The organism is Pradoshia sp. Z5_111 (genome assembly GCF_058267535.1).
Window position 1 is genome coordinate 1 of record NZ_JBZCPQ010000006.1, and the last position, 230,686, is coordinate 230,686.

At 38.5% G+C, this 230,686-nt stretch carries 211 protein-coding genes, 22 tRNA genes, 1 rRNA gene, 2 riboswitches and 4 other annotated features (1 of these 240 cut by a window edge); of the genes, 182 read left to right on the forward strand and 52 right to left on the reverse strand.

Annotated elements, in window-relative coordinates; genetic code table 11:
* Nucleotides 1-205: 205 nt before the first annotated feature.
* The 27 genes from rrf to AC4D4A_RS13255 all read left to right on the forward strand — a co-directional run bounded on the left by rrf (nucleotide 206) and on the right by AC4D4A_RS13255 (nucleotide 11,419).
* A 5S ribosomal RNA gene (gene rrf / locus AC4D4A_RS13125) occupies nucleotides 206-322 on the forward strand.
* A gap of 10 nt (nucleotides 323-332) precedes the next feature.
* A tRNA-Val gene (locus AC4D4A_RS13130) sits at nucleotides 333-408 on the forward strand.
* 96 nt (nucleotides 409-504) lie between these two features.
* Nucleotides 505-580: transfer RNA gene (locus AC4D4A_RS13135), tRNA-Thr, on the forward strand.
* 7 nt (nucleotides 581-587) lie between these two features.
* A tRNA-Lys gene (locus tag AC4D4A_RS13140) sits at nucleotides 588-663 on the forward strand.
* A 10-nt stretch (nucleotides 664-673) separates the two neighbouring features.
* A tRNA-Leu gene (locus AC4D4A_RS13145) sits at nucleotides 674-755 on the forward strand.
* 7 nt (nucleotides 756-762) lie between these two features.
* Nucleotides 763-837 (forward strand) — tRNA-Gly (locus AC4D4A_RS13150).
* A 14-nt stretch (nucleotides 838-851) separates the two neighbouring features.
* Nucleotides 852-937: transfer RNA gene (locus AC4D4A_RS13155), tRNA-Leu, on the forward strand.
* An 18-nt stretch (nucleotides 938-955) separates the two neighbouring features.
* A tRNA-Arg gene (locus AC4D4A_RS13160) sits at nucleotides 956-1,032 on the forward strand.
* A gap of 6 nt (nucleotides 1,033-1,038) precedes the next feature.
* Nucleotides 1,039-1,115 (forward strand) — tRNA-Pro (locus tag AC4D4A_RS13165).
* 12 nt (nucleotides 1,116-1,127) lie between these two features.
* Nucleotides 1,128-1,203: transfer RNA gene (locus tag AC4D4A_RS13170), tRNA-Ala, on the forward strand.
* Nucleotides 1,204-1,231: 28 nt separating this feature from the next.
* A tRNA-Met gene (locus AC4D4A_RS13175) sits at nucleotides 1,232-1,308 on the forward strand.
* Nucleotides 1,309-1,312: 4 nt separating this feature from the next.
* Nucleotides 1,313-1,389: transfer RNA gene (locus AC4D4A_RS13180), tRNA-Ile, on the forward strand.
* Between the two features lie 8 nt (nucleotides 1,390-1,397).
* Nucleotides 1,398-1,490 (forward strand) — tRNA-Ser (locus AC4D4A_RS13185).
* A 47-nt stretch (nucleotides 1,491-1,537) separates the two neighbouring features.
* Nucleotides 1,538-1,611 (forward strand) — tRNA-Met (locus AC4D4A_RS13190).
* A gap of 5 nt (nucleotides 1,612-1,616) precedes the next feature.
* Nucleotides 1,617-1,693: transfer RNA gene (locus tag AC4D4A_RS13195), tRNA-Asp, on the forward strand.
* Between the two features lie 65 nt (nucleotides 1,694-1,758).
* Nucleotides 1,759-1,834, forward strand: a tRNA-Phe gene (locus AC4D4A_RS13200).
* A gap of 21 nt (nucleotides 1,835-1,855) precedes the next feature.
* Nucleotides 1,856-1,931, forward strand: a tRNA-His gene (locus AC4D4A_RS13205).
* A 6-nt stretch (nucleotides 1,932-1,937) separates the two neighbouring features.
* Nucleotides 1,938-2,011, forward strand: a tRNA-Gly gene (locus tag AC4D4A_RS13210).
* Nucleotides 2,012-2,022: 11 nt separating this feature from the next.
* A tRNA-Ile gene (locus AC4D4A_RS13215) sits at nucleotides 2,023-2,096 on the forward strand.
* An 11-nt stretch (nucleotides 2,097-2,107) separates the two neighbouring features.
* Nucleotides 2,108-2,182 (forward strand) — tRNA-Asn (locus AC4D4A_RS13220).
* Nucleotides 2,183-2,187: 5 nt separating this feature from the next.
* Nucleotides 2,188-2,278, forward strand: a tRNA-Ser gene (locus tag AC4D4A_RS13225).
* Between the two features lie 3 nt (nucleotides 2,279-2,281).
* Nucleotides 2,282-2,353, forward strand: a tRNA-Glu gene (locus AC4D4A_RS13230).
* A gap of 1,098 nt (nucleotides 2,354-3,451) precedes the next feature.
* Complete coding sequence (gene glgB / locus AC4D4A_RS13235) at nucleotides 3,452-5,431, forward strand: 1,4-alpha-glucan branching protein GlgB (RefSeq protein ID WP_490996334.1); 1,980 nt, start codon at nucleotides 3,452-3,454, stop codon at nucleotides 5,429-5,431.
* Nucleotides 5,373-6,527: a glucose-1-phosphate adenylyltransferase gene (locus AC4D4A_RS13240; RefSeq protein ID WP_490996335.1), complete on the forward strand. Its 1,155-nt coding sequence runs from the start codon at nucleotides 5,373-5,375 to the stop codon at nucleotides 6,525-6,527. The genes glgB and AC4D4A_RS13240 overlap by 59 nt, the downstream gene beginning before the upstream one ends.
* Nucleotides 6,528-6,549: 22 nt before the next feature.
* Entirely contained in the window at nucleotides 6,550-7,578 is a 1,029-nt protein-coding gene (locus AC4D4A_RS13245; protein ID WP_490996336.1) for a GlgC family sugar phosphate nucleotidyltransferase, read from the forward strand.
* Complete coding sequence (glgA, locus tag AC4D4A_RS13250; protein WP_490996337.1) at nucleotides 7,575-9,002, forward strand: glycogen synthase GlgA; 1,428 nt, start codon at nucleotides 7,575-7,577, stop codon at nucleotides 9,000-9,002. The genes AC4D4A_RS13245 and glgA overlap by 4 nt, the downstream gene beginning before the upstream one ends.
* A 5-nt stretch (nucleotides 9,003-9,007) precedes the next feature.
* Entirely contained in the window at nucleotides 9,008-11,419 is a 2,412-nt protein-coding gene (locus tag AC4D4A_RS13255; protein WP_490996338.1) for a glycogen/starch/alpha-glucan phosphorylase, read from the forward strand.
* A gap of 226 nt (nucleotides 11,420-11,645) precedes the next feature.
* On the opposite strand, the gene AC4D4A_RS13260 is transcribed toward AC4D4A_RS13255, so the two are convergent.
* A complete protein-coding gene (locus AC4D4A_RS13260; RefSeq protein ID WP_490996339.1) occupies nucleotides 11,646-12,395 on the reverse strand; it encodes a TraR/DksA C4-type zinc finger protein in 750 nt (249 codons plus the stop codon).
* Between the two features lie 136 nt (nucleotides 12,396-12,531).
* Entirely contained in the window at nucleotides 12,532-13,467 is a 936-nt protein-coding gene (locus AC4D4A_RS13265; protein WP_490996340.1) for a 1,4-dihydroxy-2-naphthoate polyprenyltransferase, read from the reverse strand.
* 473 nt (nucleotides 13,468-13,940) lie between these two features.
* Here AC4D4A_RS13265 and AC4D4A_RS13270 point away from each other — a divergent pair, with 473 nt between their 5' ends.
* The 6 genes from AC4D4A_RS13270 to AC4D4A_RS13295 all read left to right on the forward strand — a co-directional run bounded on the left by AC4D4A_RS13270 (nucleotide 13,941) and on the right by AC4D4A_RS13295 (nucleotide 20,558).
* Complete coding sequence (locus tag AC4D4A_RS13270) at nucleotides 13,941-15,350, forward strand: isochorismate synthase (RefSeq protein WP_490996341.1); 1,410 nt, start codon at nucleotides 13,941-13,943, stop codon at nucleotides 15,348-15,350.
* Nucleotides 15,347-17,104 (forward strand): 2-succinyl-5-enolpyruvyl-6-hydroxy-3-cyclohexene-1-carboxylic-acid synthase, encoded by a 1,758-nt coding sequence (menD, locus tag AC4D4A_RS13275; protein WP_490996342.1) that lies wholly within the window; start codon nucleotides 15,347-15,349, stop codon nucleotides 17,102-17,104. The genes AC4D4A_RS13270 and menD overlap by 4 nt, the downstream gene beginning before the upstream one ends.
* Complete coding sequence (menH, locus tag AC4D4A_RS13280) at nucleotides 17,094-17,918, forward strand: 2-succinyl-6-hydroxy-2,4-cyclohexadiene-1-carboxylate synthase (protein WP_490996343.1); 825 nt, start codon at nucleotides 17,094-17,096, stop codon at nucleotides 17,916-17,918. The genes menD and menH overlap by 11 nt, the downstream gene beginning before the upstream one ends.
* Nucleotides 17,919-17,920: 2 nt before the next feature.
* Complete coding sequence (gene menB / locus AC4D4A_RS13285; protein ID WP_490996344.1) at nucleotides 17,921-18,739, forward strand: 1,4-dihydroxy-2-naphthoyl-CoA synthase; 819 nt, start codon at nucleotides 17,921-17,923, stop codon at nucleotides 18,737-18,739.
* Between the two features lie 159 nt (nucleotides 18,740-18,898).
* Entirely contained in the window at nucleotides 18,899-20,341 is a 1,443-nt protein-coding gene (locus tag AC4D4A_RS13290; RefSeq protein WP_490996530.1) for an o-succinylbenzoate--CoA ligase, read from the forward strand.
* A gap of 85 nt (nucleotides 20,342-20,426) precedes the next feature.
* On the forward strand, nucleotides 20,427-20,558 hold the full coding sequence (locus AC4D4A_RS13295; RefSeq protein WP_257469186.1) for a hypothetical protein: 132 nt from the start codon (nucleotides 20,427-20,429) through the stop codon (nucleotides 20,556-20,558).
* 37 nt (nucleotides 20,559-20,595) lie between these two features.
* Here AC4D4A_RS13295 and AC4D4A_RS13300 read toward each other — a convergent pair whose 3' ends face one another.
* The 4 genes from AC4D4A_RS13300 to yidD all read right to left on the reverse strand — a co-directional run bounded on the left by AC4D4A_RS13300 (nucleotide 20,596) and on the right by yidD (nucleotide 22,374).
* Nucleotides 20,596-20,796 carry a hypothetical protein gene (locus tag AC4D4A_RS13300; protein WP_490996345.1) on the reverse strand — a complete coding sequence of 67 codons (201 nt, stop codon included), beginning with the start codon at nucleotides 20,794-20,796 and terminating at the stop codon, nucleotides 20,596-20,598.
* Nucleotides 20,797-20,813: 17 nt separating this feature from the next.
* On the reverse strand, nucleotides 20,814-20,975 hold the full coding sequence (locus AC4D4A_RS13305; protein WP_077248189.1) for a DUF1540 domain-containing protein: 162 nt from the start codon (nucleotides 20,973-20,975) through the stop codon (nucleotides 20,814-20,816).
* A 111-nt stretch (nucleotides 20,976-21,086) separates the two neighbouring features.
* Nucleotides 21,087-22,031 carry a metal ABC transporter solute-binding protein, Zn/Mn family gene (locus tag AC4D4A_RS13310; protein ID WP_490996346.1) on the reverse strand — a complete coding sequence of 315 codons (945 nt, stop codon included), beginning with the start codon at nucleotides 22,029-22,031 and terminating at the stop codon, nucleotides 21,087-21,089.
* Between the two features lie 109 nt (nucleotides 22,032-22,140).
* Complete coding sequence (gene yidD / locus AC4D4A_RS13315) at nucleotides 22,141-22,374, reverse strand: membrane protein insertion efficiency factor YidD (RefSeq protein WP_490996347.1); 234 nt, start codon at nucleotides 22,372-22,374, stop codon at nucleotides 22,141-22,143.
* A 136-nt stretch (nucleotides 22,375-22,510) separates the two neighbouring features.
* On the opposite strand from yidD, the gene AC4D4A_RS13320 reads away from it, so the two are divergent.
* On the forward strand, nucleotides 22,511-22,984 hold the full coding sequence (locus AC4D4A_RS13320; RefSeq protein WP_490996348.1) for an S-ribosylhomocysteine lyase: 474 nt from the start codon (nucleotides 22,511-22,513) through the stop codon (nucleotides 22,982-22,984).
* A gap of 43 nt (nucleotides 22,985-23,027) precedes the next feature.
* Here the strand turns inward: AC4D4A_RS13320 and ytzI are convergent, their stop codons facing one another.
* A complete protein-coding gene (ytzI, locus tag AC4D4A_RS13325; RefSeq protein WP_490996349.1) occupies nucleotides 23,028-23,201 on the reverse strand; it encodes a YtzI protein in 174 nt (57 codons plus the stop codon).
* Nucleotides 23,202-23,356: 155 nt separating this feature from the next.
* Entirely contained in the window at nucleotides 23,357-23,599 is a 243-nt protein-coding gene (locus tag AC4D4A_RS13330; protein ID WP_066109196.1) for a DUF6154 family protein, read from the reverse strand.
* Between the two features lie 245 nt (nucleotides 23,600-23,844).
* Between AC4D4A_RS13330 and ytkD the strand changes: the two genes are divergently transcribed.
* Nucleotides 23,845-24,321: an RNA deprotection pyrophosphohydrolase gene (gene ytkD, locus AC4D4A_RS13335; RefSeq protein WP_490996350.1), complete on the forward strand. Its 477-nt coding sequence runs from the start codon at nucleotides 23,845-23,847 to the stop codon at nucleotides 24,319-24,321.
* On the opposite strand, the gene AC4D4A_RS13340 is transcribed toward ytkD, so the two are convergent.
* Genes AC4D4A_RS13340 through AC4D4A_RS13350 form a run of 3 tightly spaced genes read right to left on the reverse strand, consistent with a single transcriptional unit; the run spans nucleotide 24,313 to nucleotide 26,880 of the window.
* Nucleotides 24,313-25,128 carry an ABC transporter permease gene (locus tag AC4D4A_RS13340; RefSeq protein ID WP_490996351.1) on the reverse strand — a complete coding sequence of 272 codons (816 nt, stop codon included), beginning with the start codon at nucleotides 25,126-25,128 and terminating at the stop codon, nucleotides 24,313-24,315. The two genes, ytkD and AC4D4A_RS13340, sit on opposite strands and share 9 nt — an antisense overlap.
* Nucleotides 25,118-25,885: an ABC transporter ATP-binding protein gene (locus AC4D4A_RS13345; protein WP_490996352.1), complete on the reverse strand. Its 768-nt coding sequence runs from the start codon at nucleotides 25,883-25,885 to the stop codon at nucleotides 25,118-25,120. Before AC4D4A_RS13345 ends, AC4D4A_RS13340 begins: the two co-directional genes overlap by 11 nt.
* 20 nt (nucleotides 25,886-25,905) lie before the next feature.
* A complete protein-coding gene (locus tag AC4D4A_RS13350) occupies nucleotides 25,906-26,880 on the reverse strand; it encodes an ABC transporter substrate-binding protein (protein WP_490996531.1) in 975 nt (324 codons plus the stop codon).
* 145 nt (nucleotides 26,881-27,025) lie between these two features.
* Here AC4D4A_RS13350 and AC4D4A_RS13355 point away from each other — a divergent pair, with 145 nt between their 5' ends.
* Together AC4D4A_RS13355 and AC4D4A_RS13360 are read left to right on the forward strand one after the other, a co-directional pair.
* Nucleotides 27,026-27,853, forward strand: coding sequence for an alpha/beta hydrolase family protein (locus tag AC4D4A_RS13355; protein ID WP_490996353.1), 828 nt, complete (start codon nucleotides 27,026-27,028; stop codon nucleotides 27,851-27,853).
* 18 nt (nucleotides 27,854-27,871) lie between these two features.
* Nucleotides 27,872-28,114, forward strand: a complete 243-nt coding sequence (locus AC4D4A_RS13360; protein WP_490996354.1) for a DUF2584 domain-containing protein — start codon at nucleotides 27,872-27,874, stop codon at nucleotides 28,112-28,114.
* A 138-nt stretch (nucleotides 28,115-28,252) separates the two neighbouring features.
* Here the strand turns inward: AC4D4A_RS13360 and pckA are convergent, their stop codons facing one another.
* Nucleotides 28,253-29,842 (reverse strand): phosphoenolpyruvate carboxykinase (ATP), encoded by a 1,590-nt coding sequence (pckA, locus tag AC4D4A_RS13365; protein ID WP_490996355.1) that lies wholly within the window; start codon nucleotides 29,840-29,842, stop codon nucleotides 28,253-28,255.
* A 378-nt stretch (nucleotides 29,843-30,220) separates the two neighbouring features.
* Nucleotides 30,221-30,348, forward strand: a riboswitch (SAM riboswitch).
* A 133-nt stretch (nucleotides 30,349-30,481) separates the two neighbouring features.
* On the opposite strand from pckA, the gene metK reads away from it, so the two are divergent.
* Both metK and asnB read left to right on the forward strand, forming a co-directional pair.
* Nucleotides 30,482-31,681 (forward strand): methionine adenosyltransferase, encoded by a 1,200-nt coding sequence (gene metK / locus AC4D4A_RS13370; RefSeq protein WP_490996356.1) that lies wholly within the window; start codon nucleotides 30,482-30,484, stop codon nucleotides 31,679-31,681.
* A 197-nt stretch (nucleotides 31,682-31,878) separates the two neighbouring features.
* A complete protein-coding gene (asnB, locus tag AC4D4A_RS13375; protein ID WP_490996357.1) occupies nucleotides 31,879-33,774 on the forward strand; it encodes an asparagine synthase (glutamine-hydrolyzing) in 1,896 nt (631 codons plus the stop codon).
* Here the strand turns inward: asnB and AC4D4A_RS13380 are convergent.
* A complete protein-coding gene (locus AC4D4A_RS13380) occupies nucleotides 33,771-34,622 on the reverse strand; it encodes a C39 family peptidase (RefSeq protein ID WP_490996358.1) in 852 nt (283 codons plus the stop codon). The genes asnB and AC4D4A_RS13380 overlap by 4 nt on opposite strands.
* Before the next feature lie 103 nt (nucleotides 34,623-34,725).
* The gene (locus AC4D4A_RS13385) at nucleotides 34,726-35,256 is read right to left on the reverse strand and encodes a gamma carbonic anhydrase (protein ID WP_066109168.1); all 531 of its coding nucleotides are present in this window, start codon (nucleotides 35,254-35,256) and stop codon (nucleotides 34,726-34,728) included.
* Nucleotides 35,257-35,366: 110 nt separating this feature from the next.
* Between AC4D4A_RS13385 and AC4D4A_RS13390 the strand changes: the two genes are divergently transcribed.
* The 5 genes from AC4D4A_RS13390 (at nucleotide 35,367) to AC4D4A_RS13410 (ending at nucleotide 40,513) form a co-directional block, all read left to right on the forward strand.
* Nucleotides 35,367-36,170 (forward strand): alpha/beta hydrolase, encoded by an 804-nt coding sequence (locus AC4D4A_RS13390; protein WP_066109165.1) that lies wholly within the window; start codon nucleotides 35,367-35,369, stop codon nucleotides 36,168-36,170.
* 22 nt (nucleotides 36,171-36,192) lie between these two features.
* Nucleotides 36,193-37,275 carry a tetraprenyl-beta-curcumene synthase family protein gene (locus AC4D4A_RS13395; RefSeq protein ID WP_490996359.1) on the forward strand — a complete coding sequence of 361 codons (1,083 nt, stop codon included), beginning with the start codon at nucleotides 36,193-36,195 and terminating at the stop codon, nucleotides 37,273-37,275.
* A 27-nt stretch (nucleotides 37,276-37,302) separates the two neighbouring features.
* Nucleotides 37,303-38,304, forward strand: a complete 1,002-nt coding sequence (locus AC4D4A_RS13400; RefSeq protein ID WP_490996360.1) for an LLM class flavin-dependent oxidoreductase — start codon at nucleotides 37,303-37,305, stop codon at nucleotides 38,302-38,304.
* A gap of 48 nt (nucleotides 38,305-38,352) precedes the next feature.
* A riboswitch (cobalamin riboswitch) is annotated at nucleotides 38,353-38,497 on the forward strand.
* Between the two features lie 178 nt (nucleotides 38,498-38,675).
* A complete protein-coding gene (locus tag AC4D4A_RS13405) occupies nucleotides 38,676-39,728 on the forward strand; it encodes a FecCD family ABC transporter permease (protein WP_490996361.1) in 1,053 nt (350 codons plus the stop codon).
* The gene (locus tag AC4D4A_RS13410) at nucleotides 39,722-40,513 is read left to right on the forward strand and encodes an ABC transporter ATP-binding protein (protein ID WP_490996362.1); all 792 of its coding nucleotides are present in this window, start codon (nucleotides 39,722-39,724) and stop codon (nucleotides 40,511-40,513) included. Before AC4D4A_RS13405 ends, AC4D4A_RS13410 begins: the two co-directional genes overlap by 7 nt.
* A gap of 41 nt (nucleotides 40,514-40,554) precedes the next feature.
* On the opposite strand, the gene mnmM is transcribed toward AC4D4A_RS13410, so the two are convergent.
* Nucleotides 40,555-41,121, reverse strand: coding sequence for a tRNA 5-(aminomethyl)-2-thiouridylate-methyltransferase MnmM (mnmM, locus tag AC4D4A_RS13415; RefSeq protein ID WP_490996363.1), 567 nt, complete (start codon nucleotides 41,119-41,121; stop codon nucleotides 40,555-40,557).
* Complete coding sequence (gene mnmL / locus AC4D4A_RS13420) at nucleotides 41,111-42,085, reverse strand: tRNA modification radical SAM protein MnmL/YtqA (protein ID WP_490996364.1); 975 nt, start codon at nucleotides 42,083-42,085, stop codon at nucleotides 41,111-41,113. Before mnmL ends, mnmM begins: the two co-directional genes overlap by 11 nt.
* A gap of 182 nt (nucleotides 42,086-42,267) precedes the next feature.
* On the opposite strand from mnmL, the gene AC4D4A_RS13425 reads away from it, so the two are divergent.
* The 6 genes from AC4D4A_RS13425 to AC4D4A_RS13450 all read left to right on the forward strand — a co-directional run bounded on the left by AC4D4A_RS13425 (nucleotide 42,268) and on the right by AC4D4A_RS13450 (nucleotide 46,534).
* On the forward strand, nucleotides 42,268-42,531 hold the full coding sequence (locus AC4D4A_RS13425; RefSeq protein WP_490996365.1) for a YtzC family protein: 264 nt from the start codon (nucleotides 42,268-42,270) through the stop codon (nucleotides 42,529-42,531).
* Nucleotides 42,532-42,544: 13 nt separating this feature from the next.
* Nucleotides 42,545-42,718 carry a glycogen biosynthesis protein GlgD gene (locus AC4D4A_RS13430; protein WP_490996366.1) on the forward strand — a complete coding sequence of 58 codons (174 nt, stop codon included), beginning with the start codon at nucleotides 42,545-42,547 and terminating at the stop codon, nucleotides 42,716-42,718.
* A 135-nt stretch (nucleotides 42,719-42,853) separates the two neighbouring features.
* Nucleotides 42,854-43,084 carry a hypothetical protein gene (locus AC4D4A_RS13435; protein ID WP_490996367.1) on the forward strand — a complete coding sequence of 77 codons (231 nt, stop codon included), beginning with the start codon at nucleotides 42,854-42,856 and terminating at the stop codon, nucleotides 43,082-43,084.
* A 120-nt stretch (nucleotides 43,085-43,204) separates the two neighbouring features.
* Nucleotides 43,205-43,428: a binding site (T-box leader), on the forward strand.
* A gap of 77 nt (nucleotides 43,429-43,505) precedes the next feature.
* Nucleotides 43,506-45,917, forward strand: a complete 2,412-nt coding sequence (leuS, locus tag AC4D4A_RS13440) for a leucine--tRNA ligase (RefSeq protein ID WP_490996368.1) — start codon at nucleotides 43,506-43,508, stop codon at nucleotides 45,915-45,917.
* 64 nt (nucleotides 45,918-45,981) lie between these two features.
* Nucleotides 45,982-46,290, forward strand: coding sequence for a rhodanese-like domain-containing protein (locus tag AC4D4A_RS13445; RefSeq protein ID WP_490996369.1), 309 nt, complete (start codon nucleotides 45,982-45,984; stop codon nucleotides 46,288-46,290).
* 58 nt (nucleotides 46,291-46,348) lie between these two features.
* On the forward strand, nucleotides 46,349-46,534 hold the full coding sequence (locus AC4D4A_RS13450) for a sporulation protein Cse60 (protein WP_490996370.1): 186 nt from the start codon (nucleotides 46,349-46,351) through the stop codon (nucleotides 46,532-46,534).
* A gap of 216 nt (nucleotides 46,535-46,750) precedes the next feature.
* Here the strand turns inward: AC4D4A_RS13450 and AC4D4A_RS13455 are convergent, their stop codons facing one another.
* Together AC4D4A_RS13455 and AC4D4A_RS13460 are read right to left on the reverse strand one after the other, a co-directional pair.
* Complete coding sequence (locus AC4D4A_RS13455) at nucleotides 46,751-47,218, reverse strand: VanZ family protein (protein ID WP_490996371.1); 468 nt, start codon at nucleotides 47,216-47,218, stop codon at nucleotides 46,751-46,753.
* 15 nt (nucleotides 47,219-47,233) lie between these two features.
* Nucleotides 47,234-48,505 carry a BaiN/RdsA family NAD(P)/FAD-dependent oxidoreductase gene (locus tag AC4D4A_RS13460; protein ID WP_490996372.1) on the reverse strand — a complete coding sequence of 424 codons (1,272 nt, stop codon included), beginning with the start codon at nucleotides 48,503-48,505 and terminating at the stop codon, nucleotides 47,234-47,236.
* 202 nt (nucleotides 48,506-48,707) lie between these two features.
* Between AC4D4A_RS13460 and AC4D4A_RS13465 the strand changes: the two genes are divergently transcribed.
* A complete protein-coding gene (locus tag AC4D4A_RS13465) occupies nucleotides 48,708-50,330 on the forward strand; it encodes a putative polysaccharide biosynthesis protein (RefSeq protein ID WP_490996373.1) in 1,623 nt (540 codons plus the stop codon).
* Between the two features lie 66 nt (nucleotides 50,331-50,396).
* Here the strand turns inward: AC4D4A_RS13465 and AC4D4A_RS13470 are convergent, their stop codons facing one another.
* Entirely contained in the window at nucleotides 50,397-50,612 is a 216-nt protein-coding gene (locus AC4D4A_RS13470) for a hypothetical protein (protein ID WP_490996374.1), read from the reverse strand.
* Between the two features lie 72 nt (nucleotides 50,613-50,684).
* On the opposite strand from AC4D4A_RS13470, the gene AC4D4A_RS13475 reads away from it, so the two are divergent.
* The gene (locus AC4D4A_RS13475) at nucleotides 50,685-51,416 is read left to right on the forward strand and encodes a pseudouridine synthase (RefSeq protein WP_490996375.1); all 732 of its coding nucleotides are present in this window, start codon (nucleotides 50,685-50,687) and stop codon (nucleotides 51,414-51,416) included.
* A 39-nt stretch (nucleotides 51,417-51,455) separates the two neighbouring features.
* Here the strand turns inward: AC4D4A_RS13475 and AC4D4A_RS13480 are convergent, their stop codons facing one another.
* Entirely contained in the window at nucleotides 51,456-51,677 is a 222-nt protein-coding gene (locus tag AC4D4A_RS13480; RefSeq protein ID WP_049669825.1) for a DeoR family transcriptional regulator, read from the reverse strand.
* A 375-nt stretch (nucleotides 51,678-52,052) separates the two neighbouring features.
* Here AC4D4A_RS13480 and pepV point away from each other — a divergent pair, with 375 nt between their 5' ends.
* The 7 genes from pepV (at nucleotide 52,053) to AC4D4A_RS13515 (ending at nucleotide 60,157) form a co-directional block, all read left to right on the forward strand.
* A complete protein-coding gene (gene pepV / locus AC4D4A_RS13485; protein WP_490996376.1) occupies nucleotides 52,053-53,462 on the forward strand; it encodes a dipeptidase PepV in 1,410 nt (469 codons plus the stop codon).
* Nucleotides 53,463-53,486: 24 nt separating this feature from the next.
* A complete protein-coding gene (gene dat, locus AC4D4A_RS13490; RefSeq protein ID WP_490996377.1) occupies nucleotides 53,487-54,341 on the forward strand; it encodes a D-amino-acid transaminase in 855 nt (284 codons plus the stop codon).
* Nucleotides 54,342-54,467: 126 nt separating this feature from the next.
* On the forward strand, nucleotides 54,468-55,028 hold the full coding sequence (gene thpR / locus AC4D4A_RS13495) for an RNA 2',3'-cyclic phosphodiesterase (protein ID WP_490996378.1): 561 nt from the start codon (nucleotides 54,468-54,470) through the stop codon (nucleotides 55,026-55,028).
* Between the two features lie 132 nt (nucleotides 55,029-55,160).
* Nucleotides 55,161-56,156: an NERD domain-containing protein gene (locus tag AC4D4A_RS13500; RefSeq protein WP_490996379.1), complete on the forward strand. Its 996-nt coding sequence runs from the start codon at nucleotides 55,161-55,163 to the stop codon at nucleotides 56,154-56,156.
* Nucleotides 56,134-57,096: a diacylglycerol/lipid kinase family protein gene (locus AC4D4A_RS13505; protein ID WP_490996380.1), complete on the forward strand. Its 963-nt coding sequence runs from the start codon at nucleotides 56,134-56,136 to the stop codon at nucleotides 57,094-57,096. Before AC4D4A_RS13500 ends, AC4D4A_RS13505 begins: the two co-directional genes overlap by 23 nt.
* A gap of 5 nt (nucleotides 57,097-57,101) precedes the next feature.
* A complete protein-coding gene (gene pulA, locus AC4D4A_RS13510) occupies nucleotides 57,102-59,237 on the forward strand; it encodes a type I pullulanase (RefSeq protein WP_490996381.1) in 2,136 nt (711 codons plus the stop codon).
* Nucleotides 59,238-59,380: 143 nt separating this feature from the next.
* Complete coding sequence (locus tag AC4D4A_RS13515; protein WP_490996382.1) at nucleotides 59,381-60,157, forward strand: phosphotransferase; 777 nt, start codon at nucleotides 59,381-59,383, stop codon at nucleotides 60,155-60,157.
* On the opposite strand, the gene AC4D4A_RS13520 is transcribed toward AC4D4A_RS13515, so the two are convergent.
* Complete coding sequence (locus AC4D4A_RS13520) at nucleotides 60,145-60,423, reverse strand: YtzH-like family protein (RefSeq protein WP_257469191.1); 279 nt, start codon at nucleotides 60,421-60,423, stop codon at nucleotides 60,145-60,147. The two genes, AC4D4A_RS13515 and AC4D4A_RS13520, sit on opposite strands and share 13 nt — an antisense overlap.
* A gap of 173 nt (nucleotides 60,424-60,596) precedes the next feature.
* Between AC4D4A_RS13520 and trmB the strand changes: the two genes are divergently transcribed.
* Together trmB and AC4D4A_RS13530 are read left to right on the forward strand one after the other, a co-directional pair.
* Nucleotides 60,597-61,232, forward strand: coding sequence for a tRNA (guanosine(46)-N7)-methyltransferase TrmB (gene trmB, locus AC4D4A_RS13525; RefSeq protein WP_490996383.1), 636 nt, complete (start codon nucleotides 60,597-60,599; stop codon nucleotides 61,230-61,232).
* Between the two features lie 53 nt (nucleotides 61,233-61,285).
* Nucleotides 61,286-62,137, forward strand: a complete 852-nt coding sequence (locus AC4D4A_RS13530) for a YtnP family quorum-quenching lactonase (RefSeq protein ID WP_490996384.1) — start codon at nucleotides 61,286-61,288, stop codon at nucleotides 62,135-62,137.
* A 345-nt stretch (nucleotides 62,138-62,482) separates the two neighbouring features.
* Here AC4D4A_RS13530 and AC4D4A_RS13535 read toward each other — a convergent pair whose 3' ends face one another.
* Nucleotides 62,483-62,803, reverse strand: a complete 321-nt coding sequence (locus tag AC4D4A_RS13535) for a hypothetical protein (protein WP_139892783.1) — start codon at nucleotides 62,801-62,803, stop codon at nucleotides 62,483-62,485.
* A gap of 197 nt (nucleotides 62,804-63,000) precedes the next feature.
* On the opposite strand from AC4D4A_RS13535, the gene AC4D4A_RS13540 reads away from it, so the two are divergent.
* The 3 genes from AC4D4A_RS13540 to AC4D4A_RS13550 all read left to right on the forward strand — a co-directional run bounded on the left by AC4D4A_RS13540 (nucleotide 63,001) and on the right by AC4D4A_RS13550 (nucleotide 65,448).
* Nucleotides 63,001-64,077 (forward strand): M42 family metallopeptidase, encoded by a 1,077-nt coding sequence (locus AC4D4A_RS13540; protein WP_490996385.1) that lies wholly within the window; start codon nucleotides 63,001-63,003, stop codon nucleotides 64,075-64,077.
* Nucleotides 64,078-64,140: 63 nt separating this feature from the next.
* Nucleotides 64,141-64,656 (forward strand): DUF84 family protein, encoded by a 516-nt coding sequence (locus AC4D4A_RS13545; RefSeq protein WP_490996386.1) that lies wholly within the window; start codon nucleotides 64,141-64,143, stop codon nucleotides 64,654-64,656.
* 345 nt (nucleotides 64,657-65,001) lie between these two features.
* Complete coding sequence (locus tag AC4D4A_RS13550) at nucleotides 65,002-65,448, forward strand: GNAT family N-acetyltransferase (RefSeq protein ID WP_490996387.1); 447 nt, start codon at nucleotides 65,002-65,004, stop codon at nucleotides 65,446-65,448.
* Nucleotides 65,449-65,693: 245 nt separating this feature from the next.
* Here the strand turns inward: AC4D4A_RS13550 and AC4D4A_RS13555 are convergent, their stop codons facing one another.
* Together AC4D4A_RS13555 and AC4D4A_RS13560 are read right to left on the reverse strand one after the other, a co-directional pair.
* Nucleotides 65,694-67,775, reverse strand: a complete 2,082-nt coding sequence (locus AC4D4A_RS13555; RefSeq protein WP_490996388.1) for a class I SAM-dependent methyltransferase — start codon at nucleotides 67,773-67,775, stop codon at nucleotides 65,694-65,696.
* A 363-nt stretch (nucleotides 67,776-68,138) separates the two neighbouring features.
* On the reverse strand, nucleotides 68,139-68,369 hold the full coding sequence (locus AC4D4A_RS13560; RefSeq protein WP_490996389.1) for a hypothetical protein: 231 nt from the start codon (nucleotides 68,367-68,369) through the stop codon (nucleotides 68,139-68,141).
* Nucleotides 68,370-68,655: 286 nt separating this feature from the next.
* Between AC4D4A_RS13560 and AC4D4A_RS13565 the strand changes: the two genes are divergently transcribed.
* The 5 genes from AC4D4A_RS13565 (at nucleotide 68,656) to murC (ending at nucleotide 76,067) form a co-directional block, all read left to right on the forward strand.
* Nucleotides 68,656-69,858: an MFS transporter gene (locus AC4D4A_RS13565; RefSeq protein WP_490996390.1), complete on the forward strand. Its 1,203-nt coding sequence runs from the start codon at nucleotides 68,656-68,658 to the stop codon at nucleotides 69,856-69,858.
* A 64-nt stretch (nucleotides 69,859-69,922) separates the two neighbouring features.
* Complete coding sequence (locus AC4D4A_RS13570; protein ID WP_066109075.1) at nucleotides 69,923-70,234, forward strand: thioredoxin family protein; 312 nt, start codon at nucleotides 69,923-69,925, stop codon at nucleotides 70,232-70,234.
* A gap of 218 nt (nucleotides 70,235-70,452) precedes the next feature.
* The gene (locus tag AC4D4A_RS13575; protein ID WP_490996391.1) at nucleotides 70,453-71,262 is read left to right on the forward strand and encodes a DUF1444 domain-containing protein; all 810 of its coding nucleotides are present in this window, start codon (nucleotides 70,453-70,455) and stop codon (nucleotides 71,260-71,262) included.
* A gap of 116 nt (nucleotides 71,263-71,378) precedes the next feature.
* On the forward strand, nucleotides 71,379-74,447 hold the full coding sequence (locus AC4D4A_RS13580; RefSeq protein WP_490996392.1) for a DNA translocase FtsK: 3,069 nt from the start codon (nucleotides 71,379-71,381) through the stop codon (nucleotides 74,445-74,447).
* Between the two features lie 318 nt (nucleotides 74,448-74,765).
* Nucleotides 74,766-76,067 carry a UDP-N-acetylmuramate--L-alanine ligase gene (murC, locus tag AC4D4A_RS13585; RefSeq protein ID WP_490996393.1) on the forward strand — a complete coding sequence of 434 codons (1,302 nt, stop codon included), beginning with the start codon at nucleotides 74,766-74,768 and terminating at the stop codon, nucleotides 76,065-76,067.
* Between the two features lie 56 nt (nucleotides 76,068-76,123).
* Here murC and AC4D4A_RS13590 read toward each other — a convergent pair whose 3' ends face one another.
* Nucleotides 76,124-77,239 (reverse strand): aminopeptidase, encoded by a 1,116-nt coding sequence (locus AC4D4A_RS13590; protein WP_490996394.1) that lies wholly within the window; start codon nucleotides 77,237-77,239, stop codon nucleotides 76,124-76,126.
* A gap of 165 nt (nucleotides 77,240-77,404) precedes the next feature.
* Here AC4D4A_RS13590 and AC4D4A_RS13595 point away from each other — a divergent pair, with 165 nt between their 5' ends.
* The 3 genes from AC4D4A_RS13595 to ytxJ are packed head-to-tail and all read left to right on the forward strand — an operon-like array spanning nucleotide 77,405 to nucleotide 79,038.
* Nucleotides 77,405-77,908, forward strand: a complete 504-nt coding sequence (locus AC4D4A_RS13595; RefSeq protein ID WP_490996395.1) for a DUF948 domain-containing protein — start codon at nucleotides 77,405-77,407, stop codon at nucleotides 77,906-77,908.
* Nucleotides 77,909-77,936: 28 nt separating this feature from the next.
* Nucleotides 77,937-78,674 carry a YtxH domain-containing protein gene (locus tag AC4D4A_RS13600; protein WP_490996396.1) on the forward strand — a complete coding sequence of 246 codons (738 nt, stop codon included), beginning with the start codon at nucleotides 77,937-77,939 and terminating at the stop codon, nucleotides 78,672-78,674.
* Nucleotides 78,675-78,711: 37 nt separating this feature from the next.
* The gene (gene ytxJ, locus AC4D4A_RS13605; protein ID WP_490996397.1) at nucleotides 78,712-79,038 is read left to right on the forward strand and encodes a bacillithiol system redox-active protein YtxJ; all 327 of its coding nucleotides are present in this window, start codon (nucleotides 78,712-78,714) and stop codon (nucleotides 79,036-79,038) included.
* 19 nt (nucleotides 79,039-79,057) lie between these two features.
* Here ytxJ and AC4D4A_RS13610 read toward each other — a convergent pair whose 3' ends face one another.
* On the reverse strand, nucleotides 79,058-81,238 hold the full coding sequence (locus tag AC4D4A_RS13610; RefSeq protein ID WP_490996398.1) for a cell division protein FtsA: 2,181 nt from the start codon (nucleotides 81,236-81,238) through the stop codon (nucleotides 79,058-79,060).
* A 203-nt stretch (nucleotides 81,239-81,441) separates the two neighbouring features.
* Here AC4D4A_RS13610 and AC4D4A_RS13615 point away from each other — a divergent pair, with 203 nt between their 5' ends.
* A complete protein-coding gene (locus AC4D4A_RS13615) occupies nucleotides 81,442-82,527 on the forward strand; it encodes a bifunctional 3-deoxy-7-phosphoheptulonate synthase/chorismate mutase (RefSeq protein WP_490996399.1) in 1,086 nt (361 codons plus the stop codon).
* Between the two features lie 289 nt (nucleotides 82,528-82,816).
* Nucleotides 82,817-83,815, forward strand: coding sequence for a catabolite control protein A (ccpA, locus tag AC4D4A_RS13620; protein ID WP_490996400.1), 999 nt, complete (start codon nucleotides 82,817-82,819; stop codon nucleotides 83,813-83,815).
* Between the two features lie 197 nt (nucleotides 83,816-84,012).
* Here ccpA and AC4D4A_RS13625 read toward each other — a convergent pair whose 3' ends face one another.
* The 3 genes from AC4D4A_RS13625 to AC4D4A_RS13635 are packed head-to-tail and all read right to left on the reverse strand — an operon-like array spanning nucleotide 84,013 to nucleotide 86,465.
* Nucleotides 84,013-85,161, reverse strand: a complete 1,149-nt coding sequence (locus AC4D4A_RS13625; protein WP_490996401.1) for an acetoin utilization protein AcuC — start codon at nucleotides 85,159-85,161, stop codon at nucleotides 84,013-84,015.
* Entirely contained in the window at nucleotides 85,158-85,805 is a 648-nt protein-coding gene (locus AC4D4A_RS13630) for an acetoin utilization AcuB family protein (RefSeq protein ID WP_490996402.1), read from the reverse strand. Before AC4D4A_RS13630 ends, AC4D4A_RS13625 begins: the two co-directional genes overlap by 4 nt.
* Nucleotides 85,806-85,832: 27 nt before the next feature.
* Complete coding sequence (locus AC4D4A_RS13635) at nucleotides 85,833-86,465, reverse strand: GNAT family N-acetyltransferase (protein WP_490996403.1); 633 nt, start codon at nucleotides 86,463-86,465, stop codon at nucleotides 85,833-85,835.
* 276 nt (nucleotides 86,466-86,741) lie between these two features.
* Here AC4D4A_RS13635 and acsA point away from each other — a divergent pair, with 276 nt between their 5' ends.
* The 4 genes from acsA (at nucleotide 86,742) to AC4D4A_RS13655 (ending at nucleotide 90,298) form a co-directional block, all read left to right on the forward strand.
* On the forward strand, nucleotides 86,742-88,460 hold the full coding sequence (acsA, locus tag AC4D4A_RS13640) for an acetate--CoA ligase (RefSeq protein ID WP_490996404.1): 1,719 nt from the start codon (nucleotides 86,742-86,744) through the stop codon (nucleotides 88,458-88,460).
* 115 nt (nucleotides 88,461-88,575) lie between these two features.
* Nucleotides 88,576-89,061, forward strand: coding sequence for a GNAT family N-acetyltransferase (locus AC4D4A_RS13645; RefSeq protein WP_490996405.1), 486 nt, complete (start codon nucleotides 88,576-88,578; stop codon nucleotides 89,059-89,061).
* A gap of 103 nt (nucleotides 89,062-89,164) precedes the next feature.
* Complete coding sequence (locus AC4D4A_RS13650; RefSeq protein WP_490996406.1) at nucleotides 89,165-89,773, forward strand: DUF3267 domain-containing protein; 609 nt, start codon at nucleotides 89,165-89,167, stop codon at nucleotides 89,771-89,773.
* A 99-nt stretch (nucleotides 89,774-89,872) separates the two neighbouring features.
* Nucleotides 89,873-90,298: an NUDIX hydrolase gene (locus AC4D4A_RS13655; RefSeq protein WP_490996407.1), complete on the forward strand. Its 426-nt coding sequence runs from the start codon at nucleotides 89,873-89,875 to the stop codon at nucleotides 90,296-90,298.
* 88 nt (nucleotides 90,299-90,386) lie between these two features.
* Here AC4D4A_RS13655 and AC4D4A_RS13660 read toward each other — a convergent pair whose 3' ends face one another.
* Nucleotides 90,387-93,263, reverse strand: a complete 2,877-nt coding sequence (locus tag AC4D4A_RS13660) for a transglycosylase domain-containing protein (RefSeq protein ID WP_490996408.1) — start codon at nucleotides 93,261-93,263, stop codon at nucleotides 90,387-90,389.
* A 150-nt stretch (nucleotides 93,264-93,413) separates the two neighbouring features.
* Nucleotides 93,414-93,644 (forward strand) — a binding site (T-box leader).
* A gap of 59 nt (nucleotides 93,645-93,703) precedes the next feature.
* Between AC4D4A_RS13660 and tyrS the strand changes: the two genes are divergently transcribed.
* Complete coding sequence (gene tyrS, locus AC4D4A_RS13665; protein ID WP_490996409.1) at nucleotides 93,704-94,966, forward strand: tyrosine--tRNA ligase; 1,263 nt, start codon at nucleotides 93,704-93,706, stop codon at nucleotides 94,964-94,966.
* Between the two features lie 127 nt (nucleotides 94,967-95,093).
* Here tyrS and AC4D4A_RS13670 read toward each other — a convergent pair whose 3' ends face one another.
* Together AC4D4A_RS13670 and rpsD are read right to left on the reverse strand one after the other, a co-directional pair.
* A complete protein-coding gene (locus tag AC4D4A_RS13670) occupies nucleotides 95,094-96,188 on the reverse strand; it encodes a CAP domain-containing protein (RefSeq protein ID WP_490996410.1) in 1,095 nt (364 codons plus the stop codon).
* Nucleotides 96,189-97,024: 836 nt separating this feature from the next.
* Nucleotides 97,025-97,627, reverse strand: a complete 603-nt coding sequence (rpsD, locus tag AC4D4A_RS13675) for a 30S ribosomal protein S4 (RefSeq protein ID WP_066109019.1) — start codon at nucleotides 97,625-97,627, stop codon at nucleotides 97,025-97,027.
* Nucleotides 97,628-98,045: 418 nt separating this feature from the next.
* On the opposite strand from rpsD, the gene AC4D4A_RS13680 reads away from it, so the two are divergent.
* Complete coding sequence (locus tag AC4D4A_RS13680) at nucleotides 98,046-99,917, forward strand: sensor domain-containing diguanylate cyclase (protein ID WP_490996532.1); 1,872 nt, start codon at nucleotides 98,046-98,048, stop codon at nucleotides 99,915-99,917.
* Nucleotides 99,918-99,959: 42 nt separating this feature from the next.
* Here AC4D4A_RS13680 and AC4D4A_RS13685 read toward each other — a convergent pair whose 3' ends face one another.
* The gene (locus tag AC4D4A_RS13685; protein ID WP_490996411.1) at nucleotides 99,960-100,439 is read right to left on the reverse strand and encodes a GAF domain-containing protein; all 480 of its coding nucleotides are present in this window, start codon (nucleotides 100,437-100,439) and stop codon (nucleotides 99,960-99,962) included.
* 357 nt (nucleotides 100,440-100,796) lie between these two features.
* Between AC4D4A_RS13685 and refZ the strand changes: the two genes are divergently transcribed.
* Nucleotides 100,797-101,429 (forward strand): forespore capture DNA-binding protein RefZ, encoded by a 633-nt coding sequence (gene refZ / locus AC4D4A_RS13690; protein WP_490996412.1) that lies wholly within the window; start codon nucleotides 100,797-100,799, stop codon nucleotides 101,427-101,429.
* Between the two features lie 15 nt (nucleotides 101,430-101,444).
* On the opposite strand, the gene hisJ is transcribed toward refZ, so the two are convergent.
* Nucleotides 101,445-102,251: a histidinol-phosphatase HisJ gene (gene hisJ, locus AC4D4A_RS13695; protein ID WP_490996533.1), complete on the reverse strand. Its 807-nt coding sequence runs from the start codon at nucleotides 102,249-102,251 to the stop codon at nucleotides 101,445-101,447.
* A 201-nt stretch (nucleotides 102,252-102,452) separates the two neighbouring features.
* Between hisJ and ezrA the strand changes: the two genes are divergently transcribed.
* From ezrA to mbcS, 5 genes are all read left to right on the forward strand, one after another.
* Entirely contained in the window at nucleotides 102,453-104,147 is a 1,695-nt protein-coding gene (gene ezrA, locus AC4D4A_RS13700) for a septation ring formation regulator EzrA (protein WP_490996413.1), read from the forward strand.
* A gap of 131 nt (nucleotides 104,148-104,278) precedes the next feature.
* Complete coding sequence (locus AC4D4A_RS13705; protein ID WP_490996414.1) at nucleotides 104,279-105,424, forward strand: cysteine desulfurase family protein; 1,146 nt, start codon at nucleotides 104,279-104,281, stop codon at nucleotides 105,422-105,424.
* Nucleotides 105,424-106,626, forward strand: coding sequence for a tRNA uracil 4-sulfurtransferase ThiI (thiI, locus tag AC4D4A_RS13710; protein ID WP_490996534.1), 1,203 nt, complete (start codon nucleotides 105,424-105,426; stop codon nucleotides 106,624-106,626). The genes AC4D4A_RS13705 and thiI overlap by 1 nt, the downstream gene beginning before the upstream one ends.
* An 87-nt stretch (nucleotides 106,627-106,713) precedes the next feature.
* Nucleotides 106,714-106,914, forward strand: a complete 201-nt coding sequence (locus AC4D4A_RS13715; protein ID WP_490996415.1) for an alpha/beta-type small acid-soluble spore protein — start codon at nucleotides 106,714-106,716, stop codon at nucleotides 106,912-106,914.
* Between the two features lie 169 nt (nucleotides 106,915-107,083).
* On the forward strand, nucleotides 107,084-108,667 hold the full coding sequence (gene mbcS, locus AC4D4A_RS13720; RefSeq protein WP_490996416.1) for an acyl-CoA synthetase MbcS: 1,584 nt from the start codon (nucleotides 107,084-107,086) through the stop codon (nucleotides 108,665-108,667).
* Between the two features lie 82 nt (nucleotides 108,668-108,749).
* On the opposite strand, the gene AC4D4A_RS13725 is transcribed toward mbcS, so the two are convergent.
* The gene (locus tag AC4D4A_RS13725) at nucleotides 108,750-109,550 is read right to left on the reverse strand and encodes an NAD kinase (protein WP_490996417.1); all 801 of its coding nucleotides are present in this window, start codon (nucleotides 109,548-109,550) and stop codon (nucleotides 108,750-108,752) included.
* A 131-nt stretch (nucleotides 109,551-109,681) separates the two neighbouring features.
* On the opposite strand from AC4D4A_RS13725, the gene sppA reads away from it, so the two are divergent.
* The 8 genes from sppA (at nucleotide 109,682) to AC4D4A_RS13765 (ending at nucleotide 116,709) form a co-directional block, all read left to right on the forward strand.
* Complete coding sequence (gene sppA, locus AC4D4A_RS13730; protein WP_490996418.1) at nucleotides 109,682-110,683, forward strand: signal peptide peptidase SppA; 1,002 nt, start codon at nucleotides 109,682-109,684, stop codon at nucleotides 110,681-110,683.
* 12 nt (nucleotides 110,684-110,695) lie between these two features.
* Nucleotides 110,696-111,181 carry an RDD family protein gene (locus AC4D4A_RS13735; protein WP_490996419.1) on the forward strand — a complete coding sequence of 162 codons (486 nt, stop codon included), beginning with the start codon at nucleotides 110,696-110,698 and terminating at the stop codon, nucleotides 111,179-111,181.
* 139 nt (nucleotides 111,182-111,320) lie between these two features.
* Nucleotides 111,321-111,959: a DUF2953 domain-containing protein gene (locus AC4D4A_RS13740; protein WP_490996420.1), complete on the forward strand. Its 639-nt coding sequence runs from the start codon at nucleotides 111,321-111,323 to the stop codon at nucleotides 111,957-111,959.
* Between the two features lie 39 nt (nucleotides 111,960-111,998).
* Nucleotides 111,999-112,472, forward strand: coding sequence for a GerW family sporulation protein (ytfJ, locus tag AC4D4A_RS13745; protein ID WP_490996421.1), 474 nt, complete (start codon nucleotides 111,999-112,001; stop codon nucleotides 112,470-112,472).
* A gap of 122 nt (nucleotides 112,473-112,594) precedes the next feature.
* On the forward strand, nucleotides 112,595-113,095 hold the full coding sequence (gene tpx / locus AC4D4A_RS13750) for a thiol peroxidase (protein WP_490996422.1): 501 nt from the start codon (nucleotides 112,595-112,597) through the stop codon (nucleotides 113,093-113,095).
* A 165-nt stretch (nucleotides 113,096-113,260) separates the two neighbouring features.
* On the forward strand, nucleotides 113,261-114,247 hold the full coding sequence (locus AC4D4A_RS13755) for a class I SAM-dependent methyltransferase (protein ID WP_490996423.1): 987 nt from the start codon (nucleotides 113,261-113,263) through the stop codon (nucleotides 114,245-114,247).
* A gap of 202 nt (nucleotides 114,248-114,449) precedes the next feature.
* Nucleotides 114,450-115,637 carry an acetate kinase gene (locus tag AC4D4A_RS13760; RefSeq protein WP_066108974.1) on the forward strand — a complete coding sequence of 396 codons (1,188 nt, stop codon included), beginning with the start codon at nucleotides 114,450-114,452 and terminating at the stop codon, nucleotides 115,635-115,637.
* Between the two features lie 238 nt (nucleotides 115,638-115,875).
* The gene (locus tag AC4D4A_RS13765; protein WP_490996424.1) at nucleotides 115,876-116,709 is read left to right on the forward strand and encodes an EcsC family protein; all 834 of its coding nucleotides are present in this window, start codon (nucleotides 115,876-115,878) and stop codon (nucleotides 116,707-116,709) included.
* Nucleotides 116,710-116,957: 248 nt separating this feature from the next.
* On the opposite strand, the gene AC4D4A_RS13770 is transcribed toward AC4D4A_RS13765, so the two are convergent.
* Nucleotides 116,958-117,272 (reverse strand): hypothetical protein, encoded by a 315-nt coding sequence (locus AC4D4A_RS13770; RefSeq protein ID WP_490996425.1) that lies wholly within the window; start codon nucleotides 117,270-117,272, stop codon nucleotides 116,958-116,960.
* A 227-nt stretch (nucleotides 117,273-117,499) separates the two neighbouring features.
* On the opposite strand from AC4D4A_RS13770, the gene AC4D4A_RS13775 reads away from it, so the two are divergent.
* Both AC4D4A_RS13775 and argH read left to right on the forward strand, forming a co-directional pair.
* Nucleotides 117,500-118,708, forward strand: coding sequence for an argininosuccinate synthase (locus AC4D4A_RS13775; RefSeq protein ID WP_490996426.1), 1,209 nt, complete (start codon nucleotides 117,500-117,502; stop codon nucleotides 118,706-118,708).
* A complete protein-coding gene (gene argH, locus AC4D4A_RS13780; protein WP_490996427.1) occupies nucleotides 118,705-120,078 on the forward strand; it encodes an argininosuccinate lyase in 1,374 nt (457 codons plus the stop codon). Before AC4D4A_RS13775 ends, argH begins: the two co-directional genes overlap by 4 nt.
* Before the next feature lie 70 nt (nucleotides 120,079-120,148).
* On the opposite strand, the gene AC4D4A_RS13785 is transcribed toward argH, so the two are convergent.
* Both AC4D4A_RS13785 and AC4D4A_RS13790 read right to left on the reverse strand, forming a co-directional pair.
* A complete protein-coding gene (locus tag AC4D4A_RS13785) occupies nucleotides 120,149-120,619 on the reverse strand; it encodes a universal stress protein (protein WP_490996428.1) in 471 nt (156 codons plus the stop codon).
* Nucleotides 120,620-120,881: 262 nt separating this feature from the next.
* Nucleotides 120,882-121,973, reverse strand: a complete 1,092-nt coding sequence (locus tag AC4D4A_RS13790) for a M24 family metallopeptidase (RefSeq protein WP_490996429.1) — start codon at nucleotides 121,971-121,973, stop codon at nucleotides 120,882-120,884.
* A 132-nt stretch (nucleotides 121,974-122,105) separates the two neighbouring features.
* On the opposite strand from AC4D4A_RS13790, the gene AC4D4A_RS13795 reads away from it, so the two are divergent.
* Nucleotides 122,106-122,783, forward strand: coding sequence for a metal-dependent hydrolase (locus AC4D4A_RS13795; protein ID WP_490996430.1), 678 nt, complete (start codon nucleotides 122,106-122,108; stop codon nucleotides 122,781-122,783).
* A gap of 425 nt (nucleotides 122,784-123,208) precedes the next feature.
* Here the strand turns inward: AC4D4A_RS13795 and AC4D4A_RS13800 are convergent, their stop codons facing one another.
* Complete coding sequence (locus AC4D4A_RS13800) at nucleotides 123,209-123,628, reverse strand: hypothetical protein (protein ID WP_490996431.1); 420 nt, start codon at nucleotides 123,626-123,628, stop codon at nucleotides 123,209-123,211.
* A gap of 222 nt (nucleotides 123,629-123,850) precedes the next feature.
* Between AC4D4A_RS13800 and AC4D4A_RS13805 the strand changes: the two genes are divergently transcribed.
* Nucleotides 123,851-124,099: a hypothetical protein gene (locus AC4D4A_RS13805; RefSeq protein WP_490996432.1), complete on the forward strand. Its 249-nt coding sequence runs from the start codon at nucleotides 123,851-123,853 to the stop codon at nucleotides 124,097-124,099.
* 59 nt (nucleotides 124,100-124,158) lie between these two features.
* The gene (locus AC4D4A_RS13810; protein WP_490996433.1) at nucleotides 124,159-125,466 is read left to right on the forward strand and encodes a DRTGG domain-containing protein; all 1,308 of its coding nucleotides are present in this window, start codon (nucleotides 124,159-124,161) and stop codon (nucleotides 125,464-125,466) included.
* 71 nt (nucleotides 125,467-125,537) lie between these two features.
* Here AC4D4A_RS13810 and AC4D4A_RS13815 read toward each other — a convergent pair whose 3' ends face one another.
* Nucleotides 125,538-125,840 (reverse strand): YtpI family protein, encoded by a 303-nt coding sequence (locus AC4D4A_RS13815; RefSeq protein ID WP_490996434.1) that lies wholly within the window; start codon nucleotides 125,838-125,840, stop codon nucleotides 125,538-125,540.
* 148 nt (nucleotides 125,841-125,988) lie between these two features.
* On the opposite strand from AC4D4A_RS13815, the gene AC4D4A_RS13820 reads away from it, so the two are divergent.
* The gene (locus tag AC4D4A_RS13820) at nucleotides 125,989-126,936 is read left to right on the forward strand and encodes a DHH family phosphoesterase (protein ID WP_490996435.1); all 948 of its coding nucleotides are present in this window, start codon (nucleotides 125,989-125,991) and stop codon (nucleotides 126,934-126,936) included.
* A gap of 43 nt (nucleotides 126,937-126,979) precedes the next feature.
* Here AC4D4A_RS13820 and ytrI read toward each other — a convergent pair whose 3' ends face one another.
* Nucleotides 126,980-127,507 (reverse strand): sporulation membrane protein YtrI, encoded by a 528-nt coding sequence (ytrI, locus tag AC4D4A_RS13825; protein WP_490996436.1) that lies wholly within the window; start codon nucleotides 127,505-127,507, stop codon nucleotides 126,980-126,982.
* Nucleotides 127,477-127,812, reverse strand: coding sequence for a sporulation membrane protein YtrH (ytrH, locus tag AC4D4A_RS13830; protein ID WP_066108934.1), 336 nt, complete (start codon nucleotides 127,810-127,812; stop codon nucleotides 127,477-127,479). Before ytrH ends, ytrI begins: the two co-directional genes overlap by 31 nt.
* Before the next feature lie 182 nt (nucleotides 127,813-127,994).
* On the opposite strand from ytrH, the gene dnaE reads away from it, so the two are divergent.
* The 8 genes from dnaE to AC4D4A_RS13870 all read left to right on the forward strand — a co-directional run bounded on the left by dnaE (nucleotide 127,995) and on the right by AC4D4A_RS13870 (nucleotide 139,134).
* Nucleotides 127,995-131,351: a DNA polymerase III subunit alpha gene (gene dnaE / locus AC4D4A_RS13835; protein ID WP_490996437.1), complete on the forward strand. Its 3,357-nt coding sequence runs from the start codon at nucleotides 127,995-127,997 to the stop codon at nucleotides 131,349-131,351.
* A gap of 102 nt (nucleotides 131,352-131,453) precedes the next feature.
* Nucleotides 131,454-132,692, forward strand: a complete 1,239-nt coding sequence (gene ystJ / locus AC4D4A_RS13840; protein ID WP_490996438.1) for an NADP-dependent malic enzyme — start codon at nucleotides 131,454-131,456, stop codon at nucleotides 132,690-132,692.
* 6 nt (nucleotides 132,693-132,698) lie between these two features.
* Nucleotides 132,699-133,337 carry a FadR/GntR family transcriptional regulator gene (locus tag AC4D4A_RS13845; protein ID WP_490996439.1) on the forward strand — a complete coding sequence of 213 codons (639 nt, stop codon included), beginning with the start codon at nucleotides 132,699-132,701 and terminating at the stop codon, nucleotides 133,335-133,337.
* A 390-nt stretch (nucleotides 133,338-133,727) separates the two neighbouring features.
* Nucleotides 133,728-134,591 carry an acetyl-CoA carboxylase, carboxyltransferase subunit beta gene (accD, locus tag AC4D4A_RS13850; RefSeq protein ID WP_490996440.1) on the forward strand — a complete coding sequence of 288 codons (864 nt, stop codon included), beginning with the start codon at nucleotides 133,728-133,730 and terminating at the stop codon, nucleotides 134,589-134,591.
* Nucleotides 134,591-135,568, forward strand: coding sequence for an acetyl-CoA carboxylase carboxyl transferase subunit alpha (accA, locus tag AC4D4A_RS13855; protein WP_490996441.1), 978 nt, complete (start codon nucleotides 134,591-134,593; stop codon nucleotides 135,566-135,568). The genes accD and accA overlap by 1 nt, the downstream gene beginning before the upstream one ends.
* A gap of 293 nt (nucleotides 135,569-135,861) precedes the next feature.
* Entirely contained in the window at nucleotides 135,862-136,821 is a 960-nt protein-coding gene (gene pfkA / locus AC4D4A_RS13860; RefSeq protein WP_490996442.1) for a 6-phosphofructokinase, read from the forward strand.
* Nucleotides 136,822-136,850: 29 nt separating this feature from the next.
* Nucleotides 136,851-138,611 (forward strand): pyruvate kinase, encoded by a 1,761-nt coding sequence (gene pyk / locus AC4D4A_RS13865; RefSeq protein ID WP_490996443.1) that lies wholly within the window; start codon nucleotides 136,851-136,853, stop codon nucleotides 138,609-138,611.
* Nucleotides 138,612-138,741: 130 nt separating this feature from the next.
* Nucleotides 138,742-139,134: an FxsA family protein gene (locus AC4D4A_RS13870; RefSeq protein WP_490996444.1), complete on the forward strand. Its 393-nt coding sequence runs from the start codon at nucleotides 138,742-138,744 to the stop codon at nucleotides 139,132-139,134.
* 51 nt (nucleotides 139,135-139,185) lie between these two features.
* Here AC4D4A_RS13870 and ytvI read toward each other — a convergent pair whose 3' ends face one another.
* On the reverse strand, nucleotides 139,186-140,313 hold the full coding sequence (ytvI, locus tag AC4D4A_RS13875) for a sporulation integral membrane protein YtvI (protein ID WP_490996445.1): 1,128 nt from the start codon (nucleotides 140,311-140,313) through the stop codon (nucleotides 139,186-139,188).
* Between the two features lie 149 nt (nucleotides 140,314-140,462).
* On the opposite strand from ytvI, the gene AC4D4A_RS13880 reads away from it, so the two are divergent.
* From AC4D4A_RS13880 to AC4D4A_RS13990, 23 genes are all read left to right on the forward strand, one after another.
* Nucleotides 140,463-140,921, forward strand: coding sequence for a DUF441 domain-containing protein (locus AC4D4A_RS13880; RefSeq protein ID WP_490996446.1), 459 nt, complete (start codon nucleotides 140,463-140,465; stop codon nucleotides 140,919-140,921).
* Nucleotides 140,922-141,245: 324 nt separating this feature from the next.
* Complete coding sequence (gene citZ, locus AC4D4A_RS13885; protein WP_490996447.1) at nucleotides 141,246-142,361, forward strand: citrate synthase; 1,116 nt, start codon at nucleotides 141,246-141,248, stop codon at nucleotides 142,359-142,361.
* Between the two features lie 149 nt (nucleotides 142,362-142,510).
* Nucleotides 142,511-143,782, forward strand: coding sequence for an NADP-dependent isocitrate dehydrogenase (gene icd / locus AC4D4A_RS13890; protein WP_490996448.1), 1,272 nt, complete (start codon nucleotides 142,511-142,513; stop codon nucleotides 143,780-143,782).
* A gap of 64 nt (nucleotides 143,783-143,846) precedes the next feature.
* The gene (gene mdh / locus AC4D4A_RS13895) at nucleotides 143,847-144,785 is read left to right on the forward strand and encodes a malate dehydrogenase (protein WP_490996449.1); all 939 of its coding nucleotides are present in this window, start codon (nucleotides 143,847-143,849) and stop codon (nucleotides 144,783-144,785) included.
* Between the two features lie 174 nt (nucleotides 144,786-144,959).
* Nucleotides 144,960-145,676 carry a response regulator transcription factor gene (locus AC4D4A_RS13900; protein WP_490996450.1) on the forward strand — a complete coding sequence of 239 codons (717 nt, stop codon included), beginning with the start codon at nucleotides 144,960-144,962 and terminating at the stop codon, nucleotides 145,674-145,676.
* A complete protein-coding gene (gene pnpS, locus AC4D4A_RS13905; protein WP_490996451.1) occupies nucleotides 145,676-147,445 on the forward strand; it encodes a two-component system histidine kinase PnpS in 1,770 nt (589 codons plus the stop codon). Before AC4D4A_RS13900 ends, pnpS begins: the two co-directional genes overlap by 1 nt.
* Before the next feature lie 301 nt (nucleotides 147,446-147,746).
* The gene (gene polA, locus AC4D4A_RS13910; protein ID WP_490996452.1) at nucleotides 147,747-150,374 is read left to right on the forward strand and encodes a DNA polymerase I; all 2,628 of its coding nucleotides are present in this window, start codon (nucleotides 147,747-147,749) and stop codon (nucleotides 150,372-150,374) included.
* Between the two features lie 21 nt (nucleotides 150,375-150,395).
* Nucleotides 150,396-151,226, forward strand: coding sequence for a DNA-formamidopyrimidine glycosylase (mutM, locus tag AC4D4A_RS13915; RefSeq protein WP_490996453.1), 831 nt, complete (start codon nucleotides 150,396-150,398; stop codon nucleotides 151,224-151,226).
* 70 nt (nucleotides 151,227-151,296) lie between these two features.
* A complete protein-coding gene (ytaF, locus tag AC4D4A_RS13920) occupies nucleotides 151,297-151,935 on the forward strand; it encodes a sporulation membrane protein YtaF (RefSeq protein ID WP_490996454.1) in 639 nt (212 codons plus the stop codon).
* A gap of 16 nt (nucleotides 151,936-151,951) precedes the next feature.
* Nucleotides 151,952-152,548: a dephospho-CoA kinase gene (coaE, locus tag AC4D4A_RS13925; RefSeq protein ID WP_490996455.1), complete on the forward strand. Its 597-nt coding sequence runs from the start codon at nucleotides 151,952-151,954 to the stop codon at nucleotides 152,546-152,548.
* Between the two features lie 171 nt (nucleotides 152,549-152,719).
* Complete coding sequence (locus tag AC4D4A_RS13930; protein WP_490996456.1) at nucleotides 152,720-153,748, forward strand: glyceraldehyde-3-phosphate dehydrogenase; 1,029 nt, start codon at nucleotides 152,720-152,722, stop codon at nucleotides 153,746-153,748.
* A gap of 314 nt (nucleotides 153,749-154,062) precedes the next feature.
* Nucleotides 154,063-154,443: an adenosylmethionine decarboxylase gene (gene speD / locus AC4D4A_RS13935; RefSeq protein WP_066108871.1), complete on the forward strand. Its 381-nt coding sequence runs from the start codon at nucleotides 154,063-154,065 to the stop codon at nucleotides 154,441-154,443.
* Nucleotides 154,444-154,692: 249 nt separating this feature from the next.
* The gene (gene nrdR / locus AC4D4A_RS13940; protein ID WP_490996457.1) at nucleotides 154,693-155,151 is read left to right on the forward strand and encodes a transcriptional regulator NrdR; all 459 of its coding nucleotides are present in this window, start codon (nucleotides 154,693-154,695) and stop codon (nucleotides 155,149-155,151) included.
* 72 nt (nucleotides 155,152-155,223) lie between these two features.
* Nucleotides 155,224-156,600 carry a replication initiation and membrane attachment family protein gene (locus AC4D4A_RS13945; protein ID WP_490996458.1) on the forward strand — a complete coding sequence of 459 codons (1,377 nt, stop codon included), beginning with the start codon at nucleotides 155,224-155,226 and terminating at the stop codon, nucleotides 156,598-156,600.
* 17 nt (nucleotides 156,601-156,617) lie between these two features.
* Nucleotides 156,618-157,559 (forward strand): primosomal protein DnaI, encoded by a 942-nt coding sequence (dnaI, locus tag AC4D4A_RS13950; RefSeq protein ID WP_490996459.1) that lies wholly within the window; start codon nucleotides 156,618-156,620, stop codon nucleotides 157,557-157,559.
* Between the two features lie 269 nt (nucleotides 157,560-157,828).
* Nucleotides 157,829-158,683 carry a putative sporulation protein YtxC gene (locus AC4D4A_RS13955; RefSeq protein WP_490996535.1) on the forward strand — a complete coding sequence of 285 codons (855 nt, stop codon included), beginning with the start codon at nucleotides 157,829-157,831 and terminating at the stop codon, nucleotides 158,681-158,683.
* A 369-nt stretch (nucleotides 158,684-159,052) separates the two neighbouring features.
* Nucleotides 159,053-160,981 (forward strand): threonine--tRNA ligase, encoded by a 1,929-nt coding sequence (gene thrS / locus AC4D4A_RS13960; protein ID WP_490996460.1) that lies wholly within the window; start codon nucleotides 159,053-159,055, stop codon nucleotides 160,979-160,981.
* A gap of 227 nt (nucleotides 160,982-161,208) precedes the next feature.
* Nucleotides 161,209-161,341, forward strand: a sequence feature (ribosomal protein L20 leader region).
* 66 nt (nucleotides 161,342-161,407) lie between these two features.
* The gene (gene infC, locus AC4D4A_RS13965; protein ID WP_490996461.1) at nucleotides 161,408-161,911 is read left to right on the forward strand and encodes a translation initiation factor IF-3; all 504 of its coding nucleotides are present in this window, start codon (nucleotides 161,408-161,410) and stop codon (nucleotides 161,909-161,911) included.
* A 22-nt stretch (nucleotides 161,912-161,933) separates the two neighbouring features.
* Nucleotides 161,934-162,134 carry a 50S ribosomal protein L35 gene (gene rpmI / locus AC4D4A_RS13970; protein ID WP_049669916.1) on the forward strand — a complete coding sequence of 67 codons (201 nt, stop codon included), beginning with the start codon at nucleotides 161,934-161,936 and terminating at the stop codon, nucleotides 162,132-162,134.
* A gap of 32 nt (nucleotides 162,135-162,166) precedes the next feature.
* Nucleotides 162,167-162,526 (forward strand): 50S ribosomal protein L20, encoded by a 360-nt coding sequence (gene rplT, locus AC4D4A_RS13975; protein WP_066108802.1) that lies wholly within the window; start codon nucleotides 162,167-162,169, stop codon nucleotides 162,524-162,526.
* A gap of 59 nt (nucleotides 162,527-162,585) precedes the next feature.
* Complete coding sequence (locus AC4D4A_RS13980; protein ID WP_490996462.1) at nucleotides 162,586-162,861, forward strand: DUF1294 domain-containing protein; 276 nt, start codon at nucleotides 162,586-162,588, stop codon at nucleotides 162,859-162,861.
* 72 nt (nucleotides 162,862-162,933) lie between these two features.
* Nucleotides 162,934-163,503: a VTT domain-containing protein gene (locus tag AC4D4A_RS13985; protein ID WP_066108799.1), complete on the forward strand. Its 570-nt coding sequence runs from the start codon at nucleotides 162,934-162,936 to the stop codon at nucleotides 163,501-163,503.
* 279 nt (nucleotides 163,504-163,782) lie between these two features.
* Nucleotides 163,783-164,871 carry a M42 family metallopeptidase gene (locus AC4D4A_RS13990; RefSeq protein ID WP_490996463.1) on the forward strand — a complete coding sequence of 363 codons (1,089 nt, stop codon included), beginning with the start codon at nucleotides 163,783-163,785 and terminating at the stop codon, nucleotides 164,869-164,871.
* Nucleotides 164,872-164,919: 48 nt separating this feature from the next.
* Here the strand turns inward: AC4D4A_RS13990 and sspI are convergent, their stop codons facing one another.
* Nucleotides 164,920-165,129, reverse strand: a complete 210-nt coding sequence (gene sspI / locus AC4D4A_RS13995; protein ID WP_066108794.1) for a small acid-soluble spore protein SspI — start codon at nucleotides 165,127-165,129, stop codon at nucleotides 164,920-164,922.
* A gap of 128 nt (nucleotides 165,130-165,257) precedes the next feature.
* Here sspI and AC4D4A_RS14000 point away from each other — a divergent pair, with 128 nt between their 5' ends.
* From AC4D4A_RS14000 to pheT, 3 genes are all read left to right on the forward strand, one after another.
* Complete coding sequence (locus tag AC4D4A_RS14000; protein ID WP_490996536.1) at nucleotides 165,258-165,989, forward strand: TrmH family RNA methyltransferase; 732 nt, start codon at nucleotides 165,258-165,260, stop codon at nucleotides 165,987-165,989.
* A 381-nt stretch (nucleotides 165,990-166,370) separates the two neighbouring features.
* On the forward strand, nucleotides 166,371-167,408 hold the full coding sequence (gene pheS / locus AC4D4A_RS14005) for a phenylalanine--tRNA ligase subunit alpha (protein ID WP_490996464.1): 1,038 nt from the start codon (nucleotides 166,371-166,373) through the stop codon (nucleotides 167,406-167,408).
* A 21-nt stretch (nucleotides 167,409-167,429) separates the two neighbouring features.
* Nucleotides 167,430-169,844: a phenylalanine--tRNA ligase subunit beta gene (gene pheT / locus AC4D4A_RS14010; protein ID WP_490996465.1), complete on the forward strand. Its 2,415-nt coding sequence runs from the start codon at nucleotides 167,430-167,432 to the stop codon at nucleotides 169,842-169,844.
* A 495-nt stretch (nucleotides 169,845-170,339) separates the two neighbouring features.
* Here pheT and AC4D4A_RS14015 read toward each other — a convergent pair whose 3' ends face one another.
* On the reverse strand, nucleotides 170,340-170,960 hold the full coding sequence (locus AC4D4A_RS14015) for a hypothetical protein (RefSeq protein ID WP_490996466.1): 621 nt from the start codon (nucleotides 170,958-170,960) through the stop codon (nucleotides 170,340-170,342).
* 349 nt (nucleotides 170,961-171,309) lie between these two features.
* Entirely contained in the window at nucleotides 171,310-172,269 is a 960-nt protein-coding gene (rnhC, locus tag AC4D4A_RS14020; protein ID WP_490996467.1) for a ribonuclease HIII, read from the reverse strand.
* Between the two features lie 155 nt (nucleotides 172,270-172,424).
* Between rnhC and zapA the strand changes: the two genes are divergently transcribed.
* The 13 genes from zapA to AC4D4A_RS14085 all read left to right on the forward strand — a co-directional run bounded on the left by zapA (nucleotide 172,425) and on the right by AC4D4A_RS14085 (nucleotide 186,490).
* Nucleotides 172,425-172,694, forward strand: coding sequence for a cell division protein ZapA (gene zapA / locus AC4D4A_RS14025; RefSeq protein ID WP_490996468.1), 270 nt, complete (start codon nucleotides 172,425-172,427; stop codon nucleotides 172,692-172,694).
* 7 nt (nucleotides 172,695-172,701) lie between these two features.
* Nucleotides 172,702-173,244, forward strand: a complete 543-nt coding sequence (locus AC4D4A_RS14030) for a CvpA family protein (protein WP_490996469.1) — start codon at nucleotides 172,702-172,704, stop codon at nucleotides 173,242-173,244.
* Between the two features lie 106 nt (nucleotides 173,245-173,350).
* Entirely contained in the window at nucleotides 173,351-175,066 is a 1,716-nt protein-coding gene (polX, locus tag AC4D4A_RS14035) for a DNA polymerase/3'-5' exonuclease PolX (protein WP_490996470.1), read from the forward strand.
* A gap of 27 nt (nucleotides 175,067-175,093) precedes the next feature.
* Nucleotides 175,094-177,451: an endonuclease MutS2 gene (locus AC4D4A_RS14040; protein ID WP_490996471.1), complete on the forward strand. Its 2,358-nt coding sequence runs from the start codon at nucleotides 175,094-175,096 to the stop codon at nucleotides 177,449-177,451.
* A gap of 352 nt (nucleotides 177,452-177,803) precedes the next feature.
* On the forward strand, nucleotides 177,804-179,507 hold the full coding sequence (locus tag AC4D4A_RS14045; protein WP_490996472.1) for a long-chain-fatty-acid--CoA ligase: 1,704 nt from the start codon (nucleotides 177,804-177,806) through the stop codon (nucleotides 179,505-179,507).
* Nucleotides 179,508-179,634: 127 nt separating this feature from the next.
* The gene (fadR, locus tag AC4D4A_RS14050; protein ID WP_490996473.1) at nucleotides 179,635-180,216 is read left to right on the forward strand and encodes a fatty acid metabolism transcriptional regulator FadR; all 582 of its coding nucleotides are present in this window, start codon (nucleotides 179,635-179,637) and stop codon (nucleotides 180,214-180,216) included.
* Nucleotides 180,217-180,252: 36 nt separating this feature from the next.
* Nucleotides 180,253-181,026, forward strand: a complete 774-nt coding sequence (locus tag AC4D4A_RS14055; RefSeq protein ID WP_490996474.1) for an enoyl-CoA hydratase — start codon at nucleotides 180,253-180,255, stop codon at nucleotides 181,024-181,026.
* 126 nt (nucleotides 181,027-181,152) lie between these two features.
* The gene (locus AC4D4A_RS14060; protein WP_490996475.1) at nucleotides 181,153-181,926 is read left to right on the forward strand and encodes an electron transfer flavoprotein subunit beta/FixA family protein; all 774 of its coding nucleotides are present in this window, start codon (nucleotides 181,153-181,155) and stop codon (nucleotides 181,924-181,926) included.
* 66 nt (nucleotides 181,927-181,992) lie between these two features.
* Nucleotides 181,993-182,970 carry an electron transfer flavoprotein subunit alpha/FixB family protein gene (locus AC4D4A_RS14065; protein ID WP_490996476.1) on the forward strand — a complete coding sequence of 326 codons (978 nt, stop codon included), beginning with the start codon at nucleotides 181,993-181,995 and terminating at the stop codon, nucleotides 182,968-182,970.
* 182 nt (nucleotides 182,971-183,152) lie between these two features.
* A complete protein-coding gene (gene trxA, locus AC4D4A_RS14070; RefSeq protein WP_490996477.1) occupies nucleotides 183,153-183,467 on the forward strand; it encodes a thioredoxin in 315 nt (104 codons plus the stop codon).
* A gap of 128 nt (nucleotides 183,468-183,595) precedes the next feature.
* Nucleotides 183,596-185,383: an excinuclease ABC subunit UvrC gene (uvrC, locus tag AC4D4A_RS14075; protein ID WP_490996478.1), complete on the forward strand. Its 1,788-nt coding sequence runs from the start codon at nucleotides 183,596-183,598 to the stop codon at nucleotides 185,381-185,383.
* Nucleotides 185,384-185,632: 249 nt separating this feature from the next.
* Entirely contained in the window at nucleotides 185,633-186,067 is a 435-nt protein-coding gene (locus tag AC4D4A_RS14080; RefSeq protein ID WP_490996479.1) for a hypothetical protein, read from the forward strand.
* A 186-nt stretch (nucleotides 186,068-186,253) separates the two neighbouring features.
* Nucleotides 186,254-186,490 (forward strand): hypothetical protein, encoded by a 237-nt coding sequence (locus AC4D4A_RS14085; protein ID WP_490996480.1) that lies wholly within the window; start codon nucleotides 186,254-186,256, stop codon nucleotides 186,488-186,490.
* A gap of 83 nt (nucleotides 186,491-186,573) precedes the next feature.
* Here the strand turns inward: AC4D4A_RS14085 and AC4D4A_RS14090 are convergent, their stop codons facing one another.
* Nucleotides 186,574-187,035 (reverse strand): YslB family protein, encoded by a 462-nt coding sequence (locus tag AC4D4A_RS14090; protein ID WP_490996481.1) that lies wholly within the window; start codon nucleotides 187,033-187,035, stop codon nucleotides 186,574-186,576.
* 406 nt (nucleotides 187,036-187,441) lie between these two features.
* Between AC4D4A_RS14090 and AC4D4A_RS14095 the strand changes: the two genes are divergently transcribed.
* Genes AC4D4A_RS14095 through sdhB form a run of 3 tightly spaced genes read left to right on the forward strand, consistent with a single transcriptional unit; the run spans nucleotide 187,442 to nucleotide 190,641 of the window.
* Nucleotides 187,442-188,059 carry a succinate dehydrogenase cytochrome b558 subunit gene (locus AC4D4A_RS14095; protein ID WP_490996482.1) on the forward strand — a complete coding sequence of 206 codons (618 nt, stop codon included), beginning with the start codon at nucleotides 187,442-187,444 and terminating at the stop codon, nucleotides 188,057-188,059.
* Between the two features lie 57 nt (nucleotides 188,060-188,116).
* Nucleotides 188,117-189,877 carry a succinate dehydrogenase flavoprotein subunit gene (gene sdhA, locus AC4D4A_RS14100; protein WP_490996483.1) on the forward strand — a complete coding sequence of 587 codons (1,761 nt, stop codon included), beginning with the start codon at nucleotides 188,117-188,119 and terminating at the stop codon, nucleotides 189,875-189,877.
* A gap of 2 nt (nucleotides 189,878-189,879) precedes the next feature.
* Entirely contained in the window at nucleotides 189,880-190,641 is a 762-nt protein-coding gene (gene sdhB, locus AC4D4A_RS14105) for a succinate dehydrogenase iron-sulfur subunit (RefSeq protein ID WP_066108725.1), read from the forward strand.
* A gap of 186 nt (nucleotides 190,642-190,827) precedes the next feature.
* On the opposite strand, the gene AC4D4A_RS14110 is transcribed toward sdhB, so the two are convergent.
* Nucleotides 190,828-191,547 carry an alpha/beta fold hydrolase gene (locus tag AC4D4A_RS14110; RefSeq protein ID WP_490996484.1) on the reverse strand — a complete coding sequence of 240 codons (720 nt, stop codon included), beginning with the start codon at nucleotides 191,545-191,547 and terminating at the stop codon, nucleotides 190,828-190,830.
* Between the two features lie 347 nt (nucleotides 191,548-191,894).
* Between AC4D4A_RS14110 and AC4D4A_RS14115 the strand changes: the two genes are divergently transcribed.
* From AC4D4A_RS14115 to AC4D4A_RS14150, 8 genes are all read left to right on the forward strand, one after another.
* Complete coding sequence (locus AC4D4A_RS14115; RefSeq protein WP_066108722.1) at nucleotides 191,895-192,365, forward strand: acyl-CoA thioesterase; 471 nt, start codon at nucleotides 191,895-191,897, stop codon at nucleotides 192,363-192,365.
* 119 nt (nucleotides 192,366-192,484) lie between these two features.
* Nucleotides 192,485-192,709, forward strand: a complete 225-nt coding sequence (locus AC4D4A_RS14120; protein ID WP_066108719.1) for a helix-turn-helix domain-containing protein — start codon at nucleotides 192,485-192,487, stop codon at nucleotides 192,707-192,709.
* A 281-nt stretch (nucleotides 192,710-192,990) separates the two neighbouring features.
* Entirely contained in the window at nucleotides 192,991-193,812 is an 822-nt protein-coding gene (racE, locus tag AC4D4A_RS14125; RefSeq protein WP_490996485.1) for a glutamate racemase, read from the forward strand.
* 162 nt (nucleotides 193,813-193,974) lie between these two features.
* Entirely contained in the window at nucleotides 193,975-195,066 is a 1,092-nt protein-coding gene (locus AC4D4A_RS14130) for a GerMN domain-containing protein (protein WP_490996486.1), read from the forward strand.
* Between the two features lie 143 nt (nucleotides 195,067-195,209).
* Nucleotides 195,210-195,947 carry a ribonuclease PH gene (gene rph / locus AC4D4A_RS14135; protein ID WP_490996487.1) on the forward strand — a complete coding sequence of 246 codons (738 nt, stop codon included), beginning with the start codon at nucleotides 195,210-195,212 and terminating at the stop codon, nucleotides 195,945-195,947.
* 46 nt (nucleotides 195,948-195,993) lie between these two features.
* Complete coding sequence (locus AC4D4A_RS14140) at nucleotides 195,994-196,599, forward strand: XTP/dITP diphosphatase (protein WP_490996488.1); 606 nt, start codon at nucleotides 195,994-195,996, stop codon at nucleotides 196,597-196,599.
* Complete coding sequence (locus AC4D4A_RS14145; RefSeq protein ID WP_490996489.1) at nucleotides 196,596-197,108, forward strand: metallophosphoesterase family protein; 513 nt, start codon at nucleotides 196,596-196,598, stop codon at nucleotides 197,106-197,108. Before AC4D4A_RS14140 ends, AC4D4A_RS14145 begins: the two co-directional genes overlap by 4 nt.
* 173 nt (nucleotides 197,109-197,281) lie before the next feature.
* A tRNA-Arg gene (locus AC4D4A_RS14150) sits at nucleotides 197,282-197,355 on the forward strand.
* A gap of 144 nt (nucleotides 197,356-197,499) precedes the next feature.
* Here AC4D4A_RS14150 and AC4D4A_RS14155 read toward each other — a convergent pair.
* Both AC4D4A_RS14155 and AC4D4A_RS14160 read right to left on the reverse strand, forming a co-directional pair.
* Nucleotides 197,500-198,717: an NAD(P)/FAD-dependent oxidoreductase gene (locus AC4D4A_RS14155; RefSeq protein WP_490996490.1), complete on the reverse strand. Its 1,218-nt coding sequence runs from the start codon at nucleotides 198,715-198,717 to the stop codon at nucleotides 197,500-197,502.
* Nucleotides 198,718-198,904: 187 nt separating this feature from the next.
* Nucleotides 198,905-200,470, reverse strand: coding sequence for an esterase/lipase family protein (locus tag AC4D4A_RS14160; protein WP_490996491.1), 1,566 nt, complete (start codon nucleotides 200,468-200,470; stop codon nucleotides 198,905-198,907).
* Nucleotides 200,471-200,902: 432 nt separating this feature from the next.
* On the opposite strand from AC4D4A_RS14160, the gene AC4D4A_RS14165 reads away from it, so the two are divergent.
* The 6 genes from AC4D4A_RS14165 to AC4D4A_RS14190 are packed head-to-tail and all read left to right on the forward strand — an operon-like array spanning nucleotide 200,903 to nucleotide 204,979.
* The gene (locus tag AC4D4A_RS14165; protein WP_490996492.1) at nucleotides 200,903-201,313 is read left to right on the forward strand and encodes a YwqH-like family protein; all 411 of its coding nucleotides are present in this window, start codon (nucleotides 200,903-200,905) and stop codon (nucleotides 201,311-201,313) included.
* A gap of 7 nt (nucleotides 201,314-201,320) precedes the next feature.
* On the forward strand, nucleotides 201,321-201,605 hold the full coding sequence (locus AC4D4A_RS14170) for a TIGR04197 family type VII secretion effector (RefSeq protein ID WP_490996493.1): 285 nt from the start codon (nucleotides 201,321-201,323) through the stop codon (nucleotides 201,603-201,605).
* Between the two features lie 15 nt (nucleotides 201,606-201,620).
* A complete protein-coding gene (locus AC4D4A_RS14175) occupies nucleotides 201,621-203,222 on the forward strand; it encodes a T7SS effector LXG polymorphic toxin (RefSeq protein ID WP_490996494.1) in 1,602 nt (533 codons plus the stop codon).
* 23 nt (nucleotides 203,223-203,245) lie between these two features.
* Complete coding sequence (locus AC4D4A_RS14180) at nucleotides 203,246-203,992, forward strand: hypothetical protein (protein ID WP_490996495.1); 747 nt, start codon at nucleotides 203,246-203,248, stop codon at nucleotides 203,990-203,992.
* 28 nt (nucleotides 203,993-204,020) lie between these two features.
* Complete coding sequence (locus AC4D4A_RS14185) at nucleotides 204,021-204,464, forward strand: DUF5085 family protein (RefSeq protein ID WP_490996496.1); 444 nt, start codon at nucleotides 204,021-204,023, stop codon at nucleotides 204,462-204,464.
* 2 nt (nucleotides 204,465-204,466) lie between these two features.
* A complete protein-coding gene (locus AC4D4A_RS14190; RefSeq protein WP_490996497.1) occupies nucleotides 204,467-204,979 on the forward strand; it encodes a DUF5085 family protein in 513 nt (170 codons plus the stop codon).
* A 99-nt stretch (nucleotides 204,980-205,078) separates the two neighbouring features.
* Here AC4D4A_RS14190 and AC4D4A_RS14195 read toward each other — a convergent pair whose 3' ends face one another.
* Nucleotides 205,079-205,348, reverse strand: coding sequence for a DUF1292 domain-containing protein (locus tag AC4D4A_RS14195; protein WP_490996498.1), 270 nt, complete (start codon nucleotides 205,346-205,348; stop codon nucleotides 205,079-205,081).
* Between the two features lie 179 nt (nucleotides 205,349-205,527).
* On the opposite strand from AC4D4A_RS14195, the gene AC4D4A_RS14200 reads away from it, so the two are divergent.
* Nucleotides 205,528-206,541 carry an LLM class flavin-dependent oxidoreductase gene (locus tag AC4D4A_RS14200; RefSeq protein WP_490996499.1) on the forward strand — a complete coding sequence of 338 codons (1,014 nt, stop codon included), beginning with the start codon at nucleotides 205,528-205,530 and terminating at the stop codon, nucleotides 206,539-206,541.
* 371 nt (nucleotides 206,542-206,912) lie between these two features.
* Entirely contained in the window at nucleotides 206,913-207,719 is an 807-nt protein-coding gene (locus AC4D4A_RS14205) for a GNAT family N-acetyltransferase (protein WP_490996500.1), read from the forward strand.
* Nucleotides 207,720-207,833: 114 nt separating this feature from the next.
* Here the strand turns inward: AC4D4A_RS14205 and AC4D4A_RS14210 are convergent, their stop codons facing one another.
* Entirely contained in the window at nucleotides 207,834-208,643 is an 810-nt protein-coding gene (locus AC4D4A_RS14210; protein WP_490996501.1) for an SDR family oxidoreductase, read from the reverse strand.
* Between the two features lie 482 nt (nucleotides 208,644-209,125).
* Between AC4D4A_RS14210 and AC4D4A_RS14215 the strand changes: the two genes are divergently transcribed.
* From AC4D4A_RS14215 to lon, 16 genes are all read left to right on the forward strand, one after another.
* Nucleotides 209,126-210,475 carry an APC family permease gene (locus AC4D4A_RS14215; RefSeq protein ID WP_490996502.1) on the forward strand — a complete coding sequence of 450 codons (1,350 nt, stop codon included), beginning with the start codon at nucleotides 209,126-209,128 and terminating at the stop codon, nucleotides 210,473-210,475.
* A 180-nt stretch (nucleotides 210,476-210,655) separates the two neighbouring features.
* On the forward strand, nucleotides 210,656-212,389 hold the full coding sequence (locus AC4D4A_RS14220) for an ABC transporter ATP-binding protein (protein WP_490996537.1): 1,734 nt from the start codon (nucleotides 210,656-210,658) through the stop codon (nucleotides 212,387-212,389).
* Nucleotides 212,379-214,235: an ABC transporter ATP-binding protein gene (locus AC4D4A_RS14225; RefSeq protein ID WP_490996503.1), complete on the forward strand. Its 1,857-nt coding sequence runs from the start codon at nucleotides 212,379-212,381 to the stop codon at nucleotides 214,233-214,235. Before AC4D4A_RS14220 ends, AC4D4A_RS14225 begins: the two co-directional genes overlap by 11 nt.
* Nucleotides 214,236-214,291: 56 nt before the next feature.
* A complete protein-coding gene (locus AC4D4A_RS14230; RefSeq protein WP_490996504.1) occupies nucleotides 214,292-214,792 on the forward strand; it encodes a hypothetical protein in 501 nt (166 codons plus the stop codon).
* Nucleotides 214,793-215,081: 289 nt separating this feature from the next.
* Nucleotides 215,082-215,325, forward strand: a binding site (T-box leader).
* 98 nt (nucleotides 215,326-215,423) lie between these two features.
* The gene (ilvB, locus tag AC4D4A_RS14235; protein ID WP_490996505.1) at nucleotides 215,424-217,154 is read left to right on the forward strand and encodes an acetolactate synthase large subunit; all 1,731 of its coding nucleotides are present in this window, start codon (nucleotides 215,424-215,426) and stop codon (nucleotides 217,152-217,154) included.
* Nucleotides 217,151-217,669, forward strand: a complete 519-nt coding sequence (ilvN, locus tag AC4D4A_RS14240; protein WP_490996506.1) for an acetolactate synthase small subunit — start codon at nucleotides 217,151-217,153, stop codon at nucleotides 217,667-217,669. The genes ilvB and ilvN overlap by 4 nt, the downstream gene beginning before the upstream one ends.
* 27 nt (nucleotides 217,670-217,696) lie before the next feature.
* The gene (gene ilvC / locus AC4D4A_RS14245; protein WP_490996507.1) at nucleotides 217,697-218,728 is read left to right on the forward strand and encodes a ketol-acid reductoisomerase; all 1,032 of its coding nucleotides are present in this window, start codon (nucleotides 217,697-217,699) and stop codon (nucleotides 218,726-218,728) included.
* Nucleotides 218,715-220,253: a 2-isopropylmalate synthase gene (locus AC4D4A_RS14250; protein ID WP_490996508.1), complete on the forward strand. Its 1,539-nt coding sequence runs from the start codon at nucleotides 218,715-218,717 to the stop codon at nucleotides 220,251-220,253. Before ilvC ends, AC4D4A_RS14250 begins: the two co-directional genes overlap by 14 nt.
* Before the next feature lie 20 nt (nucleotides 220,254-220,273).
* On the forward strand, nucleotides 220,274-221,383 hold the full coding sequence (gene leuB, locus AC4D4A_RS14255; RefSeq protein ID WP_490996509.1) for a 3-isopropylmalate dehydrogenase: 1,110 nt from the start codon (nucleotides 220,274-220,276) through the stop codon (nucleotides 221,381-221,383).
* 38 nt (nucleotides 221,384-221,421) lie between these two features.
* The gene (gene leuC, locus AC4D4A_RS14260; protein ID WP_490996510.1) at nucleotides 221,422-222,846 is read left to right on the forward strand and encodes a 3-isopropylmalate dehydratase large subunit; all 1,425 of its coding nucleotides are present in this window, start codon (nucleotides 221,422-221,424) and stop codon (nucleotides 222,844-222,846) included.
* A gap of 1 nt (nucleotide 222,847) precedes the next feature.
* Nucleotides 222,848-223,435, forward strand: coding sequence for a 3-isopropylmalate dehydratase small subunit (gene leuD, locus AC4D4A_RS14265; RefSeq protein WP_490996511.1), 588 nt, complete (start codon nucleotides 222,848-222,850; stop codon nucleotides 223,433-223,435).
* Nucleotides 223,436-223,567: 132 nt separating this feature from the next.
* Nucleotides 223,568-224,581 carry a tetratricopeptide repeat protein gene (locus tag AC4D4A_RS14270; protein ID WP_490996512.1) on the forward strand — a complete coding sequence of 338 codons (1,014 nt, stop codon included), beginning with the start codon at nucleotides 223,568-223,570 and terminating at the stop codon, nucleotides 224,579-224,581.
* A gap of 164 nt (nucleotides 224,582-224,745) precedes the next feature.
* Nucleotides 224,746-226,035, forward strand: coding sequence for a trigger factor (gene tig, locus AC4D4A_RS14275; protein ID WP_490996513.1), 1,290 nt, complete (start codon nucleotides 224,746-224,748; stop codon nucleotides 226,033-226,035).
* A gap of 403 nt (nucleotides 226,036-226,438) precedes the next feature.
* Complete coding sequence (gene clpX, locus AC4D4A_RS14280) at nucleotides 226,439-227,698, forward strand: ATP-dependent protease ATP-binding subunit ClpX (RefSeq protein WP_066108651.1); 1,260 nt, start codon at nucleotides 226,439-226,441, stop codon at nucleotides 227,696-227,698.
* Nucleotides 227,699-228,627: 929 nt separating this feature from the next.
* Nucleotides 228,628-230,292 (forward strand): ATP-dependent protease LonB, encoded by a 1,665-nt coding sequence (gene lonB, locus AC4D4A_RS14285; protein ID WP_490996514.1) that lies wholly within the window; start codon nucleotides 228,628-228,630, stop codon nucleotides 230,290-230,292.
* A gap of 241 nt (nucleotides 230,293-230,533) precedes the next feature.
* On the forward strand, nucleotides 230,534-230,686 hold the start of the coding sequence (gene lon / locus AC4D4A_RS14290; protein ID WP_490996515.1) for an endopeptidase La. 2,172 nt of this gene lie beyond the right edge of the window; 153 of the gene's 2,325 nt are visible here — the first part of the coding sequence; the start codon lies at nucleotides 230,534-230,536; its stop codon lies beyond the right edge, outside the window.

Consider the following 230,686-nt stretch of genomic DNA (forward strand, 5'->3'; position numbering starts at 1 on the left):
GTTGATAGGTCCGAGGTGGAAGTGTGGTGACACATGGAGCTGACGGATACTAATCGTTCGAGGACTTAACCAAATGATTCAAGCATACTTGCCAAACTTACATTATCCAGTTTTGAGAGAATGAAAAAAAGATAAAATTTCTTTAAAATTTCTCTTGAAAAATGTCAGAAATACGATATAATAATAAATGTCGCTGACAAAATCGTCTGGTGACGATGGCGAAGAGGCCACACCCGTTCCCATTCCGAACACGGAAGTTAAGCTCTTCAGCGCCGATGGTAGTTGGGACGCGAGTCCCTGTGAGAGTAGGACGTCGCCAGGCAATAACAAATGGAGGATTAGCTCAGCTGGGAGAGCATCTGCCTTACAAGCAGAGGGTCGGCGGTTCGATCCCGTCATCCTCCACCATTATAAATTTAAAATTACCAAAAAATACTTGGTGAAATTATAAAACACATAAGTTATAATAACTAAGTGTCTTAGAAAAGCATTTAAATCTATTAAGCCGGTGTAGCTCAATTGGTAGAGCAACTGACTTGTAATCAGTAGGTTGGGGGTTCAAGTCCTCTTGCCGGCACCATCAGTACGAGCCATTAGCTCAGTCGGTAGAGCATCTGACTTTTAATCAGAGGGTCGAAGGTTCGAGTCCTTCATGGCTCACCATTTATAAAATGCGGGTGTGGCGGAATTGGCAGACGCACCAGACTTAGGATCTGGCGCCTTACGGCGTGGGGGTTCAAGTCCCTTCACCCGCACTTATATGCGGAAGTAGTTCAGTGGTAGAACACCACCTTGCCAAGGTGGGGGTCGCGGGTTCGAATCCCGTCTTCCGCTCCAATGCCAAGTTATATGCCGGGGTGGCGGAATTGGCAGACGCACAGGACTTAAAATCCTGCGGTAGGTGACTACCGTGCCGGTTCGAGACCGGCCCTCGGCACTAGTTTTTTGCAAAAATGCGCCCGTAGCTCAATTGGATAGAGCGTTTGACTACGGATCAAAAGGTTAGGGGTTCGACTCCTCTCGGGCGCGCCATTATATCGGGAAGTAGCTCAGCTTGGTAGAGCACTTGGTTTGGGACCAAGGGGTCGCAGGTTCGAATCCTGTCTTCCCGACCATCTAAAACTTATGGGGCCTTAGCTCAGCTGGGAGAGCGCCTGCTTTGCACGCAGGAGGTCAGCGGTTCGATCCCGCTAGGCTCCACCATTATAAACTTTAATAGGATTCAATATTTGGCGGTGTAGCTCAGCTGGCTAGAGCGTACGGTTCATACCCGTAAGGTCGGGGGTTCGATCCCCTCCGCCGCTACCAAATAGGACCTTTAGCTCAGCTGGTTAGAGCAGACGGCTCATAACCGTCCGGTCGTAGGTTCGAGTCCTACAAGGTCCACCAATATATATGGAGGAATACCCAAGTCTGGCTGAAGGGACCGGTCTTGAAAACCGGGAGGCGGGTTAAACCGCGCGGGGGTTCGAATCCCTCTTCCTCCGCCATATATACCTTAAATACCTTGTAGTATATGGAAACAAATTATTATTGTCGCGGGGTGGAGCAGTCTGGTAGCTCGTCGGGCTCATAACCCGAAGGTCGCAGGTTCAAATCCTGTCCCCGCAATAAATGGTCCGGTAGTTCAGTTGGTTAGAATGCCTGCCTGTCACGCAGGAGGTCGCGGGTTCGAGTCCCGTCCGGACCGCCATTTATAAAATGTTAGCTCATCAGTAAGACATTGAGCAGCATCAGAGAAATAAAAAGATACAAAACGGCTCAGTAGCTCAGTCGGTAGAGCAAAGGACTGAAAATCCTTGTGTCGGCGGTTCGATTCCGTCCTGAGCCACCATAACTTAAAAAACAATGCACGGCGGTTGTGGCGAAGTGGTTAACGCATCGGATTGTGGTTCCGACATTCGTGGGTTCGATTCCCATCAGCCGCCCCATAGAGTGCGGGTGTAGTTTAGTGGTAAAACCTCAGCCTTCCAAGCTGATGATGAGGGTTCGATTCCCTTCACCCGCTCCAAATTTTACTTCGGGCCTATAGCTCAGCTGGTTAGAGCGCACGCCTGATAAGCGTGAGGTCGATGGTTCGAGTCCATTTAGGCCCATATACCATTATTCCGTAGTAGCTCAGTGGTAGAGCACTCGGCTGTTAACCGAGCGGTCGTAGGTTCGAATCCTACCTGCGGAGCCATATTTGGGGAAGTACTCAAGAGGCTGAAGAGGCGCCCCTGCTAAGGGTGTAGGTCGGGTAACCGGCGCGAGGGTTCAAATCCCTCCTTCTCCGCCATTTGGCCCCTTGGTCAAGCGGTTAAGACACCGCCCTTTCACGGCGGTAACACGGGTTCGAATCCCGTAGGGGTCATAAAAACCATGTACATCATGTACATGGTTTTTTTATATATCATTTTATTAAATGAAATCTTAATTATTAAAACATAGCTGCCAAAGAAGTTCTGTCCGTTAAATACATTGTCTCCTAAACGCCTTATAAGAAGGCAAAGATAAGATTCTAATGACAGTTAAAGTCTAAAATAGTGCGAGAATACAGCCGAACTGATTATCATGTATTTTTAAGAGGAATACCATGTAAAATTTCAAGATCTCTTTAGTAAGGATTATATCAACCCAATTGAAAATCCACTTCTACCTGTAATTTGAATATATGTGTGAGTCAATTCTTGAATTGTTTTCCCATTTGGGAATTAAGAAAAATTTCGCTATAAGCTATTGTCATTTTACTCTATACTAATGTTACTGTTCGAACCTCCACAAATATGCCTCACGATAAGCCCTCATTTGATTCATAAATCAACATAAGTAAGCAATTGAACGCTCGCATAGACATCTTCTTATAGTATTCTGACAGGGTACTATTTATTTAGGTCTTGCTTTAATTAGTAGATCCATGAGAAAATAAAAAGTAATTGTAAAGGTTTGTCTTTATATAAAAATTTCACGAATAATGTTCTCCTTTAAAGAATATAGTAATTCTTAAATCCTCAATCGATATAAAGAAGCCCTCAGAAGAATATACCCAACAAAATCATCCTTTCCTCGATTGTATATCCTAAAGTTCTATGGTGAACGACATATATATATGCCAAAGTATCTAAGTTCCCCTCTTGGTCTTGAATTATAAGAATATTTTGTATATTATAGATAAATAATATAATAAACAAATAATTTAATATCTTCTTACATAAAAGTAATAAACTCATTCATGAGTGGTGGAACCACTCCGTTCATATTTTTCCTATATAATAAAATATTTATAGTATTTAAGTTTCTATAGACTATATTATGGATATATTATACTGAAGCCTGTTAATTTATCTTACTAATTCCAAAAAGTAGTGGAATAGAGCTTTTTGTAGCTAAATTAACAATTTTTGCATTTGATTTAGTTACAGAATAAGTAGTTTAATTAGTATATTGAGAAAATTCTAGAAAGGGTGATAATATGCCTAATGCTATCCCAACAGATTATCAGGTTCATTTGTTTCATGAAGGCTCTCTTTATGATGCATATAAACTGTTCGGTTCCCATTTGATAAAGGTAAATGATGATATACATACAAGGTTTACAGTATATGCACCAAACGCCCGTCAGATACGCTTGGTGGGTTCTTTTAATAATTGGAACGGTAAAGGTTATGAGTTAAAAAGAGTTTCTGAACAGGGTATTTGGACGCTTCTGGTAGATAAAAACCTGGACGGACATATATATAAATATGAAATTGAAGCAGCATCTGGAGAAATAGCTCTAAAGAGTGATCCATATGCTTTTTATTCAGAAATAAGGCCTCATACTGCATCTGTCGTATATCCTTTAGATGATTCATATAAATGGAATGATGCGTCCTGGCTTAAGAAGAAATCAAAGAAACAACATGAAGAGAACCCCATGTTCATTTATGAAATTCATTCAGGAACATGGAGAAAACATATTCAGGAAGGGCAAGTGTCCATACCAAGCGATGAATGTAAGATTGAAGAATTTTATACATACCGTGACCTGGCCGATGAACTCATCCCCTATGTAGTTGATCAGGGCTTTACGCATATTGAGCTTATGCCACTAACTGAACATCCGTTCGACGGATCATGGGGCTATCAGAGTACAGGTTATTATTCACCAACAAGCCGATATGGCAGACCTGAAGACTTGAAATATTTTATCGATCAATGTCACCAGCATAACATAGGTGTATTGCTTGATTGGGTACCTGGTCACTATTGCAAAGATGCTCATGGGTTATTTATGTTTGATGGATCACCTGTTTATGAATACTCTGATCTCAAACATAGAGAGAATCCAGTATGGGGAACAGCAAATTTTGACCTGAGTAAACCAGAAGTTCATAGTTTTTTAATTTCCAACGCAAGATATTGGATGAAGTACTTTCACATAGATGGATTTAGAGTGGATGCTGTCGCAAATATCATTTATTGGCCCAATACATATAGTGGTGACGTTAATCCACATGCTATAGATTTTTTACAGAAACTTAACCGAGTTGTAAAAGAATCCGATCCTACAGTTCTTATGATGGCTGAAGACTCAACTGATTGGCCTAACGTAACTAAGCCGGCTAGTGAGGGAGGTTTAGGATTTACATATAAGTGGAATATGGGTTGGATGAACGATATTTTAGAGTACATGGAATCAGATCAGTATTCTCGGAAGGCTCTTCATAATAAAGTAACATTCTCCTTAATGTATGCTTATACGGAACGGTTTATTTTACCCTTGTCACATGATGAAGTGGTCCACGGTAAAAAATCTCTTCTTGATAAAATGCCAGGAAGCTACGAAGAAAAATTTTCTCAGTTGAAATTACTTATGGGATTTATGACAACCCACCCGGGGAAAAAATTATTATTCATGGGTGGAGAGCTGGGAATGTTCTCAGAATGGAAGGATAAAGAACAGGTTGATTGGCATCTACTAAATTATGATTCTCATCAAACATTAAATCATTTCTTTACAGATTTACTAAAGTTTTATAAACGGTCAAAGCCGTTATATGAGTTAGATGATTATCCTGAAGGATTTGAGTGGATTGATGTTCATAACACCGATCAGTCCATTTTCTCATTTATTCGTCGTGATCGAGAAGGAAATCCATTGATAATATTGTGTAATTTCAAAAATATATCTTATGAAGAATATAAAGTTGGAGTGCCTGATAAACAGGAGTACAAAGAGGTCATAAATAGTGATGCAATCCAATATGGTGGAAGCAATCATGTTAATAAAAAGAAAATCATCGCAGAAGAAGGTACTTTTCATGGGAGACCATATCACGTAAAGATAAAGGTACCTCCATTTGGAATTACTGTACTGCGTCCCATTAAAAAACGGAAGGAGTTAAATGAAAATGGCAAAGAAAAAAATAGTCGCAATGCTACTGGCGGGAGGACAAGGAACAAGGCTTGAGGCTTTGACAGCTGATGTTGCAAAACCGGCAGTCCCATTTGGTGGTAAATATAGAATTATAGATTTCACATTAAGTAACTGTACGAACTCTGGAATAGATACGGTAGGGGTATTAACGCAATACCAGCCATTATTGCTTAATTCCTATCTTTCTAACGGAAGTGCCTGGGATCTGGATTTAAAAGATGGCGGAGTTACTGTTTTACCTCCATATTCGGCTTCAAAGGAAATGAGATGGTATACAGGTACAGCAAGTGCGGTTTACCAAAACTTAAACTATATCGACCAATATGATCCGGATTATGTGATTGTTCTCTCAGGAGATCATATTTACAAAATGGATTATGATAAAATGCTGAGCTTCCATGAGGAAAGAGGAGCCGATGCGACTATCTCTGTTATTCCTGTACCTTGGGATGAAGCAAGCAGGTTTGGAATTATGAACACCAGAGAAGATTATTCTGTAATGGAATTTGAAGAGAAACCAAAAAATCCGAAAAATAATTTAGCCTCTATGGGTATCTATATATTTAATCGAAAAGTTCTAAAAGACTATTTAATTAAAGATGCTAAAAATGAAGATTCCACAAGGGATTTTGGTAAGGATATCATACCTTTATTATTAAATGATGATAAAAAGGTATATGCCTATCCATTTGAAGGATATTGGAAAGATGTTGGTACACTGAAAAGTTATTGGGAAGCTAATATGGATTTACTGGACGAAGAGTGTGAATTAAATCTTTATGACTATTCATGGCGCATTTATTCAGTTAATCCGAACAGACCGCCACAATATCTATCTAACAAAGCAGAGGTTAAAGAATCACTGATTAACGAAGGATGTATTGTTGAAGGTAAGGTGGAAAAGTCAGTCGTTTTCTATGGAGCACAGATTGGCAAAGACGCACATGTAAAAGATTCTGTAATCATGTCAGATGCCATTATCGGAAAGAACGTCTATATTGAAAAGGCTATTATTCCCCCAGGTGCTGTTATACCGGATAACCAGGTGATCAGACCTATTGATGATGAAGATGTTATATTGGTTAATCCAGAACTGTTAACAGAAGAGAATGTTATAAAATTATCTTGATATAGTGAAAGGCGTTGAAAATATGAGTAAATCACTATTGGGTATTATAGATGCCACGAATAGTTTTGAGTCCCTGGATATTTTAACAAAAAGTCGGAATGTTGCAGCATTACCAATAGCTGGTCGTTTCCGTTTAATAGATTTTATTCTTTCAAGCATGGTTAATTCAGGCATATCTAATGTAGCTGTTTATCCACAGGCACATTTCAGATCGTTAATGGACCATTTAGGAACAGGCAAGAATTGGGATTTGAATAGAAAAAGAGATGGACTATTCTTTCTTCCGGTGCCTCATACAGAAGATGTATCTGGTGAGGTTCACTCGTTTGATCACTTTGCTTATCATATGACCTATCTTGAAAGAAGTAAACAGGAGTATGTGATCGTTGCTAACAGTCAAACCGTTTGCAATATCGATTTTAATGCTGTTCTCAAATATCACATACAAAACAAATGTGATATTACGGAAATTAAAAAAGATAAAGAATCACTTGAAATGTTCATCCTTAAAAAAGAACTGCTTGTTAAATTAATTGATGAGCGGAAACAAACGGGTTACACAAGTTTAAAGGATGTTGTGGAAGATCATTATTCCGACTTCGCTATCTGTGTTTATCAGTATGAAGGTTATCTGGCGAATATCAATTCTATTAATGCCTATTTTCAATCAAGTATAGATCTCCTTAAAGAAGAGAATTGGAGTCAGTTATTCATGAAGGAACGTCCTATCTATACAAAAGTTAAGGATGAGCCACCTTCCAAGTATAGTGAGAAGTCTCATGTAAGCCAATCAATGGTTGCCAACGGTTCTTTCATAAAAGGTGAAGTAGAGCAGAGTATCATCTTCAGGGCCGTTAATATTGATGAAGGTACTTCTATTAAAAATTCCATAATCATGCAGAAAACAAAGATCGGTAAGAATTGCAAACTTGACTATGTAATTCTCGATAAGGATGTAGAAATTGCTGATGGAACAGTTCTGATTGGGTCTCCATTCCAACCAATTGTTATTCAAAAAGGTGTAAAACAAGGAGCGTTGATGAACTCGTGAATGTATTATTTGTAGTATCTGAATGTGTACCCTTTGCTAAATCTGGAGGGCTGGCTGACGTAGCCGGCTCTCTTCCGAAAGAATTAAAAAAGTTAGGTCATGAGGTAAGAGTGTTGCTTCCTAAGTATGGGACGATACCTACTCATTTTTTTAATTCAGCAAAAAAAATTGCCGAATTTGAGGTACAGTTAAGCTGGAGAAGACAGTATTGCGGTATTTTTGAAGCTGAATATGATGGTGTCATTTATTACTTTATGGATAATGAATATTATTTCCATAGACCAAAGCTTTATGAGCAATTTGACGATGGCGAACGTTTTGCTTATTTCTGTAAAGCGGCTGTTGAAGCACTTTATCATATTCCATTTTTACCGGATGTTATTCATACACATGATTGGCATACGGGAATGATTCCATTTTTATTAAAAACTCAGCACCAGAATACGAAACTAGCAAATATCAAAAATATATTTACAATTCATAACCTGCAATTTCAGGGTATTTATGGAAAAAGTTTTCTTGATGATGTACTGGGGATTCATGATGACTACTTTAACCAGCTGGAATTTGACGGAAACGTCAACTTTATGAAATCAGCACTGGTTTATGCGGATGCAATTACTACTGTCAGCCCTACATATAAAGAGGAGATTAAAACTGACTATTACGGTGAGCGTCTGAATGGATTGCTGCAGGTGAGGGACTCAGATTTATATGGGATTTTAAATGGTATCGACAATGACTTGTATAATCCTAAAAAAGATGCTGCGATTGCCAGTGAGTTTTCAGTCAATAATCTGAAAGGCAAGAAGGCGAATAAACGATATCTTCAGGAGTATTTCAATTTACCGGTCGATGATAGCAAGCCGCTGATTGCCGTTGTTTCACGTTTAACCTCTCAGAAAGGCTTTGATCTGGTTAGAGCTGTATTCCATGAGATTTTGCAGGAAGATATCCAAATGATCATGCTGGGTACAGGCGATCCGCAATTCGAGCACTTCTTTGGTTATACGTCCCAATGGTATCAGGATAAATTAAGAGTCCACATTGGTTTTAATGAAGATTTAGCCCATCAAATATATGCTGGAGCTGATTTGTTCCTTATGCCTTCTAAATTTGAACCTTGCGGGTTAAGCCAATTAATAGCAATGAGATATGGTACATTGCCGATTGTTAGGGAAACAGGTGGTCTGCGCGATACTGTACAGCCATATAATGAATTTACTGGCGAGGGCAATGGTTTTTCATTTACTAACTTTAATGCTCATGACATGCTTTATACAATACGTCGGGCATTATCTTTTTATCATAATCCATCTGAGTGGAAAAAGATTGTTAAGAATTCGATGAAGAAGGACTATAGCTGGGCACGTTCAGCAGCAGAGTATGAGGTTTTGTATAAAGATTTGATTGAGAGGATCTGATTTAGATGTTTGATAATAAAGAACTGTTTAAGGAAGCCTTTATATCTAAGCTTGAAATGTCTTATGGAAAAACATTTGCAGAATCGACTCCGCAGGAGCAATATCATACTTTAGGAATTATGATTCGTGAATATATAAGTAAGAATTGGATTAAAACCAATCAATTATATAGAGAAACGAAGACAAAGCAGGTCTACTATTTATCAATTGAATTTTTACTCGGTAGAATTATGGGGAGTAATGTCTTAAATCTTGGCATACAAAAAGTAGTGGAAGACGGGCTCGAGGATTTAGGGATTAGCTTTTCTGAACTGGAAACACTTGAGCCGGATTCTGCGCTCGGTAATGGTGGGTTAGGCCGATTAGCTGCTTGTTTCATGGATTCCATTGCTTCCTTGGAATTGCCTGGTCATGGATGTGGAATCCGCTATAAATATGGTTTATTTGAGCAAAAAATCATTGATGGCGTACAAGTTGAATATCCGGAACAATGGCTTCAAAATGGACATGTATGGGAGGTTCGAAAAGCCGATCAGGCAGTAATGGTACCTTTTTGGGGAGAAGTACAATCCTATACAGATTCTGATGGCCGTTTAGGTTTCCGTCATGTTGATACTGAGCCAATCATGGCTGTGCCTTATGATATACCGGTTGTTGGCTATCATAATGAAACGGTGAATACACTCAGATTGTGGAATGCTGAACCTGCCCCGGCTCCTTATCATCGAGATATTATGCGTTACAAGCGTGATACAGAATTGGTATCAGAATTTCTTTATCCGGATGATACAGAAGACAGCGGGAAAATTCTGCGTTTAAAACAACAGTATTTCCTTGTCTCAGCCAGTTTGCATACCATATTAAAGACATATCGCCAAAAGAATATTCCTATGAGCAAATTGCATGAATACGTATCAATACATATAAATGATACTCACCCTGTTCTGGCCATCCCGGAATTAATGAGGATCTTGTTAGATGAAGAAAAAATGTCATGGGATGAAGCATGGGAAGTAACCACCAAAACGATATCTTATACGAATCATACGACGCTTTCTGAGGCATTGGAAAAATGGCCAATTCGTTTATTCCAACCATTATTGCCGAGAATCTTTATGATTGTAAATGAGATTAACGAGCGGTTCTGTCAGCAACTATGGGAGCTTTATCCGGGTGATTGGCAAAGGATAGAGGATATGGCTATCATTGCTCATGATCAGGTTAAAATGGCCCACCTGGCTATTGCAGGCAGCCATAGTATAAACGGAGTAGCCCATCTGCATACTGAGATTCTCAAGAAGAGAGAAATGAACAATTTCTATCAGGTTTTTCCTGAAAAGTTTAATAATAAAACCAATGGTATTACTCATCGCAGATGGCTATTGAAATCCAATCCAGGACTTTCCCGTTTAATTTCGCAAGCAATCGGCGAAAAGTGGCAAATTGATCCGGTATATATGAAGGAATTGGAGCGGTTTAGTACGGATTCCTCCTTTTTAGAAGAGCTAATGAAAGTTAAAGCAGACAATAAGAAAATGCTGGCTAAGCGGATTAAAGAACAAAATGGTATAACTATTAATCCAGATAGTATTTTTGATGTGCAGGTCAAACGTTTGCACGCGTATAAACGCCAATTGTTAAATGTTCTTCACATTATGTATTTATACAATCGAATGAAGGAAGAACCAAATTTCAAGCCATATCCGCGTACCTTTATATTTGGAGCTAAGGCATCTCCGGGATACTACTATGCCAAAAAAATCATTAAATTGATTAACACCGTTGCGGATAAAGTAAATAATGATCCTGACACAAAAGATTATATAAAGGTCGTATTTCTCGAAAATTATCGGGTATCTCTGGCTGAAGAAATATTCCCTGCTGCTGAATTAAGTGAACAAATTTCGACTGCTAGTAAAGAAGCATCCGGAACAGGTAATATGAAATTTATGATGAATGGTGCTTTGACCATCGGTACAATGGATGGGGCTAATGTAGAAATCTTTGAGAGAGTCGGAGAAGACCATATCTTTACATTCGGATTATCGTCAGAGGAAGTTATGAATTACAACGCACATGGAGGTTATCACTCCTCAGAATATTATATGCTTGATCGAAGAATTCATCAGGCTGTAAACCAATTAATTAACGGATTCTTCCCGAATACATCTGGAATGTTTGATATGATCTATGATTCTCTGCTATTAGAAAATGATCAATATTTTGTATTAAGGGATTTTGGTTCCTATGCAAGTACACAGGAAAAAGTAGAGGCATCTTATCAAGACAAAAAGAAATGGAATTCATCAAGTGTAATAAATATTGCTAATTCAGGATTTTTCTCAAGCGACCGAACAATTCAGGAATATGCAACAGACATCTGGAATGTGAACCCTGTAAATCAAAGAAACAAATAAATTATGTAAAATAGATAAAGGCAACCTATATTCCATTGATTAAAGGAATATAGGTTGCCTTTTTACCTTGTGTAATGTTTTATGCAGAAGCTACTTTTTGTCATATGTAACTGTTATGAGCTATTAATTAGACTAATCATTAAGTGAAAAACAGCTCAATGAAATCTCTTTAAAGATTATAGTTATATATAGCAGCAGAGAAAAAAGGACAGCCAATAGGGCTGCCTTATTTATTCTTATTGTCCACATAACTATCTCTTTTTCGGTAAGGAATATCTCCTAAATTTGACTCCAGGTTTTCATCCTCCAGGCGTTCTTCATAATCGGTTTTTGCATCGCTTTGATATACTTTACGTTCTCCGTCCGGACCATTACCAACGAATGACTCAACTTCATCTGCGAAACCTTCATCCTCTGTTTGATCAGGATACAGATCTTCATATCCTTTTACATCTCTAACCATATCGGACGGAGTTTCAGAGGTTCCGTATTGAGCAGCCTCCTGATAGCTGTCTGTGTAGTCTTCTATTCGACGATCATACGTTCTTTGAAGGGAATCTGGCTTTGGTGGCTGAATGACATCTTCCTCAATTGGACGGTGATTGCTTAATTCCTGTTTTTTTGAATGCTCGATACAATAGAGGGTGGATGGAATGGCCTCTAGCCTTTCGTATGGAATATCCTTTCCGCACTCTTTACATACACCGTATGTGCCTTCTTCTATTGCAGACAGTGCTGCTTCTATTTCATTTAATTGCTCTTCTTCATGTAGTTCTAGAGCGACATCTTTTTCACGCTCAAATAATTCTGTACCGAGATCACCAGGGTGATTATCATAGGATGATAGTTCTCCGGATGCTTCACGCTCACTCAGGTCAAGCCGGCTGTTTCTTTTTGTATTTAATTTGCTTTGAAATTCTTCTTTTTGTTCTATTAATCTATCTGTTAGAGCTTGAAGTTGATCCTTACTTAGCATGCTACCACTTCCTTAACTGTAATTAGTAACTTGTATTGTTACATTTACCCCATCAAACGGTAGAAAAACATTTAAGAGAAATAGCAAGATTAGAGAGTAAAAAAATAAGCCTCTACTAAGAGGCTTATCAAAAGATTTAGAAGAAGAATCCAATATACATACCAAATGCAAATAAAAGACCATAGAATGTGTTCGTTTGGCCTGTTGCTTTCATGGCAGGCATCATTTCCGGTGGAGTGTCATTGGCAACAAATCCTTTCACGGCTTGTACCGCTTTTGGAATGCTCAATAGCACAAGTAATGTCCAAGGAGAAGTAATACCTGAGAACACAAGTACGAATGCCCATACATAGGAGAGAGCAAACATGGCTGCCAGTACGATAATGGCGTTTTTCTTGCCAATCAGGATTGCCAATGTTTTTCGGCCACCCTTTTTATCCCCGACTCTGTCGCGAATATTATTTGATAACAGAATAGCACCCACGGTCAAAAAGAATGGGACAGTTACGAGCCATACATCTAATGTCACATTTCCAGTTTGAATAAAATAAGAAATCAAGATAATCAGGCAGCCCATAAAGAAACCGGATGTAATCTCACCAAATGGGGTATAGGCTATTGGGAGCGGTCCACCAGTATATAAGTATCCCATTGACATTGATAATAATCCGATGAGTACCAACCACCAGCTGCTATTTGCGCATATATAAACACCAATCAGTGCTGATATGCCATACAGAACAAGTGCTATTGCAAGAATCGACTTTGGTGACAAACCTTCATGTACGATTCCACCACCGATCCCAATGGATTCCTCATTATCGAGTCCCTTTTTGAAATCATAATATTCATTAAATAGGTTCGTGGCAATTTGGATAAGCAGTGCGGCAGCCATCATAGCCACAAATAACCCGATATTCAGCGAAGGTATATGTTCATGCGCCAGCGCTGTTCCAACCAATACAGGTGTAAAACCAGCTGTTAATGTGTGTGGCCTGGTTAATTTCCACCATACCCGCCAACTTTTTCTGGGTAATCCTGTCTTCGCAGGAGTATGCGAGTGATCTTGCATTTTGTTAATCCCCTTTACGTTATAAGTTACTAGCGAATAGTGGTAAATCAATATGTTAAACTATTAGTATAAATTATAATATTTTAAGAGTTCTACTACTCATATCATTTCCACTATTATTACTATACTAAATCAGTGTAGGTAAATGTTATAGCAAGTGTCAATACATTTATCCTCTATAGTAGACCTATTAGAAAGTCATAATGGTTCAGGCTTTAAGAAAAAGATATTATAATAGTAAGGATCCGTATTAATAGGGAAAATAAGTTTGATGATTTGTTTATGGAATAAACTTCATTTTTGTGGATAGAAGATACCATACAGGGAGCAAACGGAATGGAATCGCTATCAAATGATGATGAGAATATATGCTTTAAAATGAAAATTAAGAAACTACAAAAATTGACAGCTTAATTTCTACAGGTGTATCTTTAAATAGGTTTATTGGAAATAGGAGCAACGGAGGGATTTGAATGGCAATAAAGCAAATGACAGATATTCAACAGGGATTGACTGAAGCCTTACATACAGTAAAAAGGATTGCTATGCCAATCTTATTCAGTCATGTTGAGGCCATTACCAATAAGAAACCGATCGATATCTATCAATCAAGTGAGTGTTTATATAAAGGTGAGCGATTTTACTGGAAAGATCCGGATAATGAATTGTATTTAGCCGGGATTGGAACAGCACGTAAGATACAATCTCTTACTAATGGAGAAAAACGTTTTAAGGATATTAAGGATAAATGGACTGCCCTAAAGGAGTCAGCTATTGTAAATGGGGTTAACTCTGGAAAAGGCACAGGACCTTTATGCTTTGGCGGTTTTTCCTTTAACTCTAAAAATACAGAGCCGGGTTCCACCTGGAGCCAATTTGGCAGTTATTTATTTTATATACCTAAGTTTTTAATTACAGAAACAAAGCACGGTTCATACTTAACTTCCTCTATTTATTTGACTCCTCATATGTCAGATAAAGAGGTACGCCAATTTATCGAAGATAGAGATGCTTTTTTGTCTATGTCTGATTCCGGCCAAAAAGAAATGCCAGCTATCTTAGAACAGCAAGAACATATTGTGGAAGAGTGGAAACAGGCTATATTAAAATCTGTCGATGATATCCAAAACGGACAGATGGAGAAAATCGTCCTGGCCCGTGAATTAAGTTTGCAATTTGAAGATGAAGTTCCATCTTATAAAGTACTTGAAAATTTAATGGTTCAGCAAAACGGAAGCTTTATTTTTGGGCTAGAGTCCGGAGATGATTGTTTTATAGGTGCATCTCCGGAAAGGCTGATAAAAAAAGAGGGGGCCGCTGTATTTTCTGCTTGTTTGGCAGGATCAACGCCAAGAAATGAAGATGATGAAATTGATTCAGCCTTAGGAAATGAATTATTAAATGATGATAAAAATCGATCCGAGCATCAGTTTGTAGTCAATATGATTAAAAAGGCGATGGAAGAGCATTGCATCGAGATTAATATTCCTGATGCTCCCGTATTAATGAAGCTGAAAAATATACAACATCTTTATACACCGGTAAATTGTGTGAGTCTGCCTGGCACTTCTGTTTTGGACTTTGTGGAATTGCTTCATCCAACACCTGCTTTGGGAGGTTCACCAAGAAATATTGCTATGGAGAAAATAGAAAAATATGAAGGTATGGATAGAGGATTTTATGCTGCTCCAATAGGATGGATGGATCTATACGGAAATGGTGATTTTTCTGTAGGAATCCGCTCAGGTTTATTAAAGAAGGATAAAGCATCTCTATATGCGGGCTGTGGGATTGTAGAAAAATCAAATCCTGAAAGTGAATATATGGAGACAAAAGTGAAATTTAAACCCATGCTTTCAGCTTTGGAGGGAAGGAATATATGAATCACCAAGAAGAGCTAACTGCTTTTATAGCATCCTTTGTAGATGAACTAGCCCGAGCGGAAGTGAATGATGTTGTCATTAGTCCAGGATCCAGATCTACACCACTCGCCTATTGTATGGCTGAACATCCGGATATGAATGTTCATATTAATATCGATGAAAGATCGGCCGCCTTTTTTGCACTTGGGATGGCTAAGGAAAAGAGAAAGCCTGTCGCTTTATTATGTACATCAGGTACAGCGGCTGCCAACTACTTTCCCGCTATCGTGGAGGCCTATTATTCAAGAGTGCCATTAATTGTTCTTACTGCTGACCGTCCGCATGAATTAAGAGATGTTGGAGCACCACAGGCCATCGATCAAATAAACCTTTATGGGAAGCATGTGAAATGGTTTGTAGAAATGTCTCTGCCTGATTCCGGAGAAATGATGCTCCAGTATGCACGCACTGTAGCGAGCAGAGCCATCAGTAATTCAATCCTAGAGCCTGCCGGACCTGTTCATGTTAATTTCCCTTTACGAGAGCCACTCATTCCAATTTTAAGCGAAATGGAAAAGTGGATTCGCAGGACGGACCATTCAAATGCGTGTATCGATATTGCACATGGACACCGTAAGCTGGCTGATTCTCAGTTGAATACATATCTTCGTTTAATTGAGGAAAGCGAAAAAGGAATTATTATTTGTGGTCCTATTGATCAACCTGATTTTAAAGAAGCTGTTTTGAATTTCGCTGAAGAAACGGGATATCCGATTCTTGCTGATCCTTTATCGCAATTAAGGGCAGGTGGAAATCAGCACGTAATTGAAACATATGATACTTTTCTTAAGGAAGAAGCAATTCACGGGAACATTACACCAGATTTAATTATTCGGTTTGGTGCAATGCCAGTGTCTAAACCAGTATTGCAATTTGTGAAAAAGTGTAAACAGACAAATCATATTGTAATAGATGGGGGCAGCGGCTGGAGAGAGCCAGCGGGAGTAAGTACCCATATGGTGTATTGTGATGAAGCGGCTTTCTGTCACTCGGTTAAAGAAAGTCTTACTATACATGAAAATACAGAAAGAAGAGCTTGGCTTTCTCTTTGGCAAGGAATGAATGAAGTGGCGAAACAAGGGCTGCTGACTATACAGGATGAAACAGGGATGCAGGAAGGTAAATTATTTTCTCTATTGGAAAGTTTACTTCCGGAAAAAGCTAACTTAGTAGTTGGCAATAGCATGCCTATTCGAAACGTAGATTCATTTTTCTTTCAAACAACTAAGCAGATTAGGATATTGGCAAACAGGGGAGCTAACGGGATAGATGGCCTTATCTCAACTGCTGCAGGAATCAGCGCTTCCTCTGAAATACCAACTGTACTGGCACTTGGAGACCTCAGCTTATTTCATGACATGAATGGTTTCCTGGCAGCTAAAATGTATCAATTAAAGCTTCTGGTTCTGGTCGTGAATAATGATGGCGGTGGAATCTTTTCTTACCTGCCTCAGTCTGCTGAAGAAAAACATTTTGAAGAGCTTTTTGGTACGCCTCATGGCTTACACTTTAATCATACAGCTGCTTTGTATGGAGCAAACTATAAAAAGCCGGAAACTTGGGAAGAAGTGACTGATTCCATTCAGGACTGGGTAGCCAATCCGGATTTCCGTATTGTTGAAGTTTGTACAAGCCGTTCCTATGATGTGAAAAGATACAGGGAAGTCGTTCAGCATGTTTCCCGGGAAATAAGAATGATGAATGATGGCGAATAAGCACATGTTGTCCATTAATGGAGTAACGTATCATGTGCAGTTGGAAGGAGCAGGGCAGCCTGTGCTCCTTTTGCACGGATTCACGGGATCCATGAAGACTTGGGATACATTTATTCAGGATTACAAGCATTGTTTTCAATTTATCAGTTTGGATTTATTAGGACATGGTCTGACAGAAGCGCCTATAAATCCAGAGAGATATAAAATGCAAAAGGCTGCTAAAGATATTAAGGATATTTTAATCACTTTAAATATCGAAAGTGTGCATATTCTTGGTTATTCAATGGGAGGCAGACTGGCATTGGGGTTTGCTGTTCTATACCCTGAATTTGTGCAGACTCTCATTTTAGAAAGTTCATCACCAGGTCTCGAGAGTGAAGAAGAACGGTTATCCAGGGCTCATAGTGATGCACAATTGGCAGAACGTATCAAAGAATATGGGATAGAAAGATTTATAGATGAGTGGGAGAAGATTCCGTTATTTGCTTCACAAGAAAGACTGTCAAATGCTAAGAAAGCAGAAATTAGACAGGAGAGAGTATCTCATACCAGTATTGGCTTGCGAAATAGTTTGTTGGGAATGGGTACAGGCTCCCAGCCATCATTTTGGAGTGAATTAAAAGAGCTGGCTTTTCCCGTTTTATTACTAGCGGGAGCAAGGGATAAAAAGTTCGTTCAATTGGCCTTGAAAATGCAGAATTGCCTTAATATATGCCAATTTGAAACAATAAATGACACTGGCCATGCAATACACGTGGAAGAACCCAAAATATTTGGTAGAATAGTAAGTGAGTTTATTAGAGGGAGGAATTAGAAATGGCTTTTGATTGGGTAACCATTCGTACATATGAAGATATTTTATATGAAAGATATAACGGCATTGCTAAAATTACCATCAACCGTCCAGAGGTACGCAATGCATTTCGTCCAAAAACAGTAATGGAATTGATTGATGCTTTTTCCCGTGCCAGAGATGATAAAGAAATAGGTGCTATTATTTTAACAGGCGCAGGTGACATGGCATTCTGTTCTGGCGGTGACCAAAAGGTTCGCGGTCATGGCGGATATGTGGGTGAAGACGAAATTCCGCGTTTGAATGTTCTTGACCTTCAACGCTTGATCCGTGTTATTCCAAAGCCAGTTGTGGCGATGGTAGCAGGCTATGCTATTGGCGGAGGCCATGTTCTGCATGTTGTATGTGATTTAACAATTGCTGCTGAAAATGCTTGTTTTGGCCAAACAGGTCCTAAGGTTGGAAGCTTTGATGCAGGTTATGGTGCAGGATATTTAGCTCGAATCGTAGGCCATAAGAAAGCAAAAGAAATTTGGTTCTTATGCCGTCAATACGATGCGCAGGAAGCACTTGATATGGGCTTGGTAAACAAAGTGGTGCCACTGGAGCAGCTTGAAAAAGAAACGGTGCAATGGTGCGAGGAAATGCTCGAAAAGAGCCCAACTGCCCTTCGTTTCCTAAAAGCAGCTTTCAATGCGGATACAGATGGATTGGCTGGACTTCAGCAACTGGCAGGCGATGCAACATTGCTTTATTATACAACAGACGAAGCCAAAGAAGGCCGCGATGCATTTAAAGAGAAACGTAATCCGGACTTCGACCAATTCCCGCGATTCCCTTAATGGAGAACGAAAAACAGCTTGACGACTACCGTCAGGCTGTTTTTATGTACATGTAAGTATCAGTTAGAGTGATTAGGTTAATTTGTATTTGTACTTAAAAACGCTTTGTTGGTCAGATAGATCACGAAGGCGTTCAGAGGGAAGGTTGAAAAGATGTTGATGCATGATACGGTTGTTCCGCAGTTTTTGATTCAACGGGCATATGTGACTCCGGAGCGTACGGCTCTTTCTTTTGAGGGAGAGAAATGGACATTTAGAGAGTTATATGAAATGGCCCATTTATACGCTGGAAAATTGACGGAGTTGGGTGTTGTGGAAGGTCAGGTAATTGGAATTAACATGAAGAATCGGCCGGAGATGGTCTTTATTATACATGCTCTTCTTTTGATTGGCGCCAAGATTGTCCTATTGAATATTCGTTTAACAGATCGGGAGAAAGAGTGGCAGGTAGAAGATGCTCAGGCGAATTTTCTCATATCAGAGAACGAAATGTTAATGGATATTCCTGTGCTCAGGCTGGATCAATTACAGAAGGCTAAGGGTATTTCGTTTGAAGAAAAGAAGAACATATCGTTAAATCAAACGGCAACCATTATGTACACATCAGGTACGACTGGTAAGCCTAAGGCCGTTCAGCAAACGATCGGAAACCATTATTGGAGTGCGATTGGATCTGCTTTAAATTTAGGGTTGCGCGATGATGATAAATGGCTATGTTTTATGCCACTATTCCATATAAGTGGCTTATCTATCCTTTTAAGATCAGTTATTTATGGGATAGAGACTGTTCTGCAAAGAGGATTTGACCCTACGCATGCAAATGAAGCTATTTGGAAAGAGAAGGTGACAATCTGCTCGGTTGTGACGAATACATTGACAAGAATGCTTGAAGATTTAGGAGAAAGGACATACCCTGAGCAATTTCGCTGTATGCTGTTAGGGGGTGGATCAGCTCCTATGGCGTTGTTGAAAAAGGCTGCGGGTAAAAACACACCTGTCTTTCAAACATATGGTATGACAGAAACATGCTCTCAAATCGTCACACTGGCTCCTGAAGATGCAATGCGAAAACTGGGCTCTGCCGGTAAGCCATTATTACCATGTGAGATAAAAATTATTGTGGATGGAAGGATGGCTGCAGGCGGTGTACCGGGAGAGATTGCGGTAAAAGGCCCAAATGTAACTCCAGGGTATCTTCATGGAAGGGCACCGGAATCTTTCCATGATGGCTGGTTTTATACGGGTGATATCGGTTATATCGACGAGGAAGGGTATTTGTTTGTCATTGATAGACGTTCTGATTTAATTATATCTGGTGGAGAAAATATTTATCCAGCAGAAATAGAATCCGTTTTGATCGAACATCCTTTTGTAAAAGAAGCGGGAGTGATTGGCATTAATGATGATGAGTGGGGATCCGTTCCCGCTGCCGTAATAGTCCCCCATCCGGGAAGCCATTTACAACAATCAGAGATTATCGAATTTTGTGAATCCAGGCTGGCACGATATAAAATACCTAAAAAAGTAGTAATGGGTAAGGAATTACCCCGTAATGCTTCAAACAAAATAGTGAGAAGAGAGTTAATTAATTTTTTTAGTTAATTCTGAATATTGGGTGTTGGACTTATTCAATTCAGCTATCAAATCCTGTATAATGGAAAAAAAGACATAAGAAGGCGGGGAAGAAATGGCTCGTTCGAAAAAACAATACTTGATTGCTGAGATCTTGTTGCGTCGCGGACTCCCATTATCAGTTATAACCGCAATTACAAATGTGGCAGAAAAAGAAGTTGTCGAATTAGTAAAGAAAAGTTACTAAGGGAAAAGCGCCTGGGTCACAGGGCGCTTTTCTTTATTTAATTTATTTCTTCTTCCAGTAAGCCTAACTCCAATCCCCGTTTGGCTATAAGCTGGTCTACTTCCTCTGGTAATTCATCAAGGGATCCGAACTCAGTATTCCAATAATTTGTAAAAGAGTCCACGCATATAGGAAATGTTAAGGAATTGGCATTTTGTAACTCCTGGTTAAAACTTCTGAGTATGTGATTAATATCCATTTATGACAGCCTTTCGTTTATAAAAAGTCAGCTGGGCGAAAGGTTTTGCATCCAGTATCGCCACTTTTATAAGCACGTTCCTCTGAATACATATTTACTTGAATTTTTTCTGCTGCACATTTATTCCCTTGTTTCCAAAAGTGGCAGGAATTCACAGAGCATTTAACGCCATTTGGCATAAAAATCTCTCCTTTCTCTTGATAGAATGCATCTTTTCATCTCTTTTATGTGAAGTAAATACAGGAAGAGAAAAAAGCCCGAATCCAAAAGAATTCGAGCTTTTTACGTAATTAATCATTTAAGGCTTTTTGCAGTGAAGCCAGATTATCCTTCGCAATTGAAAAATAATCGCGTTCTGAATCAATGTCATCCTGAGTCAGGATAGATAGATTATGAATAGGTAATGCTGTTAAATTAGCCTCTTTTTTAATAATATCGGTTAATTTACTATTTATATTCTGTTCAACTAAAATATATTTAAGTTGATGTTCCTTGGCAGTATCCACTAATTTTTCAAGGGATTTTTGAGTAGGCTCTTCGGATGTAGATATACCGGAGACACTTATTTGTTCTACATCATAACGTTCTTCCCAGTATCCAAATGCAGCATGAGAAACAAGGAATTCATCATGAGCTGCTTCGCTGAATACCTTTGTATATTCTGTATTCAACTCATCGAACTTTTTAGCCAGTGTTTCGTAATTTTCCTCGAAGACACTTTTTTGTTCAGGCATCTTCTCAATCAGTGTATCTTTAATATGTTCAGCCATTTCCTTTGCATATAGTGGATCTATCCATAAATGCGGATCGACTGAACCGTGATTATGGCCATCGTCTTCGTGTTCATGATCTTCATGTCCATGAGCATCAAGATTTACTTTTTCACCAATAGCTATCATTTCCACATTTTCGTTTCCCAATGTTTTGGTAACGTTATTTACAAAGCCTTCTAAATTGTATCCAACATAATAAAATAAATCAGACTCTGCAATATTAATAATATCCTTTTGTGTTGGTTCAAATGTATGTTCATCTACACCTGCCGGATAGATAGAAGATACATTTACATGTTCTCCACCTATTTGCTCAGCCATATACTGTAATGGATAAACAGTTGTATAAATTGAAAGCTGGTTTTCATTTGGAGTATTAGCCCTGCTATTATCGCTGTTGCATCCGGTAAGAAAAATAGATGCACTAAGTATGAGTGCGAATATCAATGATAATTTTTTCAAAGTAGTATCCTCCTGTTAATCGTATTCATTACGATTTATTGAGTAAAAATATAAATCGAAAAGATTACGATTTGCATATCTAGTATGATACACGGCTTTTTCTTGTAAATCAAGAGTCTTTTTTTTCTTGTTTTTCAGGTACAGGATCAAATCCGCCGGCATGCAGTGGGTGGCATTTAGAAATTCGTTTTATGGTTAGCCAGCTCCCCTTAATTGGTCCGAAACGCTCAATTGCTTCAAGGCCATATTGAGAACATGTTGGATAAAATCTACAACTTGGCGGCTTCATAGGTGAAATAGCTACTTGATAAAAACGGACTAGTTTTAGTAATAATTTTTTCATAATATGAACTTCCTTAATTAAGAATGGTTAGATACAACCATATCATAATGCCTGAAAGGGCAAACTTCAAACTTTAGGGATGAAATATTGATGGAAAAAAGGTAAAATAAGGGATGAGATTAAAGGAGGTTTTATAATGCCATCTGTTGAAAGTTTTGAATTGGACCATAATGCTGTTAAAGCCCCGTATGTTCGTCACTGTGGTGTTCATAAAGTAGGAAACGATGGAGTTGTTAATAAATTCGATATTCGTTTCTGCCAGCCAAATAAACAGGCTATGAAGCCAGATGCGATTCACACTTTAGAGCATCTGTTGGCGTTTAATATCAGGAAATATTCTGAGGGTTATTCTCACTTTGATATCATTGATATTTCACCTATGGGATGCCAAACTGGATTTTATTTAGTGGTCAGCGGTGAGCCGACTGTTGAAGAAATCATAGATGTGCTTGATAAAACGATGAAAGAAGCTGTTGAGATAACTGATATTCCTGCAGCTAACGAAAAACAATGCGGTCAAGCCAAGCTTCATGACCTTGAAGGTGCAAAAAAGTTAATGAGATTTTGGCTGACACAAAGCAAAGAAGATTTAAAACAAGTATTTGCCTAAATAAAATGGAATCCCCTTTTTATCTGGGGATTCTTTTTTTCGCTTATTCATGCGGTTCAGATGTGCGAATCTCATCTTTACCACTCAAATTCTGATTTTGATCTAATGGATCAATAGTGTGCTTGTATTCGTATGCTTTTGTTGTAACAAGTGCAGTAATCCCTATTATAAGGACGATAATAATTGCCCCTATTATAAATATTCCTGTCATCCCCATATGCTTCCCCCTTAGTCTTTATACCTCTATTATACCATTGCTGTTACTTTGAAATGACCCTTATCAACGTATCGGTGCTCGGGGTTTCTGTGGATATAGTTTAACAAATCAAAAAAACCTCCTATTTTTAGAAGGTTTCGCTATGTAATCCTATTTTAATGCAAATATTTTGATACAGGCGGCTGTACATCATCATTTGCAAAGCGCTTTTTAAGGCTATCAATTATGTATATCCCCATTAAATTATATAGCTCCCGATCTTCCAGTTCGTTAATTAATTGCATAACATCTTTACGATCTAGCTGTTCTAAAACGGCTAAAGCCAAAATATCAATATCTTCATCGTCGCCGGTTAATTTATCTCGATACAATTGGTATAATTCATCAATGAAATTCACTGCTAAGAACTCCTTTCGATTTTTAAATCACGATTCATATAGTAATTATTTACCCCAACCTTTATAAATGTACTCTACTTATATTGAAAATATTATTGATTCCATCCTTCTTGGCTATATTTGTTATATTTTTATGAAAGTGTGCTGTAAAAGTAAGCTTCTAATTGATTTATTCCTAATAAATGATATAAGAGTCAGTTTTGCTATAATTGAAAGAAATAATTAAGAGAGAAGTGTAGAGATAGATGGAAATATTTAAGGATATCCATGGAAATGATGTCTATTTTCATGATGTACAAGGTCAGTTTGAAAAAGAAGCTCGTCATGTATTCGTCATATGCCGCTATAAAGAGAAATGGGTTCTTACCAACCATTCGAAAAGAGGGCTTGAATTTCCCGGGGGCAAGGTAGAAAAAAATGAATCCCCTGTTCAGGCCGCCATACGCGAAGTATTTGAAGAGACAGGGGGAGAATTAAAGCAGTTAATTCCCATTGGCGAGTATAAAGTACTTGACCCAGCGGGTTCTTTTATTAAAGCAGTATTTTATGCCGAGCTTACTGCCATCACGAGAAAAGAAGACTATCTGGAAACAGAAGGGCCCGTTTTGCTGTCGGAACTTCCACATGATTTTCAAACGAGCACCCAATACAGTTTCATTATGAAGGATCAGGTTATTTTGATATGTCTGAATAAAGTAAACCGGTTAAAATCCTTATGGTAAGCGGTCGCGGATTAACTTAGCTTCAACAAACTCGACCATTTTATACATAATCGTTGCAAAAACAGCTATAATGAGTAATGCCATTAAGACAAGGGTGAAATTAAACACCTGGAATCCATAAATGATTAGATAGCCAAGCCCCTGTGAAGAAACAAGAAATTCTCCAACTATGACACCAACCCAGGCTAAACCGACATTAACCTTTAGTGTCGATATAATGACTGGAAAGGAATACGGCAGGACAGCTTCCTTGAAGATGTGCATCCGGCGAGCATTAAACGTCTCCATCACCTTTATATAATTGGGATCGATTTCCTTGAAGCTCGTGTAGACGACTATGGTCGTTACGATAACTGAGATAATGATTCCATTGGTGATAATGGATGTTAACCCAGGGCCCATCGCCACAATAATGATGGGTCCAAGGGCAACCTTAGGCATGGCATTGAAAATGACTAAATAGGGATCCAGCACCTTTGAAAGCATTGGAGACCACCACAAGGCAACAGCTAGCAGTGTCCCTAGCAGCGTACCCAAAATAAAGCTTATAACTGTTTCGAATACGGTAAGTCCGAGATGGCTGAGAAGACTGCCATCCTGTATTTTTTCAACCAGCAATTCAATGACTTTAGAAGGTGAACTGAACAGGAGAGGATCTATCCAGTAAAAATGGCTGGCGATTTCCCAGAGAGCGAAAAATAAAACAAATATAACACCCTGATACAGCCATACTTTACGCTGGTTGGTTTTTAATTGGTGGATATAGTTCTTGTGAAGAGTATTAATTTTAAGTTTATTATCCGTCAAGCTGCTCCATCTCCTTCCATATAAGCTGGAACACATCTGAAAAGACTGGATGGTTTCTTGCATCAAATGGGGATAATCCTTTTAACTCGTTTGGAATATCAAATTCTTTATGAATTTTTCCCGGCTTTGGAGAGAGGAGGAAGACACGATCACTCATGGCTACTGCTTCTCCTATATCATGAGTAACTAATATAGCCGTTTTTTTAAACGACTTTAATGTGCTTGATACGATATCCTCGAGCTTTAGCTTGGTTTGTAAATCTAAAGCAGAAAAAGGTTCATCTAAGAGGAGCAGGGTAGGGTTAGTGGCCAAAGTTCTAACTAGGGCAACTCGTTGGCGCATTCCTCCTGATAGCTCCCTTGGAAATTTAGTCAATACATCCTTCAGGCCGATTTCCTCCAATAGTGATATGGTTTGTTCTTCGTGCTTTTGGTCGAGCTGCTTTAACAATTTTAATCCAATCAATATATTTTCTTTAATGGTCTTCCAGGGAAATAAATAATCCTGCTGCAGCATGTATCCGATATCCTGGCGATGGACCAGGACATCCTTCCCGTATAGCTTAACACTTCCTTCGGTTGGCTTAAAAAGACCGGATATAATGGATAGAAGGGTTGTTTTACCACAGCCGCTTGGGCCAAGGAAGGAGATAAATTCTCCCTCCTCAATACTCATTGATATATTCTCTAAAGCAATCGATGCTTGCGATTTAGATAAATAGAGATGAGATACATTCTCTATCGACAATAAAGGCATAATCCCTGCCTCCTTATCTCCTATTTTGAAACTTCTTCAGCAATTTCAGTATTTACGAGTGTTTTATGATCGATGTAGGATTCGATTTCTCCTGCCTCTTTCATGATATCCTGCAGGTTTAACCATTCTTCCTCATCAAGGATTGGATTTAGGGCAAAGGACTCCTGTGACTTGTAACGGTCAATGGCCATTTCAATAATCTCTACGTCTGTATCTTCAAAATATGGGAGAATCGCTTTTGCTACTTCAGCGGAATCTGTTTCTTCAACCCATTTTTGTGCTTTATAAATCGCTTTTGTAAAACGTTTGACGATATCTTCATTTTCCTTCATATAGCTTTCCTTTGCCATGAAGGTGGTATATGGAACATGGCCGGATTCTTTTCCAAAGGAAGCAACGATATGTCCTTTTCCTTCTTTTTCAAAAACACTTGCCTGAGGTTCGAATAGCTGTACATAATCACCTGTTCCTGAAGCAAAGGCGTTGGCAACATTGGCAAAATCAATATTTTGAATTAATTTCAAATCCTTCTGAGGATCAATGCCGTGTTTTTTCAGTACAAACTCTCCAACCATTTGTGGCATACCGCCTTTCCTCTGTCCGAGAAATGTACTGCCTTTTAGCATGTTCCAGTCAAATTCCTCTATTTTTTCTCTGGAAACAAGAAAAGTTCCATCTGTTTGAGTTAATTGGGCAAAATTAATAACAGGATCTCTTGAATTCTGTCCATGAACATAAATAGAAGTTTCTGAGCCAACAAGCACGATATCAGCCCCGCCTGACAGTAGAGTAGTCATTGTCTTATCACCGCCCCATGCAGTCTGCAGGTCTACATCAAGCCCTTCGTCCTTAAAAAATCCTTTGGCCAGGGCGACATATTCAGGGGCATAAAAAATAGAACGTGTGACTTCTGCTACTTTAACTTTTGTCAATTCTTCAGTCGGCTTATTTTCTTTACAGGCCGATAAACTAAAGATGAGCAGAATGGACAGCATACAGAAGAAGCTGGTTTTAAGATAATGTTTCAAGGGAATTTCCTCCTTAGTAGGCAGTATGTATGCCAAAGTGTAGTTAATCGTATTGTATGTATGGTATATATTTGTGTGAATGCCTATAGAACTTTGTAAAGGAGCCCGGATTATGGATGAAGTAAAATCATCGTTAGGTAGTATCGTAGATAGAAGTCGATATCCATCGCCACATCCGGATATAAATCTATATATTGTCACGTATTTATCGAATGGATTAATGGTTAAGGGGCTCTTAGCAGAGCCAAAAAAAGATGAAATACTGGCCGGATTTTTATATTTACGCGGAGGAATTAAAAATGTTGGGAAGGTCCGTCCGGGGCGTATCATTCAATTCGCAAGTCAGGGATTTGTTGTTTTTGCTCCCTTTTATCGTGGCAACCAGGGTGGAGAAGGAGAGGAAGATTTTGCAGGAGAAGATCGTTGGGATGCTATTGCAGGTTTTGAACTTTTAAAACAACATCCAAAGGTTAATCCCAAAAAGGTTCATATCTTTGGATTTTCTCGAGGTGGGATTATGGCACTGTGGACAGCTATATACTGCCAGGACGCTGCTTCACTTGTCACGTGGGGTGGAGTTTCCGATATGGTCCTGACTTACATAGAGAGAATTGATTTAAGAAGAATGCTGAAAAGGGTCATTGGAGGTACGCCAAATAAGGTGCCGGATGAATATAAAGCCCGTACACCCTTGTATGAAATTGAAAAAATACCATGTAACGTTCTAATTATTCATGGTGAGAAGGATAAGAACGTTTCGGTTGAACATGCCAATCTATTAAGAACCAGGCTGCAGGATCTCGGCAAGAGCGTCGATGTGTGGTACCTTAAGGACTATACACATTATTTTCCTCCGAGAATAAATCGGCAAATTGTCTCGGATTTAACGAAATGGATGAAAGAAGCCGCTTCAAATGATACCATTGAAATAAATAAATGAAGCAGGGGAGTGAGAGAATTGGGTATGCCAATGGAATTGAATACTCTTATTGTGACAAAGGCTAATGAAAAAAGGGTTGAGGAAAATCTATTTGTCCTAAAAAAAGAAGGATACCGCTTATATCCAATTGAGATTCCGATTGATATCCGAAAAACTCTGGATGGGGAATCGAGAGGAACGGCGCTGATAAAAAAAGTGGAATGGGAAAATAACTGCACAACCATTACATATGAGTTAATTTCCTTAAATTCCAGTAACTAAATTAAATAGAAACTAAAGAAAACAAACCTTCATCCAGAACTTAATTGGGCGGTGGGTTTGTTTTTAAATTTAGATAAAAATAAAATAGTGCCTCAGGAAGGCCAATTCTTTTTGGCTTCCTAAGACACCGCTAGTTCCTTAAAAGGTAATTGGACCACCTTTAGATTCAATTTCAGAACTAATATTCTTAAATTCCTTGAAATTTTCTCTGAATTTATTTGCAAGCTCATTTGCCTTTTTATAATAGGCTTCTGAATCCTTCCACGTTTTTTGAGGCTGTAAAACTTCATCCGGTACTCCGGGTACATGTAAGGGAATCGCTAAGCCGAATATTCTGTCTTGTACCGTTTCAATATTGGCTAGTTCTCCTTCTAATGCAGCTTGAATCATCAAACGTGTATAAGAAAGCTTCATTCGGCTGCCTGTTCCATATTCTCCTCCAGTCCAACCGGTGTTAACCAGATATACCTGAACTTGATGCTCCTCAATATTTTTGCCAAGCATCTCAGCATATTTTGTTGGATGTAATGGTAAGAACGGTGAACCGAAGCAGGTAGAAAACGTTGCCTGTGGTGAAGTAATTCCGAGTTCAGTTCCTGCCAATTTACTCGTATAACCGCTTAGGAAATGATACATTGCCTGTTCTTTTGTTAACTTGCTGATTGGAGGCAGAACACCAAAAGCATCAGCAGTTAAGAAGATGATGGTATTGGGATGGCCTGCTATACTTGGTGTGACGATATTCTGCATGGCTTCGATTGGGTAAGCTGCCCGGGTATTTTCAGTTAACATTCCATTATCATAGTCAGCAATTCTCGTATCTTCGTCTACAACTACATTCTCTAGTACAGAACCAAAGCGAATGGCATTAAAAATTTGAGGCTCTTTTTCCTCTGTGAGATTGATGCATTTTGCGTAACAGCCGCCTTCAATGTTAAATACCCCATCAGGAGACCAGCCATGTTCGTCATCACCTATTAGGCGGCGATTTGGATCGGCTGATAAAGTAGTCTTTCCAGTACCTGATAGGCCAAAGAAAAGAGCTACATCTCCCTCAAAACCTACATTTGCTGAACAATGCATAGAGAACACATTATTCTCAGGCAGCAGGTAATTCATGATTGAAAAAATGGATTTTTTCATTTCACCTGCATACTCAGTGCCTCCAATTAAGACCACTTTTTTTTCGAATGAAATGATGATAAACGTCTCAGAGTGTGTACCGTCCACAAGAGGGTTTGCTTTAAAACCTGGTGCTGAGATAATAGTAAACTCAGGCGAATGGTTTTCAAGCTCATCTTTAGTGGGGCGGATAAACAACTGATGTACAAATAAATTGTGCCAGGCATATTCATTGATTACTTGTATAGGAAGGCGGTAGTCTGTTGCAGCTCCAGCAAACCCATTAAATACAAATAATTCATCTCGTTTTTCGAGGTAATCGATAACTTTATCATATAATTTAGAAAATGCATCTTCAGATATTGCTTGATTGACGCTTCCCCAGGCTATTTTATCTTTAGTAGCAGCTTCCTCTACAATATATTTATCCTTTGGGGATCTGCCGGTATATTTACCTGTTTCAGCTTTAATAGCTCCAGTAGATGTGAGGATGCCCTCTTTTCTGGTTAATACTTTTTCAACTAGTTGTGGCACTGAAAGCTGAATGTGAATATTATCATGAGTAAGTAATTGTTTCAATTCATTGGAAACTCCTACACTGTTCATAAGGTATCATCCTTTTCCAGAATTTTGGTAAGTATATTATATGGAAATTAGTATAACACATTTAATTGATTTATCCATACTAATTGTGTTAATTTTCAAAACAATTGATTAATATAGTATATAAGAATAATTATTATTATTTTCCATAGTGAAAAAAACAGTGATATTAGTCAACCTTTATGGATAAATAACAATGTATATTTATTTGAATATTCGTAAATTAATTATATCAATATCATAATAGAAATGCGAATCTTAAGGTCGGAATGTGTTTCTTTTAGGAAAGGATGAAGCTTCAGGTCTATCTTAACAATATATTCCTGCTTATTTATTGACAGAAAATGATGGATAAGATATTATATACATTTGATATGGATACTCTTATCAAGACTCGGTGGAGAGACGAGCTCTATGAAGCCGGGGCAACCTGCAGTTTGATTCCTTTAATGGAAATCACGCAAAGGTGCTAACTTGATGCAAGGTTATAATGCCTTGAACGATGAGAGTGAAAGGCCGATTTCTGAGACTCAGACCTTTCCTCTTTTCTTTATAAAGGGGAAAGGTCTTTTTTCGTATAATCAGGAGATAATTAAAGATAATGAGTAGCCATAAACAGGGAAACTGAAGGAGGAAATATACATGTCTAATAAAAGACATTTGTTTACATCAGAATCTGTAACAGAAGGTCATCCGGATAAAATTTGCGATCAGGTTTCTGATGCCATTTTGGATGAAATATTAGCAAAGGATCCAAATGCAAGGGTAGCCTGCGAAACATCTGTTACCACTGGATTAGTTTTAGTAGCGGGAGAAATCACTACTTCTACGTATGTGGATATTCCAAAAATTGTACGTGACACAATCAAAGGGATTGGTTATACTCGTGCAAAATATGGTTTCGATGCAGAAACATGCGCTGTCTTAACCTCTATTGATGAACAATCTGCAGATATCGCCCAAGGTGTAGACCAAGCTTTGGAATCAAGAGAAGGCACGATGTCAGATGAAGAGATTGAAGCAATTGGGGCGGGAGATCAGGGTCTAATGTTCGGTTTTGCCTGCAACGAAACAGAAGAATTAATGCCTCTTCCTATTTCTCTTGCTCACCAATTATCTCGAAAGCTGGCTGAAGTTCGTAAACAAGATGTTCTGCCATACTTGCGTCCTGATGGAAAAACACAAGTCACAGTGGAATATGATGAAAACAAAAATCCGGTTAGAATTGATACAATCGTAATCTCTACTCAACATGACGCGGATACAACACTGGAGCAAATTAAGAAAGACTTAAAAGAACAAGTAATAAAACCGGTTGTTCCAGCTCACCTTATTGATGAACAAACTAAATATTTTATTAACCCAACGGGCCGTTTTGTTATCGGAGGTCCACAAGGGGATGCAGGCTTGACTGGCCGTAAAATTATCGTAGACACGTATGGTGGATATGCACGTCACGGTGGTGGAGCATTCTCTGGTAAAGATGCTACAAAGGTAGACCGTTCTGCTGCCTATGCAGCCAGATATGTAGCTAAAAATATTGTAGCAGCAGGTCTTGCAGATAAAGCAGAAGTTCAGCTGGCTTACGCGATTGGTGTAGCTCAGCCAGTATCTATATCCATTGATACGTTCGGTACAGGTAAAATTGAAGAGGAAAAATTAATTGAATTAGTACGTGCTAACTTTGATCTGCGCCCTGCAGGAATCATAAAAATGCTTGATTTAAGACGTCCGATTTATAAACAAACAGCAGCTTACGGACATTTTGGACGCAATGATTTAGATCTTCCTTGGGAGAAAACGGATAAAGTAGAAGTACTGCGTACGGAAGCTAACATCTAAGATAAACAGCATAAACATTTCTAGAAAGAGGGATAAGCCCTCTTTCTTTTTTTGTCTAAATATGGTAATATTAGGAAACTATGAAATCGGGTATAATGGATCGTATTTTGTCGGGACGCTAGCTTATATCTAAAATCTAATTCTTTGATATTTTTAAATGAAAAACAGTCGAAAGTAAAGGTAGTGAGTGAATAATAATGTGTGGATTTGTAGGATGTATGCATGATCACCAACAAGCGAATCAGGATTCAGAACTAATTAAAAGTATGAATGACTTGATTACGCATAGAGGGCCGGATGACGAGGGGTATTATATAGATGAACATATCCAGCTTGGTTTCAGAAGACTAAGCATCATTGATATTGAATGTGGACATCAGCCCTTAACGTATGAAAATGAACGCTATTGGATTGTTTTTAACGGAGAAATATACAACTACTTGGAATTGAAAGTAGTGCTTGAAAAGGAAGGCATGGCGTTTTCTACAAATTCAGATACTGAAGTAATCCTGGCGGCATTTGTTCAATATGGGGAAAAGGCAGTTGAAATGCTTCGTGGGATGTTTGGGTTTGTGATTTGGGATAAACAGGAGAAATCTGTTTTTGGTGCCCGTGATCCATTTGGGATTAAACCATTTTTTTATAAGGAAGATGGGGATAAGACTTATTTTGCCTCTGAGAAGAAAAGCATTATATACGCTTTAGAAAAACAAGAATTGGATCCTGTTTCTTTGCAACATTATCTTACCTTTCAATTTATTCCAGAACCAGCGACGATGACAAAGAATGTGAAAAAATTATTGCCTGGACATTGCTTTACAAAGAAAATTGGAGAACCTATGGAGATCCGTCAATATTGGAAAGCTGAATTCAAACCTATACTGCGCAGTGAACCAGATTGGATTAAAGAAATTCAAGATGTGATGTATGACAGTATTAACATGCATATGCGCAGTGATGTACCTGTTGGTTCATTTCTTTCCGGTGGAATTGATTCCACAATCATTGCTTCCATTGCTAAAGAAATTCATCCTGGAATTAAAACATTCTCAGTTGGATTTGAACAGAATGGTTTCAGTGAAATTGATGTTGCTAAAGAAACGGCTGACAAGCTTGGGGTAGAAAATATTAGCTATATTATTTCACCGCAGGAATATATGAGGGAACTGCCGAATATCATGTGGCATATGGATGACCCGTTGGCAGATCCCGCTTGTGTGCCTTTATATTTCGTGGCAAGGGAAGCGCAAAAGCATGTAACGGTTGTTCTGTCAGGTGAAGGAGCGGATGAATTATTCGGAGGATACAATATTTACCGTGAGCCTCAATCCTTAGCCATGTTTAATAAAATTCCTGTACTTATGAAAAGAGCGCTAAAAAGAATTGCTGCCATGATGCCTGAAGGTGTAAAAGGCAAGAGTTTTATAGAGCGCGGCTGTACGCCGATTGAAGAACGCTATCTTGGAAATGCCAAGATGTTTATGGAGGAAGAGAAGGGGCAATTATTCAAATTATATAAATCAAAGCTGGATTATACTACAATAACACATCCGTTCTACGCAGAAACACCCGACTATGATGATGTGAGCAGAATGCAGTATATTGATATTCATACATGGCTGCGCGGAGATATATTAGTAAAAGCTGATAAGATGACGATGGCACATTCTCTTGAGCTTCGAGTGCCATTCCTTGATAAAAAAGTATTTGAGGTGGCATCCGGAATTCCAACTGATTTAAAAACTGCTCATGGAACGACCAAATATATACTTAGAAAAGCTGCAGAGGGAATCATTCCTGACCATGTATTAAATCGTAAGAAACTTGGTTTTCCAGTGCCTATCCGTCATTGGTTAAAAAATGAAATGTATGAATGGGCGATTACAATAATAAAAGAAAGCCAAACAGATCATTTGCTGGATAAGCAAGTCATTATGAATCTGTTCAATAATCATGTTACAGGTAAAGCGGACAATAGCCGTAAACTATGGACTGTATTGGTATTTATGATATGGTACTCTGTATATGTCGAAGAAAAATATCCTTTCCAGGCATTAGCTGAAAAGGATATGATAAGTGACCCAATCCATTAATCTTTATAGGTTATAGCCTGTTTTCCCATTTGCACCCACGCTTTTTCAAAATCAGCGGAGGGTGCTTTTTTATTTTTAATTCCTGTTAAGGGATCGTTAAAATAAATATAATCCTGATCATAGCCTGTTACTACGACAGAATGTTCCTTATAAGTAATCGATATTTTCCCATTTGGTGTTTTCCAAGTATGGAAATAGGATGGATCTAATTTTTTATAGGCTGTATTTATAATGACCCAGACTGGTCGATTAGTTGAGAGATATTTTTTGATTTGGTTGAAATTCCCATCGGTAAAATCGATTATTTTGCCAGGCATATAATGCTCAGCAAGTTTTTTTATAGGCTTATGATACACTCCAAGGCCAGGTTTATTAGTTGAATACATATCTCCAATAAATCCATCATTAGGATCACCGTAATGGATTTCACCATTTATTTTTTTTATTTTAGCTGGATTTTTTTTTATTTGCTGGGCAAGTTTTAATTTATCCGCATCCAATCCGGCATATTGAAGAAGCATGGCCAGGCTGGTTACTTCACATCCTCTTGGGAGCTCGGGCAGCTGTTTAACGATCGGCACATCAAGAAGTACTTTATCTTTGGCAGGAGGTTTTGCAGGTCGATTATCATTGGTAATAGAAGTTGTTAATCTTACTGACTTATCAATCATATTATTAATTTGATGAGCAAAGGAGTAATTTGAGTTATAGACCTTCCAGCCTGTAAACAGGAAAGTGCCTATTAAAGAGATAACAATCAAAATAGATAGTGGCTGATATTGACGCCATAGGACCAAAATGATTGAAATGATACTAAATAACATGAAAATCAAAATGAAAGTATTCATAATCCTACTCCTGAAATTGATTTTAAAAAGGTGTATCATTTATAGCTAAATAATAAAGGGAATGGGTATACAATAAAGAGTATACCCTAATGAGGAATGATAATTAGTTATTCTCTTTTAAAGGTTGTATACTTGAATAATAGCGTGCTTTTTCTGCGTATTCCTTATTTATTCTTTCCATGTCTTTACGATCATCATCTGTTAATTCACGAATTACTTTAGCAGGTCTGCCGAAAGCAAGTGTGTTTGGTGGGATTTTTTTACCTTGAGATACTAAACTGCCTGCACCGATGAAGGCACCTTCTCCTATTTCAGCTCCGTCAAGAATAATGGAGCCCATCCCAATCAAAGCATTTTTCTTCACATGGCAACTATGGAGAATGACTTGATGGCCTATCGTTACATTATCTTCCAGCACTAATGGGTTGTTGGGACTTTGATGGAGGACTGAGTTATCTTGAATATTAACATTTTTACCGATAATCACAGGAGCGACATCACCTCTAATGACTGTGTTAAACCAAACACTTGAATTTTCACCGATTGTGACATCACCGCTGATAACTACATGATCGGCTAAATAAGCAGTTTGATCGATGGAAGGAATTTTATCTATATATTGATATAATTTCATTACAAAACCTCCGTTTTCTACTGTAAAATAGATAGTTAATAAAAGTGTACATATAAAGCGGTACAGTGTAAATAAAATAAAGCTAAACATCATACAGGAGGAGTTCATCTATGAAAAAGTGGGAAGCTGAGGGGAAAGCCTATGGTGTAATCGTGATTGTTCACGGCGCCATGGAGCATTCAGGCAGATATAAATGGTTAATTGAAAGATGGCTATCAGAAGGGTATCACGTAATTATTGGAGATTTGCCAGGTCAGGGAATGACTTCACGTGCAAATCGAGGGCATATTGATTCATTTGAGGATTATATTGATGAGGTTGATTCATGGGTGAACGAGGCTTATACATTTGGTTTGCCTGTATTCATGCTAGGTCATAGCATGGGAGGACTCATCATCATTAACATGCTTCAACTTAAGGAATATAATTTAGCGGGTATTATCCTATCTTCACCATGTTTTGGAACATTAATTCACCCTCCAAAATTACTTGAATCCATGTCAAAGGTTTTAAATCTTGTTTATCCTACATATAAAAAACCTTCAGGATTAACTGTTGAAATGGCAACGAGAAATCCAGAAGTTATTGAATTTGATTTGAACGATTCACTCTACATCACAAGTGTATCAGTCAGATGGTATCGTGAATTAATTTCAGCTATGAAGGATGCCTTTGATTTTGATGAGGATTTCCCGGATATTCCTGTTCTTGTTATGCAGGCAGGGGACGACAAAATAGTGGACAAGGCTATGGTTAGAGAATGGTTTAACTACTTTCCGGCATCCGAAAAGCATTATAAAGAATGGCCTAAGCTGTATCATGAAATATTTAATGAGCCAGAGAGAGAAGATGTATTTCTATATGCAAAGAGCTTCATTGAAGCGAGATTGCGCAATATAGGGTATATCGTTTAAGGGGTTAGGAGATGGGACACAAATGAAATTACCCACTAGTGATATCAGCTTAGTAAAGAATGTATACAGAAATGTATTTCCGATTGTTCATCGGGAACTCGCGAGTTGGCAGGCAAAGGCAGAAAAAATCCCAAATGAAGAGCTGCGTACTCAGGCCTTATCCAGTATTGCCCACAAAACTTTCCATTGCGAGGGTGGTTCTATATTAGCTCTCGCAGCAGGTGAAAAAAAAGATGATGTCATTCGATTTATTGTTGCGTATCAAACCATCAGTGATTATCTTGATAATCTATGTGACCGCAGTACCTCACTTGATCCTAATGATTTTACGCTATTGCATCAATCTATGAAGGATGCTCTTAATCCGGAGGCCTTGACGAGAAATTATTATGAACTCAGAGAGGAGCAGGAGGATGGCGGGTATTTAGTCGAGTTGGTAAAAACCTGTCAATCTGTTCTGGCGAATATGGTGCATTACGAACATATCGAGCCTTATTTGAAAAAGCTTTGCACCTTTTATTGTGATTTACAAATACATAAGCATGTTAAATGGGAAGAACGGGTACATAGATTAGAAACCTGGTTCAATGAAAATAAACAGCAGCTTCCAGTAGGTCTGTCATGGTATGAATTCAGTGCTTGCGCAGGATCTACTCTGGGCATTTTTTGCTTAGTTTCATATGCAGTGCGAAAAAATTTCACTCAACATTTGGGAAAAGACATATATGAATCTTATTTTCCTTATGTGCAAGGATTGCATATTATGCTGGACTATTTTATTGATCAGGAGGAGGACCGCCAAGGCGACGATTTAAATTTCTGTTTTTATTACGAAACGGAAGAGCAAATGATTGAAAGACTTTGTTATTTTGTTGAACAAGCCAATTTAGATGTAACAAAAATACCGGATAGCAAGTTCCACAGCATGATTAACCAGGGGTTATTAGGTATTTATTTAGCCGATTCCAAGGTGAAAAATCAGTCGTCGGTTAAGAAATATACTAAAAAAATGCTAAGCCTGGGTGGCCGTTCAGCGTATTTCTTTTATTGGAATAGTAAGCTGTATCATGCGTTTAAGAGGATGAAGAAGAATAGGCGAGTCTAGCATTCAATACTAAGGGGATGGAGCAGAATGGTAAAGTTAAGTATTCTAGACCAGTCACCGCGCTCTGTTGGAGAGCCTTCAGAGCAGGCACTTGCTAATACGGTCAAACTGGCAAAATTGTCTGAGGAGTGGGGATACTCAAGATTTTGGGTCAGCGAGCATCATGATAGTCAAGGCTTGGCAGGATCTTCGCCTGAGATATTGGCAACATGGATTGCTGCTCAAACAGATAAAATAAGAGTTGGAACAGGCGGTGTTATGCTGCCTCATTACAGTGCTTACAAAGTAGCCGAAAACTTCAGAGTATTATCTGGTTTAGCTCCGGGAAGAATAGATTTGGGAATCGGCAGGGCTCCTGGAGGGATGCCAAGAGCAACACGAGCGTTGCAGGAAGGTAGAGTACAGGAACTGCATCGTTTTCCTGATCAGGTAGATGAATTATCCTGGTATCTCTATGATCAAATACCGGAATTGCATCCTCTATATGGGTTATCCGTGACACCTACCATTACGTCTCCGCCGGAATTATGGATGCTTGGATCTAGTTCTTCCAGCGCGGCTCTTGCAGCCCAAAAGGGTATACCCTATAATTTTGCTTTGTTTATTAACAGTGAATATGCTGAAGAAAATATGAAGCATTATCATGAAGCATTTCGACCTACAGAGTTAGTACAGAATCCATCGGGTATGGTTACTGTATTTACGGTTTGTGCGGAATCGGATGAAGAGGCAGAATATCTGGCTGGTTCATTGGATTTATCGATGCTGTTTCTTTCACAGGGAATTATAAGAGAGGGAACACCTCACCCAAAAGAAATTCATGAACTGTCATTATCGCAGTTTGAGAAAGCGCGGATCGATTACAACAGGAGCAAGATGATTATCGGTTCTCCTAAAACGATCGGGGAAAAAATTAGAGAGCTGAGTGAACGCTTCTTTACAAATGAAATTATGCTTGTAACGATCACCCATTCATATGAGGCTAAAGAGAATTCCTTTAGATTAATTGCCGAAGAACTGTTGAAATAATGGTGGATTTGATATTACTCAATCAATCTATTAGAATAAGAATGAAATCTCATAAATCACTTTAAAAGTGCCTCGGTACACGAGGGTAAAAGGGAAAACGGTTCAAATCCGTTGCAGCCCCCGCTACTGTACTTACTAAATCACGATTTGATTTAGTAAAAGCCAGGAAACCTGCTTTTAGAGTTTTAGTACTTATTTTTCGGAGGGAAAAGTAGGCTTATTGTATTCACAGGCGTGAAAAAGTGAATCCTTAGCTCAATACCATCCTGAGCTAAGGATTTTTTATGTGTTGAAGCTGTTTAATCTTGATTTAAAGTGCATGAATAATCCGAGGTTCGCCGTAGGAGTAAAGAGGAATTGAAGTATAAGCTATGAATAATAAAAATAGAACAACCGGTATTTATTTTGGGAGTATCCTGTTTTTGCTGCTCGCTGCGCTGCTCGGTTTGTTTATAGGCAGCGTGGACATGTCATTTAAAGATATTCTTGGAATTCTCTTAAAAAACGTGACCGGCCAGGAATCCTTCTATACCGGTCCAAAAAATATAGAAATGATCATTTGGAATATACGATTACCGAGGGTACTGATCGCTTTATTTGTGGGTGCCGCACTGGCACTTGCCGGTGCTGCCTTTCAGGGACTTTTGCAAAATCCACTATCTGATCCATATACGATCGGAATTTCTTCCGGTGCTTCGGTTGGGGCAGTGATTGTTCTATTCTTTAATATCGAATTTGCTCTTTTTGGTCAGTTCACCTTGCCGCTTGTTGCAATCGTGTTTAGTTTTATTACCTTGTTTATTGTATTTGGCATTACAAAGGCGGCCAGTGTTACCTATGCGAATGAGACCATTATTTTAGCCGGTATAATTATGAATTCATTCATTGGCGCTGTGGTCTCACTTATCATTGCGCTATCCTCAGGGGATCAAATGAGGGAGGTATTAAACTGGCTGATGGGCAGTGTGGCCATGAAAAATTGGGGGCACGTCAGTATATTGATTCCCTTTTTTATTATAGGAGCGTCCATCATTTTATTTCATTATCGTGAACTAAACGGGATGGCTCTTGGAGATCAATCCGCCCAATATAATGGAATCGATGTGAAACGAAAGAAAATAACGATTATTATTGGGGCAGGACTATTAACGGGTGCCGCAGTTGCTGTATCAGGAGCTATTGGCTTTGTTGGACTGGTTATTCCACATCTTGTTCGCCTGATTGCTGGTGCTGACCATCGCCACTTACTGCCGTTATCCATGATTATTGGAGGTGGATATCTCGTATTGGCTGACTTGATTGCACGTACGATTATCAACCCGCAGGAATTACCAATCGGTGTCATTACTGCCTTAATCGGTGCACCGGTATTTACTATCTTACTGATTAAAGAACGGATAAAAAGAAGGAATTTGACATGTTAACTGTAGAGAGCCTCAGTGCAGGCTATCATAAAAATAAGCGAGTGCTTCAGGACTTTTCTATTAAGGTTGAGAGTGGAGATTTTTTTGCTCTTCTGGGTCCAAATGGAAGCGGTAAGACGACATTGATTAAAAGTATATTGGGGAAAATGGAATATAAAGAAGGGACTTCAATTATTAATGGGAAAAGGACCTCATCCTATAAAACCGGAGAATTGGCTAAAATAGCTGCCGTGTTAAGTCAGGAACAGATGGTGGGAATAGATTTTACGGTGGAAGAAATCGTACTCTTAGGCAGATATCCTTATCAGGAAAAGGGATTTTTTAATCATTACCGTAGTGAGGATTACTCAATTGTTGATGAGTGTCTCGCTCAGACAAACACGCTGAAATTTAAATATACATATTTTTCGTCATTAAGCGGCGGGGAAAAGCAACGTGTCCTTTTAGCAAAGGCTTTGGCCCAGCAGCCAAAGCTGCTGTTTCTCGATGAACCTACAAATCATCTGGATGTAAAGCATACAATTGAATTGTTAAATCTATTAAAGAGGCTCCAGCTTCAAAATGGTCTGACGATTGTCGCTATCCTCCATGATTTAAACATGGCAGCTTTATATGCAGATAGATGTGCTTTGCTTAAGGATGGAAGGAAGGTGGCGGAGGGTGGAATAGATTTACTTTATGATGAAACCTTGCTTTCGTCTGTATACGAGGTAGATCTGGTAAGTCGCCCTCATCCTATTACGGGAACACCGCAAATCTTTTTTACTCCTGAAAACTATAAATGATTTTATATAAAAAGTGTGAGCTTCCGTGAGCTCACACTTTTTTAACGTTTTTCGATAGCGATAATAAATGGCGGGTTGTTTTTTTGATTCATAAATCGATATTCCAGCACATGGGCCGTATCCTGTGGAAGCTCTGTAACGAATTTGATTAATTCGTCACGTTCAATATCTCCGCCAGGATGACCGTGATAGATGACAAGAACTATGATGCCTTCAGGCTCCATAATATCGAGTAATGATGTTACAGCCTGAATCGTGGTAGGAGCGGTTGTAATGATTTCTTTATCGCCGCCAGGCAAATAGCCTAAATTAAAGATGGCGCCTGTTACAGGTTTGCCAGATGGGATAAATTCCTGTAAGTGCTCATGACCTGCTTGAATCAGTGTTACCCGCTCCTGAAGCTCATTTGTCATCAGTCTCTCTTCCGTTTTTTGCAAGGCAGATTCCTGAATGTCGAAGCTGTATACATGTCCATCCGGACCAGTTAAATTTGCTAAAAATACGGTGTCATGCCCATTGCCCATCGTACAATCAATAGCTATATCACCAGGTTTAACTGCTTTTTCAAGCAATAGTCTTGCGAAGGGAAGGATACGATCAAGCTTCATTGATGACAGCATCCTTATTTGGTACATAAAATTTACCTTGGTAGCTATTACGACGCTTTAATTCAGCATCAATGGCATTTAATACTTCCCATTTATTAACGCTCCACATTGGTCCAACCATTAGATCAATTGGTCCGTCACCGGTAATACGATGGACAATCATTTCAGGTGGAAGGATCTCCAACTGATCACAGACGAGATTGACATATTCATCTAACGAAAGGAATTCCAACATTCCTTTTTCGTATTGTTTCACCATTGGAGTGCCCTTTAAGAGATGCAAGAGGTGAATTTTAATTCCCTGTACATCTAGTTTAGCAACTTCTTTAGCCGTCTCCATCATCATTTCTGGAGTTTCAAGCGGTAAGCCATTAATGATATGGCTGCAAATGCGTATACCATGTTTCCGAAGCTTGTTTACTCCCTCCACATAGGTTGGATAATCATGTGCACGGTTTATGATATTAGCTGTTTTCTCGTGAACAGTTTGCAGGCCAAGCTCAACCCACAGGTAAGTACGCTCATTTAATTCAGCTAAATATTCTACTACATCATCAGGCAGACAGTCTGGACGAGTGGCAATGGATAATCCGACTACACCTTCCTCGTTTATGACGGTTTCGAATTTTTCCCGTAACACCTCAACGGGCGCATGGGTATTCGTATAAGCTTGGAAGTAGGCCATATACTTGCCGTCCTTCCATTTTTGATGCATTTTTGCTTTTATATCGGCAAATTGTTTTTGCAGATCCTCAACACGATTACCGGCAAAATCACCGGATCCAGCGGCACTGCAAAAAGTACAGCCACCAAAAGCTACCGTGCCATCACGGTTCGGGCAATCAAATCCACCATCAAGAGCTACTTTAAATACCTTGTGACCAAATTGATTGCGGAGATGATAATTCCATGTATGATAACGTTTGTCGTCACTTGCATATTGAAAAGGGTTAACCTGTTTCATTACAAAACCCCCCTGTTTAGATTTCAAGAACATAAACTCCATTCTACCACGCTGATGTATACTTTCCAATTGACTATTATTAGCAGCTATTAAAAATCACTAATCTTTTTATTTCAAAGGGGCATAATGGATAATGGATGAGCTTTTGTAAACCAATCCAATGAAAAAAGGAGAGGGTATCTTTGGCTACACGAAAATCCATGGGTGAGTGTATGGAACGATGTGCTAATGCAATTGAATTCGCAGAAGAGCAATATAAGGAGTCTGCAAAACAGGAGCATTACAATGAAGCAGGATATACCGAGGCATTGGTCAGATTGGAAAACTCATTTAATGAGTTAGAGGCAATGGATCACAGTGCAAATGATCAACAGCGTGATATGTTGAACCGTATGAAAATACAGGTTCAGGATATTCAGCATGCAATGGTTGTGCGCAGACGCTAAGGGGGTATTCACTATGCGAAAACGTTCTAAACATAATAATCCGGAACAAAAGACTCGTAATGGCATTAATAATCAAGATATCGAGGCCGGTGAAGATCAAGATATTATAAAGAGGGCTAAAAAGATGAACGAAGCATCTGGAGGCCAACAAACTAAAGCAACAGTTCATCCAAAGCAATATAAATAAAACAGCAGGCACAGTCTATATGGCTGTGCTTGTTGGTTTTATTTGTATAGAGAGGTGAGTGATGGTGGGGATGATACGGCGGAATCCAGCTGAATCGATGTGTAATTCAACCAGATAAAGGAGTCGTTCAGTAAAATGAGAGGAATCCGGCCGGATCAGTGTGGAATCCAGCCAATCGACAAGGAAATAGAGCCGAATAGGCAAGTAATCCAGCCGGATTTAGGAAAGATTCAGCCAGAAGAAGGAGTTATTCAGCAAGATGAGAGGAAACCAGCCGAATCGGTGTGGAATCCAGCCAATCGACAAGGAATAGAGCCGGATATGCACATAATCCAGCCCCAGTTTCCCCCTACCAATCACACATAAATTATTATAAAACCTGTATAATGGAAGCTAAATTTGTCAATGATTGAAAAAACAGTCTAAATTGACTTGAACTTTTTAGCTGATTTACATACAATGAATGTATATATTTTTTGGATAACATGAATAACTTTGAGAGGGATCAGTAGTAATGTTTGTTCTTTTTAGAGAGTTGACGGTCGCTGCAAGTCAACAGGACACATTATGAACTCACCCTGGAGTTGCAAGCCTGAACTAAGAGTAAGGGTTGCCGTACATCTGCGTTAAAGAGTCGAGCCGGATGCATATTTACTGCATCAATCAGGGTGGTACCGCGGGAAGTTAATAACAAGCCTCTCGTCCCTACTTATTAGGGATGAGTGGCTTTTTTTATTGTTTCAAGCTTTTAAGCACAGCAATTTTGAACCATGTAGGAGGAATTAGGATGAGTTTCAATCATGTAGAGATTGAAAAGAAATGGCAATCTTATTGGGAAGAACACAAAACATTCAAAACGACTGATCATGTAGGGAAGCGTAAATTTTACGCTTTGGATATGTTTCCTTATCCATCAGGAGCTGGCCTTCATGTAGGGCATCCTGAAGGATATACAGCAACAGATATTCTATCTCGCATGAAACGTATGCAGGGATATAATGTCCTTCATCCAATTGGCTGGGATGCATTTGGATTGCCTGCCGAGCAATATGCTCTTGATACAGGAAATGATCCGGAAGAGTTTACAGCTAAAAATATCGGTACATTCACGCGTCAGATTAAATCACTTGGGTTCTCCTATGACTGGGACAGGGAAATCAATACCACAGATCCAGAGTACTATAAATGGACGCAGTGGATTTTCTTGAAGCTATATGAAAAAGGACTTGCCTATATGGCTGAAATACCGGTTAACTGGTGCCCGGCACTGGGAACAGTTTTGGCCAACGAAGAAGTTATCGATGGGAAAAGTGAGCGAGGCGGACATCCGGTTATCCGTAAGCCTATGCGCCAATGGATTTTGAAAATCACGGCTTATGCAGATCGTTTGATTGAGGATCTGGATGAATTGGATTGGCCTGAAAGCATTAAGGATATGCAGCGTAACTGGATCGGCCGCTCTGAGGGCGCATCTGTAACCTTCAAGATTAAAGGTACGGAAGAATCCTACACGGTATTCACAACACGTCCAGACACCTTGTTCGGGGCAACATATTCTGTCTTGTCACCAGAGCATCCACTTGTGGATAAAATTACAACAGCAGAGCAAAAAGAAGCAGTTGAAGCGTATAAAAAGGAAATTCAATCTAAGAGCGATCTTGAGAGAACAGAGCTTTCTAAAGAGAAAACAGGTGTATTCACAGGAGCATATGCAATCAACCCAGCAAATGGGGAAGAGATTCCAATCTGGATCGCTGATTATGTATTGATGAGCTATGGTACAGGTGCCATTATGGCAGTTCCGGCTCATGATGAACGTGACTATGAATTCGCTAAGAAATTTGATTTGCCAATCCGTGAAGTTGTAGCTGGCGGGAATATTGAAAAAGAAGCTTATGCAGGAGAAGGAGAACATGTAAACTCTGAATTCTTGAATGGCTTGAATAAAGAAGAAGCAATTAGCAAAATGATTGAATGGCTTGAAGAACAAGGAATTGGTGAGAAGAAAGTAACTTATCGTCTACGTGATTGGAACTTTTCTCGTCAGCGTTATTGGGGAGAGCCTATCCCAATTATTCATTGGGAAGACGGTACTATGTCAGCTGTACCTGAATCTGAGCTCCCGCTTATGCTTCCGAAAACAACCGAAATTAAACCATCCGGCACAGGTGAATCTCCTCTTGCCAACATTGAAGAGTGGGTAAATGTAGTAGATGAGAACGGCCGTAAAGGAAGACGCGAGACAAATACAATGCCTCAATGGGCGGGCAGCTGCTGGTACTTCCTGCGCTATATCGATCCGAAAAATCCAAATGCAATCGCTGATCCTGAAAAGCTTAAGCATTGGATGCCTGTAGATACGTATATTGGCGGAGCAGAGCATGCTGTACTTCACTTGCTTTATGCAAGATTCTGGTACAAATTCTTGTATGATATTGGTGTTGTTCCAACAAAGGAACCTTTCCAAAAGCTATTTAACCAAGGAATGATACTTGGGGAAAATAACGAAAAAATGAGTAAATCCAAAGGGAATGTAGTAAATCCGGATGATATCGTAGAAAGCCATGGTGCGGATACACTTCGTCTATATGAAATGTTCATGGGACCGCTTGATGCATCCATTGCCTGGTCTGCAAATGGACTTGATGGTTCCAGACGTTTCCTTGACCGTGTTTGGAGATTGTTTATCACCGATGACGGTACAGTAAATGATAAAATCACTGAATCGAACGATACTCGTCTTGAGAAGATTTATCATCAAACGGTTAAAAAGGTAACAGAGGATCTGGAGGCACTTCACTTTAATACAGCTATTTCTCAAATGATGGTGTTTATTAATGAAGCGTATAAAGCAGAAATCCTTCCAATTCAATATATGGAAGGCTTTGTGAAGCTATTGTCACCTATTTGCCCTCATATTACTGAAGAACTTTGGAGCAGACTTGGCAACAATGAAACACTTGCCTATGCTTCATGGCCTGCGTATGATGAGTCCAAATTGGTTGATGATGAAATTGAAATTGTTATTCAAATAAACGGTAAAATGAGAGCAAAACTTCAGGTGCCTGCTGGCATTACGAAAGAAGAAATGGAAAAAATCGTAATGGAGAACGGAAAGGTACAAGAGCAAATCGACGGTAAAACAATCCGTAAGGTAATTGCTGTTCCAGGAAAATTAGTAAATATCGTTGCAAACTAACAAGTGCGGCCGTCTTACGATTAATAAACGTAAGACGGCTTTTTTATAAAGGGGGAAAATGGAGATGGAAGAAATAAAAATTATCCAACCGGAAGAGCTGCAGAGCAGAATTGAAAATGGTGAGGAATTATCCATCATTGATGTGCGGGAGGATTATGAAGTCATAAATGGTATGGTGCCAGGTGCTATTCAAATGAGAATGGGAGAAATACCAGATCGGCTTGATGAGCTTGATAAAGAAACAGAGTATATTCTAATCTGTCATGCAGGAGTAAGAAGTGAAAATGTGGCTTATTTTCTGCAGGAGAGAGGATATAAGACAGCCTCTATGGAAGGCGGTATGATGCATTGGCAAGGGGAAATTATATTCTGAATAGTATAAAAATACTGAGGTCTGGCAAAGATAGATAAAAACAGGAGGAATCTTTGCCGTGATTCAAGTGAAAATGTTTGATTATGAACATGAAAAAGACCTGGAAAAAGGGATGAATCATTTTCTCGAAAAAATAGATGAGGACAGAATTGTAGATATAAAATATAATATAGCAGCTTTCGGTGAAGAGGATGAGGAAGACCAAATCTATTGTTTTAGTGCAATGGTTATCTATAAGAAATGAGCAGGCATCATTGTAGGTAAACTTAATTCTTGGCTCATATCTACACGAAGGACAATGTCTATTCTCAGATGAAGTGGAACATCTAAGAAATAATCCATACGTTGATGAATTTAATTTTGACCAACCCAATTGTCAAAGCCTAAATTACAATTGAATAAAGTAAAAATAAGTGGAGAAAACAAACTGTTTCTCCACTTATTTTTAGGATTGAACTTATTAGTTTACGGGTTTTTTGAAAAGCTGATACATGAGCTTGAAAACCAGGTATCCAAAGAAACCACCGATTGTATTTAATAGAATATCATCTACATCAAATCCACCGACATGGAATGTTAGCTGCATCGTCTCCACAAATAAAGAAAACAGGAAGGACAGAAACGTGATAATCATAAAATTTCTCAGCTTTTTAAATGCGATTGGCAGAAAAAATCCAAACGGCATAAAAGCGAGAATATTACCGAATAGATTCGAAAACCAAATTTTAAATTTGAAGTAATCAGCAAACGTAATATACATATTGATTGTTTTAAATGGAACAAGATTATAAGATTCTATTCTGTCTTCTTGTCTGTAGTATCCAAAGAACAAAAGATAGGAAAGGATGGCTAAATAGATGAAAAACAACATGTAAATAAGCGGCGAAAACAGCTTATTGTTTTTTATCGTTTGGGCTATATCCTGCACTTATACCATCCTTTCTTATGCCAGGAAATCATTCTTTTCTGCAGCATTTAATCCTGCTAAACGGCCGGTTACCAAAGCTGAAGTGATATTATAGCCGCCCGTATATCCGTGAATGTCCAAGATCTCTCCACAGAAATATAAGCCATTCATGAATTTACTGGCCATTGTTTTTGGTTCAACTTCTTTAACCGATACTCCTCCGCCAGTCACAAATGCCTTCTCTAAAGAAAGTGTTCCATTGACATGGACAGGGAACTTTTTAATATCTTTGCTTAAAGAACGCCATTTCTCATGGGCGATGACTGCACCCTGCGCAGAAGGGTCAATCTGGTTACGCTCCAGTAAAAATAATAAATATCTTTCAGGCACTAAACCTTTTAAACTGTTTTTAACAGCCTTTTTATCATCAGATTTAATAATTTTTATAATCTGTTGGAATACCTGTTCTTCATTTAAATCAGGCAGCGCATCAATTTGGACAATGACCTCTTTAAGATTCCATTTTTTAAGGGCCTTCACAACAAATTGGCTGCAGCGGAGGACACCTGGACCTGATAGGCCAAAATGTGTGAAAATCATATCCATGCGATGGGTAATTAATGGTTTTCCTTTAGGATTCATCACGCTGATTGCGACATCGCGAAGTGAAAGTCCCTGTAATGTTTTCTGTTTGATAAAATCTTCAGCTGACGTTAGCGGAACCTCAGTTGGGAATAGCTCTGTAACAGTATGTCCAGCTTTTTCAGCCCAGGCATAGCCATCACCGGTTGACCCGGTGTGAGGAACGGATTTACCGCCAACAGCAATGACAACGGAGTCAGCTTCGATCGTTTCGCCCGTTTGTGTCCGAACGCCAATTACTTTCCCTGATTCATACAAAACATCTGCTATAGGTGAGTTTGTACGTATATCAGTACCCAATTGCTTCAACCGATTCATCATCGCATCTACAACGGATTGGGCTTTATCATTAACCGGAAACATTCTTCCGTGATCTTCCTCTTTTAATTCGACTCCCAGTTTCTTGAAGAAAGAAATAATTCCCTCATTATCAAATTCAGAGAATGCACCGTACAGGAATTTGCCATTACCGGGGATATGCTTAATAATCTCATCAATCGGCAGACGATTCGTGACATTGCATCGACCTCCGCCTGAAATGGCCAGCTTACGTCCAAGCTTGGATCCTTTATCTATTAATAAGGTGGAAGCGCCGTTTTCTGCTGCTGCTATGGCAGCCATTAAACCGGAGGGGCCTCCTCCTATAATTATTACATCGTATTTCATTATTCCATCTCTTTTCTAAAACATGCTAATACGTTCTATTATAAGTGATTTTATGAATAAGGCAAAAGTCGTAAACAATTTGAAGTTCAATTGTCAAAAAGGATAGAAAAGAGTAAACTACAGAATAGTGAACAAATAAACAAAAAGACTCATGAAAATATATTTCTTACAAGTTAAGGGAAAGAGTGAAAGGGATTGTTACATGTCATCGAAACTTATTAGAGGCACTTTTATTCTAACTGTTGGTATGGTTTTATCGAAAATACTCGGATTGTTTTATGTTATTCCTTTTAATCAAATTGTCGGCAAAGAGGGAATGGCGTTATACGGCTTTGCATATATACCCTATACAATTTTCATTAGTATATCAACGGGAGGGATTCCCCTCGCAGTGGCCAAATTTGTGGCTAAATATAATGCTATGGGAGAATATGCAGTTGGACGTAAGCTATTTGAATCAAGTCGAAAAATAATGATGTTAACGGGGATTGCGGCTTTTCTCATTATGTATGTTAGCGCCCCTGGATTGGCTGCCATGATGGATACGCAAAAATTCTCCGTTGAGGATGTTACATCAGTTATACGGGCTGTGAGCTTTGCTCTTATCCTGGTACCTTCGCAAAGTATATTGCGTGGGTTCTTTCAAGGAAATGAGTCAATGGGGCCGACAGCTGTTTCCCAGGTTATCGAGCAGATTGCACGTATTATATTCCTGCTGGGTGGCGCATATATTGTCCTGAATTTAATGGGCGGAGATGTCGTACAGGCTATGAGTGTGGCAACATTTTCAGCCTTTATTGGAGCGGTTTTCGGATTTCTAGTTCTCTTATGGTATTGGAAAAAGCGGAAACGTCATCTCGATAAACTTTTGAACGAAAGTAAAAATGAAATAGATATATCGCTTAAAGAGATCTACAAAGAAATTGTTGTTTCCTCAATACCATTTATTTTTGTTGGATTGGCAATGCCTCTATTCCAGTTAGTTGATACGGTTACTTTTAACAGAGCGATGGTTTCAATTGGATTAAAGGCATCAACAGATGTGGCTTTTGGTGTTTTAAATGTATCAACTCAAAAGCTTGTCCTTATTCCAATGACACTGGCTACGGCCTTTTCATTGTCTATTGTTCCGAGTGTAACGAAATCGTTTGTTGAAAAGAATTGGAAGCTATATAAACAACAATTAACAGAAACATTCCAAACTTTGCTGTTTATTCTGATACCGGCAGTTGTTGGAATCAGTGTTTTATCGGAGAGCGTATATGGCTCGTTTTATGGATTCCTTGATTTAGGATCAGAAGTATTAAGAGTTTATGCACCGGTTGCCATCCTATTTGCTTTATTTTCTGTTACAGCTGCAATCATGCAGGGAATAAGCCAGCAGCGTTTTACAGTCCTTAGCTTATTGACTGGAATATTAATAAAGCTTAGTCTCAATATTCCGTTCATAAAAATGTTTGAAACGAATGGGGCGGTTTATGCGACTGCAATTGGATATACGGTCAGTACGCTTATTAATTTATATGTAATTTATTACTTTACTGGTTATCGTATCAAACCCGTGCTGAGAAGGGGATTATTATCACTCATATTTGCTGGAGTTATGGCCCTGGTTGTGTGGAGTCTGGATCAGGTCCTGGCTTCCTGGATAGGTTCAAAAAGTCAAATGGATGCGGTTTTCAGGGTGGCGATTACTGTTCCAGTAGGGGTCCTAATCTACTTTTTCTTATCGATTAAAAGTGGTTTATTACATGTTATTTTTGGAGATCGAACGGATGGACTATTGCGCAAGCTAAAATTGAACCGTTTCACTAGAGGGAATTAATCGAATTAAAATGTGAAAGTTTAACTTTAAGGCCTGCTTAATTTTTAAAGCAGGCCATTCTCATAATTAGTATCGCATTCCAAGTGCCCGTTCAATCCGGGATACACGTCGGTCAAGGCGTTCAAATTGGCGCTCCAGACGTTCAAAGCGGTTTTCAAGCCGATCTATACGGGCATTAACTCCACCTAAACCAGGAAATAGGCCTCCTGGTCCAGGAAAACCGGCTGGCTGCTGCAATTGTCTATCATCTTGTTCGTTAGAGGGTTGTTGTTGATAATCCATAAAATTAGAACACTCCTTCACTTTATATTCAGCATTAGTCTATTCAAAAAAGGAAAATAGGTGATTTTTAGGATGAGAATTGATAAATTATTAGCTAACTCCGGATATGGGAGCCGGAAAGAGGTTAAACAACTGCTGAAATCAGGGGCAGTTCTTTGTAATGATGTAAAAATAAGCGATGCTAAAAAGCATGTCGATCCGGATAACGACCTAATTACCGTTTATGGAGAGCAAGTCAACTATAAGGAATATATTTATTTGTTAATGAACAAACCGGCCGGATACATATCTGCCACAGAAGATGACAGGCTGAAAACGGTGCTTGATTTATTGGAACCTGAAGATGCAATAAAAAAACCATTCCCTGTTGGAAGGCTGGATCGGGATACTGAAGGGCTGTTGGTTCTTACGAATGATGGGCATCTTGCTCATGAGGTGCTTGCTCCAAAAAAACATGTTCCTAAAACCTATTACGCGGTTATTCAGGGAATTGTAACTGAAGAGGATATTGAACAGTTTGCCAAGGGAGTTACATTGGATGATGGATATGTAACGAAACCGGGAAAATTAAGGATTCTTACAAGTGGTCAGAGATCAGAAATAGAAGTCATCATAACAGAAGGAAAATATCATCAGGTTAAACGGATGTTTGAAGCTGTAGGAAAAAAAGTAGTATATCTGAAAAGAATTAAGATGGGCGAGCTCGAATTGGATGAGGGCTTGGAAACAGGAGAGTACAGAGAAATGACTGAAGAAGAGATCAGCTTATTGAATACACGTACTCCGGAAAAAGAAGACCGTTAAAAAGCGGTCTTCTTTTTGTAGGAAAAACTGTGTAAATCATTACGAGGTTAATTTAACTTTCTTTTGAGTGGTGGTCCACTTTCCACGACTGGGGCTGACAACAAGTTCGTTATAAGCCAACACATTTAAGTCCCTCTGAATGGTACGTGGAGTAATTCCGAATTCATCCACTAATTCTTGGGTTGTTACCGTGCCGTTGCGGACGATGAACATATAAATGGACTTAATTCTGGTAAGCATACGGTTTGTTGAAGGTTTCAAAAAACCACTCCTTATGGATAGTTTCCAATGGCAACATTCCAACCTGCAAGGTATAAAGGCTGTTAACCATCCCACTTAACTAAGTTATCACCTATACAGCACTCCTTTTTTAGGACTTCAAGATAAAAGTCCTTCTAGTACTATAATACCCCTCTCAAAATTTTAAATCCATATTTTCCAATAAAATAAAATGAAAATTCGCTTAATTATATCTATTTTTGCGATACAGGCACTATGACAGCAATGCGAAATATTTTATTGATTACACTATAAAATATGAACGGCACAGTCATGTGGTTCAACAAAAAATGCTAATCATGCTGAAATTCGATATAATAACGATAAATGATATGACAAAGAAATGAGGTCACTTTTATGGATTTTAATTGGCAAAAAGAAGTGGAAATGAGAAAAGATGATTTGATTGCCGACACCCAAAAACTGCTTCGAATTAAAAGTACACTGGATGAATCTGCATCAACTCCTGATATTCCTTTTGGTCCTGGAATAAAGGAAGCGCTTGATTTTATGCTTCAGCTTGGAGAAAAAGACGGTTTTACCACTAAAAATGTTGATAACTATGGGGCTCATTTGGAAATGGGAAACGGAGATGAACTCCTCGGTATACTTGGACATTTGGATGTAGTGCCTGAGGGAGAAGGCTGGACAAGCGACCCTTATTCAGCAGATATTCGGGATGGAAAAATATTTGCGCGTGGCGCGATTGACGACAAAGGACCAACGATGGCTGCCTATTATGCAATGAAGATCATTAAAGAAATGGGCATCGATTTAAATAAAAGAGTTCGATTGATTTTGGGCACGGATGAAGAAAGCGATTGGCGCTGTATGGATTATTATTTTGAAAAAGAAGAAATGCCAACGGTAGGATTTGTGCCGGATGCAGATTTTCCAATTATCTATGCAGAAAAGGGAATTGCAGATTTCACAATGGATATGAAATCAAAAAGTATACCGGCTGAATCCTTTGTTGTGAAAAGCTTTGAGGCAGGCCAGCGTTTTAATATGGTGCCAGAGGCAGCAAAAGCAACTATTTCTCTTAACTCCGATGAGGCGAAAGAGTGGAAAGAAAAATTTACAAAGTACTTGAAAGAGCATAATTTAAAAGGTACATATTCCGTGTTAGATAATGAGGTCATCTTAACGATAGAAGGGATATCTGTCCATGGTATGGAGCCTGATCTTGGACTTAATGCAGGTCTTAAGCTGGGCGATTTTCTATTCACCATGCCTTTACGAGGGGATGACCGTGCATTTTTTGAATTCATCCATCATTATTTGAGCAGTGAATCCAGAGGAAGAAAACTTGGTGTAGCTTATTCCGATGATATTACCGGTGATTTAACCATTAATTATGGAATTATTACGTATAGAAATGGCGAATTTGGTAAGATTGCCTTCAATATGCGCTATCCTGTGACATATGATTTTGAGAATGGATGGAAAACGATTGAGCAAATCGCGGATAAGCATCAATTTACTGCTACTATAAAAACCCATTTGGGACCTCACCATGTGGATGCAAATAGCCAATTGGTTCAAACATTACAAAAAATTTATCACGAGCACACTGGGGAAGAACCTGAGCTATTGGCAATTGGCGGTGGGACATATGCGCGTGCACTGAAAAATGCGGTTGCCTTTGGGCCTTTATTTCCTGGAAGAGAAGATGTAGCTCATCAAAAAGACGAATACATCCAAATTGAAGATTTATTAAAAGCAACAGCTATGTATGCACAAGCTATCTATGAATTAACAAGATAATCTATACAAGGGGAGTTGGGGGAAATGGATTATATTGTTCACAATGGCGTTCTTTCGAAAAGAGAAACAATTGCCATCGATATAGAAGATCGTGGGTATCAATTTGGGGATGGTATCTACGAGGTTATACGGATTTATAATGGGAAGCTGTTTGCGTGGGAAGGGCATAGCAGACGTCTGTTTGCAAGTGCACAAAAGATCGGCATCGCGATACCCTACAGTCCAAAACGCCTTAAGGAGATTATTGAGGAATTGGTTCTTAAAAATGAGCTGACTACTGGTACTGTTTATCTGCAATTTACTCGGGGAGTATCACCCCGGAATCATGCTTTTCCAGGTAAAGATGTGGTACCTACTTTCATCGCTTATACAAGAGAATCTGAACGTCCTGTTGTACTGATGGAGTCAGGTGCTGAGGTCTGTATTATTGATGATAAACGGTGGCTTAATTGCGATATAAAAAGCTTGAACCTTCTCGGTAATATCCTTGCCTATGAAGAGGCGGTTAAGCAGGGATGTAATGAAGCAATTTTAAACAGAGATGGCATAATAACAGAAGGCAGTCATACCAATGTATCGATTATTAAGGATGGTATTCTGATTACTCATCCTGCAAACAATTTAATTTTAAATGGGATTACCAGGCAGTTGGTTTTAATGCTTTGTGAGGAGCTTTCAATTCCTTACGAAGAAAGACCATTTACACCAGGGGAATTAATGTCGGCTGATGAGGTATTTCTGTCTGGTACCACATTAGAAATTATACCCGTTGTAAAAACCAACGGACAAGCGGTTGGAAAAGCCCCATATACTACAACAAGAAGGCTTCAGAAAGCTTTCCTTGCTAAAATTGAAGACGAATGCGGAAGATTAAAGTAAATGGAAAAGAGTTCAGGGAATACTAACCCTGAACTCTTTTTTTGAACAAATATTTTTATTCAAAACCGTCTAAATAGTTAAAATAGCGGGATGGACATTATGTTAAAATATGAAGGAGATAGGCTGATGAATAGACAGAATCATTATTTTTTTGCAATTGAATTACCCATGGAGATTAAAGAATCATTGCACCAATGGGCTGCTGAATTAGAACGTATATATGCATTTAAAAGCTGGGTTCATCCAAGCGACTATCATATTACATTAGCATTCCTTGGCAGTGCCTCTCATAGTATGTTGGATGATGCTGTGAATTTATTGAAATCAAGGGCAGAGCAACTTGTTTCGTTTCCATTAACGATTAATGGATTGGGTACATTTGGTATGATGAAACAGCCAAGAATTCTTTGGGCAGATGTAAGGAAACAGCCAATCTTATACGAGGTGCAGAAGAATGTATGGAATGCCTGTACAAGTATCGGATTTAAGTTGGATACAAAGCCGTTTACACCGCATATTACGATAGCGAGAAGATGTACGGAGACAATGGAAAAAGACAGTCTAAGACAACTAGAAGACTCTCTCCCCTCTATACCAGAATTTCAGGTACAGCATCTCGTTCTATACAAAACCAATAGCCAATCTATTCCTAAATATGAACCAATCGTTAAATTTCCATTGGTGTAAGATATTCGGGAACATAATAGTAAATTGAATTGATCAAGGCGTGAAAGCTTTACTGGGTATGATTAAGAGCATCTAAAATGACCATATAGATTTTATAGAGACCAGAAAAAGAAAAAAGGCAGGGGAAACGGGATGGGACAATTAATTAAACTGCAGGATTATGTATCCCGTTATGAACAGGATATTTATCATTATTCCTCTCAGTTTGTACGCTTAAAAAAACAGCAGTGGACTAAACTAAAGCAGGCTTATGAAGAAGGGGATATCAATGACTGGCTGATTGGTGCAGAAAACAATGAGATATCTCAAAATCAGGATGAGCCAATTAAAAAGAGAACTCTCTCGGAGACGTTTAAGAAGATATTTGCTAAAGGAAAACAAAGCGAACCTTTTCATGTTCATGAAGGGCAAGCTGTTCCAAACATAGAACAGGAATTGGGACGGTTTTTAAAATTTCTCCCACGAACAGAGAGCGATTTAAAGCAGCAATTTTTAGATCGGATTTTTAATTTTCAGCTTAAATGGGCGAGTTCAACCTTAAGAGAAAAATCTGTAGTAAATGCCAATTATGTATATGACCAGAAACTGCGTTATTTTTTGCAACGCTTTCCTGATAACTGCTTAATTCTTTATAAGCCTGTCTTTCAGTTAAAAAATGCACCGGTCGAATTGGATATTCTGCTTATGACGCCTACGGAAATATGGTGCTTAACTTTTCTTGAAGCAGAAGAGGATGCCGTCTTTTTGTCGGACAAGGGAAGGTTCTGGACAAGAAGGCATCATAATCGTGCAGACAAAAAAGTGTTAAACCCGTATATATCCATAAATCGTATGGAAAGAATTATTACGAGGATATTAGAAAGCAAGGAGATTGATATGCCAATCAGGAAAGGGATCATATGCCGAAATGGATATATCGATGATGTAAATGCCATCCATACAGAGATAATCATTGACAAGCGTTCTTATGCAAAATGGTTTGAGGGCATACGGAATAATCAGTCTCCTATTAAAAACCAACAGCTTAAGTCAGGCCAGGCTCTGTTGGACTACTGCAGTACAGCCTACACGATTAGAATGGATTTGGAAGAGGAGTTGGAGGAGCTTGATAGAGAGAGCGGTTTATAGGGAAGCTTTAATGAGCATGGAGAGGTTTAATTTCATTATAAATCCTGCCGCGAAGAATAGGGGAAGCTTAAAGATTTGGAATAAGGTAAAGAGATACCTAGAACAGGAGAATATCCATTACGAATATAGGTATACAGAATATGAAGGACATGCCTGTGAAATCACTAAGGAAATTTTGGAAAAAGAAAGTAATTCGTTAATTATTGCTGTAGGTGGAGACGGGACGATTCATGAAGTCATTAATGGAGCTGTCGGATATAAAAAAGCCAGGATATCTTATATTCCTGCAGGATCCGGCAATGATTTTTCAAGAGGATACAAGATTGATAAAAATCCGACTAAAGCATTAAAAAAGCTGTGTCAAAATAGCGAAAAAATGACAGCAATCGACCTGGGATCCTATAAAACTAACAAACAAGGTTATTTTATGAATAGTTTGGGTATGGGATTGGATGCAGTTGTTACAAAAGCTGTAAATGAGTCGAAATCTAAATATTACTTTAATAAAATAGGTGCTGGAAAGCTTGTTTATTTATATTTCTTTTTTATTAAATGGTTAACATATAAACCAATTGATGTTTCTCTTTCGATAGATGGCCGGGATCTCAACTATAAAAATGTTTGGCTTGTAACGATATCCAATCAGCCCTATTTTGGTGGTGGAATAAAGATTTCACCAAACTCGAAACCAGATGACGGGCTTTTTCATATCATAGTTGTGCATAATATTTCTAAATGGAAACTTATACTTATGTTCGTCACAGTAGTTTGGGGCGGCCATCTTAAAATAAGGGGAGTACAGGAATTACAAGGGAAGAATATAAAACTATCTTCTGAGCAACCAGCATTTATTCATGCAGATGGCGATTATATTGGCAATGATAAGGTAGTCGTTAATATGCATCATCATAAAGTAAATATTGCCGCTTTAGGAGAGTGAGTATTGTGTATTCAGATAGGTTTTCAGCTTTTTTGGACGCATTAAACAGAATTACCATCTTAATTCCACTTGATTATCGTGATAACGAAACCCCAACCTTTACGATTTATTTCGAAGGTCAAAAAATTGGCGTATTAAAGGTTGAAGAAGTCGTCCGAATAGAGCATTACATTAAATATATATGTAAGGCTCCATTCGAAATACCGCTCGGTGAAGAGTATCAAATAGAGGATGATAAAGGTATAGCCTTTGGCCTGCGAACAGGTGCTGTAATCCGGACCCCTGAATTTGATGAACATTATCATTATGATGGAAATGATTTAGGTGCTGTCTATACAAAAGAAAAGACAGTGTTTAAGCTATGGGCACCAACTGCTACCAGTGTAAAGGTTAAGCTAATCAATGATTTCGGGGCCGAAAAAGGAACAGTGGCGATGCAACGAGGGGAAAGAGGAGTATGGTCATTAACGATTCATAATGATTTAAAGGGTTATTTTTATTCATATTTGGTTCGTGTCAATTATATTTGGAGAGAAGCAACCGACCCTTATTCGAAGGCTGTTTCTGTAAATGGCCAATACAGCGCTATTATAGATCCCGAAAAAATCGAAAGACATTCCTATAAAATTCCCACGTTAGACAGCCATGTCGATGCAATTATATACGAAACACATGTACGCGACTTTTCTCATCATAACAACAGCGGCATGGATGCAAAGGGGAAATACTTGGCGTTTACAGAAGAAAATACGAAAACAAATAAAGGGTATTCAACCGGGATCAGTTATTTAAAGGAGCTTGGTGTTACTCATATTGAACTCTTGCCGGTTAATGATTTCTCAGGGGTTGATGAAACAGTCATTGGTAAGGAGTATAATTGGGGTTATAATCCCCGTCATTTTAATTCTCCAGTTGGAGTCTACAGTACAAATCCGCACTTGCCGTTCAATCGAATAGAAGAATTAAAGGAGCTGATTAAAAGTCTCCATAAAAATGGACTTGGTGTTATTTTGGATGTTGTTTATAATCATGTATTTCAAAAGGAATTGTCTAATTTTGAAAAAATCGTACCTGGCTATTATTTCCGTTATGATTCAAACGGAATGCCTGCAAACGGCAGCGGCTGTGGAAATGATGTAGCATCAGAACGATTTATGGTCCGAAAATTCATTATAGCCTCCATTAAATATTGGTTGGAGTATTTTCAGGTTGATGGATTCAGATTTGATTTAATGGGCTTACTAGACTTGGATACGATGAAGGAAATAGAACGTGTGGTAAGAGAAAGTAGACCGGATGCCATTCTCATCGGAGAGGGCTGGGATTTACACACAGCACTCCCGGCTGAGCAAAAATCAACGATTGCTAATGCTCATAAATTAAGGGGGATTGGATTCTTTAATGATCGCTTTAGAGATACGATTAAAGGAAGTAACTTTGATTTAAAAGATATCGGCTATATTTCCGGTAAAAGAGTAGAGCCGCATGATTTCTTTCAGCTTGTGACAAATACAGGTGCCGAATATCCATTGACACCAGTACAATCAGTCAATTTTGTAGAATGTCATGATAACCACACATTATGGGATCGCCTTCAGGTTGCTAATGGGTTGGAGTCAAATGAATTAAGGCAGCGCCGTCATCGTTTTGCCACAAGTATTGTCTTGCTTTCACAAGGTATTCCATTCTTGCATAGTGGACAGGAATTTTTTAGAACAAAACAAGGAATCGAAAACAGTTATTGTTCACCGGATTGGATAAATGAACTTAATTGGGATCTAAGAGAGCAACATGATGAAACAATATCTTATTTAAAATGCTTGATACAAATTCGAAAAAGCCATGGTGCATTCCGTTTTCGAACACGTGAAGAAATAGAAAGACATATGAAAATTGTCGATATCCATGTTAATTGCCATGCTCTGATGTATGAAAATGTCGGTGAATATGGAAGCTGGAAAAATATTTTAGTAATCTTCCACCATGCTGAAAAGGAAACATCGATTACTCTGCCAAATGATACTGAATGGGATATTCTTTGTGATAGTTGTGCTGATGGACAAGGAGACCGCATAATTAGGAAGAGCATAAGAGAATATACCCTTGAACCATTACGAACATATGTGTTTGTTCAGGAATAATAGTCAGGAACACTTGACGAATGTGTCCCTAACCTACTAAAATTTAATAAGATGGCTATTGGAAAAAAGCAGTCAATGGCTGTCTTTTTTATTTTTTACATATAACCATGCCAGAATAGATTAGATTATTGAAGGTGAATACCATGGATTATTTAGGGCGAGAGTGGGAGATAACCCCTGCCGGAGGGGCAACAGGTGAAGCATTTATTGCCAGGCATGATGAGCAAAGACTATTTTTGAAAAGGAATTCTTCTCCTTTTTTAGCTGTGCTTTCCGCTGAAGGAATAGTGCCAAAACTGATCTGGACGAAGAGGCTTGAAAATGGAGACGTGATTACTGCTCAGGAATGGATGAATGGAAGAGAATTACATCCTACTGAGATGAGTGAAGAAGCGGTTGCAGAATTGCTTCAGAAAATCCATCTTTCTAAACCTCTATTAAACATGCTTCGGCGCCTTGGTAAGACAGCCCAAACACCTTTGCAAATCCTATTGTCCGTGAAAAATTCCCTTGATAAGGAATTAGAAAATCATCCAAGTATTCAAAATACGATTGAATTTATGGAAAGACATATACAGGATGTCAACAGTGACCAGCAAGTTGTATGCCATGGTGATATTAATCATAATAATCTCCTTATTACTGACAATGGTGATCTATATTTGATTGATTGGGACGGTGCGATTATCGCAGATCCGGCTATGGATATCGGTATGCTGTTATATTCCTATGTTAAACAAGAGCATTGGAAGGAATGGCTAGCCAAATACGGATTGGAGCTCACTGAAGATCTTACGTTAAGAATGAAATGGCATGTGCTGGCACAGGTTATTCAAAATATAGTCTTGCACAAACGAAAAAACCGGTTGCATGAAATGAACCGGTATATCGAATATTTAAAATTTGCTCAGGAATATTGATCAATGTCTCGAACCCAGCCAGAGAGTTGCTGCTGGTGTGCTTCTATATGACTTTCCAGGTTGGCGGCATGTATACCGCTTTGGCTGTATTGGTAAATCTCATCAAGTACAGCTTTTGTATTTACATCAAGACCGGGTTGAACCATCAGGGATTTAACAGTTCTCTCAAGCTGTTCAACTTCTGATTGTGAACCGCAGCAATCTTCTTGATGATTATTTAAAATATCTTTTACTAACATCCAATGATGATTTTGTGATAATGGCAAATTATCCACAACCCTTCTCTTCATATTCAATTTTAGGTTGTGAAAGTTTAGCCAAATTTATTCATATTTAACCGGCATATGCCGGTTTTTATTATGTTTTAACTAATAAGCATGGTATTTTATGAAATGTTATGCTACTCTTTTTTTACGTATTTTAGCGGAGGTGCACAAATTTGAGACAACGTTATAAACCATGGGCTAAGGATAAGCTAATGGCCAATCCTTATTATTGCATTCAGGAGCCGGCTACTAAAAAGGGTTCATGGAATGAAGTGTTTGGAAATAATAATCCGATTCATATAGAAGTAGGTACTGGTAAAGGACAATTTATTAATGGTATGGCTGCACAAAATCCGGATATTAATTATATCGGTATTGAATTAGCAGAGCGTGTAATTGTTACAGCACTTGATCGCTTGCTGGAATCCAATCTTCCAAATGTGAAGCTGTTAAATGTGAATGCCGAAGAGCTTCCAAATATTTTTGCAGAGGGAGAAGTTTCCCGTGTCTATCTGAATTTCTCTGATCCATGGCCTAAGAAACGTCATGAAAAGAGAAGATTGACGTATAAGACATTCCTTGATCTATATAAAGGAATTTTGCCGGAGCATGGCGAAATTCATTTTAAGACAGATAACAGAGGATTATTTGAATACTCACTTGTAAGCTTCTCGCATTATGGGATGACATTAAATGAAGTGAGTTTGGATTTACACAACAGCGATATGGAAGGCAATATTATGACTGAATATGAACAAAAATTTTCAGCAAAGGGCAATCCAATCTATCGTTGTGAAGTATCCTTTTAATCCTATGGTTTTTTGATCTGTTCAACACACTCATAAAAAGGGGCTTTTAGATTATGGAAACTTTGCAATTTGGTAAGTTTACATTAACCTGGTTGAATGGCGGAGATACTCATATGGATGGTGGAGCCATGTTTGGAGTGGTTCCAAAACCATTATGGTCAAAACGTTATCCTGTTAATGAATTGAACCAAATAGAGTTAAGGTCAGACCCCATCTTAGTACAGACAGATCATAAAAATTATTTAATCGAAGCTGGCCTCGGCAAAGGGAAGCTGTCGGAAAAACAAATCAGAAATTATGGTGTCAGTGAAGAGTCCAAGCTCGAGGAATCCTTGAACAGGCTCGGAATGACATATTCGGATATCGATGCAATTCTGATGACTCATATGCATTTTGATCATGCCTGTGGGCTGACTGGTTATCACGAAGACGAATTAATCAGCCTGTTTCCTGAGGCAACGATTTATACCTCGAAAATTGAATGGGAAGAACTTCAGAATCCCAATATTCGTTCCCGTAATACCTACTGGGAAGAAAATTGGAAACCAATTGTTACACAGGTCAAAACATTTGAAGGTGAAGTATCAATCATTGAAGGACTGAGGATGATTCATACAGGCGGCCACAGTGACGGTCACAGCATTATCGTGCTCGAGGACAATAATCAACAATTAATTCATATGGGAGACCTTATGCCAACGCATGCCCATCAGAATCCTCTATGGGTGCTGGCTTATGATGATTATCCGATGGACTCCATACATGCAAAAGAGAAATGGATTAAACAAGGAATTGAAAATAAAGCTTGGTTCACTTTTTATCATGATTATGCGTACCGTGCCATCAAATGGAATGCAAGTGGAAAAGAAATAATCGATAAAGTTGAACGAGATCGATCAAAATGAAGGCTGTCGGTAGGTCACTAGTTGGTGACTTATCGGCGCTTTTTTTTGCGGTTTCCAGTGTTTAAATTACAATCTGGTTTTGCTGTGGTGTGAAGTGGATGTTGTAAAGGACATTTGGCTTTTTTTATTATAGAGGGATTGAGGTTTGGGATGCTGCAATGGTTGTGGGGTAATCTATATCTAAAGCTTGCTCAATTTCTTTTTCGCTCAATAAATTCTGATTTCGCGCATAAAAAGGGAAAATAAACAATTCTCCTTCAAAGTTACTACTATCTTTTTGAAACGCCCAATAAAATAAAAAATAGAAGGAGGAAAATCATCTTTTCCTCCTTCTACCGCTTTTAATTAATGTACTTGTTCGTAAAAATCGATAATTGTTCCTGTTGTTGCATCCGCTATAAATTCATACTGAGTAGATTCAAGGCCTTCTTGCTTTGTAAGTCCACCTTTGTATACATCATAATCCAATTCATTTTTTGTATACTTTTCAGGCTTCATCATAATCCATGAGCCTCTGATGGTCTCTCCGCCTTGTCCAAGAGTACTTTTAATAGTGGACAAAATCTTTTCAGGAGAAGTAATATTGCTTTGATTTGTTAATTCTTTAACGACATAACCTGCTGCAAATCCTGCTGCAACACCTGAAATAAATGTTTTCCAATTCACTTATATTCCTCCAATCAAATGGGTAATAGCTGTAATTTAACATTTGCTTGGTAATCTATTCCCGTTCATTATACATTTTAAGCTCAAATGATGCTATCTTTTAACCAACAATCTTCATGTATGTGGTATTTGGAAGTATGATTCTGTAGAATGAGAATAGAGATTATAGAAAATAACATGGTAAAGGGGATACATATATGAAGCAATCTACTCTAGATTTATTTAAGACTCTTACCGAGATTCCAGGAGCACCTGGATTTGAACATGAAGTACGTTCGTTTATGAAAAAGGAATTATCAAAATACACAGATGAAATCATTCAGGACGGCCTTGGCAGTATTTTTGGAGTGAAACGCGGGAATGAGCAAGGACCGAAAATCATGGTTGCTGGACATATGGATGAGGTTGGTTTTATGGTAACCTCTATTACTCCTGAGGGGTTACTTCGTTTTCAAACGCTTGGAGGCTGGTGGGGGCAGGTGCTGCTGGCACAAAGAGTACAGGTATATACAGAATCAGGTCCTATTATCGGTGTGGTCAGTTCGATACCTCCGCATTTGCTGAGTGAGGCCCAAAGGTCCAAACCAATGGAAATCGGAAATATGCTGATTGATATTGGTGCTGATGATAAAGAGGACGCAATGGCAATGGGAGTAAAACCAGGTCAGCAAATTATCCCATATAGTGAATTCACTCAGATGGCCAATCCTAAAAAAATTCTGGCAAAAGCATGGGACAATCGGTATGGATGCGGATTGGCGATTGAACTACTGGAAGAGCTTCAAAATGAGACATTGCCTAATATCCTTTACAGTGGCGCTACTGTTATGGAAGAAGTCGGTACAAGAGGTGCGGGTACTGCGGCGGCGATGATTGATCCTGATATCTTCTTTGCATGTGATGCAAGCCCTGCAAATGATATGTCAGGCAGTAAATCTGTATTCGGTTATCTAGGAAAAGGGCCATTACTTAGAATTTATGACCGTACAATGGTCATGCATAAAGGGATGAGAGAATTTATTTTGGATACTGCGGAATCGAATCATATTCCATATCAATATTTTGTTGCTCCGAATGGGGGGACAGATGCAGGGAAAGTACATATTACAAATCGCGGTATACCAAGTGCAGTAATTGGTATATGTTCACGTTATATCCATACGCATGCATCCATTATTCATATTGATGACTATGCCGCAGCGAAAGAATTATTGGTTAAATTGGTTAAAAGCTGTGATAAAACAACGGTTGAAACGATTAAACAAAACGGTTAATAAAAGAGTTGAGAAGGCAGAGGCATCGATCTGTCTTCTTTTTTAAAGAAAGGATGCAGATTAATGGTTAAAATTGCTTTGGGCACTAAAAATCCGGCAAAAATTAAGGCTGGAGAATTAGCGGGCCGGGAATTATCAGCTGAGCTTGTTCCGATTAATGTATCATCTGAGGTAAATGAGCAGCCATTCTCGGATGAAGAAACAATTGAGGGTGCTTTAAATAGAGCGAGAAATGCGATGAAGGAAGTTCAGGCTGAATTTGGTTTGGGACTTGAAGGCGGTGTGGTGAAAACCCCTTATGGATTGTTTATATGCAATTGGGGAGCACTAGTCACGAAAGAAGGCAAAAGCTTTGTCAGTGGCGGTGCACGTATCAAATTACCGGAGAGTATTGCTGAGGAGTTATACTCAGGCAGAGAGCTTGGGCCAGTTATGGATGAATATACAAAGAAACAGGATATCAGGAAGTCAGAAGGAGCTGTTGGTGTATTCTCAAACGGCCGTATAACAAGAGATCGTATGTTTGAGCATATTATTGAATTATTAGTTGGTCAGTATGAGTATCATTTAAAAGAGTAAAGAAGATCGTGAGGAGGATACTTTAGGTGTCTTAGTATTTTTCATCTTCTGATAAACGCTGAATTTCGTCATGTTTCTTTATTTTGGAAGAAAAGAGTTTCGAAATAACAAACCCAAAGAGGGAGATAATACTATTTTTCATGATAATTTCTCACCTTTATCTATGATTTTACTAGTATGATAACATAGGTGATAAAAAATTACTGCCAAAAACTTTGAGGACTGCCGAATTTTGTCAAAAAAGTGTAGTTATTTACTTTTTATAATTTCTAAGGCTAATTAAAGGTTGAAGCGGTTTTGGAAACCTTAAAATAGCCTAGAAAAAAAGGAGAAATAAGCAATAGTATGAATTTAGTAATTCGTAAAATAAAACAACACGACAAAGAGGAATTTATGGATATGGGCAAGGCTTTTTATTCATCGGAAGCCGTGCTGCATAATATAAATGAAACCTATCACGAGCTAGCATTCAATGAGCTTATGCATTCTGATACTTATTTGGACTGTTATTTCCTTGAATTCAATAACAGGATTGTGGGATATGCGTTACTGAATAAAACCTATTCCAGAGAAGCAGGAGGTTTAGTTGTTTGGGTTGAAGAACTTTATATAAAACCTCAGTATCAAGGAAAAGGGTTCGGTGGAGCTTTCTTTCAATGGTTGGAAGTGAACGTTCCTGCGGCACGATACCGTTTGGAAATCGAGCCTGAAAATATTCGTGCAGCGGCTTTATATAAAAGAAAAGGTTATCATCCTCTACCTTATGTTCAGATGGTTAGAGATAGAAAATAAAAAAACTAATAAAAGAGGACAAAATTGTGATGGTTTTTGCAGGAAAGATCAAAAATGCACAATCATATATGAAGTGTTGTACTTATACAAACAGGGCATTAATGTAATGTTGAACTTCTTCGGGGGATCAAGAGGCTACCTTTCTGGAGGCGGCTGTTTTCATGCCTAAAACAAATTAATCAATAGAAATAATCCTTACGAATACCGACAGAAAAGAGGAGAGATAATATCTCCTCTTTTCTGTCTTATATTTTCTCAATTACAATTAAACAGGTGCTGTCCGGTAGTGATGCGATTTCTCTATTTTCATTCATAATCTTTACTTTAGGTAAAAGAAATTCTTCGTATCCGTTTTGTAAATAATGTTGAAGCGTTAAAATCTTTGCCTCTTCGCCTAAAGCTATATGAATAACTTTTTCATATTCACTTGGAGTAAAGTACCCAAATTGTTCTTGAACCTCATGTGGATAAGCCTCTTCTCCCCAAGTATACGTATAGAGGAATTCCATTAAATCATTAACAGGCAGTTTGATAAGAAGATTCTCTAGTCTTTCATACCTGATTGTTCTTCCCTTAAAGTCATGAACATATCTCATAAAGAAGTCCAAGCCCTTAGGGTCTTTAAATTCGAGTAGTCTCCATTGTTCTATAGGGTCAGTCATAATACCATCACGAATAATGATTCTTCCGCCTTTGTTTAATACTTCAAAAGAACTTTTCAATGCTTGGATAACTACATCTCGATTGAATTTTCTGCCTTTGTACGGAATATAAGAATACATTTCATGTAAGATAGAAGAAAACACAATGGTATCTACGCTTCCTGGCTCATAATAGTCTTTTAATTCCAAGGCGTTTGCCTGTTTTACGTGCCATGATTTATTTTCCCTGAATTTTCTCCTGTTTAATTCCTCTACTACATTGGTTGAGATATCAATTCCGATTACAGTTGCTTCTGGATGATTTTCTGATAGGATATCAAGCATGACACCGCCACCAGCTCCAATATCCAGCATTACCTTCCCTACAGCAAAATCAGATATGATCTTTTTGTGATCTTGACCATTATTCATATCGGTTAAATAGTTTTCTTCATTCTGCAAGCGATCAAAGGCATCTTTCCTGAAACCAAAAAAATCATAAAGTAAGATAATTGCTCTTTCATAGATAGGAGACTTTTCGGCTTCCTGGCAAAATTCAATTAATTTCTGACCGGCACTTGAATAACTAAAATGAACCCCTACAATTTGGCCTAGTAAGTCTGTGGGTTTAATTTGAATTTGAACGTGTTCGTTTACAGGCATCTTTCCTTTTAGTAAATCATCAATCGTAAACTCACTTAGGAATGTCTCGATAATTCTTTTCTTGTATAGATTAATTACTTTTTGCCCCTTGTAATCATAGTAAATATCCTTCATAAAAGACTCAAAGCTAACCTGTTGTATAGTAAGGGGATTAATTTTCTGGAATATTAATAAGAAAATTTTCAGAAACTCTTCTAAAGAGAACTCTTGCAAAGCAGATTCAAGATACCACATATCTATTTTTTTAAAGAATGACTCTATGTATCTAGCTAATTGTTTGTTTTCGAAATAATGATTGTATAAATCATCGAAGTTTTCCCCTCGCAGGATTGAAGATTTTCTTAATCTTCTCATCCGCTCTTTTAGGGGAAGCTCTTTTGCCTGTTCACCTTTGTTGATCCAGGATAGTACTTCTTCTACTTCTTGATGGACGTTGTTCCACAACTGATCCGAAACCGCTTGAATAACACACTGATTTAGGGAATAGAGTATCCTTTCTATGTTATATTCTAAGTTTTTATGTTCCTCGATCCAATAAATCAAGGGACGAAATTGAGAATAATGGATTTCTCCTCTGATAAATTGACCGGCTAACCCATGTGTAATTATGAGGAGATAAACTAGTTCCTCTCTTTCTAAATTGCGGCCGTGTAACGGCAGGTTCATTTGTTCATCAGCATAAATTTGAGCTGAACCAATATTATGAATGGCCAATTGGAACCCTTTTTTCTCCCACTCTCTACGTTTGTGCTTCGACCCACCTTTTGATACCTCAGACCAAATCAAGACATCTTCAATAATTGACCTTTCATTAATGGGAAGATTCATCTCGTTCAATATCCAAAGGGTTCGTTCTACATAGGAAAGAACCGGATTTGGCGGCAATTTTTCTAAGGATTCTACTTGCTCTAAATTTACGCGTTGTTCTTTTGTAAGATAGAGAAAGTGTAGCCACTTATGATTCCTTAATACCTTTGTATTTCCGATCTTTACTTCTTGTATATATTTTAGTGAATTTAACAAATAGATCCGCCTTTCTAATTAAAGCAGGATAATAGGATGAAAACTATTCTGTTAGGAGTATATTTTTATGCATATCGGAGGTTACTTCCATATAAATTCTTCAATGAACGGCGTATATCCTTTTACGAATGGAAGATATTTGTGGTGAGGATAAAAGGGATTTCTTTATAAATTATAACTACTATGCTACTAGCTTATTTGTATTCAATAGCCGATTCATCATATTAGAGAAATACTATTATTTGATTTTGAACTTATTTATTTTAAAGGATGTTTTCGTAAGGAATGTTGCTATTTCCATAAAAAGAGACAGCTTTTTTGCTGTCTCCGGTATTTAACAAACACCCTCTTAGTCACTAAGATTTAACTTCTCTTTCTCAACAACACATAGAATATAAATCCACTAAGAGTAAATATAACTGTACCAACAAACACCTTCACTAAAGAGACACCTATTTGAACCGTATCATCCGTTGCCTGTTTTATCTCATTGACTGTCCACCAGTTATCAATTGAAGATTCATATATAGCGAAGTATAGCCACAACAAATAACAGAAGAAAACAAATAAAAAAACACCGATTTTTCTATTCATACCATTCCCCTTCTACAATAAATGTCTTTATAAAAACATTAACACTGCCCTTAGTTAAGAAGCTATCTTTATTCTGGGGATATCAGAATGGTTGATTAACTTATTTTTCAGGAGCAATAATCTATGAGAAAAAAGTCGTTTGAAATCAAAGAGACTTTAGAAGACTATTACTTTTTAGAGAAAATAATTTAAATAGTTATTTACACCTGTCAAGACAGTAGTTAATATACAAAATAGAGATTTCATTTTAAAAGTTTTCATTGAGATTGTTGGGGAGGGTCAATGAATGGGGAAGGGAAAAATCAAAGAACGGAAACTATTGGGAATAGCCGGGGTCGCTTGGTTGTTCGATGCTATGGATGTCGGGATGCTTTCGTTCATTATCGCGGCTCTGCAGAAGGAGTGGAATTTAACCTCAGAACAAATGGGGTGGATAGGCAGTGTGAACTCTATCGGTATGGCAGTAGGTGCTTTAGTGTTTGGGATCTGGGCTGATCGTATCGGCCGAAAAAATGTATTAATTATTACGCTCTTATTATTTTCCTTGGGAAGCGGATTTTCTGCTTTGACAACAAGTTTATCTATTTTTCTGGTTTTCAGATTTTTAATTGGAATGGGGCTTGGAGGTGAATTGCCAGTTGCCTCTACATTGGTTTCGGAAAGTGTGCCTGCAGAGAGAAGAGGCAGAGTGGTAGTGTTGCTTGAAAGTTTTTGGGCTGCAGGCTGGCTGATTGCGGCACTTATTTCATACTTTGTCATTCCAACTTATGGATGGCAAATTGCTTTATTAATCAGTGCACTGCCTGCTTTTTATGCGATTTATTTAAGAATACATCTACCCGATTCTGAAAAGTTTCAAATGGTTAAGGAAAAGAAGTCGATCTCTATCGTAAATTCACTTAAGACACTATGGACTAAAGATTATGCAGTAAAGACTTTAATGCTCTGGATTCTGTGGTTCTGTGTAGTCTTTTCCTATTATGGGATGTTTCTGTGGCTTCCTAGTGTTATGGTTTTGAAGGGTTTTACACTCATTAAAAGCTTCCAATATGTTGTCATGATGACCTTGGCACAATTGCCTGGGTATTTCACGGCGGCCTGGTTTATTGAGAAATTCGGACGTAAATTTGTATTGGTTACTTATTTGTTTGGTACAGCTGTAAGTGCTTATTTCTTCGGTAATGCAGAAACATTAACAGCCTTAATGATTTCAGGTTGCTTTCTTTCCTTTTTTAACCTGGGAGCTTGGGGAGCGCTATATGCCTACTCGCCTGAACAATATCCGACTATTATAAGAGGGACTGGCACAGGAATGGCAGCAGCTGTGGGTAGAATAGGAGGTATCCTTGGCCCACTTGCCGTTGGAAATTTATTGGCTTCTCATACATCTATTGATAAAATCTTTTTACTTTTTAGCATTTCCATTATAATTGGGATGCTGTCTGTATTGATTTTTGGTAAGGAAACTAAAAATGTGACGTTGGAATAGCAATCCTCTGTATATTTGGGTATGATAAATCATACAAGAGGCTACTCGAGAGGATGATTTTAATATGAAAAAATTAGAAAGTATGGAGCACTATAATGAACTGATGTCAAATGGAAAAGTGATGCTCTTATTTTCTGCAAATTGGTGCCCGGATTGCAGATTCATCGAACCATTTATAGGTGACATTGAGGCCGCAAATAAAGAGTATACCTTTATCTATGTGGACCGCGATCAATTTCTTGATCTGTGCATAAAGCTGGATGTCTTTGGAATACCGAGCTTCATTGCCTTTGAAGATGGAAAAGAGCTCGGCCGATATGTAAATAAGGACCGTAAAACTCAAGAGCAAATTGAAGATTTCATTGCTTCATTATGATAAACTATTATACTCCCCCTATTCGGGGGATTTTTTTATTCCGTTCTTACTTCAAACGAAAGGAAGCGAGAACGGTGAAGTGGGAGATAAGTGCCCGTATGAACCCGATTGACTATGTTGATGCTCATTGGAATAAAAGAAACTCTACCAAGCAAAGTTACACTTTATTTAGCAGCATGAGGTTATTTAAGCTATAGTAATGTTAAGGAGGAATCCCTATGAAAATGACGACTACTAAAATGAAATCTCTACTTATGGAAAGCTTAGCTGATACAAATTCAAAATTTAATTATAATCGTGATAAAGAGGAATTAAGAATTGAAAACGAAGAGACTGGCAAGGGAATAACAATTGGACTGGCGCCGCTTGTATCGAAGTATGAGCAATCTGGGCAAAAAGCGATTGATGAAGTCCTTTATTATATAAAAGAATCAACGAAAGTAATGGGTACGGAACAATCTTTGAAGGGAAATGAAAAATTAATTTACCCTGTTATCCGTTCTACTTCCTTCCCTATGGAATCCCGTGAAAATACACCGTTTATTACAGATGAGCATACAGCCGAAACGAGAGTTTATTATGCTCTTGATTTGGGTAATACGTATAGGTTGATTGATGAGGAGCTAATGAGAAAAGAAGGCTGGGATCAAGATTCCATACGTTCAATGGCTATGTTTAATGTCAGATCATTGCCGATTAAATCTAAAAAAGACAGTGTACGCGGAAATGACTTTTATTTTATTAATCATAATGATGGATACGATGCTTCAAGAGTCCTGATTGATTCACAAATGAAAAAATGGAAGGAAGATATGAAAGGGACAATGGCAGTGGCCATTCCACATCAGGATGTCTTAATTATTGGAGATATACAAAATGATGCAGGTTACGACATTTTAGCACAAATGAATATGCATTTTTTTACAAATGGAAATGTACCGGTCACCGCTCTGCCATTCCTTTATGAAAATGGAGAATTGGAGCCAATCTTTATTTTAGCAAAGAATCGACCAGTAGAAGATCAATAATATAATAGGAAATTGATACCATTTACAAGGAATATATCTTAAATGAGCCAATTTTTTGATAAAATAGATACTTGTAATACTAATTTATAACAACCAAAGAAAGTGTGAGGAAGGCTATGAGCTTTTTCAAAAAAATCATTGATTGGTTCTATGAGGACGTAGAAGAGGAAGTAGAAGTAGAACCTCGTAATAGCCATGAAAACATTCAAAAAAAACCTAAACAAGTAAAAAAGCAAAAAGAAAATCAAATAGAAATCGAAGCAAGAATTCAATATAGATACCCAAAGGATAATTTCAAATTCCCATTAATCTCAGATGAAGAGTTAATGAGATTAAAAGAACAAAAAAAGAAGCAAAATGGAATGGGTATGAAGAAGGAAGTGCACGTGAGGAGATTTGAGAAATCTCCGGCTGCTACTCCTAAATTAAAAATGTCAAATCAAAGAATCATACCTAAACCAGAACCAAAACAGAACGAAGTTGTTCCGAATAAAAAGCCGTTTAGAAGAACGGAAATACCTTCGCCTATTTATGGATTTCAAAATCGACAGGCCGGCACTAAAAATCAAAAAACAGTTGAATATGAATTACCATCCGAAACAACCTTAGATTCCGTACTTGCTTTAATGCATGGAAAGAAAGTAAATCCACCGAAGGTCAATCAAGATCCATCCATTGAAATGGAAAGACAGGATGAGCTGCCGCTGAATTCCGATTTCAAGCATTCAGATGAAGAGATCAAAGAGGAACAGCCAAAAGTCTCGAATAATGATGGGAATAGGCATATGGAGGATATGGAGAGTGTGATTGCTCCACTATTGCCTGATACTGTTTCAGCAGAGGATACAGAGGTTGCAGCCACAAGTGAACTAGCATGGGATCCAGTCAGTGAGAATCAGATTATAGAGGAAATGAATGAAGCGATATTAAACGCTGATTATGAAGAAGAAATAATTCAAGAAGAAGGAATTGTGGAAGAAGATACACTGTTCATGCATTCCGACTCACAGATGAAGCAGGAGGAATTTGAATCTATTCCAATGATTCATCAGAATGTTGATGAACAAGCTGATGATGAAAAATTGGATAACAACATAGGACTCCAACCGAAGGAACCAGTTGAAGATTACGTCCATTCCCCTTCATACAGTGAGGTATATGAGGATATCGAGGAAGCTGATTCTCATATGGAGGAAGACCAACCATACAAGAGAGATGAAATTCAGCAAGCTCATGATTTAATCACGCAGACCAATGAATCTGTAATGAATATAGAAGAAGACCAGCAGGTAAGCGGAAATGATGAAGAAAATATAGACATCAGTCACAATGAGAGAAATGGGCAGGATATTATTCTGCTTGACGGAACTGAGGATGAGTTTTCAATCAAGGACATTCAAACGAGTGAATCTGTTTCGAATGAATCTATAACTTCGTTCGAAACACAGTCAATGGATCAAACCAATAGTTTGGAGAAATCCGCTCAACTGGATGGTACGGAGAAACATATAAATCAGGAAGTCTCTTTATCAGAGCTAAACAGTCGAATGGAAGCAAAAGAGACAAATGATTCTATGGATGAAGAAAAGAGACGAAAAATAGAAAGAGAAAAACGTATTAGGGAGCGCAGAAAACACATTCCTTTTAACGTATTAATGCTTAAAAATGATAAAAATCATATTGCAGCAAATCGCAATCAAAAAACGATTGCCAGCAAAGAGGAAAAGCCTTTAGAGCAACCTAAAAAAAAACTGAATGAATCCTATCAATATCCGGATATTTCAATTTTGAAGCCACGAGTGGACATTAGAGAAGATGCTGATTGGCTTGCAGAACAAGCAGCCTTGCTAGATGATACACTTGAACAATTCAATGTTAAGGCTAGAGTGCATACGTATTCTCAAGGACCTTCTGTAACAAGATTTGAGGTTCAGCCGGATCCTGGTGTTAAGGTTAGTAAAATCACAAATTTAAATGATGATCTAAAACTAAGCCTGGCTGCTAAAGATATTCGTATAGAAGCACCGATACCCGGGAAACGAATGATTGGAATTGAAATTCCCAATATAAATACACGTCCTGTTTATCTGCGTGAGGTTTTGGAGGAAAAAGTTTTTGCTGAGAATACCTCACCGCTTTCAGTGGCAGTCGGGTTGGACATATCCGGAAACCCAATTGTAACCGATTTGAAGAAAATGCCGCATGGATTGGTGGCAGGCTCTACAGGTTCCGGAAAAAGTGTATTTATTAATTCCGTTTTAATCAGTCTATTATATAAATCGCATCCATCTGATGTCAGACTCTTACTAATTGATCCGAAAATGGTTGAACTAGCGCCATACAACAATATTCCACATCTGGCAGCACCGGTTATTACAGATGTAAAAGCTGCAACAGCTGCACTGAAATGGGCAGTGGAAGAGATGGAACGGAGATATGAATTGTTTGCTCATTCAGGTGTGAGAGATATTGTCAGATATAATGAAAAGGCACTATCATCCGGGCAAATGGAACATAAGCTTCCTTATTTAGTTATCGTGATTGATGAGCTGGCTGACTTAATGATGATGTCTCCTGCTGACGTAGAGGAAGCGATCTGCCGTATTGCGCAGAAAGCCAGAGCATGTGGGATTCATTTACTGGTAGCCACACAAAGACCATCTGTAGACGTCATTACCGGATTAATCAAAGCAAATATTCCTACAAGAATTGCTTTTTCTGTTTCTTCACAGGTTGATTCACGTACGATTCTGGACCAAAGCGGAGCTGAAAAGTTACTTGGACGGGGAGATATGCTGTTTCTGGAAAATGGGACTTCTAAAACAGTCCGCCTGCAGGGAACTTTTGTAACAGATGATGAGATTGAGGATGTCGTAAAACATGTAATGGATCAGGCTAAGCCATCCTTTATGTTTGAGCCAAATGAATTGGTAAAAACAAGTGAACATATAGAAGAAAAGGATGAACTTTATTACGAAGTGTGTGAGTTTGCTGTTGAGATGGGTGGAGCATCCATATCCAGCCTGCAAAGACGCTTTAGGATTGGTTATAACAGGGCAGCGAGGCTGATTGATATGCTTGAGAAAGAAGGAATTCTATCAGAATCAAAAGGAAGTAAACCTCGTGATGTGCTTATATCTGAATCTGATTTAGAAGCTATACATGAATCTCAATCCCCTTTTTGAACAGAGGGAAAATTTTTGTATAATAATTTAATTATGAGTATTTGCCAGAAAAGGTAATACTATATTTATGAGAAAATCAGTTAGAAAAATTGTACGAAATCGATTTATAGGTTTATAATCATACAAGTTATATCTTTAACGCAATGAAGATATGGATTGCTTGTGCTCGTTTCAATAGTAATCTAACTGGTTTTAACTACTTATATTATTTCAATTAGTAAAGCCTAAACAGGCAGGAGCAGGCAAACTGCAATTAGCAAAAAAAAGAGACCGTCATATACTGTTTTACAGCATTGACGTATGTTGGAGGTTCATTCTATGACAGTTTATCACTTCGTAGGTATAAAAGGATCCGGGATGAGCGCGTTAGCCCAAATCCTACATGATATGGGATATCAGGTACAGGGTTCAGATTATGAAAAAAGATTTTTTACCCAAATCGCACTTGAAAATGCCGGTATAACAATATTGCCATTTAATAAAGAAAATATTAAACCAGGTATGACAATCATCGCAGGAAATGCTTTTCCTGACAGTCATGATGAGATTGTTCAAGCTTTAGAACTTGGTTTGCCAGTCATTCGCTATCCACGATTTCTTGGAGATTTCCTTAAAAAGTTCGTGAGCATAGCTGTTACAGGCGCACATGGAAAAACATCGACTACAGGCTTAATGTCTCATGTAATCAGCGGAGCTGAGCCAACGTCATTTTTAATTGGCGATGGTACAGGTAAGGGAGAAGCGGATTCTAAATACTTTGTATTTGAAGCTTGCGAATACCGCCGACACTTTTTATCCTACGATCCGGACTATGCCATTATGACCAATATTGATTTTGATCATCCGGATTATTTTGCAAATCTTGATGATGTGTTCTCTGCTTTTCAAGAGATGGCACTACAAGTAAATAAAGGAATTATTGCCTGTGGTGATGATGAGCAGCTACAAAAAATCCAGGCGAAAGTACCGGTCATATTTTATGGGTTTAACGAAGAAAATGATTTCCAGGCTAAGAATATTGTCACTTCAGAAGCTGGAACTACATTCGATGTGCATGTAAGAAATAATTATTATGAGACATTTACCATTCCAATGTTTGGACGTCATACCGTTTTAAATGCGTTAGCTGTTATTGCTCTTTGTCAATATGAGGATATTGATGTGGAAATTATTAAGGAACGCTTAATGTCATTTACAGGTGTTAAGAGACGTTTCTCAGAAAAAAAAGTTAATCACCAAGTCTTAATCGATGATTATGCCCATCATCCAACAGAGATAAAGGCAACAATTGATTCAGCTCGACAAAAGTATCCTGATCGGGAAATTGTAGCTGTATTCCAACCGCATACCTTCTCTAGAACTCAAAAGTTTTTAGATGATTTTGCTGAAAGCTTAAAAGAAGCGGATAAAGTATACTTATGTGAAATTTTCGGATCAGCAAGAGAGCTGAATGGGAAACTAACAGTTAAAGATCTTTGTAATAAGGTGGATGGTGCTCAAATTATTCAGGAGGAAGATCCATCTATCCTTAAAAATCATGAAAAAGGTGTATTATTATTTATGGGTGCTGGAGATATCCAAAAAGTGCAAGCAGCCTATGAGAGTTTTATAACGAAATAAATGCAAATAAAGACCCTTCGAGAGTATAAGTAAGCACTCTTGAAGGGTTTTTTTGTTTATTTTAAATTCTCAGGGTTTAGTTTTTCTAATTCTGGGAGAACGAATCTGCCGTCTTTTCTAATTAGTCGATCATCAAAATATATTTCGCCGCCTCCATAATCTTTACGTTGGATATTAACCAAATCCCAATGGATGCTGGAGTGATTACCATTTGGTGCCTCATCGTAGCTTTGACCCGGTGTAAAGTGAAAGCTTCCATCAATTTTTTCATCAAATAGAATATCCTGCATTGGGTTGGTTATATACGGATTAACGCCTATGGCAAATTCGCCGATATAACGTGCGCCCTCATCAGTATCAAATACCTTATTGATTCTTTCTGTGTCATTCGCTGTTGCCTTAACGATTTTTCCGTTTTCGAATGTTAGACATACATTTTCATATGTAAATCCTTGATATGGAGATGGGGTATTATACGTAATGGTGCCATTTACAGAATCACGTACAGGAGCGGTATACACTTCACCATCTGGGATATTACGCTCACCGGCACATTTAATAGCAGGAATGCCTTTAATAGAAAAATGTAAATCTGTTCCTGGACCTGTAATGCGTACTTTGTCCGTTTGATTCATTAACTCGACTAGGCTATCCATCGCCTCAGACATTTTGGCATAATCAAGATTACATACATTAAAATAAAAATCCTCAAATCCTTCTGTACTCATTTTTGCCAGCTGAGCCATTGAATTGGTTGGATAACGAAGGACCACCCATTTTGTTTTTGGAACGCGGATGTCTCTATGTACTTTATTTTGTACGGTCTGTCCATAGACTTTCATTTTATCAGCAGGAACATCAGAAAGTTCTGAAATATTATCACCTGCACGAAGACCTATATAGGCATCCATTTTACTCATAACCTGTGATTCAAATTCGGCGATTAAGCTATAGTGTTCTTCAGTTGCACCTAATAGTAACTGTCTTTCAATGGTTTGATCTTTTGTTGATACAAATGGGTATCCACCAGCCTGATATGCCTCAATTACCAATGCTTTAACAAGTTCTGGCTGTATACCGAAATTTTCTATAAGTACTTTTTCTCCTTTTTGTAATTTTACGGAATAGTTAATTAAATTATGAGCTAATTGCTGAATTCTTGGATCCCTCATAAAAAAAATCTCCTTTCATTACATAAGCTTAATTTAATTGTATCTTACTTTATTAATAATATTAAGTGTGGAAGGAACATTGTGGAGTAGAATAAATTCTTATATAGTTTAAATAAGGAGATTAAGGGTAAAAACTAATTATAATTTAGAGATGGAGTGAAGACGATGGAAATTATCTTATATTTAAGTGTGGCAGTGATTGCCATAGCGTTCCTGGTTCTTGTTATTTATCTTTCAAGAACATTAAAATCCCTTCAAACAACAATGGAGAGTGTATCTAGCACATTAACAGGCCTAGAAACTCAGATGCAAGGTATAACAACCGAGACAACACTGCTGCTACATAAGACAAATGCTTTGGCTGAAGATATTCAGCATAAATCTGAGAATTTAAATACGGTTGTTGATGCAGTTAAAGGTGTGGGAGGATCGATTCAACGTGTGAATCAAACCATTGACCAGATTACAAACCGAGTTCAATTGGCTGCGAGTCATAATGACGAAAAAATTACCCAAGTAGTTCAATGGGGTAATGCATGTATTGAGCTTGTGAATAAGTGGAAAAAACATAAAGCTGAACAAAGTACAGCAATTTATACCGAAGCTGAAGCAGACAGAGATGTTACTGTACCTACACAAGAAACCAGATATCAACGTTCTCAATCTTAATCAACTATAAAAAAGGAGATGTTTAAGAATGAATAATAAAAATGAAAATTTTAATCAAGATAATGGTATGTCTACAAAAGATTTTGTAGTAGGAGCAATAGTAGGCGGGCTTGTTGGAGCAGCTACTGCATTGTTTTTAGCACCTAAGTCCGGTAAAGAACTTCGTCACGATTTATCAGAACAAGGCAGCGTTTTAATGGAAAAAGGAACTCCAATAATTGAAAAGGGGTCTGCTTTAAAACAAACGGCTACCGAAAAGGGATCTGCTTTAAAACAAACAGCTACTGAAAAAGGAATGGCTTTAAAACAAACAGCTACTGAAAAAGGAATGGCTTTAAAACAAACAGCTCAAGAAAAAGGAACAGAATGGATTTCTGTCGCAAAAGAAAAAGGTGCACCATTAACAGAAGCGGTTAAGAAAAAGTTTGGAAGCACGACAAATGAAGAAAGCAACAGTCAATCTTCTGATACAGAGGAAAATCAAACAGATAAGACATTGGATAGTAACGTTGTAGTTGATTCCCCAGATGACGTGTATGTTGGAGAAGAAAACATAGACAGTAAAAATACAGCTAAAGAAGAAACGTATGCATCTGAAAAAACTGGCTTCAATTCGACAGCCAGCGGAAATACATCTTCTGGTAAAACACCATCTAATAGCTCGAATAATACAATAAAAGTTGATTTAAGTTCTAATTCTTCTAATTCAACTGGAAATAAAAACAATTCAGCATCCAATTCGAAAAACACAACAAATAAAAAATAATAGTGGTTTGGAATAAACGCAAATGGGGGGGATATAGATGAAAAAGATAACTAACGAAGAGGAATTACAGCAACTTTTAGAGCATGATGTTTTTCTGCTTCTGAAGCATAGCCTTACATGCCCAATTAGTGGTGCAGCTTTTGATGAGTATTCCCAGTTTGTCGCTGAGCATCCTGCTATAGCAACAGCTTATCTAGCTGTACAGGAAGCCAAACCACTATCAGAGCATGTTCGAGATTTGACTGGAATCAAACATGAGTCACCACAAGCTATATTATTTAAAAATAGTGAGGCTGTGTGGAATACATCTCATGGAAGAATTACAGCGCAAAGTCTGGAACAGGCAATTAAAGAATATACCTAAATAGAAACCGGTAAGGAAATTAACTCCTTACCGGTTTACTTATGGTCGGATTATTTTGCGAACTAAACCAAACGATTTCAAGGTGATCACCATCTTGGATTTCATCGTAAAACGTGACCTCCTGTTTATTCCGCATTAGGTGAAACCCACCTGGATTATTCTTGGGAAGTTCTATTTCAATGTATCGAAATAGATCCTGGAATATAAAAGTAGAGTCTTTATTAACGTTTATTTTTAATTGTTCCCCATTTATAAGGATATCTGTATCATCTAAGGCTCTATCTTCCCGATAGACTGTATAGCTATTATTTGTCAAAGTAAGTGGTTGACCATTAAATGTGACAGATATTTGATTAAGCTCTTCAGTCTTATAGACACCTATTAAATCCTTGACTGTGATTGCTTTTCTTCGAACTAAGGTGAGGCGATCATGATCGGCTATCCGATGCTTTAAAGAAACACCTTTTCCGTTAACATATATGGCACCTGAAAACGAAACGAAGCTTTCCTGCCGGCCATTGATAAATAGGTTAAACGGGATAAGTTCATCCAGTATAGAATTCAAACCAGCGAACAATAATGCATCCTGAACGGTCTCAGGCATTTTAAAAACAATTCGATCACCATCATGGACATCTTCATGACCATCGGCAGGAAAACCATTCATGAATAGGGTACACGGAATTTCATATTTCTCTTCGTTTATATAAATCTCCCTCATAGGCAGCTCATCAAGTAATTCCCTTACTATCACAGGTGTTTCAGAACCGTCTTTTCCCTTCTCTATCCATAGCTGATCTCCAGGGGTTAATGGAGCATCAAGTAAGCAAGACACATTATTCTTTTTGATTAGAGGAGGTTCTCCATGTGTACCCGGTATGGTAATATTTCTGCCGTTAATACTAACAATCTTTGCGTTACCCGGTTTACCATATAGCTTTGTTAAATGAAGACCTGCTGCAAGAAGGGCATCTCCTATAGTCAGTTGCTTTAGATCAAATAAACGAACAGGGACCCCATTTACTTCAACAGATACATAATGGATTGGATTAACATCTGATGAAATGGCTATTCCAATGGGCGTAACGAGTTCAGGCCCTTTGATGTTATCAGGCTCAATCACTAAATTTTTGATAGCGTCTATTCCGCGTATAGCAACTCTATTGGAAGGCAAATTTAATTTCTCTGCTAAAATATCGGGTAAACGCGGTGTTAAGCTACCTCCGCCAATAAGCATAACGGCTTGCGGGGGCTTCGCATTATTCAGTTGCAAAATTTCTCGGCTAATGGAATCTGCCAACTTTTCAATGGCGGGATAGATGGCTTTAATCATCTCTTCTTTTGGAATTTCTGATTCGAAACCAAGAATATCACTGATTTTGACAAACTCCTGTTCATTTATGGATCTCTTGGTATCTTCCGCATTCGGGAAATCAAGTAAATACTGATCACTGATTTCCTCTGTTATCTCATCTCCGGCAACAGGGACCATACCGTAGGCAATAACGGTTCGTTCATCTGTAATCGCTATATCAGAAGTGCCAGCTCCAATGTCAACAAGGCAGACATTGAGCCTTCTCATCGAGGGTGGAATAAGGACATGAATTGCAGCAATTGGTTCAAGAGTCAGTGCTTCCAGCTCAAGATTAACTCTTTTGAGTGCAGCAAACAGTGATTCAACGACTACTCGGGGCAGAAAAGTAGCGATAATTTCTGCTTCTGCTTCATCCCCTTTTTGGTCAAGTAAATTTCCAATTTCCTGGCCATCAAGATAGTAATGGAGAACAGAATAGCCTACACAATAATAGTGATAATTACTTTGGATTTCTTCTTTTTCAGCTACCTGAAACTGTGCTTGTTGTACCGCAGCTAATTCTAGATGAATGCGATCATCGGCAGACAGGAGAGGCTTGCCGGATATAGGGATAGATGATCTTCCAATCTCTGTACGCAAAGCACGTCCTGCAGCTGCTACGCATACTTTAGTAAGAGGACCGTGCTTTTTTTCAAGTATAAGCTTAATATCGAGTATAACGTTAGAAACAGCTACGACATCATGAATCTGGCCATCCAGCATTGCGCGCTCAGTATGTTCTCTAATGATGACGTCTGTAACGACATATTGATCGAGGCGTATTTCTAATATGATTCCTACAACTGAGCGTGTACCAATATCGAGAGCAAAAATTTTTTTGGTCAAGGATTCGTCTCTCCTTTTACGCTTTAACACTTAAAAGCGGTTTATTAATAAAGGTTTAATAGTGACAATACCGAATTAATCCGTTATAATAGTTTCAATTATATACTGAAATGTAAAATATTTTACTAAGTGATTTAGAAATTTTTAAAATATATGAGACCCAGGCTAAAACATGCAATGCAGAACAGAGAGGATGAGTGATATTGAGTAATATGGAACTGGATGTATTAAGAGAACAACTGGATAATTTGAATTTGCAATTATTACAGCTTATTAACGAACGAGGAAAAGTTGTACAACAAATCGGTGAATTAAAAGGTAAGCAAAGCCAGTATCGTTATGATCCTGTTAGAGAAAGAGAAATGCTTAATACACTTATCCAAAATAATGATGGCCCATTTGAAAAATCAACCATTGAACATATTTTTAAAGAAATATTTAAAGCAAGCCTCGAATTACAGGAAGATGATCACCGTAAAGCATTGCTAGTTTCCCGTAAAAAGCATCCTGATGATACGATAATTGATTTGAAGGGTGAGAAAGTGGGAAATGGAATACCGTCCTTTGTGTTTGGCCCATGTGCGGTAGAATCCTATGAACAAGTAGCGACTGTAGCAAAAGCTGTTAAGGATAAAGGATATAAATTACTCCGAGGCGGAGCTTATAAACCAAGAACATCCCCTTATGATTTCCAAGGGTTGGGTGAAGAAGGATTAAAAATCCTGAAGAGAGTTGCTGATGAATTCGATTTGGCTGTTATAAGCGAAATTGTAAATCCGGCGGATATTGAGACTGCGGTCAAGTATATTGATGTGATCCAAATTGGTGCTCGTAATATGCAGAACTTTGAGTTATTAAAAGCAGCGGGTGCTGTCAATAAACCTGTTCTGCTCAAAAGAGGGCTGGCAGCGACGATTGAAGAATTCATTAACGCAGCTGAATATATAATGGCGCAGGGAAATGGAAATATTATATTATGTGAACGCGGAATTCGTACGTATGAAAAGGCTACACGGAATACACTGGATATTTCAGCTGTACCTATACTGAAAAAGGAAACACATTTACCGGTGATGGTAGATGTTACGCATTCGACTGGCCGAAGAGATCTGCTAATTCCAACTGCTAAAGCTGCATTGGCAATCGGTGCTGATGGGGTTATGGCCGAAGTTCATCCGGATCCGGCAGTTGCTCTATCTGATTCAGCACAACAGATGGATTTAAACCAATTTGATACGTTTGTAAACGAGATTAATCAATTCACTAAGCAGACAGGTATCAGAATTTAATAAATATGGAGTTGCTATCTGGCAACTCTTTTTCATTTTTCTTCATTAGATTAATGAATCAATCGTCCTTGAATTTTCAGTGGAATATAAAATTTAATTTCCTTTTTCAAGAAAGTCCTGAGTTACCCTTAGTGAAAAAAAGATTCGTTATGTAAACAATAGTAAGAAAATAGATAAAGTGTTTATTTGCACGAATTTAGAGGGTAGAGTATTATTATAATAACATACTAAATGGTACTTAATTGAATACTATTAGGATAAGAATAGAGAAATTTGGGCGGTGTAAAAAATGAATATTACAATTTATGATGTAGCTCGTGAAGCAAATGTTTCAATGGCTACTGTATCACGTGTTGTCAACGGTAATCCAAACGTTAAACCAGCAACACGTAAAAAAGTAAATGAAGTAATTGAAAGACTTGGCTACAGACCGAATGCTGTGGCACGCGGATTAGCAAGTAAGAAAACAACAACAGTCGGAGTTGTTATTCCAGATATCTCCAGTATCTTCTATGCTGAATTAGCAAGAGGGATTGAAGATATTGCTACCATGTATAAATATAATATTATTTTAAGTAACTCGGATTCAAATGAAGAAAAAGAAAGCCGTTTAATCCAAACGATGCTTGGCAAACAAGTTGATGGACTTGTCTTTATGAGTTCAAATATTACGGATGAGCATATCGCAGAATTCAAGAAATCACCGGTTCCAGTTGTATTGGCAGGTACAATTGAAGATTCTGCTCAAATTCCATCTGTGAATATTGATTATGAACAAGCCGTCATAGATGCGATTACATCTTTTGCTGATCGTGGACATAAGAATATTGCCATGGTATCAGGATCTTTGCAAAATGCAATTATAGAGAAAAAAATGGTGCCGGGATACCGCAAAGCATTGGAATCCGCTAATATTCCTTATAATGAAGAATATCTAGTAGAAACAGATGCATCCTATGATGACGGAATCGAAGCTTTGAACCAGCTAATGGAATTGGATAATAAACCGACAGCTATTTTTGTATGCTCTGATGAGGCAGCTCTTGGCATCATTCATGCAGCGCAAGATAAAGGTATCTCCATACCGGAGGATCTTGAAGTAATCAGTTCGGATAGTACGAGATTATCTTTAATGGTACGTCCTCGTCTAACGTCGGTTGTTCAGCCATTATATGATATTGGTGCCGTTTCCATGCGCTTGCTGACAAAACTTATGAACAAAGAAGAGGTAGATGAATCCTCTGTAATTCTGCCTTACAGAATTGAAGAGAGAGACTCAACAAAATAAAAATTAAAAAAAGCTGAGCCATTTTGTGAATAGTTCTACAAATGGTTCAGCTTTTTATTTTAGTAAACCGGTAGTATACATTATATCCAGTCCTCGTCTTTTTAGTGTGTAACTTGGTGTCTGTGACCAGTTATATAAGAAATTTAAACCATGAAATATTTATAATCAGTTACTTGAAATTCTGCAGATTTATCGGCTTAGGATAGAATCGTGTAAAGTGCCTTTTCCAGGGTTTTGGCATTTTTTTCAGTAATCTCTGCCTTACGTGGGATGGGCTTGTACATATCAGGCGGATCTTCCCATGTAGTCGGTAATGTGACGGGTGCTAATGCTGACCAATGATCAATCCAATCAACGGGCAATTTGCCTGAACGATTTGAATGATTGGTCATTTCCAGCCATATTAAGGACCAGGCACGCGGAACGACTCTCCAGATATCATATCCACCGCCTCCAACTGCTATCCACTTACCTTGGCAGTATTGGTGTGCAAGCTTATGAGCCAGTTTTGGGATGGATTGATAGATTGCAGTGGTAGCAGAAAGATGTGTTAATGGATCATAGTAATGAGCGTCAGCGCCGTTTTGAGTTAAAATAACGTCCGGGCGGAAAAATTCTATGACAGCTTTAAAGGATTTTTCATAGCACTCGAGCCATGATTCATCCTCCGTAAAAGCATCGAGGGGGATATTAAAGGAATATCCATACCCTTTCCCATTTCCGCGTTCAGTAATATTCCCAGTTCCAGGGAATAGGTAGCGACCTGTTTCGTGAATGGACAGTGTACAAACAGAAGGATCATCATAAAAAGTCCACTGAACACCATCTCCATGATGGGCATCCGTATCTATGTAGAGCACTCTGGCATTATATTTTTTTTGCATATATTTAATGGCAACAGAGCTGTCATTATAGATACAGAATCCGGAGGCTTTTCCTCTAAAGCCATGATGCAAACCACCGCCCAGATTTATGGCATGCTGAGCACGACCTTCCATTACTTCATCAACGGCAGACAATGTTCCTCCCACAAGCCAAGCGCTTGCTTCATGCATTCCAGAGAAAATAGGGGTGTCTTCGGTCCCAATTCCATAATTTAAGGCTTTATCTGGGTCAAGCTTTCCTTGTCCGGCTAATCTAACCGCGTTAATGTAATCGGGATCATGGACCAGGCTTAATTCCTCGTCTGTTGCCATTCTTGGTTTGATGCAGTCTTCCTCTTTCAGGGCATTCATTTTATTTAATAAATCAACTGTTATTTGCAATCGTTTTTGGTTAAATGGATGATTATCATTAAATTTGTAGGAAAGTAAATCGGTTGAATAAACAAATGAGGCTTCCTTCATAGAGTGCTCTCCGGTATATCTGGCCATAATACCTCATATCCAGAGGACCTTAGGCCCTGTACGATTTTCAGCGGGTTCATTGTTTGAATCCTTAGTACCAAGACTTTATATTCAGGGTCTTCTTTATATGGATAAATGAAAATGCTATTCACATTTGAATTGTAGCCTTTAATGACTTCTGCTATTTCACTAAGCGTACCTGGTTTATTGGTGACCTTTACTTCTATTTGGGATGCAGGCTGATTCGTTCCAGTAAGTTCTACATATGTATGCAGAAGGTCTGTTTCAGTAATAATCCCGACTAATTTGTTGTCACTGATTACAGGCATACAAGATATTTTTTGTTCATAGAATACAAATGCAATCTCTTCAACGAAATCAAGTGGGTGTGCTGTATAAATATCGGTAATCATGATATCGCTTATTGGCTTTAGAAGGTCTTCTTTATATTCATCAAGATGGAAGATAGAAGGAGTTGCAGAGCGAATATCGACATCACATAAAAGGCCGATTAACCTTTGTTCATCGTCTACTATTGGAATATGCCTGATTTTTTTTAGTTTTACTAAATCAATTGCCTGCCGGAGTGTAGCATTTTTTTGAAGCGTAATAACATCCTTGATCATGATATCCTCAATAATCATAAGTAGCCCCCCTTAAAAATCAGTTCGTCAATACATATATCGATTCATGAATCGTAATTGATCGAATTTTTGAATACTCTCTTTTTTAATGTTTTTCCCGATTCTGGCCATTAAACAATTGGCCGGATGGGAGCATATTTCAGGGTCATCAGTGGCATACCATTCCAAGCCACCGGCACTCATCATTTTCTCCATCATTTTTCGATATTCCCATACATTTAAGCCGCTGCCTTTTAAATCCCAATGCCAATAATATTCTGTCGTGATAATGATGTAGTTTTCCATCCATTCATCCATCATGGCCACACGAAGCAAGTTTTTCCCGACCGCACATCCGCGATATTCACGTATTACTTCAATAGCCCCGAGTTCCAATAAGTCATCCATTTTCCCTTCAGACCATCTTTCAAGAGGATCTGGGTATAAATAAGTAACATATCCGACAATGACATCGCCGGCTCTCGCAATAATAATTCTGCCTTCAGGAAGGCTGCTGATTTGAATTAAAGCCTTATGCTGCTTTTCAGGAACCCTAAATGCAACGAGACCCTCATGAAATTCAAGGTTTTCCAATTGATCTCGAGATACCGGGCCCTCGATAACTAACGGCCCACGTTGGGTTTGCAATTCCTTCAAATTATACGTTTTTTTATGCTCCATCCATACACCACCCAGGTCACATTTTAAAGCTATTATACAGCACTTTAAATCCATAAATGCTTCATGATATGAACTTTTTAAGTCATATGTAGTGGAAATTAAGAAGCCTTTTGGCATAATTCTCTTAAACACTTAATGGGGATGTTATCTTAAAAACACTACAATTATAAAAATTGTAACATATTGGTGTAACTTATTAAATATTTTTAAAATTGAGATAAAATGGATTTTGTACTATACTATCAATATATTATCTTTGATCAGGGGGGAATAATTATGAAACTGGAAGCGCTTTCTGTTGTGCAAGGGGATTATAATTTAGCAAACTATGAGGAAACCTACAGATCGTTTGACTGGAAGGATGTAGAGCAGGAATTCTCTTGGAATGAAACGGGTAAAGTGAATGCGGCGTACGAATGTATTGACAGGCATACTGAAAATTTCAGGCGCAATAAGGTAGCATTATATTATAAGGACCCTAATCGCTATGAGAAGTATACATATAGTGATATGAAAGATTTATCGAATAAAGCAGGAAATGTCCTGAAGGAATACGGGAATGTAAAAAAAGGTGACAGGGTGTTTATTTTTATGCCAAGATCACCGGAATTGTATTTCACTGTGCTGGGTGCGATAAAATTGGGAGCTATTGTCGGCCCGTTATTTGAGGCATTTATGGAAGGGGCGGTTAAGGATCGATTGGAAGATAGTGAAGCCAGTGTAATCGTCACTACTCCTGAATTATTGTCGAGAATTCCTGCAGATGATCTGCCGGCATTGAAGCATATTTTTGTAGTAGGAGATCATGTAGAGGAAACTGGTAAATATATAGATTTTAACAGCAAATATGAAAATGCATCTAAAAAATTAGATATTGAATGGGTAGATCGGGAAGACGGTTTGATTCTGCATTATACATCCGGTTCAACCGGTAAGCCAAAGGGTGTGCTGCATGCACATAATTCAATGATTCAGCATCTGAAAACCGGACAATGGGTACTCGACCTAAAAGAAGAGGATGTATATTGGTGTACAGCGGATCCAGGCTGGGTCACAGGAACGTCTTATGGGATATTTGCTCCATGGCTAAATGGAGCCTCTTCTGTGGTCACAGGAGGACGATTCAGCCCGGAGGCTTGGTACCAAACCATTGAAGATTTTCATGTAACCGTATGGTACAGTGCCCCTACTGCATTCCGCATGCTGATGGGTGCAGGGGATGAGGTAGTAAAACAATTTGATTTATCCAGCCTTCGGCACTTACTAAGTGTAGGAGAGCCTTTAAATCCTGAAGTTATTAAATGGGGACAAAAAGTATTTTCCAAACGTATTCATGATACATGGTGGATGACAGAGACCGGTGCACAGCTAATCTGTAATTATCCAAGTATGGAGATTAAACCGGGTTCTATGGGTAAGCCAATTCCTGGAGTCGAGGCTGCCATTGTTGATGACCAGGGGAATGAAGTACCGCCTTATCGTATGGGCAATTTAGCGATTAAAAAAGGATGGCCGTCCATGATGAGGCAAATCTGGAATAATCCGCAAAAGTATGAATCCTATTTTATGCCATCAGGATGGTATGTTTCAGGCGATTCCGCCTATATGGATGAAGATGGGTACTTCTGGTTCCAGGGCAGAATTGATGATGTTATTATGACATCCGGAGAACGGGTAGGACCTTTTGAGGTTGAAAGCAAGCTGGTTGAGCATCCGGCGGTTGCTGAAGCGGGTGTAATAGGCAAACCGGATCCTGTACGGGGTGAAATTATTAAAGCTTTTATTGCCCTAAGATCTGGTTACGAGCCTACGGATGAGCTGAAAGAGGATATCAGGCTATTTGTTAAACAAGGGCTTGCTGCACACGCTTCACCAAGAGAGATCGAGTTTAAGGATAAGCTGCCGAAAACACGCAGTGGTAAAATAATGCGCAGGGTATTAAAAGCTTGGGAGCTAGAATTGCCAACAGGCGACTTATCAACAATGGAAGATTAAAACAGGGGTGTTTATAAGGTGATTTAACCCTTATAAACACCCCTTCTTTTAGTCTTTACAAAGGATATGAGCAATTGGATACATATCATTTCATTTAGACAGGAAGAGTGGGGAAATGAAGAATATTAATCTAATGAAGTTTCAGGAAAACGATTTTAAGGGTTATTATAGTTTGGTAAGTAATGAGAAGGTTATGGCCCAAATAACAGAACGGTCTCTTCCTTTAGAGGAGGCAAGGTTGAACTATCAAAAGATATTACAACGTAATCAGAAACATGAAGACTTTGGGACTTATAAAATCTTTGATGCTTCCGGTAAGAGATTCATTGGACTGGGATCTTTGATTTTAAATGAAAAATTTCCTGACGAAGCTGAAATTGGCTATATGATTTTACCTGAACATTGGGGGCAAGGGTATGGAACAGTAATCGCCAAGGCGTTAATTAGAAAAGTAAGGGGGTCAAAATTAAAGAAGCTAGAGGCGGTAATAGACCCTAATAATATTCCCTCGAGAAAAATTCTAACTAATCTTGGATTCAAATCTGAACAGGTATGCACGATAGATGGGTTACCAGGAGAAATTATGTGCAAATTTTTATAAAAAATCATTTATCAATTACACAAGCTTGTTTAATTTAATAGGATAGTAAAAAACAGATAAATTTATAACTGATTTTAGTCAGGATAGATGTGGAGTGGTGCCGATGAAGCTACTGAACAAATTGCCTAAAAGCAATCCAAATTTACATGCGGAATTAACGAGGAATAGCTGGATTCTCCTGAAAGAACCAAGGAATATGGTCAGTATAATTTTATTCTCTCTACCTTTTATGATTCTTGCAACACTCCTTTCTGGTGCAATTATGAATATCTTTTCAGGCTTTTCTTTTTATGATTTTGGACTGACTCCTGATGGAATAAACATCACCTTTAATGTAAAATTGATTGTTTGGTTAGTTCTATTGGTAGTCATACACGAATTCATTCATTTCTTGTTTATACCCAATTTTATTAAATCAAAAAATACCTATGCGGGATTCACATGGGCCGGCGCGTTTGTTATAACAGAAGATGAAATTCCTAAAGCTAGATATATCATCATTACACTTGCTCCTTTTGTAATTATTTCAGTCATACTTCCTCTGTTCTTAGGTGCATTAGGGATTTTAACCACACCCATAAAATTTATAATTTTATTAAATGCCATGTCATCCTCTGTTGATCTACTTCTTTTTTTACTTATCATTACACAGGTCCCAAGAAAAGCCTCTTTGAGAAGTAATGGAACAAATACATACTGGAAATACGTATAATGCAGAAATTATTGAAGTTATTAACTGATGAAGAAAAGTAACAGATCATTTAGCTATATATTAATTGTGAATTATGATTTAAAAGGGGACTCGGGTAAAGTGAAAGAATGGTTTGGTTCTTTAGGTCTGTGTATCAATGACAATGGTCAAATATTAATGGTTCTGCAGGGAAAACCTGAAGAGCAAAAATTATGGTCTATTCCATCGGGCGGTAAAGAAGAAGATGAAAGTTTTGAACAGTGCTGTATTAGAGAGATAGAAGAAGAAACGGGATATTTAACAGAAATTGTTGATGAGGTTAAGGTAAAAAGAATAATATATGAAACACTCAATATTACTGCTGAAGTTCACTATTATATAGTGAGCATCGTGGGTGGTAAAAGAAATATTCAAGATCCAGATGGTCTTATTTATGATATTGCCTGGAAAGGTCTTGAGGAATTAAGAACACTGAAGTTAACATATCCTGAGGACAAAGATTTTCTTATTGAATATCTAAGGAGAGATTCATGTAATCATACATAGGGGATTACAAATAATAATTGATTGATAGTTTATAAAGAAAGGCTGTTCCAATAGTCGAGTGTGATAACGACCTGGAACAGCCTCTTATTTATTCCTCTGTATTTTCGTCATGCTCTTGTTCATCGGCATGATCCGGTTTTTCATCTTCTTTTGGATCTTTCTTTTCGTCTTTTTTATCTTCTGCCTGCTCTTTTTTATCTTCTTTAGGCTTAGGTTCTGGCTTAGGTTCTGGTTTAGGTTCTGGTTTATATTCGATAATAGAGGATGGAGCAGATTCATTACCGGCTATATCCACTGCGGTAATGTAATACTTCCCTTTTCCATCCGTTTTATAGCTGAGTGAATTGTCAGATTTGATACTGGCCACTTTAGCACCATTTCTATAAATACGATATCCAACTATGTCAGAGTCACCAGAAGATTTCCAGTTGATGACTTTCTCCTTTGAAGTAACTGCTGGTGCTCCAGGTACTTTCCCATTATCACTCATTTTTGAACCACTAATAGCTACGTTTTCAAAATTAGAGCCTTTTGGCGTAATCGTTGATTTATCAATAAGGTATTTTGCTCCTGTAATGTTAGAAAAGTCGGCATTGATAACAAGACTGGTTTCTGTGAATTCCTCTGGAGTAGACCCCAGTGCCACATATTTCTTGCCATTTATAAATACATATCTTTCACTTGATGTTGGCAGATTACCATTCTCAGATGAAGGAAGATACTTGGCATTGAAATAATCAGATTTTGCGAGTCCTGCATCTATGCATGTTTTGGATGCTAAGGCACCGGTCAATGTGCAATAGGATCTGGATACAATTCCACCTGGCATTTGGTGCCGCTTCGAAGGCGCAACTATGTTTGGTGCAACATCATAAGCGGAATTAATTAACTGTGCCCATAATGTTTGATTTCGCTGTGAATAACTCATACCATATGTATCCACAGATGCATTTGAATCATATCCCATCCAAACGCCAAATGTAACATTTGGATTGGTCGCGACCATCCAGGCATCATGATACTTCTGGCTTGTACCAGTTTTGCCGGCCCAGTCGGCTGAAAACTTCAATTTATTGTTTAAACCGGCTGCTGTTCCGGAACTGATGACATCTCTCATCATATCAATTGTTAAATAAGCTGTTTGCGGACTGAAGACATCTGTCTTCGTCTTTTTATGCTGATAAATAGATTTTCCGTTTGAGTCTACTATTTTTTCAATCATATAGCTATCTACGAATTGTCCGCCGTTTGCAAATGTTGCATAGGCATTCGTATTCTCTTCTACGGTTACACCTCTTGCTAAAGCACCCAAAGAGGTAGAAAGGTTTGTATAATCTTGCTTTTCTAAAGAGGTGAAGCCCATTTTTTCGAGAAATTTTACCGGGTTGCGATTTATAATTTCCGCATATTGAACCGCTGCCGGTATATTATAGGATCTCTTTAATGCTTCACGTGCAGAGGTTATACCGGTAATTCCGCCGCCAGCATAGTTTCCTGGACTCCAACCGCGAATGTTCACAGGCGCATTGACCAAAGTTTTACCTGGATAGGAAACTCCGTACTCCATTGCTGGTGCATATACAAGTAATGGCTTCATTGTTGAACCATTTGAACGTACAGCTGATGTAGCATGATTCAGCTGCTCCCGTTTAAAATCACGGCCTCCAACGAAGCTGAGTATTTTTCCGGTAGAGTTTTCAATTAGCATGGCGCCAACTTCAATTGGTTCATTCTCTATATAGGTTTCTCCTGTATCCGGATTCTTTTTCTCCACCTGTCGGGTACCCTGATAATAAGGGTAATTTTTAGTGACTTTTTGCATATTGTCATACATTTTTTTGTTGATGGTTGTATGAATTTGATAGCCGTTTTGTCGGATGGCCTGATCAGCCAGAGTATAGTATTGCTTATATAGGCCGTCGTCTTTTTCTAAATCCTTGCTTGAAAGCCCATCGTTCTTTGCCAATATTGGCATCATGATTTCAATTGCTCTTTTTTCTACTTCATATGTTAAGTATGGATACTTTTCAGTAGGATATGTCTGTTTCTTTGCAAGGTCTTTCTTAATATCATATTTTAATGCTTTCTCATATTCTTCCTTTGTAATGGCATCGTTGGTATACATTCTTTTAAGAACTGTTTTCATCCGATTAATACCTGGGGAAAGGTCCTCCTTCACTTCACCGGATTGTGTAAATGGTGTATAAAGGTATGGATTCTTTGGTAACCCCGCAATAAAGGCAGCCTGTGGCAGAGTTAAATCTTTGGCTTCTACTCCAAAAATGCCATCCGCTGCAGCCTGGACACCGGCAATATTACGGCCGGAGGAATTTCTACCAAACGGTGAGACATTCAGATAAGCTTCTAAAATCTCATCTTTTTTCATGAATTTCTCAAGGCGTAATGCCAGCAGGATTTCCTTCGCCTTACGATCAAAGGAAACCTCATTCGTTAAGATTTGTTGTTTTATTAATTGTTGCGTCAGTGTGCTTCCTCCTGATTGGACCGAGGAATTTGTCACTTCCTGAAGTAAAGCTCGAATGATGGCCTTTGGTACAACACCCTTATGCTCATAAAAGTAGGAATCTTCTGTGGAAATTAATGCTGTCTTAACGTAATCCGAAACATTTTCCAGTTTCACTGCTTTACGTTCAAGATCAGAACGCATCTTCCCCATATATACATTGCTTGCAAAATAAATCTCTGATGTTTCTTCATAACTGGACACACTTGTTTTAAGCTGTTCCTTGCTCCTGATTGGTTCGTCTTTTACCATAGATGCAAAGTAACCAGCGCCAACGCCGCCAGCAAAAGCAATCCCGATGACAGATACAATTAAGAAGATTAATAGGTTATTCCAGATAACCTGATAGGAAATACGTGCTCTTCGCTGTACAACGGGTTTGTTTACAAAGTCCCACAATGGTGCAAGCCTTTCTTTAAGTTTTATAAAAATATCTTTCATTCATTCACTCCCCCAACAAATCACATACATTATAGCATAAGCAAGTGTTTCAGGTAGGTATAGTTTCTCTATATTGGCGAAACAATACAATTATTGGGTTTGACAAACAGTTTGTTATTATGGTAAAAAAAGCATAACCAATATTATATATTTAATGCGATAACAGGATTTCAGTAGTTAGTTCGCCAATGTTTAAGAGAGCCGGTGGTTGGTGTAAACCGGTACAAGCGGAATGATGAATTACCTCCTCGAGCAGCATTCGGGAATGCTTTATGTAAAGCTGTGTAGCGAATGCCGGAACCTTTCCGTTAAAAGGATAAGCGGCGAGACAGTTATATGTTTCGCAAGTTGGGTGGTACCGCGATAGTAATCGTCCCTTCATTTAGATGAAGGGGCGTTTTTTATTTTATTTTAATCTAAACAGTAAGAGGTGGAGAAGGATGAATATTTTAGATGATTTACGTTTTAGAGGTCTCGTGAATCAATTTACAGATGAAGAGGGTTTGGAAAAATTATTACAGGAAGAAAGCGTGAAACTATATGCTGGCTTCGATCCGACTGCTGATAGCTTGCATATTGGTCACTTGTTACCTATTTTAATACTGAAACGATTCCAGTTAGCAGGACATCAGCCAATCCCATTAGTCGGCGGAGCGACAGGTATGATAGGAGACCCAAGTGGTAAAAAAGCTGAGCGTACGTTAAATACAGAGGACGTTGTTCACCAATGGACTGCACGTATTAAAGATCAGCTTTCCCGTTTCCTCGACTTCGAAACTGGTGAGAATAAAGCAATCATGGCTAATAACTATGACTGGATTGGCAACATGAACTTAATTACGTTCCTTCGGGATATTGGGAAACATTTTGGACTCAACTACATGCTTGCAAAAGATTCTGTACAATCCCGTATTGAGTCTGGTATCTCGTTTACTGAATTCAGTTACATGATCATGCAATCCCTTGATTTCCTGAAGTTATACGAAACTCAAGGCTGCCGTTTACAAATCGGTGGAAGTGATCAATGGGGAAATATTACGGCAGGTCTGGAATTAATTCGTAAAACGAAGGAAGATGCAAAAGCCTTTGGTTTAACGGTTCCACTAGTTACAAAATCAGATGGAACTAAGTTTGGTAAAACAGAAGGTGGAGCGGTTTGGTTAGATCGTGAAAAAACGTCTCCTTATGAGTTCTACCAGTTCTGGATTAATACAGATGATCGTGATGTTATTAAATACATTAAATACTTTACATTCTTAAGCAAAGAAGAGATTGAAGCACTTGAGAAAGAGGTTGCTGAAGCTCCGGAAAAACGGGCAGCTCAGAAGGCGCTTGCTGAGGAAGTAACGAAACTTGTTCATGGTGAAGAAGCTTTACAACAAGCAATCAATATTTCTAAAGCTTTATTCAGCGGTGATATTAAGCAATTATCTGTTGAAGAAATTCGCCAGGGCTTCAAGGATGTACCAAGCTTTGAAGTGGGCAGCAATGAGGAATTGCTCTTGGTAGATTTACTAGTAAATGCAAAAATTTCTCCTTCTAAACGTCAGGCACGTGAGGATATCACAAATGGTGCAATCTACATCAACGGTGAAAGAGTGACAGACCTTACTCATACAATGACAGAGGCTGATAAGCTAGCAGGACAATTCACGGTAATTCGCCGCGGTAAAAAGAAATACACGCTTATTAAGTACGCATAATAGAAAGAAGAAAGGGCTGTCTCGGTTAGGCAGCCCTTTTAATGTATATTAAGATATTTTTCTTATTGTGCTTTATTATAATGGTTGAAAGAAAATAAAAATTGAAATGGATATATAGTATTTTTACTTACTGTTTTAAAAATAACTGTGTCCAATAATGTTTCCATGAACCACCTTCTGCATACCCAATTCCGATATGGGTATAACGTGCATCGAGAATATTCGCTTTGTGCCCTGGGCTATTCATCCAACTGTTCACTACAGATGCAGGAGTAATTTGTCCAGCTGCAATATTTTCACCAAGCATAGTGAAAGAAATATTGAATTTTTTTACCATTTCTCCCGGAGACCCGTATGTAGGGCTTGTATGATTGAAATAATTGTTATCACGCATATCTTTTGATTTAACTTCGGCAACTTTCGAAAGACTATTTAAATTTTTCAAAGGTGCTATATTTACTTTTGCGCGTTCTTGGTTAACCAATCGAAGAACCTCGGTTGTATAATTAGATGCTTTAGTCTCTTTTGTACCTACTTTAATAATTTGATTAACTGCTTTTTTTGTTACTTTAGATGATAATTTTTTTGTGCTAATTAGCTTTCCATTTTTAAAGGTTTTCTTGTATATGATCGTTTGATTTCCGTTGCTTCCTTTTTGGACGACTTTCGTAGTGCCTTTTGCCAAAGTATTGTCATTTTGTTTAATTGTTTTATATTTTATTGCTGCTTTTGAAGTTGTTGTAACTGTCTTCGAATCTTTCACTTTAGATCTTAAAATCCATCCCGTTTTTCCACCGTACTTTGCTTTGGCATATTTATCGGAAGTAGTTGAATAAACAATTATTGTTGCCTCTTTGTTAATCGTTTTCAGTGTGCCGGAGCTATTTTTTGCTAGCTTTTTCAGGGTTGTTTTTTCAGTAGTGTACATTGTTTTATTTGTTACGGGAGCCTTGGATGTTAAATACTTTATTGATACCCATCCATTTTTTTTGTTAACTTTGACATATCCCCAATTACCGCTCTTTTTAGTTACAATCAATTTTGTATTTTTCTTTACGGCCGTAATAATTTTTGACGATGATGATGCTTTCTCCCTCACATTTAAATTGTCTGCAGTTACGTACATCGTTGTGGAAGCAGCCTCAACCTGATTACTATTCGTTAAAAATAGTACAGTAAAACTTAAGAAAACAGTTAAAACTCCAGCAATATATTTTTTCATCTTAGTTGTTGTATTCTTCTTTAAAATGAAGAAGCCAACAAATTCCCCTCCCCTTTGTTAGTAATAATTTACACAATTAACTACATTATCACAATTTTTGATTAGTTTGTTAATAAAATATTAATTTTTTTCTGATTTTTATTTTCATTTTCTCGCCTACTACAATCCGTATAGATTAGTATAAGTATCAGTTACTCTAATAGTTGGGATAGTCTTGAAAATGATGGAGGTAACAAACCGTTATTCTACTGTACTGTCTAATAAGTGGATGATGAATTTGATCCACAATATAGTTCTTTTATACTATATCTGAAGAAGGACGAATTTCTATTTATAGATAAAGTTAGAGGGGATTTAATTTCCGATTTTTAGTGGGTATGATGCTGACTTTTAATTTAGACGATTGAAAGGTATTCCAAAAGAAATTGATTTAACATCTAATAGTTGCAAAGAATCTAATTGCATAGAGATTATACGGGTGAAGAGAACGATTGAATATGAAAATATAGTTGTCAAGAAGATAAAGTTTTAAGAGGTTAAAATAGATATGTCTTCAGCTATATTAAGTTTTGTACACCAAAACAGACCTTGTTAGGATGAAAAACCTAGGAGCCGTTTCAGGTTTGGAGTCCCGTTTAATGGTAAATTTCTAAGGTATTGCCTGGTCTTCGTTTTTCAAAAACAAAGAGAGAATTAAATATCACCTGCTTCATAATTCCTATAAATAATATTTCGAGTCTGATTATAAGTTTAGTAATTATATTTTCCAAACAAATAAAAACCCTGGAAACAAGGTTTCCAGGGTTTTTATATACGCTATTTACAATGCGTATTAATTAACGAGAGTAGAACTCAACGATAAGAGCTTCGTTAATTTCAGCTGGTAATTCAGAACGCTCAGGTAAGCGAGTGAATGTACCTTCTAACTTGTCAGCATCGAAAGTTAGGTAGTCAGGTACGAAGTTGTTTACTTCCATAGCTTCCTTGATGATATCAAGGTTACGGGATTTTTCACGTACTCCGATAACTTGACCAGGAGCTAAACGGTAAGATGGGATGTCAACGCGACGTCCATCAACCAAGATGTGTCCGTGGTTTACAAGCTGACGAGCTTGACGACGAGTACGAGCTAAACCTAAACGGTAAACAATGTTGTCAAGGCGAGAATCAAGAAGAATCATGAAGTTTTCACCTTGTTTACCAGGCATTTTAGCAGCACGATCGAACATTGTGCGGAATTGACGTTCGTTCACACCGTACATGTGACGAAGTTTTTGTTTTTCTTGCAATTGCAAACCGTATTCGGAAAGCTTTTTGCGTTGGTTAGGACCGTGTTGTCCTGGTGCGTAAGGACGCTTTTCTAATTCTTTACCTGTACCGCTTAGGGAAATTCCTAAACGACGGGATAGTTTCCAGCTTGGACCTGTATAACGAGCCATAAGAAGACTCCTCCTTGAATGTTTTTATTTTTGTAAAATAAAAACTGATGTTTACAAGCATTACTGCCATTTCATTTTCATGTACCTTCGCCCTAGCAGCAGCGGGTTACAAGATACACCTCATGGTAGAGGAATGAAATGAACAAATAAAGATGCGAACATAAGCTGCGATATTTTACACAAAGAATATTGTATAATTTATTGTTACATAAGTCAAGGGATTCTCTTGAATGGAATCGTTACAATCTGATGCTTCCTTCAAAGGTTTAAATAAAAAATGTAATTTTATTGAAAGAAAGTAATGATTATTTTAGCATATATTGGTAAAATACAGGTATAAAGTATTATATTTTAAAAAATCAATCTAAATTTATAAAAAATACGAAATAAAATATGACAACAGGTGTTGATTAATGTGATGGTAGATAATCAATTAAATCTGAGCTGGGAAACAAAATTAAAAGGTCTATTTGTGGAATGTATGATTAAAGATGATAATGAACTCTTTTTAGGTAAATTTACAGATAAAATGGTTGACTACTTATTGGAATTGTTAAGTGTGGATGAGATTGCCTGTTATTATAATGATCCTTGGAAACAAAAGATCAATCTGGAAAAAGTGGCTTCGAAAACAGAACTCCAAAATCAGTTTGCCAGCACCATTTCCCTTGATGCTTTACTAAACTCCTCTTTGAAAGATTTGTGTATGGAAGTCTGTCTATCATTAAATGATACTTTATACCCATTGGGGATTCCTGTATATCATGAAGGAGAATTACTGGGACTATTTGTAGTTCTTTCTAAAAATAAAGAGTTGAAAAATGATAATAGAATTGATTTATATGAATTGAAGACAGTGATAGGAGAATTACTGCACAAGGCAATTGAAATTTCAGAACGAAAAAAGGAAGAGAAACGCTACAAACTATTGCAACGGATTACGACAGAGTTTCATTCCTCTATGGATATGCATTCCGTTTTGGCAGAGGTAATCGAAACCCTGCGTGAAGTATATCCGTCCTTTGTATACTATTTGCTGATGTCGCAGGACAGCGATAACACATTAAATCTTCCAATTAAAAGTTTGGAAATGGACGGGGAAAATTTATCTGCCATGCAGGCATATGTTTCTGGTCATGTTCAATTTGAGAATACAATGGAAGTGGGAAATTCTGTGTTGTATGCACCATTATTAGGCAAACAGGGTGTTTATGGGGTTTTACAAGTTATTGCACCTGAAGCAGTCATATTCCCAGATACTGAAATTGAATTCATCTCTCTTCTCGCGAATACGGCAGGCGGGGCTCTGGAAAATGCCCAACTATATGAACAATCCAAACGCTTAATTGCAGATTTACGTCTTATTAATGAAACATCGCATCGTCTGAATTCTACCTTGAGACTTAGTGAAACAGTTAGTTATATGAAGCGACAAATAAATAAATCGTTCCTCGCAGACGAAGTGGGTTTTTTTATGATTAGGAATGGACAGACAAAACTTGTGCCGGGAAGTTCACCTTTTTTCGATGAAGAGGCATCCAAGGACTACATCCAATATGTCAAAGGCAGCTTAGAACAGGATCGGGAGGCTTTATATATTGGGGACATGGATTCGGATAAAGTTGGGCAGGATGGCCATTATAAATCCCTTATGGCTTTTCCAATGATACATAGTGGAAAAATGGATGGTTTTTGCATTGTTCTTCATCGAGTACCGTATCATTTTACATTTGATATGTTTAAATTAATGCAGTCTCTTATTCATCATTCTTCAATGGCATTTGTGAACTCAATATTAAGAGAAGAGCTTGAAAAGATGGTCATAACCGATTATTTAACAGGTCTATATTCGAGAAATTATCTTGAGGGAAGAATGCTTGAATTGATAAATTCAGAAACTGAGGGAACGTTTATCTTAATCGATATAGATAATTTTAAGCTGACAAATGATACATATGGGCACCAAAAGGGAGATGAAGTCCTTATTCAGGTAGCTGATTTAATTAAAAATAGTATTAGAGACACCGATATAGGCACAAGATGGGGCGGGGAAGAATTGGCTATTTTCCTTCCGAAGGCACCGATAGAGGCTGGTAAAGCTGTTGCGGAAAGACTTGTTGAGAAAGTAAGAAAAGAAACAAATCCTCCGGTCACCATTTCTTGCGGCGTATCGTATTGGGAATCCAATCAAAAAAATAACAATACGATCAAAAAACTTTTCAAGCGGGCAGATGATGCCCTGTATACAGCTAAGCGATCAGGTAAAAATCAGGTGATTGTATCCTGTTAATACAAAAGGGCTAAGCTCATTTTTGGCTTAGCCCTTTGTTTTTTATATCGATTGGACAAGTACATCCACAAATTGTTTTAATCCATTTTCATCCTCTTTGTCAAAACGATTCTTTGACGGACTGTCTATATCAAGTACACCAATCAGACGGCCATCCTTTAGAATCGGCAAAACGATTTCTGATTGAGTGGCAGCATCACAGGCAATGTGTCCAGGGAATTGATGTACGTCCATTACCCTGATTATTTCTCTTTTTTCTGCCGCTGTTCCGCATACTCCCTTGCCTAAAGGAATTCGAATGCAGGCCGGGAGACCCTGAAATGGTCCAAGAACCAGTTGCTCCTCTTCATATAGGTAGAATCCCACCCAGTTCACGTCATCCAAAAATTGATTTAAAAGGGCAGAAGCATTGCTCAAATTGGCAATTAAATTTGTTTCCCCATCTATTAGGGCTTCCAGCTGTTTGCTGACCATTTGATAGTTTTCTGGTTTCGTTTTTTTATATTTTTCGACTTGAAACATCATCATTCTCCTTTCATTGTTACCCTCAATAGAGAATAACCTCTAACCATAGTCAGTACTGTCTTTTTTGTCGAGAAGTTATAGAAGGATAAGTCTCTAAAAAGAAGAACTACTTCATATATAAGAGAAAATCCATGTGAACGCACAGCTTGGTATGCTGGAACGGCTTTTATCCCGTTCAAATTGGCACTAAGGCTCCACCTCTATTACGGTTATGAGGAAGTTTAGCGCCGATAAGACCCCGATTGGTTCAACTAATACTCGGTGTTGGATAAAACAACTCCCTGCCGAACAAGGTTTCACGTTGTCATCTGACATTCCTCGAGAATGTTAATCATAAAGGGGGAAGATGAATATATGGATAAACTATCAAATAAAAAAGATGATATTTTTGAAGCTGCTGTCTATTTATTCTATATGAAAGGCTATTCAGCAACTTCAATCAGAGATATTGCTGGCCGTGCCGGAGGTAATTCAGCAAATATAGCTTATCACTTTCAGCATAAGCAAGGTCTCCTTGAATATTGTTTTACAGATTTCTTTGAAGGCTATATAAGCGGCATTGAAAATATCGCTGAACAACTCCCGCTCATTGGTCCAAAAGAATGTGTCTTAAAGTATACCAAATTTTGCTTGCATTATTACAGAGAAAAGTTCCTGCTAACACGTCTTGTATTAAGAGAAATATCAGTAGACTCAAGCTTAAACAGAGAAATTTACACAACCTATTTATCGAAAGAAAAATTTTATATTAATTTATTCCTTGATGCTGGTATGGATTGCGGTGAATTAAAAAAGATTAATCCATCTATGTTTGTCATGAAGCTAAAAGCATTACTGAATGAACCCTTCATTCAGGCTCAATACTTCAGTGAGGTTTGGCAAATATTTACGAACGAATTGTATTTTATAAACAAGTATCAGGTAGAGATTGAACGATTTCTTAATGACTGCTTATTTGAGAATCGTGTTTGTCCTGTCCCTATTTGACTGGATGCTGAGTGATTAATCGTTTATTAAGATTTTCGTTTTTAGTACATCTATTCCTCTCCCAAGATCTGCTGGATGGTGAGCGTCAGATCCATAACAGAGAGGGATTCCCATTTTTATGGCTGCTTGAATAAAGGGTATAGGGGGGTAAGTCTCACCGCATAAGGGTTTAAAAAGGCCGGCCGTGTTTAAATCCAATTCATACCCACGTTCTTTTATTAATGAAAGTATTGGAAGTAAATAGGATTCTAATGGGACACTGCTTGGATACTTTTTCTGAAATTTTGTAATTAGAGAAATATGACCTACCCGTTTGGGCTTAAATGTCCCTAAATCACTTATAATCGATTTTTGAAGGGTATGGTAATAAGCCTTATATAGTTGATCGACAGATTGGTATTGTTCAATTATATGACCGAATTCTTTTTCACTATAATCCAGGCAATACCACTCGTTTTGATTCTTTAAAAAGTGAACAGACAGAATCGAGTCATCCAAATAAGGGCCAATTTCATTAAGGAATTCTGTTGTTTCCTGTTCCCTGCCATCTATATAATCCACTTCTAAACCAATATTAATGGCAATCTTCGCCTTATACTTCTCTTTACAGCACCTTATTTCCTCTATATATGTGAATAACTGATCCATTTGTATAGAACTATCCCGTGTTGGAGCCGGATCTATAAATCCTTTTGGTAAAGGAGCGTGTTCGGTAAAGGTAATTTCTTCGTATCCCAGCTCTATTGCTTTTTCAATATATGCAAAAACTGGTTCATCCGCTCCGTGCGGACAATAAGGAGTATGTACATGTCCGTCCTTGATTTTCATCGAGAGAGCCTCCATTTCGACAAATATTTTAAATAAATTATATTTTCTAGACATTAAAAGAGAGCATTGAATAATTTTTTGTAGAAAAAGTAGATTTTATTAGTTAAAAATACTTTATACCATGTTATCATTAAATCATTGATATTGAACTTATTTATATATATTATCTGTCTCGTTTTGAATAGGAGGCTTCATATGGAGTATGTAATAGGGATATTGGTGATTATCTTTATTGCCTTTATTGTTGGAATATTGGCAAGGAAGAAACACTACAAAGAAATAGATAGACTTGCAGAGAAAAAAATTGACATCATGAATAGGCCGATTGCAGAAGAATTGGCTAAGGTAAAAAGCTTGAATATGACTGGGCAAACAGAGAGAATGTTTGAAAGATGGCGTAATGAATGGGATACAATCCAGACAGATCGTCTTGCTGATGTTGAGACACTGCTGTTTGATGCAGAAGAATATGCTGACAAGTACCGATTTAATAAATCAGTGCAGGTTCAAAAGAAGATTGAGCATATCATTGAAGAAATAGAAATTACACTTTCAGCCATGCTGCATGAATTAAATGAATTGGTGGGCAGTGAGGAGCAAAATAAAAGATTAGTTGAAGAGCTTCTATTAGCTTATCGTGAACAGAAGAAACGTTTATTGGCACACCGTCATTCGTTTGGTGAAGCAGCAAGTAAACTGGAAGAAGAATTTGATAAGCTTGCTCTTGATTTTGATACATTCAATAATCAAACAGAATCAGGAGATTACCTAGAGGCTAGAGAACAAGTACTGGGCATCCAGGCTAAATTGCAAAACCTGAAGGAAAAATTAGATTTGATTCCTGATTTAATTGGGCATTGCCAAATACATATACCGGGACTTTTACATGAACTTAAAATGGGATATGCGGAAATGTGTGAGCAAGGATATCCATTAAGTCATATGTTTTTTGAGAATGAAATTGAAAAAATGGAAGAGAATCTAGAAAAATATAAGGAATATATTGTTGACATAGACACCGAAGCGGCTGCAAAAGGAATCGAGGAATTAAACGAATCCATTCAATCCTATTATGATCTACTGGAAAAAGAGGTTGTAGCACGTCAGTATGTTTTATCAGTTAAGGATTCATACCAGCAAAAGCTGGATAAATCAATCGATCAGCTTGAGAGACTGGATGAAGAGACAGAATTGGTGAAACAAATCTATCAAATGCCTGAGAAGGAACTTGAGGCACGTTCAAATCTTGATAAAACGCTGATTACCTTGAAATCGAAATGGGAAATGCTTAAAGATAAGATATACGAAAGAGATACAGCTTATACGGCATTAAAAGAGGACATCGTTGAGCTTGAATCCAAATTAGATGAACTGAAAGACTTACAAAAAGAATTTGAAGAGAAATTAAATACTCTGCGTAAGGATGAATTGGAATCAAGAGAAACGATAAGGAAGTTGCATCAAAGCATGACGGAATCCTTACGAATCATCAAGGGAAGCAATTTACCGGGTCTTCCAACTTCTTATGAATTAATGGTTATACAAGCAAAAGAAAGCATTGAGGAAGTAAAAGAGAAATTGGAAGAAAAACCATTGAATATGAATGCTGTCATGCATCATCTGGATATTGCAAGTGTTGCAGTTAGCCGTGTTCAGGAGGCTACTGTTGAATTGACTGAGCAAGTGATGATGGCTGAGAAAGTTATTCAATACGGCAATCGTTATAGAAGCAAATACCCATCTGTTGCTGTTGCCCTGACTGAAGCAGAAAAGCAATTCCGCAATTATCAATACCAGGATGCTCTGGAGCATGCAGCTGAGGCAATTGAAAAAGTTGAACCGGGTTCGTTAAAAAAAATTCAAGAGTATCTTGAACATAGCAATGTATAGACCAGTCTGGACTTACCAGTCTGGTTTTTTTCTTTGTTTAATCCAGCATAAGATAGAGGCATAAGAGAAAATTACTTTATAAACAGGACAGGATATGCTACATTTTCTTATTGATAGGAAGGGGAAAAAGCATGATTTATTTAGATAATAGCGCGACAACAAAACCCTATAAGGAAGTGATTGATTCCTTCACAAAGGTTACTGCCGATTTCTGGGGGAATCCATCCTCTTTACATGGCTTCGGAGGGAAGTCAGAAAAACTGTTAGCACAGGCAAGAGAACAGGTCGCGGGTCTTCTGGGAGTAAAGGCTACAGAGATTATCTTTACTTCAGGTGGGTCTGAAAGCAATAATCTGGCCATAAAAGGAATAGCAGAAAATTATCGAAACAGAGGGAAGCATATTATTACCACCTCAATTGAGCATCCTTCCGTAAAAAGACCGTTTGAACAGCTAAAGGAACTTGGCTATGACGTAACCTACTTGCCTGTTAATCAAGATGGCAGAGTAGAAATTGAGCAAGTTAAGGAAGCAATCCGAGAAGATACAATATTGGTATCAGTTATGCATGTTAATAACGAAGTGGGAACTGTACAACCAATTTATGAAATAGGAAATCTTTTAAAGAATTATCCTAAAATACATTTTCATGTAGATGGGGTTCAGGGCTTTGGTAAAGTCGAACTATCTTTACGTGATGCTCATATCGATTTATATTCTTTATCAGGACATAAATTCCATGGATTAAAAGGTACCGGGATTCTATTTGCCAGAGAGGGAATTACACTTTCACCGTTAATTGCCGGGGGAAACCAAGAAAGAGGCATGCGCAGTGGGACGGAAAGCTTGGCAGGGGCCGTATCTTTGGCAAAAGCAATGAGATTGGCGATTGAAAAGAGCAGGGAAGGCAGCAGAAGAATGAACGAGTACCGTACTCTGATACTTCAAGAGCTATCCAAAATGGAGAATGTTGTCATCAATTCACCTATAGAACATGCAGCTCCGCATATTATTAATTTTTCAATTCCGGGACTTAAATCAGAAACATTCGTTCATACATTGGGTGAGTTTGGAATCTATGTCTCAACAAACAGTGCTTGTTCATCAAAGAAAAAAACGGTTAGCCAAACACTTCTCGCTATGGGAAAAAATGAGCAAATTGCCGGCAGTTCTATACGAATAAGCTTAGATTATGATCATTCGAAGGAAGAAATAGAGCAGGCACTTAAGGAAATTGAAAGAGCAATCCAAATGTTAAGTGAGGTAAGAAAGAAATGATAAAATTTGATCATATCGTAATCCGCTATGGTGAGATTACATTGAAGAAAAGGAATCGTAAAGGCTTTATTGTTCAATTACGTAAAAATATAAAAAAAGCTTTGTCAGATTATCCGGAGGTTCGTATTGAGGCACAGCACGAAAGAATGTACGTTCACTTACAAGGTGCAGATTACAAGCCGATTATGGATATTCTCAAAAAAATATATGGCATTTCTTCAATAAGCCCGGCTTTAAAGGTTGATAAAGAAATCTCAGCCATTCAGGAATCAGCTTTATTTTATATCAATCATTTAACAACAAAAATTCGTACATTTAAAATTGACGCTAAGCGTGCTGATAAAACCTATCCCTATTCAACATATGATTTAAATGGATTGGTTGGGGGATATTGCTTGCAGCATGTAGACGGTTTAACGGTCGATGTTCACAATCCAGATTTGAAATTGAGAGTCGAAGTACGCCAGGATGCTGCTTATATTACGGGTGAAAAAATTATTGGAGCTGGCGGATTGCCAATTGGAAGCAGCGGATCGGCAATGCTTATGCTTTCCGGAGGGATTGATAGCCCGGTTGCGGGGTATTTAACGATGAAAAGGGGAGTAGAGATTGAATGTGTACATTTCTACAGTCCTCCCTTCACAAGCGAACGCTCGAAACAAAAAGTAATTGATTTGGCGAAAAAGCTGGCAGAAGTCAATGGACGTATGGTACTGCATGTTGTGCCATTTACGGAGATTCAAAAATTGATACAAAAGCAAATACCTGATAACTATACCATGACAACCACACGCAGATTGATGCTTCGAATTACTGATGCAATCAGAGAAAAACAAAATGCGCTCGCGATTGTGACTGGTGAAAGTTTAGGCCAAGTGGCCAGCCAGACGATGGAAAGCATGTTTACAATTAATGAGGTTACAAATACACCAATTCTGAGGCCGCTTATCGCAATGGATAAAACAGATATTATTGAAATTGCAGAGAAAATTGATACTCATGAGATATCCATACGTCCTTTTGAGGATTGCTGTACGGTGTTTACACCAGCTAATCCCAAAACTAAGCCAAAAAGAGAAAAAGTCGGTCATTATGAGAGCTATGTCGATTTTGAACCTTTAATTAAAGAGGCTTTGGATAAAACAGAAATGTTAGTTTTCACAGGTAAAGAGAAAGAATCAGAAACAGAGGATTTATTCTAAATTGATTTGTGAACAATTACCATTTTAAATCCGGAATGAAGATATGTGTTTTTACACACTCTATTATCACAAGGAGGTGAAAAACACATGTCAAACAACACAAACAATCTTTTGGTACCAGGAGTTGAACAAGCTCTTGACCAAATGAAATATGAAATCGCTTCTGAGTTTGGTGTACAACTTGGAGCAGAAACAACAGCTCGCGCTAACGGTTCTGTTGGTGGAGAGATTACGAAACGTCTTGTTCAAATGGCTGAACAACAATTGGGTGGAGGTTACTCCAGATAATTAAATAATATGGCTACAAGAAAGCGGATTTTTTAGTCCGCTTTCTTTTTTTTGTATGTTGAAAGCAATAATAAGAGCCAATCTTTTCCCACTCTCTTAATCCATTAATTGTAAAATAAGGTATAATAGAGTTTGATTAACATTATTTGTTTTAAGGGAGGAGAAGGATATGAATCAACAGAACCTGATCGCACCAGAACAATATAATCTAGTCAGCGAGGTAGAAAATTACAGTAAGAACGAAACCAAAATCGCATTGATTTGGGAAAATGAATACGGGGAAACACAAAAGATTACATATGAAGAATTGGTCAAAAAGGTGAATAAAGTTGGCAATATTTTGTTAGAGGAAGGGTTGAGGGAGGGAGATAAAATTCTCGTCATGATTCCTCGCTTTATTGAAGCGTATGTGATTTACTTAGCTGCTTTAAAAATAGGTACAGTGGTCATACCATGTTCTGAAATGCTTCGGGAAAAGGACCTTCTTTATAGAAGCAGGCATGCAGAAGCAAAAGCGGTAATTGTTCATAAGCCTCATACCTCTTTATTTACAGAAATTATATCGGAGGATTCACTGAAATCATTTGTTATAAATGGAAATGAGGATGGGTGGATTCAACTGGATGAACGAATGAAAGACGCTTCAGAAGAGCTGCAAATGGTGAAAACCATGGGAGATGATATGGCCTTTTTATCCTATACTTCAGGTACAACAGGCCAACCGAAGGGAGTTGTCCACACTCATAGCTGGGCCTATGCACATCTCAGAACAGCGGCCTCAAATTGGTTATCAATAAGTGAGGATGATGTTGTATGGGCTACGGCGGGACCTGGATGGCAAAAGTGGATTTGGAGTCCCTTTTTATCTGTCCTTGGATCGGGAGCTACTGGGTTTGTATATCACGGCAAGTTTGAAGCAGAGAAATATTTAAAATTAATTGATAAGCATTCGATTACTGTTTTATGCTGTACCCCTACTGAATATCGATTGATGGCGAAGGTAGACAGCCTCGATAAATATAGCCTGGGAAGCCTACATAGTGCCGTTTCAGCAGGAGAGCCGCTTAATAGAGAAGTGATCGATACGTTTCAAAACTATTTCGGGGTCACCGTTCGTGATGGATACGGGCAAACAGAAAATACCCTTCTGGTCGGTATCATGAAGGGGACGGATGTGAAGCCGGGTTCCATGGGGAAACCGACCCCTGGAAATAACGTAGAAATTATTAATGAGGAGGGGCAGGTTTGCCAACCTGGCGAAGTAGGTGATATAGCTGTCCACATTAAAACCCCTGCGCTGTTTAAAAATTACTATAAGGACCCGGAACGGACAGCCATGCAGTTTAGAGGCGATTTTTATATTACGGGAGATAAAGCTAAAAAGGATGAGGACGGGTATTTTTGGTTTGAGGGACGCGGTGATGATATTATTATCAGTTCAGGTTATACCATTGGGCCATTTGAAGTGGAGGATGCACTTGTTAAACATCCATATGTGAAGGAGTGCGCTGTAGTAGGTAGCCCGGATGAGGTAAGAGGGCAAATCGTAAAAGCGTTCATAGTCTTACAGGATAGCGTGGATGCCAATGATCCTCAATTGGTTCAAACCTTGCAGAACCATGTTAAAGAGCTTACAGCCCCTTATAAATATCCAAGAAAAATTACTTTTGTGGAAGATTTGCCGAAAACAATCAGCGGCAAAATTATGCGTGTCGAATTAAGAAATAAGGAGAAAGAAGAAAGAAGTATATAAGGCGTAAGCAATATCCTCTTTCGAGAAAAAAAGATGATTCCGACCAGCGGAATCATCTTTTTTGTTTCCTTCGTATGAAGATTTAAAGGAATGTCCTGTGTACTTTTTCCCAAAAAGAATTATTACGTAATTTAACCGTCTTGATATATCTTCCGCTCAGTTTAATATCCAATCGTTCGGTAAGATGAATACTCATCGCTTCATTATCCATCCCGATAATCGGGTAATCGTTTTCATTATCTTTTACTTGAAGAGATAGAGTACGATCGGGAGCCAAAATAAATGAAGCACCAAGCGTACGATAATGATTATTATTCATCGATGCTATTTCGCTTACCTGCATGCAGTCAAGCAAAGGGTCTACCACTGCACCGTTGACCGATTTATTGTAGGCAGTACTTCCGGTAGGTGTAGAAATGATCATCCCATCACCACGGAATGTTTCAAATAATATATCATCAATTCGAACATCGATAGCCATTGTTTTAATTAAAGCGGAACGGAATGTGCATTCATTTAAGCAATCAAAGCTTATTTGGTTATCAACCGTTACTTCTATTGTAGGATATTTTCTTACTTCAATGACGGGCTTTGTGACTGCTTCCACCATACTTTCCGTATCATCTATGTAGAAATCACAATACATATTTAATTGCTTGTTCAATGAAATGCCTGCATACAGGCAATCCTCTCTGAAGCCTGTCTTACGTACTGCCTGAAGAAATGTTCCGTCATCTCCTACACTAACGATAATATTAGCATCTTTATGTTCATCTACAAGTTCGAATCCGTAGTTGTTTGCATTATCCTTTAATTTATTGACCTGATCCACCATTTCTTGACCTTGCTTGTAATAAAAAAAGATATTTCTGCGTTCTGCCATTTTGTTCCCTCCTTGTAGGTTAGTATGGGTACTCCTGATTATAGGTTTACCAAAATAAGGTGCTATAATAATTCTATCATGAATAATAAGAACATTAAAACAACTTAAAGAGTGATTGGGGGACAATTTGTATGAGTAAAAAAAGATGGTTGGCACTTGGAATAGCAGCGGTGATATTTTTTGTATCCGTCCTTATGAATGCTATCTCAACATTTTCAAGTGAAGAGTCTGCTATGACAAATTTGTTTGAGGATACATTATTTGAGGAGGATATTATTGAAGAAGGGGATGTGAACAGTCAAATCGTTGTCATGGATGTAGAGGGAGTCATTCAGGACACGGGTGAGGAAGATAGTTATTTTACGACTGAAGCCTATAATCACCGATCTTTTATGGAAAGATTGAATGCCATTAAGGATAATGATGCAGTGAAGGGAATTATTTTACGCGTAAACAGCCCGGGTGGCGGTGTTGTGGAAAGTGCGGAAATACATAATAAGTTAATGCAAATTAAAAAGGAAACAAAGAAACCAATATATGTATCAATGGGTTCGCAGGCTGCATCTGGAGGATATTATATTTCAACACCGGCCGACAAGATATTTGCCAGTCCGGAAACATTGACAGGGTCACTTGGAGTCATTATGCAAAGCTATAACTTTGAAGGATTAGCTGAAAAGTATGGAATCGACATGGTCACTATTAAAAGCGGTGAATTTAAGGATCTTATGAATCCATTTAGAGAAGTGACAGAGGATGAAAAGGAAATTCTTCAATCGATGGTTACCAGCTCCTATGATCAATTTGTGAAGGTCATTGCGGAGGGGCGCGGTATGTCTGAGGATGAAGTAAGAAAAATTGCTGATGGGCGTATTTACGATGGCCGTCAAGCAATGGAAATTAATTTAATTGATGAGCTTGGTTATTTAGAGGATGTAATTAAAGATATGAAAAAAAGTGAAAATTTAAAAGATGCACAAGTGGTTCGTTTAATTGGGTCAGATAGCCTCGGCTCATTATTTTCGATGAAAATGCAGCAATGGGTAGGCGTTAATGATGAGGTAAGCACGATAAAAAGCCTAATGACTGAAAATCAATCGCCGCGGATGATGTATTTATATTCTGCGAATTAAGGAGGGTGGAAAATGGAAGATTATCAAGAAGAACTGACTTTAGACGAACAGGTACAGCCTCCTGACTCTGTTCCAAACCATCTGCGTGCAGGATTTTGGATGAGATTCTGGGCCTATCTCATCGATCTTATAGTAATTGGAAGCATAAGTCGATTATTGATCAATCCGATATTTAGACTGTTTGATATCCCTATGGATGATACAGGTATTTTCTCTGCTTATACCATAGTTGATTCCATTGTATTTTTCGGTTATTTTATTCTTACTTCCAAATTCTTAGCCCAATCTCTAGGAAAAATGATTATGGGTCTTAGAGTGGTATCGCTGGATGGAACGCCTTTGGATTGGAAAACAGTAATCTTTAGAGAATGGATTGGCCGATATATCTCCGCTGTGCTTATGCTCGGTTATATCGTTATTGCATTCAATCCTAAGAAACAGGGCTTTCATGATATGTTCAGTGATACAGTTGTTGTGCTGGAAGAGCGTGGTAAATAATATGTGCTTTAAAGGACTCCTTCTTTTAGAAGGGGTCTTTTTTGCTATTTGGCGTTAAAAAAGCCAATGAGTATAGTTTAGATTAAGTTAATATTGACCATACTGTTTGTTTGATGACGTACTCGGGAGGATATAAACGATGAAGCTTTTATTACTGATTTGTATAGTTGTGCTAATCCTTATATCCGTCTTTTTGCTTTCGAAAGTGACAATACATATTGAATATCATCACACTCAGGAAAAGGATAAGGCAAATATAAAGGTTCAATTATGGAAAGGCCTTATCCATTATTCTAGAGAAGTACAGCTGTCTGACGAAAAATATCAGCCTTCTTCTTATCGGGAAAGTACTTACCGGCAACATAATCAATCAAACCAATGTGAATCCTCTGGTGATGAATCTTTATCTATGGATGGTGTTCAAGCTGCCTTTCAGAATCTGAAGGAAATGTTTTCACAATTGAGGAGTTATCAAGGAACTGTAAAAAAATTCACCTCTAAAATACAAATGACAGATTTGCAAATGGAAATTCATTACGGTACAGGTGAAGCATCAACAACAGCAGTGGCAACGGGAGCATTATGGGGGTTAACTGGCGGAGCTATTGGTATCATCAGTCAGTATTTTACATTAATGATACCTCCTAAAATCGATATTATCCCATATTTCTCAGTCAAGAAACCATTTGAAACGAAAATCGAATGCATAGCCCGTGTCCGAATGGCAAAAACTATAGTTGCAGGTTGGAAGCTGGCACGTTTAATGCTAAGGAAATGAAAAAATTGAAATAAGCAAAACTATGCAGGAGGTTATAAAATGTCCAATCATCCAATTGAAGGTCTCATGAATTCAGCAATGGAAAACTTAAAAAGTATGATTGATGTTAATACGATTATCGGTGATCCCGTAGAAACTCCTGATGGCAGTGTGATCATGACTGTGTCAAAGGTTGGATTTGGCTATGCAGCCGGAGGTAGTGATTATCAAATTAGCCGTGGAGGAAGCCAGGGTACTGGTGAGGAGAAGCGTCATCCATTCGGTGGAGGAGCCGCAGGTGGAGTTTCAATCACACCGATTGCTTTTCTAATTGTTAATGCTCAAGGTGTAAAAATGCTTCATCTTAATGAGAGTACACATCTAATCGAAAAGATTCTTGATTCAGCTCCAATTGCTATGGATAAGGTAGAATCAATGATTTCGAAGGTGGGGAAAAACAATAAAAAAAATAATTCCAATTCCCAGGATTCCTCTGATTCCACTTCCGATGAATCAGGGAACAGTTTTATGTGATTGTTCATAAAGCTTTATCATAACCACATTCCATGCGAATGTGGTTATTTTTTTACAAAGAGTATGAATATCTCTATACTTAAGAATGTAGAGAATATATCGGGATATAAGGAGGAATTGGTGTGGCAACAGTAACATTTAAAGGTAATCCGGTTACATTGATTGGTGAGGAAGTAAAAGTAGGTGACACTGCACCTGAGTTTACGGTGTTGGCAAATGATTTATCTCCAGTAACTTTGAAGGATACAGATGGAAAAGTAAGAATCATTAGTGTTGTGCCATCTTTGGATACAGGCGTTTGCGATAGTCAAACAAGAAAATTCAATGAAGAGGCAGCAAAAGCAGGGGATGTTGTTGTAATGACAGTAAGCATGGATCTTCCTTTTGCTCAAAAACGCTGGTGTGCAGCAGCTGGTTTAGAAAACGTCATAACAGTTTCTGACCACCGAGACGCTTCTTTTGGAGAGGCTTACGGAGTACTAATGAAGGAATTACGTTTATTGGCACGTGCTGTTTTTGTAGTTGACAGCAATAATAAAGTAACATATGTGGAATATGTTCCGGAAGGCACTACGCATCCGCAATATGAAGCAGCGCTTGAAGCAGCAAAAGCTGCAAAGTAAAAAGGCTCCATATAAACTTTCTGCCCCTTAAAGTTAGACAGGCTTTTCTAACATTTAAGGGGCGTTTTTCATGAACGTATTTTTTTGAATGATTAGACTTGTCCTTTATGAAACGTAATACTACAATGGGGAAAGTAAAATGCACAATAGCTGGAGGAACTTAAAATGATCACAACAAATGTTGAATCTATATACGAATTGATAATATCTACCGCAACTATTATACAGGACGAACTAGGGATCACAGAGTTAGAAGCCATCGCTGAAACAGGAGAAAATTGGTTCCATAATGCCGTGCTTCAGGAAGAATTGAGTGAACTGGCAGTCAAACGTTTGAAAAATAGCTATCAGGATAAACCTTTGGAGCAGTTTAGTAAAGAGGATATCCGCAAAGGTTGGCAATTGGCAGTATTGAAATCCAGCAGATCTAATGTTCAGGCAAATCATCAAATGACACCGGATGCCTTGGGATTTCTATTTGCTTATCTGCTCGAAAAATTCACCAAAAATCAAGATACGTTAACGATAACTGATTTGGCAGTCGGAACAGGTAACCTTCTGTTTTCTATTTTAAATTCACTGGATAAAAAGGAGTTAGATGCTACAGGTGTTGAGGTCGATGAAACTTTAATCAGACTTGCCTATTGTGGAGCTAATCTCATTGGGCATCCAATTCAATTTTTACATCAGGATAGCCTGCAGCCGTTATTTATTAACCCTGCAGATGCAGTAGTTTGTGATTTACCGGTAGGCTATTATCCAAACGATCAGAGAGCCGCCGATTTTAAAGTGAAATCTGAAAATGGTATGTCATATGCCCATCATTTATTAATTGAACAAAGCTTCACGTATTCAAAAGAAGGGGCATATCTATTTTTCCTGATTCCTAATGATCTTTTCAACACAGTTGAAGCAAAGGCTCTTCATCAATTTATTAACGAAGAGGGATATATTCAGGGGATGATTCAGCTGCCTGAAAGTTTATTCCAATCGAAGCAATCGGCTAAAAGTATTCTTATCCTGCAGAAAAAGGGGAAAGATATAAAAGCACCAAAACAGGTTCTGCTCGTCAATATGCCGAAGCTATCTGACAGGGCAGCTACTGCTTCCATGTTAAGTAAAATTGATGCATGGATTGAAGAAGAAAAGTAAAAGAAAGCTTTATTACCGTTATATAAATTTTTTGACAAGTTAGAATTGTTTAAATAAAATAATATTATTGTGAAAACGGTAACAAAGTAATTTCGGCTTGCGAGAACGCTTGTTCAATGTTTTAATTGGAATCGAGAACATATAAATAAGCAGTTACCGTGTAACATCGATGCTATTCATAAATGTAAGGAGCAGAGAATATATGTCAAAAATAATCGCGATTAATGCTGGGAGTTCCTCTTTAAAATTTCAATTATTTGAGATGCCTGAGGAAACTGTAATCACTAAAGGGATTGTAGAAAGAATCGGACTTCAAGACTCTATTTTTACAATTACAGTAAATGGAGAAAAGAAAACGATGGTTACAGAAATACCTGACCATTCTGTTGCCGTAAAGCTTTTGCTTGAAAAGCTTACTGAATATAAAATCATCAATTCTCTTGAAGAAATTGAAGGAATTGGACACAGAATCGTACATGGTGGAGAAATCTTTAAGGATTCTGCTGTTATTACAGATGAAGTATTGGAGCAAATTGAAGACTTGGCTGAATTAGCGCCTCTTCACAATCGTGCGAACGCAACTGGTATCAGAGCTTTCCGTGAAGTATTGCCAAACGTACCAGCGGTTGCTGTTTTCGATACAGCATTCCACCAAACAATGCCTGAAAGCTCTTATCTGTACAGCTTACCATACGACTATTATAAAGAATACGGAATCCGTAAATATGGTTTCCACGGAACTTCTCATAAATATGTATCTGAGCGTGCAGCTGAGCTATTAAAACGTCCTCTTGAGCAATTGCGTTTAATCTCCTGCCACTTAGGTAATGGAGCAAGTATTACCGCAATTGAAGGCGGAAAATCAATCGATACAACTATGGGATTCACTCCGTTGGAAGGTTTAACAATGGGGACAAGATCCGGAAGCTTAGACCCTGCCTTAATCCCATTCTTAATGGCTAAAACAGGTAAAACAGCTGATGATGTAATCAATATTCTTAATAAAAAATCCGGTATGCTTGGTGTTTCCGGTTTCTCCAGCGACTTACGTGATATTGAACAAGCAGCTGAAGAAGGTAACGAGCGCGCTGAATTGGCTATCTCTAAATTTGCTGATGGTATTCACAAATATATCGGATCCTACGCAGCGAAAATGAACGGGGTAGATGCAATTATCTTCACAGCTGGTATTGGTGAAAATAGTTCTGAAATTCGTGCGCGTGTATTAAAAGGCTTAGAATTCATGGGCGTATATTGGGATCCAGCTTTAAACAATGTACGTGGAAAAGAGCAATTTGTGAACCATCCATATTCACCGGTTAAAGTTATCATCATCCCAACTGATGAAGAAGTAATGATTGCCCGTGATGTGGTACGTTTAACACATTAATAACTGGCATAATTTTAGCCTAACGATAAAAGGAATTCGGACTAGAGCTTTATAGCTCTAGTTTGAATTCCTTTTTGTGTTCACTCAGGAGTATTTTAATGGATAGTGTTACCTTGCATTATTTCTTATATCTGATCATTGTTGGGACTTCTTTACAGCCCTATTTTCGAGAATGTAGGAATTGGTACGATATGTGATATACTTTTTGTATCAGACCATTTAAAGAGGTGATCATTATATGGCGTTGACGAAACGGGATCAGGAAATTTGGATGGAAATAAAAGAGTGGGAAGCGGAAATGAAGGCAAGTGAGCCAACCGATTTTGAAACATATTATGATCGGTGGATAGAGAATATGTTCACGCTGTTGCCGGAGAGTACACAACAGGAGTTTTTCTCAAAAATGGATAATTGGTTATTTCACCTGCACTCCATGATTCATGAGTCTCAATTCCAACTTGATGCAAGGAATCGTATACTAACAAATGCCCGCGTTTTTGATGAGAATATATCAACACTAAAAGACTTAAAAGAGCTTTCTATTGATCAGTTGGCCTATATCGCTGAACAGCAAGTGGCCAGACATCGGATGTATTCTCTTGTTCAGGGAGGTATTTCGGCTGTAAATGGAGGTTTGGCTTTAGCAGCGGATTTGCCGGCTCAAATGGTGATCAATTTAAGGAGTATTCAGCTGATAGGAATTTCGTATGGTTTTGAAATGAACACCCCGTATGAAATCATGCTTTCACTAAAGGTATTCCATGCTGGTACTATGCCAGAGCGTATGCAAAAGTATTTCTGGGAGACCTTAATGGAGGATTTGGATCATCCACCTTCTTATTTTTATGAAGGGGAAGATGAGTTGAGCAATGTGTTTTGGTTTGATCAGCCTATTAAACAAATGATGAAGGTGATGGCTATATATTTCTTTAGGAAAAAGGTATTTAAGGGAATACCCATTCTAAGCATGGCTATCGGTTCAGGTGCTAATTATCGTCTAACCAAAAAAGTTACGGATTTTGCAGATAAATTTTATAAATATCGTTACTTAAGTGAAAAAGAGAACCTTTGATAGATGTATCAACCGTGTGTAGCTACATATAGGGAGTAAGCTCTCGAATGGATATGGATCTTCAGCAGACTTCTCTGATGTATTGCCTGGTTCAAGTAAGATGGTAAGCTAGTATTAGAGAAACTAATTATTCCAGAGCATAGAGATATCATCAAGGAAGTATAGGAAGATTAAATTGCATAATTTATGAATAATATAGAATGAACCGCCCACAATAATGGGCGGTTTTTTTGATAATAGACCATAAATTATAAATGTTTCTTTCCTGTTAAATCCTGTTCAGTTCTGTACCAAATCCATAAATCATTTATGATTGAGGCGTGTTCAGCAATTTCGTAATTAAGAGTACATGAAACCTCAAAATCATCTTCATCATTTAGCTGATTTAATTTATGATTAATAATTCGTTCAATATCCTGTATACGCTCTGGGATTTTCCCTCTAATTTGTTCCCAACGGTTTAGGATGGCTTTTTGTACAATAGGAGGGTAGACAGAAAAGTCCAATTTCAGGTGAGGAATCGGTATACCCAGACGTTCATCGTATATGAAAAAATCCTCCATTTTACTTCACTCCCAATGTTCATTCATACAAATAGTTTACACAATCTGGCTAATATATACGAATTTCTTTTGTAATTTCTTATGATGGAAAGTTACAATGATTCAGCCTAAAATAAATTTTCAGGAAATACTTGAAAAAGTCACATAATGTTGGTAAAGTGAATAACATATTCTAATTGCATAAAAACATTTTTATTTGAATAAATATACATCGGAGGGGAACGTTCATGAATAAAAATAAAGTAGTACTTGCCTATTCAGGAGGATTAGATACATCAGTCGCTATTTCCTGGTTAAAACAAAAGGGGTATGACGTGGTAGCATGCTGCCTGGATGTAGGGGAAGGCAAAGATTTAGATTTTATAAAAGAAAAGGCTATTAAAGTTGGTGCCTGTTCTTCCTATGTTATAGATGCCAGAGAAGAATTTGCTAATGATTACGCGTTAGTAGCTCTTCAGGCGCATGCAATGTATGAAGGAAAATATCCATTAATTTCTGCTTTATCCCGACCATTGATTGCTAAAAAACTTGTAGAAGTAGCGGAAAAAGAAAATGCTGTTGCTGTGGCACATGGCTGTACTGGAAAAGGGAATGATCAAGTACGTTTTGAAGTATCTATTCAAGCATTGAACCCTAACTTGAAGGTACTTGCCCCGGTTAGAGATTGGAGCTGGTCTCGCGAAGAGGAGATTGAATATGCGAAACAAAATAATATTCCTGTACCGATTAATTTAGATAGCCCATACTCAATTGACCAAAATTTATGGGGACGCAGTAATGAATGCGGAGTTCTCGAAGATCCATGGGCAGCACCTCCGGAGGGAGCCTATGATTTAACAACAGCTCTTGAACATACTCCTGATACACCAGATATTATTGAGATTACGTTTAAAGAGGGTGTACCAGTTGCATTAAATGGAGTTGAATCTCCTTTAGCCGCGTTAATCCAAAATCTTAATAATCTTGCTGGTAAACATGGCATTGGCAGAATTGATCATGTGGAAAATCGTTTGGTTGGAATTAAATCAAGGGAAGTATACGAGTGTCCAGGTGCATTAACTTTAATTAAAGCGCACAAAGAACTGGAAGACCTAACAATGGTTAAAGAATTGGCACATTTTAAGCCTATAATTGAGAAGAAATTAACTGAACTCATTTATGAAGGCCTATGGTTTTCACCGCTAAAAGATGCTCTTATTGCCTTTTTAAAACAATCTCAAAGCTTCGTAACCGGTGTAGTACGTGTTAAATTATTTAAGGGCCATGCTATTGTGGAAGGTAGAAAGTCTGAATACTCTCTTTATAATGAAAACCTGGCAACCTATACTTCAGCTGACGAATTTGACCATGCGAGTGCGGTTGGATTTATCAATCTATGGGGATTGCCAACAAAAGTAAATAGTCAGGTTCATAATCAAAAGAAGGTGACAGTGTGAAAAAACTGTGGGGAGGCAGATTTACGAAAACTGCCGAAGAATGGATTGATTCCTTTGGCGCCTCCATCGCGTTTGATCAAGAATTAGTGATGGAAGACCTTGAAGGAAGCCTTGCCCATGTGACAATGCTTGGAGCCTGTGAGATTCTCTCGAAAGAAGAAGTCGAGTTAATCAAGAACGGACTGTACTCTTTAAAGGCAAAGGCTGAAAAAGGAGAGCTCTCCTTTTCGGTAGATTTTGAAGATATCCATTTAAATTTGGAAAAATTACTTATTGATGAAATTGGACCAGTTGGTGGTAAATTGCATACTGCCAGAAGCCGTAATGATCAAGTGGCAACGGACATGCATTTATATTTACGTTCCCAGGTCAATGAAATCATCGACGGAATTACAGAATTCCAAAACACGCTGATTCAGGTGGCTGAAAAGCATATCGAGACAGTTGTTCCAGGATATACTCACTTACAAAGAGCCCAGCCAATTTCATTGGGGCATCACTTTATGGCCTATTTTTGGATGCTTCAGCGAGATAAAGAACGTTTGCAGGACAGCCTGAAAAGGATTAATCTCTCACCTCTTGGAGCAGGCGCGTTGGCTGGTACAACATTCCCGATTAATCGGGAATTGACTGCTCAACTGATGGGGTTCGATGGAATCTATGAAAATAGCTTAGATGCTGTAAGTGATCGTGACTTCATCGCAGAGTTTTTAAATAATGCATCATTAATCATGATGCATCTATCTAGATTCAGTGAAGAGATTATTTTGTGGTCAAGCCAGGAGTATCGGTTTATCGAGCTGGATGATACGTTTTCAACAGGATCAAGTATTATGCCACAAAAGAAAAATCCAGATATGGCAGAGTTGATTCGCGGTAAAACCGGACGTGTTTATGGAAATGCCTTTGGGTTATTAACTCTCTTAAAGGGCTTGCCGCTTGCTTATAATAAAGACATGCAAGAGGACAAAGAAGGTATGTTTGACACGGTTATCACACTAAAAGGATCTTTGAAAATTTTTAATGGAATGATTGAGACCATGAAGGTTCATACAAATGTAATGAAGGAAGCAGTTTATAATGATTTTTCAAATGCGACTGAGTTGGCTGATTACTTGGCAGCTAAGGGAATCCCTTTTCGTGAAGCGCATGAAATTGTCGGTAAATTAGTTCTATATTGTATACAAAAAGGGTACTATCTACTTGATCTTCCATTAGAAAAATTAAAAGAAGCATCCAATCTAATTGAGGAAGATATCTATGAAGCTTTGAAACCGGAAGAGGCAGTGAGAAGAAGGAACAGCTCTGGTGGAACAGGCTTTAATCAGGTAAGATTGGCTATTGATAAAGCAAAGAGTTTAGTTGAATAAAAGCCTTATGCAATATAAAAATCCCATGTGTCCAGCACATGGGATTTTTATTGTTAATTTACGCGCATGCTTACTTTGCTGCAGCTTGGTCCGTAGGTTTATCATCGGAACGAATAACCATTACGTCGCATTTTGCATAACGAATAATATGTTCAGACACGCTTCCGATAAAGAAACGCTCAACAGCATTTAAACCGGTTGCGCCACAAATAATTAAGTCAACATTAAAAGATTTAGCGATATCTTTAGGTATTTTTACCTTTGGAGAACCAAACTCAATAGATAGAGCTACATCTCTAACACCAGCATCAAGAGCAGTTTGTTTATATTCTTCTAAAAGGTCTTTTGCATATTGCTCAGCGCTCTCGGAAATAGATATGCTGTATGCCTCAACTGCAGCAAATGTACGATTGTCGACAACATGAGCTAAAACTAACCTAGCATCATTTCTTTTAGCTACGTCAATTGCTTTTTTGAAAGCCCATTCTGCCTCCTGTGAACCGTCAACTGCCACAAGGATATTATTATAGGATAATGCCATATTAATCTCCTCCTTTAAGTATATTTATATTATACTACAAATTATACAAAAAGTCGGAATATTATATGAACATATTTTGAAATGAATTATAAATATTATAAATAATACAAAATTAAATATTTTATTTGGTTAAATAATTATATTAAAACACTTAATATTCCATGAAGGGGAAAGTGACCCTCCATACAATCAGTATTCTTTTTTTATATATAAAAAAACAGCGAGTTATCCTCGCTGTCTGTTGGTTTATTATATAGTGCTCTTAAATAGTTACTAGTTCTTTCGGGAATTTAGTAAGAATTTCTACCCCGTTCTCAGTCACATATAGATCATCCTCTATGCGAACGCCGGCTTTGCTAGGAACATAAATACCCGGCTCAACCGTAAAGACCATTCCTTCTTGAAGAGACAGCGTGTTGATTTCGGTCAGGGAAGGATATTCGTGAACGCTAATTCCAAGGCCATGACCAAGACGATGAGGGAAATAGTCACCATATCCCTTATTTCTAATAATATTACGTGCTGTTAAATCTATTTCGGCGCACGTTTTTCCAGGTCGGCATGCTTCAACTGCAGCAATTTGAGCCTCAAGAACCGTGTTGTAAATTTCTTTTTGTTCATCATTAATTTGTCCGAAAGCAACCGTACGTGTAATATCAGAACAATATCCATCTACCACTACACCTAAGTCGAATAGAACCAGGTCACCTTTTTTGACCTTCGTTTGTCCAGGAACTCCATGAGGGGAAGCGGCGTTTTCACCGGTTAACACCATTGTCGCAAAGGACATTTCAGAAACGCCTTCTTTTTTCAATTGATACTCCAGAGCAGCCAGGATTTCCATTTCTGTTTTACCCTCTGCAATTTCTTCAGTTCCGATTTTTATGGCATAGTCAGCAAGACGACAGGCTTCTTTAATGATTTTTAGTTCAGATGGACTTTTAACCATACGCAGTTGACGCATTTTTTCTTCCGCTGATATATATGTCGGTTGGTTTAAAATGGAATTAAGTCCTTCAAGTCGTTCCATTGTTAAATGTTCTTTTTCCACTGCCAGTGTCTGAATAGAAATGTTTCTTTTTTTCAGTGTTTCTTTAATAACTTCCCATGGATTTTGGGTGTCGGAAATACCGAGAACTTCATACCTCCAGCCCGCTTGTTTTGCGTCTGGAACCTCCATTTGCGGGCAAATTAAGATAGGTTCTTCAGTAGGGAAGGTAAGTACTGCCAATAGACGTTCATGAGGATCGCTATAGAACCCGCTAAGATAAAAAACATTTTCTGTAGACGTGATAAAAGCAGCATCAGCCTGTTTTTCGGTAAGCCAATTTGCCAATTGATTTAAGTTACTCATATTGGACCTCCATAATATTTTATGTAAATGTTACTATGAAAGTAGAGTATCAATTATACAGGATAATGTAAATTGTTAGAAAACTTAATTTAACGGGTATTTATTGAAAAAACAATGAAAGGACTGAAGGAGATGAAAGTATCTTTTCATGGTCATTCCGTAGTGAAAATCGAAACAGAGGGGAAGCAATTGCTGATCGATCCGTTTATTACGGGAAATGAATTGACAGATTTAACAGTGGAGGATGTAAATCCAGATTATATTTTAATTACACATGGACATGATGATCATTTGGGCGATACCGTTCAGTTAGCCAAAAAACATGATGCACTGGTAATCTGTAATTTTGAATTAAGTACATACTTGGGATGGAAAGGTGTAAAAACACATGGCATGTCCATCGGAGGAGCTTATGAGTTCGATTTTGGAAAAGTGAAACTAACTCAGGCTTTTCACGGAACGGGATTTGAGGAGAATGGCCAATTAATTTATGGAGGGATGCCTGCTGGATTGTTGATTACTGCAGAAGGTAAAACGATTTACCATGCCGGAGATACAGGCTTATTCTCAGATATGAAGTTGATTGGCGACCGCCATCCAATCGATTTAGCATTCCTGCCGATTGGAGATAATTTCACGATGGGGCCAGAAGATGCTGCGCTCGCTGCAGAATTCCTGCACCCTAAACAAGTTGTTCCAATTCACTATAATACGTTCCCGCCAATTAAGCAGGATCCATATTATTTTGCTTCCTTATGTGATTCAGAACTCGTTCGGGTTCTGAATCCGGGAGAATCTATTGAATTATAGAAAATAGAGCATTATCTTAACGGGACTGGTTTTAAGAAGAAAATGCTAAATATCAGAATAATTAACACTTGAATTAGCATAAAAATCTAATCATTTTTCATAGTGTAAATGGACTAGGAAAGAGGCTGGGACATAAGTATTTCAGTCAATAATAAATCCGAACTATTAGGTGATATTTTAATAAATATTTCGCCTAATAGCTCGGATTTTTATTTGTTTTCAATAGATTGGTTTAAACTTAGTGGAATGGAGCGGAAGCCACCGACTCCTGCGGGAAGTAGAGGAGGCTTAAGACCCCTCAGGCGCAGCCAAGGAGGCGCAGCTTCCTCCCCGCGGAAAGCGAGTGGAGTAAGCGCGCAATGGAACGGACTTTTCTTCCAACTTACTCTTTAATTAAGTAACAAAGTCGACTTGATTTATTTTAACTATCGGATTTCAATTACAAAAGCATAACTTGAGTCGCCCTTTTCCCATCTTGCGGATGCATCGTAAACATATATCCCTTTTTCTTTTGGCAATACTATCTTATTATCCCTAATTTGTACATTTTCTGTTTTTTCATTGGTAAGCCACCGATTTACATTTAATGTATTTTCTTGCGGTGTGTTTTTGAATTCTATGTTCAATTCGGATTCAGGTGATGCAACCACAAGTTTGAATTCGTGATCTTTAATAATTTCTGGAGGAGAAGTCATATCAACACAACCAGCATTTATGAGTCCATCCCAGCAATACGAGGCCTGCGCGACCTCTACATTTTTATCTTCGACAGTTATGGTTGGTAAAGGTGGTTTTACATTTAATAGCCCAATAGCAAAATAGCCACCTATACCTAAAGTAATCAATACAATCGATGTAACCAAGTACTTTTTTATATGTTTGAATAATAAGTATTATGACTGAAAAATCCTTTATCAAAACGAATAAAAGAGTAAATACATATGCGAAGTTACCTCTACCCTGTAAGAACATATTAATTTTGCCTTTAAAACCGAACCTGTTAGTTTTATGTGTACTTCTTTTTTTTTTATTTATTCATATATTTATCTTATAGGAGGGATCAATCCATGAAAATACGCTATGGAATCTGTTTGGTAATTGGCCTGGCGATGTTAATATGGGCGCTTCCATATCTATCATTTGAAGGTAATATGGAAGAAACCATTTTTTCATTCGCGTGGCTTGCGCTCGCATTTAGTGTTTTGGCAGGGAACCTATCAGCTGTTTTGTACAGTGTGGGTAAGAAACGAACAATTGTACAGCCAAAAGGTGCAAAAAATCCCCATATTTCCAGACAATATAAAAGGTCACATTGATTGATTGGAACGTTTCCCATTATAATAGTAATAATGGATAACGAAAAAGGGTGAATAGTTTGGCTACTAAGCATGAACAAATATTGGCATATATTGATGAACTACCGATTGGCCAAAAAATCTCTGTACGGCAGATTGCAAAAGCACTGACCGTCAGTGAGGGAACCGCCTATCGGGCAATTAAAGAAGCTGAAAATAAAGGGTATGTCAGTACGATTGAAAGAGTTGGAACCATTCGTATTGAACGCAAGAAGAAAGAAAATATAGAGAAACTGACATTTGCTGAGGTAGTCAATATCGTTGATGGACAGGTCCTTGGTGGGAGATCAGGGCTTCATAAAACTCTGAATAAATTTGTCATTGGTGCTATGGAACTGGAGGCAATGATGCGTTACACAGAGGCAGGCAATCTTTTGATTGTCGGAAACCGTGTGAAGGCGCATGAACTTGCATTAACCACAGGGGCAGCTGTGCTTATTACCGGTGGTTTTGATACAGCGGATTCAGTTAAAAAACTTGCGGATGAATTGCAAATGCCTGTAATCTCTACGTCTTACGATACCTTTACTGTTGCGACAATGATTAATAGAGCAATCTATGACCAGCTTATCAAAAAAGAGATTTTACTTGTCGAAGATATACTTATTCCAATGGAGAAAACGGAAGTACTGAAAGCAGGAAATACAGTTGAACGTTGGACTGAGCTAAATAAAGCGACAAAGCATAGTCGTTTTCCGGTGGTAGATGATAATTTGCGCCTGCAGGGAATGGTTACATCAAGGGATATTCTTGGGGTAGATGCTTCCGTGCAAATTGATAAGGTTATGACCAAAAATCCTATCTTTGTAGGTGAAAAGACGAGTGTAGCATCTGCCGCTCATATGATGGTTTGGGAAGGTATTGAGCTCCTGCCAGTCGTTGATAACCGCAATCTTTTAATCGGAATTATAAGCAGACAAGATGTTTTGAAGGCATTGCAAATGAGCCAGCGGCAACCACAGGTCGGTGAGACGATTGATGATGTCATCGCCAATCAAATGACGGCTGTTCAGGGTGATGATAGTTATCAGTGTGAAGTGACACCTCAAATGACTAATCACTTGGGAACGATCTCGTATGGTGTATTTACGGCAATGGTAATTGAAGCAACGAACAGGGTGCTGCGAGGATACAAACGCGGTGATTTAGTTGTAGAGAATATGACAATCTATTTCTTAAAGCCTGTTCAGCTTGAGAGCAAACTCGAAATTGTACCAAAGGTTTTGGAAATTGGCCGGAAGTTTGGAAAAGTAGATATAGAAGTCTTCAATGAAGGGAAATTGGTCGGTAAGGCTATGATGACCTGCCAGTTATTGGAGCGTAGTTAACGATAAAAAAATTGCCTTTATAGGAGCTATAAAGGCAATTTTGCATATTCACGTAATTAATTATGATACGATTATTTTAGTGCTGCCTGATATTCTTCCTCAGCCAGGGGAGCATAATATTTATACATTCTTACACCGCCATATATACTCAATCCGCCAACTATAATAAAGATAGCAGCGACGATATAGGTGACAGTTGTTTGAAAAAGGAATAGCTGGTTAAGACCGAACAGGGCTACAAATATACCTAAAGAGATGGACGATTTGCCGGACAGATATGCCCTTTGCATAGGTAACTTGGTTCTGAAGTATTTTGTCTTATAGTAAATAAAAAAGGAAAAAGACATTACAATAAAAAATACGAATATTTCCATGCGCTGTGCCTCCAATTGGTTTGTATGCCTATATTGTACAAGATATTGAAATATTGTACCAATTTGGAAGTGGGGTCCTTTTCCATAGTTATGGAAATCATATCCCATGAGCCTACATAAAAATACAAAAGATAAAGGGAGAATAGTGATGAAGGAACAGATTATAGATGCAATCAAAAAATACAATACGATCATTCTACATAGACATGTTCGGCCAGACCCTGATGCATATGGATCACAATGTGGATTGGGAGAAATTATTAAATATTCCTTTCCGGAAAAACAAGTATTCATGGTTGGGCAAGAAGAGGAATCTTTACATTTTCTAAAGCGACTTGATGTGATTCCGGATGAAGCATATGAAGGAGCATTAGTGATTGTTTGTGATACAGCTAATCAGGAAAGGGTCTGTGATCAACGGTATACGAGGGGTGATCTTTTGATTAAAATAGATCATCATCCAAATGAGGATCCTTACGGAGATTTTTTGTGGGTTGATACATCAGCAAGCTCCTGCAGTGAAATGATTTATGAATTATATGAGTACGGTAAGGATAAAGGTTTACGAATGAATCAGGAGGCAGCGCGGTTATTATATGCAGGAATCGTTGGTGATACGGGTAGATTTCTATATCCAAGTACTACCGATAAAACATTTCTGTATGCTGGCGAGCTTATTCAGTATGGATTTAATCGCTCGGACATATACGATGGTATGTATGATGTAGATGAAGCGGTCGTTCGTTTGAATGGCTATGTTTTTGAAAACTTTAAAATAATCGATTCAGGAGTTGGGGTAGTTGTAATTACGAAGGAAGTCATGGAACGATTTGGTGTGAAATCCTCCGGAGCATCTTCACTTGTCAGTACTTTGGGATCTGTAAAAGGAATCAATGCATGGGTATTTTTCATTGAGGAAAATGATGAAATTCGAGTTCGTCTCAGATCCAAGGGTCCCGTCATTAATGGTGTAGCCATGAAATATAATGGAGGCGGGCATCCTTTAGCATCTGGAGCAACCATTTACAATTGGGAGGACATGAACAATGTCCTTGCTGATCTCGTACAGGTTTGTTCCGATTATGAATCCAAATAATTAAGTGGAACAGCCGGGTATCACGGGAAGTACCCGGCTGTTCTCAAATTTGTTTAAGTGACAATGAAATTTCGATATGTGTGTAAAGAATTAATTCCTGGATTTCCAGTTGATAGTTCCTGCCGTTTAATTTTATACTCTTATTAACAATTGCTCTTTTCAGGAGTTCTTTTCCATGACTCACACTTTCTAAATCCTTACCTAATAAGCTCTCAAAGTCTTTTTTAATACTTTGCTCTACCTCAAAAATACTGAGTGGATCCAATCTGTATTTTTTATAGTTTGTAATATGAACGGATATTTCCTGTACGAGTAATTTACTTTCATTTTTTTTATTTAAAATTTCGTATTCATTTTGCCATATTTCAAGCTCATCATGTAAATCTTTAATAGCATCCTGCTGTGTTTCAATCAATTGGATTTGCTTTTCCTGCAGATCACCGAACATATACAAAAAAAGCCCCCAGCTTATGATTGCCCCTATAATAACTCCTGCGAAAAAGCGTTGCCATAAGGGGTTTCGATAATATGGAGGGATTCTCATGGATTTAACTGCTCCTGTGTCAGCCATTGGATAATGAGAGCACCAGCTTGAGCTCCGCCAAGGGCCGAAATAATAATCAGGATTTGTTTGAATAAATCTTTTGTTGCCCCATGAAAGATTCCTCGTTCAAATGAATAGACCGCATCGAAAGTTCCACCAATAGCTGCCACAATAGCCCAAATTCTTAAACCTTCGGATAGGCGAAATACTTGAGTTAATGGAGGCTGACCTGTTATGAAAGCAGCCAGTCCACCGATTAAAGATCCACCAAGCAGTACGCCAAATGAGATGAAGAAACTGTTTATAAACGCTGGTAAGAAAGCCTGGTTCATTTACCTCGTCCTTTTTGTTTTTTACATATATATGATAGAGGGATGAGCAATATGTAATTAGGCTAAAAAGTTGTTCAACTTGCATCGAACATATTTTCTTTTTGAGCATTGGACTTCTATAATAGAGAATAAGAGAGAATTTCTCCTAAATACAAAAATGATAACAAGGATGTGACGAAAGAATGTCATTAATCCATCTTCATGTATATAGCGCGTATAGTCTTCTGGAGAGTACGTTATCAATCAGGGATATCGTTACCTCGGCAAAGAATAATGGTTTCAGCAGTATCGCATTAACAGATCGAAATGTTATGTACGGGGCTGTGACTTTTTACAAGGAATGCATGGAACAGGGAATTAAGCCTATCATAGGTTTGACTGCAGATATATTTGATGATGAAGAGCATAAAAGTTATCCTCTTATTTTGTTGGCTAAAAATAATGAAGGATATCACAACCTAATGAAGATATCGAGTGCAGTTCAAACGAAGTCTCCTGATGGTTTGCCATTCAGATGGTTGAAAGGGTATGCAAGAGGGCTCATTGCCATTACACCGGGAATAGAAGGTGAAATTGAAAGTACACTTTTCCACAATGAGCAAGCTGCAGAAAAAGTCCTCTTGAAATATAAAAACTTGTTTGGTAATCAATCTTTCTATCTTTCATTACCTAAACCGTCTACGGAAGGAATGGAGCGAGAGAAGATCAAACAACTGGCTGACAAAACGAACACCCAGTTTGTTGCCGCTCACCATATTTGTTATTTGAAGCCAGAAGATTCACTGGCATATCAAGCTTTGACTTGTTTAAAAGATAATATAAAGATAGAAGATTTGGATACAATCGAGTTGTCTGAGAACGAAAGGAAACATTTTGCGAGCCGTTCTGAAATGATGGAGTGGTACTCATCCGATGTGGCTGCTCTTGAAAATACGATTCGAATAGCTGAACAATGCTGTGTAAACTTAGAGTTTAATCAAAAATTACTTCCAAAGTATCCCGTTCCCAATGATTTGTCGGCTCATCAATATTTAATGGAGATTTGTAAAAAAGGATTTGCCAGGCGTTATCCAACTCCCGAGAAAAAGCATTTTGAACGATTGGAATATGAATTATCTGTAATTGCTACTATGGGATTCAGTGATTATTTCCTGATTGTCTGGGACTTTATGAATCATGCTAATAAACAAGGGATATTAACAGGTCCTGGACGTGGATCTGCTGCAGGTTCAATGGTTGCATATGTGCTTGGAATCACCAATGTCGATCCTATCGAATACAATCTCTTGTTTGAAAGGTTTCTGAATCCGGATAGGATCACGATGCCTGATATAGATATTGACTTTCCAGACAATCGCAGAGAAGAAATGATACGGTACGTAGCAAAGAAATATGGACCTATTCATGTAGCACAAATTATAACCTTTGGTACATTCGGAGCAAAGGCCGCCTTGCGGGATGCGGGCAGAGTGTGCGGATTGAACACAAAGGAGCTGGACCAGCTTTCCCGCTCACTTCCTCCTATTAACGGACTGACCATACAATTGGCGCATTCTGAATCCAGCCGTTTCCGTACATGGATTGCAGAATCGGCACTTCATAAGCGAATTTTTGAAATCGCCAAGAAGTGGGAAGGGCTTCCAAGACATACATCCATACATGCCGCAGGGGTAATTATTACCGATCAACCGCTGACCGATTTAATTCCGATTCAGGAAGGGCATGAGGGTGTATATTTGACCCAGTTCCCGATGGAAATTTTAGAAGAAATCGGTCTTTTGAAAATGGATTTTCTCGGACTGCGAAATTTAACTTTGCTTGATCAGATTGTGAGACAGGTTAATCGTTCATCGGGCAATAAGATTCAGTTAAGTCAGATTCCATTGGATGACACGGCCACATTTGGGTTACTAAGTAAGGGATTAACATCGGGGATTTTTCAATTTGAATCAGCTGGCATGCAAAATGTTCTTAAAAAGCTAAAACCCACTGTTTTTGAGGATTTGGTAGCGGTCAATGCCCTGTACAGGCCGGGCCCTATGGATAATATCCCAACATTCATAAATCGTAAACATGGCATTGAACCTATTGCTTATCCTACTCCTGAATTGGAAACAATTCTGAAGCCTACCTATGGGATTATTGTATATCAGGAACAAATTATCCAGATTGCTTCGACAATGGCTGGTTTCAGCTTAGGAGAAGCCGATTTGCTGAGAAGAGCTGTAAGCAAAAAGAAAAAGGACGTTCTCGATGAACAAAGAGCTCATTTTGTTAAAGGGGCAATGGCTAAAGGGCATGAACAGCATACGGCAAATGAAGTATATGACTTAATCGTCCGGTTCGCAAATTATGGATTTAACAGGAGTCATGCGGTCGCTTACAGTCTAATTGCCTATCAGTTAGCCTATTTAAAGGCGAATTATTTACGCAGCTTTATGGCTGGGTTGATGACCTCTGTAATTGGCAACGATGATAAAATAGCTCAATACGTCCAGGAATTAAAAACAAAAGATTATATAGTCTATCCGCCGTCGATCAATAAAAGTCACTTCCCATTTATTCTTGAAGGAGATAAAGGGGTGCGTTACAGCCTGGCAGCTGTGAAGGGGATTGGAGCTTCCGTCTTAAAAGAACTGGTTGCAGCTCGTAAGAATGGTCCATTTGAAGATCTATTTGATGTCTGTATCCGTATTCCCTCCCGTATCATAAATAGAAAAGTATTGGAAAATTTATGTTATGCGGGTGCATTTGACGAATTTAATATGGACCGTGCAAGTATTCTGGCAAGCATAGATGTAGCACTGGAGCACGCTGAATTGGTTCGTCCTGATTCAGGAGAAGTTGGCTTTTTTGATGCTGATGATATGTTCATTAAACCAAAATATGTAGTAGTCGACCCGATGCCAACGGACACAAAATTACAAAAAGAAAAAGAAGTTCTCGGCTTATATCTATCCGACCACCCTATCAGCGGTTCAAGACCTTTATTAAAACATGCAGGAGCACTGCCTCTGTCCAATTTCCCACTGAATTCAACTGGATTTATTGGTGCTTATATTCAATCTGTTAAACTCATCCGTACAAAGAAAGGCGAAAATATGGCTTTTCTGCTTCTGAGTGATGAAACGGGTGATATGGAAGGGGTTACTTTTCCAAATGTGTACAAGCAATACTCATCCATTTTAAAAGAAGGAAATTTAGTTTTAATAGAAGGAAAGCTGGAAGAGCGCAATGGGAAGAAACAATTTATCACTCAAAATCTTTATGATTTAGAGAATGATATACCGAAAATAAAGGAACTTTTTAAGTCCGTTTATATTAAAGTTGCTCCAAATGTACAAACCAATAAAACATTAACAGCTATTCGTAATGTTTTGATTCAATATCGCGGAAACACAAAGGTGTATATATATTACGAAAAAGATACAAAAACCATACAATTATCCAAGGAGAACTGGGTGAACCCTACTCCCGCCCTACTGAAGGATTTAGAAAGAATCATAGGAGAAGGAAATGTCTTGATTAAAGAAGATTAACTATGTACAAGACTGAATATTGTGATATATTTACAGTATAATTTTGGTCATACCAGAAGTGGGACAAAATGTATTGTATGATAAAAAGTGGGGTGTGGGTAATTGACTTTAAGAGAAGAAGCGTTGCATATGCACCGTTTAAATAAGGGGAAATTGGAAACAGTGACCAAGGTGCCCCTGCGGAATGCACATGATTTAAGCCTGGCATATTCTCCAGGTGTAGCTGAGCCGTGTAAAGCTATACATGATAAACCGGAAACAGTATATGAATATACTTTCAAGGGCAATATGGTAGCCGTAGTATCAGATGGTACGGCTGTGCTGGGACTTGGGAATATAGGTCCGGAGGCTGCACTGCCTGTTATGGAAGGAAAAGCATTATTATTTAAGGGATTTGCAGGAGTCGATGCATTTCCAATCTGTCTAAATACGAACGACGTGGACAAAATTGTGGAGACAGTAAAATTACTTGAACCAACTTTTGGTGGAATTAATTTAGAAGATATTGCGGCTCCAAATTGTTTTGTCATTGAAGAAAGATTGAAGAAAGAAACGAATATCCCTGTTTTTCATGACGATCAGCACGGTACAGCAATTGTAACGGTTGCAGGTCTTGTTAATGCCTTGAAGCTTTCCAATAAGAAAATGTCTGAGATTAAAGTAGTGGCAAATGGTGCTGGTGCTGCCGGTATCGCCATAATTAAGCTGCTATATCACTTTGGTGTACGCGATTTAATTATGTGTGATAGCAAGGGTGCGATTTATGAAGAACGCCCATATGGTATGAATGCTGTAAAAGCAGAAGTAGCTAAATATACAAATCGTGATCGTTTAGAAGGTAGTCTGGAGGACGTCATTAAAGATGCAGATGTTTTTATCGGTGTTTCGGTTGCAGGTGCGCTGACTCCTGAAATGATTAAATCAATGGCCCCTGATCCAGTCATTTTTGCGATGGCCAATCCAGTTCCCGAAATTATGCCGGAATTGGCTAAAGAAGCAGGTGCTGCCGTCGTAGGAACTGGTAGATCCGATTTTCCCAACCAGGTAAACAATGTATTAGCCTTTCCAGGAATTTTTAGAGGAGCTCTGGATGTAAGAGCAACCCATATTAATGAGAAAATGAAAGTTGCAGCCGTTCAAGCGATTGCAAATCTAATTACAGATGAAGAGCTGCAAACTGATTATGTAATCCCGGCTCCTTTTGACCCACGAGTTGCTCCGGCAGTAGCTGCAGCAGTTGCAAAAGCAGCGATGGAAACAGGGGTTGCCAGATTAAAAGTTGACCCGGAAGAAATCAGAAAGAAGACAGAATTACTATCATCCATTGGAAAAAGCGAGTGATGACAGATGGAATTACAAACTGAAGGACAGCCAAAAGTATATTTAGAGATAGTTCGCAAGCTGCAAAGAATGATTGAAGAGGATCATCTTGTTCCAGGTGATAAAATCCCCTCTGAACGGGAGCTATCTGACCGCTTAAATGTTGGTCGTTCCTCAGTCAGAGAAGCTTTAAGAGCATTGGAGCTTTTGGGATTGATTGAAACAAGAAGAGGAGAAGGCACATTCATTCATGATTTTCAAGAGCATAAGCTTGTTGAATTACTAGGCTCATTTTTCATTTTAGAAGGTAAAACAAAAGAAGATTTGATTGAAGTAAAATTATTGTTGGAAAAGGATTGTATACGGATCATGTCCGAATATAACCGTAAAAATCCTGAGACTATTAAAGATTTATATAATTGGGCTAGAAGCAACTCGTTTACGGACGAGGCTTACTTCTCTAAATTAGCCAGATTGACTGAAAATCGATTGATGGAGAGAATTTGGAAAACGGTAAACAGTTACTGTAAAGCATCTGGCTATGAATTCTCCATTAAAGACCGAAAGCAATATATTATTTTAGCTGCTTTAATGGAAAACGGTGAAAAAGATGAAGCGCTAGAAATATATGATACAAAAATCAGAGCTGCGGCGAAAAGTGAATAATAGATATCTGTAGTAAATAGGCCTTATATAGGTACGTTTTGTAAACTATATAAGGCCTATTTTATAAACTTTCCATTGCTTTTTATTAAGGTTTATAGATCTACTAAGACATAAGGATTAATGAGATGCATATTTATTTTTCCTATTGGTCGGTAAGAATGAGTAGGATTTACTGATTTTTTGGAAAGATGTTCTGTTTCTTGTATGTAGATAGGATAGGAATTCAATTATGTGCAAGTAGTTTGTCCTATTACCATAGTCTGTATATATCTGATGGGATGGCAGGTATAATGGACAAGGTGGTTTCAGTAATCACTGGCTGATGAGAAAATCAGTAAGGTTTATTTATGAACCATTGATGTACTGTATTACGAAAGGGGATCGAGAGTTTTGTTGAAAGACATGTTTTCTCGTACAAAAAGGAAAAAGTATGCAACCATTCCTTCTGATAAAGCAAATCAAGATGTGCCTGAAGGAATTATGATGAAATGTCCGTCTTGTAAAACTATTAAATACTCTAAAGAAATATTAAAAAATGATAAAGTTTGTCCTAAATGTGGGTATCACCACCCGATGAATGCAGTTGAACGTTTAAGCAGTTTAATGGATAAAGGATCTTTTGAGGAGTACGAACGGGGGATGATTTCGGAAAATCCACTGAACTTTCCAGATTATACAGAAAAGCTGGATAGAGATCGAAATAAAACAAAACAAAATGAAGCTGTAGTAACAGGAGTAGGTCGAATTAGTGGTCATACCACTGTGATCGCGGTAATGGATTCTACATTTCGTATGGGCAGTATGGGCTCTGTGGTTGGTGAAAAGATAACTAGAGCCATTGAAAAAGCTGACGAATTAAAGGTACCTTTCGTTATATTTACCGCATCAGGAGGAGCCAGAATGCAGGAGGGAGTTATAAGCCTCATGCAAATGGCGAAAACAAGTGCAGCTTTAAAACGTTTTAGTGAGCGTAGTGGTCTGATTATATCAGTTATGACTCATCCCACTACCGGTGGGGTATCAGCGAGTTTCGCTTCACTTGGAGATTATAACCTTGCAGAACCTAAAGCTTTAATTGGGTTTGCCGGCCGTCGTATTATCGAGCAAACAATCCATGAAAAATTGCCGGAAGATTTTCAAACTGCTGAATTCCTTCTGAAGCATGGTCAATTAGATGCAGTAGTGCCAAGAAATAAAATGAAAGATACATTGGCAGCAATTATCGATATTCATACATCAGGAGGGAGTAAATAATGCCGGGTGAATTGTCATTTGAAAAACCAATACAGGATTTACAAAAGAAAATAGATGAATTAAAGAAAATGACTTCACATTCTGATGGAGAGTTTACAGAGGAAATTAAAAAGCTAGAGGAACGACTGGACCAATTGGAAAAAGAGCTGTATCTAAATATAAAGCCGTGGGATCGAGTTGAAATAGCCCGGCACTCATTACGTCCTACAACCTACGATTACATAGAACATTTATTTACATCGTTCTTTGAATGTCATGGAGATCGACTATTTGGTGATGATGAAGCAATAGTGGGCGGCATCGCTAAGTATCATGGAATGCCGGTGACTATTATTGGTCATCAGCGAGGCAAGGATACAAAGGATAATATACGCCGAAATTTTGGCATGCCTCATCCGGAAGGATATAGAAAAGCTTTACGACTCATGAAGCAGGCGGAAAAATTCAGGAGACCAATTATTTGTTTTATTGATACAAAGGGGGCCTATCCTGGTAAAGCGGCAGAAGAACGGGGTCAAAGTGAAGCTATTGCTAGAAATTTATTCGAAATGGCCGGTTTAAAGGTGCCAATTGTTTGTATAGTAATTGGAGAAGGAGGAAGTGGCGGAGCGTTGGCACTTGGTGTGGGTGACCATATTCATATGCTTGAAAATTCAACTTACTCAGTTATCTCTCCTGAAGGTGCGGCATCTATTCTCTGGAAAGATGCATCTATGGCAAAGAAAGCAGCAGAGTCGATGAAAATTACGGCACCAGATTTAAAAGAGTTAGGCATTATAGATCAAATTATACCTGAAGTACTTGGTGGTGCTCATCGCTCGGTTAAAGATCAGGCAGAAGAGATTGATAAAATATTAAAGGATTCGCTCGATACATTAAAAGAAATGAGTGAGGAAGAACTAGTCAATAAACGATATGAGAAATATAAAAATATTGGCAAGTACGGATTTTCGACACAATTTGTAAAGAATCATTAAACGTACATGGAAATGTACGTTTCTTTTTTGTTCAATAGGGAAAAATACACACGATGTACAATTTTTTTTAATCCCTTGATAATAATGAGAAACTCTCAATGTGACAGCGTTTTCATAGAAAATTCCTTGGTACAAAGGGCTTTACGAAAGGTTTTTGTTATCATAGAATAAGGATGCGATTATGAATAAACGGAAACAACTATATTTCGTGATTGTGTTTCTGTCTGTCTATATACAGATGCTATAAACAGATGTGTACTCAATGAAGATAATACTAAACTTGGGGTGATATCATGAAAAGAATAGGTGTATTAACAAGTGGGGGAGATTCACCAGGCATGAATGCCGCAGTACGTGCCGTTGTAAGAAAAGCGATTTACCATAATCTTGAGGTTTACGGGATTTACAATGGTTACCAAGGTCTTTTAAATGGGAACATAAAAAAGCTTGAGATCGGATCTGTAGGAGATATTATACATAGAGGCGGAACAATGCTGTATACAGCTCGTTGTCCGGAATTCAAGGAAAAAGATGTTCAATTGCAAGGTATAGAACAATTGAAGAAATTTGGAATTGAAGGACTTGTTGTAATAGGTGGAGATGGGTCTTATCGTGGAGCCAAAGCTTTAACAGAGCATGGATTTCCATGTATAGGTGTACCGGGCACGATTGATAATGATATTCCAGGAACCGAATTCACAATTGGATTCGATACTGCCTTGAATACGATTATTGATTCTATTGATAAAATCAGAGATACAGCTACTTCACACGAAAGAACATACGTTATAGAGGTAATGGGAAGAAATGCCGGAGATCTTGCACTATGGGCAGGTCTTGCAGGTGGAGCGGAATCTATTCTTATCCCCGAAGAAAACTATGATATGAATGATATCATTAATAAGCTGAAGCGTGGGCATGATAGAGGAAAGAAACATAGTATTATTATTGTTGCTGAAGGTGTTGGCAGTGGAATGGAAATCGGTGAAGATATCCAGAACCGCACTGGCTTCGAAACGCGTGTGACAGTTCTTGGACATGTTCAGCGTGGTGGATCACCAACAGCGACAGATCGCGTATTAGCCAGCCGATTGGCTGCTAAAGCAGTTGAATTGCTCCTTGATGGAAAAGGCGGCCGCGCAGTAGGGATCGTTAACAATAAATTGGTTGATTATGACATTATTGAGGCATTAAAGATACCTCATGTGGTTGACAAAAAAATGTATGAATTATCTCAGGAGCTTTCAATTTAATTAAGAAATAGTAAATAGGAGGATACAACGTGCGTAAAACAAAAATCGTATGTACAATTGGACCAGCCAGTGAATCATTAGAAAAGTTAAAAGCATTAATGGAGGCAGGTATGAATGTTGCCCGTCTAAACTTTTCTCATGGTAGCCATGAAGAGCACCGTGCAAGAATCCAAACTATTCGCCAGGCTGCAGAAGAAACTGGTAAAACAGTTGGGATTTTACTTGATACAAAAGGACCGGAAATTCGTACACACAACATGGAAAATGGTGGGTTTGAATTAGTAGCGGGTCAAGATGTTACCATTTCGATGACTGAAGTACTTGGTACTCCGGAGAAATTCTCCATCACTTATGAAGGCTTAATTGATGATGTTCATGAAGGATCCAGAATCCTTGTCGATGATGGTTTAATTGGTCTTGAAGTAACTGGTTTAGATAAAGATAAAAAAGAAATCTATACGAAAGTTCTTAACACTGGAATGATTAAGAACAAAAAAGGTGTAAACGTACCAGGAGTTTCTGTGAAATTACCGGGAATTACACAAAAAGATGCAGAAGATATCGTATTTGGTATTCAAGAAGATGTTGACTTCATTGCAGCTTCCTTTGTTAGAAGAGGAGCGGACGTTCTTGAAATCAGAGAATTGCTTGAAAATCATAATGCCGGTCATATCCAAATCATCCCGAAAATCGAAAACCACGAAGGTGTGGAAAATATTGAAGAAATCTTAGCGGTTTCTGATGGTTTAATGGTTGCGCGTGGGGACCTAGGTGTTGAAATTCCTGCCGAGGATGTACCTCTTGTTCAAAAAGATTTAATTAAACGCTGCAATACTGTGGGTAAACCGGTTATTACAGCAACACAAATGTTAGATTCAATGCAACGTAATCCTCGTCCAACTCGTGCGGAAGCAAGTGACGTAGCGAATGCCATTTTTGATGGTACAGATGCCATCATGCTTTCGGGTGAAACAGCAGCTGGTCAATATCCAGTTGAAGCTGTTCAAACTATGCACAATATTGCTAGTAAAGCAGAAACAGCTTTAAATTATAAAGCAATTCTTTCTGCTCGCAGTAAGGACCATGATTACAATGTAACAGATGCAATTGGACAATCTGTAGCACATACAGCATTAAACTTAAATGTTTCAGCTATTATTACACCAACACAAAGTGGATCAACAGCACGTGTAATTTCCCGTTACCGTCCTAAAACACCTATCATCGCAATCACATCTGATGAAAGAGTGATGAGAAGATTAGCGTTAGTATCTGGTGTATATCCAATTTTAGGTACTAGTACAACTACTACAGATGATATGCTTGAAAATGCAGTTCAAGCAGCAACTGAGAAAAACTTAGTGAAACCTGGTGAGTTAGTTATTATCACAGCAGGTGTACCAGTGAATGAATCAGGTACAACTAATATTATGAAAATCCACTTGATCGGTTCTGTTTTAGCAAGTGCTCAAGGAATTGGAAGAAAGTCTGCTTCAGGCCGTGTAGTTATTGCTAACAACGCTGAAGAAGCAATTGCTAAAGTAAAAGAAGGTTGTATTTTAGTTACAAATGCAACAGACAAAGATATGATGCCAGCGATTGAAAAATGCGCAGCATTGGTAACTGTAGAAGGCGGTTTAACAAGCCATGCTGCAGTAGTTGGTTTAAGCCAGGGTATTCCGGTTATTGTTGGATTTGAAAATGCTACAACAGTGTTACAGGACAACCAGGTTATTACTGTAGATAGCCGAAGCGGCCGTATTTACGAAGGTAATACAGGAATTCTGTAATAAACATGATTTGAGCTGTTTGCTTAGCTGTTTGCTAATTTAAACAGCTCTTTTTTCTATCCACATCTCTCAATTATGCTAAACTAAAGGAAAATGCCAGACACTTCACTTTGCAATAAGGAGGTTCCTAATGAAGCTCACAACCATATTTTTCATTCTGATACCAATTATCGAAATTATTGTTTTGTTGGTGTCCGGTTCTTATTTGGGTATTGGCTGGACGGTTTTCCTCATCTTTTTTACTGGGATTATCGGAGTATTCTTGGCCAAGAAACAAGGCTTACAGGTCATCCAGCGTGCAAAGGATCAAATGAGTAAAGGATTTATGCCCGGTGAAGAAGTATATAGCGGGATCTGTATTCTAATTGGAGGCTTCCTGTTATTGCTGCCTGGTTTTATCAGTGATATTGTAGGATTCTTGTTGCTTATGCCATTTACACGGAAAGCATTTAAACCAATCCTTTATGCACTGCTTACAAAGTATATGAGTAAGTCACGCAAAACGATTACGATTATTCGATAAATGAGGGGCTGCTTCTGGCGATGGAAAATCGTTGGATGCAGCCTCATCCTTTTATTTAGGAGGAGGGGGCTGAACTCCCATAATATAATCTTTTAAATCATGGAGTATATGCAATTTATATAATGTACTCAATATTACTAAGATAATGGGACCTAAAATAAAACCTAAAAACCCAATTAGCTTAAATCCGACAAAGATAGAAACTAAAGTAGCCAATGGATCCAGACCTATGCTTGAGGAAAGGATTTTCGGTTCCATGAATTGCCTTTGAACAATCACTACCGTATATAAAATACCAAGACCAAGTGCAAATCCGAAGTTGCCGATAATCAACTCATATATAATCCAAGGAACAAAAACTAATCCTGTACCCAGATAGGGCAGTAAATCAACAAATCCAATTATAAGGGCGATTGTAATGGCATAATCCACCCGCAAAATTAATAAACCAACCAGAACAATTAAGGCTGTTATTGATATTAACGTCAGCTGTGCTCTTATAAAACCAAATAGTGCTTTCTCCAACTCTTTCAGGACGTTCTTAAGATTGTACATGGCTTTATTTGGTAGCATTTTTTTACTGTAATTAATTAATCTATCCCATTCCTTCGCAATAAAAAATGTAGCCAATAAAGTAAAGATGGCCCCTGTTCCCACACTAGGCAGCCAGCCAATAACAACAGGTAAAAAAGCTAAAAATGATTGTAGAATCGACACAATGGTATTACCAGCTTCTTTCCCTAGCTGTTCTATATTGGACAAAATGGTATCCTGTTGCCCTGTATCAAGAGTATTAAAGAAGGATATGATTTTTTCGTAGAATGGGATGAAATGATTTGTAATGTAATTTTGTGTATATACTACCATCGTATTTAAATGTTCAGGCAATGCTTCTGACAGATAGGTTATCCCGGCAACCATTTCAGCTACAAGAAAGGTAATTAAACCAGCAATAAGCGCAACCGTAACAAGCATAGAGAGTATAACAGATAAACTTTTTGGTATTTTAAGTTTATTCGTTAAGAACGTAACAAAAGGTTTAAGCAAGTAGGCAAATGAAAAACCGATGATAAATGGATATGTATATTTAGCTATGATAAGCAGTAAATAAACGGATAGATAAATCCCGATAATAACGACTAAGAAGCGTAAAACTCTATAAAGGTGTTCAAGGTTCATATAAGCCTCCTTTATTTCGCTTTCTGAATTTAATTATATTCTTTAAGAGCATTAAAAGAAAGTTCATATATTAACCACAAGTGGTATTTTTTGAAATTATCAGTTTTTTTTTATTCGATATACTTTTTCAACAGGAAGGATGAAACATCATGTATGGTCCATACATATTTTTAGTTATTCTTTTGGCTATAGGATTATTTGCGAAAAACAGTTCTCTTACATTTGCAGTTCTTTTTTTACTTGTATTTAAAATTGTCGGTTTAGATGGAAAAATGTTCAGTTATATTCAGTCCAAGGGGATTAATTGGGGTGTTACGATTATAACCATTGCTGTATTGGTGCCGATTGCGACAGGCCATATAGGGTTTAAGCAACTGACTGAAGCCATGAAATCACCGTATGCCTGGATTGCCATGTTATCGGGAATAGCGGTTGCATTAATTGCGAAAAATGGTGTGCAGCTTTTGGTAAATGATCCTCACATTACGGTGGCACTTGTTTTTGGAACGATTCTGGCTGTTGGTCTTTTTAATGGGGTAGCAGTAGGCCCATTAATCGGAGCTGGGATCGCATATCTTGCCATGCAGTTTATTAATTTTTTCAGATAATTATTAAGATAAAATACTTTTGAGTTTTTATAAGGTGTTTTTGTTTCACAAATTTTAAATAATTGTTTATAATTGAAAACAGGGCATAGATTTCACAGATTTGTAAAAAAATTCTTGTGAAATCTATTGTTATTCTGAGCAATCGTTCAACGTGGGAGATGCTGGGTGAAATTTACGCTCTTATGATAACGCTTACTTATAAGTAAGAGATATAAAATGTGATGAGTCATATAGGCAATACATACATTACAGTGAAGCGGTAACCCAATTCGTCAACCAAAATCAGGAACATAGGGGAGATTTCTAGCAAAGGAGAGAAAAACCATGTCTGTTACAAAGGGTCTTGAAGGAGTAGTGGCTACATCATCTTCAATCAGTTCTATTATCGATGACACATTGACATATGTCGGTTATGATATCGATGATTTGGCTGAAAACGCAAGTTTCGAAGAGGTTATTTATTTGTTATGGCATCGCAGATTACCCAACAAGCTAGAATTGGAAGATTTGAAGAATCAACTTGCTGCAAATGCAGGACTTCCTAATGAAATGATTGAACATTTCAAAATGTATCCGATTGATGCGATTCATCCAATGGGAGCATTAAGAACAGCTGTATCTTTATTGGGGTTATATGATGAGGAAGCCGATATTATGGATGAAGAAGCAAATTTCAGAAAAGCAATACGTTTGCAAGCTAAAATCCTATCCATTGTGCCGGCTTTTTCACGCATTCGTAAAGGTGAAGAACCTATTGCGCCACGTAAAGATTTTGGCTATGCGCAGAATTTTCTTTATATGCTGAATGGCAAAGAGCCTGAACAGATTGAAATTGAAGCATTTAACAAAGCATTAGTTTTACATGCGGACCATGAATTAAATGCATCTACATTTACTGCACGTGTATGTGTAGCAACATTGTCGGATATTTATTCAGGTGTTACAGCAGCTATTGGTGCCCTAAAGGGACCATTGCATGGCGGTGCTAATGAAGCAGTTATGAAAATGCTGTCTGAAATAGGCTCTGTTGAAAATGTAGACAGCTATATAAATAATAAATTAGCAAATAAAGAAAAGATCATGGGCTTTGGGCATCGTGTCTACAGAAAAGGGGACCCACGTGCAAAGCATCTTCGTGAAATGTCCCAAAGGCTCACGAACTTAACAGGTGAACCGAAATGGTATGAAATATCTGCCAAAATCGAAGAGCTGGTTACTTCGAAAAAACCGCTTCCGCCAAATGTGGATTTTTATTCTGCTTCTGTATACCACAGTCTGGGTATAGATCATGATTTATTTACACCTATTTTTGCGGTTAGCCGTATGTCTGGATGGATAGCCCATATTCTGGAACAATATGATAACAATCGATTGATTCGTCCGCGTGCTGAATATGTGGGGCCAGGAATGCAAAAATATATACCAGTTAAAGACCGTTAATAAGAGGTTGAATTATCTGAAAATTAATAGTAGGATGATTTGTTAATTAACTTCTGGATAGTTATACTTAAATTTATAGATTTAGAGAAAAGGTTAGCTGAAACGGATTGTTTCACTAACCTTGTATATTGATGTTGGAGGGGATTTGAATGAGTAAGGGAGAAAAAATCACAGTTGTCGATGGAGTACTGCAAGTGCCAAACCAGGCGATTATACCATTTATTGAAGGGGATGGAACAGGTCCTGATATTTGGGCAGCTGCGTCACGAGTGCTGGAAGCGGCAGTAAACAAAGCATACAATGGGGAAAAAGAAATAGTTTGGAAAGAAGTTTTGGCTGGTGAGAAAGCATTTAATCAAACAGGAGAATGGCTTCCTAAAGAAACACTTGACGTTATTAAAGAATATTTAATCGCGATTAAAGGACCGCTTACAACACCGGTTGGCGGAGGAATTCGTTCTTTAAATGTAGCCTTGCGCCAAGAACTTGATTTGTATACTTGCTTGCGCCCGGTTCGTTATTTTAATGGAGTTCCATCACCGGTTAAAAGACCACAGGATACGGATATGGTTATCTTCCGTGAAAATACAGAAGACATTTATGCAGGAATTGAATATGCAAAGGGATCTGATGAGGTTAAAAAATTATTAAACTTCCTGCGTGAAGAAATGGGTGTTTCCAAAATCCGTTTCCCTGAAACTTCCGGACTTGGAATCAAGCCGATTTCTGAAGAAGGCACAAAACGCCTTGTCAGAGCTGCACTTAATTATATAATTAAAGAAGGACGTAAATCTCTCACACTAGTTCATAAAGGAAATATCATGAAGTTTACAGAGGGAGCCTTCAAAAACTGGGGTTATGAAGTTGCTGAAGAAGAATTCGGTGATCAAGTATTCACTTGGGCACAGTATGACCGCATTAAAGAAGCAGAAGGTACAGAGGCTGCAAACAAAGCGCAGGCAGATGCAGAGGCAGCTGGCAAAATTATTGTTAAAGATTCCATTGCAGATATCTTCCTGCAGCAAATCTTAACAAGACCAAGAGAATTTGATGTAGTTGCAACCATGAATCTAAATGGAGATTATATCTCTGATGCTCTGGCAGCACAGGTTGGTGGAATTGGTATTGCACCTGGTGCCAATATCAACTATGTAACAGGTCATGCTATTTTTGAAGCAACACACGGAACAGCACCTAAATATGCCGGTCTTGATAAGGTGAATCCTTCTTCGGTTATCCTTTCAGGTGTATTAATGCTTGAGCATCTGGGCTGGAATGAAGCTGCTGACTTAATTACACAATCAATGGAAAAAACGATAGACACAAAAGTGGTTACATATGACTTCGCACGTTTAATGGATGGAGCGAGTGAAGTGAAATGTTCTGAATTTGCTGATGAGCTCATAAAAAATATGGATTAATAATTCAGGAAAGGGGTAATCTCGAAAAAGATTACCCCTTTTAAAAACTGGGGGGTAAATTCGAATGGTATTTAAGCGAAAAAAAATATCTGTCATTGGCAGTGGTTTTACAGGAGCAACGACCGCTTTTCTTTTAGCTCAAAAAGAACTTGGGGATGTAGTGTTGATTGATATTCCGCAAATGGAAAATCCTACAAAGGGCAAGGCTTTAGATATGGCAGAAGCAGGCCCTGTGCAAGGATTTGATGCTACTATTACTGGAACATCCAACTATGAAGATACAAAGGATTCTGACCTGGTCATCATTACTGCAGGTATTGCACGTAAGCCGGGAATGAGCCGGGATGATCTTGTTCAAACAAACCAAAAAATTATGCGCTCAGTAGCTAAAGAAATTGTAAAATATTCTCCGGATAGTTATATTATCGTTCTTACGAACCCAGTTGATGCAATGACCTATACAGTATTTAAGGAAACCGGATTCCCTAAAAATCGTGTAATCGGCCAATCGGGTGTATTAGATACGGCAAGATTCCGTACATTTATCGCTCAGGAATTAAACTTGTCGGTTAAAGATATAACAGGTTTTGTATTGGGTGGCCATGGCGATGATATGGTACCTCTTGTTCGATATTCATACGCTGGCGGCATTCCTTTAGATACTCTTCTGCCAAAGGAACGTCTGGAGCAAATAGTTGAACGGACGAGAAAAGGCGGCGGAGAAATTGTTAGTCTTCTTGGAAATGGCAGTGCATATTATGCCCCTGCAGCTTCACTTGCAGAAATGGCAGAAGCTATATTAAAGGATCAGCGGAGAGTGATTCCTGCTATTGCCTATTTGGAAGGTGAATATGGATATAGCGGAATATACTTGGGTGTTCCAACTATTTTGGGGGCAAATGGCATAGAGAAAGTAATTGAGCTGGATTTACTTGATGAAGAAAAAGCAGCGTTGGATCAATCTGCCGAAGCTGTTCGAAACGTTATGTCTGTACTTGCTTAATAGTTTTACTATGTAAATCGGAAAGTATTACTTTCCGATTTTTTTGTGCTTTTCAGGGGAGACTAAATGAAGTAGCACAAAATAATGCATCCTTTAGTTACGAATCCTGGACTACCCAAAAGTGTATGTTCATATATAATGGTTAGTATAGTGAAAAAATAGCAGGAGGGGCCAATGAGTAAAAAAGTCCTTGTAGTGGAAGATGAACAATCAATTATTACCTTACTAACCTATAATCTGGAGCAAGCGGGCTATCAGGTTATTAAAGCAATGGATGGTGAGTCAGGTAAAAAAATGGCTATAGCTGAGTCACCGGATATTATTATTCTAGATTTGATGCTGCCTAAACTGGATGGCATTGAGATATGTAAAATCTTGAGACAAAATAAAATTATGACCCCAATTCTTATGTTAACAGCAAAGGACGAGGAGTTCGATAAAGTGCTTGGACTAGAATTGGGAGCAGATGATTATATGACGAAGCCATTTAGTCCGAGAGAAGTTGTGGCGCGAGTGAAGGCTCTTCTCAGGAGAGCTGGGATGAGCTCTTCCGGACAGGGTACTTCTTTAGAAAAACAAGAAACAAGCAATTTGAGAATTGGAGAGTTAGAAATATATCCGGACAGATATGAAGCGTATATGAGAGAGGAGTTACTTGAGCTAACTCCGAAGGAATTTGAGCTGTTAGAGTATCTTGCCAGGAATAAATCTAGAGTACTGACAAGAGATCAGCTCCTTAATGTGATATGGAACTATGATTTTGCCGGGGATACTCGAATAGTTGATGTACATATTAGTCACTTACGTGAAAAAATCGAACAAGATACGAAAAAGCCTGATTATATTAAAACTGTACGCGGATTGGGATATAAACTTGAGGAACCAAGATAATGAAAAAGTTCAAGCTTAAATTAACAGCAGAGATAGCAGCTATCACAATCATTATACTTCTATGCTTTGGTTTGTTAATTGGGAAATTACTCCTTTATTATTATGATAAGTCTGTAATGAGTCATCTTAAGGAAGAAGGACAATTGTTGACTTTATATCTGGGTGATGCTGATAATGGCAACGAGTTAGAGGTGAAGTCTAATAAGTTGAATGCTCATTTGCGCTCATCCTTCCTAATCATGAATAAGGATGGTCATATCCTGTATAAAACAGACAAGCCTTCGGGATGGAAAACCTGGGATGATTCAGCATCCCTTGCAGAATATATGGGGGATATAGGAACAGACCGTCAAATAGGAAAGAAATCTGATATCAGAACAGGGCCATCCTATTACTATATGGATGAATATTCATTGGATACCGGGGAAACAGGCTATTTCATATTGGTTTCAAATGAAGATTCCTCTCTATATACAAAAGTATGGTCTATACTCTTGGGATGTTTAGGCTTCGCCTGTGTGATGATTGTCCTGTTTGTATTTCAGCTAATTAAGAAGTTTGCGATCCCTATAGAAAGTGCTACTAAAGCTGCCCTGGAATTAACGAGAGGTAACTATCGGGCCCGTTCTTATATCGGTAGAGATAATGAAAATGGAATTCTTAATCATTCTATTAATAATGTTGCTCGAAGTCTTCAGGAAATGAAAATTGCTCATGAAATCCAAAAAGACAGATTGAGTACACTGATTGAAAATATGGGCAGCGCTCTGTTATTAATCGATGATAAAGGGTTTATCAGTATGATCAACCATGCCTATATTGATATTTTCAAAGTGAAGGAAGAAGAATATTTATCTGAACTCTATTATAAAGTGATCAAACATGAAGAAATCAATGCGATTATTGAAGAAATCTTTATGGCAGAACAAAAATTAAAGAAACAAATCGTATTAACGATTGGAATTGATCGGAAGCATTTCGAGGTATATGGTGCACCAATTATGGGACCTAAGGGTGATTGGAAGGGTATTCTACTTGTTTTCCATGATATCACAGAGCTAAAGAAATTAGAGTCAGTAAGGAAACAATTTGTTGCCAATGTGTCTCATGAATTGAATACACCGGTTACATCTATTAAGGGATTTTCGGAAACGCTCCTTGATGGAGCCATGCATGATCCGCAGGCATTAGAGTATTTCTTATCTATTATTTTAAAGGAAAGCGACAGACTGCAGGCTTTAATAAAGGAATTATTGGAACTTTCAAAAGTGGAGCAACATGGCTTTCAGCTCGATATACAGGAAATTGATATTGTTCCTGTTTTATCAGATACGTATGCCTTGCTTGAGAAAAAGGCATCGAAGAAACATATTCAGTTCGAGATTCAGGATTTTAAAAAGCCTATTATGTGTGAAGCAGATACTTTCAGGCTTAAACAAGTATGCCTAAATCTTGTAAGTAATGCGATTTCCTATACCCCGTCGTATGGGAAAGTGCAGATAACCGCTAAAGAAGAATCTGATAAAATTTATATTTCCATTGCGGATACTGGAATTGGCATAGAGGAAAAGGAAATTCCTCGAATATTTGAGAGATTTTATCGAGTGGATAAAGACCGTAGTCGGGAATCTGGAGGAACAGGACTGGGACTTGCGATAACTAAGCATATTATGGAGGCGCATGAGGGAGAAATTACGGTAGAAAGCCAAAAGAATGCGGGAACCACCTTTACAATCATACTTCCTAAATACCAGGCTAAGCAGATATAGTGCCTAAACCTTCTTATTTCAAAATAATCCTGTGGCAAATCGAAACTGGATTAAAAGTGAACGGAAATTGTAATTGAATAAATAGAACTGAACCGTCATTTTTCTTTCAAACTCTAGTCATGATAAAATAGAGTGGGTAAGTAAGAGTGACGGTTTTTTTCAAGACCTGAATCAGAAAAATATCTCAAAACCTGATATAAGCATTTATAAGGCACACCTGTTATGATGAATGATTCGGTGGCCGCTTTTTAAAACAAGCTATATGTTAATGAAAATATATATATGGATACTGGAGGTAACCATGAAGAAAAAATTGATTTTAATCGATGGAAACAGCATTGCCTACCGGGCGTTTTTTGCATTGCCATTATTGAATAACGAGAAGGGTGTACACACTAATGCCATCTATGGTTTTGCAATGATGCTCAACAAAATCATTTCAGAGGAAAATCCGACTCATATATTAGTTGCTTTTGATGCCGGGAAAACAACATTCAGACACAGTACATATAAAGAATACAAAGGAGGACGTCAAAAGACGCCACCTGAATTATCAGAGCAGTTTCCTTTTATTCGAGAATTGTTGGATGCATACGGAATCTCCCGCTATGAGTTAACGAATTATGAAGCCGATGATATTATCGGAACACTCGCTCTCGAAGCTGAAAAAGGGGATTATGAAGTACAAATTATCTCCGGTGATAAAGATTTAACCCAGCTTGCTACGGATAAAACAACTGTACGTATTACCCGTAAAGGGATTACGGATATGGAGGATTATACACCGGAGCATATTCGTGAAAAGTATAACTTAACGCCAAATCAAATCATTGATTTAAAAGGATTAATGGGAGATGCCTCAGATAATATTCCTGGAATCCCGGGTGTGGGCGAGAAAACAGCCTTAAAATTATTAAATCAATTTGGAACTGTTGAGCAGGTAGTGGCTTCCCCTGATGAAATCAGCGGGAAAAAATTAAAAGAAAAAGTGGAAGAATTCAAGGACCAAGCTATTTTAAGTAAGCAGCTGGCGACCATTGAAACAAATGCTCCAATTGAGGTTAACCTTGATTCGGTTGATTATACGGGTGCAGATCAGGAAAAGCTGCTGTCTATATACAGGGAACTGGGATTTGCAACCTTGATTGAAAAAATGGAGCCGGCTGCCGAAGAAGAGATGGCCGTGCTTGAAGAGATTGAATATAAGGCAGTAGAAGAAGTGACGGAAGATATGCTGACAGCAGAGTCCTCACTATATCTTGAATTACTTGATCCGAATTATCATACAGCTGAAGTAATTGGCTTAGCCATTTCAAATGAAAATGGAACATTCTTTATCGATAAGGACAAGGCTGCGGGATCCCCTCTTTTTAAAGAGTGGGCAGAAAATCCTGAATATAAAAAAACAGTGTATGATGCCAAACAAAGCATTGTGGCCTTAAGTCATGAGGGAATAGCTTTAAAAGGAATTGAATTTGATGTTTATCTGGCATCCTATGTTTTAAATCCTGCTGAACCGGATGTTGATATGGCGGATCTGGCTAAAAAACATAATGCAGGACATATCCAAACAGACGAGAGTTTTTATGGAAAAGGAGCGAAACGTTCAATTCCAGCGGTTGCTGAATTGGGTGAGCATATTGCACGGAAAGCTTTGTCGTTAACACTGATTAAGGAAAGCCTTGAAAGACAGTTGGAGGAATACAATCAAATCGGATTGCTGCAGGATTTAGAACTGCCATTAGCTCTTATCCTGGCTGAAATGGAAATTACGGGTGTGAAGGTCGATGAGAACCGTTTGAAAGAAATGGGAGCTGAACTTGCAGGCAGATTAAAGGACATCGAAGCTAAAATTTATGAAATGGCCGGTGAATCCTTTAATATTAATTCACCGAAGCAGCTTGGCGTTATCCTGTTTGAAAAATTAAATTTACCTATTATCAAAAAGACAAAGACAGGCTATTCCACGTCAGCAGATGTACTCGAAAAATTGGAGAGCAAGCATAGTATTGTCCGAGAAATTCTTCATTATAGACAGCTGGGTAAATTGCAATCAACCTATATTGAGGGACTTTTAAAAGTTATTCATGATGATCAAAAGGTCCATACAAGGTTCAATCAGGCATTAACTCAAACAGGACGACTAAGCTCAACAGATCCTAACCTGCAAAATATTCCTATCAGACTTGAAGAAGGCAAAAAAATCAGACAGGCTTTTGTGCCATCAGAAGAAGGCTGGGTCATTTTTGCGGCTGATTATTCTCAAATTGAACTGCGTGTTCTGGCTCATATAGCAGGAGATGAAAACCTGATAGATGCCTTCAATTCAGATATGGACATCCACACAAGAACGGCTATGGATGTATTTCATGTCGATGCTGATCAGGTGACTTCGAATATGAGAAGACAGGCTAAAGCGGTGAACTTTGGAATTGTGTACGGTATCAGTGATTATGGACTATCACAAAGTCTTGGAATTACCAGAAAAGAAGCTGGAATTTTCATTGAACGCTATTTAGAGAGCTTCCCTGGTGTTCAGCAATACATGAAGGATATTGTAGAAGAGGCGAAGGAAAATGGATATGTAAGTACGTTATTGCAGCGCCGCAGATATATACCTGAAATTAATAATCGAAACTTTAATGTTCGCGGTTTTGCAGAAAGAACAGCTATGAATACACCAATTCAGGGCAGTGCTGCAGATATTATCAAATTGGCGATGATTCGGATGAATGCCAGATTAAAGAAAGAAAATTTACAGACAAGAATGCTGCTTCAGGTGCACGATGAATTGATTTTTGAGGCGCCGCCTGAGGAGTTGGATATATTAAAGGAAATTGTTCCGGAGGAAATGGAAAATGCAATTGAATTAGCAGTTCCATTAAAAGTGGACTATTCATTTGGCAACACCTGGTATGACGCTAAATAGGAGTAAAAGGGGTGAAAAGGTATGCCTGAATTACCTGAGGTCGAAACAATCAGAAGGACCCTCGAAGTCCTGGTACTTGGAAAAACAATTGATGATGTGGATATACGCTGGGCTAAAATTATAAAAGAGCCGGATGATGCTGAACTGTTTCGTATGCTTTTGAAAGGGCAAACCATTCAAGAGATTGGCAGGCGTGGTAAATTCCTGATTTTCCATTTAGATGATTACAGTCTTGTTTCCCATCTACGGATGGAAGGGAAATATGGCCTTTATGATGAAACGGAACCGGCAGATAAGCATACACATGTTATATTCAAATTTACGGATCAAACAGAATTGAGATATAGAGATGTCCGTAAGTTTGGCACGATGCATCTGCATACAAAGGGGACAGAATTAGACGTACTGCCACTTTCAAAGGTAGGACCTGAGCCTTTTTCAGATGAATTTACACCAGATCACTTAGGTGCAGCACTCAGTAAGACGAATCGTTTTATCAAAACGGTATTATTGGATCAAAGAGTAGTTGCAGGTCTTGGTAATATCTATGTGGATGAAGCATTGTTCCATTCGGGTATCCATCCTGAACGTCCGGCATCCACTTTGACAAAGGAAGAAATAGAAAAACTATATACATCCATTAAGGAAACTCTTGCTACCGCCATTGAAAAAGGAGGAAGCACAGTACGATCCTATGTGAATTCCCAAGGTCAAATCGGCATGTTTCAGCTTGAGCTGTTTGCCTATTCAAGAAAAGGACAGCCTTGTAAAATTTGCGGAACAAACATGGAAAGAATTATTGTTGGAGGCAGAGGGACCGTCTACTGTCCTGAATGTCAGCCATTAGCCTAACTGAATATGAACATAAGATGGGCTCCTTTCATATAGTAGGGTATTGATTATGGAAAGGAGTCCCTATGAAATGGAGCACATAGCATCAATATTGTTATTGGCATTGGCGGTGAGTCTGGATAGTTGCGGTGTAGGAATGACCTATGGAATGCGAAAAGTAAGTATACCGATTCGCTCCATCATCATCATTGCCGGTTGTTCTGCATTGAGCCTAGCATTCGGTATGTTAATGGGATCGTTAAGCGAGCATTTGATGGCACATTCCTGGACCGGTAAGCTAGGAGGATTTATCTTGCTGGTGCTTGGAATTTGGACACTTTCAAGTTACTTCAAGCGAAATGAAGATAATTGTCCCTATGTGAATGAAAGAACCTTATTCCAATTAGAAATAAAGTCTATTGGACTGGTTATTCATATACTTAAAAAGCCATTAAGTGCTGACTTTGACCGTTCTGGAACCATTACTGGATTAGAAGCTTTTTTTCTGGGATTAGCCTTATCATTAGATGGATTTGGAGCTGGAATAGGTGCTGGTATACTTCATTATCCGTTATTTATTCAGGTGACTCTCTGTTTCGGTATGAGTGCTTTATTAATGACAGTGGGTATAAAAGCGGGAAAATATCTGCAGGATTCCATTATGGCAAAGGTCTTTTCATTTATTCCGGGTTTAGTACTTATTTTTCTTGGGTTAACCAAAATAATTTAATAGGGAATGGAATGTTATGGGGAAAATAATCGGAGTTACAGGAGGGATTGCCAGTGGAAAGAGCAGCGTCAGCAAATGGCTCATTTCCAAGGGTTACCCTGTTATTGATGCAGATATCGCAGCAAGAAAAGTCGTCGAGCCTGGTATGCCAGCATTAGAGGAAATTAAAAATGTATTTGGTCAGGATATTTGTTTACCTGATGGGACATTAGACCGGAAAAAATTAGGTTCCATCGTATTTTCAAACTCTGAAAAACGGCAATTATTAAATGGAATTGTTCATCCGGCAGTCAGGAAATGGATGATGGAAGAAACGGAGAAAGCATTACACCAGGGGAAAGAACTCGTTTTCATGGACATTCCTCTATTGTTTGAAAGTAATTTGACGCATATGGTAGAGGGTATTATTCTTGTGTATGTGAAGCCCGAAATCCAATTAAAGAGATTAATGGCGCGGGATCATTTTACTGAGGAAGAAGCACTCGCAAGAATACGAGCACAAATGCCGATTGATGATAAGAAAGAATTGGCCGATTATATTGTTGACAATAACGGAGAATTTTTTGAGACGGAAGAGCAACTCATTGCTTTGATTAAAAAATTAAATGTATAACCAATAGCAAGGCTATCTGAGGGATAACGACCCTTGGATAGTCTTTTTTGTATATAATTTTATTTAATTTGGATAATTTAGGTATTTAAACCATGCAGCATTTTGTTCAATGTGTTATACTAATTACATCATTTTTATAATAAGTATAACTTATATATAGGAGGAAGTTAAATGAGTGCAAGAGTTGCTATCAATGGGTTTGGCCGAATTGGCAGAATGGTTTTCCGAAAAGCAATATTGGATGAGCATCTTGAAATCGTAGCCATTAATGCTAGTTATCCTTCTGAAACATTAGCACATTTAATTAAATATGATACGAATCATGGTCCATTTAATGGTGATGTACATGCTATGGATGATCATTTATTGATAAATGGTAAAAAAGTTCTTTTGCTAAATAATCGCAATCCTGAATTCCTGCCCTGGAAAAATCTTGGGATTGATATCGTAATCGAAGCAACTGGGAAATTTAATCATCGTGATCAAGCAGCTCTTCATTTAAATGCGGGTGCAAAACGGGTCGTTTTAACAGCTCCTGGGAAGAATGAGGATGTCACGATTGTAATGGGTGTTAACGAGGATAAGTTAGATATTAATAAGCACCTTATAATTTCGAATGCATCCTGCACAACTAACTGCCTCGCTCCTGTTGTAAAAGTACTCGATGAACAATTTGGAATTGACAATGGTCTTATGACAACCGTTCATGCCTATACAAATGATCAGAACAATATCGATAATCCGCATAAGGATTTACGCAGAGCCCGTGCCTGTGCACAAAGTATCATACCTACTACAACTGGAGCAGCCAAAGCACTCTCGCTGGTGCTTCCTCATTTGAAAGGAAAACTCCATGGAATTGCGTTGAGAGTACCAACTCCAAACGTTTCTTTAGTTGATTTGGTAGTAGATCTTAAAAGAGAAGTGACTATTAATGAAATCAATCAAGCGTTTAAAACAGCAGCTGAAGGATCAATGGCTGGTATTATCCAATACAGCACAGAGCCACTTGTTTCTATCGATTTTAATACAAATCCGCATTCGGCTATTGTAGATGCACTTTCTACTATGGTGATTGGTGCAAATAAAGTAAAAGTGCTTGCCTGGTATGATAATGAGTGGGGATACTCATGCAGAGTGGTAGAATTAGTAAACCATGTGGCCCGCCTTCTTCAAGAGGATAAAGTGAAAGTGAGTTAAGCATAATAAATAATACCTTTTACGGTCTGGCCGTCTTTCTTAAAAAAAGGCGGTTCAGGCCGTTCTTTGATTCATAAACTAGAATAAACTAAGAAAAACAAATGCTGTACATTTGGTGGTAATTATTAACTAATATTGAATTGTATGATTGCATTTGAAAAATAAACCATATATACTAAATGTCGTAAACTTCATCATCCTGGCAGTACTACTTAAAGGGTTAGGACCTCTCAGGACTAACTTTCCCCCGTGGTAGTAAAGGCCAGAAACGAAGATAATTAAAATTCGTTTAAATGCTAAAGGGGGAATTGAACATGCATACAATAGGTCGTCATGTCATTTCTGAATTATGGGGCTGTGATTTATCTAAATTGAACGATGTTAATCAGATTGAACAAATATTTGTGGACGCAGCTTTACGATCTGGAGCTGAAGTTAGAGAAGTAGCCTTCCATAAGTTTGCGCCACAGGGAGTAAGCGGAGTAGTCATTATATCTGAATCACATTTAACCATTCATAGTTTTCCGGAACATGGTTATGCGAGTATTGATGTATATACATGCGGTGACTTAGATCCTAATGTGGCTGCTGATTTTATAGCTGAAGCCTTAAACGCTCAGGTTAGGGAACATATTGAAATCCCGCGAGGCATGGGTCCTGTTGCTGTCAGCCATGTTCTTGCTAAAGCATTATAAATAAAAAAGATAAAAAGAGATGTCTCTTGTGGTGACCCTCATAAAGTTAGATTCAAACTCTAACTTTTGGGGTGCAGTACATCTGCATCTCTTTTTTTATGGAAAACAACTTTTACTTCTCCCATTGTTTACTTTCCTCCAAAAGTATTGGCTATATAGTGGATAAAAAATAGCATTTTATGCAAACAGACTTGTCCTATTCGATTTGTTTTAATAAGATAGAACTATAGAAAAGGACGGTGCTAATCTATGATATGTCCAACTTGCCAACATAATGGGACAAGAGTGCTGGATTCCCGCCCTGCGGATGAAGGACGTTCAATACGTAGAAGAAGAGAATGTGAATCCTGTAGTTATCGTTTTACTACATTTGAAAAGGTAGAAGAAATTCCGCTAATTGTGGTAAAAAAAGATGGTGCACGGGAAGAATATAGCAGAGAAAAAATCCTAAGAGGTTTAATCCGAGCTTGTGAAAAGCGTCATGTTGCTCTTAAAGAACTGGAAGAGATTGCAACTGATGTTGAAAAAGAAATAAGAAATCAAGGATTTTCTGAAATAAAAAGTGATTTAATAGGTGAAATGGTTATGGATAGGCTGGCTGAGGTGGATGAAGTGGCCTATGTCCGTTTCGCTTCTGTGTACCGTCAATTTAAGGATATAAATGTTTTTATTGACGAATTGAAAGAACTAATGAAAAAAGAGGATTAAGTAGAGCTGAAGACAGTTTCTTTAGCTCTTTTTTCAACTATAAAAACCCGAAGTACGAAAGGTTTGTAGACAATGCAATTTTCATGGAAGTTTGTAAATCCTAAAGACAGATATGTTGTACTATATAAAGAAAAGCTATCAGAAATGGACCATAAATCAATTCAATATTTATATCAGCCACTTGTAGGAGGATTGGCTGTTTCTTTGTATATGACCTTATTAAACGAAGTCAATACAGGTAACATGTATTCCAGGCAAACGACACATCGTTGGTTAATGGACGTACTTGGTTTACCTTTGGACGAGATATTTCAATACCGTAAAAGGCTTGAAGGAATTGGTTTATTAAAAACATATAAAAAAGCAACTCCGGAAGGTAATGTTTTTATTTACGAGATTCTTTGTCCTTTAAGTCCGGATAAATTTTTCCATGATGATTTGCTGCCTATTTATCTGAAGCAAAAACTTGAAGAGAGACATTACGAACGACTGCTCACGATGTTTGCGGATAAACGTATTCCTGATGATTATGAGGAGATAACTCAATCTTTCAATGAGGTATTTGCATCCGAATTTCGCAATCCAAAAGAAATCATCAGCACGGAAACTGATCAAAGCATGCAATTCTTCTCAAAAGACCCACAGGGATATAGCCATAATTTAATGGAGCAATTTGATTTCGAGTTATTATTTGCAACGGCTAAAAACAGCTTTATATCGAGAAAAGCGTTTACTCCAAATGTGATGGAATCCATCGCGATGCTGTCGTATTTATATAAAATTAATGTAATGGATATGAGCAAGTTGATTTTGCGTTGTCAAAATCAACATAATGAAATTGATATAGACGAACTCAGAAAATGTGCAAGAGAGTTTTTCCACATCAATCATGGTGAAGAAATGCCGACATTGATTGAACAGAAACAACCTGAATATGAACGTACAATTATAGAACCTAAAACACCAGAGGAGCATTTACTGTATACCTTTGAAACAACCTCTCCATTGGAGTTTTTAGTCAGCCTTTCGCAAGGTGCAATGCCCTCCGACAATGATCTGGCACTTGTAGAAAAGGTCATGGTCAATCAAAAGCTTCCTCCTGGAGTCGTTAATGTCCTTCTGCACTATGTCATGTTAAAATCAGATATGAAATTGCAATCAAACTATGTGGAGACAATTGCTTCGCACTGGGCGAGGAAAAATATCACCACAGTACGGGAAGCCTATGAGATGGCTTTGAGTGAGCATAAGAAATACCAAACCTGGGCTAATGAAAAAAAGACGAAAACAAATAAATCAACACGCCGTACAACAGGCAATGCGAGGAAGGAAATCGTTCCTGATTGGCTGGATGAAACGAAGAAGAAAGAGCCGGTTGCTCAATCCACCGAAATTGCTGAGCGTGTAAGAAAGCTCAAGGAAAAATTGCAAAATGAAAATTCTAAATAAACAGGAGGTGTATAAGGATGAAAAATATACAGGATGCACTGAATCAGCTCGGGAAGCGTGAAAACTTTCAGCAAAGATTGGATGAAATGAGAAATATCGTTTTAAAAGATCCTGATGTCCGTCTATTCATAAATGAACATAGCAGTCAGCTGACAAGCGACATGATTGAAAAGAGCATGAATAAGCTCTACGAGTTCTCCACGCAAACGAAGACATGTGACGAATGTCCTTCTTTATCTGAATGTAAAAATCTCCTTCAGGGTCATCATCCACACTTGTTTATTCAGGGGAAACGGATTGATGTACGGTATGAACCCTGTCATAAAAAACGCAGGCAGGAAGAGAAGAATCGATTACGTAAGCTGATTCGTGCCAGCCATGTACCAAAAGAAATTGTGGAGGCTTCTTTTTCTAATTTGATTTGGGATGAGTATACGACCGAAGCACGTGTGGAGGCAGTCGAAAAGGCAAAGAATTTTGTTGACTCATATATAAATGGTGCTGGTCATAAAGGGCTCTATTTATACGGTGAATTTGGGGTAGGTAAAACCTATTTACTTGGCGCAATCGCCAACGCACTTTCTGAAGAGGGTGTTTCATCACATATTGTGTATTGGCCTGAATATTTAAGAGAATTAAAAGGGTCCTTCGCGGAAAATTCCTATAACCAAAAGGTGGATGCCCTAAAGGAAGTTCCTATTTTAATGATTGATGATATTGGAGCTGAAACGATGAGTGCCTGGTCGCGTGATGATGTACTGGGGCCGATACTCCAATACCGAATGCATGAAAATCTTCCAACCTTTTTCACCTCCAATTTTAATTTGAAACAATTGGAACATCATTTCACGTATTCTCAGCGTGGAGATGAGGAACTGGTTAAAGGAAAACGAATCATGGAGAGAGTCCGTAATTTAACGGAGCCAATTGAAATGGACGGAAAAAATCGAAGAGATTAAAGAGAATAAAAGGTTTGGCGAAGAGGCAGCCCGCATGAAGGGACTGCCTCTTTTTAGATATCTCATTTTTTTAATAAGCAAACAGTCCTGCATGAAAGAAACGGAATGAGATTCATTTGATATGCAGGCAATAATATAGCGGTCCTGTACAGTCTGCCATGATACTTTTATTTTAAATCTAATTTTATCCATCCATTCTAAAGGATTGCCATGTCCCATATACATAAAACTAGGAGTTCCGATAGTCTGGAGGGATAGGGTTGCTTACGATGTATTTTGATTCACAGGAAGAACAGGCTAATTGGCATGTTCGATTTAAGAACAGCGATTTTTTTATCCGACAGGCAATTCATTCTGTTCATAAGGATGGCCAAAAGTCTGTCTCCTTTCTTTGGGACCCGGATCAGGAGGAAATTTTTTGTCACGCACTCATTGATGCTTTATATACATTTTTCTCTACCTATCATCTGGAATGCAAAATTCGGGATGTGATTCGGGAACGCTTTTTATATGAGGATGAAGATGAAATTAGCCAGATTGCAGAAATCGCATTGCTTATGTGGGATGGTGAAGCTGCCTATAGTGGTAGCCAACACCTGTCAGAACAATTAAAAAAACAAGTCAAGTATCTCCTGCAGGAAGTAGTTAAACAAAGAATTGATTTTTCGTTTCGATCATTATGGAATTTTCGTTTAAGGGATATCCATGAATCGCTTGTTACATTAGTGGGATTTGCGATTGATGAGTATAAGCTTGAGCAGGATTATCAGGAATTTATCTCCGTGCTAAGACGATTGATTGAGGAGCGGAATCCGCAGGTTGATGAAATTCATTTAGTTTATCATGAAGAATTTCAATTTTATAATCGATATTTTGAGCTGATTTCAAAACAAGATATTCTTAAAGTAATCGACCGTAAATTGATGGCTGAGAATCCTATGTTTATTGATTCAAATACCATTGCACCGCTGGTTTCCTTAGCACCGAAACGAATTCATATTTATGCGGATGATGAGGATAATCGTGTAATCACTACATTGAGGAAAATTTTCGAGGAAAGAATCCTTTTGTTCCGAATCAGTTACTTCCATGAACAGGTTAAAAAGGTAGAAGAGCGTTCATAATGATAAAAGAATAGAAAGTAACTTGCTTTTGTCCTCATAAGCTTTTATAATAACCTACATACAAGTTTATAATCGATAGGTTACGATAAGGACATGAGTGTTTAAAAAGCTGTGAACAGAGAGGGAAGCCAGTGGCTGCAAGCTTCCTCATAGACTTGAAATGCTTACCGCCTTTGAACTTCAGCCAGGAAAACATATTTGGGTGATTATTGGCTGACGGGAACTCCGTTAAAAGATACAAGTGCCGGAAAAGCTGAAATATCAGTACCGGAATTTGGGTGGAACCGCGGGTTTATTTAGTATACAATAGCTCGTCCCTTAATTTATTAGGGACGGGCTTTTTATTATGTAGAAAAAGGAGTGGCTCACATGGCTGAAATGATCAAAATTACATTTCCAGATGGCGCGGTAAAGGAATTTGAATCTGGAATTACAACTGAGCAAATTGCTTCTTCCATTAGTTCTGGATTAAAGAAAAAAGCAATTGCAGGAAAGGTAAACGGAGCATTATATGATTTGCGCCGACCAATTACAGAGGATGCTTCAGTAGAGATTGTGACTCCGGATCAACCGGAAGCCCTGGAAGTATTGCGCCACAGTACAGCGCATTTATTGGCACAGGCAGTTAAACGAATTTATAAAGATGTTAAATTTGGTGTAGGCCCAGTAATTGAAGGCGGCTTCTATTATGATATGGATTTAGAGAAATCCATTACACCGGAAGACCTTCCTTTAATCGAAAAAGAAATGAAGAAAATCATTAATGCGAATATTGATATTGTCCGTAAAGAAGTCAGCCGTGCTGAAGCGAAGCGTCTATTTGAAGAAATTGGCGATGAGTATAAGCTGGAATTGATTGATGCGATTCCTGAAGAGGAAACTGTAACGATTTATGAACAAGGTGAATTCTTTGACCTTTGCCGTGGAGTTCATGTACCTTCAACTGGCAAAATTAAAGAATTTAAGCTATTGAATATTGCGGGTGCCTACTGGCGTGGAGACAGCGATAATAAAATGCTTCAACGTGTGTATGGAACTGCATTCTTCAAGAAAGAAGATTTGGACGAGCATTTACGTCTGTTAGAAGAAGCGAAAGAACGTGATCACCGTAAAATTGGGAAAGAGCTTGATTTATTCATGAACTCTCAATTAATTGGACAAGGTCTGCCGCTATGGCTTCCAAAAGGTGCAACGATTCGCCGTGTCATTGAACGCTATATTGTGGATAAAGAACAAAAGCTTGGCTATGACCATGTGTATACACCAATCATGGGCAGTGTAGACCTCTATAAAACATCCGGTCACTGGGATCACTATCAGGAAAATATGTTCCCAGTAATGGACATGGATAATGAACAGTTGGTTCTTCGTCCAATGAACTGCCCGCATCACATGATGATTTATAAAAACGATATTCACAGCTATCGTGAGCTTCCAATTCGGATTGCTGAATTGGGTATGATGCATAGATATGAAATGTCTGGTGCATTGGCAGGTCTGCAAAGGGTACGTGGAATGACATTAAATGATGCTCACGTATTTGTACGCCCTGACCAAATTAAAGATGAATTCAAGCGTGTTGTTACTTTAATCCTGGAAGTGTATAAAGACTTCGGTATGGAGAACTATTCCTTCCGTCTTTCTTACCGTGATCCAGCTGATAAGGAAAAATACTTTGATGATGATGCAATGTGGGAAAGAGCTCAATCCATGCTGAAAGAAGCAATGGATGAGATGGGTCTTGACTATTTCGAAGCAGAAGGCGAAGCGGCTTTCTACGGACCTAAATTGGATGTTCAAGTTAAAACAGCGCTTGGAAAAGATGAGACTCTTTCCACAGTACAGCTTGACTTCTTGCTTCCTGAACGTTTTGATCTTACGTACGTTGGAGAAGACGGCAAACAGCATCGCCCAGTTGTTATTCACCGTGGGGTTGTTTCAACTATGGAACGTTTCGTTGCGTTCTTAATTGAGGAATACAAAGGAGCCTTCCCTACTTGGTTAGCACCAGTTCAGGTTCAGGTTATTCCAGTATCTCCGGATGTTCATCTTGATTATGCAAAAGAAATTGAAGCGAGCCTTCAACGTGCAGGTTTACGTGTAGAAGTAGACCTACGCGATGAAAAAATGGGCTATAAGATTCGTGAAGCTCAAATGCTAAAAATCCCTTACATGCTTGTGGTGGGAGATCAAGAACAAGAAAATGGTAATGTTAACGTACGTAAGTATGGAGAACAGAAATCAGAGACTATGCCATTTGATGAGTTCTTGAATATGATTAAAGGTGAATTGAAATAACTTCTTATAGTTAGGAACCTATTCGAATGTGGATAGGTTCCTTTTTGAATCCCTTCTATTTATAGGTGAAGTAAGTTACATCTTTTTAATCTTTCTTCAAAAACCTCTTGCCACCAGGTACATTATTTGATAAAATAACTTTTGTTGTCATTACGAATGAGCTTCTATTGACATTATACAGCGAAACATGTTAAAATGATTTTTAGTGAGCAAATCAAATACGACACATTATAAAGCAGAAGCACCCGCTTCTCACCTGTATAACACTCTTTTAAGAGTAGTTAACTGGTTCAATTGATATAATCAGACGGTATGTCTTTTTATGGGCGGGTGTGCATGCACCGGCCTTTTTTATATGTTTAAAAAGCATGTGAAGTAGTATTTGCTAGAAAATCTTGGAGGTGGCTTATTATTAGCAAACAAGACTTGATCTTAAATGAAGGCATTCGTGCCCGAGAAGTACGTCTAGTTGATCAAAATGGTGAGCAGCTTGGAATTAAATCCCGCGTTGAGGCATTAGAAATTGCTACACGCGTGAATTTGGATCTTGTGCTGGTTGCACCGAACGCAAAGCCTCCTGTCGCCCGTATTATGGACTATGGTAAGTTCCGTTTCGAGCAACAGAAGAAGGATAAAGAAGCTAGAAAAAATCAAAAAACGATTAGTTTAAAAGAGGTTCGTTTAAGCCCAACTATCGACGAGCATGACTTTAATACGAAGCTTCGCAATGCCATTAAGTTCCTTGAAAAAGGAGATAAGGTAAAAGCAAGCATTCGATTTAAAGGACGGGCTATTACCCATAAAGAAATCGGGCAGCGCGTATTAGTTCGCTTTGCAGAGGAATGTAAAGAAGTGGCTACTGTGGAAACAGCGCCAAAAATGGACGGACGCAGCATGTTCTTGATTTTAGCACCGAAAAACGAAAAGTAATGTTTCGAGGAGGAAATTTCCCATGCCAAAAATGAAAACTCACAGAGGCGCTGCAAAGCGATTCAAAAAAACTGGTTCTGGTAAGCTTAAGCGCAGCCACGCTTACACAAGCCACTTATTCGCTAACAAATCTACTAAAGCAAAACGTAAATTACGTAAAAGTGGAATGGTTAGTTCCGGAGATTTCAAACGCATTCGTCATCTATTAGACAATATCAAGTAATTGAGAACGCTCAATTTTAGGAGGAATTAGATATGCCACGTGTTAAAGGCGGTACAGTGACGCGCAAACGTCGTAAAAAAGTATTAAAGCTAGCTAAAGGTTATTTCGGTTCAAAACATACATTATACAAAGTTGCTAATCAGCAAGTAATGAAATCCTTGCAATATGCATTCCGCGATCGTCGCCAAAAGAAACGCGACTTCCGTAAATTATGGATTACTCGTATCAATGCAGCAGCTCGCATCAACGGTCTTTCTTACAGCCGTTTAATGCACGGTTTGAAACTTGCTGGTATCGAAGTAAACCGCAAAATGCTTGCTGAGCTTGCAGTTAGCGATGCAGCAGCATTTGCTCAATTAGCAGAAACAGCTAAAAAAGAACTTAATAAATAATAATAGAGGCGCTTCTCAAGTGATTGGGGGCGCCTTTTGTTATGGGAGGAGAGGGGAATATGAAAGAGCTTATCATTGGTTATTTTATACTAGTCAATTTAACCTTACTTCTTGTTATGAAACTGGATAAAAACAGAGCTCAACATAATCGATATCGCATAAGCGAGAAAACATTGTGGATTCTGGCTCTTGCTGGAGGAGCTATTGGCGGGACAGCAGGTATGCAGCTATTCAGGCATAAAACAAAGCATAAAGCTTTTGTGGCTGGCTTTCCATTATTAGCAATCGTGGACGTAATCATTGCAGCTATTCTTTTATCAACCATACAGTCATAATTAAGCAAATGAACATATATTAATAAATAAGCCAAGTTTTAACAACGTAGAAAGGCAAAATGGGGTGTGAGTATGGATTATGATTTTACCATGTTGCTCGCTTTTATTGAGGCAGGTGGTTTTTGGTCACCTCTTGTCTTTGTGGTTTTCCATATAGTAAGGCAATATATTTTTATTCCGGTAGCTGTTGTTTGTATGGCGGGCGGGATTATGTTTGGTGCTGTATTCGGCACATTATTATCTTTATTAGGTCTCTGGCTATCATCGATTATTTTTTACTTTATGATTATTAAAATGCCGAAATTACAGCATAAGCTTGAAAAGTTAGATGAGCGTACATTGAAGTTCGGAGGAAGAATAAATGTAAAGCAGGCGAGTATCCTAAGGCTTATTCCGTTTATACATTTCCATCTCCTGAATTTTTATTTAATCGGCAACAGCAAAACCTTTACGGATTACGCAAAAGCCGTTTTTTGGTCCAATATTCCCTTAGCATTTTTTTATACGGTATTTGGACATTCGATTGCAAAGTTTTCTCCAACGATGATGCTGATTATCATTTCAGCGTTGATTATCTTGCTCTTTTTCCTTCGAGAAAAGAAGGTCATTATTAAGTGGAGTCAGTTTTTTGGTCATACTTAACATTAGTCTGTTAAACTTATTTGTATAGATAAGTTTTGCAGGCTTTTTTAGATGGTTAATAGAATGAAGTTCTATTCAGTTTACTGAAGACCGGTTGGGAGACAGGAGGAGTGGCCATATTTAATGGAATGAACCAGTTCCATGGTCAGACTATATTAGAAGTGAATATTAACGGAAGTCTTCCGGCTGATTTATAATGGTCTTTCGATTATTTGATAGTAAAGGGAAATAATACATATACTATAAAGAATGATATACATAGTTAAGGAGGCTCTTTTTATGAAACATCTAGATGATACGCTTTCTATGCTGAAGGAGCTAACAGATGTTAATGGCATTGCAGGTAATGAAGGAGAACCAAGAAAGGTTATGAGAAGGCTAATTGAGCCATATGCTGATAGCCTTTCATTTGATGGAATCGGGAGTTTGATTGCTGAGAAAACAGGAGAAGAAAAAGGACCGCGCATTATGATTGCCGGACACCTTGATGAAGTGGGTTTTATGGTTACCCGGATTGATGACAAAGGCTTCCTCTTTTTTCAAACGATTGGTGGCTGGTGGTCACAGGTTATGCTTTCTCAGCGTGTTACAATAACTACTTCGGGGGGCGAGCAAATTACGGGATTAATCGGATCTTCACCGCCTCATATCCTTACTCCGGAAGCGAGAAAGAAACCGGCAGATGTCAAAAATATGTTCATTGATATCGGAGCCACAAGCCGGGATGAAGTACTTGAATGGGGAATTCGTCCAGGAGATATGGTGACACCGTACTCCGAATTTACGGTACTTAAAAACGAAAAAATGTTAATGGCCAAAGCATGGGATAACCGAATTGGATGTGCGGTGGCAATAGAGGTATTAAAACGCCTGAAAGATGAAAACCATCCGAATACCGTATTCAGCGTAGGAACTGTTCAGGAAGAGGTTGGGCTGCGCGGCGCTAAAACAGCGGCTAATTATGTACAGCCTGATATTGCGATTGCTGTAGATGTTGGAGTGGCAATTGATACACCGGGATTATCTGAAAAGGACGGTTTAACAAAAGCGGGAGACGGTCCGGGACTGGTGTTATATGATGCAAGCCTGGTGACTCATAAAGGCTTGAGGGACTTTATTGTCGGTGTGGCAGAAGAAATGAATATACCGTATCAATTTGATCATATACCTGGCGGCGGAACAGATGCCGGATCATTCCATGTCAGCGGTACGGGTGTACCTTCTATCGCGATTACGATTCCAACTCGTTATATCCATTCTAATGCGGGGATATTAAATCGTGATGATTATGAAAATACGGTTAACCTTATTGTAGAATTGGTTAAACGTCTGAACCGGGAAACGGTGGATAAGATTACGTTTGATTGAATGCAAAATAAAAACGATGATGGAGAATAACTCCGTCATCGTTCTTTGTTATTTGCTGAGTGCACTTTCTAAAAGATGGAGCATCTCGTCCTTTTCGCTTTCAGAGGCTTTTTGCCAAATAAGCTCAAATAATACACCAAGGCCCGGCAGCATTTTTTCTTCACCGCTTTGGATGGCATCTACAATAGTGGCTTCCAGTTCATCCTGAGTATTGCCTGTTACATTATGGATAATGGCATTTCTAAGATTTAAATTCATGGATATTCCCTCCAATTTTGGTCTCATACTTAGTTTTGCTTTTCTTTCCTTTTTCTATGTATTAAATTTGGGATATAATGAAAGAACGTTTGATAAGAGGGTGACTTATATTGAAATATATTGAATCAATGCAAAATGCACGTGTAAAGCAATGGAAGAAGCTTTTGACAAAGAAGGACAGGGATAAAAGCGGTCTTTTCCTAGTGGAAGGTTTTCATTTAGTAGAGGAAGCTCTTATGCATGGATTAGTGGAAGAACTGATTGTGAAGGAAGGTACTGATTTACCTTTAAAGTGGGAGCTTGAAGGCATTGATCTGTTTACCGTACATAAAGACATTTTTAAAGCAATCGCGGATACTGACACACCACAGGGAGTTGCAGCGGCTTGCAGGAAGCCGACTTTCCCTGGGTTAGGAGCGGACATTTCAACTGTATTATTAATTGATCGTGTGCAGGATCCAGGGAATATCGGAACCATGATACGTACAGCAGATGCTGCGGGCTTTGATGCCGTTATACTCGGGGACGGGTGCGCAGATGCATACAGTCCAAAGGTAGTTCGCTCCACACAGGGAAGCCTGTTTCATATCCCAATTTTTAAAGGTAGCCTAGAGACTTGGGTGGAGAAATTAAAACAGTCAGGTTTGAAGGTTTATGGAACTGCCTTGCAGGGAGCAAAGCCTTATAAAGAGATAAGTAAAGCAGATCGGTTCGCTATACTTGTCGGCAATGAAGGCAACGGCGTCAGCAAAGAACTGCTAGAACAAACAGATCAAAATGTGTATATTCCTATATACGGAAAAAGTGAATCATTAAATGTGGCAGTAGCTGCCGGCATTTTGATGTATGGCCTTAAATAAAGAGCAAATGAACGTTTGAAACTCGGGGCAATATAGATTATAATGAGTAAATAAAATTGGATGATGAAAAGCATAGATGGGGACTAAGTAGCTGTTTGACCGCCTTACAGGAAAAAAACGCCTGAGACTGAGAGCGTTTTTATGGAAAAAGGCAAACAAGTGAATTCACCCCCGGAGCTGCAACCGGGACCACAGACAAAACGTTTGTGTAAAGGTTAGCCGGCAGAAATGTCGTTATTGAATGAAGCGAGCGAGCCTATAATGAATAGGACGCTAACAAGGGTGGTACCGCGATGATAACCTCGTCCCTTTTTGGGGACGGGGTTTTTTGTTGTTTTCATTTATTGGTTTTCATCAAAAATCAAATAGGAGGATTTAATTATGCAAGAGAAATTACAAGCATTGCAGCAGGAAGCCTTGGAAAAAGTACAGATTGCTGTTGACCTCAAAGGCTTGAATGATGTCCGTGTTGCGTACCTTGGCAAAAAAGGACCTATCACCGAGGTATTGAGAGGAATGGGCAGTCTTTCAGCAGAAGAACGTCCAAAGGTAGGGGCACTTGCCAATGAAGTAAGAGGAGCGATCGCATCTGCAATTGAAGAAAAGCAGCACGCATTAGAGGAAGAAGCTGTTAATCAAAAATTGGCAAAGGAAAAAATTGACGTCACTCTTCCTGGAGCTCCTGTTAATAAAGGGAATCACCATCCTTTAACAAAAATTCAAGAACAATTAGAAGACCTATTCCTTGGAATGGGCTACACAGTGGCTGAAGGTCCGGAAGTGGAACAGGATTATTATAATTTCGAAGCATTGAATCTTCCTAAGAGCCATCCTGCCCGTGATATGCAGGATTCCTTCTACATTACCGAGGAAATCTTAATGCGTACTCATACATCCCCTGTACAAGCTCGTACAATGGAAAAGCATGAAGGCAAGGGACCGGTTAAAATTATCTGTCCTGGTAAAGTATATCGCCGTGATAATGACGATGCCACACACTCTCACCAATTTATGCAAATTGAAGGTCTTGTGGTGGATGAGAACATTACAATGGCTGACTTAAATGGAACTCTTGAAGTATTTGCGAAAAAATTCTTTGGTGAAGATCGTGAAATTCGCCTTCGTCCAAGCTTTTTCCCATTCACAGAGCCTTCAGTTGAAATGGATATTTCCTGTAAAATTTGTGGTGGAAAAGGCTGTTCAGTATGTAAACAAACAGGTTGGATCGAAATTCTGGGCGGAGGTATGGTTCACCCGAATGTACTTGAGATGGCAGGATTTGATTCCAAGAAGTACACTGGATTTGCATTTGGTATGGGTGTTGAAAGGATTGCCATGCTGAAATACGGTGTTGACGATATCCGTCATTTCTATACAAATGATGTACGTTTCGGAAGCCAGTTTCATCGTCACGAGTAAGAATTAGAGGGAGGAAATAAGATGTTTGTATCATATAGATGGTTACAGGATTATGTTGATTTAGATGGAATCAATGCTAATGAGTTGGCAGAAAAAATTACAAGAAGCGGAATCGAAGTAGAAGGTGTAGAATCTCCTGCTGAGGTGATCCAAAACGTGGTAATCGGACATGTACTTGAAAAAGTACAGCATCCGAATGCTGATAAATTAAGTGTTTGTAAAGTAGATATCGGTGAAGAAGAGCCCGTTCAAATCGTGTGCGGTGCACCGAATGTGGCAGCAGGACAAAAAGTTCCTGTCGCAAAAGTAGGAGCTGTTTTACCAGGGAATTTCAAAATCAAAAAGAGTAAGCTGCGCGGAGAAGCATCCCACGGCATGATCTGTTCCCTACAGGAATTGGGCATTGAAGCCAAAGTAGTGGCAAAAGAATTTAGTACAGGTATTTTTGTATTCCCTGAAGATGTAGTTCCTGGCACAAATGCGCTTGAACAACTGGGACTGGATGATCATATTCTTGAGCTTGGATTAACACCAAACCGTTCTGATTGCTTAAGTATGCTTGGTGTTGCTTATGAAGTAGCTGCAATTTTGGGTAAAGAAGTTAAATTACCAGAAGTAACTGTAAAAGCAGGCACGGAGAAAGCGGAAGACTATGTAAGCATAAAAGTGGAGGCACCTGAGCAAAATCCTCTTTATATCGCGAAAATCATTAAAGATGTAAAAGTCGGTCCATCTCCATTATGGCTGCAAAGCCGATTAATGAAGAGCGGAATCCGTCCGCATAATAATGTGGTCGACATTACGAATTTTATTTTACTTGAATATGGTCAGCCATTACATGCGTTCGATTATGATCGTTTACAATCTAAAGAAATTGTCGTTCGTATGGCGCATGAAGGTGAAAAGCTCACTACATTGGATGAAGCTGAACGTACGCTTAGCGATGATCATTTAGTCATTACAAATGGCAAAGAAGCTATTGCACTTGCTGGTGTGATGGGAGGAGCCAACTCTGAGGTTATTGATGGAACAACAACTGTATTACTGGAAGCAGCCTATTTTGCAGGCGGTCCTGTCCGCAAAGCCTCCAAAGATTTTGGTCTTCGTTCAGAAGCAAGCGCCCGCTTTGAAAAAGGTGTAGATCCAAATCGTGTTCGTGCTGCTGGAGAGCGTGCGGCAGAATTAATCGCAGAGCTTGCAGGCGGTACAGTGCTTGAAGGTCAAGCAGAATTTAATGAGATGAAGATTGAAGAAGCCGTAATCAGTATTGGTCTTGGAAAAATCAATAAAGTATTGGGTACGTTATTATCTGTGAACGAAGTGAAGGATATTCTAACGCGCCTTCAATTTGAAGTGAATGTAGATGGAGAAGACTTTGTTATTACGGTACCGACACGCCGTGGAGATATTACGATTCCTGAAGATATTATTGAAGAAGTAGCAAGACTTTACGGATACGATAATATTCCAAAAACATTGCCGGTTGGTGCTTCTAAGCCTGGTGTACTAACTCCTTACCAAATGAAGCGTCGAGTTGTACGCCGTTATCTAGAAGAAGCCGGTTTAATGCAAAACATCACCTATTCTCTAACATCTGCTGAAAAAGCAGCACTGTATGCATTAGAGCAACGTGAAAGCATTCGTTTGGCAATGCCGATGAGTGAAGAAAGAAGCACTCTTCGTATGAGCCTGATTCCTGGCTTGCTGGATGTGTTAAAGCATAATGTAGCTCGTCAAAATGAAAATATGGCTGTTTATGAAACAGGCGCTATTTTCCTTAAAACTTCTGATACAGAGCTTCCAGAAGAAAAAGAGCATCTTGCTGGTGCTGTAACGGGTCTATGGAACACGAACCTATGGCAGGGAGAGAAGAAGAAAGTAGATTTCTTCGTTGTAAAAGGAATCCTTGAAGGCTTATTCCGCAAGCTTGGCGTAGAAAACCGCATCGAGTGGAAACAAGCGATCGTTGAAGGTATGCATCCAGGACGCACAGCTGAATTGTTCTTAGATGGAGAATTAATTGGTTTCGTAGGTCAAGTTCATCCGAAAGTTGAAAAGAAAGAAGACTTAAAAGAAACCTATGTATTTGAATTGTCTCTAGTCGATCTTTTACATGTAGACCAAGAACCAATTCAATATACAGCTATTCCAAGATTCCCTTCTATTACACGTGATATTGCATTGGTTGTGGATTCTGAAGCAGTAGCGGGAGAAATCAGCACGATTATCAAAGAAGCTGGCGGCAAACTATTAAAAGAAGTTCACTTATTCGACTTATACGAAGGAGAAAGAATGGAAGAAGGCAAAAAATCATTAGCTTTCTCCCTAAAATACTTCGACCCTGAAAAAACACTAACAGACGAAGAAGTAACCAAAGCCCACAGCAAAGTCCTAATGGCAGTAGAAGAAAAAGCTGGAGCGCAGCTGAGAGGCTAGAAAAGCTGAAACGGCTCGCCCAGAAGTGAGGAGCATAAGACAGGGGCTCGAAAGGAGGCGTTCTTCCCTCCTGCAGAGACCATGCTTATGTCCTGAGCTTCTAGCCGTTGAAGCTGGATCCACCGAAAAGCTGAAACAACTGAAAAAGGAACGAAGACTAAAAGCGCCACGTCGTGTGGCAACGTCTTCATGACCTACATCCTGTAGGCCCGCGAGGAGCATAAGACAGAGGCTCGGAAGGAGGTGTTCCTCCTCCTGTAGAGGCTATGCTTATGTCCCGAGCTTTTAGCCACTGAAGCTAGATCTAACAAAAAGCTGAAACGACTGAAAAAGGAACAAAGACTAAGACCGCCACGTCGTGTGGCAACGTCAATTGATTGAGGGAGTGGTGGAAGCCATCTCCCTTATCTGGCTAATTTAATGAAAAAAAGATTGCTGTAAATAGCAATCTTTTTTTTATGTATGATTTAAAGTAACTAACTTGTCAATGTATGTTTATGATAGTTTCTCTTTAATTTGTTTGAATTCTTCTCTTAATTTCGTACTATATTCGTCGATTTTTTCTCGTCTTTCTTTTGAGCGCTGTTCTTTCATTCTGGCTTTTGCTTCGTGTTCTAATTCCTTTTGTACCTTACGTGCATGATCTAGTTCTTCCTGAATAACGCTAGCGCGGTATCTAACGATTACCGTATCAAATTGATTAATGATCTCATTATAGGATGCTTGTGATTCTTCTTGTATAACAGATATAAGAGCTATATCTCCGTCTTTCATTTTTGTAGAAACCGTATAAAGCATACCGTCCTCTTCCTTGGCATCACTCATATCTAATAAAGAACCAAAGCCGGCGCCTATCCCCATTCCCAAAAGGATACCTATAGGACCGCCAAGTAACCCAAGCGCTCCTCCGATAAGTCCGCCCAATAAAGTGTCATCACTTGTTTGACTGCCTGTGTTGAAGCCATCCTTTGTGATAATTTCCCCATCAACTTTTTTTAGTATAACTGCTTGTGAGAGGACAAAATCTTTCTGGGATGTATGAGTTCTTTTTAGCTCAGATAAAGCCTGATATGCTTCGCTTTCAACCTTGAAAAAACTTAACACAACATTTTCCATTCTCGTTTTACCTCATCTCTTCGAAAAAATTCCGATTAATTTATTCCCTTCAGAAAATGCGGTAAACTGGTAAGTTTTTCATTGCATTTAAACATCATTTTAATTGGCTGAGGATAGCGGCTGGATTTAGGGGTAGTTTGGCTGGATTCAAATCAAACTTGGCTGGATTATTACCAAGATTGACTGAATTCCTTCTAAATTCGGCCGGATTTTGAATAAAGTCGGCTTGATTCTCGTAAATACAACCCTCGAGGCCCTGTTAAACGGAGAGTCTTGTTAAACAACGACTTTACTCCATAATAAAAACACTCAGACCAGATGCTTTTATGCTCCCAGACTGAGTGTTTGATTATAATCCAATTCGTTTTACGAGCTTGCGTGCCTTTTCTGTATTGGCGAAGTGAAGCTTGGCATAGGCGTTTAATTCACTTTCTCCTTTTTTAGCGATAAAGACAGCGGCAGCTTCATCCACTTTTGAACTGGCTCCTTTAGGGATCGTCATCCCTGCCTGTTCGCTGAGTAGGTCCATATGTTTTAAGAATGCGTAGCGGGCAATGACGGAAGCAGCTGCTACAGCTGTGGATATACTTTCAGCTTTTGTGCTGAAATACAAAGGAACTTCACGATTTCCGTTCGTGGCGGTATGGCGAAAATAAATATCAGGTTCACAAAATTGGTCTATGAGAATTCCATCTGGTTTGGTTCCTTCCAATTTGGCCAGTAAATGATGAATGGCTTGTTCATGCAGCAAGGCTTTCATTTTACCCTGGCTCATTCCTTTTTGCTGAAGGCTATTGTATTTTTCGTTTTTCAGGACAAGCAGACTGTACGGGATCATGGCTGTAATCTTTTTGCCAAGAGTTAATATTTGCGGATCGCGAATCGTTTTAGAGTCCCGTATGCCCATATTTTCAAGTTCCCGAATATGTTCCTTGCTGACATAAGCAGCCGCAACTGTTATGGGTCCGAAGTAATCGCCAGTTCCCGCTTCATCTGTACCAATGATACTCAACTCATTGATTGTATGGGGAGGACGATAGATATGGTCGGATACACTTCTTTTTTTGATCGGTGATTTTTTTTGAGGGGCAGCAGCATTGACTGATCCGCTACTCCATTTTTGAACTTCTGCATCTGAGACGGCTCCCTGGAACAATACTTTTCCAGAATTATAGGCCGTAATCGTCATCCCGTTCATTTTCGCTGAGAAAACAGCTCCGGGTGGTGTTTTAGGCAATACAGAATTTAGATAATGGGATTTCATTTTTAAAATCGTTTCTTTTGTTACAGTAATAACAGTATTCGCCATTTTTCTACTCTACTCCTCTTTACGCCAAATTCCCGTCCTCTTGTTGATAGGACGGAAATTGGTATATATGATATTTTGCGATTTGATAGTAGTTTTTATCTAGGAATACCAAGAAATTGGTTTTCATGTTATGATAGTAGACAGGATTTTTATGATTGGAGGCAACCGCCTTGTCTAATAAAAACAGGATAAACGTTGAGATATATGGACAACAATACACCATTGTAGGCGATGAATCAACTTCTCATTTACGACAAGTTGCCCACTCGGTGGATGATAAAATGCGCGAAATTGGTCAAAAAAACCCGAGTCTGGATACGACTAAATTAGCTGTATTAACTGCGGTTAATACGATGCACGAATACTATAAATTATTAGAAAAGATAGAAGCCTTGGAAATAGAAATAAATCAACAGAAGAAATGAGGATATTATGGTTACACTATTTATATTAGTAGCTTTACTCATAGGATTTTTAATAGGTTTAAGAAGAGGCTTAATCTTGCAGCTTGTTCACTTGTTAAGTTTTATTATTGCCTTGATTGTAGCTAAATTATTTTATAAAGACCTCGGTCCTAAGCTTGAAATGTGGGTTCCTTTTCCATCATCAGCGGATACAGACTCAAGCCTTAATATGCTGTTTAATATAACAGACTTGGATTCTGCTTTTTATAATGCAATTGCATTCTTTATTATTTTTGTTGGTGTAAAAATTGTTCTGCAAATTATTGGATCCATGCTGGATTTTCTTGCGCAGCTGCCGCTTTTGAAACAATTTAATCAATTGGCTGGCGGAGCTTTGGGATTTGTAGAAATGTATTTGGGTATGTTTATTATCCTATTTATTGGTGCTATGCTACCCATTGAGTCACTGCAGGAAATGATACATAACTCATCCTTAGCGAAAATAATCATTATGAACACCCCATTTTTATCTGATTGGGTGACAAATTTGTGGTTCCATCCATTTTCATGACTTCCTCTTCCAATAGGGAAGTCATTCTTTTTTAGTATCCGAATCAGCTTGTATATAATGAAGGATAAAGGTATCTAATAAATGAAATTACGGGTAGGTGGCAGGAATGAGCGTAAATAAAAAAGATGTCATTAAACTATTGGAAACAATAGCTATATATATGGAATTAAAGGGAGAAAATCAATTTAAGGTATCTGCCTTTCGCAAAGCTGCACAGGCACTTGAAGTAGATGAACGCAGCCTGTCGGAGATTGATGATTTCACCAAGCTGAGCGGGATCGGCAAAGGAACGGCAGCTGTCATAAATGAATATATCGAAACAGAATCATCAGAGGTCCTTAAAGAATTGCAGGAGGAAGTACCGAAGGGGTTAATTCCTCTTCTTCGCTTACAAGGACTCGGTGGGAAAAAGATTGCCAAGCTATACAAAGAATTAAATATTACGAATGCGGAAGAGCTGCAGAAAGCGTGTGAAGAAGGGAAAGTCAGTAAACTTGCCGGCTTTGGCAAAAAGTCTGAAGAAAACATACTTGATGCCATCAAAGCAATGGGGACAAAACCGGATCGTCTACCTCTTGCTGTTATGCTGCCGATTGTGGAAGACATTGAGGCAAAACTGCAGGCAATGGAAGATGTTATTCGCTTTTCAAGAGCTGGCAGTGTAAGGCGCGGACGTGAAACGATAAAAGACCTTGATTTTATCATAGCTACTGACAATCCCTTGAGTGTCAAAGAACAAATCTTAGGGTTAACCAATATTGATCATATCGTTGCAGCCGGTGATACAAAAGTGTCTCTTGCTTTAGCCTATGATTATGAAATAGCAGTAGATTTCAGGATGGTAAAGCCAGCTGAGTTTGCAACGGCCTTACACTATTTTACTGGATCTAAGGATCATAATGTCCGACTGCGTCAATTGGCTAAGGACCGCGGTGAAAAGGTTAGTGAATATGGCGTAGAAAATTTAGAAACCGGTGAAGTGAAAACATTTGAGAGCGAAGAAGATCTATATAGCCATTTTGGTCTGCCGTATATTCCACCGGAAATTAGGCAGGATGGTACTGAAATCGATAAATATCAAGCTGATTACGGTTTAATTTCCTTGGAGGATATTAAAGGTGATCTTCATATGCATACAACCTGGAGTGACGGGTCCCATACGTTAAGAGAAATGGTAGAAGCCTGCCGTGCCAAGGGGTATCGCTATATGGCCATAACCGATCATTCTCAATATTTAAAAGTGGCAAACGGACTGACACCGGAAAGAGTTTTAAAACAGAAAGAAGAAATCAGGAAGTTAAATAAGGAATATGATGACATCATGATCCTGTCCGGTATCGAAATGGACATCCTTCCCGATGGCACACTTGATTTTGATGATGAAATTCTAGAACAATTAGACATTGTTATTGCTTCTATTCATTCCTCCTTCTCACAACCGCAGGAAGTGATTATGGAGCGTTTGAAAACAGCATTGACCAATAAACATGTCGATATTATCGCACATCCAACTGGGCGGGTTATTGGGCGAAGAGACGGTTACGCAGTGGATATGGATTTATTGATTCAGCTTGCAAAAGAAACTAATACGGCATTAGAGTTGAACGCCAATCCAAATCGTCTCGATTTAGCAGCGGAAAATGTTAAAAAAGCTCAGGATGCAGGAGTTAAAATCGTTATTAATACAGATGCTCACAGCATTGATATGCTGGAGAATATGGACGTAGGTGTGTCAAACGCCAAGCGTGGCTGGATCACGAAAGAGACTGTATTAAACGCCCAAAATGAGGACGATTTTTTAGCTTTCCTCAATAGAGACTAACAGAAAAAGTAAGGAGGATTTTTCTCCATGCAAGACAAAGTATTAAAAACACTCGAGTTTACAAAAATCATTGCACAATTGCAAAAACATGCTTCTTCCAGTCTGGGAAAAAGCTTAAGTGAACAGTTAATGCCTAATACCGATTTGGAAGAGGTTAAACGTACTCAATATGAAACAGACGAGGCTGCAACCGTATATCGCTTAAAGGGCAATGTGCCTCTTGGAGGGATATTTGATATTCGCTCCCATATAAAACGGGCTCGGATTGGTGGTGTTCTCAGTCCTGTTGAATTGATGGAAGCATCAAGTACGCTAAGAGCAGGCAGGACTATACGCAGATTTTTGGAGGATATGCAGGAAAATGAAATCGAACTTCCTATTCTCTATGACTATAAAGATCAATTAGTGAATCTGAGTGATCTGGAAAAAGACATCAATATGGCAATTGGGGACCATGGTGAGGTTCTGGACTCTGCCAGTGATACGCTCCGGACGTTGCGTCAGCAATTGCGCACGAATGAAGCAAGAGTTAGAGAAAAGCTCGAAAGTATGATTCGTTCAAGCAATGCTGCCAAAATGTTATCAGATACGATTGTGACCATACGAAATGATCGTTTTGTCATTCCTGTAAAGCAGGAGTACAGAAGTCATTATGGCGGTATTATTCACGATCAATCTGCATCAGGGCAAACTTTGTTTATTGAGCCGCAGTCTATTGTTCAATTGAATAATACATTACAGGATATTCGCGTAAAAGAAAGCAGGGAAGTGGAACGTATTCTGACTGCACTTTCCAATGCTGTAGGCGAGTATGCAGATGATATTCTACTGAATGTCTCTATTTTGGCTAAGCTCGATTTTGCCTTTGCAAAAGCAAAATATGCAAAAGCTATTCATGCATCTATGCCGATTATGAATGATCAGGGAATCATTAAGCTTAAGAAGGCAAGACATCCGCTTATTCCAAAAGAAGAGGTTGTTGCCAACGACATCCTTCTTGGAGAGACCTACGGGACGATGGTCATTACAGGACCGAATACAGGTGGTAAAACTGTTACATTAAAAACAGTCGGTCTTTGTACATTAATGGCTATGGCAGGTTTGCAGGTACCGGCAATGGATGGTTCAGAATTAGCCGTTTTTAAATCTGTCTATGCAGATATCGGGGACGAACAATCGATTGAGCAAAGCTTGAGTACATTTTCATCTCACATGGTGAACATAGTAGAAATCCTTGAAACATTGGACTTCGAGTCACTCGTCCTATTTGATGAGCTTGGAGCTGGTACGGACCCTCAGGAAGGGGCTGCGCTAGCGATTTCAATCCTGGATGAAGCACATTCACGCGGGGCTAAGGTTATTGCGACGACTCATTATCCTGAGCTGAAGGCCTATGGATACAATAAAGAAGGCGTCATGAATGCGAGTGTGGAATTTGATGTAGAAACACTCAGTCCTACGTATCGACTGCTTATCGGCGTGCCTGGTCGAAGTAATGCGTTTGAAATCTCTACGAAGCTGGGTTTAAATGAACGGATTATTCGTAACGCTCGTGGAATGATTGGAGCGGATTCCAATAAGGTTGAAAACATGATTGCATCTTTGGAAACTTCACGAAAGGAAGCTGAAAAAGACTGGCAAGAAGCGGAAGAATATTTGAAGGATGCTGAAATCCTTCATCAAGATTTGCAAAAACAATTAATGGAGTACGAGGATAAAAAAGATACGCTAATCGAAAAAGCCAAGCAGGAAGCAAGGCAACTCGTAGAAAAGGCTCAAAAAGAAGCGGAGGAAATTATCCGCGAGCTAAGACAGATGCGAATCGAAAAAAGTGCTGAAGTCAAAGAGCATGAATTGATAGAGGCGAAGAGAAGGCTTAATGAAGCAAAACCTGAGGAATCTAAAAAAATAAGAAAAGCCGCTGTATCGTCAGCCAAAAGGACGCTTAAGCCTGGCGATGAAGTTAAGGTTCTCACTTGGGGACAAATTGGTCAATTAATAGAAAAGGTATCCGACCATGAGTGGAATGTTCAAATGGGAATCATGAAAATGAAAGTGGATGAGAAAGATCTCGAATTTAAGAAAAGTCCAAAGCCAGTCGAGACGAAAACAATCACCAAGATTAAAGGTAAAAATTTTCATGTTAATCTAGAGCTTGATCTCCGTGGTGAGCGTTACGAAAATGCGTTGTCTAGAGTGGAGAAATATATTGATGATGCCTTGCTTGCCGGTTATCCGCGTGTTTCCATAATACATGGGAAAGGAACAGGGGCGCTGAGACAGGGAGTCAGAGAGTATTTAAAAAATCATCGTTCAGTGAAATCAATGAGGTTTGGGGAAGCCTCTGAAGGTGGAATTGGCGTGACGATTGTAGAATTGAAATAAGGGAGTACACAGGAGGAAACCATGGAAACATTGGGGAAGATTTTGTTGGTGGTATCTGCTTTATTTATCGTAGTCGGGATCATATATATGGCTTTTTACGCGTGAGTGAAAGAGTTTAAATGGTGGGGGGTCCCGCTGTTTAGGCTCTTTTTTTTATCCTACCGGCAAGTCAAGTACACATAAAAGCAAAAGAGTGATTATTGGATAGTCAGGACTTCAAAAATAATTAATTAGGAGTTTAGTACTAGAAAATTCAAATAAAGTTAACAGAATATTAGTAAAATATTGTCACATAAAATTCATTATACTATAATTAACTAGGAGAAATAGCTTTTTAAGGGAGGTTTTTACAATGTTGGAAGAAAAACCATGGTTAAAGCATTATCCAGAAGAAACCCCGAAAAGCATCGAGTATGGACATAATTTAATACAGGATTATTTAAAACAGTCTGCTTACAAATACCCAACTAAAAACGCCATTCATTTTATGGGAACATCAATTACGTATAAGAAACTGTATGAGTATGCACTGCAATTTGCCCATTATTTGAAAAAGCTGGGCATTGAAAAGGGTGACCGAGTAGCTATTATGCTACCAAATTCGCCACAGGGAGTCATTGGTTATTATGGATCATTGATAGCAGGTGCTATAGTGGTTCAGACGAATCCTTTGTATATGGAAAGAGAAATTGAATACCAAATGCAGGATTCAGGTGCCAAAGTTATCCTAACTTTAGATATTTTGTTCCCCCGTGTCATGAGTGTCATGAAAAAAACAGATTTACAGCATATCATCGTTGCTCCCATCAAAGATTTTTTACCTTTTCCAAAGAACTTAATTTATCCATTTATCCAAAAAAAGCAATATGGCATTGTCGTCAATGTTGAGCATAAAGGCAATCATCACCTCATGTCTGAAATCCTAAAAACATCACCGAAAACCGAGATCGAGTATGAAGGCAACCCGGAAGAGGACCTTGCCTTGCTGCAATATACGGGTGGAACAACTGGTTTCCCTAAGGGAGTTATGCTGACACATAATAACCTGGTAGCCAATACAAAAATGTGTGATGCCTGGCTCTATAAATATAAAGAAGCAGAAGAAAAAGTTCTTGCAATATTGCCTTTTTTCCATGTCTATGGGATGACGACGGTTCTAATCCTTTCCGTCATGAAAGGACATGAGATGATTATATTGCCAAAGTTTGATGCGGTTACGACCTTGAAGACTATACAGAAACAAAAACCAACTCTATTTCCAGGAGCTCCAACCATGTATATTGGCTTATTGAATCATCCGGATATTTCAAAGTATGATTTATCATCTATTGATGCCTGTATAAGTGGTTCAGCAGCACTCCCAGTGGAGGTTCAGGAGAAATTTGAAAAACTCACTGGTGGTAAGTTGGTTGAGGGCTACGGTTTGACAGAAACATCACCGGTAACTCATGCTAATCTTTTATGGAGTGACAAGCGTGTGAAGGGAAGTATTGGTTTGCCATGGCCAAGTACGGAAGCAGCAATTCTATCCTCTGAAACCTTAGAGCCATTACCTCCAGGTGAGGTTGGCGAGATGGCAATAAAGGGGCCGCAAGTTATGAGGGGATATTGGAATCGTCCGGAGGAAACAGAAAGCGCTTTCTCTGGTGACTGGTTATTAACGGGAGATATGGGCTATATGGATGAAGAAGGATACTTCTACATCGTGGATCGTAAAAAAGATATCATTATTGCGGGTGGGTTCAATATTTATCCGAGGGAAATTGAAGAGGTATTGTATGAGCATGAGGCTGTTCAGGAAGCCGTTGTGGCAGGTGTGCCAGACCCGTATCGCGGAGAAACCGTCAAAGCATACGTAGTATTGAAAGATCATGCAAAAGTGACTGAGCAGGAATTAAATGAGTTCTGCCGTAAGCACTTAGCTGCCTTTAAAGTACCTCGTCTATATGAATTCCGTGATGAGCTTCCGAAAACCGCGATTGGTAAGATTCTACGACGTGTATTGGTTGATGAAGAGAAACAAAAACAACAGACGATTGATAAAAGAGAGGCTTAATGGATTCCAAAGAACGCTCTTGCAAATCAATTCGATTAAAAGGGATTTAGCTTGACTTTATTATTTTTCCCCTCTAATATGAAATTATGAATGACTATTCATTCATTTTAGAGGAGGAAGAATGATAATGAAAAAAGACCGCCCAAAATACAAACAGATTATTGATGCAGCCGTGATTGTTATTGCGGAAAACGGCTACCATCAAGCACAAGTCTCCAAGATAGCAAAGCAGGCGGGTGTAGCAGATGGTACGATTTATTTGTATTTCAAAAATAAAGAAGATATTTTGATTTCCATGTTCCAGGATAAACTGGGAAGTTTCATATCCAGTATTGAAGAAGAGATGGAACGGGTATCCAGTGCAACTGAAAAAATGCTGGTGCTGGTGCGCAAACATTTTGAGATTCTTTCTGAGGATAAGCATTTGGCTATCGTTACACAGTTGGAATTACGGCAATCCAATAAAGAGATACGTTATAAAATTAATGATGTTCTTAAAGGATATTTAAAGCTTGTTGATTCCATTTTAGTTACAGGAATTGAACAAGGTGAATTCCAAGATAATCTGGATGTTCGTCTGGCTCGTCATATGGTATTTGGTACACTGGATGAAATCGTTACAACTTGGGTGATGAACGAGCAAAAATATGATCTTAATAAGCAAGCTGAACCAGTTCATCATTTGATTATCAAAGGATTGGGTGCTTGAATGAGATAACCATGATACAAAAAAGGGGTAATACAGATGAAGACATTACGAGTATATGAGGAGAATCAGGTGGCCTATGTCTCTATAAATAGGCCACCGGCTAACGCACTGGCTTCTGATCTTCTTGAAGATTTATCCGCCATGTTTGATTCGATTGAAGAAAACGAAGATGTTCGGGTTGTTGTCCTATATGGAGAGGGAAAATTTTTCTCAGCGGGTGCAGATATTAAAGAATTCACGACAGTTACATCCGAAGAAGATTTTTCTACTCTGTCTAAAAGAGGCCAGGATTTATTTGAAAGGATTGAACAGTTCAAAAAACCGGTCATAGCTGCTATTCACGGTGCTGCATTGGGAGGTGGACTTGAGCTCGCTATGTCTTGCCATCTGCGATATGTAACTGAAAGAGCTAAGCTTGGATTGCCAGAGCTGCAGCTGGGTCTTATTCCTGGTTTTGCTGGCACTCAAAGGCTCACTCGTTATGTGGGAGCAGCCAAAGCTGCAGAGATGATGTTCACATCTGAACCTATTTCTGGTTTCGAGGCTGTTGAAGCAGGACTTGCGAACAAAGTCTTCAAGGATGAAGAGTTAATGGATGCCGTAAAAGAGATTGCCGGTAAAATTGCAGGAAAAAGCCCAATTGCACTTGAGAAAGCCATCCACCTTATTAACTACTCTAAGCATGAACAATATTACAAAGGAGTAGATGAGGAAGCTATCCAATTTGGCAAAATCTTTGTCACTGAAGATGCTAAAGAGGGGATTCATGCATTTTTAGAAAAACGTTTGCCGATTTTTAAAGGAAAATAGACGGTCAATAGCGAATCATTTTGTGAGTAACCTCTTCTCTTTGAGTGGGAGCTTCAGAGAGTAGGAGTTATATATATTTAGTTTTCTAAATCTTCAAAATTAATACGAACTATAGGAGGGCAATACATGAATATCTATGTTTTGCTAAAAAGGACATTTGATACAGAGGAGAAAATTTCATTATCAAACGGCCGTATTCAAGAAGATGGCGCTGAGTTTATCATTAACCCGTACGATGAGTATGCAGTGGAGGAAGCTATCCAGGTGCGTGATGCACAGGGCGGCGAAGTGACTGTTGTGACAGTCGGCGGAGAAGATGCAGAGAAAGAGCTAAGAACTGCACTTGCAATGGGAGCTGATAAGGCAATTCTTATAAATATTGAAGATGATGTGGAAGATGGAGACCAATATACAACTTCTAAAATATTAGCAGAGTATTTAAAAGAACAAGAAGTTGATTTGATTATTGGAGGGAATGTGGCTATTGATGGAGGTTCCGGTCAGGTAGGACCGCGTGTAGCCGGTTTACTCGATATCCCTTATGTAACTACTGTTACTAAACTTGAAATTAACGGCGAAAATGTAACCGTTACCAGAGATGTTGAAGGGGATTCTGAGATTATTGAAACTTCTCTGCCTTTATTAATTACGGCCCAACAAGGCTTGAACGAGCCGCGTTATCCATCCTTACCAGGGATTATGAAAGCGAAGAAAAAGCCGCTTGAGGAATTGGAACTGGATGACCTTGATCTTGAAGAAGATGATGTAGAAGCTAAAACGAAGAGTATTGAAATTTATCTGCCTCCTAAGAAAGATGCCGGTAAAGTTTTACAAGGGGAAATTCCTGACCAAGTAAAGGAACTGGTTAATCTACTTCGTACGGAAGCAAAGGTAATTTAATTTAAATAAACGGTGATAGTGATAGATAGCAACGAACACAAAGGGAAAATAACGGGAGGTAAAATTATGTCTAGAAAGATTTTAGTTTTAGGTGAAACAAGAGAGTCTTCTCTTCGTAATGTATCCTTTGAAGCAATCGCTGCAGCTAAGACAGTTGCTGAGGGCGGAGAAGTTGTAGGTGTTATATTTGGAGAGTCTGTTACAGAGATTGGGAAGGAATTAATTCATTATGGAGCCGACCGTGTTATCGCTGTTGAGAATGAACAGCTAAAACAGTATTCATCAGACGGTTATACTCAAGCATTGTTAGCTGTGATTGATCAAGAATCTCCTGACGGACTTATTTTTGGCCATACTTCATTGGGAAAAGACCTGGCGCCGCGCGTTGCTGGTAAATTAAGTTCCGGTCTAATTTCAGATGCGATTGGTGTAGAAGAGGCAGGCGGAAATATCGTCTTCACACGTCCAATCTACTCTGGTAAAGCATTTGAAAAGAGAATTGTAACAGATGGACTAGTATTTGCTACAATTCGGCCAAATAATATTGATCCACTTGAGCATGATCCTTCCCGTACGGGGGATGTTTCAACTATATCTGTAGATATCAAAGATTTACGTACTGTTATTAAGGAAGTATTACGTAAAGCAACTGAGGGAGTTGACCTGTCAGAAGCTAAAGTAATTGTTGCCGGTGGACGGGGAGTAAAAAGCGAAGAAGGCTTTGAACCACTAAAAGAATTGGCCAACGTTCTGGGAGGTGCTGTTGGAGCATCTCGCGGAGCATGTGACGCCGAATACTGTGATTATTCTCTGCAAATTGGCCAAACAGGTAAGGTCGTGACACCGGATCTGTATATTGCTTGTGGTATTTCCGGAGCAATCCAGCATTTAGCCGGTATGTCTAACTCCAAAGTAATTGTAGCGATCAATAAAGATCCTGAGGCTAATATTTTTAAAGTAGCTGATTACGGGATTGTTGGCGATTTATTTGATGTAGTTCCTTTATTAACAGAAGAGTTCAAAAATCTTCTTGTAAAATCCTAAGTCCATATTTTGGGTAAACAGGGTGGCAAAAGCCATCCTGTTTTTAAACATAAAAGGTAAGTTGTATAAATCCATTTTTTTGAAATTCAGGATAATTAAGCAGGACAGTAGCCATCCTATATAGAACAGTGGTATACTCCACTTATAGTTTACTTAATGTAACCTACTAGGAGGTAATAAACATGGCAATTTCAAATGTATCAGATCAAACATTCGTAACAGAAACAGGCGAAGGCTTGGTTTTAGCTGATTTTTGGGCACCTTGGTGTGGACCTTGCAAAATGATCGCACCTGTTTTAGAAGAAATTGATGCTGAATTAGATGGCAAAGTTAAAATCGTTAAACTAGATGTAGACGAAAATCAAGAAACTGCTGTTAAATTTGGTGTCATGAGTATTCCTACACTTGTTCTGTTTAAAGATGGAGAAGTGGTAGATAAAGTAATCGGATTCCAACCGAAAGAAGCACTTGTTAACTTGATTTCCAAGCATTCTTAAGGTTTAATGTAAAAAGACTTCGGACGACCGGAGTCTTTTTTCTTTTGGAAAGTATTAAAACCTCCTTTAATTGTAAAATCCGTTTATAATATATAGAAACTTAAACTTTAAGTAGAGGGGGGACCCTTTTGAATCAACATATAAAAGATAAGCTTAGCTTGTTACCCGATCAGCCGGGTTGTTACCTAATGAAGGACCGACAAAATGTTGTTATATATGTGGGGAAAGCGAAAGTTCTAAAAAATAGGGTTCGTTCCTATTTTACTGGTTCTCATGATGGAAAAACCCAGCGACTTGTATCGGAGATTGAGGATTTTGAGTATATCGTAACCTCTTCTAATATGGAAGCACTCATATTAGAAATGAATCTAATAAAAAAATATGATCCAAAATACAATATCATGCTGAAGGATGATAAAAGCTTTCCGTTTATCAAGATCACTTCGGAAAGGCATCCTCGATTAATCATTACAAGAAACGTAAAAAAAGATAAAGGTAAGTACTTTGGGCCATATCCGAATGTATATGCAGCCAATGAAACTAAAAAGCTGTTAGACCGGCTGTATCCACTCAGAAAGTGCACAACCTTACCGGCTAAAGCATGCTTGTATTATCATATTGGACAATGCCTGGCACCATGTGAAAAGACGGTCAGGGAAGATGAATATAAACAAATTACAGATGAAATTACAAAGTTTTTAAATGGTGGTTTTAAGGATATCAAGAAAGATTTGCAGGATAATATGTATAAAGCATCAGAAGAATTGGACTTTGAACGGGCTAAGGAATTAAGGGATCAAATCGCGCATATTGAAGCAACAATGGAAAAACAAAAAATTGTATTCAGCGATTTAACGGACCGGGATATATTTGGATATGCAGTTGATAAAGGTTGGATGTGTGTCCAAGTCTTTTTTGTCCGACAAGGAAAGCTGATTGAGAGAGATGTCTCGTTATTCCCTTTATATGATGATCCTGCTGATGAGCTATTGACCTTCTTGGGGCAATTTTATTCTAAGCCAAATCATTTTAAACCACGTGAAGTACTCCTCACGGATGATATTGATATAGAATTAGCTGAAGGACTTCTTGATGTGAAAGTGGCGCAGCCTAAACGTGGAGCAAAGAAAGATTTGGTTAAACTTGCTGTTAAAAATGCAAAAATCGCCTTGCAGGAGAAGTTCTCTTTAATAGAAAGAGATGAAGAACGTACGATTAAAGCGATTGAAAACTTAGGAGAAATCATGGGGATTCATACACCTCATCGAATTGAGGCTTTCGATAACTCGAATATTCAGGGTGTTGATCCTGTCTCTGCGATGGTTGTGTTTATTGATGGGAAACCTGAACGAAAGGAATACCGGAAATATAAAATTAAAACCGTAATCGGTCCGAATGACTACGATTCCATGCGAGAAGTCGTCAGAAGAAGATATGCCCGCGTACTTCGAGAGAACCTCCCCTGGCCGGATTTAATCATAGTTGATGGAGGCAAGGGACATATTGAGGCAGTTCGCGAAGTAATCGAGGATGAGTACGGAATGGAGATTCCTGTAGCAGGTTTGGCTAAGGATGATAAACATAAGACCTCCGTACTGCTATACGGAAACCCTTTAGAAATAGTTCCTTTAGGCAGGACCAGTCAAGAGTTTTATCTTTTGCAGCGAATACAGGATGAGGTTCACCGATTTGCAATTACCTTCCATCGGCAAATTAGAGGAAAATCAAGCTTCCAATCTGTCCTGGATGGAGTTCCTGGTATAGGAGAGAAAAGAAAGAAAGTATTGCTTAAGCATTTTGGCTCGATTAAAAAGATGAAAGAAGCCGCATTTGAGGAATTTATAAAATTGGGTATCCCCGAAGCAAGCACCAAGGCTTTATTGGATAAACTAAATGAAGAACAAAAAAATGACTAACCAAAAAACCTGCACCTTTAATTTTATGGTGCAGGTTTTTTATTGAAAGCAGTTAATATAGCTCTTTTACCATATAAGGTTCTATAAGCTGCAATAGGAAAATCAATTACAAATTAAACATAAAAGGCTAACAGTCAGTAAGATTGTTGCTGAAACTGTCTGTTCTCAGAGGAAATGACCTATGCTAGACTAGTATTGTTAGATTTTAACAAATGAAAGAGCGGATTAAACGTGATGGAGATGTGAAAGATGCTTGTTGAAATAAAACCAACTAATAAACAATTATGTAATTGGGTAGAACAGCTTGTTCCAAAGAGGGACCTGTTTTTTGTTGAAGACAAGGATTTAACTATATTAGAAGGGGATTTAAATGAAGTCTTAATTATCCCTGTTACTGAATTATTAAAACATCCATCTTATAGGCAAATACAACTTGCAAATAGTTATACATATTGGGATATTTCCAGTAGAGCAGAATTTGTGATTGTTGCTCAACCTAGTTGGATAACCAAGCTGGCAAAGCATAAAAAGAAACATCTTTTTGAAACCCAGCTGATAATGGGCCGAGGATTGATCTTTCCTTTTTCATCTTTCCCGCGGTTATCGCCAATCTCTCAGGAACATATAGTTATAAAAGCAAGAGAAGAACAACTTGTTATTTTACAATATGAGATGTGGAACTAATTACCTCTCGATATTAAATTACATGCAATCAGAGAATACGCTCTTCTTTGGGATAGTTGGTCTAGTTCTAAAGTACCAGATTACACTCCTAAGCATATTAGTAGATATGCGAATCGTTTTTCAGATGTTCCAGGCAGTAACTGTCTGTCTGCCACTTTATTTGCCATTACGAAGCAAGATTGGATTTTGGATGAATGGATTCATCCAGAAACGTTTAAAAAAGGCTTAGAAAAAGCTGATTTCATCGTAACAAATAGTGAACTTCAAAAGAACGATTTGGTCACATGGATAAATAAAGATCATGTTATTCAGCATGCTGCCTATCATATTGGAGATAATTTCTTTTTTAATAAAAATGGCCAAACCGTTTTTAATCCCTGGAAGATTATTCATTGGAATCAATTAAACAAACAATGGGCCTGATATAAAAAGAAGATATATCGAATGTAATTATAAAGAAAAAGGGGAATTCCGTTTATGGAAGTCCCCTTTTTTACACATTCACATTAAATGGTATCTTTATTGTCGGTTTTCACCGTGAAGTATACTTTATTTGCCCGTTTTTTTTGTTCCTCATAGCTTTCAGAAACTACTTTTCTCTGATGTTCTGTTTGGTAGGCAAGAAAGCCTGCTTCTAATTGGAAATGGGTATTTTCGTTGATTGAAAATCTGCGGTTGATTAATTCACCTGTAAGCTCCCACTTTAATTCATCTTTTGTTTCCTTTACCAGCGTAAGGTCGCCCCAACCGGCGTCATGAAAAAACGTGATGGTTTCTTCTGTACTAGATAATGGAAATCTTCTCCCGAGTTGTTTTCCAGCCCAATAAAGAATTTGAGGGCCTTCCTTTCCCAATAAATCTTCCAAAAGGAATTCTCTTATTATTTCATACCCAAATGCAGGTATTAACGGCTCGTTTTCAGTGACAGGTGCCATTTCTTCTGACTCTAACTTATCTTCTTTTGTCATAGTTTCCCCTCTTTCCTTACATTATTATAGCTATATATATGGGAGTGGATGCAAGGGTAAAGTTGTATTTTCTATTAAGTATTTTCCAGGTAATATATAGAAATAGAAAAATATCAGTTATTTACAAATTATCGGCAGAAATAGGAAAACTCTGTATCCGTTTTCTTGACGCATTTTGGTTGAAAGGAGTACAATAAAACCGTCACATAATTGTAAGAATATGTGGAATTATTTTTGTTTTTATACTATTCATCTATTAATTTTGCAGAAAAATGTTTTTGGCATCTTAGATGGGTGGTGGGTTAGATGATTGCAGCTATATTGAAGACCTGCTTGCAATTATTTATGGCATAGTCCTTATCCAAGGCTATACTTTTATTTTTTCATTTTCAGAGGGAGGGTAACTATGGAGAGTCGTCGCGAGTTTAATTTACGTAGGTTACATTCGTTGTTAGGGGTATTACCAATCGGGCTTTTTTTGATTGAGCATTTATTGGTCAATTATTTTGCGACAAGAGGGCCTGAAGCATTCAACAAAGCAGCTGAATTTATGCATGATTTACCTTTTAGGCTTTTAATGGAAATCGTTGTCATCTATTTACCAATTCTTTTCCATGCTGTATTAGGTCTTCATATTGCATTTACGGCGAAATATTCAGTGGGAAGCTACAGCTATTTCCGTAACTGGATGTTTGCTTTACAAAGAATCACAGGTATCGTAACTGTTGTTTTTATCGTTTGGCATGTATGGCAAACGAGGGTGCAGGTCGCATTGGGTGATACAGCAAATGCGGATATGATGGTTGAAATTTTTTCTAATCCATTTATGATTGCGTTCTATATGGTAGGTGTACTTTCAGCAATATTTCACTTTGCAAACGGGCTATGGTCATTTGCGTTAAGATGGGGACTTATCGTAACACCAAAATCCCAAAGAATATTTACATATATCACTCTTGGAGTTTTTGTATTCTTAGCTTTTATGGCTATTCGTACACTGCTGGCATTTATCAACATGGCTTAAACAATTGCAATAGCTTAGCAGGTGAGTCTGCTAGTTTAATAAGGAGAGGGTCGGTTTATGAGTAAAGGTAATATAATCGTAGTCGGCGGCGGTCTTGCTGGTTTAATGGCTACCATCAAAATCGCTGAAGTAGGACATAAAGTAGAACTTTTTTCAGTCGTACCCGTTAAAAGATCCCATTCTGTTTGTGCCCAAGGGGGAATTAATGGAGCGGTAAATACAAAGGGTGAAGGTGATTCTCCTTGGGAGCACTTTGATGATACCGTTTATGGCGGTGACTTCCTGGCTAACCAGCCACAGGTAAAAGCAATGTGTGATGCGGCTCCTTCGATCATTCATATGTTTGATCGTATGGGCGTTATGTTTAACCGTACGCCTGAGGGATTGCTCGATTTCAGACGTTTCGGCGGTACACAATATCATAGAACAGCTTTTGCAGGCGCAACTACTGGCCAGCAATTGCTCTATGCATTGGATGAACAGGTTCGTCGTTATGAAGTGGCGGGTCTTGTTCAGAAATATGAGGGCTGGGAATTCCTTGGAGCGGTGCTGGATGATGAGCAGATATGCCGCGGAATTGTGGCACAAAATTTAACCTCAATGGAAATTAAATCATTCCGTGCGGATGCTGTTATTATGGCAACCGGAGGACCTGGAATTATTTTTGGTAAATCTACGAATTCCATCATTAACACTGGCTCAGCAGCTGCGATTGTCTATCAGCAGGGTGCTACCTATGCAAATGGTGAATTTATTCAAATACATCCAACGGCAATCCCTGGAGATGATAAGCTTCGATTAATGAGTGAGTCTGCGCGTGGAGAAGGCGGACGTATTTGGACTTATAAAGACGGCAAGCCTTGGTACTTCCTTGAAGAGAAATATCCTGCTTATGGAAATCTAGTTCCTCGTGATATCGCAACACGTGAAATTTTCGATGTGTGCGTGAATCAAAAGCTGGGAATCAACGGTGAGAACATGGTCTACTTGGATCTATCTCATAAAGATCCTAAAGAGCTTGATATTAAATTGGGCGGTATAATCGAAATCTATGAAAAATTCACTGGTGAAGATCCGCGCAAATTGCCTATGAAAATCTTCCCGGCTGTCCACTATTCTATGGGTGGATTATGGATTGATAACGACCAAATGACTAAAATACCTGGATTATTTGCTGCCGGCGAATGTGATTTTTCCCAGCATGGAGCTAACCGTTTAGGAGCGAACTCCCTGCTATCCGCCATTTATGGAGGAAGTGTTGCAGGACCAAATGCGGTACGCTATGTAAATGGACTTACTAGAAACGCTGATTCCCTACCAGATTCTTTATATGAACAGCATGAGAAGGCTGAAATGGAAAAATGGAATCGCATTATGTCCATGAACGGAACAGAAAATGCTTATTCCATCCATAAAGAATTGGGTGAATGGATGACCGATAACGTAACGGTAGTTCGTTATAATGACAAGCTTCAAAAAACAGATGAAAAGATTCAGGAACTGCTTGAAAGATGGGAAAACATCAATATTAACGATACAGCAAAATGGAGCAACCAGGGAGCATCATTCACACGTCAGCTATACAATATGCTTCAACTGGCACGCGTTATCACATTGGGTGCCCTGCAGCGTGACGAAAGCCGCGGTGCTCACTACAAACCGGATTTCCCAGAACGAAATGATGAAGAGTTCATGAAAACGACAATGGCTGATTTTGTTGATGGAAAGTCTGCACCAAATATTTATTATGAAGAGATTGATGTCTCACTTATTAAGCCGCGTAAACGTGACTACTCTAAGAGCAAGGGGGCAAATTAATTATGGCTACAGAAAGTAAAGTACTGTTTAAGATCCAACGCCAGGATAACCCGAACTCTGAGCCTTATTTTGAAGAATTTGAGTTGTCCTATCGACCAAATATGAATGTCATCTCTGCACTAATGGAAATTCGCCGTAATCCAGTTACAAAGGAAGGCAAGAAAACAAGTCCGGTTACGTGGGATATGAACTGTCTCGAAGAAGTTTGCGGTGCCTGTTCCATGGTCATTAATGGAAAGCCTCGTCAATCCTGTACGGCACTGGTGGATCAATATGAACAGCCAATCGTACTGGAACCAATGCGAACTTTCCCGGTTATCCGTGACCTTCAGGTAGACCGTAGCAGAATGTTCGATTCACTTAAAAAAGTTAAAGCATGGATTCCTATCGATGGTACGTACGATTTAGGTCCAGGACCTCGTATGGCTGAGAAAAAACGCCAATGGGCATATGAATTATCTAAATGTATGACTTGTGGTGTTTGCCTGGAGGCCTGCCCGAATGTAAATGATAAGTCCAACTTTATTGGACCTGCTCCTGTGTCACAGGTTCGTCTATTTAACGCTCATCCAACAGGTGAAATGCAAAAAGCAGAACGTCTGAATGCGTTAATGGGTGACGGAGGAATTCAGGATTGCGGTAACTCCCAAAACTGTGTTCAAGTTTGTCCGAAAGGAATTCCTTTGACAACCTCGATTGCTGCATTAAATCGGGACACGAATGTCCAGGCTTTCAAAAATTTCTTTGGAAGTGACAAAATCTAAGTCTTTTCATTTTGTTAGTCTTAGATGGCTGCAAATAACGAGAAATGTAATATAGGTAGTATAAAGGCCGTCTGTAATAGTCAGACGGCCTTTTTCGTTTAGCAGGTGTGATATGGTTGGAGACATATTAATTTAATAAAAAGCCCAGTTACTAAACTGGTTATCATAGAAAATACTTTATCTAGCCTATTTATCTTTATTCACTCGTGTTAAGAATTGCTCTAGTATTTTTGAATATAATTCCGGTTGTTCAGTGTGGACTAAGTGAGAGGCAAAAGGAATAATACAAACGTGAACATCCGCTTTTATAGAAGGATACAGTGTTGCCCCTTTGGTTTCAGCAGGATTCCCCTCACCAACCATATATAAAACAGGAGAAGTTATACCATTCAGATTTTTTGTTTCTTCAAAAGGATACCAATTTTCGTCCTTAGCAAAATCAAGGAATTGTCTCCAATTTGTTTGGTGTACACTTTCATAGTAATTAACCATACCTTCATTTAATAATAGTTCAGCCTGTGATTTAACATCTTCCTTATGTAAATCCGTCCAGTTGGTGGGTTTTTCAGCCAGGATGCCTGATACCGTCAAACTCTTCACTTTATGGGGAAATCGCTTTGCGAAAAAAAAGCCAACCAAGGCACCTAATGAACATCCCGCAACATGTGCAGCATCAATATTTAAATGATTTAGAGTTTCCATTAAATCTATGGCTGAGTCTTCAAAGAAATGGCTAAAATCATTTTCTAATGAATGACCATGTCCTCGTAAATCTGGAAGAATGATCTTATATGTATCTTTAAAATATTCTCTCTGATACACAAAGTCATTCAAACCGGTTTCTAATCCTGTATGAAGAAATACAATAGGTTCTCCATCCCCAAAAACTTCAGTATGTAATATCAAATTTATTTCCTCCTTTATTTTAGAATGTATTAGTTGAAGGGATGATTCTCAAGATATGTATAATCTGTGTAGGATATTTTTACGGAGTAAATTAAATATCTTTTGTTGTAAAGCAGTGGGAGGAATCAACTTTATATCGTAAGTTTAACATTACAGTGCTAATGTTTTACATTTAATTTCCATTTTAAATTAAAAAAATGGAATAAGAAATTAAAAAACTATTTGAGTACCTTCAAAATGTGTAATTCCAAAAAACACCTATCCACCAGTAAAATAATTACAATTTCGTCGATTTTTCTGTATAATGAATGAATAGTCATTCATATTTATGGAGAGGTGTGTTCCCAATGGGTAAAATTGCATATATTAAAGACATGGAAGAGTGGAAAGAAGAATTTACTTTTTCTTATTCTATTAAAGTTAGATTTTCAGAGACAGATATGTTTGGGCATTTAAACAATACAGTGCCTTTTACGTATTTTGAACAGGCACGGATTGAATATTTTAAAAGTCTTGGCATGATGCAGGATTGGGTGGATACCAAACATGAAACGATTCCTGTAGTAGCTGATCTTCAATGTGATTTTCTCCATCAGGTTTTTTTCGATGAGAAACTCAATATTAAAGTTAAGGCAAATAAAATAGGCAATTCATCGGTTGATATCCATTATCTTGGTCTACGGGAGGATGGGGTTCCCTGCTTCACCGGTCGAGGAACAGTTGTCCAAATTTCCAGATTAAGCGGTAAGCCGGTAGCTTGGACAGAAGAGATGAAGGAATTGTTTAATGACGGATTGAAGAAGCAACCTCAATCATAAAAACACGTTCATTCTTATCTAAATATAGTCACTCCTTATAGACCAGTCACATACACTATCGTGACTAAATATATACCCAATCCTAAGGTTATGGCTGGTAGCAAGGAGGGTTACAATAGTTGAAGGAGAACGATTTCACTCATAAACCTTTACTCACAAAAAGAGAAAGAGAAGTATTTGAGTTATTGGTACAGGACAAAACAACAAAAGATATCGCTAAGGACCTCTTTATTAGTGAGAAAACTGTGAGAAATCACATATCTAATGCGATGCAAAAATTGGGCGTAAAGGGCCGTTCCCAAGCGGTCGTAGAACTACTTCGAATGGGTGAATTGGAATTATAAGATCATTCAATGATCTTTTTAGAAGCTCGCCTAGCAATTGATCTATTTATCATTGTTCTTGACAATTCCTTTATGAGTCCATAAATTAGGAAGAGTAGCGAATATCAAATCACTATACACGTCATTGTAAAATGTAAAGTATGTGGTTTGAATCACTACTCTATTTTTATGCCCAAGTGATGGATTGGAAAAGAAATAAACTAATGATAAAGTGATATACAGTCCGGTTTAAATAATAGAGCAAAATGCTGCAAGCAAAAGATAGATAGAGGCGATCTGATTTGGATAGAGAAAACCCAATAGGACTTATTGATTCGGGAGTTGGCGGATTAACGGTTTTTAAAGAATTTATCAGGCAGCTTCCAAATGAAAATTTAATATATCTTGGTGATACAGCCAGATGTCCATATGGGCCCAGACCAATGGAGGAAGTTCGAAAGTTTACATGGGAAATGGCTCATTTCCTTTTGAAGAAGAATATTAAAATGTTAATTATAGCTTGTAATACCGCGACGGCTGCCGTACTTGAGGAAATGAGGGCAAGCCTGCCAATTCCGGTTTTGGGTGTTATTCAGCCGGGGGCCAGGGCGGCGATTGATGTATCAAAGTCAAGAAACATCGGTATTATTGGTACAGAAGGAACAGTGCGCAGTAAAGCATATAATAAGGCGTTATTGAGCATTCATCCAAAGGTACACATAGAAAGCTTGGCATGTCCCAAATTTGTTCCTCTGGTAGAAAGCGGTGAATGGAACAGTGCAATTGCTAAAAAAATTGTGGCTGAAACATTAAAGCCCTTGAAAAATAGGAGCATGGATACATTGATTTTGGGATGTACACATTACCCATTGCTAACAGAACCTATTTCAAATTATATGGGATCCTATGTGACGGTTATATCATCAGGGGAAGAAACGGCAAGAGAGGCAAGTGTATTATTGGAACATGCTGGCATGCTAAATAGGGAAACCCCTCAGCCAACCTACAATTTCTATACTACCGGCTCCAGAAGAATGTTTAAATCTATTGCTTACGCCTGGCTTGGTGAAGCAGTAGAAACAGTTGAACATGCTACGCTTTATCAGATGGTAGATGGAGAATAGAAAAGCAACTTATAAAAAACCTTGCACAATTTTAAGTATGAAAATACTTCGCTAAAATTGTGCAAGGTTTTTTTGAATACATAATTTTTTCTGCCTTTAAAGGTATAAAATGAGCCAAGCCCCGTATATATGTAGTACAAACAGTCTTAGGAGGAATGGTGTATGCCTTTACGAAAGAAATCAACATTGGTTGCTTCGGTACTTATATCATCTGTTTTAGTGTCAGGCTGCGGCTTGTTCGATTTACCAAAAAAAGAAGAAATTGATCCGCCTCAGGATGTTACGTATTTGAAGGAGCAGGCAGAGGGTGAAGAAGAAGTTGTCAACCAGGAGGGTGTTAACACCAATGAAGAGGCAGGAAAGAATGAAGAGGCATTAAAGGTTCAAACGGAATTATACTTAATGGATGCAAATGGATATATTGTGCCACAAACCATTCCATTGCCTAATACAGAAAGTGTAGCCAAGCAGGCGGTGGAATATTTAGTGACGAACGGCCCGGTATCACAAATGCTTCCGAATGGATTCAAAGCAGTTTTACCGGCAGATACTGCTGTTAAAAGTGTAGACATTAAGGATGGAGTAGCCACCGTAGATTTTTCTAAAGAGTTTAAGGAATATAAAAAAGAGGATGAAACGAAAATCCTGGAGTCAGTGACTTGGACGTTAACGCAATTTGATAAAGTGGATAAAGTAAAATTACAAATTGAAGGGCAAGCATTAAAGGAGATGCCTGTTAATAAAACAGCCATACAAAACGGAACATCAAGATTAATGGGAATCAATAACGATCATACAGACACGACCGATATTATGAATACACGCCCTGTAACGGTTTACTATATGTCCGGTGAAACAGATAACTATTATTATGTACCAGTGACAAAAAGAATCAGTAATCAAGAAAAAGATCATGTAGAAGCCGTAGTCAGCAGCCTGATTAAAGGTCCGGGTTATTCCTCACCGCTTGTTACGGAGTTCAGACCTGATGTTGCATTAGTCGAGGAACCTAAAATAGAGGATGGCGTGGTTACACTTAATTTTAATGAATCTATTTATTCGAGCTTTGATGGGGAGGAGAAAATAGTATCCGGCCATTTATTAAATGAACTGGTGCTTTCTCTGACTGAGCAAAAAGATATAAAGAAAGTGGCGATTCAGGTAAATGGCGAGGGTGAGCTTCTGAAGGAAGATGGCAAGAAGCTATCGGAACCGGTAACACGACCGGAAACCGTCAATACAGGTAAATACTAATAGAGAAAAAGATAGGCAAGCTCTGTATAGGAGCTTGCTTGTTTTAATTTGGACATAAATGGCAATATTGTTTGGACAGGGTGCTTTTTTATTGAATTAGGGTATGCTAAACTAAGCATGATGTATACATTTAGGAGGTACCTATGAGATTTGATGGTCGGAAGAAGAATGAATTAAGACCCGTACATATAGAAACAAATTATATTAAACACCCGGAAGGTTCGGTGTTAATCAGTGTCGGTGATACAAAGGTGATTTGTACAGCCAGTGTAGATGACCGTGTACCGCCATTTATGCGCGGAGAAGGCAAAGGGTGGATTACGGCAGAATATTCAATGCTGCCTCGTGCAACAGAACAAAGGACGATGCGAGAATCAACTAAAGGGAAAGTTACTGGACGTACGATGGAAATCCAGCGTTTAATTGGGCGCGCATTACGTGCAGTAGTCGATTTGGAAGCGCTTGGAGAAAAAACAATCTGGATTGATTGTGATGTGATTCAGGCAGATGGAGGAACAAGAACAGCTTCGATTACAGGTGCATTTGTTGCAATGGCGATTGCGCTCGATAAGCTTCAGGAGGCAGGAAAAATTAGCTCCTATCCGATTAAAAACTATCTGGCTGCCACGTCCGTTGGGATGGTTGAGGAGCTTGGAGCGGTTCTTGATTTGAATTATCATGAAGACTCTAAGGCTTTGGTTGATATGAATGTCATTATGACAGGCGCAGAAGAATTTGTGGAGCTTCAGGGAACCGGTGAAGAAGCTACTTTCTCCAGACATCAATTAAATGAATTACTTGACCTTGCAAGTGAAGGTTTACAGCAATTATTTACTGTACAGCAAGAGGCATTGGGAGATATAGCAGCTAAAATTCAGTAAAGCGTACCAATTTATACGATTTTTCTCTTGGGAGGAGAAGGTGAATATGAATACCGTTTTAATTGCAACCAAAAATAAAGGTAAAGCAAAAGAATTTGAAGCATTATTTTCCCCGAAAGGGATTAAGGTCATTACCCTATTGGATATTGAGAATGCGATTGATGTTGAAGAGACAGGAAGTACATTTGAAGAAAATGCCCTTTTGAAGGCTAACGCTATTTCCGCGCTTATGAATATGCCTGTTTTGTCTGATGATTCTGGCTTGGTCATTGATGCATTGGATGGACGTCCGGGTATTTTTTCTGCAAGGTATGCAGGTCCCGAAAAAGATGATAGAGCTAATTATGAGAAGGTTCTTAATGAGCTGAAGGGTGTCCCGCAAGAAAAACGAACTGCCCGTTTTTATTGTGCAATAGCATTCGTTGGTCCGAAGATGGACCCCATTACAGTTTCCGGAACATGTGAGGGAATCATTGCTGACGCGCCGGATGGCGAGAATGGCTTCGGATATGATCCTATTTTCATTGTGCCGGAAAAACAAACCACGATGGCGAACCTCGAAGCAGAGGAGAAAAACAAAATCAGCCATCGAGCGAATGCTTTAAAAGAATTAGAGAAAGTACTAAATGAAAAAGTAGTGGAATTCCTATGAAATGTTTAATTGTCAGTGATAGCCATGGCTTACTGGAAGAATTGGACGTTTTGCATGAAAGACATAAAGAAGAGGTCGATCTGTTTATACATTGCGGGGATTCAGAATTATCTCGTGATGATCAAGTAATTCAGTATTATCAAACTGTACGCGGTAATTGTGATTTCGGAGAGGACTTTCCGGAAGATTTAATTGCACATCTTGAAGACTGGTCAATACTTGTGACACATGGGCATTTATACAATATCAAATCTACGTTGATGAATATTAGCTTGAAGGGGAAAGAGGTTGGTGCGAATGTTATCTGTTTTGGCCACTCTCATATAGCAGGTGCAGAAAAAATTGATGACTGCCTGTATATTAATCCCGGCAGTATTCGTCTGCCAAGAGGAAGTCAGTATAAAACCTATGTGATTCTCGAAAAACAAGGTCAGAATGCAATCGTTGATTTTTACACAATGTCGGGGGAAAAATTACCAGGCTGGCAATTGAAAACAACACTTTCCTAAATCGAAAAAAAGTTGTATAGTAAGTGAAGGGAATATACAGATCAGGATTTGTGAGTTCCCTTCCCTTCACTTTTAAAAAGATAAAAAACTTTTTCAAAAAAGTTATTGACTTATAAATAAAGTGATTATATAATAATAAATGTCGTTAAGGACAACTTAAAAAATAAAAACATGTCCCAGTAGCTCAGCTGGATAGAGCAACGGCCTTCTAAGCCGTCGGTCGGGAGTTCGAATCTCTCCTGGGACGCTATTAAAAAAACCTCTTATTTTCATAAGAGGTTTTTTTGTGCTTTCTAAATATAATAAATAGGAAGCTAAATTATAAAATAAATTTCTTCTAAGTCCATTCTTTTACATTGAGTATTGTAATCACAAAGATAATCTATTTGGATTACCTTTCCCTCTGTTTCTGACTATATAAGTTAAAAGCTGGATGGGAACCTTTTGTAATGATATCCGTGATGATTTTAGACAAGATAGTGCTATAGACAAGTCCGTTATCTCCATAGGCAAATTGAAAATGGCAGTGTGGAAATTCGTCATATTGACCGATAAGAGGAAGTCCATCATGTGTCCCGCCATAGAAGGCTCCAAGATAATATTCTGGTTCAGCTTTTATATCGGGAAAGAGCTTATTAAATTCTTCAATAAGCTTCGTCTTTTTATGAATAATTTTTGAATCACGATTCTCAGGATAGATTGTGTTTTCGTCAAGTCCTCCAATGATAATCCGTTTATCTGCAGTTGTGCGCATATAGATATATGGGCGTGCTGTTTCCCAAATTAATGTTTGTTTATACCATTCAGATTGCTGAAGATTTTCAACCGGTTTAGTGATAACAGCATATGAACTGGTCAGAAGACAATCCTTATCTTTTTTAAATTCGAGCCCTTCATATCCGGCTGCAATGATGACATGCTTCGCTGTGATGGAATGATTGCGATCCGTATAAAATGTAGCAAAATCCTTATTAAATTTTTTGCCAGTTATTTTTGTGTCTTCAAATATGTGTACACCCTCTTGATGGGCTGCTTGAATCAGACCGTGATTATATTTAAATGGATTGATTTCGCCATCACTATGGATGTACAAGGCTGATTGCTTAGAAAATGGGTAACGCTCTTTAATTTGGCTTTCGTTAAGCAGATCGACAGGGAAGTCGTGCTTTATCAAATAATCATATTCATTTTGTAACTTAGTTTCTCCTTGTGGGTCACTGGCATAATAGAGGCTATCCCTTCGTGTAAACTCGGAATCAATATTTAGTTTTTTCGAGGTTTCTTCAATTTCAGAAATGGCTTGCTCGCATAATTTTGTATGGTAAATGGCTGATTCTTCCCCAAAGGAATTGACCAACTCGAACAACATCTTATCTCCTAAGTATTGAAGGAGGGCGGTGTTAGTCATTGTGCTGCCGGTACCAATTCTTCGTTTATCAACTACTGCTACTTTAAGTCCTTTGTCCCTTAAGAGATAAGCACACTGCGCCCCTGAACTTCCTCCGCCAACAATAAGAACGTCACAAAGTATATCTTCCTCCAACGATGGATATACAGGAGGATTTGGATAGGTTGTTTGCCAATAATATTTGCCACTCTGCAGGTTCATAATCCGTGCTCCTTTTATAGAGATGTTTCGCATAGAATTCCCGGTGGAAATGAAAATATTCCCGTATTAACGCGTGGGTTATTATATAGAGTGAAGTGTAAGTAATTGTATTGTGGTCACTTTATAACCTGAATACAAAAAAGAAACAACCCCCTGATAGATAAACATAAGAGGGTTGTTTCTATAATTAGTCAATGTAAACAGATCTCACCAAGGTGCGAATAGATTCTTCGCCGTTAGGGTGCTTAGTTTTGATATCAATCGTCATATTATAGACGCCGGGCTTAGGAACCTTTGGCAGTGTAGCAGAAATATCGGCTCCGTTGGTGGTCTTCGGCAGGATGTTTTGTGTTAGCTCAACCCCATCTTTATCTATGAATTTAATGGTCATGCTGCTTGTATTTGCATTTTTAGGAGTGTGAATGGTGAATCCGGTTTGCTCTGCTTTGCCAGTTCCGGCCATATCGAGCTTATATACATCCTTTTCGTTAAAGGTAGAGGCTAATAGATACGCATCATCTGCTTCCTTTGCCTTCATTTGTACAGTCCATGTACCAGGGGTGAATTCTTTAATGTTAAAGGTATATAAGCTGGCACCGGAAAAAATCATCTGGTCGGCTGTTGGCTTTAAGAAGGCGGGAATAATGGTTCCATCCGGTGAAACTAGTTCAATAACAGTGGATGGGCTCGCGGTATAGATTGAGATTGTACCGGTAGTTTTTTCAGGAATATAGATCTCTTTTTTTATAAGTTGATTTTGGGCTAAGGCATCCCCATGAATATAGTGGGACGATGTGTTTTGGATAGCTGATTCATATTGATTGGGAAGATCGGTTGTGGTTTTAGTTTGTGCGACAGTGGCACTACGCAAGTAAGGTTCAATTCGTGAAAATACCTTAGAGCCCATGCGAATATTATCATGGTCAATTGAGCTGTCCGTAAACAGATGTGTACCATAGGATAGTTTGGAGCTTGATTCAGTGACCAATCCATCATTATCCCCGTAGGAAGATAAATAGGCGCCTCCCAGGGATAGAGCGGAGAAAGCAGGTCCATGATCCGTTCCTGCCACGGTATAGTACTTATTCTTGTTTCTGTTCGTATGGCCGTCTGTGACAGAACGGAATCTCGCCATTTCTCCAACCTGCAGAGAGTAAGTTCCGGCATCATTTTGACCTAACAAATCCCCAAGCCATCCTGCATACCAACTATTTGATAAGTCTGCCAGCTCCGAGCCACGATGGGGTGACCCTAATGTGATGACCCTGCCGACATAGGGGTGGGCCCCATAATGGATGAGCGCTGCCTGAGTATCTGGTCCGCCCTTGCTATGAGCGATGATGTTTACTTTCTGACCGTTGAAGTGACGCGAGATATCGGCCAGCATCGATGCAAGTAATTCTCCGTTCGTATACTGATTTTCCGACCCATTTCCGGCTGCATCATACAGCTGGACAAAGGCAGTTTGGTATCCGGCTTCATATGCCTTTGTATACATATCATTTACGCCATGATACTCCGTTTCACCGTACCAACTGGTTGAACTGCCATTTTTCCCTTGGACAAAAACAATCGGAGGTTTCTTGGGGTCTAAATTCGCTGGTTTATCACCGAGGAACCATTGGCCAGGTGTGAAGGTTTCGCCGGGTGGTTTCAGTTTGCCTGCTGAGGTTTTTTCGGGCAGGTTAAATGACAAGATAAGAAGTGTGGCTGATATAACAACTCCAATTTGTTTCTTGAGACTGTTCTTCATAATTTCCTCCATTCAAATCAATTTTTTATAAAAAACTTAATTCAAAGAGGTTGTGTATTTTGAAGCTAATGGCTCAAGTGAAATTGCTAATGTTATGAGTGTGCTGAGTTCTAGGATTTATGAGGGAAGAGTTGTTGTGCATGTCTGTTGGCAGAGATGGATTCCTTGGGTGGATAGTTCATTTAAATAGTTTTAGTTGAGGTTTAATCTTTTTTTAAATATACATTAATTTTGTATTTCTTTACAAACATAAGTTTATCTTTTGAAAATTTTGGGTTAAATTAACTATAATTGACATTTTGTTGTAGGTTAATAGTTTGATTCTTTGTCAAATCTATTGATTAACTGGGAAATTTGTCAGAAAATTTTATATCATACAGTAGTGAATATGAACGACCATTTCTCTGATTGATGTAAGGGATGTGATAAAAGATGGAACAGTCTGACTTGCTCAGGCAAAGATCAGAAGCGCAAAGCCGTCTATCTGATAGTAGAAGAAAAATACTGATGTACGAGGATGAGTTAGAGAGATTACAAATAGCTAAAAACAATATGATTGAGGTTATTCAGGAATCGAGTACGTATAAAAGAAACCTCATACAGTTGGATATCAATCCGCGCCTTTGGAAGGGAACAACCCAAAATAAGTACGAAGACCAAATACATACAATCGATCGTTCTCTTCAATCTTATTTACAGGATATAAGAGATATAGAAACAGCGATAGAAATGGAAATTCGAAGAGTCATGAACAAAATTGAAAACTGTCGCAGTGATATTTCTCACTATCAATCACGTATTTCTAATTTATCACATTCTATTTTATCGCTGAGAGAAGGGTGACGGGTCAATGGGCCAAGTATCGATAAATGAACAGGTGTTTGAATCAACAGTTAATCAGGTGATCATGGCTAAGTCTAATTTGTCGGCCTTTAAGCCAATGAGATTTTCCACTGGCCATACAGATCTTAAAAGTATGAAGGAACAGCTTGAGGTGATACAGGAATTATACGAGACCTTACAAGTATACTGTGAGTTATTAGATCATGATTTAATCAAGCTTCAGGCTACTGGCCGGGAAATGGTACAACAAGATAAAAAGATCAGTCAATCCATGAAGATGAATATGCCTTAAGGAGGGTAAGCGAAAGTGAAGGTTGCTAAGGAAGAACTGACGGATCTAAAATCCGAGTTTAATAGCAACATGAAAGACACCCTGAGAAAATTGGAACAAGTGCAAAACAAAATAAATCATATCCAGAAAATGAACTCTTTCCAAGGTAAAACGGCTGATACAGCTAAGGAGTATTTTCGGTCCGTGCATGGAAAAATAGTGACAGAATTACAAAGAACAATTGGTCTTTTGCAAACTAACCTCAATGATATCCACTCAGAATTCACTCAAAATGTAGACCAATCCCAAACAGCGATCCTAACAGAGGATCATTTAAATGAAACTGACAAAAAGGTGCTTAGTATTGAAAAGAATCTGATAACCACACATGATAAGGGAGAGCAAACAGTAAGAGAAGTATCGGATTTGGTATCGGTATATATGCCCTCCATAGCATCTATTGAAACGACCATAAGAAATTCCAGTAAATATATTAAGAACGTAAACGAAGATCTCTACAACTATGACAGGAATGCACTTAAGAAGGTCAATGAAAGTAGAGAAAAAGTAAAAAAATTAAATACTAAACTGAATAATTACGTAAAAATAAGCCATAAACAAAACAGCATGAAAGATTTAGATTTGAATGATTATGAAGTGAAAGGAACATCGAAACAGCCAAAGAATGGGAATTTCTTCGTGGCGCTAAATGCTGGTTATGGTGTCTATAAAAAATTCTCTAAATACCTTAATAAGGCGAACGATACAACTGAACTTTTAGCTAAATTTTATATCTCTGCTAAGGTAAATCCAAGCGATTATAGTAGGCTGGTTCTTCAAGGAGCAAATGCATTAACGAAAGGACAGCTAATAAAATTTAATAATATTCTTGCTCAAAGTGCTATTTATAAATTCAATTACAAAACATTTTTTAATCATGTGAAACGGTATAAATTCTCTTCTTTTACAGGTAATCACTTTAATGAACTTAAGTCAGCCATGCAGGTTTTTACACAAGAGCGTGGTAAGCTGGCAATGTTAAGGGAATTTGAAGATAATATGGGATTTGTAAAGTATAGAGAATTACGAAATCAGATTAAAACAAATCCAATTAAAGTGGTGGCAACTACGTTCAACGATGAATTTATAGGAAAGAAATATACATCAGTAAAAAAAGTTATCACAGATATACCAACCTGGCAGCATCCAAGTCAGGCATATAGAAATATGGTTGATACATTTAATGAGAGTACTAAAGGAATGAATAACCTTGGCAAAGGAATGAAGATTTTAGGGAAGGGACTGGGACCTTTAAGTTTTGGGGTTATGCTCAATGATAACTATAAAAAATATAAAGGAGACACTCAGAAGGTTGTTGTAGGGACAGCTGTTGATACAGCGTTTAGCGCAGGAGCTACGACTGCAGGAGCATTAGCAGGATCTGCATTTTTACCTCCGCTTGGTACTGTATTAGGGGCAGGTGTGGGCTTTGGAGCAAGTTTAATTGTTAATAAAAAGTATGGAAAACCACCAAAAAGTGTGACAGAACACACAAAAGATTTTGTAAATAAGGGCGTTGATTCCATTTCCCAAACAACTAAAGAGATTGGAAAGAGTTTAACTAAGTGGTTTAAATAAACTATCTGGAGTGTTGATATAGTATGGCTGGACTTACTGAAACTAATTTAACGAACATAAAGTATGAGGTGAAAGACGGTAGATTAACATTTGATAATGTTAGAAGGTATCTATTTGGTATCCTTATTTACTCAGTATTTGTTGTAGGTGTAGCTTATTTTGTTGCAAATGAAGAAAGCACTGTTGGATGGGATACCTTATCTCCTGCTATTCATTATATTTTTTACTTAGAAGCAGCTTTATTTATTTTTCACCTATTTCTCCTGTTATTTTGCAGAAAGAAAAATCTTTTTAATCAGAAGGTATTGATGGTCGGCATGGTAATTTTAACTTATAAAGTCGCTGTTGAGCCTTATCTTACTGTGTATTTGTTCTATAAAGATAAAGGGTATGATGATGTTGAATTGATATTTATTCCCTTTTTGATTATTGTTGGGTTGATTATTCATATTATTAGTTTCTTTTATTTTGTAAAAAGAGCGAAATTAATTAAGAGTGGGGATACGGAACCGCCTAAGCGTGTATCAGTAACATTGGGACTGCCAGTTCTTTTTGTTCTGATATCATTTTTTACTGTACTTGTACGAAATGGTTTTTTAGGGAACTTTGAACTTACATTCTATGTAATACTTTTTTCTGTATTGTTTATTGGTATGCTAATTGGTGTATGTGAATTTATCCTTGCCGCTTATGGGGTATTTAGATTTCCCTCCTTTTCGGTTTCTCCACCGCGTAAATCAAGAAAATCAAATAAGAAAGTTTATAGATAATATCTAAACATGATAAGGGGTTGGGGGCATGATTGTAAGAGAAGAATCCATGGTGATTCGGAATGTGATAAGTGTGGAGGAAACAATTCCGCATGAGGAATGGTTTGTTCCTGCGTTAAGCCTGAGAAATAATTTGGTTAATAGTGATATTTATTATACGAGTCCGGTTATTTTTAAGACGGAAGAAGTAGAGAATGAACCTGCGTTTGGGAAATACACGTATTATATTGGTTTGAATGAGATGGTAGAGGTGGAAGAAGGCGCCCCTTTCAAACAAATAGATTTTTTAGAGCTTACTCCAGCTATCTATGTGCGTTGTGCAGAAATAGAAGAGCTTGAGGAAGCATATGGACTTTTGAAGGCATATGCAGAACAAAATGAACTGGAATTAGAAGATTCTTTTTATCATGTGTGCTTTGATGCGTTTGATAGCGTAATGATGGATATATATGCCATAGTGAAAGAAGGGTAAGCATGGTTATCGAAAATGAGACAATTATGCACAAGAATGTGGTTTGGCATACATATGAAATCCATTACAGTCAGCTTAATCAAGCGTTAGAGGACTTTAATGAAAGATTAGTGAATGCCGGTTTGACCGTTAAAGGACCGCTTTTTTATGCTCTATACAATATCCCGTTTGATGAAAGGATTTTGATAGACATTTATATGCCTGTCGAACAATCCTATGTGTCTGCTGAAAAAACAGATTTAATGTTTCAAAGTTATTTCTTTATTGATGATATGTTAATGACCCGAGTGAATAACAATTTTGAAATCAATACAGAACATGCGTTGGATGAGCTCTTACGTTATGCTATTCAGCAGGAATATCAGATTATCTCTCCCATCTTTCATATATTTAGGGGGGATGATGTAAGTAATTGGGTTGAACTAAAGGCAAAAGTGTATAGGGAAGTGGAGAAGGAAGACGCGTTTGATGATTCAGAGTTAAGTGATTCTATTTTAAGTTTATTTGATAAATAATGCTTTTATTTTGTTTCAATCCATCATATATATTTTGTCTTTGAACAAAAAAAGGTTGTCCCTTGTGCTTTAAGCATCTGGACAACCTTTTTCTGTAAATTAATGAGAATGTTTCATGTTCTCTTCAAGTACACTTGCGACCTTTTGGAATTCTTCGTCGCTTTCAATTTCGTGAAGCTCACCGTCTTCGTCAACACGGAAAAAGAATATTTCCATATCATCTTCTGTTTCGAGTTTGATTTCTTCCACGAGTGCGGTAACAGCGTATTCTGCTCCGTCTACATCCAATGTACCTAGTACTTCAATTTCTTCTTCCTGTCCATTTTCGCCTTCTAATACAAGGATTTCTCCCACTTCAATTTTCGCCATTTGATTACTCCTTTAACGATTTACTTGTCCGCTTAGTATATCCATTATTGATAGGAAAAACAACTATTAATACCCAGGTGCGAAGCTTAGAAAAAGGATTGTTCAAGCAAGAATGTTTGTTTATTGTCATTTAATTGTTACTATTAAATGGAAACTTTATGATGGAGGATTTAAACTATATGACAAATAATAATATTAATATAAATATACCTGTTTCTGTACTAAATTTAGCTCCTATTCGCAAAGGCCAGGATGCAAAGGGAGCAATCGACTCAATGGTTGAGCTTGCACAGGCTACGGAGAAGATGGGGTATAAGCGATATTGGGTTGCTGAGCATCACAATACACCTACAATGGTCAGCTCTGCCACTTCTATTTTAATTAAACATATATTGGAGCATACAGATCAAATAGAGGTCGGATCCGGTGGTATCATGCTGCCTAACCACTCTCCATTAGTTGTGGCGGAGCAGTTTGGAACAATGGCAACCATCTATCCAAATCGGTTGAATTTAGGCTTGGGAAGAGCGCCTGGAACAGATATGATGACGGCGAGTGCATTAAGACGTTCACAGAAGGATTCCGTTTACACATTTCCTTCAGACGTACAATCCTTGTTAAGCTATTTGGGACCGGAAGAGACACAGGGCTATGTAAGGTCGTACCCTGGTGTCGACACGAATATTCCTATCTATATTTTAGGCTCTTCTACGGAATCAGCTGTTCTTGCTGCTAAGTTGGGTCTGCCATATGTATTTGCAGCTCATTTTGCTCCAACTTATTTGGAAGAAGCGATCAAGATTTATCGAAGTCGCTTCCAGCCATCTGAATACCTAAGTGCTCCTTATATGATGGTCTGCCTGAATATTATTGCAGCCGAAAGCGATGAAGAAGCAGAATTGGAATCTACAACAATGCAACAATTTTTCTTAAATGTTGTGCGCGGGACAAAAAATCCATTAAGTCCTCCAGTTGAAAATATGGATGAGCTATGGAGGGGACCTGAAAAGCAAATGGCTCAATCGATGTCCAGTGTCACTTTACTAGGATCAAAGGCTTCCATCCGTGAACAGCTAATCCAATTCCAGGAAAAATATAATGTAGACGAAATCATGGCTGTATCCTATATCTTTGATGAGGACAAACAAAAGCGTTCCTACGAAATATTAAAAGAAGTGGTTGAAGGTCAATAAATAATGTAAGAAAACATCGTATCCGACGGTTTATTTTCAACCGTGTGGATATGATGTTTTTTTTTAGAACAAATAGAGCTCTAGTTACCTTATTTGTCCGGTAAGAGCTCGGTTGAAAATTAGAAACCATTAAATAGTTGAATTAAAAAATCAGCAGTAAGTAAGTGCGGGAAGACTCTTTATTAAGCAAGACAAAAAATAGAATGATAGCCCAATTAAATGGGTAATTATGTTAAAATGTTTGGAATCATACTGAAATTAGCTCGGTTTCTTTTTCGCCGACTAGGATTGAATTTAACTGGACTCATTCATCTGGCTAGATGATGTATATTCGGCTGCTTTCATTATATTTTTGTAAGGGAGTGAAGGAAGTGATTAGGCGTTTAACCCAGGAGTATCATGCTGTTTGTTTGACTCTTATTAATAAGCGACCAGCAGAGAATCTATTTTTAATCGGTGATATTGAAGCATATGGGTACGAGGAAGATTTCCAAAAGGTTTGGGGAGAGTTTGATACGGAAGGGAATCTGGTTGCCATTCTTTTAAAATACAAAGAAAACTATATCGCATATGCTGAGAATGATGTATTTGATGCTAAGGGATTTGCTGATATTATGCTTGATGACCCTGATTTCTCCATGATGTCTGGCTTAAAGGAAGTTACTGCGAATATGGAGCCCTATTTACAAGAAAGAGTTCTAAATAAAAGGCAAACATTTTATGCGAAATGCCAAGCTTTAAACTCTGAAGCCAGCTATGTAGATACGGCAAAAGTCCAATATGCTGCACCTGAGGATGCAGAACGAATTGTTGAGTTACTGCAAAGTATTCCGGAATTTAAAAATTCAAGCACACCAGTAGAAGAAAAACGAAAAAGTTTAAAGGATGGGTTCTCGCGTTGTGTTTATATTTCTGACGATGGGAAAATTGTTTCATCCGCTTCAACTACGGCAGAAAATTCCCGTTCAGCTATGGTAGTTGCTGTCGCTACTTTAGAAGATTATAAGAAAAAGGGCTATGCAACGAAATGCATGGTTAAGTTGTGCAGACAGCTTCTAAGTGAGGGTAAGGAAATATGTTTGTTTTATGACAATCCTAATGCGGGTGCTATATATAAACGAATTGGGTTTGCTGATATTGGATATTGGATGATGTATAGATTTAAGAAAGATAGATAGTTAGACTGTAAGTGCGGGGAGAGCAAGAGATATCCATAAAGAGCACCCTGAAATTTAGGATTAAAACCTACCGTTCAGGGTGCTAGAGAATATCTTATATTATTGTATTATGATTTATTTTTGTTTTGCTAGATTCGCTACCGTACCACCATCAACACGTAAGTCGATGCCTGTAATATAAGAAGCTGCATCACTTAGTAAAAATTCTACAGCAGTAGCAATCTCTTTGGCTTCTCCTTCACGACGTAAAGGTGTAATCTCAAGCAACTTTTTCATTTCTGCTTGTTTAGCTGCTTCTTGGCGGCCCATTGGGGTATTGATTGTACCAGGAGATAGAGATGTTATACGTGCTCCTTTTTCTCCCCATGTCCATGCCTGTTCTTCCACAATTAATTGTACACCTAATTTAGATAAGCTGTAAGCAGCGCCTGGGTTCCCTTGAGCAAATTGCTCCATTGTTTCCACCACATTTTCAGCTAATGGATGTTTTAGTACATCAATATAAGGACCTTGGCGTGGAGGCATATAACCACTCATGGATGAAATACATACAACAGCCGTTCCTTCTGTAGCGTAAGGTAGGAAAGCTTCTAAAACAATGCCTGTACCTACTAGGTTAACTTCCGTAATACGTCTGGAATCTGCCATTGTAGGAGATAAACCAGCTGTATGTACCAACCCTTTTAATGTCCCAAGTTCAGCAGCTTTTTCTGCTAAAGCTTTAACGTTTTCCTTGGAAGTAATATCAACAGTTTGGATATGTACATCTGTAATTCCTTTTGTTGCTAATTCTTCTTTTGTTTGAACTAAACGTTCATTCGAAACATCTGCTAGAAGGACAGTTCCTTTCTTACCGACTAATTCAGCAGTAGCTTTACCCATTCCACCTGAACCACCTGTGATGACATAAACATGTTTTTTCATGATTCTAAAACCCCCCTGTTTGTATTCAATTTTATTATAACGTTTTTAGAAGGAGGGGGATAATTTAAGTGAGGGAATTTTGCGATTATTGAAAGCGTTATTTTATCCTTTCGTCTGAGTCGTATTTAAGACTATTAACTATTAATTGATCAGCTAATCAGTCTTCGATTGTATGAATATATGTATGTATGATAATCCATATATATGGTGGAGTGAGCTACAAAAAAGAACACATATAGGATGGCAATTCTTTTCTGCTAAATAATATAGTGAGAAAACAAGTAATAGTCATAGAGGGAGAAGGATGGTTTGTAATAATTTTTATATTATAGAATAATTTAGGTGTTTATCTAATGAGTAATAGAATTTTTGCTATATTAATATCATCAATTCGCCAATATCCTCTTGAATAACTTCTCGCTTTCAGATAACATTTTGAATATGTGAAATGAGGAACTTAATTTGAGAGGATTAATTAAGCCATGTCAAAACATCAAAAGAAGAACATCTATGCAGCGGGAGCTGTTTTAAAGAAAGAAATTGGTTTGAAAGAAGCCTTAACCATTGTAGTTGGGGTTGTAATTGGATCAGGTATATTTTTTAAAGCTACTCCAGTATTGGAAAGCGCCGGTTCTCCAGTGGCGGCTATTATAGCTTGGTTACTTGGGGGATTAATTACTCTTGCAGCTGCTCTGACGTTGGCTGAGATTGGCTCAGCTATACCGGAGACAGGTGGGGTATTCGCTTATTTGAAGGAGCTTTATGGAGAAAAAGTTGCTTTCCTATTTGGATGGGTACAAGCGTTGATCTATATACCAGGCATTTTAGCGGCGCTATCCATCGTTTTTGCCACACAAGCAACGTATTTTATGCCTATGACAGACCTCCAACAAAAATTCTTAGCTATTGGTATTTTAGTATTTGTGGCCGCACTAAATATCATCTCAACTAAACTTGGAGGCAGGATTCAGTTTATTTCTACGATAGCTAAAATGATTCCGATTATTGCCATTATCGTGTTTGGAATTATTCATGGAATGGGGAAAGAAACAGCATCACTATTCTCGGGAGAATCTGTTCATAGCTTTACCCTAACCAGCTTCGGTGCTGCAATCCTAGGAACTTTGTTTGCCTATGAAGGCTGGGTGAGTGTTGGAAATATGGCTGGAGAAATGAAAAATCCTCAGCGCGACTTACCACGTTCTATTTTGTTTGGAATGACGATTATTATTGCAGCTTATGTCCTAATAAACGTAGCCTTTTTCTCTGTTATGTCTGTTCAGGAGATAGTTTCAACAGAAAAAGTAGCAACGGATGCTGCTCTCATTCTCTTTGGAAGCGGCGGCTCAGCGATTATCTCGATAGGGATTCTAATCTCTATATTCGGTACATTGAACGGATATTTGATGACAGGTGTCCGGGTGCCATTTGCGATGGCGCAAAACAAGATCTTCCCGTTCCATCATGTTATGGGACGCGTTGAAAGCCGTACTAGCACACCGATTAATGTCTTTATTTTTGAAGTGGTCTTATCGATAATTTATATTCTATCTGGATCATTTAATACATTGTCTACTCTGGCCTTATTCGCCACATGGATTTTCTTTGTAATGGCCATTTACGGGGTTTTCATCCTCCGTAAAAAGCGTAAGGACCTAGTTCCGACTTATCGGGTGCCTTTCTATCCAGTTGTTCCGCTTGTCGGAATCATCGGTGGAGTATATATATTGGTATGTACAGTCTTTACTGATACCTTATATTCTCTAATTGGTTTAGCGATTACGGCATTGGGTTATCCGGTATATCTTTATCTTAAGAAATCAAATATGTAAGTAAGAAAACACACGGGATTCCGATTGGAAATTCCGTGTGTTTTTTTATCTATACGTATAAAAAAGCTCCTAAACTATTTTTAAACGAAAAGGTAAATTGGGCTTTTTACTTGTATGATTGAAAAGGTTTTAGCAAAATAAGGATGTAGTCATATGTCGGTAACGAAAAAAGGTGAAGGTATGGGGTATTTACGAAAATATATTAAGAAATATGGAGTTTTATTTACGATTGCGATTTTATTTCTAATGGTGGAAGCTATTTGTGATTTGCTTCTGCCCACGATATTAGCAACGATGATTGATAAAGGTGTAGCAAATAAGGACCTTTCATTTGTATTGGAAATGGGAGGAGTAATGCTAGTTGTTACGGCAATAGGTGCGTTGGGTGCAATAAGCAGGAATATAATCTCCAGTAATATTTCGCAAAAAATGGGAGCCGAACTTCGCTCCGATTTATATAAAAAAATTCAATCTCTAAAACTCGTGCAAATGAACCGGTTTGAAGCGGCAACTCTTGTCACAAGGCTTACAAATGATGTAACACAGGTGCAAGTTTTTGTGAACGGCTTGATGAGAATTATGGTGAAGGCACCATTGATTTGTATAGGAAGCATTATCATGGCAGTCCGTTTAAATGCTTCTATATCATGGATTCTATTAATTATCATTCCGATTGTAGCGTGTATCATTATGCTGAATCTGAAACTTAGCTTTCCTTTCTTTATCCGCGTTCAAAAAGTGACAGATCGCTTGAACGGGGTAATGAGAGAATATTTATCCGGCATACGGGTAATCAGGGCATTCAATCGTTCTAAGTTTGAGAAGGAGCGTTTTGAAGAACGGAATGATGATTTGGCAGAAACTTCTATTAAAGCTATGCGAGTAATGTCTGTATTTAGCCCTGGAATCATGCTAACCGTGAATTTTGGAATTGTGCTCGTCCTTTTAGTGGGCGGTTGGAATATAAATGATGGACAGATGCAGGTTGGACAAATTGTTGCCTATGTGAACTATATGACTCAAATCTTAGTATCATTATCGATGATTTCAATGATATTTAATTTCTTTGTCCGGGCAAGGGTATCTGCCGGAAGGATTGGAGAAGTATTTAATACCGAGGATCCTCCTTCAACACTTGATACATCTGCAAAAGCTACTGAAAAAGAAGGTATCTTTTTTAATCAAGTCAGCTTTTCATACTTTGGAACGGAGGATTTTGTAGTAAAAGATGCTACCTTTCATGTAAATATGGGAGAAACGGTTGGAATAATCGGTTCAACCGGATCAGGAAAGAGCAGTCTGGTTAACTTGATTCCTAGATTGTATGAACCTTCTAAAGGTGCCATTTATATGAATGGGGTTAATATTCAAATGATGGATCCAGCACTGTTAAGAGAGTCTGTGGCATATGTACCTCAGAAATCTGTGTTATTTACGGGAACGATTAAAGAAAATATACGTTGGGGAAATGGGAATGCCAGTATGGAAGAGGTGGTACAGGCAGCCAAGGCAGCCTGTGCCCATACATTCATAGAGGCTTTGCCCAATGGATATGATACTCATCTTGGTCAGGGCGGAATCAATCTTTCCGGTGGCCAAAAGCAAAGATTATCGATTGCCAGAGCTCTGTTGAAAAAATCATCTGTTTTAATTCTTGATGATTCAACCAGCGCACTTGATGCGGTCACGGAGAAGCAACTAAAGGAATCATTGGGGGAAAGAACGAAAGGGTCGATTATTTTTTTGATTGCTCAACGAATAACCTCTGTTATGGATGCTGATAAAATTATCATTATGGATAACGGGAAAATAGTAGGCATTGGAAATCATGAAGAGTTAAAAACTCATAATCCGGTTTATCAGGAAATTATACGTTCGCAAATAGGTGAGGAGATGGTTAGCCATGGCAAATAAATCGGAGAATGGAAGCAAGCCCTCACAGCCGCAAATGCCGAAACCAGGTGGAAGAGGCCATGGCCATGGTGCGGGTCGATTTGCTCCTGTAGAAAAACCTAAGGATTTTACGGGAACTCTTAAACGGATTTGGGGATTTTTTGGGTCTGAAAAGAGAAGTCTGTGGATTATTTTTGTTTTTGTAGTTATTAGTTCAGCCATCAGCTTATTTGTTCCCTATTGGATTGGAAGAACAGTCGATACAATTGCGAAGGAATCAGTTGACCTGAATTTATTGCATATGATGATTCTTATTTTGGCTGTGGTTTATGTGACGGATGGAATATCCAGTTTGCTCCAGGGTTGGATGATGGCCCGAGTTTCTCAGCGGGTTGTTCAATCCTTAAGAAGCAAGCTATTTCAAAAGCTGCTTAAACTACCAATCGGTTATTTTGATTCACATGCTCATGGCGATATGATGAGCAGAGTTACCAATGATATCGATAATGTAAGCAGTAGTATTTCTCAATCGACTACACAGCTGATGGGTGGGGTCATCACAATAACGGGATCATTTATTATGATGCTAATATTGAGCCCTATTTTGACAGTGGCTGCATGTATTACAATACCATTTATGTTTTTGCTGACGAAAATGATTGCTAAACGGACACGGGTTTTATTTCGGGAACAGCAAAAGCATTTAGGCAAATTGAACGGACATATAGAGGAAACGATATCCGGAACGATTATTATTAAAGCCTTTAACAGGGAAAATCAAGTGGTCGAGACGTTTGAAGAGATCAATGGTAAATTGTTTGAATCAGGGAGGAAGGCACAAATCTGGTCAGGTTATTTAATGCCATTAATGAATGCAATTAATAATCTGGGACTGGCTGCAATTGCTATTGTAGGCGGTATTTTGGCTGTAAATGAAGCTGTAACGATTGGTGTGATTGCCAGTTTTGTCAGCTATTCAAGGCAGTTTACAAGGCCGTTAAATGATTTGGCCAATATATTCAATCTATTTCAGTCTGCAGTTGCAGGTGCTGAACGAGTATTTCAGGTGATTGATGAGAATGAAGAGACAAAAGATGGTGAGCATGCGGTTCCCCTCCGGCATTCAGTAGGAAATGTAACGTTTAAGAATGTTTCATTTGGATATGAAGCAAATCACCCCATCTTAAAAAATGTCAGTTTTGAAGCAAAGACGGGAAGCCACAATGCGCTGGTGGGGCCAACTGGTGCAGGAAAAACCACTATTACAAATCTCTTAACCAGGTTTTATGAGGTATCTGAAGGGAGCATCTTAATCGATGGAGTAGATATTCGTGATTATACAAGAGAGAGCTTAAGAGATACATTTGGGATTGTGCTGCAGGATACGTATTTATTTACGGGAACCATTAAAGAGAATATTAAATATGGCCGGTTGGATGCTACAGATGAAGAAATGATTGAAGCTGCCAAAACGGCGAATGCTCATTATTTTATTACAAGACTTCCAAATGGTTACGATACGATGCTTCTAGAAAATGGTGCAAATCTCAGCCAAGGGAACAAGCAACTACTGGCTATTGCCCGGGCAATATTAAAGGATCCAGCAATTCTGATTCTGGATGAGGCGACCAGCAGTGTAGATACGAGAACAGAGCTTGCCATACAGAATGCTATGCGTAAAGTGATGAGAGGACGTACCAGCTTTGTGATTGCACACAGGCTTAGTACGATTCGCGAGGCAGATATGATTATGGTCATTGATGATGGCCAAGTCAAAGAGAGTGGAACGCATGAAGAATTATTACGTCATAAAGGTCGATACAGTGAAATGTATGAAAGCCAGTATAAAAATATCCAGACTTCATAATGGGAAATCCTGTGGTAATTGATCCGCAGGATTTTTTAGTGAATTATATGTAAATAATGTGGAAATTATATGCTACTATTAAAATAGTATTTATGAAGGAGTTCGATTGCTCTGAAAAAAAGACGACCCTGATACTATTTATCCTTTCATTCATCTATCTATCATCGGCCCAAGCATTAAGTTGGAATAAATACTTTGTTGTTTGGGATGGTAAGGTATATGAAATCAAGGAAGATGAGGTAATAGATCCTCGGGAAATTGGTAAATACATAGGCAAGGTGGAGTCAGAGGCAGATGACAATACCGGGCATTATAAAGGAAACGGCTCTAACATTTACCCTGTAGGCACTAAGTATTATACATTAAAAAATAAATCCTCTGATTCGGCCATTGCTGTTGAAATCGATAACCAACAATGGAAGAAAGCCGAGTTTATCCATGAAGCACCGTTCCGTTTTACCGATCTGTTTGAGAAATACCTGCCGTATACACTTTTATCAGTTATTGTATCTATTATTTTAGTAAAATACATAGCAAGAAGAAGAGCATCGCAATAAATTCCAGAGCTTATAGGCTCTTTTTTTGTGTAAAAAAATAGAGATAAAATTTCATTTATTTCTTTTAATTACAACTGATATTGCGATGATAAAAATTTAAAAATAGGAAAACCGCTTAGTAAAAACAATGAAAGCGCATACAATTATTCAGAATTAATTAAATAGTCTAATAATTTAGAAAAATCAGTTGACTATGTGTCTGGAAGGTCGTATTATAAATTTCAACGAGATAACAAATTAGTAATTATTTGGATCTATAATAGTGGAACTAATAACAAGAATTTAATAAGTAGAAGCGATGATAAGGATAAGTAGTAAGTGGGCTGAACAGTTACAGAGAGCCGGTGGTGCTGAGAATCGGTACTGTTTCCAAGTATGAACTCCCCTTTGAGCGTCTGTATGAAATCTCCAGTAATACAGACCGGGTTTGACCGATCAACCCGTTATCAAAAGTAAAGAGTGCATGATTGATGAAATCAATTATGAATTAGGGTGGTACCATGGAAAGGACAACAAGCCTTTTCATCCCTGCGTTTCAATTGGGAAACGTATGTGATGAAAAGGCTTTTTTATTTTATTTTTAAAAAAGGACCTGGCAAATAAGCCTATCACTAAACAGGAGGTAGATTCCATGTTGGAGAAAACAGCTCTTGCTGAAAAGAAAAGCCTACAAACTGAAATAAAAATCAGCGGAGCCGAGATGTTGGTCAATGCCCTGAAAAAGCAAGGAGTGGAGGTCTTATTTGGATACCCCGGAGGTGCCGTTCTACCCATTTATGATGCACTTTATAAATCGGGATTGAAGCATGTATTGCCAAGACATGAGCAAGGCGCAATCTATGCGGCTGAAGGATATGCAAGGATAAGTGGAAAGCCTGGAGTGGTAATTGCTACATCTGGTCCCGGAGCAACCAATATTGTCACAGGTCTTGCTGATGCCATGATGGATTCCTTGCCTTTAGTCGTTTTTACCGGTCAGGTTGGTACAGGAGTAATCGGATCAGATGCTTTTCAGGAGGCAGATATTTTAGGAATTACAACTCCTATCACAAAGCATAATTATCAAATTCGAAATACGGCAGATATTCCAAAAATCGTGAAGGAAGCCTTTCATATTGCTTCAACAGGACGGCCAGGACCAGTCCTCATCGATATCCCGAAAGATATGGCTCAGCTTGTAGCAATAGAAGAGGAACCCGAAACAATCCATTTGCCAGGATATCAGCCAAAGTATGAACCGAATTATTTGCAGATTAGAAGACTCGTAGAAGCAGTCAGTTCTTCTAAGAAGCCCGTTTTCTTGGCTGGTGCAGGTATCCTTCATGCGAAAGCCTCAAAGTACTTACTTGAATATGCTGAGCAACAGCAAATCCCAGTCGTTAATACATTATTGGGTCTTGGCAGTTTCCGACCAAGTCATCCGCTTTACATCGGAATGGGAGGGATGCATGGAATATACGCAGCCAATATGGCACTGTCTGAATGTGACCTATTAATCAATATTGGTGCCAGGTTTGATGATCGTTTAACAGGTAATCTATCAAAATTCGCACCACATGCAATGGTTGCCCATATAGATATTGATCCTGCAGAAATCGGTAAAAATGTCCCGACGGCTATCCCGGTTGTTGGAGATGCAAGGCATGCTCTGAAGCATTTAATCAAGCAGAATGGCAAACGGCCAGATAACGAGGACTGGAGGAAGCAAATTCAGAATTGGCTGGAGGATGCACCATTCTATTACGACAAAGGGAACGGTCAGCATCTGAAACCGCAGAGAATTATGGAAATGATTTATGAAATGAGTAATGGGGATGCCATCGTGACAACTGATGTTGGTCAGCATCAAATGTGGGCTGCTCAGTATTATCCTTTTAAGCGTCCGAATGCGTGGGTAACCTCCGGAGGACTTGGCACGATGGGCTTTGGCTTACCGGCTGCGATTGGAGCACAAATTGCTGAACCAGATGATTTGGTGATCTCCGTAAATGGTGATGGAGGTGTCCAAATGTCCATTCAGGAACTTGCTGTTATCGCAGAACTGAACTTACCGGTAAAAATTATCATTATCAATAATGGCTCTCTTGGAATGGTACGCCAATGGCAGGAAATCTTTTATGAATCCCGATACTCAGAAAGTGTATTTCGTTCCCAACCCTCCTTCAGCAAGCTGGCAGAAGCTTATGGAATAAAGGGATTCGATATTCGGACGGAGGAAGAAGCTGAAAGGGTATTTAACGAAGAATTTAGTAAAGATAGCCCTGTGTTAATCAATATTTTTGTGGAACCTGAAGAAAATGTATACCCAATGGTTGCACCTGGAAAGGGAATTAATGAAATGGTAGGGGTGAAGAAAAATTGAAAAGGATCATCACTTTAACCGTTATAAACAGACCGGGTGTCCTTAACCGGATTACCAATTTATTTACGAAACGAAATTATAACATTGAAAGTATTACGGTAGGGCAATCCGAAATGGAGGAGAGAGCACGAATAACTTGTGTCGTACATGTCGAATCCGTGCAAATTGCTGAACAAATTACCAAACAACTAAATAAACAGATTGATGTCATAAAGGTACAAGACATAACAGATCAATCCGTTGTAGCCAGGGAGCTTGCGCTAGTAAAAGTAACTGCCACTCCCCAATCGAGAAGTGAGATTTACTCACTCATTGAGCCTTTTAGAGCTTCGGTTATTGATATTGGCAAGGAAAGTCTTGTGATTCAAATAACCGGTGAATCAAATAAAATAGAAGCTTTTATCGAATTAATCAAGCCGTACGGAATTAAGGAATTGGCAAGAACAGGCACTACTGCTTTTGCCCGTTCCACTCAAATGGGTAACCAAGGGACAAAGAATTATTCAATTGTCTAAATAAAAATGAAAAGGGAGAGAACAATTATGGCAAAAATGTACTATCAAAATGAAGCGAATGAAGCAGTTTTATCAACTAAAAAGGTAGCAGTTATTGGATATGGATCACAGGGGCATGCCCATGCACAAAACTTACGCGAAAGCGGGTTTGAAGTAGTTATTGGATTACGAGAGGGTAAATCTTGGAGCCAGGCGGTTGAAGATGGATTTGATGTTAAATCTGTTAGGGAAGCTAGCGAGGAAGCGGATGTAATCATGATTCTCTTACCGGATGAACATCAAACAAAAGTATATAAAGCAGAGATTGAACCAGTCTTGCGGGAAGGTCATACACTGATGTTCGCTCATGGTTTTAATGTCCATTATCACCAAATTGTTCCTCCGGCATTTGTAGATGTTTCCCTGGTAGCACCAAAAGGACCGGGACATTTAGTCAGAAGGACATTTGAACAAGGGGCAGGTGTTCCGGCATTATTTGCCATCTATCAGGATGTGTCAGGTGAAGCGAAAGAAGTTGCGTTAGCTTACGCAAAAGGGATAGGAGCACTTAGGGCAGGAGCTCTTGAAACTACATTCAAGGAAGAGACCGAAACGGATTTATTTGGAGAACAGGCAGTCCTTTGCGGCGGACTTACCTCCTTGGTAAAGGCAGGTTTTGAAACGCTGACGGAAGCTGGCTATCAGCCTGAGCTTGCTTACTTTGAATGTTTACATGAACTGAAATTAATTGTTGATCTCATGTATGAAGGCGGTATGGAAGGGATGCGCTATTCCATTTCTGATACGGCTCAATGGGGTGATTTTGTTTCAGGTCCACGCGTAGTTGGCCCGGCTGTTAAAGAAGAAATGAAGCAAGTGTTAAAAGAAATTCAGAATGGTACATTTGCAAAAGGATGGCTGCTTGAGAATCAAGTGAACAGACCTGTATTTAACGCGACACAGGCACAGGAAAATGCCCACCCAATTGAACAGGTTGGCAGAGAACTTCGTCAAATGATGCCATTTATTCAACAGCAGAAAAAGAAACAGAAAGAAGTGGTCGGCAGTGCGAAAAATTGAAATTTTTGACACAACCTTACGTGATGGAGAACAATCTGCCGGAGTGACTCTTAATTTGACTGAAAAACTGGAGATAGCCAAACAACTGGAAAAAATGGGTGTCGATATCATTGAGGCTGGTTTTCCAGCAGCCTCTCCAGGAGATTTCGAATCAGTGAAGAAAATTGCTGATTTAGTCAAAAATTCAACGGTAACAGGACTGGCCAGATCTGTGGAAAGTGATATTGATGCGGTGTGGGGAGCTTTAAAGCAAACGGCCGACCCGAGGATACATGTCTTTCTTGCTACATCACCCATACACAGGCAGTATAAGCTGAAAATGACGGAGGATCAGGTGATTGAAGCTGCCGTGGCTTCAATCCGGTATGCTTCGAAGTATTTCCCAGTTATTCAATGGTCAGCTGAAGATGCCTGTCGCACAGAGCTTCCATTCCTGGCTCGGATTGTGGAAGAAGCCATCAAAGCCGGAGCAAGGATTATCAATATTCCGGATACGGTCGGTTATATCACACCGAAAGAATATAGTGAAGTCTTCCAATATCTAATGAAACACGTTCCATCTATAGATCAGGTTACCTTGTCTGCCCATTGCCATGACGATTTAGGATTGGCGACCGCCAATTCTATGGCAGCGATTTTGGCCGGAGCGACTCAAATAGAAGGTACCATTAATGGAATTGGTGAACGGGCCGGGAATACTGCACTGGAAGAAGTAGCGCTTGGTCTATATACAAGAAAAGATTTTTATCAGGCAGAAATCGGCTTGGTGCTTAGTGAAATTAAACGTACAAGTGAATTGGTCAGTAAACTGACAGGTATGGTAATCCCGCCAAATAAAGCTGTAGTAGGTAAAAATGCCTTTGCACATGAATCCGGCATTCATCAAGACGGTGTGCTTAAGGAGAAAACAACCTACGAGATAATTGAACCTGAATTAGTTGGATTAAGTTCTAACTCCATGGTGCTTGGTAAGCATTCAGGCCGGCATGCATTCCGTACAAAATTAGAAGAGTTAGGCTTCCCTGTATCAGATGAAGAAGTTAATCACCTTTTCAAAGTATTCAAGGACCTGGCAGATCGTAAGAAAGAAATGACTGATGATGATATTGTCGCGTTAGTACTGGAAGAGAAAGTAACAAAAGAGGATAACTATTATGAATTAATTTCCATTCAGGTTCAATACGGAACCAATCAGATTCCAACAGCAACCGTTACATTGTCAGGAGTAAATAACGACAGAATTCAGGAGGCCTCGACTGGAGCAGGGAGTATTGAAGCGTTATACAATACGCTCGAGCGTTGCATACAGAAACCAGTTAAGCTGCAGGATTACCGTATTCAATCAGTTGGCGGCGGCAGAGATGCGTTGGCACAAGTGTTTGTAAGAATTATTTATCAGGGAGTGGAAACAAGCGGACGGGGATTAGCCCAGGATGTCTTGGAAGCGTCGGCTAAAGCTTATTTAAATGCTATTAACCGAGTGATTTTAACAGTAGAGCACCAATCAATGGTGATCACGAATTAATCAATAAGGAGGATTTCGATATGAAAAAAAACATTGCTGTATTGCCGGGTGACGGAATTGGACCGGAAATTATGATAGGAGCCCTCGAAATCCTCAATGCTATTGGTGAACGATTCGGACATGAATTCGTCTTTGAATATGGACATATTGGCGGGGTAGCCATTGACACGGAGGGAACCCCTTTATCTGAAAAAACGATTGACCTTTGTAAACGAAACGATGCCGTTTTACTTGGAGCAGTTGGCGGTCCGAAATGGGATCATAATTCCCCGGAGATGCGACCTGAGCAGGGGCTGTTAAAAATTCGCAAAGAGTTAAATTTATACGCAAATATGCGTCCAATTAGTTATTATGCCAGCATCCAGGATTCATCACCTTTGAAAAAAGAAATCATTGATGGTACGGATTTTTTAATAGTGAGAGAACTAACGGGCGGGTTATATTTCGGTAAACCGAGCAAGCGAAATTATCATGACGGCATGGAATCTGCTGTTGATACTCTGTATTACGAACGCGAAGAAGTAAAGCGGATTATTACACTCGCTTTTGAATTGGCAAAGGAACGAAAAGGAAAGGTAACATCCGTTGATAAGGCAAATGTATTAGAATCAAGCCGAATGTGGAGAGAGGTGGCAGAAGAAGTAGCCAGTGAGTATCCAAAAGTGAAGCTTGAGCATATGCTCGTAGATAATGCAGCGATGCAGCTTATCCGTAATCCAAGGCAATTTGACATACTGGTGACTGAAAATATGTTTGGTGATATTTTGAGCGATGAGGCAAGTGTCTTAACTGGTTCACTTGGAATGCTCCCTTCAGCAAGTCTTTCTGAAAATGGTTTGCATTTATTTGAACCAATTCACGGCTCTGCCCCGGATATCGCAGGCCAGGATAAAGCTAATCCAATTGCGATGATTCTGTCTGTTGCATCGATGCTTCGCCATTCCTTCCAGATGGAAGAAGAGGCAGGTATAGTTGAACAAGCGGTAAAAAATGTATTGGACTCCGGTAAACATACAGTAGATATATCAGGAGATGGAAAAGTGCTGTCAACCAGGGAAATGGCCCGGGCTATTAAGGAAGAAATTTTGCAGAAGGACGCTATTTTTCACATTATGGAAGCGTACGCGTAAAAAATACAAAGATATCAATAAAATGAGGAGGGATCTATGTGGGTAAATCGATCGTGGATAAAATCTGGGAAAATCATATAGTGCACAAGGAGGCTGGGAAACCAGATTTATTATACATCGATCTGCATCTCGTTCATGAAGTGACTTCTCCTCAGGCATTTGAGGGTCTTCGCCTAAAGAAAAGAAAGGTACGCAGACCAGATTTGACCTTTGCAACAATGGATCATAATGTCCCCACCATTAATCGTTTTGTCATAACAGATGAGGTGGCGAAAAGGCAATTGACAGCTCTTGAACGGAATTGCCAGGAATTTGGAGTACCTTTAGCAGGCCTTGATAGTGAAGACCAGGGAATTGTCCATGTGATTGGGCCAGATTTAGGGTTAACTTGGCCGGGAAAAACCATTGTTTGCGGTGACAGCCATACATCTACGCATGGTGCATTTGGTGCACTGGCTTTTGGAATTGGCACGAGTGAAGTGGAGCATGTATTAGCGACGCAAACCATTTGGCAAAACAAACCGAAAACGATGAAAATTGAAATAAACGGTGCACTCCAGAATGGGGTTACTGCCAAGGATGTCATTTTATATATCATCACTCAAAATGGAACGAACTTTGGTAACGGCTATATTTTGGAATATGCAGGCGATGTAGTACGTAATATGTCGATGGAAGAGCGCATGACTATGTGTAATATGTCTATAGAAGGCGGTGCTCGTGCCGGTCTGGTTAGCCCGGATCAAACTACTTTCTCCTATATGAAGGGTCGTAAATATGCTCCTGTACCGGACGAATTCGAGGAATATTGTAAGCGGTGGTCTGAATTGGCCAGTGATGCTGATGCAGATTATGACAAAGTAATCTACATAAATGGAGAGGGAATTTCCCCTATGGTCAGTTGGGGCACCAATCCAGGGATGTGCAGCCCAGTAACCGGGAATATCCCTGTTTCAAATTCAATGAAGCCAGCAGCAGCCAAAACATTACAGCGAGCGCTAGAATACATGGGCCTTAAAGAAGGTCAGGCAATTACAGATATACCGGTTCAGCATGTATTTATTGGTTCCTGCACGAATTCCAGGATAGAAGATTTAAGGGAAGCAGCTGAGATTATCGATGGTAAGAGGGTTGCTGCAGGAGTGAGAGCAATGGTCGTTCCTGGCTCACAGGCTGTTAAAAAGATGGCAGAGGAAGAGGGGTTGGATACGATTTTCAAAGCAGCTGGATTCGAATGGAGAGAAGCGGGCTGCAGCATGTGTTTAAGCATGAATCCAGATGTGGTGCCGGCAGGTGAACATTGCGCATCCACATCAAACCGAAATTTTGAAGGAAGACAGGGCACTGGAGCAAGAACGCATTTAGTATCTCCGCGCATGGCAGCAGCGGCAGCGATTTACGGGAAGTTTGTGGATATCAGAGAAGCAGTGAATCCTATGATTTCTGGAAAAGGAGGTCACTAAAATGGAAAAAATGACAGTTTATACAGGTAAACCCGTCATTCTTGATCGCGATCATGTCGATACAGATCAGATTATACCGAAACAGTTTCTAAAGCGCATTGAGCGTACCGGGTTTGGTAGGTATGTATTTTTTGATTGGCGTTTTCATGCAGATGGAACCGAGCGAGATGATTTTGAACTAAATCAGCCTGAAGCTAAAGGTGCGACCATTTTGCTGGCAGGTGAAAATTTTGGCTGTGGATCTTCTCGTGAACATGCCCCATGGGCACTGGGGGATTATGGGTTTAAAATAATTTTGGCTTCCTCCTTTGCAGATATTTTTCATCAAAACTGTTTGCAAAATGGAATACTGCCCATTACGTTAGAAAAAGAGAGCCTTGCTTCGATCAAGGAATTTATACGTAAAACACCGATGGATTTAACGGTTGATCTACCTAATCAAGAATTGAGAGCACAAGAAAACGTACTTGCTCGATTTGATATCCACCCATATTGGAAGAACATGCTGATTAATGGCTGGGATGAAATTGAACTAACGCTTCAGTATAATGAAGAAATCAATCAATACGAACAAAGAATACTGGCATAGACTACAAGATATATAGTCTATGTTTTTTTGTTTCAGTGCTTATTGCATGAATAACAGAAAGATTTTTTGTTTTTCATGTAAAGGCATGCTAAACTAACGACAATTAATTCAAAAAGATCAAGGCGGTTTGTTATGAAGAACACAAAAAGTGAACGAAAGGATGAAAAGGTAATTCCTTTTCCTAATCTGGCACAATTGCTCCTCAAAAAAGGGATGCAAGCCATGGAGGAGAAAAAATTCAAAAATGCCCGTGAATTTTTTGGCCAGGCATATGAATTAGAACCGGAAGATGAAGATATCAATATCGGATTGGCTCTGTCACTTGTAGAGCTCGGGAATTACCAAGATGCAAAAGCTATAGTGAATAAGATGATGGGAAATGGAATTGGAGAGTATTTTCATGTCATCAATATTTATTTAATGATCCTTCTACAATTAAATGAACATCGTGAGATTATATCCGTAGTTGAAGCGTTATTAGAAGAAAATCAAGTACCTGAAGGCAGAGTTGAATCATTAGAACATCTATTGGCTATGAGTAAACGAATTGTGGAACAGGGCAGCGAGCAGGAATACTCAGACGATTTTCCTGAATTTAAAGTAGAAACCCCTCAAATTCAGGAGGAAGAAATAAAAGATATTTTGGAAACCGGAACGATGCAAGAGCAATTTTTCATGCTATCTTCACTTGCAGGACAAAATATTAGACCGTGGGTAGGACTGCTTTGCCAATATTTAATAGAAGAAAAACATCCATTTTTAAAAACCTTTACTATATCCATATTAAAAGAGCAGGAAGTGGATAAGATTGTAGAGGTGGATAAGTTCGGTCAAACTATTACAGTGAATATAGTAGACTTACCAAATGTTGAAGAAACGCAATTTTTATCTGACATACATAAAACATTACGTGACAGGTTGGAAAATAATAACCCTATCATGTTCGAGCAGGCTATGGAAATGGTCAAAAGGCATAATATCCTGCTTTATCCAATGAATATACCGAATCTCGACGGATGGGCAGAAGGCTATTACCGAATAGTGTCGGAAGCCTATGGAATCGATTTAAAGGAGCCTGATGAAAGGATAAATGTAATTATAGAGGAAATCAGGAATCTAGAGGGGATGACTTTCCCTGTTATTTGAGGGTCCAAGTCTTGAAACGTAGGAAACCTATGTTATAATATAGTGGTTGCAATATGCATTGGTACAGTAAGGCTGTACTGCCTAAGATCAATAAATCTAGTTGCACATAATATCGTGTTAAGAGAAAACGATTATTAGGAAATATATATAGTGGAGGGAAAACCATGTCTGCAAAATGGGAAAAGCTTGAAGGGAACAGCGGAGTATTAACTGTTGAAGTACCGGTTGAAAAAGTAAACGAAGGCTTAGATTCAGCATTCAAAAAAGTGGTTAAACAAGTACAAGTGCCAGGATTCCGTAAAGGAAAAATGCCTCGTGCATTATTTGAAAAGAAATTTGGCGTTGAGTCTCTTTACCAAGACGCATTAGATTTTATTCTTCCAGAAGCATACGCTAATGCAATTGAAGAAACTAAAATCGAGCCAGTTGATCGTCCAGAAATCGATATCGAAAAAATGGAAAAAGGCGAAGCTCTTATTTTCAAAGCAACAGTTACTGTAAAGCCAGAAGTTAAACTTGGCGAATACAAAGGTATTGAAGTAACACAACTTGATACTGAAGTAACTGATGAAGATATCGAAAAAGAAATCAAAACTTTACAAGAGCGTAACGCTGAGCTTGTAATCAAAGAAGAAGGACAAGCTGAGAATGGTGATACTGTAGTTTTAGACTTTGAAGGATTCGTTGATGGCGAAGCATTCGAAGGCGGACAAGCAGATAATTACTCCTTAGAACTTGGTTCAAACTCTTTCATCCCAGGATTTGAAGAGCAATTGGTTGGTCTTGAAGTTGGCGGAGAAAAAGATGTTGAAGTTACTTTCCCAGAAGAATATCATGCTGCAGAACTAGCAGGAAAACCAGCTGTATTCAAAGTGAAAATTCATGAAATCAAAACAAAACAATTACCTGAGTTAGATGATGAATTTGCTAAAGATGTTGATGAAGAAGTAGAAACATTGGAAGCACTTAAAGAAAAAATCAAAACTCGTTTAGTTGAGTCTAAAAAACATCAAGCAGAACACCATGTAAAAGACACTGTTATCGAAAAAGCGGCAGAAACTGCAGAAATCGAAATTCCAGAAGCAATGATCGATACTGAAACAGATCGTATGGTTCAAGAATTCGAACAACGTCTTCAAGCTCAAGGTATGACTCTTGACATGTACTTCCAATTCTCTGGCCAAGACAAAGATGCTCTTAAAGGTCAAATGAAAGAGGAAGCTGAAAAGCGTGTACGCATCAACTTAACTCTTGAAGCAATCGCTAAAGCAGAGAACCTTGAAGTTACTGAAGAAGAAATCAACACTGAAGTACAAGCAATGTCTGAGCAATATGGTTTGACTGCTGAACAAATCATCCAAGCACTTGGCGGAACTGAAAGTGTTAAAGGTGACTTATTAGTAAGAAAAGCAATCGACGTATTAGTTGATAACAGCAAAACAGTAGAAGCTTAATAAACATATTAAATAACAAAACAAGGTGCGATTTTATCGTACCTTGTTTTATACATACTATACATACTATTTGCAGTGTCCAATTTTCGAGAAGATTCGACTTTTTGAATCGAAATATTTTAACACATACATAATTGCTTTTTTCATGAATTAAGTGTAGATTAATTCTAAATAAATAGGATTAAAACTCTTCCATTTTTGATTTCCAGGATTGAAAGGAGTCAAGAATGGATATTATGTACATATACATAAGGAACAACTAATTTGGCAAATGAGTACAGCCTTTTTCTTACCTTAAACGGGGCAATGTATGTTACAATTCTTACATACCCTTCATTTGTTAATCTGATCGTAAAGAATTGCAGATTTCATGATAGAGTTCATAATACCAAGGGGTGAAACTATGTTTAAATTTAATGATGAGAAAGGGCAATTGAAGTGTTCTTTCTGTGGGAAAACTCAAGAACAAGTCCGAAAACTCGTAGCGGGTCCAGGTGTTTATATATGTGATGAGTGTATAGAGTTATGCACTGAAATTGTAGAAGAAGAACTGGGTACTGAAGAAGAAGTTGAGTTAAAAGATATACCAAAACCAATGGAGATCTTAGAAATCCTTGATGAATATGTTATTGGTCAAAAAGGTGCTAAAAAATCCTTGGCAGTAGCCGTTTATAATCACTATAAACGTGTAAATTCTAATAGCAAAATTGAAGATGTAGAATTATCTAAATCCAATATTTGCTTGATTGGGCCTACTGGAAGCGGGAAAACGCTTCTTGCTCAAACTTTAGCTAGATTATTAAATGTACCATTTGCCATTGCTGATGCTACGTCATTAACTGAAGCTGGTTACGTGGGTGAAGATGTTGAAAATATCTTACTCAAGCTAATTCAGGCTGCTGATTACGATGTAGAGAAAGCTGAAAAAGGCATTATATACATTGATGAAATCGATAAAATTGCACGTAAATCTGAAAATCCATCCATTACAAGAGATGTTTCAGGTGAAGGTGTACAGCAGGCATTGCTGAAAATTCTTGAAGGTACTGTGGCAAGTGTTCCGCCACAAGGAGGAAGAAAGCATCCTCATCAAGAATTCATCCAAATTGATACAACGAATATTCTATTCATCTGCGGTGGTGCATTTGATGGAATTGAACCGATTATTAAACGCCGTCTTGGCCAAAAAGTTATCGGGTTTGGATCAGTTAAAGAAGAAGTTGAAGATAAAAACTTGTTAACTAAAGTTCTTCCTGAAGACATGCTTCGTTTTGGATTAATTCCAGAATTTATCGGCCGTTTGCCGGTAATTGCAACACTTGAGCAATTGGATGAGGATACATTAATCCAAATCCTTACTAAGCCTAAAAATGCGCTTGTTAAGCAATTCCAAAAAATGCTCCAGCTTGATGACGTAGAACTCGAATTTGAGGACGGAGCGTTGTTAGAAATTGCGAAAAAAGCAATTGAGCGTAAAACAGGTGCACGTGGACTTCGTTCCATTATTGAGGGAATTATGCTGGATGTCATGTTTGAACTTCCTTCCCGTAATGATATTAAAAAATGTATCATTACAGCTGAAGTGATCTCTAAAGGTGAATCTCCAAAAATAATTCTTGTTGATGGAACAACCGAAACAGTTGAAAAGAAAACATCTGCTTGATAAAGATATAAGTTGTAGAAAAGGCCAATCAAAATCTGATTGGCCTTTTTTGTATTGTTCAATGAAGCGATTAACAGGTGATATATTCTTAAATGGATATATGTTTAGAGAGTTAGAAGAAAACAATAGCGATTATAGGAAGAGCAAAGCTAAGTTTAGTAAGAAATTGACCCGAGTTGAGTAGGAATCCAGCCGATTCAGGGCAAATTCCAGCCAATCGTTAAAGTAAGTGGCCTAACAGGGTTTGATGTATACACATAGAGCTTGAGTCATAAGGATAATAGCCACTATGGGAGGAAAGAACACACTATGCGCGTCCTCTTATGCTTGTCGAAGGCCAACAGGATGTTGGTCATGAAGACATTGCCACACGGTGTGGCGCATTTAGTCTTCTTCCTTAACGTAAGGCCCTTCAGCTTTTTGATGTGATCCAGCTTCGCCTCCTAGCTCCTCGAGACATAAGTGTAGCCTCTACGGGGGAGAACATCCCCTCCGAGCATCTGTCTTATGCTCCTCGCTCCTGCCCAAGGCCCTTCAGCTTTTTAGTATAATCTAGCTTCTACTCCTAGGCCCTCGAGTCATAAGGATAGCCACTGCGGGAGGAAAGAACACCTCCCTGCGTGCCTCTCTCTTATGCTTGTCGGAGGCCAACAGGATGTTGGTCACAAAGACGTTGCCACAGGACGTGGCGTATTTAGTCTTTGTTCCTTAGTTCAGTCGTTTCAGCTTTTTAGTTAATCCAGCTTCAACGGCTAGAAGCTCAGGACATAAGCATGATCTCTTCAGGAGGGAAGAACGCCTCCTTTCGAGCCCCTGTCTTATGCTCCTGGCTTCTGGGCGAGCCGTTTCAGCTTTTTAGTGTTTATTCCTTCCTTTCTAGGGAGATACTAGCTTGTATCTCAACGATGTGATTTCAGGAGGGTGCTTATATGAGTTGGACTGGTGTGGTTATTGTTATCCAGCTGTTTTTTGGAATAGTGATTGGGTTGTATTTTTTAAATTTATTAAAGGGTCAAAGGGTACAAAAGGTTTCAATTGATCGAGAGGCTAAGAAGGAGATGGATCAGCTTCATCGAATGAAGTCTATCTCATTAACTGAGCCGCTTTCCGAAAAGGTGAGGCCAGCACGGTTTGATGATATTATTGGACAGAAAGATGGAATCAAAGCACTAAAGGCAGCACTTTGTGGGCCAAATCCACAGCATGTACTAATTTATGGACCGCCTGGAATTGGGAAAACGGCCGCTGCGAGACTTGTGCTGGAAGAGGCTAAAGCAAATATGAAATCTCCATTTAGGCAAACTGCAACATTTGTAGAATTGGATGCCACAACAGCCAGATTTGATGAGAGAGGAATTGCTGATCCACTTATAGGCTCTGTTCATGACCCAATCTATCAGGGTGCCGGAGCAATGGGCCAGGCAGGTATACCTCAGCCAAAACAGGGGGCAGTTTCAAATGCTCATGGTGGTGTCTTATTTATTGATGAAATTGGGGAATTGCATAATATACAAATGAACAAATTATTGAAGGTATTGGAAGATCGGAAAGTACATTTTGAGAGTGCCTACTATAATGAAGAGAATCCGAATATACCAAAACATATACATGAAATTTTTCAAAATGGATTGCCTGCTGATTTTAGGCTTGTTGGCGCTACAACGCGAACACCTTCTGAAATTCCACCTGCCATTCGTTCCAGATGCATGGAGATTTTTTTTCGTGAATTAAATCAGGAGGAACTGAAGATGGTGGCCAAAAATGCAGTTGAACGGGTGTCCTTAGAGATTAGTGATGAGGCGCTTAATGTCATTGGTAATTTTGCCAGCAATGGACGGGAAGCTGTAAATATGGTTCAGAGTGCCGCTGGTTTAGCCATTACAGAAAATAGAGATTATATTAAAGATGAAGATATTGAATGGATTGTTCAATCCAGCCAAATGTCTCCTAGATATCAAAGCTTTATTGCGAAAGAATCTGCCGTTGGTGTTGTAAATGGTCTGGCTGTAACCGGACCAAGTTCAGGGGCGTTACTTGAGATTGAAGTGACGGTTATTGATGCGGTTGATAAGGGATCAGTTAATATAACTGGAATCGTAGAAGAAGAAAGTATTAATAGTGCTGGAAAATCCATCAGAAGAAAAAGCATGGCTAAGGGATCGATTGAAAATGTGGTGACTGTCCTGAGAACGATTGGCGTTCCAGCTGACAAATTTGATATCCATGTTAATTTTCCGGGCGGTATACCGATTGATGGTCCTTCGGCAGGCGTTGCTATGGCCGTTGGGATTTACTCAGCTATCTATCAAATACCGGTAAAAAATAATGTTGCAATGACAGGAGAAATCAGCATTCATGGGAAGGTTAAGCCGGTTGGCGGTGTGTTTACGAAAGTGACAGCAGCTAAGTTAGCAGGAGCCGATGTAGTTCTGATTCCGGAAGAAAATATTCAAGTCTTGTTAAACCAAGTCGAAAATATTGAAATTAAACCTGTCAGGAACTTAAAGGAAGTATTTCAACTAGTATTCGATCGTACAGCTGCCATTGATACTATTATCGAAAATATGCCACTTTCTGAACGGGAAAGCGGCTGAGGGAACAAAATTAAAAGGCTTGCATAAGAGCGAGCCTTTTTTTTGTCTTACTAATAATGAGAGTGGGAAATTTTGTTACCTTAAAAATTGATTGAAAGGTGTTACATCCACTTAATTTTAGGGAAAACAAGTAACATGGTTTCGTTTATCGTCCCAAATAGACACAAACCAGTAAATACGATAAAATTGGTAAAAGGCCAATGAATAATACATATATTAGCATGTTTTGGAGGTGCAACAAATGGCAAACACTATGGACAAAAACGTTCCCCTCCTGCCGCTTCGCGGATTGCTTGTTTTCCCAACGATGGTTCTCCATCTGGATGTTGGAAGGGAAAAATCTGTTCAGGCGCTAGAGAAAGCGATGGTAGATGACCATTTGATATTTTTAACT

Coding starts and splice junctions, on each gene's coding strand:
- glgB (WP_490996334.1), top strand. CDS start 3,452: ATGCCTAATGCTATCCCAACAGATTATCAGGTTCATTTGTTTCATGAA.
- AC4D4A_RS13240 (WP_490996335.1), top strand. CDS start 5,373: ATGGCAAAGAAAAAAATAGTCGCAATGCTACTGGCGGGAGGACAAGGA.
- AC4D4A_RS13245 (WP_490996336.1), top strand. CDS start 6,550: ATGAGTAAATCACTATTGGGTATTATAGATGCCACGAATAGTTTTGAG.
- AC4D4A_RS13255 (WP_490996338.1), top strand. CDS start 9,008: ATGTTTGATAATAAAGAACTGTTTAAGGAAGCCTTTATATCTAAGCTT.
- AC4D4A_RS13260 (WP_490996339.1), bottom strand. CDS start 12,395: ATGCTAAGTAAGGATCAACTTCAAGCTCTAACAGATAGATTAATAGAA.
- AC4D4A_RS13265 (WP_490996340.1), bottom strand. CDS start 13,467: ATGCAAGATCACTCGCATACTCCTGCGAAGACAGGATTACCCAGAAAA.
- AC4D4A_RS13270 (WP_490996341.1), top strand. CDS start 13,941: ATGGCAATAAAGCAAATGACAGATATTCAACAGGGATTGACTGAAGCC.
- menD (WP_490996342.1), top strand. CDS start 15,347: ATGAATCACCAAGAAGAGCTAACTGCTTTTATAGCATCCTTTGTAGAT.
- menH (WP_490996343.1), top strand. CDS start 17,094: ATGGCGAATAAGCACATGTTGTCCATTAATGGAGTAACGTATCATGTG.
- menB (WP_490996344.1), top strand. CDS start 17,921: ATGGCTTTTGATTGGGTAACCATTCGTACATATGAAGATATTTTATAT.
- AC4D4A_RS13290 (WP_490996530.1), top strand. CDS start 18,899: ATGCATGATACGGTTGTTCCGCAGTTTTTGATTCAACGGGCATATGTG.
- AC4D4A_RS13295 (WP_257469186.1), top strand. CDS start 20,427: ATGGCTCGTTCGAAAAAACAATACTTGATTGCTGAGATCTTGTTGCGT.
- AC4D4A_RS13300 (WP_490996345.1), bottom strand. CDS start 20,796: ATGGATATTAATCACATACTCAGAAGTTTTAACCAGGAGTTACAAAAT.
- AC4D4A_RS13305 (WP_077248189.1), bottom strand. CDS start 20,975: ATGCCAAATGGCGTTAAATGCTCTGTGAATTCCTGCCACTTTTGGAAA.
- yidD (WP_490996347.1), bottom strand. CDS start 22,374: ATGAAAAAATTATTACTAAAACTAGTCCGTTTTTATCAAGTAGCTATT.
- AC4D4A_RS13320 (WP_490996348.1), top strand. CDS start 22,511: ATGCCATCTGTTGAAAGTTTTGAATTGGACCATAATGCTGTTAAAGCC.
- ytzI (WP_490996349.1), bottom strand. CDS start 23,201: ATGGGGATGACAGGAATATTTATAATAGGGGCAATTATTATCGTCCTT.
- ytkD (WP_490996350.1), top strand. CDS start 23,845: ATGGAAATATTTAAGGATATCCATGGAAATGATGTCTATTTTCATGAT.
- AC4D4A_RS13345 (WP_490996352.1), bottom strand. CDS start 25,885: ATGCCTTTATTGTCGATAGAGAATGTATCTCATCTCTATTTATCTAAA.
- AC4D4A_RS13350 (WP_490996531.1), bottom strand. CDS start 26,880: ATGCTGTCCATTCTGCTCATCTTTAGTTTATCGGCCTGTAAAGAAAAT.
- AC4D4A_RS13355 (WP_490996353.1), top strand. CDS start 27,026: ATGGATGAAGTAAAATCATCGTTAGGTAGTATCGTAGATAGAAGTCGA.
- pckA (WP_490996355.1), bottom strand. CDS start 29,842: ATGAACAGTGTAGGAGTTTCCAATGAATTGAAACAATTACTTACTCAT.
- metK (WP_490996356.1), top strand. CDS start 30,482: ATGTCTAATAAAAGACATTTGTTTACATCAGAATCTGTAACAGAAGGT.
- asnB (WP_490996357.1), top strand. CDS start 31,879: ATGTGTGGATTTGTAGGATGTATGCATGATCACCAACAAGCGAATCAG.
- AC4D4A_RS13380 (WP_490996358.1), bottom strand. CDS start 34,622: ATGAATACTTTCATTTTGATTTTCATGTTATTTAGTATCATTTCAATC.
- AC4D4A_RS13385 (WP_066109168.1), bottom strand. CDS start 35,256: ATGAAATTATATCAATATATAGATAAAATTCCTTCCATCGATCAAACT.
- AC4D4A_RS13390 (WP_066109165.1), top strand. CDS start 35,367: ATGAAAAAGTGGGAAGCTGAGGGGAAAGCCTATGGTGTAATCGTGATT.
- AC4D4A_RS13395 (WP_490996359.1), top strand. CDS start 36,193: ATGAAATTACCCACTAGTGATATCAGCTTAGTAAAGAATGTATACAGA.
- AC4D4A_RS13400 (WP_490996360.1), top strand. CDS start 37,303: ATGGTAAAGTTAAGTATTCTAGACCAGTCACCGCGCTCTGTTGGAGAG.
- AC4D4A_RS13405 (WP_490996361.1), top strand. CDS start 38,676: ATGAATAATAAAAATAGAACAACCGGTATTTATTTTGGGAGTATCCTG.
- AC4D4A_RS13410 (WP_490996362.1), top strand. CDS start 39,722: ATGTTAACTGTAGAGAGCCTCAGTGCAGGCTATCATAAAAATAAGCGA.
- mnmM (WP_490996363.1), bottom strand. CDS start 41,121: ATGAAGCTTGATCGTATCCTTCCCTTCGCAAGACTATTGCTTGAAAAA.
- mnmL (WP_490996364.1), bottom strand. CDS start 42,085: ATGAAACAGGTTAACCCTTTTCAATATGCAAGTGACGACAAACGTTAT.
- AC4D4A_RS13430 (WP_490996366.1), top strand. CDS start 42,545: ATGCGAAAACGTTCTAAACATAATAATCCGGAACAAAAGACTCGTAAT.
- AC4D4A_RS13435 (WP_490996367.1), top strand. CDS start 42,854: ATGAGAGGAATCCGGCCGGATCAGTGTGGAATCCAGCCAATCGACAAG.
- leuS (WP_490996368.1), top strand. CDS start 43,506: ATGAGTTTCAATCATGTAGAGATTGAAAAGAAATGGCAATCTTATTGG.
- AC4D4A_RS13445 (WP_490996369.1), top strand. CDS start 45,982: ATGGAAGAAATAAAAATTATCCAACCGGAAGAGCTGCAGAGCAGAATT.
- AC4D4A_RS13460 (WP_490996372.1), bottom strand. CDS start 48,505: ATGAAATACGATGTAATAATTATAGGAGGAGGCCCCTCCGGTTTAATG.
- AC4D4A_RS13465 (WP_490996373.1), top strand. CDS start 48,708: ATGTCATCGAAACTTATTAGAGGCACTTTTATTCTAACTGTTGGTATG.
- AC4D4A_RS13470 (WP_490996374.1), bottom strand. CDS start 50,612: ATGGATTATCAACAACAACCCTCTAACGAACAAGATGATAGACAATTG.
- AC4D4A_RS13475 (WP_490996375.1), top strand. CDS start 50,685: ATGAGAATTGATAAATTATTAGCTAACTCCGGATATGGGAGCCGGAAA.
- pepV (WP_490996376.1), top strand. CDS start 52,053: ATGGATTTTAATTGGCAAAAAGAAGTGGAAATGAGAAAAGATGATTTG.
- dat (WP_490996377.1), top strand. CDS start 53,487: ATGGATTATATTGTTCACAATGGCGTTCTTTCGAAAAGAGAAACAATT.
- thpR (WP_490996378.1), top strand. CDS start 54,468: ATGAATAGACAGAATCATTATTTTTTTGCAATTGAATTACCCATGGAG.
- AC4D4A_RS13500 (WP_490996379.1), top strand. CDS start 55,161: ATGGGACAATTAATTAAACTGCAGGATTATGTATCCCGTTATGAACAG.
- AC4D4A_RS13515 (WP_490996382.1), top strand. CDS start 59,381: ATGGATTATTTAGGGCGAGAGTGGGAGATAACCCCTGCCGGAGGGGCA.
- AC4D4A_RS13530 (WP_490996384.1), top strand. CDS start 61,286: ATGGAAACTTTGCAATTTGGTAAGTTTACATTAACCTGGTTGAATGGC.
- AC4D4A_RS13540 (WP_490996385.1), top strand. CDS start 63,001: ATGAAGCAATCTACTCTAGATTTATTTAAGACTCTTACCGAGATTCCA.
- AC4D4A_RS13545 (WP_490996386.1), top strand. CDS start 64,141: ATGGTTAAAATTGCTTTGGGCACTAAAAATCCGGCAAAAATTAAGGCT.
- AC4D4A_RS13550 (WP_490996387.1), top strand. CDS start 65,002: ATGAATTTAGTAATTCGTAAAATAAAACAACACGACAAAGAGGAATTT.
- AC4D4A_RS13560 (WP_490996389.1), bottom strand. CDS start 68,369: ATGAATAGAAAAATCGGTGTTTTTTTATTTGTTTTCTTCTGTTATTTG.
- AC4D4A_RS13565 (WP_490996390.1), top strand. CDS start 68,656: ATGGGGAAGGGAAAAATCAAAGAACGGAAACTATTGGGAATAGCCGGG.
- AC4D4A_RS13570 (WP_066109075.1), top strand. CDS start 69,923: ATGAAAAAATTAGAAAGTATGGAGCACTATAATGAACTGATGTCAAAT.
- AC4D4A_RS13575 (WP_490996391.1), top strand. CDS start 70,453: ATGAAAATGACGACTACTAAAATGAAATCTCTACTTATGGAAAGCTTA.
- AC4D4A_RS13580 (WP_490996392.1), top strand. CDS start 71,379: ATGAGCTTTTTCAAAAAAATCATTGATTGGTTCTATGAGGACGTAGAA.
- murC (WP_490996393.1), top strand. CDS start 74,766: ATGACAGTTTATCACTTCGTAGGTATAAAAGGATCCGGGATGAGCGCG.
- AC4D4A_RS13590 (WP_490996394.1), bottom strand. CDS start 77,239: ATGAGGGATCCAAGAATTCAGCAATTAGCTCATAATTTAATTAACTAT.
- AC4D4A_RS13595 (WP_490996395.1), top strand. CDS start 77,405: ATGGAAATTATCTTATATTTAAGTGTGGCAGTGATTGCCATAGCGTTC.
- AC4D4A_RS13600 (WP_490996396.1), top strand. CDS start 77,937: ATGAATAATAAAAATGAAAATTTTAATCAAGATAATGGTATGTCTACA.
- ytxJ (WP_490996397.1), top strand. CDS start 78,712: ATGAAAAAGATAACTAACGAAGAGGAATTACAGCAACTTTTAGAGCAT.
- ccpA (WP_490996400.1), top strand. CDS start 82,817: ATGAATATTACAATTTATGATGTAGCTCGTGAAGCAAATGTTTCAATG.
- AC4D4A_RS13625 (WP_490996401.1), bottom strand. CDS start 85,161: ATGAAGGAAGCCTCATTTGTTTATTCAACCGATTTACTTTCCTACAAA.
- AC4D4A_RS13630 (WP_490996402.1), bottom strand. CDS start 85,805: ATGATTATTGAGGATATCATGATCAAGGATGTTATTACGCTTCAAAAA.
- AC4D4A_RS13635 (WP_490996403.1), bottom strand. CDS start 86,465: ATGGAGCATAAAAAAACGTATAATTTGAAGGAATTGCAAACCCAACGT.
- acsA (WP_490996404.1), top strand. CDS start 86,742: ATGAAACTGGAAGCGCTTTCTGTTGTGCAAGGGGATTATAATTTAGCA.
- AC4D4A_RS13645 (WP_490996405.1), top strand. CDS start 88,576: ATGAAGAATATTAATCTAATGAAGTTTCAGGAAAACGATTTTAAGGGT.
- AC4D4A_RS13650 (WP_490996406.1), top strand. CDS start 89,165: ATGAAGCTACTGAACAAATTGCCTAAAAGCAATCCAAATTTACATGCG.
- AC4D4A_RS13660 (WP_490996408.1), bottom strand. CDS start 93,263: ATGAAAGATATTTTTATAAAACTTAAAGAAAGGCTTGCACCATTGTGG.
- tyrS (WP_490996409.1), top strand. CDS start 93,704: ATGAATATTTTAGATGATTTACGTTTTAGAGGTCTCGTGAATCAATTT.
- AC4D4A_RS13670 (WP_490996410.1), bottom strand. CDS start 96,188: ATGAAAAAATATATTGCTGGAGTTTTAACTGTTTTCTTAAGTTTTACT.
- rpsD (WP_066109019.1), bottom strand. CDS start 97,627: ATGGCTCGTTATACAGGTCCAAGCTGGAAACTATCCCGTCGTTTAGGA.
- AC4D4A_RS13680 (WP_490996532.1), top strand. CDS start 98,046: ATGGTAGATAATCAATTAAATCTGAGCTGGGAAACAAAATTAAAAGGT.
- AC4D4A_RS13685 (WP_490996411.1), bottom strand. CDS start 100,439: ATGTTTCAAGTCGAAAAATATAAAAAAACGAAACCAGAAAACTATCAA.
- refZ (WP_490996412.1), top strand. CDS start 100,797: ATGGATAAACTATCAAATAAAAAAGATGATATTTTTGAAGCTGCTGTC.
- ezrA (WP_490996413.1), top strand. CDS start 102,453: ATGGAGTATGTAATAGGGATATTGGTGATTATCTTTATTGCCTTTATT.
- AC4D4A_RS13705 (WP_490996414.1), top strand. CDS start 104,279: ATGATTTATTTAGATAATAGCGCGACAACAAAACCCTATAAGGAAGTG.
- AC4D4A_RS13715 (WP_490996415.1), top strand. CDS start 106,714: ATGTCAAACAACACAAACAATCTTTTGGTACCAGGAGTTGAACAAGCT.
- mbcS (WP_490996416.1), top strand. CDS start 107,084: ATGAATCAACAGAACCTGATCGCACCAGAACAATATAATCTAGTCAGC.
- AC4D4A_RS13725 (WP_490996417.1), bottom strand. CDS start 109,550: ATGGCAGAACGCAGAAATATCTTTTTTTATTACAAGCAAGGTCAAGAA.
- sppA (WP_490996418.1), top strand. CDS start 109,682: ATGAGTAAAAAAAGATGGTTGGCACTTGGAATAGCAGCGGTGATATTT.
- AC4D4A_RS13735 (WP_490996419.1), top strand. CDS start 110,696: ATGGAAGATTATCAAGAAGAACTGACTTTAGACGAACAGGTACAGCCT.
- AC4D4A_RS13740 (WP_490996420.1), top strand. CDS start 111,321: ATGAAGCTTTTATTACTGATTTGTATAGTTGTGCTAATCCTTATATCC.
- ytfJ (WP_490996421.1), top strand. CDS start 111,999: ATGTCCAATCATCCAATTGAAGGTCTCATGAATTCAGCAATGGAAAAC.
- AC4D4A_RS13755 (WP_490996423.1), top strand. CDS start 113,261: ATGATCACAACAAATGTTGAATCTATATACGAATTGATAATATCTACC.
- AC4D4A_RS13760 (WP_066108974.1), top strand. CDS start 114,450: ATGTCAAAAATAATCGCGATTAATGCTGGGAGTTCCTCTTTAAAATTT.
- AC4D4A_RS13765 (WP_490996424.1), top strand. CDS start 115,876: ATGGCGTTGACGAAACGGGATCAGGAAATTTGGATGGAAATAAAAGAG.
- AC4D4A_RS13770 (WP_490996425.1), bottom strand. CDS start 117,272: ATGGAGGATTTTTTCATATACGATGAACGTCTGGGTATACCGATTCCT.
- AC4D4A_RS13775 (WP_490996426.1), top strand. CDS start 117,500: ATGAATAAAAATAAAGTAGTACTTGCCTATTCAGGAGGATTAGATACA.
- AC4D4A_RS13785 (WP_490996428.1), bottom strand. CDS start 120,619: ATGGCATTATCCTATAATAATATCCTTGTGGCAGTTGACGGTTCACAG.
- AC4D4A_RS13790 (WP_490996429.1), bottom strand. CDS start 121,973: ATGAGTAACTTAAATCAATTGGCAAATTGGCTTACCGAAAAACAGGCT.
- AC4D4A_RS13795 (WP_490996430.1), top strand. CDS start 122,106: ATGAAAGTATCTTTTCATGGTCATTCCGTAGTGAAAATCGAAACAGAG.
- AC4D4A_RS13805 (WP_490996432.1), top strand. CDS start 123,851: ATGAAAATACGCTATGGAATCTGTTTGGTAATTGGCCTGGCGATGTTA.
- AC4D4A_RS13815 (WP_490996434.1), bottom strand. CDS start 125,840: ATGGAAATATTCGTATTTTTTATTGTAATGTCTTTTTCCTTTTTTATT.
- AC4D4A_RS13820 (WP_490996435.1), top strand. CDS start 125,989: ATGAAGGAACAGATTATAGATGCAATCAAAAAATACAATACGATCATT.
- ytrI (WP_490996436.1), bottom strand. CDS start 127,507: ATGGCTGACACAGGAGCAGTTAAATCCATGAGAATCCCTCCATATTAT.
- ytrH (WP_066108934.1), bottom strand. CDS start 127,812: ATGAACCAGGCTTTCTTACCAGCGTTTATAAACAGTTTCTTCATCTCA.
- dnaE (WP_490996437.1), top strand. CDS start 127,995: ATGTCATTAATCCATCTTCATGTATATAGCGCGTATAGTCTTCTGGAG.
- AC4D4A_RS13845 (WP_490996439.1), top strand. CDS start 132,699: ATGGAATTACAAACTGAAGGACAGCCAAAAGTATATTTAGAGATAGTT.
- accA (WP_490996441.1), top strand. CDS start 134,591: ATGCCGGGTGAATTGTCATTTGAAAAACCAATACAGGATTTACAAAAG.
- pfkA (WP_490996442.1), top strand. CDS start 135,862: ATGAAAAGAATAGGTGTATTAACAAGTGGGGGAGATTCACCAGGCATG.
- AC4D4A_RS13870 (WP_490996444.1), top strand. CDS start 138,742: ATGAAGCTCACAACCATATTTTTCATTCTGATACCAATTATCGAAATT.
- ytvI (WP_490996445.1), bottom strand. CDS start 140,313: ATGAACCTTGAACACCTTTATAGAGTTTTACGCTTCTTAGTCGTTATT.
- AC4D4A_RS13880 (WP_490996446.1), top strand. CDS start 140,463: ATGTATGGTCCATACATATTTTTAGTTATTCTTTTGGCTATAGGATTA.
- citZ (WP_490996447.1), top strand. CDS start 141,246: ATGTCTGTTACAAAGGGTCTTGAAGGAGTAGTGGCTACATCATCTTCA.
- icd (WP_490996448.1), top strand. CDS start 142,511: ATGAGTAAGGGAGAAAAAATCACAGTTGTCGATGGAGTACTGCAAGTG.
- mdh (WP_490996449.1), top strand. CDS start 143,847: ATGGTATTTAAGCGAAAAAAAATATCTGTCATTGGCAGTGGTTTTACA.
- AC4D4A_RS13900 (WP_490996450.1), top strand. CDS start 144,960: ATGAGTAAAAAAGTCCTTGTAGTGGAAGATGAACAATCAATTATTACC.
- pnpS (WP_490996451.1), top strand. CDS start 145,676: ATGAAAAAGTTCAAGCTTAAATTAACAGCAGAGATAGCAGCTATCACA.
- polA (WP_490996452.1), top strand. CDS start 147,747: ATGAAGAAAAAATTGATTTTAATCGATGGAAACAGCATTGCCTACCGG.
- mutM (WP_490996453.1), top strand. CDS start 150,396: ATGCCTGAATTACCTGAGGTCGAAACAATCAGAAGGACCCTCGAAGTC.
- ytaF (WP_490996454.1), top strand. CDS start 151,297: ATGGAGCACATAGCATCAATATTGTTATTGGCATTGGCGGTGAGTCTG.
- coaE (WP_490996455.1), top strand. CDS start 151,952: ATGGGGAAAATAATCGGAGTTACAGGAGGGATTGCCAGTGGAAAGAGC.
- AC4D4A_RS13930 (WP_490996456.1), top strand. CDS start 152,720: ATGAGTGCAAGAGTTGCTATCAATGGGTTTGGCCGAATTGGCAGAATG.
- speD (WP_066108871.1), top strand. CDS start 154,063: ATGCATACAATAGGTCGTCATGTCATTTCTGAATTATGGGGCTGTGAT.
- nrdR (WP_490996457.1), top strand. CDS start 154,693: ATGATATGTCCAACTTGCCAACATAATGGGACAAGAGTGCTGGATTCC.
- AC4D4A_RS13945 (WP_490996458.1), top strand. CDS start 155,224: ATGCAATTTTCATGGAAGTTTGTAAATCCTAAAGACAGATATGTTGTA.
- dnaI (WP_490996459.1), top strand. CDS start 156,618: ATGAAAAATATACAGGATGCACTGAATCAGCTCGGGAAGCGTGAAAAC.
- AC4D4A_RS13955 (WP_490996535.1), top strand. CDS start 157,829: ATGTATTTTGATTCACAGGAAGAACAGGCTAATTGGCATGTTCGATTT.
- thrS (WP_490996460.1), top strand. CDS start 159,053: ATGGCTGAAATGATCAAAATTACATTTCCAGATGGCGCGGTAAAGGAA.
- rpmI (WP_049669916.1), top strand. CDS start 161,934: ATGCCAAAAATGAAAACTCACAGAGGCGCTGCAAAGCGATTCAAAAAA.
- rplT (WP_066108802.1), top strand. CDS start 162,167: ATGCCACGTGTTAAAGGCGGTACAGTGACGCGCAAACGTCGTAAAAAA.
- AC4D4A_RS13980 (WP_490996462.1), top strand. CDS start 162,586: ATGAAAGAGCTTATCATTGGTTATTTTATACTAGTCAATTTAACCTTA.
- AC4D4A_RS13985 (WP_066108799.1), top strand. CDS start 162,934: ATGGATTATGATTTTACCATGTTGCTCGCTTTTATTGAGGCAGGTGGT.
- AC4D4A_RS13990 (WP_490996463.1), top strand. CDS start 163,783: ATGAAACATCTAGATGATACGCTTTCTATGCTGAAGGAGCTAACAGAT.
- sspI (WP_066108794.1), bottom strand. CDS start 165,129: ATGAATTTAAATCTTAGAAATGCCATTATCCATAATGTAACAGGCAAT.
- AC4D4A_RS14000 (WP_490996536.1), top strand. CDS start 165,258: ATGCAAAATGCACGTGTAAAGCAATGGAAGAAGCTTTTGACAAAGAAG.
- pheS (WP_490996464.1), top strand. CDS start 166,371: ATGCAAGAGAAATTACAAGCATTGCAGCAGGAAGCCTTGGAAAAAGTA.
- pheT (WP_490996465.1), top strand. CDS start 167,430: ATGTTTGTATCATATAGATGGTTACAGGATTATGTTGATTTAGATGGA.
- AC4D4A_RS14015 (WP_490996466.1), bottom strand. CDS start 170,960: ATGGAAAATGTTGTGTTAAGTTTTTTCAAGGTTGAAAGCGAAGCATAT.
- rnhC (WP_490996467.1), bottom strand. CDS start 172,269: ATGGCGAATACTGTTATTACTGTAACAAAAGAAACGATTTTAAAAATG.
- AC4D4A_RS14030 (WP_490996469.1), top strand. CDS start 172,702: ATGGTTACACTATTTATATTAGTAGCTTTACTCATAGGATTTTTAATA.
- polX (WP_490996470.1), top strand. CDS start 173,351: ATGAGCGTAAATAAAAAAGATGTCATTAAACTATTGGAAACAATAGCT.
- AC4D4A_RS14040 (WP_490996471.1), top strand. CDS start 175,094: ATGCAAGACAAAGTATTAAAAACACTCGAGTTTACAAAAATCATTGCA.
- AC4D4A_RS14045 (WP_490996472.1), top strand. CDS start 177,804: ATGTTGGAAGAAAAACCATGGTTAAAGCATTATCCAGAAGAAACCCCG.
- fadR (WP_490996473.1), top strand. CDS start 179,635: ATGAAAAAAGACCGCCCAAAATACAAACAGATTATTGATGCAGCCGTG.
- AC4D4A_RS14055 (WP_490996474.1), top strand. CDS start 180,253: ATGAAGACATTACGAGTATATGAGGAGAATCAGGTGGCCTATGTCTCT.
- AC4D4A_RS14060 (WP_490996475.1), top strand. CDS start 181,153: ATGAATATCTATGTTTTGCTAAAAAGGACATTTGATACAGAGGAGAAA.
- AC4D4A_RS14065 (WP_490996476.1), top strand. CDS start 181,993: ATGTCTAGAAAGATTTTAGTTTTAGGTGAAACAAGAGAGTCTTCTCTT.
- trxA (WP_490996477.1), top strand. CDS start 183,153: ATGGCAATTTCAAATGTATCAGATCAAACATTCGTAACAGAAACAGGC.
- AC4D4A_RS14080 (WP_490996479.1), top strand. CDS start 185,633: ATGCTTGTTGAAATAAAACCAACTAATAAACAATTATGTAATTGGGTA.
- AC4D4A_RS14090 (WP_490996481.1), bottom strand. CDS start 187,035: ATGACAAAAGAAGATAAGTTAGAGTCAGAAGAAATGGCACCTGTCACT.
- AC4D4A_RS14095 (WP_490996482.1), top strand. CDS start 187,442: ATGGAGAGTCGTCGCGAGTTTAATTTACGTAGGTTACATTCGTTGTTA.
- sdhA (WP_490996483.1), top strand. CDS start 188,117: ATGAGTAAAGGTAATATAATCGTAGTCGGCGGCGGTCTTGCTGGTTTA.
- sdhB (WP_066108725.1), top strand. CDS start 189,880: ATGGCTACAGAAAGTAAAGTACTGTTTAAGATCCAACGCCAGGATAAC.
- AC4D4A_RS14115 (WP_066108722.1), top strand. CDS start 191,895: ATGGGTAAAATTGCATATATTAAAGACATGGAAGAGTGGAAAGAAGAA.
- AC4D4A_RS14130 (WP_490996486.1), top strand. CDS start 193,975: ATGCCTTTACGAAAGAAATCAACATTGGTTGCTTCGGTACTTATATCA.
- rph (WP_490996487.1), top strand. CDS start 195,210: ATGAGATTTGATGGTCGGAAGAAGAATGAATTAAGACCCGTACATATA.
- AC4D4A_RS14140 (WP_490996488.1), top strand. CDS start 195,994: ATGAATACCGTTTTAATTGCAACCAAAAATAAAGGTAAAGCAAAAGAA.
- AC4D4A_RS14145 (WP_490996489.1), top strand. CDS start 196,596: ATGAAATGTTTAATTGTCAGTGATAGCCATGGCTTACTGGAAGAATTG.
- AC4D4A_RS14155 (WP_490996490.1), bottom strand. CDS start 198,717: ATGAACCTGCAGAGTGGCAAATATTATTGGCAAACAACCTATCCAAAT.
- AC4D4A_RS14160 (WP_490996491.1), bottom strand. CDS start 200,470: ATGAAGAACAGTCTCAAGAAACAAATTGGAGTTGTTATATCAGCCACA.
- AC4D4A_RS14165 (WP_490996492.1), top strand. CDS start 200,903: ATGGAACAGTCTGACTTGCTCAGGCAAAGATCAGAAGCGCAAAGCCGT.
- AC4D4A_RS14170 (WP_490996493.1), top strand. CDS start 201,321: ATGGGCCAAGTATCGATAAATGAACAGGTGTTTGAATCAACAGTTAAT.
- AC4D4A_RS14180 (WP_490996495.1), top strand. CDS start 203,246: ATGGCTGGACTTACTGAAACTAATTTAACGAACATAAAGTATGAGGTG.
- AC4D4A_RS14185 (WP_490996496.1), top strand. CDS start 204,021: ATGATTGTAAGAGAAGAATCCATGGTGATTCGGAATGTGATAAGTGTG.
- AC4D4A_RS14190 (WP_490996497.1), top strand. CDS start 204,467: ATGGTTATCGAAAATGAGACAATTATGCACAAGAATGTGGTTTGGCAT.
- AC4D4A_RS14195 (WP_490996498.1), bottom strand. CDS start 205,348: ATGGCGAAAATTGAAGTGGGAGAAATCCTTGTATTAGAAGGCGAAAAT.
- AC4D4A_RS14200 (WP_490996499.1), top strand. CDS start 205,528: ATGACAAATAATAATATTAATATAAATATACCTGTTTCTGTACTAAAT.
- AC4D4A_RS14210 (WP_490996501.1), bottom strand. CDS start 208,643: ATGAAAAAACATGTTTATGTCATCACAGGTGGTTCAGGTGGAATGGGT.
- AC4D4A_RS14215 (WP_490996502.1), top strand. CDS start 209,126: ATGTCAAAACATCAAAAGAAGAACATCTATGCAGCGGGAGCTGTTTTA.
- AC4D4A_RS14220 (WP_490996537.1), top strand. CDS start 210,656: ATGGGGTATTTACGAAAATATATTAAGAAATATGGAGTTTTATTTACG.
- AC4D4A_RS14225 (WP_490996503.1), top strand. CDS start 212,379: ATGGCAAATAAATCGGAGAATGGAAGCAAGCCCTCACAGCCGCAAATG.
- AC4D4A_RS14230 (WP_490996504.1), top strand. CDS start 214,292: ATGTGGAAATTATATGCTACTATTAAAATAGTATTTATGAAGGAGTTC.
- ilvB (WP_490996505.1), top strand. CDS start 215,424: ATGTTGGAGAAAACAGCTCTTGCTGAAAAGAAAAGCCTACAAACTGAA.
- ilvC (WP_490996507.1), top strand. CDS start 217,697: ATGGCAAAAATGTACTATCAAAATGAAGCGAATGAAGCAGTTTTATCA.
- leuB (WP_490996509.1), top strand. CDS start 220,274: ATGAAAAAAAACATTGCTGTATTGCCGGGTGACGGAATTGGACCGGAA.
- leuD (WP_490996511.1), top strand. CDS start 222,848: ATGGAAAAAATGACAGTTTATACAGGTAAACCCGTCATTCTTGATCGC.
- AC4D4A_RS14270 (WP_490996512.1), top strand. CDS start 223,568: ATGAAGAACACAAAAAGTGAACGAAAGGATGAAAAGGTAATTCCTTTT.
- tig (WP_490996513.1), top strand. CDS start 224,746: ATGTCTGCAAAATGGGAAAAGCTTGAAGGGAACAGCGGAGTATTAACT.
- clpX (WP_066108651.1), top strand. CDS start 226,439: ATGTTTAAATTTAATGATGAGAAAGGGCAATTGAAGTGTTCTTTCTGT.
- lonB (WP_490996514.1), top strand. CDS start 228,628: ATGAGTTGGACTGGTGTGGTTATTGTTATCCAGCTGTTTTTTGGAATA.